Source organism: Streptomyces sp. NPDC028298 (assembly GCF_055565895.1).
This window is the reverse complement of the sequence record NZ_JBVHTL010000001.1, coordinates 1,325,672-1,556,357: the sequence shown is the minus strand read 5'-3', so window position 1 is coordinate 1,556,357 and position 230,686 is coordinate 1,325,672. Positions and strand designations below refer to the sequence as shown.

Below are 230,686 nucleotides of genomic sequence, written 5' to 3'. Positions count from 1 at the left end.
GAGACGCCCGGGCCGCGCACGACCGCATCCTCGACTTCTCGACCGCGATCACCGGCTGCCTCTTCCACGTGCCGCCCGCCGGCTTTCTCGACGACCTCCCCGCCGCCCCCGGCGAGCGGGAGGAGGACGGCGGCGCGGCGGACCCCGACGATGTGACCGGCGAGCCCGCCCCCGGCCCCACCCCCGCGGACGGCGAGCCCGCCCCCGCGAACGGCTCACTGGGGATCGGCAGCCTCAAAGGAGTCCGCACATGACGACCGCACCCGACGCCATCACCCCCGGCGCCGCCGGCACCGGCAACCTGCACCGCGAACTCGCACCCGTCACCCCCGCCGCGTGGAACGAGATCGAGGACGAGGCGCGCCGCACCTTCCGGCGCAACCTCGCCGGCCGGCGCGTCGTGGACGTCACGGGCCCCGACGGGCCGGTGCTCGCCGCCGTCGGGACCGGCCATCTGTCCCGCATCGACGGGCCGTCACCCGGTGTCGCGGCCCGGCTGCGTCAGGTTCAGCCCCTGGTCGAGCTCACCGTGCCGTTCCGGGTGAGCCGCGACGCCGTGGACGACGTGGACCGGGGCGCCCAGGACTCCGACTGGCAGCCGGTCAAGGACGCCGCCCGGACCATGGCGTTCGCCGAGGACCAGACCGTCTTCAACGGATACGCGGCGGCCCACGTCGAGGGCCTGCGCACCCGGACGTCCAACCCCGTGCTCCGTCTCCCCGCGGAGCCCCGCGACTTCCCCGACGCCGTCAGCCACGCCCTGAGCACCCTCCGGCTGGCCGGCGTGCAGGGCCCGTACGCGCTGCTGCTGGGCGCGGAGGCCTACACGGCGGTCAGCGAGACCTCCGACCACGGTTATCCCGTAGCCGCCCACCTCGGCAGACTGCTCGACGGCCGGCTGATCTGGGCCCCCGCCGTGGAGGGGGCCTTCCTGCTCACCACCCGGGGCGGCGACTACGAACTGCGCCTCGGCGAGGACCTCGCCATCGGCTACACCGCCCACGACGCCACGGGCGTCGACCTGTACTTCCGCCAGACCCTGACCTTCCTCGTCCACACGGACGAGGCCGTCGTGGCACTCGACCCGTCGACCGCCACGGGCGGGGACACGAACGGGGACGGCGACCCCGGCAGGGGAGCGGTCTGAACCCGGCGGACGCACGCGTGCCACCCCGGCGGGGCGGGCACGCGCGCCGGTCCGCGGGCCCGGCCGGATCCGGTTTTCCGGCGCTCGCCAACACCCCCTTCCCTCCGTCGAGTTCCGCCGTCGCAGGGATGAACACGCAGGCCAGGGCACGTGCGGCGGCGACGGCCGCTCCGGTTGCGGAGCAATAGGCGCCGCGAAATGGTGGAAAGAACTCGTTGCCGCACCGGGAGCTGTCCATGTCGATGTCGTCCTACGGTTTCGGCTCGTCCGACCCCTTCGGTGAACTGCTGAACCGCTTCTTCGGGATGTCGCCCGCGTCGTCTCCACCGGCCGTGCAGCGCGTCCCCATCGGACGGCTGCTGACGGAGTCCTCACAGGAACTCCTGAACCTGGCCGCACAGCGCGCCCAGCAGGACGGGACCTCCGACCTCGACACGGAGCACCTGCTCTGGGCCGCCACGAAGGTCGAACCCGCGCGCTCCCTGCTGGCCCGCGCGGACGTGGACCCCGACGCCCTCGCGGCCCAGCTCGCCGAGGTCCTCCCCCGGGAGAGCAGCGAACCGTCCTCGGATCCGGGTCTGACCCCCGCGGCCAAGCGCACCCTCGCCGCCGCGTACGCCCGCTCGCAGGCGGCCGGTGTGTCCTACATCGGCCCCGAGCACATCCTCGCCGCGCTGCTCGGCGACGCCGACACCGGCGCCGCCCGGCTGCTGCGCGCCGACGGACAGGACGCGCAGAAACTGGCCGGTCTCACGGAACGCACGGCCCGTCCCGAAAACCGCGCGGCCGAGCCCGACAAGCCCGCCACGACCCTCGACGAGTTCGGACGGGACCTGACCGAGGAGGCCAAGGCCGGCAAGCTGGACCCGGTCGTCGGACGCGCCGAGCAGATCGAGCAGACCATCGAGATCCTCTCCCGGCGCTCCAAGAACAACCCGGTGCTCATCGGCGAACCGGGCGTCGGCAAGACCGCGATCGTCGAAGGCCTCGCCCAGCGCATCGTCTCCGGCGACGTCCCCGACACCCTCAAGGGCAAGCGTGTCGTCTCCCTCGACCTGTCCGGCATGGTGGCGGGAGCCCAGTACCGCGGACAGTTCGAGGAGCGGCTGAAGAAGGTCATCGAGGACGTCCAGGCGTCGGACGGGGAGATCGTTCTCTTCATCGACGAACTGCACACGGTCGTCGGCGCGGGCGCGACGGGCGAGGGCTCCATGGACGCGGGCAACATGCTCAAACCCGCCCTGGCCCGTGGGGAACTGCACGTGGTGGGCGCGACGACCATCGACGAGTACCGCAAGTACGTCGAGAAGGACGCCGCGCTCGAACGCCGCTTCCAGCCGGTGATGGTGCCCGAGCCGTCGGTCGAGGAGACCGTGCAGATCCTGGAGGGGCTGCGCGACGCGTACGAGGCGCACCACCAGGTCCGCTTCGCCGACGGCGCCCTGGCCGCCGCGGCGGAACTGTCCGACCGCTACATCAGCGACCGGTTCCTGCCCGACAAGGCGATCGACGTGATGGACCAGGCGGGTGCCCGGGTGCGGCTGCGCAGCGCCGTCCGTTCGACCGAGGTCGCCGAACGCGAGGACGGCATCGCGAAACTGCGCCGCGAGCGCGATCAGGCCGTGGCCGCCGAGGACTTCGAGCGCGCGGGACAGCTCAAGGGACGGATCTCCGAGGCCGAGGGCGAGCTCGCGGGCATCGAGGAGCGGCGCGCCGGTGTCGTGTCCGTGACCGCCCGCGACATCGCGGACATCGTCTCCCGTCGCACCGGCATCCCGGTGTCCCAACTCACCGCCAGCGAGAAGGAGAAGCTCCTGAAGCTGGAGGAGGAGATGCACGCCCGGATCGTCGGCCAGGACGAGGCGGTCACCGCCGTCTCGCAGGCGGTACGCCGCAACCGGGCCGGCATGGGCGATCCGAACCGCCCCGTGGGTTCCTTCCTCTTCCTCGGCCCCACCGGCGTCGGCAAGACGGAGCTGGCCAAGACCCTCGCCGAGCAGTTGTTCGGCGACGAGAGCCGCATGGTCCGCTTCGACATGAGCGAGTTCCAGGAGAAGCACACGGTCGCCCGTCTCGTCGGCGCGCCGCCCGGATACGTCGGCTACGACGAGGCGGGGCAGTTGACCGAGAAGGTCCGCAGACAGCCGTACAGCGTCGTCCTGTTCGACGAGGTGGAGAAGGCGCACCCCGACGTCTTCAACACGCTGCTCCAGATCCTCGACGACGGGCGCCTGACGGACGGTCAGGGGCGCACCGTCGACTTCCGGCACTGCGTCGTGATCATGACGTCCAACATCGGGGCGCACCGGATCCTGGACCACAAGGGCGATGTGTCCGATCTCAAGGACGCGTTGATGGACGAGCTGCGGACCCGGTTCCTGCCGGAGTTCCTGAACCGCATCGACGACATCATCATCTTCCACGGCCTGAAGGAGGACGATCTGGCGCAGATCGTCGAGCACCTCCTCGGCCGGAGCGAACGCCGGGTGCACGCGCAGGGCATGAAACTGGAGGTGACCGAGGCGGCCAAGAAACTGCTGATCGCCCATGGTCATCAACCGGAGTTCGGCGCGCGCCCGCTCCGGCGCACGATCCAGACGGAGCTCGACAACGGCATCGCGGAGCTGCTGCTCGGCGGCGAGGCCGAACCCGGCGACACGATCGTCGCCGAGGACCGGGACGGCTCGGTGCGCTGCGTCGTGCGCAAGGGCGCCGCGGCCGGCGCCCCGGACGACGGACCCGCGGATGACGGCGCGGAGGCGGGGCGGGGGAGCGCGGAGCCCGCCGGCGACAGGGGGAAGTGACCGACGTACGAACGTACGACGAACGACGGGACGGAGGACTCCTGCACACCGAGGACGTACCCGGGCTCGCGAGACGCCGGGTAGTCGTTTGAGGAGGCTGCGCATGACGCACCACAAGTCCAACCGGGCTGTCGAAGGCGATCCGGAGCACGCCCACAACAGGGGCATGCCCCTGCGGTGCGACGACGACGAGCTCTACGCACGGACGGTCCGCGAGCGGAGGGAAGCGGGGCTGCTCGCCGGGCCCATGGACGATCCCGAGGCCGCCTACCGGCGCGAGCGCGTGGAGATCGACCTGGAGGTGGGCTCCGGCCGGATCCCGACGGGCGATGTCACCCGGCGGGACCGGGCCCCCTATCCGCCCTCCAGTTACGGGGACTGAACCCGGGGACCGAACCCATCGCGGGGCACGAACGCACCGGGGGACTCCGGACCGCGGATCCTCCGGTCGGCCGCTGCCCCGCCGTCCGCCGCACGACGCGGCGATCTACCCGCCCAGGGAGACCACGACCGCGCTTCCCGGTCCGTCGGGTGCCTGGAAGTCCACCGTGTCGCCCGCCCGCCGGCCGAGGAGCGCGCGTCCGAGCGGACTGTCGGCCGTGACGAGCGTGCGGTCCAGCACCGCGGCGCCCTCGCCGATCTGGACGGTGTCCGTCGTGCCGTCCGCGAACCGGACGGTGACCGTACTGCCCACGCCGACCGTGTCCGTGGGCGGGGGACCCGCCACGTCCGCCCCGGCGAGCCGTGTGGTGATCTGCGAGATCCGGTCGTCCAGGCGCCGCAGGTCGTCCGCGCGCTGCAACTCGTCGGCCGCGTCGGCGTGGTCGCCCACCTCCGCGTCCGAGTCCTGGAGGGTCGCCGCGACCGTCGAGCGTTCGGTGCGCAGGTCGGCGAGTTCCTGCTCCAGTGCCTGCCGGGCGGCCTCGCTGATCGGTGCCGGTTCGCTGGCCATGCCTGCTCCTCGGTGTGCGCAGTCTGAGTCGAATGGGAGTGATATCAGCATATCCACGCCGGTTTGTGCACTCACGAGTCGGATCGCGGGGGTATGTGATGTATGGAATCGTGGGTCACCGGAGTCCAGGACGCTTCGCGCTGTCCTGCGCGTGCGTCACGAGTGAGCCAGGGAGGTCCCATGTCCTCGAAGCGCCGCCGGAAGAAGAAGAGCCGCCGCAAGCACGCCGCGAACCACGGAAAACGACCCCAGTGCTAGCTCGGTGAGACTCTTGAACGCATCCCAGAACGGACAGGACGGCCGGGTGCCCCACGTCGGGCCCGACCCGCAGGGCGAACCGGAATTCCATCCGTACCACCACCCGGCCGCCGGCTGGGGTGCGGCCAAGAGCGTGAGCCAGTTCCTCGTGCGGGAACGCGCGCTGGTGGACGGCCCCCGCGCGATCATGCGCATGAACCACGAGAACACGGGCTTCGACTGCCCGGGATGCGCGTGGCCCGACGACACCAAGGGCCTGCACCTGGACATCTGCGAGAACGGCATCAAACACGTCACCTGGGAGATGACCGGCAAGCGGGTCGGCCGCGACTTCTTCGCCGCGCACTCGGTGACCGAGCTGTCCGGCTGGAGCGACTACGACCTGGAGGACCAGGGCCGGCTGACCGAACCGACGGTCTACGACCCGGAGTCGGACCACTACGTGCCGATCGCCTGGCGCGACGCGTTCGAACTCGCCGGGTGCGCGCTGCGCGAACTCGACGACCCCGGCCAGGCCTCCTTCTACACCTCGGGACGCCTGGGCAACGAGGCCACGTTCCTCTACCAGCTCCTGGCCCGCGAACTGGGCACCAACAACCTGCCCGACTGCTCGAACATGTGCCACGAGGCCAGCGGGCGGGCGCTGACGGCATCGCTCGGCACCGGCAAGGGGACCGCCGACCTCAAGGACTGGGAGACCACCGACGCCCTGTTCATCATGGGTGTCAACGCCGCCTCCAACGCGCCCAGGATGCTCACCGCCCTGGCCGAGGCCTACCACCGCGGCGCCCAGATCGTGCACATCAACCCCCTGGTCGAGGCCGCCGCCACCCGGACCATCGTCCCGCACGACTTCACGGACATGGCCGTCCTCAAGTCCACCCGGACCAGCACCCTGAACCTCCAGCCGCGCATCGGCGGCGACATGGCGCTCGTACGGGGGATGGCGAAGGCGATCCTGGAACAGTCCGCGACGGACCCCAAGGCCCTGGACCAGGAGTTCATCGACCGGCACACGGCGTACTTCGACAAGTACCGCGCGGTGTGCGAGGCCACCACCTGGGACGCCATCGAGCGGCAGTCCGGGGTCGGCCGGGACGGCATCCTCAAGGCGGCCCGCGTGTACCGCGACGCCGACCGCTCCATCATCAGCTGGTGCCTCGGCGTCACCCAGCACGAACACGGCGTCGACACCGTACGGGAGATCGTCAACCTCCTTCTGCTGCGCGGCAATCTGGGCCGTGAGGGCGCCGGTCCCTCACCGGTGCGCGGGCACAGCAACGTCCAGGGCAACCGGACGTGCGGCATCGACCACCGGCCGGCCGAGGAGTTCCTGGACCGGCTCGGCGAGGTCTGCGGGATCGACCCGCCCCGCGAGCACGGCATGGACACCGTGGCCACCATCCGGGCCATGCACCGCGGCGACGTGAAGGTGTTCGTCGGCATGGGCGGCAACTTCGCCCTCGCCGCGCCCGACACCCCCTACACCTACGCGGCCCTGCGCAACTGCGACCTCACGGTCCAGGTGAGCACCAAGCTCAACCGCAGCCACCTCGTGCACGGCCGCCGGGCGCTGATCCTCCCCTGCCTGGGCCGGACCGAGAAGGACCACCAGCGCGGCGGCGTCCAGAGCACCTCGGTCGAGGACTCGATGAGCATGGTCCACCTGTCCATCGGCATGAAGCGCCCCGCCTCGAAGGAGCTGCTGTCCGAACCCGCGATCATCGCGGGCATCGCGCGTGCCGCCCTCCCGGACAGCGGGACCCCGTGGGAGTGGTACATCGAGGACTACGACCGCATCCGCGACACGATGGCCCGGGTCCTGGACGGGTTCGAGGACTGCAACCGGCGGGTCCGCCTGCCGCTCGGGTTCCGGATCAAACAGCCCGCCCGCGAACTGGTCTTCCTCACTCCTTCGGGCCTGGCCGAGTTCTCCGCGGCCCCGCTGCCCGACGTGATCCCCGAACCCGGCACCCTGGCCCTCGGCACCATGCGGTCCCACGACCAGTGGAACACCACCATCTACTCGGACAACGACCGCTACCGGGGCGTCAAGAACCTGCGCACGCTGGTCTTCATGAACGAGGACGACATGCGCGAACGCGGCATCTCCGAGTTCACCCCGGTCGAGATCGTCAGCACCGCCAAGGACGGCAGCCACCGCAGTCTCGACGGCTACCTGGCCATCCCCTACGACATCCCCCGCGGCTGCGCGGCGGGCTACATGCCCGAGATGAACGTCCTCTGCGCGATCGGCGACTACAGCCTCCAGAGCGACCAGCCCTTGATGAAACACGTCAAGGTCACCATCGCTCCGTCCGGTTGAGACTTCGCCAAGTGTTGACTCGCTCCTTACCCGGGCGCCGATGCGCCGCGCCCGCGTTGTTGGTTAGGGTGACAAAGGCTCGCGTACGGGCCGACTCGGACACAACGGGGGTTCGTCGGTGGGGAGTTGGCGTCACGCGGAAGTCGCCGTGGTGCCCCCGGCGCTCCGATTACGGCTCGGGCTGATCGCGGTCCTCGCCGCGTCGACGGTCCTCGCGCTCGGGGTCCGGTACGCCGGCGACAGCGAGCCGGGACCGGTGGACGAGCGGATCGGGACGGCGGCCTACGACGTGGGCTCACCGTGGCGACGGGTCGCCCTGGCGCTGGACTTCCTGGGGGAGCCCGCGGGGGCGACGGCCCTGGTCGTGATCCTCATGGCCGGCTGCCTGCTCCTCCGGCGCCCCCGCGCGGCGGCGCTCGTCGCCGCCGGCGCCGCAGCGGCCGTGGTCACGGCGACGCTGCTCAAGTCCCTGGTGGGACGCACCATTCACGGCGACGGGAACCTGTCCTACCCGAGCGGGCACACCGCCTTCGCCACCGCCCTCGCCCTCGCGGTGGCCCTGACCGCGACCGGCCGGCTCGGCCTCGGCAGGACCGCCGGCACCGCACTCGTGCTCGGCGCCGCGCTGACCGCCGGTACCGCCATGGGCTGGGCCCAGGTCGCCCTCGGCGCGCACTACCCGACCGACGCCCTCGGCGGCTGGTGCACCGCGCTCGCGGTGGTGCCGGCGGCCGCGTGGCTGGTCGACCGGACGGCCGACCGCATGACCGGCCGGGCGGTCGGCCGGACGGTGGACCGCCGGAGCGACGGGACGACGCGACGGCCGCCGGCCGGCCGCCCCGCGAACCTGCCGCCTGCCGACCGCATGGAGGACCCGAGAGCCGGCCGCACGGCGGACCGGAACTCCGGCCACACGGCGCACCGGACGGCCGACCGCACCACGGAACGGAGAGCCGGCCGGTCAACCGGCGCGCGGACCGGCCGGATCGCGGGACGGACGGCCGGTCACCCGGCCGACACCGGCCGCCGGGAGGTGCGCTGACGCCATGTCACCTCACCTCATGTCACGCCAGACGGCGGAACACGGGCTTCACCGGGCGACCGGCGAGCCAGGGGGTGGGATCGGCGGCGTCGAGTGCCTTGCGGTACACCGCGCACGCCTGGGCCACCACGTCGACCGTACGATCGATGTCGGCGTCCTCCAGCGCGCTGCTCACCACGAACGACGGAGCCAGGACCCCGCCCGCGAGGAGCCGCCGCAGGAACAGGGTGCGGTACTCCTGCGAGGGCTGCCCGTTCTCGTCGAGCGTGGCGAAGACCAGGTTGCTGGCCCGGCCCCGGACGACGAGATGGTCGCCGACGCCCATGCTGGCGGCGGCCTCGCGGACACCGGCGGCCAGCCGCTCGCCGAGGGCGTGCAGCCGCGCGGTGACGCCCTCCTCCGTGTAGACGGTCTGGACGGCCATCGCGGCCGCCAGCGAGTGCGTCTCGGCGCCGTGCGTGGTGGACAGCAGGAACACCCGCTCGCCCGAGTGACGCAGCCCGCCCAGCTCCATCAGCTCACGGCGCCCGGCCAGCGCGGAGACGGCGAACCCGTTGCCCAGGGCCTTGCCGAACGTCGAGAGGTCCGGGACGACGCCGTACAGGCCCTGGGCGCCCGCCTCCGACCAGCGGAAGCCCGTGATCATCTCGTCGAAGACCAGGACACAGCCGTACCGGTCGGCCAGCTCGCGCAGCCCGGCGAGATAGCCGGGCGGGGGCTCGGTCTGGGCGGCGGGTTCGAGGATCAGGCAGGCGACCTCGCCCTCGTACCGGGTGAGCATCTCCTCCGTGGCGGCCAGGTCGCCGTAGGGGAAGGTCACGGTGAGCTCGTTGGTCTCCGCCGGGATGCCGGCGGACATCGGCGTGGTGCCGATGAACCAGTCGTCGACCGAGAAGAACGGATGGTCGGCGCAGATCGCCACCCGCGGACGCCCGGTGGCGGCGCGGGCCAGCCGCACCGCCGCGGTGGTCGCGTCGGAGCCGTTCTTCGCGAACTTCACCATCTCGGCGGTCGGCACCGTGGCCAGGAAGCGTTCCGCGGCCTGGACCTCCAGGATGGACGGCCGCACGAAGTTGCTGCCGCGGTCGAGTTCGCGGCGGGCCGCCTCGGTCACACGCGGGTGCGCGTGACCGAGGCTGACCGAGCGCAGACCGGAGCCGTACTCGATGTAGCGGTTCCCGTCGACGTCCCACACGTGGGCACCGCTGCCGTGGCTGATGACCGGGGCCACGTTGTCGGGGTACTGGTCGTCGCCCTTGGCGTAGGTGTGCGCGCCCCCGGGAATCATGGCGTGCAGCCGTTCGTTCGCGGTCCGCGAGCGGGGCAGGAGGAGTTCTTGGGTGTCTTCGGTTGGCACGCCGGCCTCAACTTTCTTGGTGCTGCAGGACCTTGGCGAGGCTCGGCGCCTCCCGGTCCCTCTGGGACATCGAAGTGACCGGCAGCGGCCAGGCGATGGCGAGCTCCGGGTCGTCGAAGGCGATCGTCACGTCCTCGGCGGGATCGTGGGGACGGTCGATCCGGTAGGAGGTGTCGGCGGTCTCGGTCAGGGCCTGGAAGCCGTGCGCGCACCCCGCCGGGATGTACAGGGTCTTCTGCGTCTCGCCGGACAGCTCGAAGGTCGCCACGTTGCGGTAGGTCGGCGAGTGCGGGCGCAGATCCACGACGACGTCGAAGATCCTCCCGTACGAGCACCGCACGAGCTTGGCCTCGCCCGCGCCGGAGCGCAGGTGCAGTCCGCGCAGCACGCCCCGGACCGAACGGGACACGCTGTCCTGGATGAAGGAGTCCGGGTCCAGGCCCACCGAGCGGACCACGTCCGCGTCGAAGGTGCGGCAGAAGAAGCCGCGTTCGTCGGCGAACGGAGTCGGCTCGAACAGGTACGCGCCGGAGATCGCCGGTACGTCGGTCGCTTTCATCGGGTCTCCCGCTGTGCGTGGGCGTGGTCGGTCGCCGGGAACAGGGTCGCGGTCAACTCGTCGAACTGGTCCTCCAGTTGCCGGGCGGCGGCCTCGTTGCGCTCGGCGAGGGTCCGGCGCAGTTCCGCCGATCCCTTCTCCAGCGCCCGGAACTGTTCGAGCAGCCGGTCGGCGTCGACCTCGCGCGCCGGGTGGCAGTAGGCGCCGAGACCCATCCGCTCCATGAGCGCGTCGCTCTTCGCCGCGTAACTGAGCGCGAGCGCCGGTGTCCCGGTCTTCAGCGCGCAGATCAGGTTGTGGTACCGGACCGCCACCACGGTGTCGGCGGCGGCCATCTCGTTCATCAGGTCGGCCAGCGACGCCGGTTCGGCGGCGGTGACCAGGGGCGAGTCCACGGCGTCGAGGATCGCCGTGACCACCGACGTGTCGCAGGTGTCGCCGGTGAGCAGCCGGACCGGTCTGCCCTCCTCGGCCAGCGTGCGCACGAACCGGATCGTCCCGTCGAGGTAGCGCCCGTGGATCTCCTCGGCCCGGGCACGGTCGTCGTTGCCGCCGTGGAAGTCCATGACACCGACGCAGACCGGGCCCGGTGCGCCCGAGGGCTCGCCCGCACGCGGCGCGGGCAGCGAGAACGCCAGGTCCGGGTAGACCTTGTCGCGCGCGGTGTTCACACCCATCGCCCGCATCGCGGCCCGGGACTGGTCGTCGCGGTAGGACCGGTACGCGGCCAGCCGCCCCGACCAGCGCACCAGGGCCCGGGTCGGCCGGTTGCGGATCTCGGCGGCCCCGACGCTGACCAGCGCGACCCGGGTGCGCAGCAGCCGGCCGCTCGCGCAGAGCAGGAACAGCGAGTACGGGAAGCCCCACGGCCGCAGCGGCAGCGTGGCCTCCAGGACGCCCATGCCCGGGACGATCACCACGTCGTGCCGGCGCACCCAGGCGGCGGTGCGGAAGACGTCGACGAATTTGCCCAGACCCTTGCCCACGATCGCGCCGGCCCGTGACGCGGTCCGGTACTCCCCGCGGTACCAGTGCAGCCGCGTCGCCGGGATCCCGAACCGGGCGGTGACGGCCTCGGGCCCGCCGCACAGCGCGTCCACGGCCGCCTCCGGGTGCCGCCGCCCCAGGTATCCGAGCACGGCCTCCAGCGACCCGTCGTTGCCGAGGTTGCCGGAGCCGAGCAGGCCGAACACCCCGACGCGCACCGGAGTTCCGTCCGCGGCGCTCATGCCCGCCTCCCCTCACGGCCGGCGACCAGGGCGTCGACGGAGACGGTGAGCCGGTCCGGGTCGACCGGGGCGCGGTCCTCGACCCGCTCGCCGGCGCCCGGCCGGACCCGGCTGGTCATCCACGCGGCCAGGTGACGGCGGCAGGCGCGCCGGTCGGCCGGGGACAGCGGCGCCCGCCGGATCGACGAGACGAAGCCCCAGACGTACTCGGCGAGCAGCCGGGGCGTCGGGTGCAGCGGGCCGGCCCGGCGCGGGTCCAGGTTGACGCACCGGGAGCGCTTGGAGGGGTTCGCCCGCTCGGCGCGGGTGGGGTGGTCGCGCCGGAAGTACAGCAGTTCGGGCACCTGGTAGAAGGGCCCGTGCAGGGTGATCTCGGCGACGTAGGTGCGGTCCGCGTGGTGGTAGCTGTCCATCGGCTTCACCCGGCGCAGCACGTCGGTCCGCATGACGCCGTAGAAGTCGTCGCCGCCGGGCTCGAACAGCAGACTGCGGAAGCGCTCCGGCGCGCTCGGCGAGTCGGTGGCGAGCGTGTAGTCGTAGGGGACCTTCACCTTGCCGTCGCCGTCGATGACCGCCTGGCCGGTGTGCGCGAGGATCATCTCGGGCCGCTCGTCCAGCGCCTCCACGCACAGCCGCAGCAGGTCCCGGCCGTACAGGTCGTCGTGCGAGGCCCACTTGAACAGTTCGCCGCGGGACTCGGCGAGCACATGGTTGTGGTTCGGTGTCGCGCCGATGTTCCGGGGCAGCCGGATGTACCGGATGCGCGAGTCCTTCGCGGCGTACCGGCGGCAGATGTCCTCGGTGCCGTCGGCCGAGGCGTTGTCGGAGATGACCAGCTCGAAGTCCTCGTAGGTCTGGCCGAGCAGGGCGTCGAGCGACTCGGCCAGGTACTCCTCGCCGTTGTACACGGGCAGGCCGATGCTCAGCCTGGGTTGCGCGGTCATGACGTCCTCACTTCGCGGATCGGTTCTTGAGCGCGCTCGCGCAGGGCGGAGCGCAGTTGCAGCCACCACACGGCCGAGCCGCTGACGGTCGCGGCGGCGACGCCCCAGGCCGAGCCGACCGCGCCGCCGGCGGCCGCGCCGCCGAGTCCGCCGCCGACGTAGCAGACGGAGGCGAACAACTGGCAGCGCAGGCTGCGCCGGGCCGCGCCGAGTGCGCGCAGCCCGGCGGCCGCGCCGGTGCCGAGGCCCGCGCCGGCGACGCCGAGGCTGATCGGCATGATGAGCTGGGAGGCGGAGTGCCAGACGTCGCCGAGCACCATCTCGCCGAGCCGGTCGGGCACCAGCAGCAGCGCCGAGCCCCAGAGCAGCGCGCCGACGGCCTGCCCCCCGCCCAGGAGCAGGCAGAACCTGCCCAGTTGGTGCGGGGCCTGCCGCAGCACCCGTGCCGCCTCCGGGACGGTGACGAGCGAGAGCCCCATGAGCACGGCCAGGAACGGGCCGAGCAGGAGCTCGGCGCCCCGCACCGCGCCCACCGCGCCGACCCCGACGATCACGCCGACCCCGTACGCCCGCAACTGGCTCGCGCCGCTGAGGCTGACGTTCTCGACCAGGTAGCGGTAGCCGAGATCGCGCTGTTCGCGCAGCCAGCCGCGCGCCTCGGCCATGCGCGGCCGGATGCCGGACTGGACGTACCCGTACCCCGCCGCCACCGTGGCGGACGCGCCCCAGGCGAACACGAAGGCGGCCACGGTGCCCACATGGGCCGCCACCACCATGGCGGGGACGAGCGCGACACCCCAGGCGACGTCGTTGAAGAACGCCTTCCGCCCGGTGCCCGCGGCGAAGAACGAGTACCGCCAGGCGTCCTGGAGCAGCAGCCCCGGCAGCATGACCCCGAGGGCGGCGAACGCGGGCCCGACCCGGCCGCCGAGGCCGAGACCGGCCGCCAGGCACACCACGCCGAGGACGCCGCCGACGCCGAGCGCGGTGCCCGTCGACCGGCCCACCGCCCCGCGCCACGCGGCGCCGGGCGGGCCGCTGAAGCGGACCGTGAGCGGATCGGTGGCCAGCCCGCGGGAGACGTTGAGCACCACGCCGTACGTCACCCAGGCGAGGCTGAACACGCCGAACGCGGTCACCCCCAGCGAGCGGGCCACGTAGATGCCCACCGCGAAGTTGCTCACGCTGGAGGCCGCCTGGTCGGCCAGCCCCCAGGACAGCCGGCCGACGAGGGCCCGCTTGGCGGACCCGGCCGGCGGCGCCGTCGTCGGCGGATTCTCCCCCTCGGTGGTCATCGGCGTCACGTCTTGATCAGGTCGGCGTCGCGCAGGGCACCGGCCGCGGCGGCGACCGTGTCGAAGGGCAGCCCGGCGCGCTCCGCGACGTCCAGGAGACTGTGCTCGCCGTCGGAGAGGCTGAGCACCCACAGCATGGCCATCTGGGCCTCCTTGGCGTCGCTGCGGCCGCCGAGCGAGTCGTACAGCCCGCGCCGGCCGAGCTGCGGCTCGCCGTAGGGGCTGAGGTTGACGTACCGCCGGTTGCGGTCCAGGACGGCGAACGCCTCGCGGCAGACGGCGAGCGTGTCCGCCATCGCCTCCGGGGAGACGAAGTCCAGGTCGTCCGCCGAGGTGTGGTACTCGGGGTACCCGGCGTACGGGGTCCGGCTGAGCGAGCCCACTCCGAGATCGAACCCGGGCGAGCAGTACTGCCGCTCGTCGTAGCCGTACGGGGTGAACTCCTTGATCCGGTGCGGGCGTTCGGAGGTGCGCAGCACATGCTCCAGCACCCGGTCGATCTCCGCGTCCCCGCGCCTGCTCCGCTTGTACGTCAGACTGCCCGAGTCGCCAGCGCAGGCCAGCACCAGTCCGTGCTTGACCCGGTCGACCCGCTCGGCGTTGCGGGCCAGCCAGGTGATCGCCCCGACGGTGCCGGGCGCGAAGATGAACCGGTAGGTGTAGTACGGGTTCTGCTCCGCCAGCGCGCGCGCCAGGTACACCGCCACGGCGATGCCGGCCAGGTTGTCGTTGGCCAGCGACGGGTGGCAGACGTGGCAGGAGACGATCACCTCGTCGGTGACCTGCCCGGGGACCACGTGTTCGGCGTAGGTGAGATGGCCGTCGGCGAGCGTGGAGTCGATGCGGACCTCGTACTCGCCCTCGGGCAGCGCGTCCAGGGTCTCCTGGGCCAGGCAGAACCCCCACTCCGGCTTGTAGTAGCTGGTGCGGTACGGCACCAGGTCAGGCTGGTCCGGCAGGGTGTGCAGATGCCCGCGCAGCTCGGACAGCGGCATGGTCGCCGACACCGGCACGCTGTAGCCGAGCACGTGCAGGCTGGACGCGGCGAAGTCGACGACCCGCCTGCCCGTGCCGTCGGCTATGTAGGCGTCGCGGATGTTCCACTCCTGCGGCACCGTCCAGTCCAGCACCTGGGTCCCGGTCGGCACCTCGTGCACCTGGAGCGGGATGTGTTCGCCGACGATGTCCAGGGTGGCGCGCACCCCGTCGCCCGTGATGCTCCGGCACAGCGGGTACAACCGCTCCACCAGCGCGTACATCTCCTCCCCGGCCGTGCTCATCGGCGCCACCGCAGGGTCTCGTCGACCGTGCCCGCGTCGGACGCCGCGCGCAGCACCGCGAGCCGGGTGAAGCGCTGCTCGAAGCTCTCCCGGGTCAGCCCGTGCTCGCGGTAGGCGTCGGCGAGTTCGAGCGCGCCCTGCTTGACCGTCCACTCGCAGTCGAAGCCGGGGATCGCGGCACGGAACCGGGAGAAGTCCACCCGGTACGACCGCGGGTCCGCGCCGTTCTCGCCGGTGATCACCACCTTGGCGCCGGACACCGCCTCGGCGACCTGCTCGGCGATCTCGGCGACGGTGACGTTGTTGACCTCGCTGCCGATGTTGAACGCCCGGTCGTGCACGGCCTCCCGGGGCGCGTCCAGCGCGGCCGTGAAGGCCCGGGCGATGTCGGCGGCGTGCACCAGCGGGCGCCAGGGCGTGCCGTCGGAGAGCACGAGGACCTCGCCGGACAGCAGGGCGTGCCCCACCAGGTTGTTCAGCACGATGTCGGCGCGCAGCCGGGGCGAGTAGCCGAAGGCGGTGGCGTTGCGCATGTACACCGGGGTGAAGTCGCCGTCGGCGAGCTCGTGCAGGTCGTCCTCGACCCGCACCTTGGACTCCGCGTACGGCGTCACCGGCCGCAGCGGGGCGTCCTCGGCGACGAGTTCGTCGCCGCCGGCGGCGCCGTAGACGGAGCAGGTCGACGCGTACAGGAAGCGTCGCACTCCCGCGTCGCGGGCCAGTTTCGCCAGCTTCACGGACGCGTGGTGGTTGATGTCGTAGGTGAGGTCGGGCGCCAGCGCGCCCAGCGGGTCGTTGGACAGCGCGGCCAGGTGGATCACGGCGTCGACGCCGGCCACGTGTTCGGCCGTGACGTCGCGCAGGTCCACCTGCCGCGTCGGCGGGTCGGCGGGAGCCGGGCCGAGGACGCAGTCGGCGAACAGGCCGGCGTCGAGGCCGACGACCTCGTGTCCGGCGGCCGTGAGGACCGGGGCCATGACGGTGCCCAGGTAGCCCTGGTGCCCGGTCAGCAGTACGCGCAAGGTTCATTCCCCCAGGTCGAGAGTGAGTTTGGTGACGGCGAACGCCTCGGCGTAGCGCGCGTTGCTTTCGATGCCGCGGATGCGGGCCAGCCCGAGGAAGGCCTCCCGGTCGTACCAGGGCCGGTGCTGCTGCGAGGGGTAGTGCTCCTGCAGCAGCCGCACCTTCTCCTCGGCGGTCTCCGGCGCCAGCGGCTGGTACGCCGAGGGACGGCCGAGATCGCCGTCCCACTTGACGATCTCGTAGCCGAGCACGAGGTGGTCGCGGAACGCGGTGGTCATGAGCTTGGCCAGACCCCGGTGGTCCTGGTGCGCGTCGTCGGTGCGCGGGGCGAGGACCAGGTCCGGCTCCGTGGTCGCGCGCAGCTCCTCGACCGCGCCCTTGGCCTCGTCCCAGTGCGCGGGCAGCCGGCCGTCCGGCAGCTTGTGCACGGTCAGCGCGAGGTCGGCGCCCGGGCAGAAGGCGGCGAGCGCGGCCCGCTCCTCCTCTTCCCGCTCGCCCCCGCCCCCGCTGAGCACCAGCGCGTCGACGCGGAGGCCCGGATGTGCGCGGCACAGCGTCAGCAGCGTGCCGCCGGCGCCGATGGCGATGTCGTCGCAGTGCGCGCCCACCGCGACGATGCTGTTCAGGCGCCCGGCCCCGAGCCGGATCACGCGGTGCCCGCCGTGGCGCCGACCCGGCTCGCGGGCACCCGTGCCACGGTGCCGCCGTGCTCCCACACGGCCCACGGCCGGTCGCCCCGGGTGTAGGCCTCGTCGAGCGCGGCCCGCTCCTTCACGGTGTCGGTCGGCTTCCAGAAACCGCGGTGCTGGTGCGCCACCAGCCGTCCCTGCTTGGCGAGTTGGCCGCAGCCGTCGGCCACCAGGTCCCCGTTCTCCGGGATGTGGTCGAAGACCTCCTGACGGAGCACGAAGTAGCCGCCGTTCTCCCACAGCGGCATGTCGCTGACCGCGGTGATGCCGCCGACCAGGCCGTCCTCGCCCAGCTCGACGCAGTGGAACGAGGACTGCGGCGGGACCACCATCATCGACGCGCCGGCGTCGCGCCGGGCGAAGTTGTCGATCATCTCCGGCAGCGGGGCGTCGGTGAGCACGTCGGCGTAGTTGGCGAGGAACATCTCGTCCCCGTCCAGGTGGTGCCGCACCCGGCGCAGCCGCTCCCCGATGGGCGACTCGATGCCGGTCTGCGCGAACGTGATCGTCCAGTCGGCTATGTCGGTGGACAGCAGCTCGGTCCGACCGCCCCGCAGCACGAAGTCGTTGGACGTCGTCTCCTCGTAGTTGAGGAAGAAGTCCTTGATGTGGTGGGCCCCGTAGCCCAGGCACAGGATGAACTCCTTGTGCCCGAAGTGCGCGTAGTAGCGCATGACGTGCCAGATCAGCGGGCGCGGCCCGACCATCGCCATCGGCTTGGGCACGTCGTCGGAGGTTCCGTTGCGCATCCGCATCCCGTAACCGCCGCAGAACAGGACGACCTTCATCGCTTGACCTCGACAATGCTCAGTTCCGGAATGGGAAACACGAGTCGGCCGCCCCATTCGTGGACGAAGGACAACTGCTCGGTCAGTTCGGCCCGCAGGTTCCACGGAAGGACCAGGACGTAGTCCGGCTTGTCGGCGGCGATCCGCTCGGGCTCCAGGATCGGGATGCGGGTGCCCGGGGTGAACCGGCCGTGCTTGTAGGGGTTGCGGTCGACGGTGTACGCGAGCAGGTCGGGCCGGATGCCGCAGTGGTTGAGCAGCGTGTTGCCCTTGCCCGGGGCGCCGTAGCCGACGACCGTCTCGCCGCGCTCGGCGGCCTCGATGAGGAACCGCAGCAGATCCCGGCGCACCTTGGCCACCCGGGCGGAGAACTCGGTGTACCCGGACAGCTCCTGGAGCCCGGCGGCCTTCTCCCGGTCGAGCACCTCGGCCACGCGGGCGGAGGGCTCGCCCGCCACCTCGGCCGGGCGGGCCCACAGCCGGATGGAACCGCCGTGCGTGGGCAGCAACTCGACGTCCACCAGCGCGAGTCCGCCGCTCGCGAGCGCCCGGATCGCCGAGGCGACCGTGTAGTACTGGAAGTGCTCGTGGTAGATCGTGTCGTACTGGTTCTCCTCGATCAGGGTCAGCAGGTGCTGCACCTCGATGGAGACCCAGCCGTCGTCGGCGACCAGCGCGCGCAGCCCCTGGGTGAACCCGACCACGTCGGGGATGTGCGCGTACACGTTGTTGGCCACGACCAGGCCGGCCGGGCCGTGCTCGGCGCGCACGGCGGCGCCGGTCTCCGGGTCGAGGAACGCCGTGAGCGTGGGCACCCCCGCCTCGCGGGCCGCGGCGCCGACGTTCACCGAGGGCTCGACGCCGAGGCAGCGGATCCCCCGCTCCACCACGTGCTTGAGCAGGTACCCGTCGTTGCTCGCGACCTCGACCACGAAGGCGTCGGGGCCCAGGCCCACCCGTCGCACGGCGTCGTCGACGAACGTGCGCGCGTGCTCCACCCAGGACGTCGAGTAGGAGGAGAAGTAGGCGTACTCCGTGAACGTCTCCTCCGGCTTGATCAGCGGAGGGATCTGCGCGAGCCAGCAGTCGGTGCAGACCCGCAGGTGCAGCGGGTACGCGGGCTCCGGCTGGTCCAGTTGGTCAGCGGCGAGAAAGCTCTCGCACGGCGGCGTCGCCCCCAGATCGACGACGCTCGCCGTCGCGTGCGAGCCGCAGAGTCGGCATCGTGTCATGTACTGTCCCCATCCCCCTTGAACGCGCGGGTGTCCCCGCCGCGAGCATGTGCCGACCGTCCCGCGATCGCGGTCCGGTACTCCTCCAGCAGGCGCTCCAGCCCGACGGCCGGGCTGAAGCCCTGTTCGTATCGGCGCCGGGCCGCCCGCCCCATCTCCCGGTTGTCGTCCGGCCCGGCCGTGATCCGGCGCAGGCAGGACGCGAGCGAGGCGGTCTCACCCGGCTCGTGCAGCAGCCCCGTCACCCCGTCCTCGACGAGTTCGACGAAGGCGCCGTGACCGGCGGCGACCGTCGGGACCCCCGCCGCCATCGCCTCCACGACCACGAGGCCGAACGCCTCCAGCCAGGTGGAGGGAGCCACCACGGCGACCGACCGCGCGATCGCCCGCCGGCACTGCTCCTGGTCGTACAGGCCGACGTGGCGGACGTCGTCCCGGCCCGCGGCCCACGCGGTCACCTCGGGCTCCAGCGGCCCCGTGCCGGCGATCACGAGCGGCACGCCCACACCGCCCCCGGCGGCGAGTTCGTCCCAGGCGGCCATGAGCAGCCGTACGCCCTTGGCCTCCGCGAGCCGGCCCAGATAGAGCACGTGCTCGCCCGGGCCCTCCCGGCGGAGGCCCGGTTCGGGCACGAAGTTGTGCTTCACCGCCAGCTTCTCGGCCGGCATGCCCGCCCGCACCAGGACGTCGCGCTGCGCCGCCGAGATGCAGAAGAACCGCTCCACCCCGGTCCACCACCGCCGCCGGTTGACCGACATGCTGACCGCGAGCGGCACCGTCGCCAGCCGCGAGTTGCGGTAGCAGCCGTGCCGGACGGCGGGCAGCGGCGTGGACCCGACGCACTCGGTGCACGGCCGGCCGTCCCGCTGGAGCGTGCCGGGCGGGCAGATCTGGGTGTAGTTGTGCAGCGTGGCCACCGCGGGCACGCCGGCGTCGGCGCAGGCGGCCAGCACGGCGGGCGACAGGAGCGGGAAGACGTTGTGGACGTGCACCACGTCCGGCCGGTCGGCGCGCAGCCGGTCGGCGAGCTCCGAGCGGACCGCCGGGTTCCACGGCACCAGCAGCGGGACGGCCACCTTGCCCGGCAGGGACCGGGCGGCGATGTCGTCACTGCGCCGCTCGAACGTCTCGACCCGGTGGCCGGCCTCCCGCAGCAGCGCCACCTCCGCGTCGACGACCTTGTTCTCGCCGCTCGGCTGCGCCGAGGCGTAGCGGTTGTGCACCACGAGGACGTGCATGCTCAGATCGCCTCCGTTCGCTGGGCCCATCGCGGGACGTGTCGTCGGGGAAGCCGGGGTCCCGGCGGGGGAGCCGCCCGGTCGGGCGTCGCCAGCAGCGAGGCGGCCACGGCCAGGTGCAGCAGGTACGGCGAGGCGTCGCCGAGTCCGGCCTCGGTGTACGAGGCGATCGCGCAGTAGCTGATCAGGAAGATCGCGCAGGCCCTCGACAGCGACGGCGGCCGCAGCAGCGCGACACCGCCCAGCACGACGATGATCGCGGCCACCAGCCCGACGCCGATCACTCCCTGCTCGTTGAAGACGGCCAGCCAGCTGTTGTCGATGGGCAGCCCGTCGAAGGACTTGTCGCCCAGACCGGCGCCGAACAGGTACTCGGTGGTCGACCGGGGCTCCGCCAGCAGGGCGTGCCAGACCTTGGCCCGGCCGGTGAGGCTGGAGAAGTTCTCCTGGCTCTGTCCGCGCAGGAACCACGTCTGCAGCGCGGAGGCGAACCCGACCGCGGCCACCGTGCCGATCGTCACCGCCCAGGTGAAGAACCGGCGGGCGGCGCCGCTGGTGAGGATGAGCGAGCCGATCGCCAGCGCCAGCCCGAGGAGCAGCCCGAGCGTGGCCGTGCGGGTGTGGGTCAGGGCCAGCAGGACCAGGGAGGGCACGATGACCACCGCCGCGCTGGTCCGGTCGGTCCGGCGGCCGAGCAGGAGCAGCACGGTCAGTCCGATGATGACCGCCGCGTACTGCCCGATCTGGGGCGGGGTGAGCGGCCAGAGCGCGCCGACCAGCCGTCCGCCGTAGAGGTCGGGCAGGGCCGCGCCGGGCGAGGCGACCAGACCGGCGGCCACCGTCCCGAGCACCGCCAGATACATCCGGATGTGATGCCGTACGAACGTCTCGTCGCCGTCCCACCAGCGGCTGACCAGCCACAGCGTGCCGACGAAGAGGGCCAGCCGGAAGCAGCGGAACAGGGCGCCGAACCCGGACTCGAGATGCATGCTGGAGATCACGCTCATCACCAGGAGCAGGGTGAGCAGGAACAGGTAGGCGCTGGTCCTGATGCGCAGCCGGAGATTGACCGCGAGGGCCAGCGCGAACGCGGTGACCAGCGCGCCCATGGTGACCATCTGGATGAGCGAGCGGGGGAGCGGGACGATCGTCTTCGCCCCGGCGGACCCGAGGGTGTTGAGGATCAGCAGTCCCCAGACGGTCCCGATGATCTTCGGTGTGCGGTCCGTGTTCATCTCAGCCACCGTCCTGGCTGCGGAAGGTGCTGCCCGCGTCCTGCAGGTACGGCGGCTCCTGCCACTGGCCGGAGTCGAGCACCCGGCTCGGGTCGTGGGCGACGAACCTCCACGGTCCGACGTAGGTGTTGTCGTGCCAGCGGTTGTGCTGCTTCCCGGTGATCGCCTCCGCCACCCGCTCGCCCTGGTACGGGGACCAGTCCGGGTAGGTGCCGTAGTTGGCCAGTACCGCCATGCGGTCGCACTTGACCGTGCAGCCCACGACGGACTTGTCCAGCGCGAAGCGGTTGTTGTGGATGTCCACCCGCTGGGTCCGCCAGCGGCAGTCGGTGTAGAGCGGTTCGGCGGCGATCCCCGGCCGGGCGCAGCGGTGCATGTCCTTCACCAGCAAGGTGCAGTCCCCGGACGAGGTGTTGGCCGGGCTGTTGCAGAACCGGTCGGCGTTCTCCCACAGGGTGATCCCGGACCAGTTGTCCTTCAGCACGTTCTGGTAGATCTCGATCCTGTCCGTGCGGGCGTGGACCCGCGGTTCGCCGCCGGACTCGGAGATGTAGACGGTCGCGAACGGGAAGTTGTCCCCGCGGTCCGCGTACTTGCGGCCCTCGACCCAGTTGTTCCGGCGGATCATGTTGTCGCGGACGACCGCGTTGTAGCTGGTCTCGTAGATCAGCGCGGCACCGTCGTTGGCCTCCAGCACGTTGTCCTCGATGAGGAAGTCGTTGTTGTTCGTGTCCGCCCACAGCCCGGTCCCGCGGTTGTCGTGCACCCAGTTGCCGCGTATGTCGGCGCCGTCGACGGCCCAGAACTTGACGCCCCCGGTGCAGCCGCAGCCCGGCCGCTTCCGCTCCCAGTCGTCCGTGTTGTTGCCGACGATCTCGTTGCCCTCCAGCACCAGGCCGGTGATGCGGCCACTGCCCTTGTACGCGTTCACGCCGTACTGGCCGTTGTCGCGCAGGCAGTTGGCGCGGACCTGCTGGCGGGCCCCGGCCATCAGGCCCGCACCCGAGTTGTGCTGGATCGTCGCGTGCTCGATGACCCAGCCGTCGGCGGAGTCGTGGTTGACCACGCCCTCGTCGCGCGGGGCGACGAAACCCTGCACGGTCAGATAGCGGATGGTGACGTCCGGGGCCGTGCCGGCGAACGCGTACTGGTTGGTCCCGCGGCCGTCGAGGACCGCGCCCGGCGCGCCGACGTAGACGTCCCCCTTCTTCGGGAGGACCTGGGCGTAGCGGTCCGCCTCGAGCCGGTGCTTGCCCGGCTCGAGCCAGAACGTGGTGTTCGCCGGGCTCTTCTTGGTCTTCTCCGCCAGGTCACCGGGCTTCGAGGGGTCGACCGTCACCGCGCCCGCCGGCGCCTTCGCCGGTCCGGCCGCGGGCTTGGCGCACATCCGGGCCACGGACGACGAGGGCCCGGCCGTCGGCTTCAGCCGCGCGTCCTGCGAGCTGTCGCAGCCGGTCGCCGCCGGCAGGGCCAGTGCCAGCAGCGCGGCCGGCAGCGCCCAGTGCCGCCAGTTGATCGCCAAGCGTCCTTCCTCCCTAGCCGTGGAACCTGAGTACGGTGGTGAACCCCTGCGTGCCCTCGGCGACGCCGGTGCCGACCAGCGTGGTGGCGGGTTCCTTGCGCCCGAAGCCGGCGGAGTACCAGCCCAGCGGCGGTTCGCTCTCGCCGCGGTGCGCCCGCCAGGTCAGCCGCGCGGGCAGGTCGAGCTCCGCGGAGCGCTCCTCTCCGTCCGCGGCCCAGGTGAGCCGCGCCCGGTCGCCCTCCAGCTCCGCGGTGACCGCGGGGCCCAGGTGGAAGGCCAGGCGTACGTCCCGGCGCGGGCCGCGCACCTCGTCGAACACCGTCAGCTCCCGGCTCCCGGCCGCCAGTTCCACCAGGCGGCGGTGCACCGAGCCCGGGTAGCCGTCGTGCTCGGCGCACCAGCGGGAGGTTCCCCCGGCCGGGGCGCCGGAGGCGTCCGCGACCAGGACGCGGCTGCGGGCGTGCCGGGTCCACAGGAACGGGCCGCCCGAGACGGACTGGTCACCGCCGTCGAGTTCCAGCGTGTTGTGACCGAGCGTGGAGCGGAAGTACCGCCGCCACTCGGGCTGCCCGTGGTAGCAGAAGGTGCCCGGGTCGGCGAGCACGTCGACCCCGTCGTGCCGGACCTCCACGGACAGCGCGTCGGCGTGGGCGTGCGCGGCGATGGACAGGAATCCGTGCGGACCCCCGTCGCAGCGGACCCAGATCTCCTCCGGGCCGCGCAGGACGGTCATGCCCGCGTCCGCGAAATGGGCGGGCCGTTCCGCGGGCCGGGCCACGGCCGGTGCGGTGTCCTTCCGCGCGTACGGCCGGATGAACGCGGCCAGCAGCGGGGTGCGCACGTCGGTCCCGGTCACCGTCGGCCACCAGTCGAGCCGGCCGAACACGGCGTCCCCGGTGGCGAGCAGCGAGGCCCAGCGGTCGGTGCCCGCGCCGTCCACGATCAGACCGTGGCCGTCGTCCGCGTCGCCCTGGCGCGGAGGCCGCAGCCGGTTGTCCACGACGGCCGCGAGCGCGTCCGTCATGCGCAGCAGCACGAGCCGAACCGTCGTGGGGACCTGGACGCCCGCCGCGTCCGCCTCGGCCACGGCGGCCAGACCGAGTTCGAGGACCAGGCCGTGGTACTCGGTGGCCAGCTCCCGGTTGAGGCCGGAGAGGAAGGTGTTGCCCCGCAGCTCCCGCTCCAGCGACCGCAGGGCGTCGGACCGCCAGCGCGCCGAGGAGGGGAACCATCCGAACGCGCAGGCCGCGGCGAACTGCCCGGCGGTCTCCGCGATGACGTGGTTGTTCGCCGAGGACCCGCGGCTGGGGAAGGCGGCCAGCCAGCGCTGGTGGTGCCAGATCTGGTTCAGCGCCACCGGGTTGTCCTCGAAGAGGGCGGCCGCGCCCTGCCAGCCGTCGAGCAGCCGGCGCACCCACACCCAGGACAGCAGCCGGATGCCCAGCTCGATGCCGCTGGTCCAGTGCACGCCTTGCAGCGGCGGGTTGACCTCCCACCACGACCGCAGATGCCCGGCGACCCGCTCGGCGTACCGCTCGTCCCCGGTGAGGGCGTAGGCGGCGGCGAGCACGGTGAGGTACTGGTGCCGGGAGGGCTCCCAGATCTGCTTGATGTCCCCGACCGCGTCCTCGTCGCGGTACGGCACGTCGAAGGCGTACACCTGCGGGGCCCGGCGTCCGGTCTTCGGGTCGTACGACCAGTCCGGGTCGGCCAGGTCGTCGCGTTCCACCCCGAAGAACTCGGCGTGCCCGTCCATCAGCCGGTCCGCCTCGGCGACCAGACGCTTCACGGCGTCCGGCGCCACCTCGGCGAGCGTGCCCGCGGGCAGCGAGGCGGTGAACCGGGCGCCGGTCACGTCAGGGCAGTCCGGTGGCGCCGCACGCCACCGCCGCCTGCGGACCGCGTCGCCCGCCCGGCCGGAGACCTCCAGCGGCCCCATCCGGGACAGACGGCGCAGGTACCAGCCCGCGCTCATGGTCATCGGGCGCCCGCCAGCGTCACCGGCACGCCGCCGGCCAGGCCGGTCCGCACGGCGAGGGTGGCCGCCGTGGTGGCCACCAGCGACTCCAGCGGCACCGGCATCGGACCGCCGGTCCTGACGGCCTTGACGAACGCGGCCAGTTCGGCCGACTGGCCCTTGTCCCGGGCCTTCGGCAGCCGCGAACTGACCCACCGCTTGCGTCCGTACACCGAGGCACGGACGAAGTCGTCGAGCCGCAGCACCTTGCCGTCCGCGACGAGGTCCAGCGTCTCCTTGGGGAAGCCGGGCGCGCCCGAGGTGACGTAGCTGATGGTGGCGGTGGACTCGTCCGGGTAGCGCAGGACGACCTGGAGGTCCTCGTTGCCGGAGGAGGCGACCGCGTACACGGACAGCGGGTCGGCGCCGAGCAGCCAGCTCGCCGTGTCGATGAAGTGCCCGCCCTCGCCGACGAACCGCGAGCCCTCGGCGCCCTGCTGGAGGTACCAGCTCCCCTGCGCCAGCCGGCCCGCGTTGACCAGATAGCGCAGGCTCGCCGGGCCGGTCCGGTCGCCGAACCGGCTCCGGGCCTCCTGGAGCAGCGGCGAGAACCGGCGGTTGAAGCCCACCTGCAGACGGTCGTTGCCGGACTCCTCCACCGCCGCGAGCACCCCGGCCAGCTCCTCCTCGGTGAGGGCCAGCGGCTTCTCCACGAACACGGTCTTGCCGGCGAGCAGCGCCTGCCGGGTGAGTTCGGCGTGCGAGCTGTGCCGGGTGACCACGAAGACCGCGTCGATGGACTTGTCGCCGAGCACCGCGTCGAGATCGGTGGTCGCCTCGGCGAAGCCGAACTTGCGCTGCGCGTTGGCCGCGGACAGCGCTGTCGTCGTGACGACCGTCGAGAGTTCGACGCCGTCGCGCCGCGCCAGATGCGGCAGCAGCATCGACGTCGCGTAGTTGCCCGCGCCGACGAACGCGAGGCGCACCGGCGTCTTCGCGGCCCGGACCGGAGCGGACGCCCCCTCGCCGCCGCCCCGCTTCACCGCGGGCACGGCCAGTACCGGTGCGGTCGCCGGGGTCTCCGTGCTCTCCGCCTCCGTCTCCGCGTCCTGCTCCGGGTACCGGAACAGCACGGCCACGGCCTTCAGTTCGCCTTCCTTCAGGCTCCGGTACGTCTCGACGGCCTCGTCGAACGCGGCGATGTGGGAGATCAGGGGCTCCACGTCGACACGGCCGCGGGCGGCGAGGTCGAGGAAGCACGCAAGGTTGCGGCGCTCGGTCCAGCGCACATAGCCGATCGGGTAGTCCCGCCCCTCCAGCTCGTACTCCGGGTCGTAGCGGCCGGGTCCGTAGCTGCGGGAGAACCGGACGTCGAGTTCCTTCTCGTAGTACGCGTTCCACGGCAGGTCGAGGCGGCACTTGCCGATGTCGACGACCCGCCCGCGGTCACGGCAGAGCCGGGCGGCGAGCTCGACGGGCTGGTTGCTGCCGCCGCCGGCCGCCAGGTACACCTGGTCCACGCCGTGGCCGCCGGTGAGTTCGGCGACGGAGTTCTCCACGGCCGCGGACGAGGGGTCGCCGCAGGCCGCCGCGCCCAGACGCTCGGCCAGCTCGCAGCGTGCCGGGTCCGGGTCGACCCCGACGACACGGACGCCCGAGGCGGTGAGGAGCTGCACGACCAACTGCCCGATCAGACCGAGACCGATGACCAGCGCCACCTCGCCGAGCCGCGACTCGCCCTGACGGACACCCTGCATCGCGATCGACCCGACGGTGCCGAAGGCCGCGTGCCGCGGCGCGAGACCGTCCGGCACCGGGGCGTAGAGGTTCTTCGGCACCCAGTTCAGCTCGGCGTGCAGCGCGTGCTCGTTGCCGGCACAGGCCACCAGGTCGCCGACCTTCACGTCGTCGATCCCGGCGCCGACCTGCTCGACCACCCCGCACAGCGAGTAGCCCAGCGGCGTGTACGAGTCCAGTTTGCCCATCACCTTGCGGTACGTGGCGGGCACCCCGTTGGTGGCGACGCTCTGCATGACCTTGGCGACCTGGTCCGGCCGGGAACGGGCCTTGCCCAGCATCGACATGCCGGCCTCGGAGACCTTCATGAGCTCCGTACCGGTGGAGATCAGCGAGTAGGCGCTGCGGACGAGCACACCGTCCGGCTTGCATCCCGGCACCGGCACGTCGAGCAGCGCCAGTTCACCGCTCTTGTAGTTCTGTACGACCTGTTTCACCGAAGTCCTCTTGTCTCTACTGTCTCTACGCCGTCGCTGTCTCTACGCATGCACGGGAGAGTGCCGGCCGGCCCCGGAGGTCGCGTCGCGATACCAGTACTCGAGGGTCAGCACATGCCACAGGTGCTTGGAGAAGTCCCGCTGCCCGGAGGCGTCCTCGGCGACCATGCGCGCCAGCGCGTCGCGGCGCAGCAGCCCGGACCGGACGAGCTCGCCGTCGTTCACCACCTCGCGCACCAGCGGCGCCAGATCCCGGCTCATCCAGGCCCGCAGCGGGGCACTGAAGAGGCCCTTGGGCCGGTACACGATCTCCCGGGGCAGGACCGAGGTGGCCGCCTCTTTCAGGACGGCCTTGCCCTGCCGCTTGACGATCTTGCGGTCGCCGGGCACCGCGAACGCGGCCCTGACCACCTCGACGTCCACGTACGGCACCCGCACCTCGGTCGACGCGGCCATGCTCGACCGGTCGGTGTAGGCGAGGTTCAGGCCCGGCAGGAACATCCGGGCGTCGCCCAGGCACATGCGGTTGACGAAGTCGTCGAGGTCGTTGTCCTCGTAGACGTCCGCGTGCTCGGTCAGCACGTCGTCGACCGTCCCGGCCAGGTCCGGATCGATCAGGTCGAGCAGCTCGGCCCGGTCGTACATGGTGTAGCTGCGCCGGAACGCGGTCTCCTCCGGCAGATCGGCGAAGGACAGGAACCGCTTGGCGAAGCGCACCGAGCGGTACCCCCGGCGGGCCGAGGCGACCGGCAGCCGGTCCACGGCCGCGGACACACCGCGCCGCAGGGGCCGCGGGACCCGCTGGTAGCGCAGCGCGATCACGTTGGCCAGGTGCTTGCGGTAGCCGGCGAACAGTTCGTCGGCGCCCATCCCCGAGAGCATCACCTTGACCCCGGCCTCCCGGGCCGCCGAGCAGATCAGGAACGTGTTGATCGCTGCGGGGTCGCCGATCGGCTCGTCCAGATGGTGCGTCATCCGCGGCAGCAGGTCGAGCACGTCCGGGGCGATCTCGATCTCGTGCAGGTCGACGCCGAACTGCTCGGCCACCTGCCGGGCGTAGCGCAGGTCGTCCGGCATCGCCTCGAACTTGGCGTCCTCGGCCCGGAACCCGATCGTGTAGGCGGAGATCCCGGGCCGGTCGCGGGCCGCCAGCGCGGTCAGATAGCTGGAGTCGAGCCCCCCGGAGAGGAAGGTCGCCACGGGCACGTCGGAGAGCAGATGGCGCCGGGTCGACTCCTCCACGACGGCGGCGATGTCCGGCACGTCGCCGGCGAGGGCACGCTCCCGGCCCTCGGCCGCGACCTCCCGCAGGTTCCAGTACCGGCCGCGCTGCACCGCGCCGTCGGGCCGGAACCGGATCCAGCTCCCCGGCGGCAGCTTCTCCGCCTCGCGGAACGCGCACCGCGAGTCCGGCACCCAGTAGTACAGCAGCGACGCCACCAGCGCCGCGTGGTCCACCTCCAGCGACCCGCCGGTCACGGCGGCCAGCGCCTTGAGCTCGGAGGCGAACACGAGGCCGCCGCCGCGCCGGAGCAGGAACAGCGGCTTGATGCCGAGCTGGTCGCGGGCGAGCGTCAGTTCACCGGTCCGCTCGTCGAAGACGCCGAAGGCGAACATGCCGCGCAGCCGGGGCAGACAGTCCGTGCCCCAGCGCCGCCAGGCCTCCAGCAGCACCTCGGTGTCGGAGGTGCCGCGGAAACGCACCCCCGAGGCCTCCAGCTCGGCACGCAGCTCGGGCGCGTTGTACAGCTCGCCGTTGTACGTCAGGACGAGGCCGTTCGAGACCATCGGCTGGGCACCGGTCTCGGACAGGTCGATGATGGCCAGCCGGCGGTGCCCGAGGTGCACCTCGCCGTCACCGGCGGCGTGGCTGTAGTGGCCCGACCCGTCCGGACCCCGGTGGGCGAGCGTCTCGGTGAGCCGGTCGGCCACGGCCTTGCCGTCGGGCCATCGGTAAGTACCCGCGATGCCACACATGTCCTACCGTGCCTCCTGGTCGCTGTCCGGGACGCGGGCGGCCCACATGGGCTGCCGCTCCGTCCGCCGGGCCGTCCCGCTCTGCCGTGCCGACCGCTCGTCCTGGCCGCGCAGCGCGGTGCTCAGCCCGTCCCACAGCGTGCCGTCGGTCCGGTCACGCGGATCGGGGTCGATCAGCACGACTCCGATCACCGCGATCCGCTGGTCCGCGAGCTGCCGTGCCACGGTGTGCAGCCATGCCGAACTGCCGTGCCCGGCCCGTACGACGAGGACGGTCCGCGTGCCCAGGTGGCGCAGGTCGGTCCACGCGGTGCCCGGTGCCACCGAGCCGACCCCGACCCTGCGGTCCTGGTGCGGCAGGGACCCGGCGGTCTCGGCGCCGACCACCGTCGGGTCGCCCGGCTTCGGGCGGCGCTTGGCGAGCTGGGGGCCCGGCAGGCCGTCGACGACGACCACCGGTCCGTCCGCCGCCAGCGCCCGGGCGAGGTCCAGGGCGATCGCGCTCGTGCCGCGCGCACAGCCCAGTTCGAGCAGCGACACCGGTTCCGCGGAGCCGCGCGCGGTGCGCGCCAGCGACGTGGTGAGCCGTTCGCGTGCCACCCGCACCCGCCGGCGCCGCCCCAGCCGGCCCTTGCGACGGGGCAGCTCGGCGACGACCGAGGCGCCGAGGTTCGACGCGATCTCCCGGCGCAGCACCGGGCGGTCCGCCACGACCGAACCGACGGCGGCCACCGCGAGCCCGAGGACGAGGCCGAGGACGAGCCCGATGGCGCTGTTGGTGGCGGCGGCCTTGGGCAGCGAGGCACGCACCGCGCTCGGCGCGTCCACGATCTGTGTGCCGGCGATGAGCTGCGGCGTGCCGATGCGGGCCTCCGCGGCGCGCTGGCCGAAATCGGTGATCCGCGAAGTGAGTTCGGCCCGGCGGGCGAAGAGGGACTCCAGGTCCGCCGACGCCGTCGGCCCGCTCTGCGCGGAACCGTCCCCGATCGCCTTGTTGACCTTGGTGAGTTCGCCCTGCAACCGGTCACGCTGGTCGAGCAGGGCCTTGGCCTCGGCGTCCGCGGCCGACCGGATCCGCTTCACGTGGTCCGCGACGAACGCGTCCGCCAGCGCCTTGGCGCGGGCCTCCGCCTGTGCGTCGCTGTCACCCGTCACCGTGATCTGGAGCAGGTTGTTGGTCACCCCGACCCCCGAGTAGTCCCGCATGAAGTCCTCGGGCTTCTCCGAGGAGTGCAGGGACTTCAGGGCCTCGCCGGCGATCCGTGTGGTCTGGAGCAGCGCGACGTCGGTGCGGATCAGCGTCCCGGGGTCGTTCGGCTGGTCCTCCTGGTGCGCGACCAGGACCTTGGTCACCGCGGTCGGCGGCGCCGGCAGCAGGACCGCCACCGCCGCGCCCACGAGCAGCCCCAGCAGACCGGCGGCACACCAGAAGCGGCGCCGTCTGCGCACCGCCACCACCAGCGCCTGCAGGTCCAGCAGCGGAGCGGAGGCCGACGACTCCGATGTCGTACTCGTCGTCACCCTGAACTTCCCTTCACGTCGTGGCCGACCGCGAGCAACGGCGGGGCCGCGTTCCGGGGACGGCCGGCGGACCGCGCCGCGACGGCGCGGACCATGCCGGCGAGGACGACGCCGACGACCTCGTGCTTGGCGTCCGCACAGGCCTCGGCGATTCCGGCGAGCTCGGCCGCGGTCCAGTTGCCGGGGCTGAGCACGACCAGTGCGCCGGACTCGCTGCCGCGGTCCGGCACCAGCGGCTGGGACGGCGAGACCCCCAGCGTCCGCAGGACCGGATCGCCTCCGGCCTCGGCGACGAGCCGGCCGGCCGCGAGGCGGGCGGTCTCGTCGCCGTCCGGGACGAGGACCAGCAGCCGCCGCGGGGCCGGCAGCCGGTCCCGCAGCCGGGCGCACACGCGCTGGTAGCGGATCTGCCTGCTGACCTCGTCGACCGAGGCCTGCGGGGCGGGGACGTCCCAGCGGACGTCGACGCCCAGCAGGCGACGGATCCCCGCACGCGAGCCGCCGTCCTCCGGCCGGTGCGCGGGCCGCTCGGCGGGCACGTCGACGGTGCCCAGCAGCTCCGCGTTCAGCGCCGCGGCGATCTCCGGCTGGGTGCGCAGCCGGCGGCTCATGCGGGCCGCGGTGAGATGGCCGACGACTCCGAGGAGGAAGAACAGCAGCGCCCCGGCGACGACGAGCTGGATCCGCGTCGGCGGTGCCTCGCCGGTCGGCCGGGGGGCCGAGCCCATGACGACCATGTTGGCCTTGGCGGCGGCGGGGTCGGCCTGGTCCAGCTTGCTGAGGGCCTCCTGCAGCGTGGTGCGCAGCTTCTCCAGCTCCGTGCGGGCCTGCACGCTCTCCACGGTCTGGCCGGGATCGGCGGCGTCGGCCAGCTCGGTGATGCGCTTGCCGGTCTGGATCACCGTCTGCTGCAGGGCCTCGCGCTGCGCCGCGGTGTCGGGGTCGGTGTTGTTGTCCGCGACCCGCGCGGCGAATGTGACGAACTGCCGGGCCACCTGATCGGCGACCCGCTGAGCGCGTTCCGGGGTGTCGGCCGTGCCCGAGATCTTGATGATGTTGCCGTCGGCGGTCTTCGCGCCCACCTGGTCCCGCAGGTCGCTCTTGGCGGCCCCGGTCCAGTGCAGCGCGTCGGCCGCCGCGTCGACCACCACCGAACTGGTCGCGATCTCCTGCTGGGTCAGCAGTTCGCGTTCCTCCCAGGCGCCGGGCAGCAGGACCGACGCCGACGCCGTGTAGCGCGGCGGGAAGAGCAGCGAGGTGCCGTATCCGGCGAGCGCGCCCACCAGGGCGAGCGCGGCGAGGAGCCGCCAGCGCCGACGGATGATCCGGCCGATCGTGACCAGGCGAATCGTGTCATCGTTCAACGGTGCGGCCTCCGCCCTGTGCACGGTCCGGGCCGCCCGCCGGAGCGTCGTCGCCGCAGGCCGCGGCGTAGGCGGCGAGCAGGGACGCCTGCGAGTTCCGCCACGAGAGCGGGCCGCTGATCCGTTCCTGGCCGATCTTGCCCATCAGGGCCCGCTTCTCCGGATCGTCCAGCAGCAGCGCGACGAGCCGAGCGAACTCGCTCTCGTCGTTGGCCGGCGCGTAGACGGCCGCGTCACCGGCGGAGACGCGGGCCTCGCGCAGGTCGAAGGAGACGAGCGGCCGGCCCATCACCATGTACTCGAGGACCTTGTTCATGGTCGACACGTCGTTGAGCGGGTTGTGCGGGTCGGGGGAGAGGCAGACGTCCGCCGTGGACAGGTAGCGCACCAGATCCGCGTCCGGGATGCGCCCGGTGAACTGCACCTGGTCCGCCAGCCCGAGCTCCCGCGACAGCTCGACCATCGCGTCGAAGGTGTCGCCGCCACCGACGAACACCGCGTGCCAGTCGGTCCGGCCGACCTCGTCGCGCAGTTTCGCGAGGGCCCGCAACGCGTAGTCGACGCCGTCCTGCGGTCCCATCACCCCGAGGTAGCACAGCAGATGGGGCTTGCCGCGCTTCAGCTCCGGCTCGGGCGGCACGGGGTGGAACCGGTCGATGTCGGGCGCGCTGCGCACGACGAAGACGTCCTCCGGCCGCCGGCCGCCACGGCGCACCGCGGTGTCCTTGTAGCTCTCGTTCGTGGCGAGCACGACGTCCGCGGCCCGGTAGGTCATCCGTTCCAGCGCGCACACGCCGCGGTAGAGCAGGTCCTCGCCGCGGCCGAACCGCGAGAGGTACAGCTCGGGCACCAGGTCGTGCTGGTCGAAGACGAACCGCGCACCGCGCCGCTTCAGCCAGCGCGCCGGCAGGAACAGCAGGTCGGGCGGATTGCAGGCGTGCACCACGTCGACCGGCCCGATCTTCCGGGCCAGCCGCATGGTGTGCCACAACGCCGATCCGTACTCCCGCAGATAGCCGGCCGGCCCGCCGGTGGCGGCGCGCAACGGGTAGCGGTGGATCCGCACCCCGTCGATCACCGCCTCCGGCTCCGTGTCCCGCTTGCTGCCCTGAGGACAGATGACGTGGACCGTCCAGCCCGCGTCGCGCAGGGTCGTGCATTCCTGCCACACCCGTCGGTCGAACGGCACCGACAGGTTCTCCACCAGGATCAGCGCGCGCCGGCCAGGCCGGTCGCCGCTGGTCGAGTCACCAAGCAAGGCCCATGTATCCCGGTTCGGCCCGGCGCGCGTCGGCGTCGGGGAGATGGATGAGATCGACGATCACGGGACCGTCGCCGTGGGGAAGCGCCGACAGCACGGCCGGGTCCTTCGTCCCCACCAGGCAGACCTCGGCGTGTTCGAGCACCTCGTCGACGGAGTCCGCGAGGAGCTGCGCGAGGTGCGGCAGCCGGGTCTCGATGTACTCGCGGTTCGCGCCGAGCAGCCGCGAGAGGCTCACGTTGGCGTCGTGGATGCGCAGGTCGTAGCCCTTGCCGAAGAGCCGCTCCGCCAGTTCGACCAGCGGGCTCTCGCGGAGGTCGTCGGTGCCGGGCTTGAAGGACAGCCCGAACAGGCCCACCTTGCGCTTGCCGGTGCGCTCGACCAGCTCCACCGCACGCTGCAGATGGTCGGCGTTGGAGGGCAGCACGTGGGACAGGATGGGCACCGACACGTCGGCCCGCTGCGCCGCGTGGACCAGGCTCCGCAGGTCCTTGGGCAGGCACGAGCCGCCGAAGGCGAAGCCGGGCCGCAGGTAGGCCGGGCTGATGTTGAGCTTGCGGTCGGCCAGGAACACGTCGATGACCTGGTGCGAGTCCACCCCGAGCGCCTGGCACACCGCGCCCAGCTCGTTCGCGAAACCGATCTTGAGGCCGTGGAACGCGTTGTCCGCGTACTTGATCGCCTCGGCCACCGGGATCGGCACCCGGAACACCTCGCCGGGCAGGCCCTCGTACAGTGCCGCCACCACGTCGCCGCTCGCCGCGTCGAGTTCGCCGATGACGGTCTTCGGCGGGTCGAAGAAGTCCCGCACGCTCGTGCCCTCGCGCAGGAACTCCGGGTTGACCGCGACCCCGACGTCCACGCCGGCCGTCCCGCCGACGTACTTCTCCAGGATCGGCAGCAGCAGGTTCAGGCAGGTGCCCGGGAGCATGGTGCTGCGGAACACGACGGTGTGCCGGCCGCCCCGCTCGGCCAGCGCGGCACCGATCTCCTCGGTGACCCGCTCCAAGTACGTGGTGCACAGACTGCCGTTGGGCTCCGAGGGCGTGCCCACGCAGATCAGCGACACCTCGCTGTTGGCGATCGCGTCACGGACGTCGGTGGTGGCGCGTAAGGCCCCGCTCCCCACGACGTCGGCGACGAGCTCGCCGATCCCCTCCTCGACCACCGGGGCCTTGGCGTCGTTGACCAGGTCGACCTTCACCTGGTTGACGTCGACGCCGATGACCTCGTGGCCCTGGCCGGCCAGGCACGCGGCCGACACACAGCCCACGTAGCCGAGCCCGAAAACGCTGACCTTCATGACCCGTTCCTCCCCCAGGGCAGACCCTTGCGGTCTGCCGTACCCGCACCTGCCGGACGACGCCCTCCGCGCATCAATAGGCCCCCTGCCCGTAGAGCACCGCACGCAGCGTCTTCCACAAGATCACTGTGTCCAGGGCGAGCGACCAGTCCTCCACGTACCGGAGGTCCAGCCGCACCGCCTCCTCCCACGACAGGTCGCTGCGTCCGCTGATCTGCCACAGGCCGGTCAGCCCGGGCTTGACCAGCAGCCGCCGCCGGATGTCCGGGCCGTACGCGGCGGACTCCTCCGGTAACGGAGGCCGCGGACCGACGAGCGACATCGATCCGGCCAACACATTGAGAAGCTGCGGGAGTTCGTCGATCGAGTACCGGCGCAGCACTGCTCCGACCCGGGTCACCCGCGGATCCCGGCGGACCTTGAACAACAGGCCGGCACCTTCGTCGAGGCCGGCCAGTTCCGCACGCGCCTTGTGGGCCCCGGAGACCATGGTGCGGAACTTGAGGATCGTGAACTCGCGGCCGTTCTTGCCGACCCGGCGCTGGCGGTAGAACGCTCCGCCCCGGCTGTCCAGCATCACGAGCAGGGCGACGAGCACCATCAGCGGCGCGAACAGCAGCAGCAGGACGGCCGCGCCCAGCCGGTCGACGACCACCTTGACCGCGCGGCGGCCGCCGGTGAAGGTCGGCATGCTGACCCGCAGCAGCGGGATCCCGAGCACCGCGTCGACGTGCAGCCGCGGACCGGCCACCTCCATCAGCACGGGGGCCACGACCATCTCCGCGTCGCTGCCCTCCAGGTTCCAGGCCAGCCGTTGCAGCCGGTCCGGCGACCAGTGCGGGTCCGGGGTGACCGCCACGACGCGGTAGCCGTCGCGGTGCACATGGTTCGCGACGTCCGCCAGCCGGCCCACGACCGGCACTCCGTCGAGCTGGTCACCGTCGAATCCGTGACCGTCCGTCGTGCAGACCGCCTCCACCCGCCAGCCGAGGTGCGGGAACTTGCGGGTGCGGGTGACCAGATCGCGCACGGTGGCGGGGCTGCCGGCGGCGAGCACCGGTCGCAGACACCGGCCTTCCTTCCGCTGCTTGTGCAGCCACAGCCGCAGCAGATAGCGCACCGTCATGGTCACGATCGCGATCGCGGGGATCGCGACGAAGATCCAGAGTTTGATGTTGCGCGAGGTGAGGGCGATCCCGCCGAGCGCCAGGACCACGGTCGCCGCGAACAGCGAGCGTCCCAGCCGGCGGAATTCCTCCGCGCCCTGGCCTAAGACGGCCGGAGCCCACGCACGGCTCACCGCCAGTGCCCCCAGCACCAGCAGTTCGGTGCCGAACGCGAGGATGCCCCACTTCTCATGCCAGTTGGCCGCGTCCCGGGCACCGAAGAAGTTGCCGATGGACGCCACGACGACGGCCGTGGCGACCATGTCACTCGTGATCACGGTACGGCGGTAACGCTGCTCCCAGTCGGTCGCAGGCTGATGCATCGCCCCGTCCGTCAGACGCTCGCGCGCAGACGGAAACGGACGTACTAGTCCCCCTTGCCGCACAGAACCCCCCAGGTTCCAGTGGTTCGACGTGTTCGCCTAACACTGTTTCTCGCCACCGGGAGGCACCCCCGCCCCCCGTGCCGCGCCGCGCTGTTCCTCCCCCCGGGAGGCCCCCGCCTCCCGCGCCGCGCTGTGTGTCCGGAATCCCCGTGGAGAAGCCGGGTGCTCCCCGCACCCGAACCCGTCAGGGTTCCGAGGACCGACCGCCCCCGTGTCTGGCGTCCAGGAGGCCAATGCTGGCATTCCTGGCGCCGGACCTATAGATCATTATTGGTCGCCTCATGTCCGAACAGCTGAAGCACGGTCAATCTAGACCATCAGGGCCGCTATGAAGAGGGGGATGTGTGGAATTTGTGTTCAAGATTTGGTGCCGGTTCCGCCGACGGTTGTCCCCCTCCGGGCGCTTTGACCCCACCGTGCCCTTGAGCAGCACTTCCTCGGCGGGCGGCCGTTGACGATCGACGAGCCTCAACAGGCCTTCCACAGAGCACAGTTCGGCAAACCGGCCGATGTGGAACCGTCGCCCTCGGCGTCGCTCAGAGCCAGTCGCGCCGTTTGAAGACGATGTAGAGGCTCGTGCACGAGAGCCTGACAACCCGCCCGGCGGAATGCCGGGCGGGCCGCTCTGTCCGATGCGTCAGGCCGCCGTGACTCAGCTCTCCAGGTCGGGCCGCTCGGTGACCCGGATCGAGTTCACCAGGGACTTGCCGTGGAGGGCCGACAGCCGGACGTTGAGTTGGCCGTCGGTGACCTTGACCGTGAGGGTCTTGGCCAGGGCCGTGTACGTGCCCGTCTCCAGCGCGACGTCGAGGTTGGAGACGAACTCCTTGCCCTCGGCGAGCACGTCGAAGACCCTCGCCCCCGGCTTGGTGCCCTTGACCTCGGCGAAGCCCAACTCGACGCGGTAGACGCCGTTCGGGACGTTGTCGAAGCGGTACTCCAGCGCGCCGGTGCGGGCGGTGGAGTACAGCGCCTGCTCGTTCGTGCCGGAGATGGTCTTCGTCGTACCGATGCTGTTCGTGGTGCCGATGGAGCCGTAGGAGCCGGCCGCGTAGGCGTGGTCCGGTGCCCAGGTGTCACCGAGCCGGTCCGTCACCGAACCGGTGGATCCGGTGTCGAGCGCCGTCTGGTAGGCCGGGACGACGAGCTTCAGCGGAACCTCGACGACGGGCGCCCTGCCGCTCTCCGACGAGATGAGCAGGGTGTCGGTGAGAACCGAGCCCGGGGTCGCGCCCTTGGTGTCGAAGACCAGGTTCAGCTTCTGCTCGGCGCCGGTGGGCAGTTCGCCGGAGGTGGTCGTCATCGTGACCCAGGCGGCGCCGTCCTTCTTCTTCACCGTGTAGGCGGTGGCGGCGCCCGTGTTGCTCAGGGTCAGCGCGCGGGTCCGTTCCTGGTCCGCCGGGACGATCACGTTGAACTGCGCCGTGGAGGTCGCGACCTGGCCCGTCTTCAGAACGGCGTCGGCCACCGCGATGCCCCTGGCCGCCAGCTTGCGCTCCGCCGTGGCACCCGCGTAGTGGTCCGCGGAGACCGCGATGTCGTAGCCGGACTCCGTGGTGCCCGCCGGGACCTGGACGAGATAGCTGCCGTCGGCGCCCGTGGTGCCGGTGGCGACGTCCTTGCCGCCCTGGCCGACCTTCACGGTGGCGCCCGCCACGGGCTTGCCGTCGTTGTCGTCGGTGACCGTGCCGGAGACGACCGCGCTCTTGCCGGTGCTGAAGGAGACGCTCAGACCATCGGTGACGGATCCCTTGTTGTACGAGTACATCAGGGCGTCCGTGCCGTTGTCGTTCTCGACGCCGATCGTGGCGCTGGATCCGTTCTCGTAGGTGCCGCTGCCGATGTCCTTGTAGTGGTAGGAGACGGTGCCGTCCTCACCGATGACCGCGGAGAAGGTGATCCGCTGGGTCGGCGCCGAGATGAACGTCACGTCCCGCCACTCGACGACCACCGAGCGGTGCGGCGCGGTGCCGCGGGACGCCCAGTAGACGCCGGAGGCACTGGAGGCGGAGTCGATCTGCAGGTTGTCCCAGAAGGGGTAGAGAGCGCCGTTGGGAACGCTCGTGGACGGCAGGCTGATGTTCGCCGAGGTGATGCTGGAGGTGCCGAACGCGAGCACGCCCTTGACGGTGGCGGTGGCGGATCGGTAGGTCCTTCCGTACAGCGCGACCGGGAACGGCAGATCGAGGGGGGCCGAGCCGGTCGTGGGGCTGTTGACGGCCAGTTTCGTGTCGCCGGTCGGGAAGGCGCCCGTGCCGACCTGGCAGGTCGTGCCGAAGGCGTCCGCCCGGCTGTCCAGGTAGAAGTCCTTGTCGGCCGCGGCGGTCAGTTCCACTCTGGCGGTCGTCCCCGTGGCACAGAGGCTGACCGGGGTGACGGCGATGGTGTACGTACCGGCCGGCAGGGTCAGTGTGTACGTGCCGTCGGCGGCCGAGACCGCCTTCACGGGGGTGCCCTGGACCACGATGCCCGCTCCGGCCTCGGCTCCGGCCTCGGTCGTCACCTTGCCGGTGAGGGTCGCGCTGGGCGCCTGTTCCAGAGTGAAGTCCTTGGTCGTCGTCTCGCCGTCGACGATCGTGACGGTGGACTCGGTGGGACGGAAGCCGAACTTGGAGACGGTGATCTTGTAGTCGCCGACCAGTATCTTGGCCAGGGCGTAGGAACCGTCCGCGCCGGTGGTGAGGGTGGACTTCATCGGTCCGTCCAGCGTCACGGTGGCACCGGCGACGCCCGCGTCACCGGAGACGACCTTGCCGCCGAGCGTGCCGAGCGCACCGCGCGGGGTGGCGCTGACCGCGGCGTACGCGTCCAGACGGCCCTCGCCCCAGACGTTGTTGTCGGCCGCGGTGCCACCGCAACTGGTGTCGTCGGTGTCGATCGCGGTCTCGTTGAGGATCTTCTCCGTCTCCGCGACGTTGCCGCGGAGAGAGGGGGAAGCCGCCCACATCAGCGCCACGGTGGCGGCGGTGTGCGGGGAGGCCATCGACGTACCGGACATGACGGCGTAACCGCCGCCGGGCGCGGCCGAGCGGATGTTGACACCCGGTGCGGCGATGTTCGGCTTGATGGTGCCGGCCTCACCGGTGCCACGCGAGGAGAAGGGCGCGATGACGTTGTCGCTGTCGAAGGCGCCTGAGGCGTAGGTGTTGGTATACGCGCCGGGCGAGCCCGCGGTGTTGCAGCCCGCGGTTCCGTTGTTGCCGTTGGAGAAGGCCGGGAAGATGCCCGCGTCACGCCACGACTGGACGGTGTCCTTGTACCAGGTGTCGATGATGTCGGCACCCCACGAGTTGTTGATGACGTCCGGCGCGAGGTCCGGGCGCGGGTTGGCGCCGGAGGAGTCCGTGGGGGCGACCATCCACTGGCCCGCGGCAAGCAGGGCGTCCTGCGAACAGGAGCTGGTTCCGCAGCCCTTGGCCGCGATCCACTGGGCACCGGGCGCGACGCCGATCTGGTTGCCGGCGCCGTCGTCGCCGACCATGGTGCCCGTCGTGTGGGTGCCGTGGCCGTGGTTGTCGCAGGGCGCGGAGCTCGGGCAAGTACCTGTGAAATCGGCCCAGTTGTACGCGTGATCGTAGGTGCCGTCCACCTTCAGGCCCCGGTACTTGGACGCGAGGGCCGGGTGGTCGAACTGGACGCCGGTGTCGATGCTGCCCACGACGATGCCTTCACCGCGGATGCCCAGGTCGTTCCAGACCTTGGGGGCATTGATCCGGTCAATACCCCACTCGACGGAGTTGGTCCGGGGCTCCTTGGTGCCGGGCAGCGGGTCGGGAAGCTCGACCGGGTCGTCGGCCTCGATGGTGGCCACGTCCGAGCGGGCCGCGATCTTCTCGGCGAGCGCCTTGTCACCGGTGATCTTCACGGTGTTCGAGATCCAGAACGACTTGTGCTTCGCCCCGGCCTCCTCGGCCAGCGCGATGACCCCGGCCTGGGACTTCTTGGCGAACGCGGTCTTCGTCCGGTAGACGGCACGGCCCTTCGCCGTCTTGCCCTTCGCCGCACGGGCGGACGCGTCGTCCGCTTCCTGCGCGAAGCCGACCCAGAAGGTCACCTTCTTCCGGTCGGCGAACTGCTCGAGCACCTTGCCCTCGGACTTCGCCTGGTAGGCGGAGTACGGGGTGGGGTCCGTCTGCGCCTGGGCCGGCAGGGTTCCGACCACCAGGGGCACCGCCGTCATCGCGGCGGTGACGAAGGTCGCGGAGGACCGCCGTCTGAGACGTGTGAAACGTCCGAACACGAGCTCTCCTTAAGAGGAGTCGGTTGAGGAGCTCCCGCTCATGGGGGGAGCGCTCCCATAGGCGTGGCGTGGCGCCACTGACAGCCGTCGCTGCCCGCTGGGATGGGGTGTGGGGATGCAAGCAACTGGGCTGGCGGGGTGGATCCTGAGTCACGCGGGGCGGATGACGCAAGGCTGCCGAACGACCACCGAGAGCCATGCTGACGTTCATCTCCCGTCCGCTTTCCGCGGGAGCGCCGCCTGCCGTCGGTGCCACGTTCCGCTGCTGCCCGCCGCTGTCGACACCCGACGGCGAGGCTGCTCGAAATCTCCTCGTTCAGGGCGCTGACCAGCCAGTCATCGACGCCAGAAATGCCTTGCCCGGCCTGGGCCGGCCGGCCCAGGAGCAGCACCGGAAGTGGTCGCGTGCGCCGTTCGTCGCGGCGGGGCGGCAGCGCCCAAGTGCGTCCGGCCGGCGCGGATCGGGGCCCGGTGGCGGTGAGTCGCCAGGCGAATGACCGCCACCGTGCAGAGGCCGATCAGTTGCCCGGCAGGACGGAGGATGCCGCGTATGACCTCCCAAGTCCCAACACCCGGTTACGCCCGGCCGACTCGCAGGTGGCGTGGCCAACTGGCGGCGCTCACGTGCGCCGCGGCCATGGGCGGCGGCCTCCTCATACCCCTGCAGGCCGCCGCACAGCCCGACGCCCCCGCCGGACGCGCCCCCGCGCAGGGCACCCGCTCCTACGACGTCACCCTGATCACCGGTGACGTCGTCCACTACACGGACGGTCCTGGTACCCGCGACACCCTCACCGTCGACCGTGCGGACGGCGCCGAGGGCGGCGTCGAGGTGCAGCAACTCGGTGACGACTACTACGTCGTTCCCGACGAGGCCGCCCCCCTCATCGCCGCGGACACGCTGGACCGCCGCCTGTTCGACGTCACCGGCCTCATCGACATGGGCTACGACGACGCCCACACCGACGGCCTCCCCGTGATCGCCACCTACGGCGCCGCGACCCGTTCCGCCCCCACCGCTCCCAAGGGCAGCGCCCTGACCCACCGTCTGGACAGCATCCACGGCGCCGCACTGACGGTGAAGCGTTCCGGGCAGGCAGCGTTCTGGGAGGCCGTCGCCGCACCCGGTACGAGCCGCGCCCTGTCCGCCGGAGTGAAGAAGCTGTGGCTCGACGGCCGGGTCAAGGGCACGCTGAAGGACTCGGTGCCGCAGATCGGCGCGCCCGCGGCCTGGGCCGAGGGGTATGACGGCAAGGGCGTCAAGGTCGCCGTGCTCGACACCGGCATCGACCCCGATCACCCGGACGTGAAGGACCGCATCGTCGGCTCCAAGAGCTTCGTGCCCGGTCAAGAGGTGCTGGACAAGAACGGCCACGGCACCCATGTCGCCTCGACCGTCGCCGGCTCCGGCGCCGCCTCGGGCGGCACCTACAAGGGCGTCGCCCCCGCCGCCGACCTGCTGGTCGGCAAGGTGCTCGGCAACGACGGCTACGGGCAGAACTCCGGGATCATCGAGGCCATGGAGTGGGCCAAGGACCAGGGGGCTGCGGTCGTCTCCATGAGCCTGGGCGACACCACGCCCGACGACGGCACCGATCCGATGGCCCAGGCCGTGAACGCGCTGTCGGCCGACGGCGGACCGCTGTTCGTGATCGCCGCGGGCAACGCCTACGACCCCGGGGCGATCTCCACGCCCGGCTCCGCGGAGAAGGCCCTGACCGTCGCAGCCGTGGACAGTTCCGACGAGCGGGCGTCCTTCTCCAGCCAGGGCCCGCTGATCGGGACCTCCGGCCTCAAGCCGGACATCTCCGCGCCCGGTGTGGACATCACCGCCGCGGCCTCACAGGCGGTCCCCGGCACCACCGGCCTGTACCGCACCATGTCCGGGACCTCGATGGCCACCCCGCACGTCGCCGGAGCCGCCGCGATCCTCAAGCAGCGGCACCCGGACTGGACCGGCCAGCAGCTCAAGGACGCGCTGATGAGCACGTCCAAGGAACTGCCGGACTACACGCCGTACGAGATGGGCACCGGCCGCGTGGACGTGGCCGCAGCCGTCGACGCGCGGATCACCGCCACGGGTTCGGTCGCCGCGGCCTCGTACGACTGGCCGCACAGCGCCGGCGACCCCGTCGCCGAGCGCACCGTCACCTACCGCAACCAGGGTGACGCCCCCGTCACCCTGGACCTCTCCACCGGTGCCTCGGACGCCGCGTACACCCTGTCCGCTGACCAGGTCACCGTCCCTGCCGGCGGCAGCGCCGAGGCGGTCCTCACGCTGGATCCCGCGAAGGTGGCCGCAGGGACCACCTTCTCCGGACAGGTGACCGCCGAGGACCACGCCTCCGGAAAGGTCGTGGCCCACACCGGGTTCGCCCTGGCCAAGGAGAGCGAGCGCTACAACCTCACCATCGATGTGCGCGGACAGGACGGAAAGCCCGCGACCAGCGCGGTCAACGTGTCCCGGCTCGGATCCGGCACGGCCGAGACGTACGAGGTGACGGGCACCAAGACCCTGCGCATGCCGCCGGGCGACTACGTCGTGTGGTCCCTGCTCGATGTCCCCGGCGACGGCAAGGACACGGCGGCGAAGGCCTTCCTGGTCGACCCGGAGACCAAGCTGACGCAGGACGCCACGGTCTCCCTGGACGCCTCGAAGGCGCGGCGGGTCAGCGCCACGACACCGAAGCGGACCGAGGCGCGCGAGACGCGGTACGAGATGGTGCGCACCGCGCAGGACGGCACCGTCACGCGGAGTGTGGTCACCCTGCCGATCGCGGTGGACCAGCTGTGGGCCACCCCCACCGACAAGGTGAGCGACGGCGACTTCGAGTTCCTCACCCGCTGGAACCTCCAGGAACCCCGCTTCACCTACCGGGCGGGCGACGACACGTTGCCTGCCTTCTCGCAGGGCGGGAGCGCGTCCGTCACCGGACGGCTCCGACTGCACACCGCGTACGTCCACACGGGCGCCGACGCCGACTACGCGGACGCGGACGTCACGGGCAAGGCCGTCATCGTGGACCGCAGCGACGCGGTGCCGGCGAGCACCCGAGTGGCCAACGCCGAGGCCGCCGGCGCGAAGGCGCTCGTCGTCCTCAGCGACCGTCCGGGCAGACTGTACGAGACCTACTCGACCACGCAGGTCGGTATCCCGGTGCTCTCGGTCCGCCGGTCCCAGGCGGCCGACCTGCTCGAGCGGGACGCTCGCGGCAAGGAACTCGTCATCGACGCGCAGGGTTCCCCCCGCTACACCTACGACCTGGTGTCCCGTCACACCGACCGGATCCCGGACCGCGCGCTGAACTACGCGCCCGACCCGGACCGCGACCTGGCTCGCGTCGACACCGGTTTCCACTCGGACCGCGCCACCGCCGGGTACGGCTACCGCTACGACGTCCCCACCTACGGCGCGGCGGTCGGCCTCAACCTGGAGGAGCACTACCCGATGGTCCGCACCGACTGGGTGGACCACCTGGAGAACGGCGCCACCTGGCTCGAGGACCACACCATGGAGGACACGCGTGGACGGCAGGAGATCACCGGTGGGCTGGTGAGCTACGCGGCGGGCAAGCGCTACACGACCAGCTGGTTCTCGCCGGTTCAGCATCCCGTGGTCGGGAGCGCCTACGCGGGTCCCTACCGTGACAGCAGCAACAACCTCTCCCTGTACGTCACCCCGTACTCCGACGGCGGCGCCGTCGACCGGTCCGGCCTGCTGGACACCGGCACCAGCAAGATGGCGCTCTACCAGGGCGACACCCTGCTCGCACAGTCCTCCAGCCGCTCGGTGCGCGCGCTGCGCCGGCCCGCAGAAGCGCTGCCGTACCGGCTGGTGATGGACAACGCACGGAACGCGGACGACTGGCACACCTCCGTGCGCAGCCATTCCGAATGGGGCTTCACCTCCGGGGCGATCACCTCCGACACGGGGAGGGAACCGGTGCAGCTGCTCCAGCCGCACTTCGAGGTGGACACCGACCTGGCGGGCGACGTCGCCTCGGGGCGTCCCGTCGAGCTCGCCCTGTCCGCCTCGACGCAGCAATGGCTCGACTCGGTCACCTACGCGGACTCGGCGACCCTGTCGGTGTCGTACGACGACGGCGCCACCTGGCAGGCGGCCGCACTGCACCGGACCGGGCGAGGAGCCTGGACGGCGCGGCTGAACCTCCCGAAGAAGCCGGGCGGATTCGTGTCGCTCAAGGCCACCGCCACGGGCGCGAACGGGCTGACCGTCGACCAGGAGGTGATCCGGGCCTTCGGTCTGAAGTGACCCACTGAACCGAAGGGCGTGACCCAGGCCTCCGGCGCGCCGGATCCCGTGGCCGCGCGTCCGGGAGTTGACGCCGCCGCACCCAAAGGTGCGGCGGCGTTCCCGTTTTCGGCAAGAGCCCGTGGCGGATCCGCGCCAGGCCCGCACCCGCCAGCTCCAAATGCCCGGCCGAAGCGGGGACTTTGCCAGGCTGTCGTTCATCTTCCCCCTCTTCTTTGTCCCGAGGACATCCATGAGCAAATCCATGAGCACATCGCGGATACGCGGCAGATCATGGCGGCCGACGGCCGCCGGACTCGCCGCCGTCGCCCTGCTGGGCGTGGGCATCCCCGCAGCGACCGCCGACGGCGTGGCGGACGGTGTCACCGCACCCGCCACCACGGACCAGACGGCTGCCGGGCGGCCCGTCACCGTCACACTGATCACCGGTGATGTGGTCGACGCCCGCGTCGACACCGACGGCCGGGTCCTGTCGGCATCCCCGCGCGCGGTCGACGGCAGCGACCACCCTGCCGCTGTCTGGCAGGACGGCACGCACACCTATGTGTTCCCGCAGGGTGTCGAGGAGCTCGTCGACGCGGGCACGGTCGACGCCGCGCTGTTCGACATAGGCAAGCTGGTCGCCGACGGGTACGACGACGCGCACACCGACGCGGTCCCCGTCGTCGTCGCGTACGAGGGCGGGCGCACGCCCCGCGGCGCCGTCCCCGGCACCAGAGCGACCGCGAGCCTCGAATCCATCGGCGGTGCCGGACTGTCCGTCACCAAGACGTCCGCCGCCGACGCGTGGAAGGAACTCGCCCCGCAGGACGGACGGGCCAAGGCCGCCGGCGGCATCCGCACGATCTGGCTGGACGCCAAGGTGCACGGCACGGCCGCCACCGCCCTCGGCACGCCGACCGTCCCGCTCACCGGCGCCGCCACCGCGCACCGCGCCGGGCTCGACGGCTCCGGAGTGAAGGTCGCCGTGCTGGACACCGGTGTCGACGCGGGCCACCCGGATCTGGCCGGACGGATCGCCGCGACCAAGGTGTTCGTCAACGGCGCGGACAGCGAGGACCGTACCGGCCACGGTACGCACACCGCGTCGACCGTCGCCGGCACCGGCGCCGCATCGGACGGCCGCTACGCCGGTATGGCGCCCAAGGCCGATCTGCTCATCGGCAAGGTGCTCGGTGACGACGGATCGGGCAGCCTGAGCGGCATCGTGAACGGCATGGAGTGGGCCGTCGACCAGGGCGCCGACGTCGTCTCCATGTCCCTGGGCGCGGACGGCGCGACCAGTTGCAGCGGCCCGGACGTCGAAGCGGTGCAGGAACTCGGCAGCAAGGCCCTGTTCGTCGTCGCCGCGGGCAACGCCTCGCTGCGCGGCACCGTGTCCACCCCCGGGTGCGCCTCGAAGGCGCTCACGGTCGGCGCCGTCGACCGGAAGAACGGCACGGCGTCGTTCTCCAGCCGCGGCCCGTCCGTGGACGGCAAGAGCGCGAAGCCCGACATCGCCTCGCAGGGCGTCGAGGTCGTCGCCGCGCGGTCCGGCGGCCGCGGCGCACAGGCCTACCAGTCGATGTCCGGTACGTCGATGGCCACCCCGCACGTCGCGGGCGGCGCCGCGCTGCTCCTCCAGAAGCACCCCGACCTCACCCCGGCCCAGCTCAAGGGCCTGCTGACCGCCTCCGCCGCGAGCACCGACGAGCCCGTCCTCGCCCAGGGCGCGGGCCCGCTCGACGTCACGCGCGGGATCACCCAGCCGGTGGTCGCCGAACCCGCCCCGCTGCTGGGCGACTTCGCGTACCCGCAGGCCGGACTCGACCCCGTCGAGAAGACGGTGACCCTGTCGAACGTCACGGACAAGCCCGTCACCCTCGCCCTGACCGTGCAGGACGTGCGGGGTGACGACGGCTCCAGGCTGAACCGCTTCGCCACGCCGGCCAAGCGCACCGTGACCGTCCCGGCGAACGGCACCGCCGACGTCCCGGTCCGGATCGACCCGTCGGCCCGCCTCGACGCCGGCGACTACGGCACGGTCACCGGCCGCCTCGTCGGCCTGGGTGCCCACGGCGTCCGGGTCACCGTTCCGTTCGGCGTGTACATGGAGGTCCCGTCCGCCGATCTCACCGTCAAGGGCCTCGACCGGCACGGCGACCCGGCGGCCGACCCGTCGACGTTCCAGCTGTTCGACGACCACCGGGACACCGCGAAGCGGTACATCCTCGGCTCCCCGGACGCGGGCAGCACCACGATCCGGGTGCCCCTGGGCACGTACGCGCTCGGCGGCGTGATCATGACGCGGGACGTGGCGGGCAACGTCGGTCTCGTCGACTCCGTCTCCCAGCTGTACGACCGCGAGGTGAAGGTGCCCGGCGACACCGTCGTCACGCTTGACGCACGCGACGCCGAACCGGTCACCTGGGACACCGACCGGCCCAGCGAGCCGGCCGGATTCGCGCTCGGCACCACCTTCGGCCTCGACGAGAGCAGGAAGCTCCTGGCGGGCTACGCCCTGGCGGTGCCGTCCTACACGAAGAAGGTGTACGCACAGCCGGTCTCCGGCGACGACCGGCTCACCTTCCTCGCGGCGGCACGTCAGGTCGCCCCGCTCGCCGAACTGACCGCGTCCGACGGCCGGGTCCTCGACTCGCTGCCGCTGCAGATGGCCACGCAGTTCGACGGGAAGGGCTCGGCCGAGGTCGTCGCCGTGGGCAAGGGGACGGACGAGAACTTCGCCGCCCACGACCTGAAGGGCAAGATCGCCCTGGTCGACGCGGGCTACGCCGGAGGCAACGGGTACGGATGGTCGACGGCAGCCGCGAAGGCCGGAGCCGTCGGCGTGCTGTCGGCGGTCCCCGACACCGAGGGCCGCTTCCAGATGTCCGGCCCCGAAGGCGTGCCGCAGGCCACCATCACCTGGGCCGACGCGCAGGCGCTCAAGGCACTGACCGACGAGGGCAAGGCCACCGTCCGCTGGTCCGGTACCGCGACCGCGGACAGCCCGTACCTCTACAACCTGGCGTACACCTCGCTCGGTGCGATCCGCCCGGGCGACAAGCGGGTCCACGACTCCGAACTCGCCGTGCGTGACGCCCAGTACCACGTGCAAGGCACCACGGACGCGACGTACTGGTCGGACGTCCAGGTCGGGATACCCGGCGTGTCGCCGGTCTGGGCCGGCGGCACCACGCTGCCGCTGCACGCGCCGCAGACCCGCACGGAGTTCTTCACGCCGACCGGCACGTCCGGCCTGACCTGGACGACGCTGATGCGCCGGGACCTCGGAACGAACGGTGGAACCGCCTACGACGGTCCGCACACCGTCGACAAGGGCCGGGCGACGGCCACCTGGTACAAGTCGCCCTACGCTCCGGTCCGCAACACCTACGCCCAGCCGCTGATGACCCGCGACAGCAACCGGATCTCGGTCGCCACAGCGCCGTTCGGCGATGCGGGCGGGCATGACTCGACCCTGGCGCGAACGGATTCCTTCGGCCGTCAACTCCTCGTGAACGGCGAGGTGAAGACACCCATCGGGGGCCAGGTCACGCTGCCCCAGGAGAAGACGGAGCTCAAGTTCCGTCAGACGTGGCGGCGCCCCGCGTCGGCCACCGCCCGCACAGGCCTGGCCTACAGCACGGAATGGACGCTCTCGTCGAGCTCCGCCGACCAGGGTGCCCAGCGCCTGCTCGTCCCGGTCGTCGACTTGCCCAGCGACCTGCGCAACAGCCGGCCCGCCGGCGAGACGACCACGATCGCGATCGGCGCCGTGGTCGACGGCTCCGATGAACCCGTCGCTCTGGACGGCGCGACGCTGGAGTACGCGTACGGAACCGAGAGCACCGTCGAGGCGATCTCCGACTGGCACACCGCCCAGCCGGTGCGCTCGAAGGAAGGCTGGAAGGCGACGCTCCCGGCGGACGCGCCCGCGGGCGCCTTCGTGCACCTGAGGGTCACTCTTCAGGACGGTCACGGGGCCGCGGTGACCCAGTCCATGGTCCGCGCCTACGAGGTTCGCTGAGTACCTGATTCCGGGCCCCTGACCCGGTGCCGTCCACGTCGAGGCCGGACCGGCGCACCTGACCGCGCCGGTCCGGCGCACCGCGGCCGTCCCATCCGATGCACCGACCGCCCGGACGTCCGCGAGCGCATGCTCCGCAGGGGCGCCTGCCGCTGTCTCGGGGTCCTGCGCGACACTGTGCTCCTGGCACTGTGGTGTTCACGGATGCGAAGGAGACGAGAGGTCCATGCTGCGATCCATCGGTCTGTCGCAGGACGAGGAGCGGGTGTACCAGGTGCTGGTGCGCCTGGGCAGCGCCACGGGCTCCGAGGTGGCCCGGCACCTGGACCTGCACGAGCGGGAGGCCGACACGCTGCTCGGCAGCCTGGAGAGCGGAGGGATGGTGTCACGCGATGTCGGACGGGTCGGCGCCTACGTGGTGGCACCGCCGCAGCTGGCCTTCGGTCCCGCCCTCGCAGCGGGACGCCACGCCCTTGAGCAGGCGGAGTCCGCGGTGGCCGCGCTCGCGGAGGAGTACAGCCGGGGCATGGCCGGACGGCAGCAGGCCGGGCTGCTGGAGGTGGTGACCGGGGCCGAAGCGACCCGCCACCGGTTCGAGCAGATCCAGTACGGCGCTCAGCACGAGCTGTGCGCCTTCGTCACGGCCGATCCGGCCGTGGTACGCGGGGACGAGCACGAGGCGGAGGAGGACGCCACCGGCCGCGGGGTCCGATACCGGGTGGTCCTGGAACAGGCCGCGCTCGAGCAGCCCTCGACGACGGCCGAGCTCTCCGCGGCGTTGGGGCGCACCCAGTTGGTGCGGGTCGTCGATCGGGTGCCGTGCAAGCTGGTCGTGGCCGACCGTTCCACAGCATTGATGCCGTTGCTGCAACGGGATTCCGGTCCGGTGGGTGCGGAGATGGCATCCGTGGTGGTGCGCGCACCGGGTTTGGTCGAGGCGCTTCTCACGCTCTTCGAAGCCGTCTGGAACGCGGCCCGCCCCCTGCTGTTGTCGCCGTCCGGCGAAGTGGAGGCGGAGCCGCAGACCGAGGGCCCGGACGAGACCGACCTCCTCTTGATGTCCCTGATACTCACCGGGCTGACCGACCGTGCGGTGGCGGCCCGCCTGGGACTGGGGCTGCGTACGGTCCAACGCCGGCTGCAGCGGCTGATGGAGGTCGCCGGGGTCTCCACCCGGATGCAGCTCGGCTGGCATGCCTTCGAACGCGGATGGGTGCGACGCTGACGCGCCTGGGAGTCCGTGGTCACCCTTGCGCGACGGCTCGGGCACTCGAGTCCGACGATCACCTGGACCTCTGCGCCCACTTCGTGCCCGCGGCCGGTACGCGGGCGCTCCCGAGCTGCTTGCTCAGAGCCAGTCCCGCCGCTTGAAGATGAGGTACAGACTGGTGCATACGCCCGCCATCAGCAGTATGGCGAAGGGGTATCCGAACACCCAGTGCAACTCCGGCATGTGATCGAAGTTCATGCCGTAGATCGTTCCCACCAACGTGGGTGCGAACAGAATGGCCGCCCACGACGAGATCTTCTTGATCTCCTCGTTCTGCTCGAAGCCCGCTTCCGCCAACGCCCGCATCTCGGCGTTCTGTTGCTGGGTCACGAGCGTCGCGTTGACCGTGAGGATGTCGGTGAGCGCCTGGCGGAATCCGTCCACCCGCTCACTGGTGTGCGTGACGTGGTCGGCGACGTCACGGAGGTAGCGCTGGAGCTCCTCGTCCGTGCGGTACTTGGCGAAGCCGGCCATCAGGCTGTGCAGCATGCCCACCAGCGGGCGGGTGGCCCGCTGGAACTCGACCATCTCGCGGGAGAGTTCGTAGATGCGGCGGGACACCGCGGGGTCGCCGCGGAAGACCTCGGTCTCGATCTCGTCGATGTCGTTCTGGACGCCGGAGACCACCGGGACGTAACCGTCGACGACGGAGTCGAGGATCGCGTAGAGGACGGCCTCCGGGCCGAGCCGCAGCAGCTCCGGGCTGCCCTCCATGCGGCGGCGTACCGCCGAGAGGTCCGGTGCCGCGCCGTGCCGCACCGTGATCACGAAGTCCGGCCCCACGAACACGTGCAGCTCGCCGAAGTCGACCTCCTCGGCCGCGTCCAGATAGCGGGCGGCGCTCAGGACGACGAAGAGCGTCTCCCCGTAGCGTTCCAGCTTCGGCCGCTGGTGCGCCTCCATCGCGTCCTCGACGGCCAGCGGATGCAGATCGAACTCGGCGGCCAGCGAATGGAGTTCGGCCGCCGTCGGACGGGCCAGACCGATCCACGCCATGCCGTCCGGCTGCTCGCGCAGCTCGCGGAAGGTCTCGGCCAGCGACGCGGGCGTCGAGACCCGTACCCCGTCGCGGTACAGCGCGGACTGGACGACGCTGACGACCTCGGTGGGCTCCGCCTCGGGCGGCGCCTCCCGCGGCGGTGTGTGCCTCGGGGGCGGCGACGAGGACGGCGGGGTCAGGGCGCGCCGCCAGAGCGACTTCCGCGCGTCCCTCGAGCGCTTTCGCCCCCCGGGGCTCGCGGGCTCCCTCGCCTCCCCGGAGCCGTCCGTGTCCCCCGGACCACTCCGGTCGTCCGAGGCGGAGCGTGCGCGTCGCTCGGACATCGCGGCTGCCTCCAGGGTCGAACGTACGTCTGCGCGATCTCCGAGCAGGATATACGGGGCAAACGGCCCGCGTACCGTCACCGGACGGTGTTCCGTGGGACGGGCCGGGCGGGAGTCGCGGACAGAGGGTGTCCGCGAGGGGGAATAGCGTGCCGGGTATGACAAGGACGACCGCGACGGCCCCCGTGCTCGGCACCCGCGCCCTCAACCGCGCGACCCTCGACCGTCAGCTCCTGCTGCGCCGCTCCCCGACGGCCGCGACCGCCGCCGTCGAGCACCTCCTCGGCCTCCAGGCGCAGAACGTGAAGCCGCCGTACTACGCCCTCGCGGCCCGCCTGGACGGCTTCCGGCCCGAGCACCTGTCGACGGCCATGGAGGAACGCGACGTCGTCCGCATCGTCACCATGCGCTCCACCATCCACACGCACACCGCCGACGACGCCCTCACCCTGCGTCCGCTGGTCCAGGCCGCCCGCGACCGGGAGCTGGGCCAGTTCCGCAAGGGCCTCACCGGCGTCGACCTGGACCGGCTCGCCGCGATCGGCCGTGAACTGGTGGAGAGCGGACCGCGCACCATGAAACAGCTCCGGGAGGCACTGCTCGCCCAGTGGCCGGAAGCCGACCCCTTCGCCCTCTCCGTCGCGGCCCGCTGCACCCTGCCCCTCGTCCAGGTCACCCCGCGCGGTTTGTGGGGCCGCAGCGGCCAGGTCGCCCTCACCACCGCCGAGCACTGGCTGGGCCGCCCCGCCGAACCCGCCCCCGCGCCCGACGCGACCGTGCTGCGCTATCTCGCCGCCTTCGGTCCCGCCTCGGTCAAGGACATGCAGACCTGGGCCGGCCTCACCCGGCTCCGCGAGGTCTTCGAGCGGCTGCGGCCCGCTCTGGCGGTGTTCCGCGACGAGAACGGAGTGGAGCTGTTCGACCTGCCCGACGCGTCCCGGCCCGACCCGGACACCCCCGCCCCGCCCCGCTTCCTGCCCGAGTTCGACAATCTGCTGCTGTCCCACGCCGACCGCTCCCGGGTCGTCCCCGCGGACCTCAAGGGGCGTACGTGGCGGGGCAATCAGGCCTACCGCACCCTGCTCGTCGACGGTTTCGTGTCCGGCCTGTGGAAGCTGGAGGAGGGCGCGCTGGTCGTCGAGCCCTTCGGCAGGCTCACCGGGGCGCGGCGCGGCGAGGTCGTCGCGGAGGCGGAGCGGATGCTCGCGACGATGCACGCGGGCGAGGACCACGACATCCGGTTCGGCACGGTCGCGGGGCCCTGAGATGCCGGCGGACGGGGTGCGACGCGGGGAAGCCGTCCGCCGGCAGGTATCGGGAGCGCGCCCTCGGCCGAGGGGCATTGGATGAGGGGCGTTGCGGGCCGCTCGTGGAGGCTCGCAACGCCCCTCGGCTTTTACCTGAGGGGTACTCAGGAGATCATCGTTCCCTACGAGTCGACCTGCTCGGTCACCAGGCTGGAGAACGTCGTCAGGCGGGTGTAGACCCCCGGATAGCCGGCCTCCGCGCAGCCCTCTCCCCAGGAGGTGATGCCGGCCAGCACTCCGTTGATGAGCAGCGGGCCACCGCTGTCGCCCTGGCAGGTGTCGACGCCGCCGGCGTCGTAACCCGCGCAGACCATGTCGGAGGCAACGAAGTTGGAGCCGTACGAGGCCGCGCAACTGGAGTCCGACACGATCGGGACGGTCGCGGTGCGGAGCTGGTTGGAGGACGTGCCGTTCTCCGAGGTGGTGCCCCAGCCCACGATGCGGGCCTCGGCGCCGGTGGCGTACACGCCGGTGTCGGAGCCGGAGACGTACGGTGCCGGGGTGTACGGCATCGGCGTGGTCAGGGTCAGTACGGCCACGTCGTCGCCGTCGGTGGCGTCCGTGTAGTCGGGGTTGATCCAGATCTTGCCGACGGTGCCCACGGTGCCGTCCGTGCCGTTGAGGAAGGTCCTCCCGCCCACCACACGGACACTGCTGGTCGTCTCGCCCGACATGCAGTGGGCCGCGGTCACGACCTTGTCCGGGGCGACGAGGGTGCCGCCGCAGAACTGGTTCTGCCTGGCGTCGGTGATCTGCATCATGAACGGGTACGCGCTGGTCGTGGTCGTCGTGCCGCCGACGATGGGCTGAGGAACGGCCGCGGCGGACGGGGCTCCGAGCAGCGTGGTCGTGGCTGCCGCGGCGGTCGCCGCACAAAGGGCTGCGCTGTTCTTGAGGCGGATGAGCCCGAACATCGGTCTCCTTGAAAGTTGCCGGTGGGGGGACGCACGGGTGTGTGTGGGGGGAGTCACGGCACCTCTGGATGGGGTGTCGTAGGCCCGAGCGAGCGGCACGCCCACACGCTAGGGGGTGTGACCGCTCTCTCCCAATGAGGGAACCCCCTAGTGGAGACGGGGGAGGGAAAACCCTTGCGGGGCGCGGACCGTGTTTGACACGGGCGCCGTCCGGTCGGTCCCGGCCAGGCGGGCCCGCCCGTCCGGCGCACGTTCACCCGAAGGAGTCACCCAGCAGCCATACCGCCCTGGCCGGGAGCTCTACCGGTGTCGGCCGGAGCGTCACCGTTCCGGCCCGCAGTCTCACCGGTCCGGCCGCTTCCCGCGTGCCCCGCGTCACCGTTTCGGCCCGTACCGCCGCCGGGCCCGCGCGGCTCCCGACGGCCACCGGCCCGGCCCCGACGGCCTCCGCAGGCGGTTCGGTCCCGGTGTCGCCCAAGGGGCCGGGGGAGCGTCAGTCGGGCCTGCGTTCCGCCGCCAGCCGCACGATGTCGACCCGTGACCGTATCCCCAGCTTCCGGTACACCCGGGTGAGCGTGGCCTCGACGGTCTTGACGCTGATGAACAGGCGCCCGGCGATCTCCCGGTTCGTGGCGCCCTCCATGACCAGGGCGGCGACCTGGCGCTCGGTGGCCGCGAGGGTGTCGAGGGCGGCGGGGGCGAGCGGCGGCGCGGCCGGCGGGTGCGCGGCGGCCGACTCGACCTGCCGGAGCCAGGGCAGGGCCCGGCACCGGCGGAACAGCCGGGCCGCCTCGTCGTAGGAGGTGGGCCCCGGCACGGCCGTACCGCCCGCCCGCGCGGACCCCGGAACGTGCGGGAAGGCGCGCAGCCCGGCGAGGGCGTACGCGGCACGGGCCTCCTCCAGGCCGTAGCCCAGCTTGCCGAGGCGGTCCTGCGCGGAGGCCAACTGGCGCTCCGCGGGTCCCTGTTCCCCGCGCGCGGCCCGCACCAGCGCCTCGGCGCGGTCGAGCACGGCGAGCACGCTCTCGCGCTCCAGCCGCAGCGCGCGCCTGCGGGTCACGTCGATGACGTCCTGCGCCTCGGCGACCTCGCCGATCCGGACCAGGGCCTCGGCGAGATCCCCGTGCCAGCGGCCCCGGGCCGGGTCGATGACACCGAGACTCTCCTCCAGCTCCCGGACCCGGCGCAGGGAGTGGACGGCGGCCGACGCGTCCCCGGCGACGAGCTGGGCGTGCCCGAGGGCGCCGAGGGCGCGGGAGAGGTAGACGAGGTCGCCGTCGTCCTCGGCGCGGTCCACGGCCTCGTGGGCGAGCGAGAGCGCGCGGTCCACGTCACCGCCGGCCGCCTCGGCGAGCGAGGTGAACATGGCGGTGGCCGCCTCGCCGATGCCGGTGTCGCGGGCCAGCCGCAGGCTCTCCCGGGCCAGGTCGAGGGCACGGCCGCAGTGACCGGAGCGCAGTTCGGTCTCGGCGAGGCCGCGCAGGAAGTGCAGTTCGCTCTCGACCATGCCGCGCCGTTGCACCTCGCGCAGCAGCGCGGTGATGGCCGTACGGGCCTCGGCGAGCCGGTCGCCCATGATGAGCCAGCGGAAGCGGGCGGCGCCGGCCCCGTTGTGGTCGCAGGCGACCCGCGGGTCCTGCGGCTCGCGCATGGCCCGCTGGATGGTCGCGGGCGCGTCCGCGTGCCCCATCAGGGTCTCCATCTGCGCCTGGAAACCGAGTGCGAGGAGTTCCGTGCGCCGGTCACCGGCGCGCGCCGCGAGCCGCGCGGCCCGCGCTGCCTCCTCGCGGGCCTTGGTCATCTCACCGTCCATCAGCAGCGCCCGCCAGGCGAGCTGGTAGCGCACCAGGGCGACGAGGCCGGGGTCGTCGCCCGCGTCGGCGAGCGCCTGCGGGAAGACGGCGTCGATCTCGGCCATGGCCTGTCCGGCGGAGTCGACGACGACCATCCAGGCCCGGACCCGTTCGGCGGGGGCGGTGGCTCGTGACAGCACTTGGCGAGCGATGTCCCGGGCGAGGTCCGTCTCCCCGGCCGTCAGCGCGTCCTCGGCCGCCTGGAGGCGCCGTTCGTCCGCGCCCGGCCGGGTGCCGGCCGGGGTGTGCCGGGCGGCGAGCAGGCCGAGCCCGACGGCGACGGAGGGAGCGCCGCGGTCACGGGCAGCGGCCGCGGCCTCGCCGAGCCGGGCGGCGACCGCGGGGTCCGTGCCGGTGGTGGCCAGCGCCAGGTGCCGGGCCCGCTCGATGGGATCGGAGGCCGCGCGGGACAGCGCGGAGTGCGCGGCGCGCCGCTCCTGCGCGTCGGCCTCCGCGTACAGGGCGGCCGAGACCAGGGGGTGCGCGAAACGGATGCCCGGTGTCTCGCGTTCGGTGGCGAGGAGCCCGAGGGCGGCGGCCGAGGCGGTCTCCGCCTCCGCGTTCTCCCGGCCCGCGGCGTGCAGCAGAGCCAGGGTCGGGCGGGCGCCGGCGCTCACCACGAGCAGGGTGCGGCGGGCCTCGGCGGACAGCATGTCCAGACGGCTGAGGACGAGCGCCCGCAGCGAGGTCGGTACGGGGAGCGGTTCGCCCGGGCTCGGCCGGGTCGGCGACTCGGCGAGGGCACGGCCCAGCTCCAGCGCGAAGAGCGGATTTCCGCCGCTGGTGCGGTGGATGTCGCGCACGGTGGAGCGCGGCAGGCCGGTGTAGCCGCGCTGTGCGAGGAGTTCGGCCACCTTGGCGCGGGCCAGCGGGGCGACCCGCAGGGCCAGGGTCTCCGGGACGGACGCGCGCAGAAAGCGGTCGTGGTCCTGTGCCTGGGGCTCGGTCTCCGTACGGACCGCGGTGAGCATGCGGACCGGGGTGCCGCCGAGCCTGCGGGCGGCGAAGCCCAGGAGTTCGGCGCTGGCCGGGTCGAGCCACTGGAGGTCGTCGGCGACGATCAGCACCGGTCCGCGCGCGGCCAGGGCGCGGAACGCCGACAGCACCGCGAGCCGCAGCGCCAGACCGTCGCGCTGGAGAGTGGACTCACCGCGGCCGGTGAGCGCCGACTCCAGGGCGGTGCGCTGCGGGGCGGGCAGCCGGTCGGCTATCTCGTCGACGACCAGACCGAGGAGGTCGGCCAGCGCGAGGAAGGGGAGATGGGATTCGGACTCGGTGGCCGAGCAACGCAACACGGTCCGCGCCGATTCGGCGCATTCGGCGGCCAGCGCCCGCAGAACGGTCGACTTTCCTATTCCCGCGGGCCCGTGGACGAGCACACTGCCGCCGTCGGAGAGCTGCTCGCGTGCCGCGGCGAAGAGTTCCTCCCGGCCGATGACCAGGTCGGGGCGCGGTCTCGCAGGTTCCCTGAAGTCCCCTCGCACGGTCACCGCTCCCCTCGTGTGTCGTGTCCTGGCCAATATTAGGCAACGTCTCTTTGAATTTCGGACAGTCCGGGTGGTGAGGGAAATAACAGATGGTACGCATACGTCATTTCACGGTCCGGACGATTGAATGAAGGGTCCCGCGACGGGGCGGTCCGCTAGGGCAGCACCCCCGCCCGGCGCGCGGCCACGACGGCCTCCAGACGGGTGTGCGCGCCGAGCCGGCGCATCGCCGAACGCAGATACCCCTTCACGGTCTCCGGGCGCAGGCCCAGCCGCTCGGCGGCGGCCGCGTTGGTCGCCCCCGCCGCGACACAGGCGAGGACGTCCACCTCGCGCGGGGCCAGCACGACCTCGTGGACCACTCCCTCGGACGGCGACGCCGCGTCGGCCAGCCGGCCGCACACGGAGAGCAGTTCGGCCCGCAGCCCCGGGTCGGCGATCCGCGGCGCCAGCGCCCGCAGCGCCCCGTGCGCCTCCCGCACCTCCTCCCAGGCCGCGTCCCCCGTCGCCCCCGGCGCCGGGCCGGGCTCGCGGACGACACCCAGCAGCTCGTGCGCCGCGTCCCTGACGACCAGCGCCTGTTCCACGTCCCGGGCCGCCGCGACGGCCGCCCCCAGCGTGCGGTCGCCCAGCGGCTGGGCCGTCCGCAGGGCGCCGTACAGCACACCGCGCACCCGGCGCCGTACGACGACGGGAACCGCGAGGACGGAACACAGCCCCTCCGTCGCCACCGCCAGGTCGTACTCGTGGCTGATCTGCCGTGAGGCCGGATAGTCGCTCACCGCGCAGGGCCGGGCGAGGGCCACCGCCTTGCCGCCCAGGCCGTTGCCGGACGAGACCGCCAGCGCGCTCAGCGCGGCCGTCGCCGTACCGCTCAGCTCGCTGATGCGCACCAGCCGCCCGCCGGAGTCGACCAGGCCGCCGAAGGCCACCGGCAGCCCTGTGGCACGCCGCAGCCGCGCCAGCGCGGCGCGTACTTCCACCGACTCGGCCGTGTCCGCTGCCACCTGCTCGTCCCTTCATCGCGGGCCACCCCCGTTCGGGGGTGGTGAGACCTGCATCACGGAATACACGATGGTAGGCGGCGGTCCGGCAACGAGGAGGACACATGACGGCGACAACGGGCAGGGCGGACGAGTTCCGAGCCGCACGGGACTTCCTGCTGAAGCACCGTTCGGACTACACCACGGCGTACGAGGGCTTTCGCTGGCCCCGCCCGGAGCACTTCAACTGGGCCCTCGACTGGTTCGACGTCATCGCGCGGGACAACGACCGCACCGCCCTGCACATCGTGGAGGAGGACGGCGGACGTGTCGAGGTCTCCTTCGCCGCGATGTCCGAGCGCTCCGACCGGGTCGCCAACTGGCTGCGCGAGCGGGGTGTGGGAGCCGAGGACCGCGTCCTCGTCATGCTCGGCAACCAGGCCGAGCTGTGGGAGACGGCGCTGGCCGCGATGAAGCTGCGGGCCGTCGTCATCCCGGCCACCCCGCTGCTCGGCCCCGCCGACCTGGCCGACCGGATCGAACGCGGCCGGGTGCGGCACGTAGTCGTCCGCTCCGAGGACACCGCCAAGTTCGACGCGGTTCCCGGTGACTACACCCGGATCGCCGTCGGCGGCACGCGCCCCGGCTGGCAGGCGTACGAGGAGACGGCCGACGCCGACCGCGTCTTCGAGCCCGACGGCCCCACCCACGCGGACGACCCCCTGATGCTCTACTTCACCTCGGGCACCACCGCTCAGCCCAAGCTCGTGGAGCACACCCACGTCTCGTACCCCATCGGCCACCTGGCCACCATGTACTGGATCGGGCTCGAACCCGGGGACGTCCACCTGAACATCTCCTCACCCGGGTGGGCCAAGCACGCCTGGTCGAACCTCTTCGCGCCCTGGAACGCGGAGGCGACCGTCTTCCTCTACAACTACACGCGCTTCGACGCGGGCCGGCTGATGGCCGAGATGGACCGGGCCGGCGTCACCACCTTCTGCGCCCCGCCCACCGTGTGGCGCATGCTCATCCAGGCCGACCTGGGCCTGCTGCGGACCCCGCCGCGCGAGGTCGTCGCCGCGGGCGAGCCGCTGAACCCCGAGGTCATCGAGCAGGTCAGGCGCGCCTGGGGCGTCACCATCCGGGACGGCTTCGGGCAGACCGAGACCGCCGTCCAGGTGTCCAACAGCCCCGGCCAGCCGCTCAAGACCGGCTCCATGGGCCGTCCCAGCCCCGGCTTCCGCGTCGAACTGCTCGACCCGGTCACGGGCGCGCCCGGCGCCTCGGAGGGCGAGATCTCGCTCGACCTGTCCGCCCACCCCGTCGGCCTGATGACCGGCTACCACGGCGACCCCGACCGTACGGCGGAGGCGATGGCCGGCGGCTACTACCGCACCGGGGACATCGGCTCGCGCGACGCCGACGGCTACATCACCTACATCGGCCGCGCGGACGACGTGTTCAAGGCCTCCGACTACAAGATCTCGCCCTTCGAGCTGGAGAGCGCGCTCCTGGAACACGAGGCGGTCGCCGAGGCCGCCGTGGTCCCGGCCCCCGACGAACTGCGCCTGGCCGTCCCGAAGGCGTACATCGTCCTCGCGGCCGGGTACGAGCCGGGACCCGACATCGCTAAGGTCCTCTTCGAGCACGCGCGCACGGTCCTCTCACCGTACAAGCGCATCCGCCGCCTGGAGTTCGGCGAGCTGCCCAAGACCGTCTCCGGCAAGATCCGCCGGATCGAGCTGCGCGAGGCCACGGCCGCCGGCTCGGACGCCGAGTACCGCGAGGAGGACTTCCGGTGAGTGAACTGTCGTACGCGCACGGGACGGGCGGCACGGCGCTGCTCGGCGACACCATCGGGGCCAACCTCGACCGGGCGGTCGCCGCCTGGCCGGAGAGGGAGGCGCTGGTCGACGTGCCCTCGGGCCGGCGCTGGACGTACGCCCGGTTCGGCGCGGCCGTCGACGAGCTGGCGTACGCGCTGCTCGCGTCCGGGGTCGCCAAGGGCGACCGGGTGGGCATCTGGGCGGTCAACTGCCCCGAGTGGGTGCTCGTCCAGTACGCCACCGCCCGCATCGGCGCGATCATGGTGAACATCAACCCGGCCTACCGCACCCACGAGGTCGAGTACGTCCTGAACCAGGCCGGGATCTCGCTGCTCTTCGCCTCCCTCAGCCACAAGAGCAGCGACTACCGCGCGATGGTCGAGGAAGTCCGGGGCAGGTGCCCGCGGTTGAGGGAGGCCGTGTACATCGGCGACCCGGGCTGGGACGCGTTCGTCCGTCGGGGGACCCCCGACCTGCGGGGAGAACTCCAGGCGCGTGAGGCCGAGTTGTCCTGTGACGACCCGATCAACATCCAGTACACGTCGGGGACGACCGGGTTCCCGAAGGGGGCCACGCTCTCCCACCACAACATTCTCAACAACGGCTACTTCGTAGGGGAGTTGATCTCCTACTCGGAGCAGGACCGGGTCTGCATCCCCGTGCCCTTCTATCACTGCTTCGGCATGGTCATGGGCAATCTGGCCGCCACCTCGCACGGTGCGTGCATGGTGATTCCGGCCCCCTCGTTCGACCCGGCGGCGACGCTGCGGGCCGTGCAGCAGGAGCGGTGCACGTCGCTGTACGGCGTCCCCACCATGTTCATCGCGGAGTTGAACCTCCCCGACTTCGCGGTGTACGACCTGTCCACCCTGCGCACCGGCATCATGGCGGGCTCGCCCTGCCCGGTCGAGGTGATGAAACGCGTGGTCGCCGAGATGCACATGGAGGAGGTGTCCATCTGCTACGGCATGACGGAGACCTCACCCGTCTCGCTCCAGACGCGCAGGGACGACGACCTGGAGCACCGCACCGGCACGGTCGGCCGGGTGCTGCCGCACCTGGAGGTGAAGGTCGTCGACCCGGTGGACGGGGTGACCCGGCCGCGTGGGGCCGCGGGAGAGCTGTGCACCCGCGGCTACAGCGTGATGCTCGGCTACTGGAACGAGCCGGAGAAGACCGCCGAGGCCGTCGACGCGGGGCGCTGGATGCACACGGGCGACCTCGCCGTGATGCGCGAGGACGGGTACGTCGAGATCGTCGGGCGCATCAAGGACATGATCATCCGGGGCGGCGAGAACATCTATCCGCGCGAGATCGAGGAGTTCCTGTACGCCCACCCGAAGATCGCCGACGTGCAGGTGGTCGGCGTTCCTCACGAGCGCTACGGCGAGGAGGTGCTCGCCTGTGTCATCCCGCGCGATCCCGCCGACCCGCTCACGCTGGAGGAGCTGCGCGCCTTCTGCGAGGGCCGGCTGGCGCACTACAAGATCCCCAGCCGCCTCAGCATCCTGGAGACCTTCCCGATGACGGTCTCGGGGAAGGTGCGGAAGATCGAACTGCGGGAGACCTACGCCGAGTAGGCCCCCCGGGCCACCGGTGGCCGTGCTGGTGGTGCCGCCGCGGACGGATGCTCGGTGCCGGTGCCGGTGCCGGTGCCGGTGCCGGTGCCGATGCCGATGCCCGTGCCCGTGTCCGTGTCCGGTGTTCAGTCCGGGACGGCGATGAGTTCGGCGGCCGGGCTGTTCACCGGTTGCGGGGTGCCCGTGAGGTCCAGGACGAAGAGGGGGACGCCGAGGGTGTCGGCGCGGGCGCGGGCGTCCTCGTCGTAGCCGGCCAGGGAGAAGAACACGCAGTTCGCCGACTCCGTCATGGCCGTCAGCCACAGACACTCCACGTCCCGCAGCGAGGCCGGCCGCACCGTGGGGTCCACCTGGGCCAGGACGCCCCGCGCGGCGAGCCCGATGCCGGAGGTGGGCCGCTGGTCGGCACGCCGGATGTCGCGGTAGCCGAGCCAGCCCAGATACAGCGCGGCGGCGGTGACGGCGTCGCGGGCGGTACGGATGGCGACGGGCCGGAACGTGGGCCTCCGGCCGGTCCCACCGTCGTGGCCGGAGCCGTCGTGGCCGGGGTGCCCGGGCCCCGCCCGACGGCCCCCGTCCGAGCCCTCCTCGGGACCGCCGCCCTCGGCCACTCCGTCCCCGGCGTTCCGCCCCCGGCGCGTCCCGTCCCCGGAGTCCCGGACGCCACCCTCCCCGTCCCGGCGTGCGCCGGCCCCGGTTTCCCGGCCCTCGTCCCGGTGTGCGCCGGACTCGGTCTCCCGAGGTGTGGCAGCGCCGGTTTCCCGGTGTGTGCCGGTACCCGCCGCCCCGTGTTCGGTCCGGGGTGTGGCCGGGTCGGGCTTCCGGGCCGGGTCCGTTCGCAGGGGGATGCGCAGGGTCGTTCCGCAGGGGCAGCCCAGCTCGGGCTGCGGCCACTGGCTCCCGCGGCCGCAGGCACCGCACCGGACCGTCGTCCATTCCTCGTCCCACGCCCGGTGGGTGACCGGGGTCGCCTCCGTGAGGTGGTCGAGCGGGGCCGTCACGGGCGATCCGCACACGCAGGGATAGGACGGCGCCGCGTACAGATGCTCGCGGCGGCAGGCCGGACACCGCACCGGCACGCTCTCGGCCATGGCCCACTCCAGGAACTCACGTCGGGACAGCGCGTCCATCGTCCTCCTGCCGGCGGCTTCCGGCAGCCGAACGCCGCGACGCGCACCGGCCCGTTCCCGAGCGCCGTCCACCCTTGACGCCCCCTGCCCCGACACCTAGATTGCTTCCAGATAGTAGAAGTTAGTTTCCGCAATGCGGAATAAGAAGCGGAATCGAGGCTCTCCGCGGGGCGCGACGGGAGCGCGAGTCCGACAGCCGAAGCAGGAGTACTCCATGGCTCGTATGACCGCTGCCCGCGCGGCAGTCGAGATCCTCAAGCGCGAGGGCGTCACGGACGCGTTCGGCGTTCCGGGTGCGGCGATCAACCCGTTCTACGCGGCGCTCAAGGCGGCCGGCGGGATCAGTCACACCCTCGCCCGGCACGTGGAGGGCGCCTCGCACATGGCGGAGGGCTACACCCGCACCCACCCGGGCAACATCGGCGTCTGCGTGGGCACTTCAGGACCTGCCGGCACCGACATGATCACCGGTCTGTACTCCGCGAGCGGCGACTCGATCCCGATCCTGTGCATCACCGGCCAGGCCCCGACCGCGGTGATCCACAAGGAGGACTTCCAGGCCGTCGACATCGCCTCGATCGCGCGCCCGGTGACCAAGATGGCCGTCACCGTGCTGGAGGCCGCGCAGGTCCCCGGCGTCCTCCAGCAGGCCTTCCACCTCATGCGCTCCGGACGCCCCGGGCCCGTGCTGGTCGACCTGCCCATCGACGTCCAGCTCACCGAGATCGAGTTCGACCCCGAGACGTACGCGCCTCTGCGGGCGTACAAGCCCGCCGCGACCCGCGCCCAGATCGAGAAGGCGATCGGACTGCTGAACGCCTCGGAGCGCCCGCTCATCGTGGCCGGCGGCGGGGTCGTCAACGCCGATGCCGCCGAACTCCTCGTCGAGTTCGCCGAGTTGACGGGCATCCCGGTCGTCCCCACGCTCATGGGCTGGGGCGTCCTGCCCGACGACCACGAGCTGAACGCGGGCATGGTGGGCCTCCAGACCTCGCACCGCTACGGCAACGCCACCTTCCTGGAGTCCGACTTCGTCCTCGGCATCGGCAACCGCTGGGCCAACCGCCACACGGGCGCCCTGGACGTCTACACGGCCGGCCGGACCTTCGTGCACGTCGACATCGAACCCACCCAGCTCGGACGGATCTTCGCGCCGGACCTCGGCATCGCCTCCGACGCCAGGGCCGCCCTGGAACTCTTCGTCGAAGTGGCGAAGGAGCTGAAGGCGGCGGGCGCGCTGCCCGACCGCTCCGCGTGGGCCGCCTCGGCGCAGGAGAGGCGGGCCACCCTCCAGCGCCGGACGCACTTCGATGACGTCCCGATCAAGCCGCAGCGCGTCTACGAGGAGATGAACAAGGCCTTCGGCCCGGAGACCCGCTACGTCACCACGATCGGCCTCTCGCAGATCGCCGGCGCCCAGATGCTGCACGTCTACCGGCCGCGCCACTGGATCAACTGCGGCCAGGCGGGCCCGCTGGGCTGGACCGTCCCGGCCGCGCTCGGTGTCGCCAAGGCCGACCCCGGCGCGCAGGTCGTCGCCCTCTCCGGCGACTACGACTTCCAGTTCATGATCGAGGAGCTGGCCGTCGGTGCCCAGCACAGGATCCCGTACGTCCATGTCCTGGTGAACAACGCCTACTTGGGCCTGATCCGGCAGGCACAGCTCGGTTTCGACATCGACTTCCAGGTCAACCTGGAGTTCGAGAACATCAACTCTCCGGAACTCGGCGTCTACGGCGTCGACCACGTCAAGGTCGTCGAGGGCCTCGGCTGCAAGGCGATCCGGGTCACCGACCCGGGCGAGCTCGGCGCCGCCTTCGAGCGGGCCAAGAAGCTCGCCGCCGAGTTCCAGGTCCCCGTCGTCGTCGAGGCGATCCTGGAGCGCGTCACCAACATCGCCATGAGCAGGACGAACGACATCGGAAACGTGGTCGAGTTCGAGGAGATCGCCACCGAGCCGGCCCACGCGCCCACCGCGATCAGGCCCTTGAAGGCCTGACCCGGACGCCCCTTCGCGCGCCGGGGCGGTCCGCCTCAAGGGGTGGGCCGCCCCGGCGCGTTGTTCCCAGGAGCGGGCCCGTCCGGCATGCTCGGCCCATGCGGATGACCGTCCCCACCCCCCTCGGCGCCATCGCCGTACGTCGCCTCGACCCCCTCCCCGGCGCTCGGCCGGCGGGGGCCCCGGCCCCGTCCGACGCCCCCGCTCTCCTGCTCCTGCACGCCAACCCGGGGGACGGCCGGGACTTCGACGCCGTGCTGCCGGCCCTCGCCGACCGGTACCGCACGTTCGTCGTGGACTGGCCCGGATACGGCGACTCGACCGCCCCGGAACCCGGGCTGGTCACGCCCGAGGCGCTGGTGCGGGTCGCGGAGCGGGTGATCGACGCGCTCGCCGACGAGCACGGTGTGCGGGAGGTCGCCGTGCTCGGCAACAGCGTCGGCGGCTATGTCGCGTGCCGGCTCGCCGAGGGTCCCCGTGCCGCGTCGGTGACCGCGCTCGTCCTGGTCGACCCGGCCGGCTTCACCCGGCACACCGCGCTCACCCGCTGGTTCTGCCGCGAGGTGATGGGCCGCCCCGCCCGTGCCCGCCGCCTCGTCGTCCCGCTGGCCCGCGCCTACCTGGGCCGGCTGGGCACCCCGAGCGCGCGCGGGACGTACGCCCGGGTGCGTCTGCTGCCACACGACGAGCGGAGACTGGCGGTGCACTGCGCGCTCTGGCGGGGCCTCGCCGACCCGGACTTCGGCCTCAGGGACCCCGTCGCCCTCGGCGTGCCGATCCTGCTGCTGTGGGGGAGCCGCGATCCCGTCGTCCCCGCGTTCCTCGACGGCCGCCGGGCCCGGCGCGTCCTGCCCCGGGGGACCGTGAGCGTCCGGCTGCCCACGGCCCACGAGCCGTACAACGAACGCCCCGGACTCTTCCTGCGGCACGTCCTGCCGTTCCTGGAGAATCCGCGGGCGGTCACCGCACGCCGGGTCAGGCCTGCCAGCCGCCCGCGCAGCCGGTGAACCCGCCGCCCCCCACGTCGCCGCCCCGGGTCAGGCCGGCCTCACCCCGGCCGCCGCGCCCCTTGAGGCCGGCGGCCTCGGTGAAACGCGGCACCAGCGCGGTCAGCGCCGTGTCGCCGTACAGGGCGACCGCGAGCAGGACCTCGGCCGGGGACAGGCCCTCCGGTCCGGCGGGAAGCGGGGTCGCGGCACGCAGTTCCCGCAGGACACGCCGGGCGGCGCGCGTCCGGCGCGGGGGCAGGCGGCGCAGCAGTCCGGCCGCGGCGGCCTCGCCGCGCAGCTCCGCCAGCGCCCGTCGCACGCGCGGGCGGTCCATCAACTCCCGCAGTCCCGTCGGGAGGTAGAGCGAGCCGCGCACGGCCTTTTCCAGGGCGGGCGCCGACCCGAAGGACGTACCCGGCGCCGGGTTCGAGGTCCGTATCGTGCCGGCCGGGCCCGGGGTCACCGCGCCCCGCAGATGCAGGGCGACCAGGGCGACCTTCACGGCCGCGCGGGGCCCGCCACGCAGCAGCGCGACGGTCTGAGGCCTTGGCCCGACCGCCGCGCTCCCGCTCATGGTGCTACCCCCGTGCCCCCGTTCGGGACCCGCCGCCCCCGTGCCGGCGGGCCCCGTGTGCCGAGGATGTGCCCTATCCGGCGGCAGGTGAAGTCCCCGGGGCGGTGTTCAGAGGTTGATTTGAGGGTTCCGTAGGCGTCCTACGCCCGCTTGCGTACGGAAGGAGTCCGTTCGGTGCCCGTTCCGGCCCGTGGATCACGGGGCCCGACGCACGGTCCGGGGCGCACGGCGTACGGCCCTCAGGCCTCCGTGTGCTCCGAGAGACCGGGCCAGTCGTCGGGGCCGCCGCCCTGCCAGTCGATGATGTCGCTCTCCTCGACCTCGATCACGTCGAGGTCCACGTCCGCCTGGCGCAGGATCTCGACCACGTCGTCGAGGTGGTACGCGATGCCGAGCACCCGGTCGCCCTCGGTGACCCGGCGCGACCCGTCCAGACCCGGTGTGTGCACCACGATCCTGGGGAGTTCCTTGCCGTCAGCGTCCATGGTCCAAGGCTGCTGGCCGCGGCCGCGATCCGCACCCGGAGCCGGGCACCGGGCCTCCAGGCGGGTCATGGGTCTGGTGCCGTCCGACGGCGCGAGGCTGGGCGCGACAGTACGTTCGCGCCGCCGGACGGGGTCTTGGGGGCCCGGCCGGAGCCAGGGGTGGTCATGGTCCGGCCGAAGCCGACGTATGGATGGGACCGCGGCGGTCGCGACGGACCGGAGTCGCCCTTCCCTCAGGTCGAGAAGGGGGAACCGGGTCCTTCACCACCGCACTGGCTCGCGGGCCGCCGCGGTCCTCACCCGCCCGGACCGCGTCCGCGACGGCCACCCCTCATCCGGGCCGTTCGTGACGCGGTCCGGGAGCTCGGCTCTCCGAACGCGGATCCGGGTCGCGGCGGCGCCTGGGCGCGACAGGACAGATGTCGGCGCCGCCGCGACCCGGAAGTTCGAGGTGCCCGGTCAGACCCGGGCGCCGGAGAGGCGTTCGACCGCGCGCAGCAGCGCGGAGTGGTCCAGCCCGCCGTCGCCCTGCGCGCGCAGGCTGGCGACGAGCTGGGCGACCACCGCTCCCACCGGCAGCGCGGCGCCCACGGTGCGGGCGGCGTCCGTGACGATGCCCATGTCCTTGTGGTGCAGGTCGATACGGAAGCCCGGCTTGAAGTCGCGGTTGAGGAAGTTGTCCTTCTTGCGGGCCAGGACCGTGGAGCCCGCCAGACCGCCGCCGAGGACGTCGAGCGCGGCGCCCAGGTCCACGCCGGAGCGCTCCAGGAAGACCACGGCCTCGGCGCACGCCTGGATGTTCACGGCCACGATCAGTTGGTTGGCCGCCTTCACGGTCTGGCCCGAGCCGTGCGGACCGCACCGCACGATGGTCCTGCCGAGCGCCTCGAACAGGGGCTCCGCCCGGTCGAAGTCCGCGGGGTCACCGCCGACCATGATCGACAGCACCGCCTCGATCGCCCCGGCCTCGCCGCCGGACACCGGGGCGTCCAGGACACGGACCCCCTTCTCGGCGCCGGCCCGGGCGAGGTCCACCGAGGTCTGCGGGGTGATCGAGGACATGTCGATCAGCAGCGTGCCCGGCCGCACGTTCTCCAGGATGCCGTCGGGACCGTACGCGATGGCCTCGACCTGCGGGGAGGCGGGGACCATCGTGATCACCACGTCGGCGTCCCGCACGGCCTCGGCGATCGAGGCGGCGGCGGTGCCGCCCGCGGCGGCCAGGCGCTCCAGCTTGTCCCGTTCCAGCGTGTAGCCCGTGACGTCGTACCCGGCCTTGATCAGGTTCTCCGCCATGGGTGAGCCCATGATGCCGAGACCGATCCATGCCACCTTGGGGAGGTTGTCGCTCATGAGGGTGCCTCTCTGCGATCCGTGCTGCTTCTGTGCGATCCGTGCCGCCGCGTTCCGTGCCGCCGCGTTCCGTGCCGCGGCCCCGGGGCGCCGCTCAGCGGGCGGCCCCGGCCGAGGCGGGCAGCCAGTCGAAGGCCCGCGCGCTCGGCCGGTCGCCCGGCTTGTACTCCAGGCCCACCCAGCCCGCGTAACCGGCCGCGGCGAGCTGGTCGAGGAGCTCCTCCAGGGGGAGCGTGCCGGTGCCCGGCGCGCCGCGGCCGGGGCTGTCGGCGATCTGCACATGGCCGGTCCGGTCGGCGTGGGCGGCGATCACCCGCGGCAGGTCCTCGCCGTTCATGGCCAGGTGGTAGAGGTCCATGAGGAACCTCGTGTTGCCCAGACCGGTCGCCGCGTTGACCTTGTCCACGACGGAGACCGCCGCCGGGGCGCTCACCAGCGGATAGTCGGGTGACTCCCGTTCGTTGAGGGCCTCGACGAGGAGGATCGCGCCGATCCGGTCCGCGGCCCGTGCCGCCAGGGCCAGGTTCTCCAGCGCCAGCGCGTCCTGCTCGTCCGGGTCCACACCGGGGAGACGGTTGCCGTACAGGGCGTTGAGCGCCGTGCAGCCCAGCGAGCCGGCGAAGTCGGCGGCCACGTCGATGTTGGCCCGGAACCGCTCGGACTCCTCGCCCGGCAGGGACAGGGCGCCGCGGTCCGGACCGGGGAGCCGGCCGGCGTAGAGATTCAGGCCGGTCAGCCGGACCCCGGCGGCCTCGATCGCCGTCCGCAGGGCGTCGAGCTCGGACCGCTCGGGGGTGGGCGAGTCGACCCAGGGCCACCACAGCTCGACCGCGGTGAAGCCCGCGGCGGCCGCGGCCGCCGGGCGCTCCAGCAGCGGGAGTTCCGTGAAGAGGATCGACAGATTGACGTTGAAGCGCTGGTCCGCGAATCCCATGAGGTCCGCGCTCCTTTCCGTATTGCGGAAACTTGTTTCTGCTGAATGGAAGACTGCCGTCGGCTCCGGAGCGTTGTCAAGAGGGGTCGGGGCGGAAAGCCGAGGGCGCCGCCGGCTCCGGCCGCAGGGGGCTTGCCGGGGCGGCCGCGGCGGGCAGTAGGTTGAGCCCGTGCGATTGAGAGTGGAGTTCACGACCGAGCCCTTCGATCTCGACGAGGCCCCCCGGCACGCCCTGGTCGCCCGTGAGGTCATCGAGGCGGCCGAGCTGGACGCCGTGGACGTCGGCCCGTTCGGCAACACCGCGGAGGGCGGCGCGGACGCCGTGCTCACCGCCGTCGAGGCGCTGCTGCGTCAGGTCCTGGACGCGGGCGCCACCCGGGTCTCGCTCCAGGTCAACGTCGTCGGGGCGGCGGGGGAGGGCGATAAGTGACCGGCATCGCGGACGACCCCTTCGTCGCGGCGGTCAAACCGCTGGTCGACGCCATGGGGGGCGAGATGCTGCCGCCCGAGCAGGCCGGCGTCGACGACGTCGTCCTGTCCTGGGAGGGCGCGGACGTCGTCGCGGTGCGCCTGCCGCAGCTCGCCGACTCGCTCGACCACATCCTCGCCGCCCTGGAACGCAAGCGGGGGATGCCGCTCGCGGAGCTCGACCGCAAGGCCAAGCAGGAGATCGTGCGCATACTGGAAGCCCGCGGGGCCTTCTCCGTGCGGCACGGAGTGGAGACCGTGGCGAGCGCGCTCGGCGTGAGCCGGTTCACCGTCTACAACTACCTGAACCGCGAGAAGGGCGCCTGACCGGCGCGAACACGCCTCTGGGCGGCCGATCCCACCGGCCGCCACCCCGCCGCCGCCCGCGCAACCGGGCGGCGGTTCTCGTAACCTCCCGTAACCCGAAGTTTTCAACAAAGTGTTGACGTCGGTTCGCCGAGGGCGTTAGCTGTGCGCAGCCCGTCCAGCACACGGCCACGGAGGCTTCCCATGGAGTCGAGCACGGCATCCGGCGGCCTCGCCCGCCTCAACACCCTCGAGGAGTCCGCGGCCCTCGCCGTCCTCCACGAGGTGTGCGCCTCCCGGGCGTGGGCCGAACGGCTGCTCGCCGCCCGTCCCTACGCCACCGCCGAGGACCTGTACGCCGAGAGCGACGCCGCCACCGCGGGTCTCACCACCGCCGACCTGACCGAGGCGATGGCGGGGCACCCGCCCATCGGACGGCCGAAGCCCGGGGACCCGACCTCCTCGCGCGAACAGCGCGGGATGGCCGGCGCCTCCGCGGAGCTGAAGGAGGAGATGCTCGAACTGAACCTGGCCTACCAGGAGAAGTTCGGCCATGTCTTCCTCGTCTGCGCCACCGGCCGGACCGGGGAGCAGATGCGCGACGCGGTCAAGGAGCGGATCGGCAACCCGGCCGGACGGGAGCGTGAGATCGTCCGCGTCGAACTGGGCAAGATCAACCGCATCCGGCTCGGCCGTCTCGTGACGGAGCCGGTACGGGACGAGCTCGTGACGGAGCCCGTACAGGAAGAACCCGTGACGGACCCCGTACAGGAAGAAGAGGCATGAGCACCGACACCACGGCCTCCGTGTCCACCCACATCCTGGACACCAGCGTGGGCCGCCCCGCCCGCGGCGTCGCGGTCCGGCTCGCGGCCCGCGCGGGGCGCGAGGGCGACTGGCGGGCGCTCGGCGGATCCGCGACCGACGCGGACGGCCGGTGCAAGGACCTTCCGGCGCTGCCGGAGGACACGACCCACGTACGGCTCGACTTCGAGGTCGAGCGGTACTTCGAGCAGGATCCGGCGACAACGACACAGCGAGCCGATGCGCAGCAGGACGCCCCCGCGAATCGGGACAGCGAGACGTTCTTCCCCGAGGTGACGATCACCTTCGCCGTCAGGCCGGGCGAGCACTACCACGTACCGCTGCTGCTCAACCCGTTCGGCTACTCCGTTTACCGAGGGAGCTAGCAGACATGACCGAACCTTCCCGCCAGGGCCGCCCGGTGCTCCTGGGGCAGAACCAGTACGGCAAGGCCGAGAACCGCGTCGTGCGGATCACCCGCGACGGCGCCACGCACCACATCAAGGACCTCAACGTGTCCGTCGCGCTGAGCGGCGACATGGACGAGGTCCACCTCTCCGGCTCCAACGCCAACGTCCTGCCGACCGACACCACCAAGAACACGGTGTACGCCTTCGCCAAGGAGCACGGCATCGAGTCCGCCGAGCGGTTCGGCATCCACCTCGCCCGGCACTTCGTGATGAGCCAGGAGCCGATCCACCGGGCGCGCATCCGCATCGAGGAGTACGCCTGGGAGCGCATCGAGGCCCCGGACACCGCCTCCCGGCCCGCCGGCGCGGACGAGCCGCGGCACTCCTTCGTCCGCAAGGGCCAGGAGACGCGCGTCACCCAGATCACCTACGACGGTGACGCGTGGGAGGTCGTATCGGGCCTGAAGGACCTCGTCGTGATGAACTCGACGGACTCCGAGTTCTGGGGCTTCGTCAAGGACCGGTACACGACGCTGCCCGAGGCCCACGACCGCATCCTGGCCACCCAGGTCTCCAGCCGCTGGCGCTTCAACTGGACCGGCGACGAACAGCGGATGCCCGACTGGGACAAGTCCTACGACGAGGTCAGGAAGCACATGCTCCAGGCCTTCGCGGACACCTACTCCCTCTCGCTCCAGCAGACCCTGTACGCGATGGGGGCGCGGATCATCGACCACCGCGACGAGATCGACGAGGTCCGCTTCTCGCTGCCGAACAAGCACCACTTCCTGGTCGACCTCGCGCCGTTCGGCCTCGAGAACGACAACGAGGTCTACTTCGCGGCCGACCGCCCGTACGGGCTCATCGAAGCCACCGTCCTGCGCGACGGCTGCGACCCGCGCATCCCGGTCGACCTCACCAACCTCTAGAACCGCCACGACGGACCCGGTCGTCACCCCCGCGGCCACCGGGTCCGTCCGCCGACCCGGAAGAACGAGGAACCGCAGTGCCAGTCCAGCGCATCGTCATCGAGAACTGCGCCATCGCGACCGTGGACGCGGGCGACACCGAGTACGCCTCGGGGCACATCGTCGTCGCCGACAACAGGATCGAGTCGGTGGGTGCCGGCAAGGCCCCGGAGGAGCTCGAGAACGTGGTCCGCCGCGTCGACGGCACCGGGCACCTGGCCACCCCCGGCCTGGTCAACACCCACCACCACTTCTACCAGTGGATCACCCGCGGCCTCGCCACGGACCACAACCTCTTCGACTGGCTCGTCGCGCTCTACCCGACCTGGGCGCGCATCGACGAGCGGATGGCCTACGTGGCCGCCCAGGGCTCCCTCGCCATGATGGCCCGCGGCGGCGTCACCACCGCCATGGACCACCACTACGTCTTCCCGAAGGGCTCGGGGGACCTGTCCGGCGCGATCATCCGGGCCGCCCACGAGACCGGAGTCCGCTTCACCCTGGCCCGCGGCTCCATGGACCGCAGCCGCAAGGACGGCGGACTGCCCCCGGACTTCGCCGTCGAGACCCTCGAAGGGGCGCTCGCCGCCACCGAGGCGACCGTCGACGAGCACCACGACCCCTCCTTCGACAGCATGACCCAGATCGCCGTCGCGCCCTGTTCGCCCTTCTCCGTGTCCACCGAACTCATGAAGCAGGGCGCCGAGTTGGCCCGCCGCAAAGGGGTACGGCTGCACACCCACGGTTCGGAGACCGTGGAGGAGGAGCAGTTCTGCAAGGAGCTGTTCGGCATGGGCCCGACCGACTACTTCGAGTCGACCGGCTGGCTCGGCGAGGACGTGTGGATGGCGCACTGCGTCCACATGAACGACTCCGACATCGCCGCCTTCGCCCGGACGAGGACGGGTGTGGCCCACTGCCCCTCCTCCAACGCCCGGCTGGCCGCGGGCATCGCCCGGGTCCCCGACATGCTCGCCGCTGGCGTCCCGGTCGGCCTCGGCGTCGACGGCACCGCGTCCAACGAGTCCGGCGAACTCCACACCGAACTGCGCAACGCCCTGCTCGTCAACCGGCTCGGCGCCCACCGCGAGGCGGCCCTGAACGCCCGTCAGGCACTGCGCCTCGGCACCTACGGAGGAGCCCAGGTCCTCGGCCGGGCAAGCCAGATCGGCTCCCTCGAGGCGGGCAAGCTCGCCGACCTCGTGCTGTGGCGACTGGACACCCTGGCGCACGCCTCGATCGCCGACCCGGTGACGGCGCTCGTCTTCGGCGCCGCCGCGCCGGTCACCCTCTCCCTCGTGAACGGCCGTCCGGTCGTCGAGGACGGTCACCTGCTGCACGTGGACGAGGACGCCGTCGCCCGTTCGACACGGGACGAGGCGCGGCGCCTCGCGCGCATCGCCGGACAGGACTGACCACCGCAGAACTCCGGCCGAGGGGGACGGCCCTCGGCCGGTGGCCGTGGACCCGAGCGGGGTCCACGGCGGCCGCCTCCGGGGCGCGCATGCACGTGCGCGCCCCGGAGCGGTCTCCGCCGTGCGGACGCGATGTCCGCGCGGCCCCTGCCGTCCCGGTCCCGCACGACCGCGCATCACCTCCCTGACACCCACGTCGACGACGGCGTGTACCCGACCGGAGGAGCCGCCCGTGGCCGCCCAGCCCGAGCCCAGCACCGATGCACGACCCACCGGATCGACCGGCCGACCGGTCCATCCGGTCGACGAGAGACTGCCGTTCCTCAAGACGGCGGCCGGCGGACTGCAGCACGTGGCCGCCATGTACGCGGGAGTCGTCGCCCCGCCCCTGATCGTCGGCGCCGCGGTGGGCCTGTCCGCCGGCGAACTCACCTTCCTCACCGGCGCCTGCCTGTTCACCGCGGGCCTCGCGACCTTCCTGCAGACCCTCGGCGTCTGGAGGATCGGAGCCCGGCTGCCCTTCGTCAACGGCGTCACCTTCGCCGGTGTCGCCCCCATGACCGCGGTCGCCGCCTCCGTCGAGGACAAGAGCGACGCCCTGCCCGTCATCTTCGGCGCGGTCATGGTCGCCGGCGTCCTCGGATTCCTCGCGGCCCCCTACTTCAGCAAGGCCGTCCGCTTCTTCCCACCCGTCGTCACCGGCAGCGTCATCACCCTCATCGGCGTCTCGCTGCTGCCGGTCGCCTTCGGCTGGGCGCAGGGCCCGGACCCCACGGCGGACGACTACGGCTCCCGCACCTTCCTCGGACTCGCGGCGGCGACCCTCGTCATCGTCCTCGTGCTGCGCCGCTTCACCCGCGGCTTCGTCAAGCAGATCGCGGTCCTGCTCGGCCTGGTCGTCGGCACGCTCGTGGCGATCCCCTTCGGTGTCACGGACTTCGGGCCGGTGGCCGCCGCCGACGTGGCCGGCTTCCCGGCACCGTTCCACTTCGGCGCTCCGCAGTTCCACCTCGCCGCCGTCCTCTCGCTGTGCGTGGTCATGGTCGTCTCGATGACCGAATCGACGGCGGACATGTTGGCCCTGGGCGAGATCGTGGAGCGCCCGGCCGACGAGAGGACCATCGCGGCCGGACTGCGCGCCGACACCCTCGGCTCGGCCCTCAGCCCCCTCTTCAACGGCTTCATGTGCAGCGCCTTCGCCCAGAACATCGGCCTCGTCGCGATGACGAGGATCCGCAGCCGGTACGTCGTCGCCGCGGGCGGCGGATTCCTGGTGCTGATGGGACTGTGCCCGATGGCCGCGTCGCTGATCGCCGTCGTGCCGCGCCCGGTGCTCGGCGGGGCGGGCGTCGTCCTGTTCGGGTCGGTCGCGGCCAGCGGGATCCAGACGCTGGTCAGGGCGGGCCTGGAGAAGGACAACAACGTGCTGATCGTGGCCGTGTCGCTGGCGGTCGGCATCATCCCGATCACCGCGCCCGGGTTCTACCACGCGTTCCCCGAGACCGCGCGGATCGTCCTCGACTCCGGCATCTCCACGGGCTGTCTCACGGCGGTCGTCCTCAACCTCGTCTTCAACCACCTCGGCAGGGGACGGGCGGACGCGGGCGAGGTGACCCACCCGATGGAGGCGGGCGAGGACCTCGCGGCGGCACCGGCCCGCTGACGGACGGGCCGCGGGCCCGTGACACGCGGGCCCGTGACACGCGGGGCGCGGCACGTGGATCGTGCCGCGCCCCGCGTCCTGTCCGCCGGTGTCAGCCGATGTGGTAGCTGTCGCCGTAGACCTTCCAGTCCAGCGGTGTGTTCAGGTTCAGGTTCCGGTTGCGTACGAAGACCCGCTGCGCGGTGTCGACCCGGCTGGTGTCCGAGTGGGCCTCCTCCTGCTTCATGGCCCACACCCGGGCGTCGAGGAAGGCGTTCAGATACGTCACCTCGTCGCCGCCCTGGGCCGGCGGCTTGGCCTTGGCGAGCGCGCGCCGCCGGATGCTGCCGAAGCTGGTGCTGTCGTCGCCGTTGCCATGCATCACGACGGCGTCGTAGTACGTGAACTGGCCGAGGGCGCCGATGCCGTCGGACTTGCCCTGCTGGACGGCGGGGTTGAAGTAGACGCGGTCCCGTTCGTCGTTCTGGGCCTGCTGGAACGCGGTGTCCTGGGCGGCCCGGCGCCAGTCGGCGGGGAAGCCGGGGTCCAGGCCCTCGTGGGAGTCGCCGCCGTCGACCTCGCGCAGCGCGGGCAGGTACTTGGCGAGGACGTTGCCGGGCTTGCGCCGCGTGTACAGCTCGACGAGTTCGAGCATGTCGTGGGTGCCCGAGCAGAAGCCGATGATCCCGGCGGTGTAGCCGCGTCCGTCGCCGATGTCCTCGATGTACTTGTACTGGGCCTTCCAGTCCAGCGAGGAGTTCTCCGCGCTGGAGACCAGCTTCATGGCGATCTCCTTCTTCGCCGGGTCGTCCAGTCCGACCGCCGCCGCGGTCGCGCTCTGGGTGGCGATCAGCGGTCCTGCCACCAACGAGGCTCCGATCAGGGTGAGCAGGGTGCGACGCGAGGGGGCTATGTGGGGGGTGTGCACGGTACCTCCGATGGGGGAGCGGTGTTGCCGCGTACTGTTAGGAAAGTTTCCTACCAGAGTTGGAGGACGGCGTACACCCTTTGAGAGAAGGCGAGTTGACGTTCCGGGGGTCCGCGGAGGGGGTGAGCGGGTGCGTCGAGGGGGCGCGGCGCGGCCGCAACAGCGCGGCGGCCAGGGCCAGGGCGGTGGCGGCGACGGCCGCGGCCACCGTGAACGCCAGCCGGTAGCCGTCCGCCGTCGCCGCGACGACCTGCCCGCCCGCGCCGGTCAGCCGTGCGGTCCGGCTCGCCGCCAGGGTGGTCAGGACCGCCAGCCCCAGTGAACCGCCCACCACCTGCGTGGTGTTGAAGAGCCCGGAGGCAAGACCGGCGTCCTCCGCGCCGGCGTCCGCCATGGCGAGCCCCGTCACCGCGGGCATCGCGGCCGCGAACCCCACGGAGAGCAGGAGCAGCGGGGGCAGCACGTCGGCGACGTACCCGCCCTCGGCCGGGGCCCGGCCGAGCAGGGCCAGTCCCGCCGTGATGAGGGCGAGTCCGCCGAGCAGGACGCGGTACGGGCCGAAGCGGGCGATCACCGGCGCCGACAGGGTCAGCATCAGCGCGCCGATGACGACGGGGGCGGGCAGGAACGCCGTACCGGTGAGCAACTCGCTGTAGCCGAGCACGCGTTGGAGGTAGAGCGCGCCGAGGTACTGGAAGCCGTACATCCCGGCGATCATCAGGATCTGTACGCCGTTCGCGCTCGTCAGCGTCCGTGAGCGGAACAGCCGCAGCCGCAGCAGGGGCCGGGCCGCCCGGGCCTGACGGAGGGTGAAGCCGGCGAAGAGCGCGAGGGCGAGCGCGCCGAGCGCGAGCGTCCCGCCGAGGCCCCGCTCCCCGGCGCCGACGATCGCGTACACCGTCAGCATCAGGGCGCCGGTGACCAGGGCGGCACCCGGATAGTCCGCGCCGCCGCCGAGCCCGGCTCCCCGGTCCGGGGCGAGCACGCGCAGGGCGGCCACCAGGGCCACCACGCCGATCGGCAGGTTGATCAGGAAGATCCAGTGCCAGTTCAGGGCCTGCGTCAGCGCGCCGCCGAGGAACGTGCCGAGAGCTCCGCCCGCGGCACCGACCGCGCTGAACACCGCGATGGCGCGGCCCTGTTCACGCGGCTCGGGGAAGAGCGCCACCAGCATGCCGAGGACCACGGCCGAGGTCATCGCCCCGCCGACGCCCTGGAGGGCACGGGCCGCGACCAGCACGCCTCGGCCGTCGGCGACCCCGCACAGCACCGACGCGAGGGTGAAGACGGCGAGCCCCGCCGTGAACATCCGCTTGCGGCCCAGCAGATCGCCGAGCCTGCCGGCGAGCAGCAGCAGCCCGCCGAACGGGATCAGGTAGGCGTTCACGACCCAGGCGAGTCCGGGGGCGGAGAAACCGAGGTCGCTCTGGACGGCGGGCATGGCGACGGTGACGATGTTCCCGTCCAGGACGGTCATCAGGGTGCCCGCGCACAGCACGACGAGGGAGGCCCACCGTGAGTACGCTCGTGGTGTCGACGGCCTCGCCGATTCGGTCCGGGACGGCATGACGGTGACCTCCGTGTTCTCCGTGGACCGCTCCGGTTCCACGGACGTTCTCCCTTGGTGCACGACTTGTAACGGGGGACATCGTGAGTGACCATGGGAGACCGGCATAAGGAGGCACTTCGATGTCCCAGGGGAACACCGGTGTTACCGCGCAGGCAGTGCTCGCGCAGGCGTGCCCGGTCCGCGAGGTTCTTGACAGGGTCGCCGGGAAATGGAGCGTGCTGATCATCGTGGCCGCGGCCCACGGACCGATCCGCTTCACCGAACTGGAGCGCAGTGTCGAGGGGATCAGCCGGCGCATGCTGACGCTGACCCTGCGCCATCTGGAGCGCGACGGCCTCGTCACCCGGACCGTGCACCCGACGGTCCCGCCGAAGGTCGAGTACGAACTCACCCCGGTCGCGCGTGAGTTGCACGCGACGCTGCTCTCCCTGACCGACTGGGCCGAGCGGCACCGCGTCACGATCGCCGAGTCCCGCGCGGCCTACGACGCCGAGCACCGGCCGGAGTTGGTCGACGCCTAGGCGGTGCGGCGGGCCGCGCGGTCGGCCGCCCGGCGGTTCCGTGGGACGGCGCGCCGGGCGACTTCCCGGGTCAGAGGCCCAGCGGGCCCGGGTCCGTGGCCAGTGCCTTGAAGGCGTCCCGGGCTCCCGGCACCAGGCGGCGCTCGGTGAGGTCCATCAGCCCGCCGACCGCCGTGATCTCGGCGGCCACCGTGCCGTCGGTCTTCCGGATGATCTGCTCGATGCGGAACGTCTTGCCCTCACCCCAGAGGAAGGCGCACGTCACCTCGACCTCGTCGCCGGCCCGCAGCTCGCGCCGGTAGCGGATGGTCGTCTCCAGCGCCACCGGGCCCACACCGCGGGCCAGCAACTCCGTCTGGCCGATCCCGGCCGCCTGGAGCACCGACCAGCGGGCGTGCTCGGCGTACTGCAGATACACGCTCTGGTTGAGATGCCCCTGCACATCGGTCTCGTATCCGCGAACGGTCACGGGGACGAAGAACGGCTCTGCCACGACTTTCCCTCCGACGACTGCGACTGCTGTTGCTGTTTGTCCGACGTCGACCTCGACGCCTCGACGTCCTCGGGGCACGCCCCTCACGCGCGCCGGGGCGAGGCCAGGACGTACCGGGCGCCCGTACGCGGTTCCGTGTGCTCGCCCGCCTGCCAGCCCGCCCCCTCCAGGGTCGCCGCGCACGCCCGCAGCGCTTCGGGGTCCGGCTCGTGCACGGCGACGGCCTCCGGCTGCGGTGTGGCCCGTATGCGGTAGCCGCCGCCCGCCGCCCCGGCGGGCCGGTGCCCCGCCGCCTCCAGTGCGAGGGCTGCGGCCTGCACCAGATGCGTGCGTTCCCAGGCGCACGGAAGGTCCGTCGCGCCGTCCGGACGGGTCATCCGGCGCAGCTCCAGGAGCCCCTGCCAGGCCCCGCGCACCTCTCTCAGCCGCGCGGGACCCTCCTCGGCCCCCTCCTCGCCGCCGGTCCGCGCCGCGAACACCCCGGACGCCGCCGGAGCGGGCCCCTCGGGGGCCGGCGCCGGCCCGGGGCCGTCCTCGGGTGCCTCGCGCAGCCGGTGCCCGGCCGGTGTCAGGAAGTGGTCGCGCGGGGGACGCGGATGACGGAAGGCGAGCCCGCGCCTCACCAGGGCGGCGAGCTGCGCCTCCGTGCCCTTCAGCCGCCCGGTCACGGGGTCGGCCGCCTCGACGATGCGCCGCTGCGCGGCGGTCGGCGGTCGTGTCACGGCGCGCTCCCTCCACCACCCGGTGGTGCCACGGCGCTCCGGCCCGGCCGTGGCTCAGTGTTCCTCCGCTCCCTCTCCCGCCCGGGAGGCCGAGGAGAAGGAGTCATGGGAACAGTACGCGTCGGGTCTGACATTCCAGCCGGCCACCACATGCCGGCGGTGCTCCGTGCTGAGCCGGCTCATGGTCCCGGTGCCGAGCTGGAAGAGGGCGCCCGACTGGGCGCTCAGACCCAGCCGGCGCGCTGTCAGCACCCGCAGGAAGTGGCCGTGCGAGACGACGACCACGCTGCCCTCCGACTCGGCGAGCGCCGCGTCGATCCTGGCCAGCGCCCGTTCGGCGCGCACCCCGACCTCGTCCGGGCTCTCCCCCGGATGCTCGGGCGGTCCGGGGGCGACCCCGTCGGTGAACAGGAACCAGTCCGGCCGCTCCCGGTGGATCTCGACCGTAGTGACCCCCTCGTACCCGCCGTAGTCCCACTCGCTCAGGTCCGCGTCGACGTGGGCGTGGCCGATCCCGGCCAGCTCGGCCGTCTCCCGCGCCCGGCGCATCGGGCTGACGAACGCCGCCGCGATGTGATGCCGGGCGATCAGCGGACGGAGCCGCCGGGCCTGTTCACGGCCGTTGTCGGTCAACGGGACGTCGGTCGAGCCCGTGTGCCGCCCGGACATCGACCACTCGGTCTCACCGTGCCGTACGAGGAGCAGGTCACCCATCGCCGCGCCCTTTCGTCCCCGTGTCCGCTGCCGTCCCTCGTACGGTGCCACCGGGCGGGCGCGGCCGCAGCCCCGGGTCCTCCGGTCGGCCCACCCGGTTCCTCAGCCCTTCTCCTGCCGGTAGCCGCTCAGGAACCGCCCGATCCGGCTGATCGCCGCGTCCAGGACGTCGGCGTGCGGGAGGGTCAGGATGCGGAAGTGGTCGGGCCGCGACCAGTTGAAGCCGGTGCCCTGCACGACCTGGATCTTCTCGCGCAGCAGCAGGTCGAGGACGAACTTCTCGTCGTCGTGGATCGGATACACGGCGGGGTCGATGCGCGGGAACGCGTACAGCGCGCCCTTGGGCTTGACGCACGAGATGCCGGGGATCTCGTTGAGCTTCTCCCAGGCGAGGTCGCGCTGCTCGCGGAGCCGGCCGCCCGGCGCGGTCAGCTCGTGGATCGACTGGCGGCCGCCGAGCGCGGCCTGGATGGCGTACTGCGCCGGGGCGTTGGCGCACAGCCGCATGGAGGCCAGCATCGTCAGCCCCTCCAGATAGCTGCGCGCGTGCTGCTTGGGGCCCGTGACGACCAGCCAGCCGGAACGGAAACCGGCGACGCGGTAGGTCTTCGAGAGGCCGCAGAAGGTGAGGACCACCAGGTCGGGGGCGAGGGCCGCGGCCGACTGGTGCACGGCGTCGTCGTACAGGATCTGGTCGTAGACCTCGTCGGCCAGGACCATCAGGCCGTGCCGGCGGGCGAGATCGAGGATGCCCTCGACGATCTCCTTCGGATAGACCGCGCCCGTGGGGTTGTTGGGGTTGATGATGACGACCGCGCGGGTCCGGTCGGTGATCTTCGCGGCCATGTCGTCCAGGTCCGGGTACCAGTCGGCCTGTTCGTCGCAGAGGTAGTGGACCGCCTTGCCGCCGGCGAGGGTGGTGACGGCCGTCCACAGCGGGTAGTCCGGGGCGGGGATGAGGACTTCGTCGCCGTCCTCGATCAGGGCCTGCACGGCCATGGAGATCAGTTCCGAGACGCCGTTGCCGAGGAAGACGTCGTCCACGCCGACGTCCAGGCCCCGGTCCTGGTAGCGCTGGGCGACGGCGCGGCGGGCGGACAGGATGCCGCGCGAGTCGGTGTAGCCGTGCGCCCGGGGCAGCATCCGGATCATGTCCTGGAGGATCTCCTCCGGCGCCTCGAAACCGAAGAGGGCGGGGTTGCCGGTGTTCAGGCGCAGCACACTGTGGCCCGCCGCCTCCAGTGCGTCGGCGTGCTCGATCACCGGGCCGCGGATCTCGTAACAGACCTCGCTGAGCTTGCTCGACTGCCGGAACTCCATGCGCTGCGCCCTCCGGTTGTGGTGTTGCTTGGTTTTACCAAGTAGGAGCTTGGAAAGTCCAACAAGATAGCTAGACTGCGTCGCATGTCACCGCGCCGAAGCTACGACCAGTACTGTTCCGCCGCCCGCGCCCTCGACGCCGTCGGGGACCGGTGGACCCTCCTGATCGTCCGCGAACTGCTCGGCGGCCCGCGCCGGTACACCGATCTGCACGCCGATCTGCCGGGAGTCAGCACCGACGTCCTCGCCTCCCGGCTCAAGGACATGGAGCGCGACGGACTGACCACGAGGCGCCGCCTGCCACCTCCGGGCGCGGCCTACGTGTACGAACTCACCGATCGTGGCCGCGAGTTGCTGCCCGTGCTGCAGGCCTTGGGGGAGTGGGGCGGTCCCGCGCTGGGCGAGCGGCGGCCCACCGACGCCGTACGGGCCCACTGGTTCGCGCTGCCGCTGCTGCGCGGTCTCGACGCCGCCGGGGCGGGCCAGGGGCTCGTCGAAGTCCGCCTGGACGAAGGCCTGTTCCATGTGTGGCTCGGTGCCGGGGAAGGTCCGCTCTACGGCGACGGACCCGCCCCGCGCGAGCCGGACGCCCGCCTCGCGCCGGACGCGCGGGCCTGCGAGGCCATGAACCGCGGGACCCTGACGCTGCTCGACGCGCTGCGCGAGCGGAGCGTCGCGGTGACGGGCGACGGCCCCCTCGCCAAGGCCCTGCGCGAGGCGTGACGTCGTCCCGTGTCCCGGAAGTGATCCCGCGCTCTCCCGTACTCCGGAAGCGATCCCGCGCGCCCTCTCCCGTGTCCCGGAAGTGATCCCGTGCGCCGGAAGCGAGAGGCCCGCGCGGCTCCCTGACGGAGAGCGGCGCGGGCCCCGGAGGACGGCCTGCGGATCAGGCGCCCGGCGGAATCCGGGACGGACGTCCCCTGCCGCGCGTCAGCGAGTAGCCCCAGATGCCGGCGAGGGCCGCGAGGACACCGCCGATGCCGGTCCACACCCAGCGGTCGGACCACCAGCCGGAGGTGTCGGGCCGCAGCGAGGACAGCGTCGCCGTCTTCGAGTCGGCACCCTCCTCGGCGCCGTCGTCGGACTTCTCCGAGGTCACGGCGATACCCGGGACCAACGGCTTCGCGAGCGAGCCGTCGACCGCCGCGGAACCGCCGATGTCCTTGGAGTCCACGCGGAGTTCCGCGCTCATCGGAAGACCCAGATCGGCCGTGCCGAGACCGGTGGCGGTGAGCCGGACGTAATAGGTGCCCGGCAGCGGGTCGTTGGCCCAGGTCTCCGCCCAGGCGCGCACGGTGCGCAGGGTGCAGGACAGCTCCACGGAGGAGGCGTCCGACCCCGCCGTGCGGGTCTGTGCCCCGTACTGGCAGGCCTGACGGCGCCGCAGACCGTCGTACACGTCGATCTGCCAGGTCTCGGAGGCGCCGCGCTTGGACGCCTCCGGCAGCTTCACCGTCGCCTTCACGGTGGGCCGCTGCCCGGCGTCCGCGGGGAACTGCCAGTACAGGTAGTCACCCGTGGAGGCGCCGGCCGTGGCCTGCCGGCCCTGCTCGACCTCGGTCGCCGTACGGAACGACGTACCGGCCTCGGTGGGCGCGGAGTCGTCGCCCGAGGGGCTCGCGGACGGTGAGGAGTCGGCGAACGCCGGGGAGGCGGCCGCGCCGAGCAGCGCGGGTGCCGCGACGACCCCCGCGAGGAGGGCGGCGGTGCTCAGTACACGTCGGATACGCATCAGTTGGTCCTCCAGACCGAGAACCGCCAACGGGAGATCCAGCCCCACAGCAGACCTGCGAGGAAACCGGTCAGCACCAGGGCGCCGAGCAGCCACCAGCCGCGGCCGAGGCCGAAGGAGGCCACGTCGCTCGCCTGGTCCGGGCCGTCGACGACGTCGACGGTGAGTTCCAGGGGCAGTCCGGGCGTCGTCTTCACGCCGGACGCGGCCGAGAAGGAGTTGGACACCTGCAGACACACGACCTCGGCGGGCGCGTTCTCGTCGTCGCTCTCCGCCTTCGGGTAGCGCAGGCCGGTCGAGACGACGTCCGTGCGGCCGGTCCCGGCCGACTCGCCGCGCACGATCTCCCGGCCGTGCACGGTGACGGCCCGCAGCAGCACCCCGTAGTCGGGGTTGACCTGACGGTCCGCCGCGATGCTCACCGAGGCGCGCAGCTCCTTGCCGGGCGCGACCTCCACGCGGTACCAGCGGTGCTGGGCGAACTCCTCGCGGTCGGTGTAGATGCCCGACTTGACGGCGGGCGCCGCGGTGCACGAGTCGGCACCCTCCACGGCCACCGGCTTGACCACCGGATCGGCGGCGCGGTCCACCAACTGGTTGACGCGGTCGCTGAGCTGCTCCTTGTGCTCCACCGAGGTGTACGTGCCGCCGGTGGCCTCGGCGATGCAGCTCAACTGCCTGCTCACCTTGAGATCGGGGACCAGGCCCAGGGTGTCGATGGTCAGGTCGATGCCCTTGGCCGCGATCTCGCGGGCCACCTGGCACGGGTCCAGCGGCTGGCAGGTGTCCTCTCCGTCGCTGATCAGCACGATGCGCCGGGTGCCCTCACCGCCCTGGAGGTCGTCGGCCGCCTTGAGCAGGGCCGGGCCTATCGGGGTCCATCCGGTCGGGCTGAGGGTCGCGACCGCGGTCTTGGCCTCGGTGCGGTCCAGCGTCCCGACCGGGTAGAGCTGGGCGGTGTCCTTGCAGCCGGTCTTCCGGTCGTTCCCCCGGTAGTTGGCGCCCAGGGTCCGGATGCCGAGCTGCACCTCCTTCGGTGTCGCGTCGAGCACTTCGTTGAACGCCTGCTTCGCCGCGGACATCCGCGACTCGCCGTCGATGTCCCGGGCCCGCATCGAACCGCTGACGTCCAGCAGGAGTTCGACCTTGGGCGCGGTCGCCGTCGTTTCGTCGGCGACCGCGCCGGCCGGGTAGGCGATCCCGGCGGCCAGGAAGGCGAGCAGGGCGCAGACGCCCGCCGCCAGCCGTTGTCTTGTGATCATCGGCGGATCCTATTGATCAAAGGTGCCGCTCGTAAAAACGAGAGGTGTCCCGCGTCAGGACGAACCGGGTCCCGCGAGCGGGTTGGGAAGCCGTGTCCACAGGTCACCGGGGGTGTCCGGGGAGAGCCGCATCAAAGTCAGCGCTTTGGCGGGAAGCGGCTCACCGAGGAGCGCGGGGAGGTCCGCGGTGCGCGGGAGATCCGCCGCGACGGCTTCAAGTGCCTCGCGCAGCACGGCCGTCGAACCCGCCGTCGCGGCCAGCGCACCGCCGACCAGGGAACCGAAGAGCTTGCGGCGCAGGGTGGACTCGTCGTCCGTCACGATGCGCCCGGACAGCGCCGGGACCGGGACGCCGTGCCGGCCCAGCCGGGCCGGGCTCACCCGGATGTCGGCCAGGTCGCGGTAGACCAGCCGGACGGGGGAGTCCGCGCGGTCGAGGACCACGAGCAGGTTCTGGCCGTGTGCCTCCAGGGCCACCCCGAGGTCCAGCAGCCGCAGCCCCACCGTGAGGACGAGACGGGTGAACTCGGCCAGCCAGGACGGCTTCTCGGGCAGCCGGGTCAGCGGAAGCGCGGCCACCGGGAGGCACCGCTCGCCGCCCCCCGCGTACTCGTCCGGCGACTCCCGCACCACCGCCGCGAGTTCGGGGGAGCCGGCGGTGGCCGCGCCGAGCGTGCGGGTGATGTGCAGCGGCGCGTCGAGGCGGGCCGCCATCTCCTCCATGAACGAGGAGACGGTGTCCGCCGTCCGCACCGAGTACACCGAGATGTCCCGCACCGACGAGGTGAGCCGCGCGCTCAGCGCCGTCTTCACATGCGGCCCGTCCGGCACCGCGAGCGTGCGCAGCGACATCAACGGGCGCCCGCTGAAACCCTCCTGGACGGGTGCGTCCAGCACATGGGCCACCTGCCAGGGATGCACCGGGATCAGCGCCCGCTCCCCGTCCCGCAGCCACTTGGGCCACGCGCCCGTGACGAGAGCGTCGTCCACCGCCACCAGGCCCAGCCGCACCGACGTCCGGTGTTCGGGCCCGTACGCGAGCTGCTCGGCCACCGAGAACCCGGGACGCGCACGGCAGTTGGGGTGGTACGGATGCCCGTCGACGATCCGCTGCTCCCACGCCCAGCTCGCCTCGGACGGCCCGGGCGCCCCGTCCGGGCGCCGGTCGGCCCGCGACAGCGCCAAGGAGGCGACACTGTCGCCGAGTTCGGCCGAGAAGGCACCACCGTGGGGCACGTCCAGGGCGTCGACGAGGGTGTCCGGGCGGTCGTGCGCCCGCTCACCGAGCCGCACTTCGGTCACGTAGGCGGAGGTCGCGTACGGGTCCGGGAGGGGGCCGCGCAGCCGGCGGCCGTCGGTCAGACGAAGGGTCAGGCCCTCACGGTCCGCGTCACGGCCCGCGATCCACGGCAGCGGCTCGCAGGCCAGCGCACGCCACAGCCGCGTCAGCACGGCGGCCCGGGCACCGGGCAGCGCCTCCGCGTACGGCGCCGACAGCCCGGGACGTACGACGCTCAGCTCCTCGGCGAACGCGGCCTCGGTGTCGGGCGTGGAGGGACGGGGCACAGGCGGGCTCCTTGCGTACGGGGACAGCGTCGTGATCGTCCGCCGCTGCGGACATACTGATCACCAGTGCACCGTATGAATCGAATGGACCGGATGGATCGCGTGGACTTCAAGCCGACCGTGTTCCCCCAGCTCACCGCTGGCGACATGGACGCGGCCGCCGACGCGTACGCCGCCGCGCCGTTGCTCAATTGTCTCCTGCGCGAGCTGGCGGAGCCCACGGGGCGGCCGGGTGTCCACCGGCTGCGCGCGAGCGGCCGGGAGCTGCGCGTACGGGGCACCCGACGCCCCTACGCGCCCGAGCTGCACACCGACGGAGCCTGGCGGCGGCTCAACCACCCCGGGCTGATCGCGCTCGCCGCCGCGGAACTCCGCCTGTTCACCGGCGTCGACAACACCGAGCTGCCCGCGGAGATGACCGACAGCCGGGACGTGGTCGCGGCCCTCCTGCGCGCCCGGGCCCGCACGACGCCCCCCGAGGACCCGTATCTGCGCTCCGAGCAGTCCCTGATCATGGGGCACCCGTACCACCCGGCACCCAAGACCCGCGGCGGCGGCCCGGTCTCCGGCTGGCTGCCCTACGCGCCCGAGGCGTACGCCGGCTTCCCGCTGGAACTGCTCGCCGTGCGGGAGGACGCGGTCGTCGAGGAGGGCGACACACGGGCCCTCGACACACTGGGCCGGGCACCCGCCGGCTACCGGCTGCTCCCCGCCCACCCCTGGCAGTCGGCGCTCACCGGGTCCGTCCCGGCGATCCGGGACGCCTTCGCCGACGGCCGCCTCCTGCGCCTCGGAGCGACGGCCCGCCCCCTGTGGCCGACGGCCGCGATCCGCACCCTCTACGCCCCCGAGGACGACCTCTTCCTCAAGTTCAGCCTCGACGTCCGCATCACCAACGACATCCGCCGGCTGTGGCGGCACGACCTGCTGAAGGCGCGGGCCACCGACGCGGCCACCGCCGCCGCGTTCGCCGCGCAGGAGGGTCCCGCCGCCTGGCTCAGCGACCGCGGCTACCGCACCGCCGACTTCGCCTTCGAGGAACTCGCCGTCCTGGTCCGCGACGGACTGCGCCCGCACCTCCTCCCCGGCGCCACCCCGCTGCTGGCCGCCGCCCTGGTGGAGGGCTTCGAGGGCAGCCCGCTCGACCGGCTCACCGACCCCGCCGGCTGGTGGGAGGCGTATCTGCGTCACACCGTGCCCCCGGTGCTGGAGGCGTTCGCCCGCCACGGGGTCGTCGTCGAGGCGCATCTGCAGAACACGCTGGTGGCCGTGGACGGGGACGGCATGCCCGTCCAGGCACTGTTCCGGGACGCGGAGGGCGTGAAACTGCTGCCGGGGGTGACCCGCGCGGCCGGCTGGGAACGGCTCGTCTACTGCCTGGTCGTCAACCATCTCTCCGAGATGGCCGCCCTCCTCGCGGAACGCTTCCCCGGCACCGACCCCTGGCCCGCCGTACGCACCGCACTCCACCGCTGCGGCACCTCCTACGCCCTCCCCGAGATCACCGCCCTGCTCACCTCCCCCACCCTCCCCGGCAAGACCAACCTGCTGCTCCGCTGGACCTCGGCGGACGGCGCCGCGGCCCGCTACGTACCCCTGCCGAACCCGCTGGCCGGGAACTGACCCCCATGGGCAGGGGTGGGGCGAACCCCGCCGCCCGCGGCGAAGCCCCGGGTCCCGGCATGGCGTCGTCATCCGGCGCACCCCCGTCGCCGATGACGCGCGGTTACTATGGTCACTTCATGCCGGACGGCCGGAGCAAGGGGTGCGCCGTCGCCGGCCGGGTGGTCGGAAGGCAGGCTGAGGACTCGGATGGCCTGGGAAAATGCTGAATGACGTCACCGTGACCCGCTATCTCGCGCCGCTGCGCGAGGGCGGCTCGCTGCCGGGGCTCGTCGAGGCCGACGACCTGGGGACCTACGTCGTGAAGTTCACCGGGGCCGCCCAGGGGCACAAGGCGCTGGTCGCCGAGATCATCGTCGGTGAGCTGGCCCGCGCCCTCGGGCTGCGCTTCCCCGAGCTGGTCCTCGTCCACTTCGACCCGGCCTCCGGCGAGCACGAACCCCATCAGGAGGTCCAGGACCTCCTCCGGGCCAGCGCCGGGCTCAACCTCGGCATGGACTACCTTCCGGGCGCCAAGGACTTCACCCCCGAGGTCGCGCGGACCTTCCCGGTCGACCCGCTGGAGGCGGGCAAGGTGATCTGGCTGGACGCCCTCACGGTCAACGTGGACCGCACGGTGCACAGTTCGAACCTGATGATCTGGCCCACCTTCGGCATCGCGCCGCCCCGCCTGTGGCTGATCGACCACGGCGCCGCCCTCGTCTTCCACCACCGCTGGGACGCCTCGGCGCCGGAGAAGGCGTACGACTTCAGGAGCCACGCGCTCGGCGGCCACGGCCCGGACACCCGCGCCGCCGACGCCGAACTGGCACCGAAGGTCACCGAGGAACTGCTGCGCACGGTGCTGGCGCAGGTGCCCGACGCCTGGCTCATGGACGAGCCGGGCTTCGCGAGCCCCGACGCCGTCCGCGAGGCGTACGTCGGCTACCTCCTGGCCCGCGTCCGCGCCTCCGCGGCCTGGCTCCCCACGGACTTCCCGAGCCGCGAACAGCTCGCGGCCGAGGACGCCGACCGCGCGGAGCGGACCCAGCGGGGCCGCCCGGACTGGCTCAAGCGCGTCCCCGACCTGCACGGCAAACCGGCGGCGGAACAGGATTGGTCGGTGCATCTGGGATGACGGACGTCCAGCGGGTCCAGATCGAGTACTGCACCCAGTGCCGCTGGCTGCCCCGCGCGGCCTGGCTGGCCCAGGAGCTGCTCACCACCTTCGAGGCGGAGCTCGACGAACTGTCCCTCAAGCCCGGCACCGGCGGTGTCTTCGTCGTCCGGGTCAACGACGAGGTGATCTGGGACCGCCGCGAGCAGGGCTTCCCCGAGCCGACCGCGGTCAAGCGCCTGGTACGCGACCGAGTGGCCCCGGAGAGATCCCTGGGCCACTCGGACCGTACGGCGGACGGAGCGGGTGCCGCGGACTGAGCGGGTGCGGCGGACCGGGCGGGTGCGGCGGACCGGTCCGGGTCAGCCGGTGAGCTGCTCGTAGGCGGGCAGGGTGAGGAAGTCCGCGTAGTCCTCGTCCAGCGCGACCTTCAGGAGCAGGTCGTGCGCCTGCTGCCAGCGGCCGGCCGCGAAGGCCTCCTCGCCGATCTCGGCGCGGATGTCCGCGAGTTCCCGCGCGGCGATCTCACGGGCCAGTTCCGGAGTGGCCGCGACGGTCTCGCCGTCGTGCTCGAAGACGACCCCCGCGTTGATCCACTGCCAGATCTGCGAGCGCGAGATCTCGGCGGTGGCCGCGTCCTCCATGAGGTTGAAGATGGCGACCGCGCCCAGACCGCGCAGCCAGGCCTCGATGTAACGGATGCCGACCTGAACGGCGTTGACCAGACCGCCGTACGTCGGCCGCGCGTCGAGCGAGTCGACGGCGATGAGGTCTCCGGCCGCGACCGACACGTCCTCGCGCAGCCGCTCCTTCTGGTTCGGCCGGTCGCCGAGGACGGCGTCGAAGGAGGCCAGCGCGATGGGGACGAGGTCGGGGTGGGCCACCCACGAGCCGTCGAAGCCGTCGCCCGCCTCACGGTCCTTGTCGGCCTTGACCTTCTCGAAGGCCACCTTGTTGACCTCCTCGTCGCGCCGCGAGGGGATGAACGCGGCCATGCCGCCGATCGCGTGGGCACCCCGCTTGTGGCAGGTGCGGACGAGGAGTTCGGTGTACGCCCGCATGAACGGGGCCGTCATCGTCACCGCGTTGCGGTCCGGCAGGACGAACTTCGTCCCGCCGTCACGGAAGTTCTTGACGATGGAGAAGAGGTAGTCCCAGCGGCCGGCGTTCAATCCGGAGGCGTGGTCCCGGAGTTCGTAGAGGATCTCGTCCATCTCGTACGCCGCCGTGATCGTCTCGATCAGGACGGTGGCCCGGACCGTGCCCTGCGGGATGCCGACATGGTCCTGCGCGAAGACGAACACGTCGTTCCACAGGCGTGCTTCGAGGTGGGACTCGGTCTTGGGCAGATAGAAGTACGGGCCCTTGTCGAGGTCCAGCAGCCGCTGCGCGTTGTGGAAGAAGTACAGGCCGAAGTCGACGAGCGCGCCCGGCACGGGGGTGCCGTCGGCTGCCACGAGGTGACGCTCGTCCAGATGCCAGCCGCGCGGCCGCATCACGACGGTCGCGAGCTCCGCGTCCGGCTTGAGGGCGTACGACTTTCCGGAGCCCGGGTCGGTGAAGTCGATGCTCCGGGCGTAGGCGTCCATCAGGTTGACCTGTCCGAGGACGACGTTCTCCCAGGTGGGCGCCGAGGCGTCCTCGAAGTCCGCGAGCCAGACGCGGGCCCCGGAGTTCAGGGCGTTGATCGTCATCTTGCGGTCGGTGGGGCCGGTGATCTCGACCCGGCGGTCCTCGAGCGCGGCCGGAGCCGGGGCCACCTTCCAGGAGTCGTCCGCGCGGATCGCGGCGGTCTCCGGGAGGAAGTCGAGCGTGGAGGTACGGGCGATCTCGGCGCGCCGCTCCGCCCGGCGGGCGAGGAGCTCGTCACGCCGGGGCGTGAACAGCCGGTGCAGCTCGGCCACGAAGGCGAGGGCCGCCTCGGTGAGGACCTCCTCCTGCCGGGGCAGGGGCTCGGCGTCGACGATGGCCAGCGGGGACGGCGCTGGTGCGGACATGAGCTGTCACTCCTTCAGCGAGCTACGTGCGGGCGAGCGGGTCGTGGCGATCCGCGTGCGGGGCCCGCGGGGCGCCGCACACCGGTCGAACGAGCGAACCACGGACGGCGTCACCGCGCCTGGCACCCGGTGCCGCGGCCCACGCGGACCGAGCCGGGCGCCTTCGACACGGCGAGGCGCTTCTGAGCAGTGGATACTAATTTCCTCATGGTGGAAGTTCAATGGTTTGTTGATGTCGAGATTCTCCAGATCGACGGAAGGTGGCGCTCGGTGCCACCCCGCTCACTCAAGGTGGACCAGGTCGTCCTCCGTGTCGATGTCGTACGCCCGCGCCACGTCCCCGCACTCGACCAGGGTGACGGCGTCCGCATGGGCCTTCAGATAGGCACGCGCGCCCTGGTCACCGGTGGCCGCCGCCGCGATCCCGGCCCAGTGCCCGGCCCCGAACAGCACCGGATGGCCGCGCTCACCGTCGTACGCCGCCGCGGCGAGCGTCAGCGGAGAGGCGTACGCGGCCAGCACCCGGGCCACCGCCTCCCGGCCGATCCCCGGCTGGTCGACCAGCGACACCAGCGCGGCCCGCGCCCCCGAGTCCGCCAGCGAGTCCAGCCCGGCCCGCAGCGAGGAACCCATGCCCTCCTCCCAGCGGGGGTTGTCCACGAGGACGCACCCGGCCAGCGACGCCCGGTCCCGTACGGCGTCGGCGCGGGCGCCGAGCACGACATGGACGCGGGCGCAGCCGCCGGCCCGCAGCTCCTCCACCGCGTGCTCGACGAGGGGCCGCCCCCGGTGGGGCAGCAGTGCCTTGGGGCGGCCCCCGAGGCGCCGTCCGCCTCCGGCCGCCAGCACCAGCCCCGCCACCTCGTCCTTGTTCTCCGTCATGTCCCCTGCATACCCGACCCGGCCCGGGCATGCCCCGGAACCACGGCCGTCACCGCGGTGTCCCCGGGCTGAATTTCGGTCCGCGCAGTGGCGCCCGGCGCACCGGGTGGCGTTTACTGGCCCGCGTCCCCCGGCGCCTGACCACCGCCACGGGGAGCTGGAGCCGACGTGGGCGGGACCGACGCACGACCGCGTGCGCGAGGGGGAGAGCTGTGTTGCGGAGCTTGGGGCAGAGACCGGTGACGGGCAGCGACGAGGATCCGAGGGTGGCGGAGTTGCGGACCGCTGTCGCCCGGCTGCGCCGTGAACTCGCCGTCCATCCCGTCGAGTTCCCCGACCGGGGCATCGCCGAGGACGAGCTCGCGTCCCTCGCCGCGATGGCCGCCGGAGGCATGCCGGAGGTTCCCCGGCTGCGCCGCTCGCTCCTCCTGGTCGCGGGCGCGATCGGCTCGGTGAGCGCTCTCGCCACCCGCCTCGCCGACGTCCGCAGCGCGGTCGAACTCTTCGGGGACCCCCCGCACCGAACCCGCCTGTGAGCCGCCGGGCCCGCCCTTCGGGCGGACGACGCGACTTTGCGGACACGCCCTAGCGCCCCCTGCGGATGACACCCCGATTGGTGGCCGCCGCCACAGCCGATGTGCGGGAGTCCACGCCCAACTTCGCGTAGATGTGCACCAGATGGGACTTCACGGTCGCCTGGCTCAGGAACAGCTTCTTGCTGATCTGCTGGTTCGAGAGACCGTCCTTGACCAGTTCGAGCACCTCGAGTTCACGACGGCTCAGCGCGGCGGCCGGGGTGCGCATGCGGTCCATGAGCCGGTCGGCGACCTTCGGGGCGAGCGCCGAGTGCCCCGAGGCGGCGGTGCGCACGGCGGCGGAGAGCTCCTCGGGAGGGGCGTCCTTGAGGAGGTAGCCGCAGGCGCCCGCCTCGACCGCGGCCAGGATGTCCGCGTCGGTGTCGTACGTGGTCAGGACGAGGACCCGGGGGGCGCCGGGGCGGGCGGTGATCGCCGCCGCGGCCTCCGCCCCGTGCATCCCGGCGCCGAACTGGAGGTCCATGAGGACGACGTCCACGTCGCCCGCCCCGGCCCGCTCCACCGCGGCCTCCGCGGTCGCCGCCTCCGCGACGATCTCGAAGTCCGGCTCCGCGGACAGCACCGCGCGCAGTCCGGCGCGGACGACGGGGTGGTCGTCCGCGAGCAGCAGCCGCACGGTCATGCCCGGCTCCCCACGGCGCGGCGTTCCGTACCGGCCGGCTCCCCGCCGGCGGGCACGGGCAGGGGCAGCGTGACCGCCACCGCCGTGCCCTGACCGGGAGCCGACTCGACGGTGAACGTCCCGCCCAGCGACCGCGCGCGCGACCGCATGGCGGGCAGACCGAAGCCCCCGTCCGCCGTGTCTCTACCGGTGGGGTCCGCGCCGGTGAGGGCTCCGTCGACGGTGCCTTCGTCCGTGGTCTTTACGGTGGCGGGGTCCCCGCCCAGGCGGTCCCGGTCCGGGGCCGGACGGTCCGGCTGGTCCGGGCGGTGGCGGTCCTGGCGGTGGCGGTCCGGCTGGTCCGGGTCCGACCGGTTCCGGTCCGGCCGTACGTCGTCCGGGGCGAACCCGGTGCCGTCGTCCACCACGTCCAGCGTGACCGAGGTGTCCATGAAGCTGAGCGTGATCTCGACGCGCTCCGCGTCCGCGTGGCGCAGCGTGTTGCCGAGCGCCGACTGGGCGATCCGCAGCAGGGCCACCTCGTACGGGGTCGGAAGCCCGGCCGGCGTGCCGCTCACCGAGAAGCGGACCCTCGGCGTGTCCACGGCGGCCGACCGGCACAGCCGCTCCAGCGCGGCGGCGAGCGAACCGTGTTCCAGATCGGGAGGGGTGAGCGCGCGGACGAAGCGACGGGCCTCGGCGAGGTTGTCCTGCGCGGTAGCCCGGGCCCGCTCCACGTGCGGGGCCGCGGGCGAGTCCGCCGGCAGCAGCCGCTGGGCGGCCCGCATCAGGAGCTGGATGCTGGACAGGCCCTGGGCGAGCGTGTCGTGGATCTCCCGGGCCATCCGCTCCCGCTCGGCGAGCGTGCCCGCGGCGCGTTCGGCCTCGGCCAGCTCGGCGCGGGTGGCGATCAGCTCCTCGATCAGCTCGCGGCGGCGCTCGCTCTCCCGGTACAGCGCCTGGTACCCGAGGACCGTCGCGACCGCGACCCCCGCCCCGAGCAGCGGGCCGATGAACGCCCCGGGGGTGAGGGGCGCGCCGTGCGCCACGAAGCTCGCGACCGCCGCCCCGGCGGTCAGGGCGACCGCGGGCAGGCTCCAGCGCACCGGCAGCAGGTGGAGCTGCAGGAAGTAGAGCGGGAAGGCCACCCACAGCCCGTCCGGGGAGAGCGCGACGAGCGCCAGCCAGCTCGCGCTGAGGGCGGCCACCCACAGCGCGGCCGCACGCCGTGAGCGGTGCACCGCCGGGGAGACGGCGCCCGCCACGAGCACCACGCCCGTCACCAGCACCGAAAGGACGACGGCCGTCGGGTGCCCGGTGTCGCCGGATCGGACCGCGGCCAGCAGGAGAAGGCCGGCGAGCAGGACGTACAGGCACAGACGCAGGACGGCGACGACGGGGGAGCGACGGGGGACATTCATGGTCGTTCCAGGGTAGGCGGGACAGGACCGGCCCCGGTCAACCGAAAGGTTGAAAGACGGCTGCTCCCTTCGCCGGCGCCGTATCCCTCCCGGGTCCGTGGGCGGTCGTCCCTCCGGTGCCGACCGGTCCGTCTCCCGGCGACCGGGGCCCCCTCCTTCGGCCCGGCCGAAGCATGCGGCGGTGCGATGCCCCGGACGGGGTCCGGGCGGCAGGCTCGGAGCATGTTCGTCGCATGGAGAGACCTGCGGTTCGCCAAGGGGCGCTTCGCCCTGATGGGAGCCGTCGTCGTACTGATCACCCTGCTCGTGGGCCTGCTGTCCGGGCTGACCGCCGGGCTCGCCGGGGAGAACACCTCGGCGGTCACCGCCCTGCCCGCCGACCACCTGGCCTTCGCCGCGCCGGCCGCGGGACAGCCGGTGTCCTTCACCGGCGCCCCGGTGCCGGCCCACGCCCGGGAGGCCTGGGCCGGCAGGCCCGGAGTCACCTCGGCCGAGCCGATCGGCGTCCGCACCCTGAACGCCTCCGCCGGGGACCGGACGGCCGCGGTGTCCTCCTTCGCCGTGCGGCCGGGCTCGGGCATCGCCCCGGCGGGCGTCGCCCCCGGACGTGCCGTGCTGTCCGAGAAGGCCGCGGAGGCGCTCGGTGCGGGGCCGGGCGACCGGGTGGTGCTCGGCGGCGCCCGGCTGACCGTCGCGGCCGTCGCCGGCCACGCCTCGTACAGTCACACCCCCGTCGTGTGGACCGATCTCTCCGGTCCGGCGACCGTGCTCGCCCTGCGCACCGACGGAGCCGATCTGCGGGCGGGCGACCGCGCCGCCGGCACGAAGACGTTCACGAGGGACGACTCCCTGACCGCCATCGGCTCCTACCAGGCCGAGAACGGCTCGCTCCAGCTCATGCGCGGATTCCTCTTCGTCATCTCGGCGCTCGTCACCGGGGCCTTCTTCACGGTCTGGACGATCCAGCGGTCGCCCGACGTCGCGGTCCTGAAGGCGCTGGGCGCCTCCACGCCGTACCTCCTGCGCGACGCGCTGGGCCAGGCCGTCCTCATGCTCACCGCCGGGACGCTGCTGGGCAGCGGGCTCGCGGCCGGAGCCGGCGCGCTGGTGCGGGGAGGCGACGTGCCGTACGCCCTGGACGTCACGACCGTGCTCGGTCCCGCCGCCGTCACGATCGCCCTCGGGGCGCTCGGCGCCGGGCTCGCCGTCCGCCGGGTCACGGCCGTGGACCCCCTGACCGCGCTGGCGAGCGCCCGATGAGGACCCCGGCCGGGCTCGCCGACGGCGCCGCGCCGAGGTCCCGGACCGACCGAACCGACGCACAGGAGAGTGCCGCGTGAGCCTGACCCTCGACGACATCACCCTCACCTACCCCGACGGCGACGGCCGTCTGACCGCGCTGGACGCTGTGAGCCTGCGGGTGCCGGCCGGCACGATGACGGCCGTCGTGGGCCCCTCAGGATCCGGGAAGTCCAGCCTCCTCGCGGTCGCCGCGACCCTGGTCGCCCCGGACCGCGGGCGCGTTCTCGTCGGCGGTACGGAGACGGGGGCGCTGACCTCCGCCGAGCGGGCCGTCCTGCGGCGGCGCGAGATCGGCATCGTGTTCCAGCAGCCCAACCTGCTGCCCTCGCTGACCGCGCTGGAACAGCTCCAGGTGATGGGTCACCTGGACGGACGCCGTCACGTGACGCCGCGGGCACGGGAGCTGCTCGCCGAGGTCGGGCTGGGCGAGCTGGCGCACCGGCGTCCGCACCAGTTGTCCGGGGGACAGCGGCAGCGGGTGAACATCGCCCGCGCGCTGGTCAACGAGCCCTCGGTGCTGCTGGTCGACGAGCCGACCAGCGCCCTCGACCAGGAGCGCGGGACGGCGGTGCTGGACCTGTTGGTGCGGCTCACCCGTGAACGCGCGACCGCGACCGTCCTCGTGACACACGACCGCGCCCGCCTCGGCGAGGCGGACGCGGTACGGGAGATGAGGGACGGACGCCTGGGGACACCGGTGGCGGTGCCGACGGCGGAGTGACCGGACGCCGGGCCGGGGTCGGAGCGACCGGATGCCGGGTCGGGTGCGGAGTGGCCGGATGCCGGGTCGGGGGCGGAGTGACCGGATGCCGGGTCGGGTGCGGAGCGACCCGGATACGCGGTCGACGGAGTGGCCTGGGCGGAGAGTCGGGGACGAGCGGACCCTACGGCGGTCCGCCGTCCGCCGTCCGCGTCCGCCGTCCGCCGTCCGCGTCCGCCGTCCGCGTCCGCCGTCCGCGTCCGCGGCAGGTGGCCTGTGGCAAGTGGCCTTTGGGCCGCGGCATGTGGCCGGTGGCCTGCGGTCCGCGGCCGGTGGCCCGTGGCCCGCGGCCCGTGGTCGGGTCAGCCGGTGCTCTGGCCCGTGCTGGCCAGGGCCTCCGACAGCTCCGCCGCGACCTGCTGGAGCACCGGCACGATCTTCTCGGTGGCGGCCTCGGTGACCCGGCCGGCCGGGCCGGAGATCGAGATCGCGGCGGCGGTCGGGGAGTCCGGCACCAGGACGGCCAGGCAGCGGACGCCGATCTCCTGCTCGTTGTCGTCGATCGCGTAACCGGTGCGGCGCACCTCGTCGAGCGCGGCGAGGAAGCCGTCCGGAGTGGTGATCGTCTTCTCCGTCGCGGCGGGCATCCCCGTACGGGCGAGCAGCGCGCGCACCTCGTCGTCCGGGGTGTGGGCCAGCAGCGCCTTGCCGACGCCCGTCGAGTGCGGGAGCACCCGGCGGCCCACTTCGGTGAACATGCGCATCGAGTGCTTGGACGGCACCTGGGCGACGTAGACGATCTCGTCCCCGTCGAGCAGCGCCATGTTCGCGGTCTCGCCGGTCTCCTCCACCAGACGCGCCAGATAGGGGCGGGCCCAGGTGCCGAGCAGCCGGGAGGCGGACTCGCCGAGGCGGATCAGCCGGGGGCCGAGCGCGTACCGGCGATTCGCCTGCTGCCGTACGTATCCGCAGGCCACGAGGGTGCGCATCAGCCGGTGGATGGTGGGCAGCGGCAACCCGCTGCTCGCGGAGAGCTCGCTCAGACCGACCTCGCCCCCGGCGTCCGCCATGCGCTCCAGCAGATCGAAGGCGCGCTCGAGGGACTGGACGCCGCCACTGGAGGCGGACGATCTGGGGTCGGTGGTGCTGGCGCTGGACGGCGGCACGGCGGCGGTCCTTTCGGGGCGCGGTATCGAGCGGGGTGACCCGAAGACTCTCGAAGGGGGCGGCGGCGGGTGGCGGGCAGGCAGAAGCGCAGCCTACCCGGCACCCGACGGGCCACCAGGTAGGGTAAGGCTACTTCTGTCTGTCGGAAGAGTGATTTCGCCATACGGAAAACCTCCTGACCGGGCGCAGCGGGAGCGGATCTCGGCCGGGTCGGGGGAGGGTGGAGAAATGAGCCCTTGACGGGGCGGAGGCCGGGGTGAAGACTTCTTCAACAGAAAGTTGAATTCCGTTACGCGGAAGCAACCCGGCGGCAACGGGAGACGACGGCGGCGGAGAGAGGGGTCCGGGTGTCCGATGCCGAACTGATGCTGCGCTCGACGCGCGTCATCACGCCCGAGGGGACGCGCGCCGCTTCGGTCGCGGTCGCCGCGGGAAGGATCACGGCCGTGCTGCCGTACGAGGCCGAGGTGCCGTCCGGCGCCCGGCTGGAGGACGTCGGCGACGACGTCCTGCTGCCCGGCCTCGTCGACACCCACGTCCATGTGAACGACCCCGGCCGCACCGAGTGGGAGGGCTTCTGGACCGCGACCCGTGCCGCGGCCGCCGGCGGCATCACCACCCTGATCGACATGCCGCTCAACTCCCTCCCGCCGACGACGACGGTCGACCACCTCGCTACGAAGCGGGACGTCGCCCGCGCCAAGGCGCACATCGACGTCGGCTTCTGGGGCGGCGCGCTGCCCGGCAACGTCAAGGATCTCCAACCCCTTCACGACGCCGGGGTGTTCGGGTTCAAGGCGTTCCTGTCGCCGTCCGGCGTGGAGGAGTTCCCCGAACTCGACCAGGAGCAGCTCGCCCGGTCCCTCGCCGAGATCGCCGGCTTCGGCGGACTGCTGATCGTGCACGCCGAGGACCCGCACCATCTCGCCGCCGCCCCGCAGAAGGGCGGCCGCAGGTACGCCGACTTCCTCGCCTCGCGCCCCCGGGACGCCGAGGACACCGCAATCGAGAGCCTCGTCGCGCAGGCCAGGCGTCTCGACGCGCGGGTGCACGTGCTGCACCTGTCGTCGAGCGACGCGCTCCCGCTGATCGCAGCGGCCAAGGCGGACGGCGTCCGGCTCACGGTGGAGACCTGCCCGCACTACCTCACCCTGACCGCCGAGGAAGTCCCGGACGGCGCCAGCGAGTTCAAGTGCTGCCCGCCGATCCGCGAGGCCGCCAACCAGGACCTGCTGTGGCAGGCGCTGGCCGACGGCACGATCGACTGCGTGGTCACCGACCACTCCCCGTCGACCGCCGACCTCAAGACGGACGACTTCGCGACCGCGTGGGGCGGCATCTCCGGCCTCCAGTTGAGCCTGGCCGCCGTCTGGACCGAGGCCCGCGGGCGCGGCCACGGCCTGGAGGACGTGGTCCGCTGGATGTCCTCCCGCACGGCCGAACTGGTCGGCCTGGGCGGCAGCAAGGGCGCCATCGCGGCGGGACACGACGCCGACTTCGCGGTGTTCGCCCCCGACGAGACCTTCACCGTCGACCCCGCCGCGCTCCAGCACCGCAACCGCGTGACGGCGTACGCGGGCAGGACCCTCGCCGGCGTCGTGAAGTCGACCTGGCTGCGCGGCCAACGCGTCTTCGCCGACGGCGAGTTCACCGATCCGAAGGGTCACCTGCTGACCCGTACGACCTGATTACCCCGCCCCGTGGCGGCCGACTCGCGAAAGGAACCCCTGATCACCGTGACGGCGACCCAGAGCTTCACCGGAGACGCGAACCCCTACGGAGGCGGTGACCCGTACGCGGACTACCGCACCACCGACTTCCCCTTCACCCGGTACGCCAACCTGGCGGACCGGCAGCTCGGCGCGGGCGTCGTCGCCGCCAACGACGAGTTCTTCGCCCAGCGCGAGAACCTTCTCGTCGCCGGGGCCGCCGAGTTCGACCCCGAGCACTTCGGCCACAAGGGCAAGGTCATGGACGGCTGGGAGACCCGGCGGCGCCGTGGCGCCTCCGCCGAGCACCCGTGGCCGACCGCCGAGGACCACGACTGGGCCCTGGTACGGCTCGGTGCCCCCGGGGTGATCCGCGGGATCGTCGTCGACACCGCCCACTTCCGCGGCAACTATCCGCAGGCGGTGTCGGTCGAGGGCGCCTCCGTGCCCGGTTCGCCCTCCCCCGAGGAACTCCTGGCGGACGAGGTGAAGTGGACGACTCTGGTACCGCGCACGCCGGTCGGCGGTCACGCGGCCAACGGATTCACCGTCTCCGTCGAACAGCGCTTCACCCACCTGCGGGTCAACCAGCACCCCGACGGCGGCATCGCCCGGCTGCGCGTGTACGGCGAGGTCGTGCCCGACCCGCGCTGGCTGTCCGCCCTCGGCACGTTCGACGTGGTCGCCCTGGAGAACGGCGGACAGGTCGAGGACGCCTCCGACCTCTTCTACTCACCCGCCACCAACACCATCCAGCCCGGCCGTTCGCGCAAGATGGACGACGGCTGGGAGACCCGCAGGCGACGCGACGACGGCAACGACTGGATCCGCTACCGGCTCGTCGCCCGGTCCGAGATCCGCGCCTTCGAGATCGACACGGCGTATCTGAAGGGCAACAGCGCCGGCTGGGCCTCGGTCTCGGTGCGCGACGGCGATGGCCCGGACGCGGGGGAGTGGACCGAGATCCTGCCCCGCACCCGCCTCCAGCCCGACACCAACCACCGCTTCTCCCTCGCCGCACCCGCCGTCGCCACGCACGCGCGCGTGGACATCTTCCCGGACGGGGGCATCTCCCGCCTGCGCCTCTTCGGCTCCCTGACGGAGGAGGGCGCGTCCCGCCTGACGGCACGCCACCAGGAACTGGGCGGCTGAGCGGCCCGGTTCGGTCCGCAGCCGGGCACACCACGGGGGACTCCGCTCCTCCGGAAGGGGCTCCCCCTTCCGGAGGAGCGGGCTCACCGCACGCCGGGGCCGCCCCCGGCCGGATCCCCGCTCGTCATGCCGCGTGTCCGCCGTCCACCGCGAACTCCGCCCCCGTGACGTATCCCGCCTCGCTCCCCGCCAGGTACGCGACGATCGACGCGACCTCGTCGGCGGTGCCGAAGCGGCCCACGGCGGTCAGCGCGCTCTGGCCCGGCGCGTACGGGCCGTCCGCCGGGTTCATGTCGGTGTCGACGGGACCGGGATGGACGATGTTGGCGGTGATCCCGCGGCCGCCGAGCTCCCGCGCCAGCGCCTTGGTCAGGCCGACCAGCGCGGACTTGCTCATCGCGTAGAGCGTCCCTCCCGGACCGGGCACGCGCTTGGCCATGCAACTGCCGATCGTGACGATCCGCCCGCCGTCCCCGAGATGCGGCGCGGCCGACCGGGAGGCCAGGAAGACGCCCCGGACGTTCACGTCGAGCACCCGGTCGACGTCCGCCGGGGTCAGGGACTCCAGCGGACCCAGGACCCCCACCCCCGCGTTGTTGACGAGGACGTCGAGCCGCCCGAACTCCGCGACGACCCGGTCCGCGACCGCGCCGGACTCCGCAGCGTCGGAGGCGTCCGCGCGCAGGGCCAACCCCCTGCGCCCGAGCGCCTCGACACCCCGTACGACGTCCTCCGCGGCCTCCTTGCCGCTCACATAGGTGATGGCCACGTCCGCGCCCTCGCGGGCCAGCCGCAATGCCGTCGCGGCCCCGATGCCCCGGCTCCCGCCGGTCACGAGGGCCACCTTGCCGTCCATGTCTCGCTGAGAGGTCTGAGAGGTCTGAAGGGTCTGAAGGGTCTGAGAAGTCATGAACCCATCCCAGCCGCCGCGGCCGCGGGACGCTGGCGGCGAACGGACACCGACATCGGCGGATGACATGATGACCGGCGACATAAGGCGACGGCGGAACGAGGAAGCCGGTGTGAATCCGGCGCGGTCCCGCCACTGTGACCGGTGAGCGCGCTCCGGCATGCCACTGCCCCGACCGGGGTGGGAAGGCGGAGCGTTCGGGGATCCGGGAGCCAGGAGACTCACGCGGTCGCCTCCTCGATCGACACCGGGGCGGATCTCCCCGGGAGGGGAGTGGTGCGCTGTGCCCGAGACGCCGGCGGAAGAGATGTCGGGGGAGTCCGCGGCGGTGCGCGGACCCGTGCCGTGCCGGGTCGTCGTGTGCCGGGACTGCTGCTGCGGCAGTCCCAAGGTGACCGGGGTGGACCACGCCGCACAGACCGCGCGGCTGCGCGCCGAGGTACCGGTGCGCGTCTCCGAGTGCCTCGACGTGTGCGACCAGGCCAACGTCGTCGTCGTACAGCCGTCCGCGGCGGGCCGGGCGGCCGGCGCGCGGCCCGTCTGGCTCGGACTCGTCAACGACCCCGAAGCGACCGAGGACATCGTGACCTGGGTACGCGCCGGCGGTCCGGGCGTCGCTCCGCCGCCGGACATCCTCGACCTGTACACCTTCACCCCGCCGGGGCGCCCGGCCGACTCCTGAGCCCGCGCACGCAGGGGCCGGCCGACCCGCCCCGGGGCGCCGAATGCGACGCCCCGGGGCATTTTGACGCCGTGTCAGGACGCAACGGGCCAAGGCCGTTTGCGTCCAGTCGATCTCTCTTCCACCCCGCCTGACCTGCGGCGAAAGTAGTTCTTGCCACCGGGCGACCCGCCCGGGACGACCTCCACGGCTGCACCTGCAGGGCAGCCGGGCGGTCGGTGACGTGCCTTCGCCCGTACGACTTCCACGCCGCAGGAGAGATCATGAAGTTCAGCCACGCCGTCCGCCGTACCACCGCAGCCGTCGCCGCCGTCGGCGCGATGTCCCTCGGCATGGTGGCCACCACCGCCGGCGCAGCACACGCCGTCGCGTCCTGCTCCGGGGACGTGTCGATGTACGGCACGCTCTCGGACGGCCGGCTGACGTACACGCAGATCGCGCCGGACACCGGCAACCGCGTCAAGACGCTCATCGGCCCGAACCTCGGCTTCACGCCCAAGGCGATGGCGACGCTCAACTTCAACACGGTCCTGGTCACGTCGACCACCGGCGACCTCTACCGCGTCGACATCCAGACCAACAACACCTCCCTCGGGGTCGCGGGAGTCGTCAAGATCTGGGACGGCGGCTGGACCTTCGACAAGATGGTCTACGACGGAGCCGGCCACCTCTACGGGACCGTCGACGGCCAGCTCCACCAGTACGTCGTCTCCCAGCCCAAGCCGGCGGGCTCGGAGCACATAGGCCAGCACGTCGTGATCGACACCGGCTTCGTCCTCAAGACGCTCGCCGCCGCGGGCGACGACCGCATCGTCGCCTCGACCGCCGACGGCCGGCTGCTCAGCTACAAGATCAACGGAGTGGACGACTGGGACCTCTCCGTCCTCAAGGCGAGCGGCTGGTCGGCGGTCGACTCGCTCTCCTCGCCGGGCGGCGGCCTCTACTACGGCCGCACCAACGGCGGCATGTACTGGTACTCCGACGCCGACCCGACCGACGGTGACGGCGGCGACATCACGTACCACTCCGACGACCCGGTGGACGCCTCCGGCTGGACCCAGAGCCTGCTGTCGGCCTACGCCAACAACTGCGCCTACGTGCCGGCGGCGCCGCCGAAGTCCGTCCAGGGCGGCACCATCTACCGCAGCGAGGTCATGGACCGGGCCAAGAACTGGTACAACCGCAACGTCCAGTACGACCAGGGCGCCTCCGCCGTGGACGTCGACGGCGACCACTCCTACCGCACCGACTGCTCCGGCTTCGTCTCCATGGCCTGGCACCTCACCACCTCGCTGACGACCGAGACGCTGCCCAGCGCGAGCACGCAGATCAGCAAGACCGCCCTCCTGCCCGGCGACGCGCTGAACGACTACTCCGAGCACGCCGTCATCTTCGCGGGCTGGAAGAACCAGGACGCGGGCACCTTCTACTACTACTCCGAGAGCAGCCCGGCCACGGACATGAACTACTCGACCGCGAACATCAACAGCGGTGACATCAGCGGCCACCCGGCCTCGGACTACGTCGCCCTGCGCTACAAGAAGATCGCCTGACACCCCACTTGACGCCTCGAAGGCCCCGCCGATCCCCGGCGGGGCCTTCGAGGCGTTCGCGCGCCCCGGGAGACGTCTGCCCTGCTCCGGCCCACGCCGAAAAGGGCGGTGCCCCCTCGCCACGAGGGGGCACCGCCCTTTTCGGACTGGCGGACTGGCGCACTGACGGGCCGACGGGCCGCGGCAGCGGCGAGCCGCAGCCGTACGCGGCGGGCGGGCTACTGCCAGCCGGCGTCCGTCGGAGCGACCTGCCAGCCGGCGTCTGCCGGAGCGACCTGCCAGCCGGCGTCGGAGGCGAGAACGGAGGAGGCCGGAACCGCGTCCGCCGTGGACCGGTGCGTGACCACCGGGGCGGCGAGAGCCGCGGCGACGACGAGGGAGGTGACCGCGGCGGCCTTGGCGATGCGGGTACGAAGCATGGCTGTTTCCGTTCCTTCCGGGACGAGATGCGGTGTCCGGCCTGGTGTCGCGCCCCGCGGTGGCGCTCTCCTCGGCCGGTGACTCATAGGTTCGTCGCAGCTCAGGCCCGAGGAAAGGGTTCACGGATGGACGGAAGCGGCCTTGGACCGATGCGTCCAGGCAGGCCGTTTCAGTCCACCGGCTGCGGCTCGAAGGCCAGGGGCACCAACGGCACCCCGGCACCGGTCGGCCGCGCCCCGGCCAACTGCGGTACGGCGCGGAGCAGTCGGCGGGTGGCCCGCACCGCTCGTTCCTCCGCCTCCTCCAGCGTGTCGGCCAACAAGTAGAAGCCGAGGGTGAGTTCGGCCGGGGAGACGGTGTGCACGGCGACGTGCTCGACACCGTCGCGGGGGACGATCGCCGCTCGCACCAGAGTTCTGATGTTCGGTGGCGGCTCGTCGCCGTACGGCAGTTCCAGATATGTGTGGACCAGGTACATGCGGTCCAGAATCTCAACGCGATGCGCCGACAAGTCGGCTTGCGTGATGGCCAGTTGAGGCCTTGGCCGGTTTGGTCCTTCCCCCTGTGACGATCCCCGGTCCTCTGCGAAGATCATCGTGGGACAGGGGAGGGTCTGTGGAAACTGGGGGGAACCGGATGCTGACCGCACTTGGACTCGATACGGCCGCGGAGACGGTGTACCGCGCCATGCTCAGAAGTCCGGCAGCCGGTGTCGCGGCCCTCGCCGACACCGTGGGACTGTCCGGGGACGAGGTGCGCGACGCCCTCGACACGTTGAGCGAGCTGGCCCTGGTGCGCCCGGCCGCGGGGGACGCCGGCCGGCTCCGGGCCGTCTCCCCGGACATCGGCATGGAGATCCTGATGGGCCGCCAGCAGGCCCAGTTGGCGGCCCAGCAGCAGCGCCTCGAATCCTCCCGGGCCGCCGCGGCCCAGCTCATCTCCGAGTACGCCGAGCTCCGCCCGGCCACCAGCCATCCCGGGGTGGAGCAACTCGTCGGCCTCGACCAGATACGCGACCGGCTGGCCGTACTCACCCGCGAGGTGCGCGAGGAGTTCCTCGCCTTCGCCCCGGGCGGACCGCAGACCGCGGAGAACATGGCCGCCTCCCGGCCGCTCAACGAGGACCTGCTCGGCCGCGGGGTGCGCATGCGCACGATCTACCTCGACAGTGTCCGTACGAACCGGCCCACCGTCGAACACGCCACCTGGCTGGCCCGGCTGGGCGGCCGGGTCCGCACGGTGCCGTCCCTGCCGACCCGGATGATCCTCATGGACCGGGAGACCGCCATGATCTCGGTCAGCAGCGACGACACCGCCGCCGGCGCCGTCCTGCTGACCGGCCAGGGCACGCTCACCGCCCTGTGCGCGCTCTTCGAGACCACCTGGGAATCCGCCCAGCCGCTCGGCGAGACCGTCCCCACCGACCCGAACGGACTCATCGGCCAGCAGACGACCACGCTGCGGCTCCTGGCCGAGGGCCACACCGACGAGGCCATCGCCAAACGGCTCGGGGTCTCCCACCGCACGGCCCGCCGGATCGCCTCCGAACTCATGGAACGCCTGGACGCCCGAAGCCGCTTCGAGGCCGGCGTGAGGGCCGTCCAGCAGGGCTGGCTCCCGCCGCGCCCCTGAATCAGCGCCCCCGAATCAGCGCCCCCGAACCAGCGCCCCGAACCAGCGCCCCGAACCAGCGCTCCTGAACCAGCGCTCCTGAACCCTTGCCCGGGGGCCGCCGGCCGGTCGGGCGATGTCCGAAGGCGGCGGCCCCGGAAACCGGGACCGCCGCCTTCGCCGGTCAGCGGACGCGGTTCGTCCAGCCGACCTCGACATAGGTCGTGCGGACCACCGGGTCGGCTCCGGCGGCGCCCCTTTCCAGAACGCGGCTCGTGTCCGGGTCGAGGACATAGCGGAGGGAGTACGGGACGGACACGGGCTTGAAGCCCGGCTTCTCCACCCGCGTGGACCCGCGGAAGACGATCTCCGTGCCCGTACGGCCCCGGCTGTCCTTGACTCCGGACTTCACGGTCAGACCCGGTGTCCTCGCGACGATCCGAAAGAGCGCGGAACGCAGCTCGGGGCCCGCCGGTGACGTCTCCAGCAATGACAGGACCTGCTCGAACCGTTCCTCGGGGTCCTTGGAGAACCAGGCCTTCAGCTTCTCCGGGTCGGTGGGCAGACGGTCGAACTCCGTCCAGGACAGGCGCTTGTCGCCGACCTTCCAATTCACCGTGCTGCTACCGGACTTGAGCGGTTTCGCGTCCCCCTTGCGAACCCAGGTGGTGCCCGCCCGGGTGCAGTAGACGGCGTACGTGGCCGTCCTCCGGCCGTCCTTCGACGTGTAGTGGACCATCCAGTACGTTCCTTCGTGCGCCTCTGCCTTCGCGGAGACCTTCGCCATACCGTTCAGGAACTCCGAGGCCGACGAGACCGTCGACACCGACCTGTCCGTCACGTCCCGCACCGGGTACACGGCCGCCCCCGCCGCGATCGCGGCCACCGCGGCGGCCGCCGCCAGGATCCCTCCACGCCGCGAGAGCCGGCGCCGTCGCGGTGCCGTGCCCGGCTCGTCGGGGCCGAGGACGACCACATCCTCCTCGGGCACGTCCATCGGGGGCGCGAGGGAGGCCGCCGGGCCGCCGCGTCGGGCCGTGGCGAGGGGGATCGCACCCTCGTACTCCGCGGGGGCGGGCGTCCGTGCGGCCTCGCGTGCCGCGACGAGCGCCAGGATGTCGCGTACGGCCCTGACCTTGGCGTCCGAGGGTGGCGCCACGGCTCCGGCCGCGATCAGTTCGTCGGCGCCGGGGAAGTCGAGGAAGTCGTCAGATTCGGTCTTCTCGGTCATGTCAGGTCTCCTGACAGGTCGAAGGGGGCGCCCGAGCGCAGACGGCTGCGCGCGCGGTGCAGACGGGTGCGGGCGGTCGCCGCGGGTATGCCGACCACGCCGGCGGCCTCGCTGGGCGTGAGCTGCTCCCAGGCGACGAGCAGCAGCAACTCCCGCTCCACGTCGGGTAGTCCGGCAAGGAGCTCGCGCAGCCTGGGTGCCACCGCCGCGGCGACGAGCCGGTCGTCCACCGCCTCCCAGGGATCGTCGTCGCCGACGGCGCGCGGAATGTCCGGGCGGGCCGCCGCGTCCCGCCGCCAGTGGGCGGAGAGCACGTTCCTGGCCACGCCGAACAGCCAGGCCCGTACGGACCCGCGGGCCGCGTCGAAACCGCGGCGCGCCGCGAACGCCTGGAGCCACAGCTCGGCGAGCAGATCGTCGGCGGCGCCGGGCGCGCGGCGGGTGAAGTAGCCGTGCAGGGCCGCCGAATGGCGTTCCACCAACGGCGTGAAGGCGGCCGGGTCGCGTGCCGTGCGGCCCAGCAGCTCCTCGTCGTCCGGGCCCGATGTCATGGGACCTCCGTCTCCGGACCGCCGGCCGGCGGTCTCACCCCTTACTTGGCGGAAACCGTCGGCAGCGTTCGCGCGCCCGGGCCGGGGAGCGGCGCCGCGTCACGGTGGACGCGCCGAGCGGCCGGCCGCGGTCACACCGTCAGCCAGCCCCGCAGCGCGGCCTGCACCCCCGTCTGGAACCGGGTCTGCGTGTTCAGGGACCGCATCAGGCGGGTGATGCGGCGGCGGACCGTGTGGACGTGGACGTCGAGGCGCCGGGCGATCGCCTCGTCCTTCAGGCCGGACGCGAGCATCGTCAGCAGCTCCCGGTCCTGTTCCGTGATCTGGCTGTCCGACGGGGATCCGATGGGTACGGCCCGTTCCCAGATCGCCTCGAACAGCGGCACCAGGGCGTTGCTCAGGAGCGAGTCGTTCACCACCAGGGCCGAGGCCGTCGGGTCCGCCGCGTCCGTCGGCGGCAGCAGCGTCACCCGCCGGTCGACCGTGATCAGCTTCGTCGGCAGGTCGGTGCCCACCCGGATCTGCACGCCCTGCGCGGCCAGATCGCCGAGGCCCCGGGCGCGGCCGTGGAAGCTCAGGCCCTCGCGGTCCACCACGGTCCGCACCCGCACCCCGCGTCGTACCGGCTCGGTCACGTCGAGCGGGGAGGGCATGCCGTCGGGTTCGCTCGCCGCGTACGGCGGCCGGTCCAGGAGCGCCACCTCCGTGCGTGCCGAGACCAGCAGGGAGGCCACCCGCGCGGCGATCGCCTCGCCGCCCCGGACCGTCTCGATGCCGAGTGCCGGGGCGCCGTGCGCGGAGCCGACGAGTCGGGCGGCCATCCGGTCCACCGTCCCGGTGAGCTCCTCCAACTCGGCCGACCTGCGCAGCAGATCGGCCTGATGGACGTGGATCAGGTTGCGCAGCGCGGTGGCGGGAGGGATCGCGACGGGCATCGCGAGGTCACGGGCGGTCCGGGTGAACCCGTGCTCGCCGAGGTGGTCGAGGGCGGCCGCGAGCCGGGGCGCCGAGAGGCCGGTGGACCGGGCGAGTGCCGCTCGGGACGGATGCTCGGGGATGTTCAACAAGGCCTCGTAGACCTTGAGTTCCTCCGTACCCAGCCCGAGAGCCCGCCACCGCTCGTCCACCGTGTCCCGACTCACGCCTGGATTCTCACCCGTTCTCGCAGGCCGCACAAGGCGATGTTCTCGCAGGCCACACAAGTGTGCACGTACACAAGTGCGCACCCGGAACGCATTGTTCACACCCCCGCTCCGGCATTTGCATGTCCGCATCCGATATCCGTTCACGCAGCTGTGACACCGGAGGGGCAACCGTGCGGAGTGCAGGACGCAGGAGATCAGCCACAGCGAGGCAGCGGCACGGCGGGATGTCCGTCGGCCAGGGGACGGCGGCACTGCTCGCCGCCGCGGGCCTGTTGGTGACGGCCGTGCCGGCCGCCCACGCGGACACGGCCACCGCGGCCACCACGTCCGACGCGTCCGGCGTGACGCCGGGCACCGGGACCGACACGCCCTCGCTCGTCACCGGGCTGCACGAGGAGGCCGCCGTCACCGGGACCGCGGCCGACGCCGCCCGCGGCCACCTCAGGGCCAGGAAGGGCCGGTACCACATAGCCGACACCTCGGCGAAGGGCCTGGTCTCGGCCGGGACCACGACCGAGAAGGGCGGCAAGGAGACGGTCCGCCTCCAGCAGAGGTACAAGGGCGTCCCCGTCCTGGGCGGCCAGTATCTGGTCCGGATGACCGCGAAGGACGGCAAGCGCACCGTCACCGGCACCTCCGGCAACTACTTCACCGGCCTGAAGCTCGGCTCGGTCGCCCCGAAGGTCTCCGAGAAGACGGCGATCGAGCGCGCGGTCGCCGCCGTCACCACGCAGCAGAGCGGTGGGCTGCTGCACGCCCCGGCCAAGGGGGAGAAGGCCGCCGGCCTGCAACTGACGGGCGAGGAACAGGGGTTGACGATCCTGCCGCGGGGCACCGGCGTGCTCACCCGGCACATCACCGTCACCGGGGCCGGCACCGGCGACGGCACGCCGGTGCGGCAGGAGGTGTACATCGACGCCCGCTCCGGCTTCCCCGTGCTGCAGTACAGCGGCATCGAGACCTTCGGCGCGACGGGCACCGCCGCGAACGCCACCGCGGGCACCGCGCCGGCCGGTGACGCCGACGCCGCCGCGGCCGCCGACCAGCTGGTGGTCAAGGGCACGGGCGTTCGCTACAACGGCGAGAAGACCGAGCTCAACCTGTACAAGGACACCAAGGGTGTCTACGAGATGATCGACTACAGCAAGCGGGCGGCGGACAGCCCGTACAACGGCGAGATGATCGCCACCTACGACGCCCGCGGCCGTGACGTCTCCACCGCGTCCGGGGTGTGGCCGAGCGGCATCAAGACCTTCCAGTCGGCCACCACCGACCTCGGCGAGGACTACACCGACTCGGGTGCGGTCGACGCCCACTGGGCCGCCGGCAAGGTCTACGACTACTACAAGGACCACTTCGGCCGGAACGGTCTCGACGACAAGAACGGCTTCATCTACTCCCTGGTGGGCGTGACCTCCAACGGGCAGCCCTACGACAACGCCTTCTGGGACGGCACCAAGATGGTGTACGGCCAGGGCAGCGGCGACTTCCGCACGTTCTCCGCGGACACCGACGTCGTCGGCCACGAGATGACCCACGGTGTGGTCGAGCACACCGCGAACCTGGTCTACGCGGGCCAGTCCGGCGCCATGAACGAGGCCCTCGCGGACTACTTCGGCAACGCCATCGACCTGGAGGCCAACCATCAGTCGATGGACGACCCGGACGCGGGACTCCTCGGCGAGGACCTGTGCACCACCAAGAGCCCGCGCGAGTGCGCCCTGCGCGACCTGAACGACGGTGCCACCACCTCGAAGAACTTCATCGGCGTCAGCTTCCGCGGTGACAACGGCGGCGTGCACCTCAACTCCACCATCTTCTCCGGGGCCTTGTGGGACATGCGCCAGGACCTCGGCGGTGAGCTCGCCGACCGGATCGTCTACCGCGCGCTGTCCGCGTACATGACCCCGCTGGACGGCTTCACCGAGGGCCGCGCCGCGGTCGTCGCCGCGGCTCAGGAACTGGGCGTCACCAAGGCCCAGTTGAAGACAGTCAAGACCTCCTTCGACGCGCACGGCATCGTGCCCGGCTGGGAGAAGGCGCTCGGCGTCGACGCCGACACGATCCTGTCCAAGGTCAATGTCGCCGGTACCGGTGTGAGCGCGGGCAACGGCACGTACGCGCTCTCCCGTTCCAACGAGGACGGAAGCGAGCCGTACTCGGTGTGGGTCGGCAAGACCAGCGGCAAGGGCACGCCGGAGCAGAAGAGTCCGAACAACGGCGACTACAACGTCTACGCCACCACGGACGGAAAGAACGTCGCCTGGGCCGAGTTCGGCTCGACCTCGGTCTCCTTCCATGTGCGCCCTGTCGGCAGCGGCGTCGACAAGGTCGTCGGCGGCACCGCCGCCAACGTCTCCGGGCTCGTGCTGAACGGCGACATCCTCGCCTACACCGTGCCGGACCCGTACTACGGTCTCCAGCACGTCTGGTACCTGAACATCAGGACCGGCGAGGCCAAGCAGGTCAACAGCAGCTACGCCGTCGCCACCGCGCTGCCCTCGGTCCGTGACGGCAAGATCGCCTACGCGAAGATGTGGGCGGAGTCCGACGGCTACAAGCTCGGCGTCGAGGTCCTCGACACCGCCACCGGCAGGATCACGCTGATGCCGGTCGACAAGAGCAGGGCGATCGGCATCGGGCAGACCGCTCTGACCGACGACGGTGTCACCTGGATCGAGGACGACGACGCCACCGACACCGGCCAGGCCGCCGTCAAGCGGGCCGCGCTCGACGGTTCGGGCCCGACCACGGTCGTCCCGGAGTCCGCCGACAGTTCGCTGTACGCCTACACGCTGACGGCCTCGGACGACGCGGTCACCGTCGGCTCGCTGCCCCCGGCCACCTCGTGGGCCAACGACACGCTGCCGAAGCTGTACCAGGCGGCGTCCGACGGCACGGGCGGCGTGCAGCGTGTCTCCTGCGACCGCGGCGACCAGGTGTACGCGGCCGCCGACGGCGGACAGCGCGTCCTGTGGCTGGACGGCACCACCGGCTACACGAACCTCGTGAAGCGGGACCGTCCGGCGGGCCGGTGCTGATCTGACCCGCACGGACAGGAGCGGCCGGGCCCCGGGGGAGTCCGGCCGCTCCTCTTGTACGCGGTCGGCCGCCTTTCCTGTACGCGGTCGGCCGTGCCGTCCGCGCCCGGCTCTCGCTCAGTCCTTGTGGTCCGGCGCGATCCGCTCCGCGAGCCGCAGCAGGGCGGCCCAGGCGAGGTCGTAGGCGTCGTGGTCCTCGAAGTCGGAGGAGGCCCCGCCCTCACCGGTGAGCTGGCGGGCGGTGTACTCCGCGACCTGGTCGGAGGGGATGATCAGCTCGGTGCCGCCGGCCTGGGCGGTCACCTGGATCTCGCAGGCCTTCTCCAGGTAGTACATGCGCAGGAACGCCTGCTTGGCGCTGTCGCCGACGGTCAGCAGGCCGTGGTTGCGCAGGACGAGCGCGGGGTGGCCGCCGAGGTCGGCGACGAGGCGCTCCTGCTCGTCCAGGTTGAGGGCGACGCCCTCGTAGTCGTGGTAGCCGACGCGGTTGTGGAACTCCATCGACATCTGGTTGAGGGGCAGCAGACCGCCCCGCTGGGCGGCGACGGCGCAGCCCGCCTTGGTGTGGGTGTGCAGTACGCAGTGCGCGTCGGGGCGGGCGCGGTGGATCGCGCTGTGGATCACGAATCCGGCCGGGTTCACCGGGTGCGGGCTCGGTTCGACGGGGTTGCCGTCGAGGTCGATCTTGACCAGGTTGGAGGCGGTGATCTCCTCGAAGAGCAGCCCGTACGGGTTGATGAGGAAGTGGTTGTCGGGGCCGGGCAGCCGCTGCGAGATGTGCGTGAAGATCAGGTCGGTCATCCGGAAGTGGGCGACCAGCCGGTAGACGGCGGCGAGTTCGCGGCGCAGCCGCAGTTCCTCGGCGGCGGCGTCCGCCGTGGCGGCGCTGACGGGGCTGGTGAGGAGGTCGGTCACGCGGGGGCTCCTTGCGTGCTGGCGGTGCGGGGGGCGGTGGCGGCGGGTTCGGGGGCGGTGGCCGTCGCGGGGACGACGACCGGGGTGTGCGGGCGTCCGGTGGTCCACCAGGCGATGACGTTGTGCGCGGGTCCGGTGACGTAGGCGCGCAGCGAGGCGTCCGTCCGGAAGGCGCTGTGCGGGGAGAGCAGGAGGCGCGGATGGCGGCGCAACGGGTCCTCGGCGGCGGGTGGTTCGCAGGGGAAGACGTCGAGGGCGGCGCCCGCGAGCCGGCCGCTGTCGAGGGCGGCCAGCACGGCACCGGCATCGATCAGGTCGCCCCGCGAGACGTTCACGAGGAAGCCGCCGGGCCGCATACGCGCGAGCAGCGGCCCGTCGACCATCCCGCGGGTCCGCGCGGTGGACGGGGTGTGCAGCGAGAGGACGTCCGCCTCGGAGACCAGCGTGTCCAGGTCGGCCCGTTCGACGCCCTCGGGCCACTCGGTGGCGTGCGGGTCGTGGGCGACGACCCGGCCGAAGAGCGGGGCGGCGATCCGGGCGAGGGTACGGGCGATCCGCCCGAAGCCCACCAGGCCGAGGGTCAACTCGCTCGCACGGCGCGGCACTTCGGTGAAATCGGCGTTCCAGCCGCCGCCCCGGACCACGGCGTCGGCCTGCGGGAGACGCCGGACGAGCGCGAGCGCCTGGGCCAGGGCGTGCACGGCGACGTCCTCAGTGGCCGCGTCCGGCAGGTTGGCCACCCACAGTCCCCGGCGGGCCGCCTCGACGGTGTCGATCATGTCGTGGCCCGCGGACATGGTGGCGAGCATCCGCAGCCTGGGCAGCCGGTCGAGGAGGGCCGCGTCGACCGACGCGTACCCGACGATCAGCGCGTCCGCGTCGTGCGCGGCGGCGGCGATGGCCTCGGGAGCGCGGCTGCCGACGAATCGCGCGTCGAAACCGGCCTCCGAGAGCAGTTCCAGGGCCGGACCGGGGTCCAGCTCCTCCGTCTCGGTGATCACTGCCACGGGTCGCGACACGGCACGCTCCATAGATGATTCGATTGCCATAACGGCACGCAACTTACGTTTCGACCGTTCCTCTTGTCCACCCTGGACGAGATGATTGTTCGGGGTCTCGGCGGCAACGGCGATGCGGCCGCCGTCCGGGGCCTTCGCGTGCTGTCCGAGAATGAGCACAGACCCGGCCGGGCTCCCGGCCGGGCCGACCAAGGACCGAGGGGACCTGCCCGTGGATCTCGACGAGACCGACCTGGCGATCGTGCGTGGGCTTCAGGCCGACGGCCGGCTGACCTACGAGACGCTGGCCCAGCAGGTGGGGCTGTCCCGCCCGGCGACCCGGATGCGGGTGCAGCGGCTGCAGGAGTCGGGAGCCGTGCGCATCGTGGCGATCGCCCATCCGGCCGTCCACCGGCTCACCGCGTCGGCGCATCTGGCCATCGACACGGAGGGGGCCGCCGCACCGGTCGCCCGTGCGATCGCGGCACTTCCCCAGGCACCCTTCGTGACGCTGACCAGCGGGCGGCGGTCGATCATGACGGAGCTGCGTACGGCCGGATTCGGAGAGCTGGAGCGGACCATCGAGCGCATCCGGGCCATGGAGGGCGTGCGCACGGTGGACCCGCTGGTCGCGACGCGGCACGTGAAGGACCCGTATCTGCTGGCCCAGGAGCCGACGGTGGCGCTCCAGGACGAGCTGGACGGGCGGATCCTCGCGGAGCTGGAGGAGGACGGGCGGCTCCCGTTCGCCGAGCTGGCGGGCCGGGTCGGCCTGTCGCCGGGCGCCACCCGCGCGCGCACGCTGCGCCTCCTCGACGGTGGTGTGGCGAAGGTGGTCGCACTGGTGCGGCCCGACGTGCTCGGCATGGGCTACCTGTGCGGATTCAGCCTGCGGGTGGCCGGCACGGCCGCTCGGGTGGCGGAGCGGGTGGCCGCTCTGGAACGGGTGACGTTCCTGTCGACGTGCCTGGGGCGCGCGGAGCTGGTCGGCACGATCACGGCGGAGTCGTTCGCGGCCGTGCGGGCCACGCTTGAGGAGATGCGGGAGCTGCCCGAGGTCCGCGAGGTGGAGAGCTGGCTCCATCTGGAACTGATCAAGGAGCGGTACGACATGGGGCCGCGCCCGGCCTGAGGGGTCCTGGCCGCCGGCTTGTGGCGGCCCGGACCATGGGCCGACGACCCGGAGCGCCGGCCTGACGGGCCCGGACCGCCGACCCGAGGGTGCGTTCGGGGGCGTCGCAGTCGATACGTAAGTCATCACGTGATTCGACTTACCAAACATTCTTCACTCGACCCTCTGGTCAACCAGTCGTTCGCTATCTATGGTTCTCCAAGTCGAATCGTCTGTCGGCGTACCCCCCCGTACCTCCCGGTCGAAAGCAGGCCAGCCATGCCCCGTCCGTCCGCATCCCCCGAACGCACCCTGCTCGTCACCGGTGCCGCCGTGGCCGTCCCCGGCACTTCGGTCCGCGCCGAGGCCCTCGCCGTCCGCGGCGACCGCGTCGTGCACGTCGGCACCGCCGAGGAGGCCCGCGCGGCCCTCGGCGGCCACGCCGACACCGAACTCGTCCTGGACGGCGGCCTGGTCCACCCCGGCTTCGTCGACGCCCACTGCCACCCGGTCATGTACGGGCAGGCCCTCGCCTGGGTCGACCTGCGGCCCGAGCGGGTCGGCGACATCGACACGATGGTCGAGGTGCTCCGCGAAGCCGGGCGCGACCTGCCCGCCGGGGTCCCGGTCCGCGGCTTCGGCTACGAACACCGGCGCCTGGCCGAGGGCCGCCATCCCGACTGCCACGACCTCGACCGCGTCGCCGACGACCGCGAGGTCTACGTCATGAACGCCTCCGGCCACGGCGGCGTCGTCAACTCCCACGCCCTGCGCACCTGCGGCATCACCGCCGGCACCCCCTCTCCCGAGGGCGGCAGCATCGGGCACTTCGAGGACGGGGAGCCCGACGGACAGCTCTGGGACGCGGCCTGCGACCTGCTCACCGGCCCGGCCGGGGTGAAGATCGGCAACCACGGACCGAACTTCCACCTCTCCGAGCCCGACGACATCATGGCCGACCACCTGCTGCGCGCCCAGGAGGTCTTCCTCGCCGCCGGTGTCACCACGATCGGCGACGCCCAGGTCTCGCGCCGCGAGATGGAGACCTACCTGCGCGCCCACGCCGACGGCAGCCTGCGCATGCGCGTCTCCGCCTACCTGACGTCCGCGCTGCTCGACACCGCCCTCGAACTCGGCGCGGTACGCGGCTTCGGCGACGACACGTTCCGCGTGCAGGGCGTGAAGTTCTACGCCGACGGCACCCTCGGCGGCTGGACCGCCTACTTCCCCGAGGGCTACGCCGCCGACTGCTGCCACCACGGCCAGCTCTACCACTCGGCCGAGGAGTACGCGGAGATCGTCCGCCGCGCCCACGCCGCGGGCCTCCAGACGGCGACGCACGCGCAGTCCCCGTACGCCATCGGCATGGTGCTCGACGCGATCGAGAAGGCGCAGGCCGACCGCCCGCGCGACGACATGCGCCACCGCATCGAGCACTCCGGGCTGCCGACGGACGAGCAGATCGAGCGCATGGGCGAGCTCGGCGTCATCCCCGTCATGCAGCCGCAGCACCACCTGCGCACCGGCGACGGCACCCTGACCGCGATCGGCGACATGGGCCACCGCTACAACCCGGCGGGCCACTGCCCCGGAGCGGGGGTCCCGGTCGTCTTCTCCTCGGACGCGCCGGTCGCCCCGCCCGCCCCGCTGGAGGCCGTGGCCGCCGCGGCGACCCGCCGGACCGTGCTCGGCACCGTCCTCGGCGACGAGTCGCTGCGCCTGCCCGTCGAGGCCGGTCTGCACGCGCACACCGGTGCGGCGGCCGCCGCCCTGCACCGTGAGCACGCGGTCGGCGCCCTCGCGCCGGGCATGCTCGCCGACTTCTGCGTCCTGGACGCCGACCCGCTGACCGTGCCGGTCGACGAACTCACCGGCATCCGGGTCCGCGAGACCTGGATCGGCGGCCACCGGGCCTGGGCGGCCCCCGACCGCTGACCCAGGGTCAGCGGCGCGGACCCACCGGCCTGTGCCGCAACCCACCGGTCGCGGCGCCGGCCCTGGCCCACGCCCCGCTGTCCTGGCCCGCTGGCCCGCGGGCCTGTCGCGCAGGCCCAGCGATCCGCGGCGCCGCTCCCTGGTCGGCGGCGCTCACCCCGGGTCTGCGGCGCCGGCCCACCGGTCCGCGGTGCCGCACGGCAGCCGGCGGCGCGGCCCAGGGCCCGCGGTGCCGATCCGCCGCGGGCCTCGTCTCGCGTACCCCTCGTCTCCCGGCGGCCGGACGATCCCGTTCGTGGCCCGGTCGCCGGGTCCGGTAACCACCCCGGAACCAGCCCCCACACCGCCGCAGTTCCCGTCCCCGACCGCACTCTTCCGCCGGAGGTCCCCGTGCCGGACCGCACCACCCCGCGCACTCCGCAGAGCCCGTTCAGAACGGCCCTCGCCGCCCTGTCCGGAACGTCCATCGAGTGGTACGACTTCTACGCCTTCGCCACGGCCGCGGCCATCGTGTTCGACGACGTCTTCTTCCCGGCCGACATGCCGACCTCCCTGAAGACGATCTCGGCCTTCGCCACCTTCGCCGTCGGCTTCCTGCTGCGCCCGCTCGGCGGCATCGTGTTCGGTCACATCGGTGACCGCGTCGGCCGCAAGAAGACCCTCGTCATCACCCTGCTGATGATGGGCTTCGCCTCCTTCGCGATCGGTCTGCTGCCCACCTACCAGCAGGTCGGCGTCCTCTCCCCGGTCCTGCTGATCGTGCTGCGCCTGATCCAGGGCCTCGCGATCGGCGGCGAGTGGGGCGGCGCCGTGCTCATCGCGGTGGAGAACGCCCCCAAGGGCAAGGCCACCTTCTTCGGCTCCTTCGCCCAGCTCGGCTCGTCCGTCGGCGCGCTGCTGTCGACCGGCATGTTCAGCCTGATGAACCTCTTCGGTGAGGCCTCCTTCGACTCGTGGGGCTGGCGCGTACCGTTCCTGGCCTCCGCCGTCCTCGTCGGCATCGGCCTGGTGGTGCGCACCAAGCTGGAGGACTCGCCGGTGATGGACGAGATCCACGCCGAGCAGAAGCGGAACGAGCAGGCCGGGAAGCAGGGCGGCAAGCAGAGCGCCGTCAGCAAGCTCCCCGTCGCCGAAGTGCTGCGCAAGGACTGGCGGACGGTCCTGGTCGGCGTCTTCTCCCTGGCCACCGCGACCGGCGGCTACTACGTCGTGACCAGCTACCTGCTCTCGTACGGCACCGACGACCGGCACCTGTCCGAGTCGATGCTCCTCAACGGCCTCTCGCTCGCCGCGTTCCTGGAACTCCTGGTCACGCCCTTCCTGGCCCTGCTCGGTGACAGGATCGGCTCGCACAAGGTCGTCGTCGGCGGCCTCGCGGGTGTCGTGCTCCTCTCGATCCCGCAGTTCATGGTCATGAACACCGGAAGCGTCGCGCTGATCTACGCGATGATGCTCGCGATGCGGTTCGTGATGTCGGCGCTGTACGGGCCGATGGCCGCGATCCTTGCCGAGGGCTTCGCCCCGCACGTCCGGTACACGGGCATCTCGCTCTCGTACCAGGTCTGCAACCTGGTGTTCGGGGGCTTCGCACCGGTCACCGCGGTGTGGCTGTCCTCGCTGGCCGGCGGCGCGTACTGGCCGCCCGCCGTCGCCCTGATGGCGGCCTCCGTGATCGGCATCTGGTGCACGCTGCGGCTGCGGACGTACCACCGGCGGCGGGTGACGACCGACGTACCGACCACCGCGCCGGAGCCGGCGACCGCCGGCGTCTGAGCCGGATCACCTCCACCGACCTCAGGGCCGCCCCGGACATCCGGGGCGGCCCCGAGCCGTTCTCTCTCCCGGCGCCGGGAGAGCGTGTGTCGTCCATGTCGCCCTCCGGCCCCGCGGCTCGGGCCACCAGACGGTGTCGCCCGAGTTAAGGGCAGGGAAATCGGGACCGTCCGTCGGAAATGAACCGCATTCCATTACAACCCCCGCCCGCGGCGCGGTGTCCCACCGCGTGAACCGGAAACAACACTCCGCTCGCCGATTTCCCGAAGGGTCATTTCCGTATGCGCACGTTAAGGACCATCGCCTCCGCCACCTCGCTCGCGCTCGCCCTCGGCGGGGGCGTGCTCGTGGCGTCCACCGCCCAGGCGGCCACGAGTTCGGCCACCCTGGGCCGCACCAGCTGGGGCGAATTCCGGTACCAGGCCGCCGCCGGACAGACCAACAAGCTGAACGTCACGACGAAGGAAGTCGACGTCGACTCCGAGGACTACTACCTCGTCCTCATCACATTCCGCGACACGTACGACATCACCCTCTCCACGGACCAGTGCCGCTATCCGTCGCCCACCGACCACAAGGTCGCCGAGTGCACGAAATCCGTCGGCGTGGGCGGCACCAACGACACGGACTACTTCGACGCCTACCTCGGCGACGGCAACGACACCGCGACGCTCTCCGGCCCCACGCTGAACACGGTCCACGGCGGCAAGGGCCGCGACGTCCTCAAGGGCAATTCCGGGTCCAAGCTGTACGGGGAGGACGGCGACGACCGCCTCGACGGGGGCGGCGGCGTCTACGGTGAGGGCTCGTTCGGCGGCGCGGGCGACGACACGCTCACGGGCTGCTCCTCCGCCTGCCACGGCGGCCCCGGCGACGACACGCTCACCGGAACCGCCTCGGCGCAGGACCCCGGCCTGTACGGGGACGACGGGAACGACGTCATCCGCGCGGGCGCCGGCGCCGACCTCGTGTACGGCGGCAAGGGCGACGACAAGCTGTACGGGGACGGCGGCAACGACACGATCTACGGCAACACCGGCAACGACGTGCTGCACGGCGGTACGGGCACGGACACGCTCTCCGGCGGCGCGGGCACCGACGCGGTCTTCCAGAACTAGCGTCCCGCCCCGGCTCCCGGACGCCCGCCCCCGACTGTCGTCCGGACGGGGGCGGGTGACCCGGCCCGACCCGCCCCCCGGACTGGCCGGGCGGCCGTCGCCCGCACGTCATCCGGACGAGCGGAACTCTTCGCTCCGCTTCCCGCGTTCTCACGGCGTGACTCTTCAGCAAGAAATCGTCGGCAACGCCATGCAGATGGCCGTCGTCAACCTGAGCCCCGGCCAGACCGTGTACTGCGAAGCGGGAAAGTTCCTGTTCAAGACGACCAACGTGACCATGGAGACGCGGCTCTCCGGGCCCTCGGGTGGCGGGGGCGGCGGCCAGCCGAGCGGTGGCGGTATGGGCGGCATGCTGCGCCAGGCCGTGGGTACCGCCATGCAGGCGGGTCAGCGCGCCCTCGCGGGCGAGTCGCTGGCGTTCCAGTACTTCACGTCGACGGGCGGCGAGGGGACCGTCGGCTTCGCGGGCGTGCTGCCCGGCGAGATGCGCGCCCTGGAGCTCGACGGCACGCGCGCGTGGTTCGCCGAGAAGGACGCCTTCGTGGCGGCGGAGTCGACGGTGCAGTTCGGCATCGCCTTCCAGGGCGGCCGGACCGGGCGCAGCGGCGGCGAGGGGTTCGTCCTGGAGAAGTTCACCGGCCACGGCACGGTGATCATCGCGGGCGCGGGCAACTTCATCGACCTGAACCCGGCCGACTTCGGCGGCCGCATCGAGGTCGACACGGGCTGTGTGGTCGCCTTCGAGGAGGGCATCCGGTACGGCATCCAGCGCATCGGCGGCCTCAACCGGCAGGGCCTGATGAACGCCGTCTTCGGCGGCGAGGGCCTGTCCCTGGCCACCCTGGAGGGCAGCGGACGGGTGATCCTCCAGTCCCTCACCATCGAGAGCCTCGCCAACGCCCTGAGGAAGGCCCAGGGCGGCGACAAGCAGGGTCCGACGGGCGGGCTGTTCTCCACCGACGCGGGGTGAGCCCCCGGCCCGGCGTCGCCCGGCAGCGGCGCCGGGCGACTTCGGTGCGGACCGATGAGTTGCGGGCACCGGTGGGGTCTGTCCTGATGTCAGCAGATCCCACCGTCAGGAAGCAGGCACCGTCATGGGCAAGCTCACCCTCACCGCGTTCGTCAGCATCGACGGAGTCCATCAGGCGCCGGGCGGTCCCGAGGAGGACCGCAGCGGCGGCTTCGGCCAGGGTGGCTGGAGCGTTCCCTTCGGCGACGACGACTTCGGGCGCTTCGTCGTCGACAACTTCTCCCATGTGGACGCGTTCCTCCTGGGCCGGCGCACGTACGAGATCTTCGCGGGCTACTGGCCGAAGATGACCGACCCGGCCGACCCGATCGCGTCCAAACTGAACGCGCTGCCCAAGTACGTCGCCTCCTCGACGCTCACCGACCCCGCCTGGGAGGGCACGACCGTGATCAGCGGCGACCTCGGCAAGGAGGTCACCGCCCTGAAGGAGCGCACCGAGGGCGAGCTCCAGATCCACGGCAGCGCCGTCCTCGCCCAGTCCCTGCTCGCGCTCGGCCTGATCGACACCCTGCACCTGATGACCTTCCCCGTCGTGCTCGGCGAGGGCCGCCGCCTCTTCGCCGACGGCGCCGCCCCCACCGCGTTCCGGCGCACCGGCGGCACGATCACCGGCTCGGGTATCGCGATCAACACGTACGAGCGCGAGGGCCGGCCGACGTACGGCAGTTACTGAGTCCTCGGGCGATCGGCCGCCGGCCTCCTGGGCCGGCGGCCGGCTCTCGTGCCGTAGGTCGACTGCCGGCCCTCGCGCGGTAGGCCGCTGCCGGAAAACACCTCGGAGTCGACCGAAGAAATCAACGAGCTTGACATTGACATGTCATCTACGCGCGTCATTGTGGATGCATGAGATTCCCCCCACGAACCACCCGCATCGGCGCCCTCGTGGCCCTCATGTCCGCCCTGCTCGTCGGTGGCACCGTCGTGGCTCCGGCCAACGCGGCGGCCGCCTCCGTCGGCAGCATCTGTTACAGCGCGCTGCCGTCCCAGGCGTACGACACGCTGGACCTGATCGACTCCGGCGGCCCCTTCCCGTACTCGCAGGACGGGGCGGTCTTCCAGAACCGGGAGGGCGTCCTGCCCAGCCAGTCCACCGGCTACTACCACGAGTACACGGTCAAGACGCCCGGCTCCTCGACGCGGGGTGCCCGTCGCATCGTGACCGGCAAGAAGACCCTGGAGGACTACTACACCTCGGACCACTACGTCACGTTCAAGCTGATCAACTTCGGTTGCTGACGCCGAGCGCGACGCTGTAGAGCGTCTCCGGTACCTGCTTCATGGCATGAACCTCGCCCCGCGGACCCCCCTCGCGCATCGGCCGCGGGGCGAGGCGCGTCCGGCCGGTGTCGCGGGACGCCGGTCCCCGACCGGACGAGAGACGAAAGTCTGAAGCGGGCCGACTTTGGTCGCGGGCGGGGCTCGCGGGGAGGTGGCGGCGGCCTCGGCTGCGTAGATTTGTCGACCGTGAGTGGTGACCATCCGGCGTCCGCGCCGCGTGACGTTCCAGCGCCGGTCATGGCCGCGCGGCGCTGGCTGCTGCCGTCCGCCGTGGCCGCCGACCTCGATCCCGACGCCGAGCGCGCCGGGCCCTCCGGGCGGCCCCGGCGCACCGTGCGCGACTGGGTCGTCGACTTCGGCTGCTTCCTGCTGGCCGTCGCGATCGGGCTCGCGGCCGCGAACACCGTGAGCGACGACCCCGGCATCCCGCACTGGTACGCCGTCGCCGACCAGCTCATCGGTGTGCTCGCCTGTGCGGCGGTCTGGCTGCGCCGGCGGTGGCCGCTGGGACTGGCCGTCGCCATGATCCCGGTCGGACTGGTCTCCAACACGGCGGGCGGAGCCGGGCTCGTCGCCCTGTTCACCCTCGCCGTGCACCGGCCCTTCCGTTACGTGGCCTGGGTCGCCGGCGTGCAGCTCGCGCTGCTTCCGGCGTTCTTCTGGCTGCGGCCCGACCCCGACCTGCCCTACCTCGCCGCCCTCGCCGTCACCGCGCTGCTCACCTCCGCGGTGGTCGGCTGGGGCATGTTCGTACGGTCCAAGCGCCAGCTCATGCTGAGTCTGCGGGACCGGGCACGGCGGGCCGAGACCGAGGCGGCGCTGCGGGCCGAGCAGGCGCAGCGGCTCGCCCGGGAGGCGATCGCGCGCGAGATGCACGACGTGCTCGCGCACCGGCTCACGCTGTTGAGCGTGCACGCGGGAGCGCTCGAGTTCCGGCCCGACGCGCCCCGGGACGAGGTCGCCCGGGCCGCCGGAGTGATCCGGGAGAGCGCGCACGAGGCCCTGCAGGATCTGCGCGAGATCATCGGGGTGCTGCGGGCCGGGGACTCCGACGAGGCGGGGCGGCCGCAGCCGACGCTGGCGGCGCTCGACGGGCTGGTCGCCGAGTCGCGGTCGGCCGGTGCCAAGGTCGTCCTCGACAACGGGGTCGCCGATCCGGGTGCGGTGCCCGCGTCCGTGGGGCGGACCGCGTACCGCATCGTCCAGGAGGGGCTGACGAACGCGCGCAAGCACGCGCCGGGGGCGGAGGTCACGGTGACGGTGCGGGGCGCTGCGGGCTCGGGGCTGACCGTGACCGTCGCCCATCCCGCCCCGCCGGGGCCGGTGCCCAGGGTGCCGGGGTCCGGGCAGGGGCTGATCGGGCTGAGGGAGCGGGCGACGTTGGCCGGGGGGCGGTTGGAGCACGGGGGTGTGGGGGGTGGGTTTCGGGTGGAGGCCTGGTTGCCGTGGAGGGTGTAGCCGGGTCGGGTCCGGTGGGTGGGGCGGGGCCGCGCCGGTACATCCGCCCGCATCCGAACGGATCTCAGCGGGGTTTCGAGGCGCGGGTGGGTGTCGATCCGTCCGGCCTGCGGGCATTTGATGTACCGGCACGTCCCCTTCCGTGCGTCGCCGACTGCGGGTGCGCTCTGGCTCAGGTGCAGTCCCGAATCCCCGGCCGCATCCGCCCACTGTTCGAGAGCGGGGGCAAGATTCAGCCCCTCCGGCGTTTGAGGAGCGGGGTCCGGGGCGGAGCCCCGGGGTCGGGTCGGGTAGGGGCGGAGGGGGCGAGACAAGGCTTGGGGAGCTGGTTGGGTGAGGGGATGACTGGGATTCGGCTGGTGCTGGTGGACGACGATCCGTTGGTGAGGGCGGGGCTGGCCCTCATGCTGGGCGGCGCCGAGGACGTCGAGATCGTCGGCGAGGCAGCCGACGGCAGCGAGGTGGAGGAACTCGTCGACCGCACCCGCCCCGACGTCGTCCTGATGGACATCAGGATGCCCGGCGTCGACGGACTGACGGCCACGGAGCGGCTGCGCGAGCGCGCGGAGGCGCCCCAGGTCGTCGTCCTGACGACCTTCCACGCCGACGAACAGGTGCTGAGGGCCCTGCGCGCGGGCGCCGCCGGGTTCGTCCTCAAGGACACACCGCCCGCGGAGATCCTCTCGGCGGTGCGCCGGGTCGCGGCCGGAGACCCGGTGCTGTCGCCCGCCGTCACCCGCCAGTTGATGGCGCACGCGGCCGGTTCCACCGCCGACACCCGCAGGTCCGGCGCCCGTTCCCGGATGGCGGAACTGAACGAGCGCGAGCGCGAGGTCGCCGTCGAGGTCGGCCGGGGCAGGTCGAACGCGGAGATCGCGGCCGGACTGTTCATGAGCGTCGCCACGGTCAAGACCCACGTCTCCCGCATCCTCGCCAAGCTCGGCCTCAACAACCGCGTGCAGATCGCGTTGCTGGCGTACGACGCCGGACTGCTGGAGGAGGACGGGCACTGAGCGGGGTGCTCGCGCGTTGAGCGGGGTGACGGGAGGAGAGTCGTGATCGATCTGGGGGAGTACGGAGCGCGGTTCACCGAGGATCCGCATCCGGTCTACGCCGAGTTACGCGCGCTCGGTCCGGTGCACCGGGTCAGACTGCCGGCGCCGGAGGCGACGCATGAGACCTGGCTCGTCGTGGGGTACGAGGAGGCGCGGGCCGCGCTCGCCGACCCGCGGCTGGCCAAGAACCCGGACACGGCGGGGTTCCTCTTCTACGGAGAGGAACTGATCGGCAGGCACATGCTGTTCGCCGACCCACCGCAGCACACCCGGCTCCGGACCCTGATCGCGGGCGAGTTCACCGGCCGGCGGGTCGCGGCCCTGCGCCCGCGGATCCAGGAGATCGCCGACGAACTGCTCGACGCGATGGTTCCGCGCGGCCAGGCCGACCTCGTCGAGTCCTTCGCCTATCCGCTCCCGTTGACCGTGATCTGCGAGCTGCTCGGGGTGCCCGAGCCGGACCGGGCCGCCTTCCGCGCCCTGTCCACGGAGACGGTCGCTCCCACCAGCGCCGAGAGCGAGCAGAAGGCCTGGGCCCAACTCGCCGACTATCTCGACGAACTCATCGAGGACAAGCGGTGCGCGGGTCCCTCCGGCGACCTGCTCAGCGGTCTCATCCGCACCACGGCCGAGGACGGCGACCGGCTCTCGCCGGGGGAACTGCGCGGCATGGCGTTCCTGCTCCTCGTCGCCGGACACGAGACGACGGTCAATCTCATCTCCGGCGCCGTCCGGGCCCTGCTCGGCCACGCGGACCAACTGGCCGCGGTCCGGGCGGACATGACGCTTCTGGACGGCGTCATCGAGGAGACGCTGCGCCACGACGGCCCGGTGGAGAACGCGACTTTCCGCTATGCCGCCGAACCGCTCCACATCGGTGGCACGGCGATCGCGGCGGGGGAAGAGGTGATGATCGGCCTCAGCGCGGCCGACCGCGACGCGGCGCGCTATCCGGAGCCCGACCGCTTCGACCTCCGGCGTGAGTCCCGCGGTCATCTCGCCTTCGGGCACGGCATCCACTACTGTCTGGGCGCGCCGCTGGCCCGGCTCGAAGCCCAAGTGGCCCTCCGCTCCCTGCTGGAGCGGTGCCCGGACCTGGCGCTCGACGGGCCGCCGAGCGGCTGGCTGCCCGGCATGCTGATGAGAGGTGTGCGCCGGATGCCGGTGCGCTGGTGAGCGGCCCGGTGCCGTGTGAGGAGCGTCGCCCGTGCTGCGTACGGCGGAGATCACCGCGGAGTTGACCGGTCTTGAGGACTCCCGGCATCGCCTCTACTGGCGCTCCCTGCTGGAGTTCACCCTCGACTGCTTCATCTGCGAGCGGACCGGACGGACCACGGTGTTCGAGCGCGGCGCCGAGCAGGCGCTGTGCTCCGGCAGCCGCAGCGGCCTCCAGCGCCACCACACCGCGGGGAGGATCGCGGCGTTCGACACCACGAGCGGCCGGGAGCGGCTGGCGGTCCGGGCGCTGGTCGACTTCTGGTGGGCGCCCTTCACCGACACGCGGGACGACCGGAAGGCCGCCGCGCCCACCAGCCACCCCTGGGTGCGGCTGCACCTCGCCTATCACTGCCCGGAGGCGGACGAGTCGGGCACCGCGAGTATCCAGACCAACCAGGTCCGGCCGCACCACCTGACGTGCAAGCACTGCGACCGGCGGCTCGGCCTCGACGGCGAGACCCCCGCCGTCCGGCTCCTGGGGTGAGGGTCCGGACGGCGGGGGGCCCGGCCGCCTCGCGCCCGGCCGCCCAGCGTCGGACGGGCCGCCTGGCGCCGGACGCCTCGCGCCGGCTCGCGACCGCCGCCTCCCGGGAGCGAACGAGACCCCTCGGTCGTCAGAGCCTGCCGCCCGGGATCTCCGCCGGAGACACCGGGCGCCGCTCGCGCCGGGACACTTCGCAGGCCTCGGCGATCCGCAGTGCCTCCAGTGCCTCGCGGCCGTCGCAGGGATTGGCGCGCTCGCCGCGGACCACCTCGACGAACGCGGCGAGCTCCGCCTCGTACGCGGGGCCGAAGCGTTCCAGGAAGCCCGTCCACGGCTTGTCCGCGGGCGGCGGTCCGGCCGGTTCGGTCGAGGCGATCGGCGTGCGGTCGTCCAGACCGACGGCGATCTGGTCCAGTTCGCCGGAGAGTTCCATGCGCACGTCGTAGCCGGCGCCGTTCACGCGGGTGGCCGTCGCCGTCGCGAGCATGCCGTCGTCGAAGGTGAGGACGGCCGCGCCGGTGTCGATGTCGTTCGCCTCGCGGAACATCGGGGGCCCGGCGTCGGAGCCGGTCGCGTACACCTGGACGACCTCGCGGCCGCTGACCCAGCGCAGCATGTCGAAGTCGTGGATCAGGCAGTCGCGGTAGAGACCGCCGGAGAGCGGGAGGTAGTCGGCCGGGGGCGGCGACTGGTCCGACGTCATCGCGCGCACGGTGTGCAGCCGGCCGAGCCGGCCCGAGCGCACGGCCTCGCGGGCGGCGGTGTACCCCACGTCGAAGCGGCGCTGGAAGCCCATCTGCAGAACCGTTCCCGCGGCGTCGACCTCGGCGAGCGCGGCCAGCGTGCCCGCCAGGTCGAGAGCTATGGGCTTCTCGCAGAAGACCGGGAGTCCGGAGCGTGCCGCCCGGCCGATCAGTTCGGCGTGGGCCGAGGTGGCGGCCGTGATGACCACCGCGTCCACGCCCCAGGTGAAGATCTCGTTCACGGTGGGCGCCGCCGTCGCGCCCAGTCGGTCCGCCAGCCGCTGGGCCCGTACGGGATCCGCGTCCGTGACGATGAGGGAGCCTCCGACCTCACGGTGACGACTGAGAGTGGCCGCGTGAAATGTACCGATACGGCCCGCTCCGATGAGTCCGATGCGCATGGGAACAAACTGGGGGGCGACCCGTCGCGCTGTCAATGGTTTGTCCGGACAATCGAACTTCACAACTTCCCGTCAACATGTCCCGGGGCTACGCTCGATCCGTGGCCAAACCAGTTGTGGATCCGACCGTGTCGCTCCAGCTCGGCGTCGACCGCACCAGTCCGGTCCCGCTGTACTTCCAGCTCTCGCAGCAGCTCGAGGCCGCCATCGAGCACGGAGCGCTGACCCCCGGGAGCCTCCTCGGCAACGAGATCGAGCTCGCCGCGCGGCTCGGTCTGTCCCGCCCCACGGTCCGCCAGGCCATCCAGTCCCTCGTCGACAAGGGGCTGCTCGTGCGGCGCCGGGGCGTCGGTACGCAGGTCGTGCACAGCCAGGTCAAGCGCCCCCTCGAACTCAGCAGCCTCTACGACGACCTGGAGTCGGCCGGCCAGCGCCCCGCGACGCAGGTGGTCGTCAACACCGTCGAACCGGCGTCCACCGAGGTCGCGGCCGCACTGGGGGTGCCCGAGGGCAGCGAGATCCACCGCGTCGAACGGCTGCGTCTCGCGCACGGGGAGCCGATGGCGTACCTCTGCAACTTCCTGCCCCCCGGGCTGCTGGAACTCGACAGCGACCGCATGGAGGCCACCGGCCTCTACCGGCTGATGCGCGGGGCCGGCATCACCCTCCACAGCGCCCGCCAGTCCGTCGGGGCCCGCGCGGCCGGAGCGGACGAGGGGGAGCGGCTCGGCGAGCCGGCCGGGGCCCCGGTCCTCACCATGCAGCGCACCACGTTCGACGACACCGGCCGCGCCGTCGAGTTCGGCTCCCACATCTACCGCGCCTCGCGCTACTCCTTCGAGTTCCAGCTCCTCGTACGGCCCTGACCCGCCTCCCGGAGGCCGTCTCCCAGCGCGCGCGGGAACCGTGATTTGGGCGGATGATCCCAATGATCGATACTTGGCCGTTTGGGCCGGTGCGAATCCGGTCCGCACGGGCCCGCCGGAGGGCCCCCGGGCCGGTCCTCACGGCCCGGCACACCAAGAGCACGGCAAGAAGGGCACGGCCTCGTGGCACGGACACGGACCTGGGTGGGCATCGCGCTGGCGGGGGCGCTGACGGTCTCCCTCGCGGGATGCAGCAGCACCGGGGGCAAACGAGCCGAGGATGCCCGCAAGGCGGCCGCGGCCCAGGGCAGGGCCGCGGTGAACACGCCCCGGTGGACCTTCGCGATGATCACCCACTCGGGCGACGGCGACACCTTCTGGGACATCGTCCAGAACGGCGCCAAGCAGGCCGCCGTCAAGGACAACATCAACTTCCTGTACTCGCACGACGACGAGGCCCAGCAGCAGGCGCAGCTCGTGGACGCCGCCGTGGACAAGAAGGTCGACGGCATCATCGTCACGCTGGCCAAGCCCGACGCCATGAAGGCCGCCGTCGCCCGGGCCCGCAAGGCGGGCATCCCGGTGATCACGGTGAACTCCGGCTCCGAGGAGTCGAAGGCCTTCGGCGCGCTCACCCACATCGGCCAGGACGAGACGATCGCCGGAGAGGCCGTCGGCGAGGAACTGAACAAGCGGGGCCGCGAGAAGGCCCTGTGCGTCCTGCACGAACAGGGCAACGTCGGCCACGAGCAGCGCTGCGCGGGCATCAAGAAGACCTTCGACGGGACCGTCGAGAACCTCTACGTCACCGGCACCAACATGCCCGACGTCCAGTCCTCGATCGGCGCCAAGCTCCAGGCCGACAAGTCGATCGACTCGGTCGTCACGCTCGGCGCCCCCTTCGCGGACACCGCCGTCAAGGCCAGGAACGACGCGGGCAGCAAGGCCGAGATCGACACCTTCGACCTGAACGCGAAGGTCGCCGCCGAGCTGAAGAACGGCACCCTCGGCTTCGCCGTCGACCAGCAGCCCTGGCTCCAGGGGTACGAGGCCGTGGACCTGCTCTGGCTGTACAAGTACAACGCGGACGTCCTCGGCGGCGGCAAGCCCGTCCTGACCGGACCGCAGATCATCACCAAGGACCAGGCCTCCGAGCTGGAGCGCTACGCGGATCGGGGGACCCGATGACCGCCACGGCACCCGCGCCGGCGCCCGGCCCCCGGACCGACGAACGCCTCCTGAAGACCTCTGCCTGGCGCAAACTGCTGAGCCGCCCCGAGCTCGGCTCGGTGGTCGGCGCGCTCGCGGTGTTCGTGTTCTTCGCGCTGTTCGCGGACAGTTTCGTACGCGCCTCGAGCCTCAGCACGGTCCTGTATGCGGCGTCGACCATCGGCATCATGGCCGTCCCGGTCGCGCTGCTGATGATCGGCGGCGAGTTCGATCTCTCCGCGGGCGTCATGGTGACCAGCTCCGCGCTGATCTCGTCGATGTTCAGCTACCAGATGACGGCGAACGTCTGGGTCGGTGTGTTCGTCTCGCTCCTCGCCACCCTCGCGATCGGCGTCTTCAACGGCGTCATGCTGACCCGCACCGACCCGCCCAGCTTCATCATCACGCTCGGCACCTTCCTGATGCTGACCGGCATGAACCTCGGCTTCACCAAGCTGATCAGCGGCACGGTCTCCACCAAGTCGATCTCCGACATGGAGGGCTTCTCCTCCGCCAAGGACGTCTTCGCCTCGACGATCACCGTCGGCGGCGTCGACTTCAAGATCACCATCCTGTGGTGGCTGGTCCTGGTCGCCGTGGCCACCTGGATCCTGCTGCGCACCCGCGTCGGCAACTGGATCTACGCCGTCGGCGGCGGCGAGGAGGCGGCCCGCGCGGTCGGCGTCCCGGTCGACAAGACCAAGATCGGCCTCTACATGGGCGTCGCCTTCGGCGCCTGGATCTCGGGACAGCATCTGCTGTTCTCGTTCGACGTCGTGCAGTCCGGCGAGGGCGTCGGCAACGAGCTGATCTACATCATCGCGGCCGTCATCGGCGGCTGCCTGATCACCGGCGGCTACGGCTCCGCGATCGGCGCGGCCGTGGGCGCGCTGATCTTCGGCATGGTCAGCAAGGGCATCGTCTTCGCCGAGTGGAACCCCGACTGGTTCAAGTTCTTCCTGGGCGTGATGCTGCTCCTCGCGACCCTGCTCAACCACTGGGTCCGCAAGCGCGCGGAGGCCACGAAGTGACGACGGAGAAGATGACCGAGGAATCCGCCGCCGCGCGGCGCCCGGCGCTCGTCGAGCTCGACGACGTCAGCAAGTACTACGGCAACATCCGCGCCCTCGAAGGGGTCTCCCTCGAGGTCCACGCGGGCGAGATCACCTGTGTGCTCGGCGACAACGGCGCGGGCAAGTCCACCCTCATCAAGATCATCGCGGGTCGCCACCGGCACGACGGCGGCACCCTGCGCGTCGAGGGCGAGGAGACCCGGCTGGCCTCCCCGCGCGAGGCCCTGGACCGCGGCATCGCCACCGTCTACCAGGACCTCGCCGTCGTCCCGCTGATGCCGGTCTGGCGGAACTTCTTCCTGGGGTCCGAGCCCCGGAAGGGCTTCGGCCCGTTCAAGCACCTCGACGTCGACCACATGCGGCGCACGACCCACGCGGAACTCCTGCGCATGGGCATCGACCTGCGCGACGTCGACCAGCCGATCGGCACCCTCTCCGGAGGCGAGCGCCAGTGCGTGGCGATCGCGCGCGCCGTCCATTTCGGCGCCAAGGTCCTCGTCCTCGACGAGCCCACGGCCGCCCTCGGCGTGAAGCAGTCCGGTGTGGTGCTCAAATATGTGGCCGCCGCACGGGACGCCGGACTGGGTGTTGTGTTCATCACCCACAATCCGCATCACGCCTATCTCGTGGGTGATCGTTTCGTCCTGCTGAAGCGCGGCACGATGTCGGGCAGCTACACCCGGGACGGGATCACGCTGGACGAGCTGACGCGCCAGATGGCGGGCGGAAGCGAGCTGGACGACCTGCGGCACGAGCTGGAGAACCGTGCCCTGTGAGGGCCGCGGGGCCATGACCCGGACGGCCCCGCGGACCGGGCGGACCGGGCCACAGACGGCCCACAGGTCACCTGTGTCACCGCGCTTCCACGGTGCGGCCCCGGTGCGGCGTAAGGCAGAATCGGCGCGATGAGCACCTACCGCGACCTCGCGCTGCCCCGAGCTCTCGGCTCCGCTCGCGCGGGGAGCACCCCCATCGGCTCCGCGCGCGCCACCGTCCTGCGGACCGTGGGCACACGCGAGCGCCGTTCCCATCTGACGGCACCCCGCGTCCCCACCGTCGGCATCGACATCGGCGGCACGAAGGTGATGGCGGGCGTGGTGGACGCCGACGGCAACATCCTGGAGAAGGTCCGCGCCGAGACGCCGGACAAGTCCAAGAGCCCCAAGGTCGTCGAGGACACCATCGTCGAACTGGTGCTGGACCTCTCCGACCGGCACGACGTGCACGCCGTCGGCATCGGCGCGGCCGGCTGGGTCGACGCCGAACGCAACCGCATCCTGTTCGCCCCGCACCTGTCCTGGCGCAACGAGCCGCTGCGCGACCGCCTCGCGGGCCGGCTCGCGGTGCCCGTCCTGGTCGACAACGACGCCAACGCCGCCGCCTGGGCCGAGTGGCGGTTCGGCGCCGGACGCGGCGAGGACCACCTCGTCATGATCACCCTGGGCACCGGCATCGGGGGCGCGATCCTCGAGGACGGCCAGGTCAAACGCGGAAAGTTCGGGGTCGCCGGAGAGTTCGGCCACATGCAGGTCGTGCCCGGCGGCCATCGCTGCCCGTGCGGCAACCGCGGCTGCTGGGAGCAGTACAGCTCCGGCAACGCGCTCGTGCGCGAGGCCCGCGAGCTCGCCGCGGCCGACTCCCCGGTGGCGTTCGGGATCATCGAGCACGTCAAGGGCAACATCGGCGACATCACCGGCCCGATGATCACCGAGCTGGCCCGCGAGGGCGACGCCATGTGCGTCGAACTCCTCCAGGACATCGGGCAGTGGCTCGGGGTCGGCATCGCCAACCTGGCCGCCGCCCTCGACCCGTCCTGCTTCGTCATCGGCGGCGGGGTGAGCGCGGCCGACGACCTGCTGATCGGTCCCGCCCGCGACGCCTTCCGCCGGCACCTCACGGGCCGCGGCTACCGCCCCGAGGCACGGATCGCGCGCGCCCAGCTCGGCCCCGAGGCCGGCATGGTCGGCGCCGCCGACCTCGCACGGCTGGTCGCCCGCCGTTTCCGGCGCGCCAAGCGACGCCGCGTGGAGCGCTACGAGCGGTACGAGCGCTACGCCGAGACCCGCCGCACGACGCAGCAGGAGTCGCAGTGACCGCCTCGCTCCCCCGCCAGGCGACCTCCCCGGACGAGCCCCAGCGGCCGCCCGAGGACCCGCGCCACAAGTTCCGCCGCCGCGCGCTGACCCTGCTGATCATCGTGCTGCTCATCGGCGTACCCGCCGGCTACCTGGTGATCTCCGCCGACCAGAGCCGCAACAGCGGCAAGGACAAGGAGGAGAAGTACTCGGCGACCGGCCTCACCTCGGGCTGGCCCTCGCGCGTCCAGCGCCGCCTCTACCAGGTGCCCATCCCCGGCAAGTCCACCGACGTCGCGTACTACGAGACGAACAACTGGAAGACCAGCCGGCTGTACGTCCAGTTCGGCACCACCCAGACGGGGCTCGACACGTTCCTCAAGGGCGTCGGCACCAGCCGTGCCGCCCTGAAGAAGGACCACATCACCATCAGCGACCGCAACCAGAAGGTCGTCGGATGGGAGTTCACCGGCCCCGGCCCCTGGTGGGGACTCGTCCACAAGCAGAAGGACCCCGCGCCCACCCAGGACATCGTCGTGAACGGCTCCGAGACGGGCCACCCCATGGTCTACATCGTCTCGCGCACGATCCCGTAGCGCGCGGCCCCGCCACACCGGGCCGGGCCCGGTGACGAGGCCCGTCACAGCCCGCCGCGGAGGCGGGAGCCGATTGTCAGACCCCGCCCGTAGAGTCGAAGACAACTGATTCGACCGAAGGGCGGGAGGTGACCGGGCGTATGCGCGACGGGGTGGAAGCGATGACCGCGCGGACGCCTTCCGCGGGCGTGCCCTCGGCCTGGGCACCCTCCGCCTCCACCGCGGACGCCCGGCCGCGCGAGCTCGCCCGGCAGTCCGCCGAGCTGCCGCCCTCCACCCGGCTCGCCGCCGTCTTCCTGCCCGCGCCGCTGCCCCGCGAGGGACGCGTCGCGTTCTGGGACCCGCACGGGGAGCCCCCGCCCGCCGAGGACGACGGGGACGGCCCGCGGCCCGCGGACCACTCCGAAGGGGCCACCGCACCCGGCACGCGAGCGTCCGGGCCCGAGCACACCGAACTGACAGTCGTACGACCGCACGGCTCGGGCGTCCGCAGGAGCACCGTCCCCGCGGTGACCCTCTCGGTCGCCGAGGCACTCCCGCTGCTGGCCGGGGCCCGGCGCGACCCGGCGGCCCACCCCGCCACCGTCTGCTGGGGCGCCGCCGCGCTCCACGCGCTGCGCCTGGTCGCCCGCGGACGCCTGCTGCCGGGACTCACCCCCGGCGGCTTCGACGCCTGGCGCGCGGGCCCCCTGGACCCGGAGGACATCGCCCACCTGAGGTCGGTCGCCGAGGCCCTCCCGTACGAGGGACACGCCGTCCCCCTGCCCGGCAGGGGACCGGTGCGGCTGCCCGAGCCGGAAGCCCTGGTGCGGTCGTTCCTGGACGCCGTCGCCGACACCCTGCCCCGCACCCCCGCCGCGCCCCACACCTCCGGCGGACCCTTCGCGGCCCGCGCGCCGCAGCGACTGACCGGCGCACACGACTGGGCCGCCGAGGTCGCCGCCGGCATGGACGCGGGGGTACGGATCTCGCTGCGTCTTGACCTGTCCGCCCACCAGCTCTTCGACGACGGGGAGGGAGCGCGGCGCGTGGGCGCCGCCGTCGTCCAGGTACACAGCCTCGCCGACCCCACGCTCGTCGTGGACGCGGCCGCCCTGTGGGCGGGGGACGCCGACACGGTGTTCGGGCCCCGCGCCCGCGTCGACGCCGCCCTCGCCGTCCGGCGCGCGGCCCGGGTCTGGCCACCCCTCGACCGGCTGTCCGAGCAGGACGTCCCGGACGTGCTCGCGCTCTCCGAGGAAGAGCTGTCGGATCTGCTCGGAGTCGTCGCGACCCGGCTCGGCGCCGCCGGTGTCGCCGTGCACTGGCCCCGGGACCTGGCGCACGACCTGAGCGCCGCCGCGATCGTGCGCCCCGCGCCCGGCTCGGCGACCGACGGGACGGGATTCTTCGAGAGCGAGGAACTGCTCCAGTTCCGCTGGCAGTTGGCCCTCGGCGGAGATCCCCTCAGCGAGGCCGAGATGGACGCGCTGGCCGAGGCCCACCGGCCCGTCGTCCGGCTGCGCGACCAGTGGGTCCTGGTCGACCCCGCCCTCGTCCGCAAGGCACGCAAACGCGAACTGGGCCTGCTCGACCCGGTGGACGCCCTGTCCGCCGCGCTCACCGGAACCGCCGAGGTCGACGGCGAGACGGTCGAGGCGGTGCCCGTCGGCGCCCTCGCCACCCTGCGCGACCGCCTCACCGCGGGCGTGACCTCCGTCGAACCCCCACCCGGCCTGGACGCCCGCCTGCGGGACTACCAACTCCGCGGCCTCGCCTGGCTCGACCTCATGACCTCCCTCGGGCTCGGCGGCTGCCTCGCCGACGACATGGGCCTCGGCAAGACCGTCACGCTCATCGCGCTCCACCTGAAGCGGGCCCGCAGCGAACCGACGCTGGTGGTCTGCCCCGCCTCGCTCCTCGGCAACTGGCAGCGGGAGATCACCCGCTTCGCGCCCGGCGTCCCGGTGCGCCGCTTCCACGGCCCCGACCGCACCCTCGACGGCCTCGACGGCGGCTTCGTGCTCACCACGTACGGCACGATGCGCTCGGCCGCCGCCCACCTCGCCGACCAGCGCTGGGGCATGGTCGTCGCGGACGAGGCGCAGCACGTCAAGAACCCCTACTCGGCGACGGCGAAGGCCCTGCGCACGATCCCGGCCCCCGCGCGCGTCGCGCTCACCGGCACGCCCGTGGAGAACAACCTCTCCGAACTGTGGGCCCTTCTGGACTGGACGACCCCGGGACTGCTCGGCCCCCTCAAGTCCTTCCGCGCCCGGCACGCCCGCGCCGTGGAGAACGGCGAGGACGAGGAGGCCGTGGCCCGGCTCGCCCGGCTGATCCGCCCGTTCCTGCTCCGCCGCAAGAAGTCCGACCCCGGCATCGTCCCCGAACTCCCGCCGAAGACGGAGACGGACCACCCCGTCCCGCTCACCCGCGAACAGGCTTCTCTGTACGAGGCGGTGGTCCGCGAGTCCATGCTGACGATCGAGACCACCGACGGCATCGCCCGCCGGGGACTCGTCCTCAAACTGCTGACGTCCCTCAAGCAGATCTGCAATCACCCGGCCCTGTTCCTCAAGGAGGACGTACGCGAAGCCGCGCGGGGGACCTCCCCACGCTCCGGCAAACTGGCCCTGCTCGACGAGCTGTTGGACACCCTGCTCGCCGAGGACGGCTCGGCCCTCGTGTTCACGCAGTACGTCGGCATGGCCCGCCTCATCACGGAACACCTGACCGCCCGCGCCGTCCCGGTCGAGCTCCTGTACGGCGGTACGCCGGTCGCGGACCGCGAACACATGGTGGACCGCTTCCAGAGCGGGGAGACCCCGGTCCTGGTGCTGTCGCTCAAGGCGGCCGGCACCGGTCTGAACCTCACCCGCGCGGGCCATGTCGTCCACTTCGACCGCTGGTGGAACCCGGCCGTCGAGGAGCAGGCCACCGACCGCGCCTACCGCATCGGCCAGACCCAGCCCGTCCAGGTGCACCGCCTCATCACCGAGGGCACGGTGGAGGACCGCATCGCCGAGATGCTCGAAGCGAAGAGGGCCCTCGCCGACGCGATCCTCGGCTCGGGCGAGGCGTCCCTGACGGAACTCACCGACCGCGAACTGTCCGACCTCGTCTCGCTCCGGAGGCCGTCATGACCGGGACCGGGGGAGAGGAACCCCGCGTGCCCGAGACCGAGTCCGGCGAACCGGCCGACGGCACCGAGCCCCGAGGCCCCGTGACCGAGGAGGGCCCCGTCACTGGGGAGGACTCCGTCACCGAAGAAGCCCCTGTCACCGAGGAACGCCCCGTGACCGGCGAAGGCGCTGTCACCGGTGAACGCCCCGCCGACGCGGCCCGCCGTGCCCTGCGCGCGGCCCGGAAGGCCGCGGCGGCCGATGATCAGGCGGGCTTGGGCCCAGGCTCGGGTGCTGGTGCTGGTGCTGGTGCTGGTGCTGGTGCCGGCGTGGGTGTGGGCGCCCGTGGCAGTGCGGGCCGGAGCGCCGAGCGGGAGGGGGCGCCGGGCCGGTCGTCCCTGTCCGCGTCCCTTTCCGATGAGTCGGCCCCTTCCCACGCGCCGGCCCCTTCCGACGAGCGCGCCGCGCCCGATGAGCCCGACGAGCCCGCCGCGCCCGACGAGCCGGCCGCCTCCGGTGCGTCCACCGGGTCTGGTGCGCCCGAGTCGCAGACGAGTGCGTCCGCCCCGGTTGCGAGGCCGAGTGACGCGGCCCGCGAGGCACTGCGACGGGCGACGGCGACGGAGCCGGCCGCGACGGACCATGCCTCTGCGGAGGCCGGCGGAGGCGCACGCCCCGGTGACATCGCCCGTGAGGCGTTGCGCGCCGCCCGGGACGAGGCGCGGCGGCTTCGGTCCGAGGCTCCGGACGGCGGGAGCGACGGCGGCGGATCGAGGCGCCGGACCGACAGGACGTCTCCGGCCGGAGCCGGTGGCAGGCGGAGTCCCGCGCACCCCGTGAACATGGACCGGGTGTCCCAGCAGCGTCGGCTTCGGGGTCTGCTCGCGGACGCCTTCCGGCTGCCCCCCGACGTGGCCGCCGAGACGGGCCTGCCGTCGGGCCCCGACGCGGACACCGACGCCGCTGAGCCGCCCCGGGACCCAGGCCCCGGCCGACTCGCCCGCGCCCCGTACACCGAGCACGACGAACACCCCGAGCACTCCGCCCACCCGGAGCACTCCGCGCACCCCGATCACCCCGAGGCCGACGCACACCCAGATCACCCCGTTCACCGCGAACACCCCCAACCCCCGGAGGAATCGGGAGACTTGGCGCCCCGGTGGCAGCCATCGGCTTCCGAGGCCTCCGAGATCCACGAGGCTTCCGAGGCCTCAGAGCCCTTCAAGCTCGGTTCCCTCGTCCCGGAGCTCTTCACCCCTGGGGCGGGCGCCGGGTCCCCGGAGGCCGAGGAGACCGATCGGTCCATCGGCGGCGAGCGGGTCACCCCGGCCCCCGGCCCCGCCGGTCGGCATCCCCGCTCCATGGCGTCCCCGGGCCGTGACGGCGAGCTGCGCCGGACCTTCCCCGCCTTCCCCGCGCGGGTCCCGGAGGAGGGCGGCTTCGCCGAGACCTGGTGGGGCAACGCCTGGGTCGCGGCACTGGAGGAAGGAGCCCTGGACGCGGCACGGCTGGCCCGCGGGCGGACGTACGCGGGACAAGGCCATGTCGACGCCGTCACGGTCACACCAGGTCTGGTGCTCGCCTATGTGCACGGCAGCCGGCCGCGTCCGTACCGCGTCCAGGTCAGGGTGCGGACGCTCACCGACGACGACTGGGACCGCTTTCTCGATGCCGCGGCCGAACGTCCCGGACACATCGCGGCGCTGCTCGACAAGGAGATGCCCAGGTCGCTCGCGGACTGCGGCGTCGAGCTGCTTCCGGGCCCCGGCGAACTCGAACCGCACTGCAGTTGCCCCGACTTCGGACACCCCTGCAAGCACGCGGCCGCACTCTGCTATCAGACGGCACGGCTGCTGGACCAGGACCCGTTCGTCCTGTTCCTGCTGCGCGGCCGCGGTGAGCGCGAGCTGCTGGACGCGCTGTCCCGCCGCAACGCCACGCGCGCGGCCCGTGCCGCCCAGGAACGGGAACCGGAACAGCCGGCCGGCGTACGCGCCCGTGACGTCCTCGCCCGGCGTGTGCTGCCGCCCCTTCCCGCTCCGCTGCCGCCGCCCGCGCATCCCGGGCAGCCGCCGGCCTACCCGGGAGCACCGGGCGGCCCGGACGCCTTCGCGCTGGACCAGTTGGCCACGGACGCGGCCGCCCGCGCGCACGCCCTGCTCACCTCGGGCCGCGATCCGGTCGCGGACCTGACGCTCTGGCAGGACGCGGTGCGCCTCGCCGCGGCCCGCCCCGGATCGGGGCTCACGGCCGCCACCCGCGCCCTCTACTCCTCGCTCGCGTCCGCGACCGGCCGCACCCCGATCGAGTTGGCTCGGGCGGTGGCCGCCTGGCGGCAGGGCGGGTTCGAGGCGCTCGCCGTGCTCGAGGAACCCTGGGACCCCCCGGCGGGCCGGTTCGACCGGGCCCGGCCGCTGCTCATGGCCGCCGACTTCCCGGCCTTCCGCCCCTGGCGCAACCACCTCACGCACCCGCAGGGCCACGCCCAGCTCCGCCTCGGCCGCGACGGCCTGTGGTACGCGTACGAGTCCGAGCCGGGCCGTGACGACTGGTGGCCCCGCGGCACCCCGGACCTCGACCCGGTCGGCGCCCTGACGGGTTTGGGCGCGCCGGAAGAGCTCTGACACGGACCGGTGCGATGTACGGTGCCCGGCTTTCGGCGGCGAAGTCCGAACGGCCACGGCCCGCGCGCCGAGCGGGGTACCTTCTGCACGTGTCCGAGGAGATGTCGAACGGCTTCCGAGATCCGTACCGGCGCAGCGTGTCCCGCGCTGGACAGGACGAGCCGACAATCGGTCACGGACCGGCCCGAGGACCGGTGTCGCCGCTGAACCCCAGCCGGGTCACGGGCACCGCACGGCCACGATGACCGCCCCCGCTGACGCGTCGGCCGCGTCGACGGACCGCCGTCCACCCCTGTCCCCCTGGCGGCGACGGGCAGCGGTCGGTGGCACCCTGATCGCCGCGTTCGGCGGGTTCGCGAGTTTCAACGTGCTGCTCTCGGCCATGCCGGCGTACGCGGTGCGGTCGGGTGCGGGACCCTCGGGCGCCGGTTCGCTGACCGCGGTCCTGATGACGGCCACGCTGGGCGTCCAGCCCTTCACCCCGGCGCTCTTCGCCCGGCTCGGACGACGGCTCGCCCTGGCATTGAGCGGCGCGCTGCTCGCGCTGCCCTGCCTGGCTCTGCCGGCCGCCTCGACACTCACCGCTTTGACCGGCCTCGCGGCTGTACGAGGGCTGGGCTTCGGCATCTTCGTCGTGGCCGGCGTCACCTTCACCGCGGAGCTGTTCCCGCCCGAGGAACGGGGGCGGGCGATCGGCTGGTACGGCGCGGTCGTCGGGGTCGCCGGTGTCCTGGGAGCGCCCGCGGGCATCGCTCTGGCCCGGCAGGACGCGTACACGCTCACCTTCGCGCTCGCGGCGGGCGCCGCCGCGCTGGTCGTGGTCGGCTCCTTCGGCTTCGCGCGGAGCCCGGCACCCGACCGCCCGGCCGGACCCCGGGCCGGCCGGGCACGGACCCTGCGCGAGACAGCGCTGTCGCTGCGCCCCATGGCCGGGCTCCTGGTGGTGGAGATCGCCTCCACCACGGCTTACGGCGTCGTCTTCACCTTCCTGCCACTGACCGCCCCGGCCGCGCCGGAGGCGTTGTTCGCCGCGCAGGTGTCCACCGTGCTCTTCCGGCTCGTCGCCGGGCGGTTCATCGACCGGCACGGCGGCCGGCGGGTACTGGCACCCGCGGTTCTCACCACCGTGCTCGGCACGGCCGTGGGCGCGGCCTCCCATCAGGAGGCTCTGCTGCTGGCCGGCGCCGTCCTGTTCGGAGCGGGCTTCGGCGCCACCCAGAGCGCCACCCTGGTGCTGATCATGCAGACGGCCGGCGACACACCCGCCGGTCTGGGGCTGGCGGGTGTCGCCTGGAACATCGCCTTCGACGCGGGCACGGGCGCAGGCTCGCTCGTGGGCGGGCCGCTGCTCTCCCTCGGCGGGCCGTCCGCCCTCTTCCCGGTGACGGCGGCCGTCCTGGGCGCGTGTCTTCTCGTGGAGCGGTGGAGAGCGCGCCCGCCCCGGCACGATTCCGCGGAGACATGAACGAGCTGTTTCCCGGCGTTGTCTATTGCAGCTCCATGAACTCCTCCGGATGTCCCCGGATTCACCGGCCGGCCGCCGCCGCGCGGTCGGCGCGGCCCGGCGTTCACGACAGCAGACGCGTGTGCGTGTTCGTGTCGCAGGGAGGTGCGCGGCTTCCCGGCTCGTGGTCGCCCGCGGTGAGCCGGGCGTAGCGATGTGTTCCGGTGTCGGTTCTCTGTGCAGAGAGGCGAAACGGAATCACTCCAGCCATTTTTCGGCCGAAGGATGCCCCTTGTACGCGTCGCCCCGGCGATTATCCGAAACCGCGTCCTTCGCTTTGCATCCAGCAACTCTCAGGGTGTTCAGGTCTGGCTGGAGACGGAGGGATGCAAGCGGGCCAAAAGGGGTGACGGGGTCGGTTTTCGATGCTTCGCCTCGGCCATGTCCATCGTGTACGTTCCGACTGCTCGCCGAGACGGACTGACCGGTTCTGGTCGGCGCAGCGCCCTCGAGAGGGGGCCGGACCGGCCAGTTCGCCGCCTCGGCCCGAAGGCCGTGCGGAACGGCGTGGCCGCTCGAGGACGGAACACCCACGGGGAAGGGGGAGGCGTGAAAGGCATGGACGCGCGACTCTCCGCGCGAGCTCGGAATGCGTGCCGCCGATGTACCGGGACGGCCTGAGCGCCGGCGGAAGACCGTACAGTCGCGAGAAATCCGTGAGCGGGGCTGCTGGACAGCGGCCGTTCACGTGGATGTCACGCGAATCCGGCCACGCACACCTTCAGTGAATTCCGCCACGGATCGCGCTCAGCCCTGTCCGCACTTTCCAGGGTGACGCGGCGACAGGAGGCGGTCGTGTCGGTGGCCCCCGTAATTGGGCCACGTCGGCACGAAGTCCAGGGGCTACGCGCTCGAATTGACGAATTCTAGGTTCGAAGGATGATGGCGAAAAAAACGCGTCCTCAGGAATTGTCTTTGTCGGACATGCTACGCGCGTCCACACGTCTCCAGCCCGACCGGACCGCCGTCTCCTGCGGCTCGGAGCGGCTGACGTTTCAGCAGCTCACCGACCGAAGTGAGGAATTGGCCGGGCATCTGCGGAACCTCGGCGTGACGAGGGACGACCAGGTCGGCGTCTTCATGGAGCCGTCCGTCGGCCTCATGGTGAGTGTCTGGGGGGTCCTGCACGCGGGCGCCGCCTACCTGCCGCTGTCGCCGGAGTACCCGGACGAGCGCGTGCGCTACATGATCGAGAACTCGGCAGCCGGCGTCATCCTGGCCGACGCGTCACTGGTGTCCCGGCTGGCGGCGATGGCGCCACCGAGGACGAGGATCGTCACCCTCGCCGACGCGCGGAACTCAGGCGCGTCCAGACCTGGGGTGCCGGCCGCCGGGGCGAGCGCGCTCGATCGTCCGCGAGCGGACGACCTCGCCTATGTCATCTACACCTCCGGGAGCACGGGCGACCCGAAGGGCATCGGCATCGAGCACCACAGCATCGTCAGCCAGATGCGCTGGCTCGCCGACGAACAGGGTCTGGACCGCAGCCGGAAGGTACTGCAGAAGACGCCCCTCAGTTTCGACGCGGCTCAGTGGGAGGTTCTCGCGCCGGCGTGTGGCAGCGGTGTGGTGATGAGCGAACCGGGCGGGTACGCCGATCCGGGCGGGCTCATCGACCTGATCGTGGCCCACGAGGTGACGACCCTCCAGGGGGTGCCGACCCTGCTGCAGGCGCTCGTCGACACCGGACGGCTGTCCGCGTGCACCTCCCTCACCCAGGTGTTCAGCGGTGGCGAGGCGCTCACCAAGAGCCTGGCGGTCGAACTCCTCGACGCCCTGCCGGACTGCGAACTGGTCAACCTCTACGGTCCGAGCGAGTGCACCATCAACGCGTCTGCCCACAAGGTCGACCGGGCGACCGTGCAGCAGGGGCCGGACCACATCTCCATCGGCCGTCCGGTGCGGGACCTGAGTTTCCACATCCTCGACCCCGCCCGGCAGCCTGTCGGCCGTGGGGAATCCGGTGAACTCCACATCGCGGGCCGGCAGCTCGCGCGCGGATACCTGAACCGCCCCGATCTGACCGCCGAACGGTTCCTGCCCAACCCCTTCTCCACGGACCCGCGGTCCGACCGCCTCTACCGCACCGGGGACCTGGCGCGATGGAACGACGACGGCACACTGCAATTCCTCGGCCGCGTCGACAGCCAGGTGAAACTGCGGGGCTTCCGGGTCGAGTTGGACGAGATCAAGGTGGCCGTCGAGGCGCACGCGTGGGTCAGGCGTGCCGCCGTACTGGTCCGCGACGACCCGCGGCTGGGCGCCAACCTCATCGCGTTCATCGAACTGGACTCCGAGCAGGCCGCTTTGATGGACCAGGGCAACCACGGAGCGCATCACCAGTCGAAGCGGAGCAAGCTGCAACTGCGGGCGCAGCTCGCCGGCCTGGGAGTCCGTCAGGACTCAGGCCTCCCGACCGTCGAGCTTCCGGGACGCGAGCCCTCGGTCCGGCAGCGGCGAGCGGTGTTCGCCCGCAAGACCTATCGGTTCTTCGAAGGCGGCGACGTCACCCGGGGGGACATCCTGGACCTGCTCGCCCCGCGCCCCGAGCGGCCGGTGGCCCCGCGGCGCCCGGACGAACTGACGCTGACCGAACTCGGCACCCTGCTGCGCTGGTTCGGCCGGTTCACCAGTGCCGAACGGCTGCTGCCGAAATACGGATACGCCTCGCCCGGCGCCCTCTACGCCACCCAGCTCCATCTGGAGCTCTCCGGCGTCGCGGGTCTCGAACCGGGCTTCCACTACTACAACCCCGTCACGCATCGGCTCTCGTTGATCGCTCCGGCCCCGGTCGGCGAGCCGAGGATGCGGGTCCACCTCATCGGGAGCAGGTCGGCGATAGAGCCGGTGTACCGCAACAACGTGCGTGAAGTCCTGCAGTTCGAGGCCGGCCACGTCGTCGGCCTGTTCGACCAGGTGTTACCCGAGTACGGCCTGCGGATCGGCATCCGCGCGGGAGGAGCGGCGGTCAAGGAGGTCCTGCGGTGCCCGGCCGAGGACCACCACCTGGCCACGTACGAGGTGGAGCCGGCCACCGCCCCGGCCGTCACGGGGCCGGTGGACACCTATGTGCAGGCTCATCCCGGCAGGGTCGTGGGGCTGAGAGGCGGTCAGTACCGCTACGTGAACGGCGACTTGCTGCCGGTGTCCGACGAACTGGTGCGCAAGCGGGACGTCATCGCCATCAACCAGGAGGTCTACGAGCGTTCCGGTTTCGGGATCAGCCTGATCGGCAGATCGCCCGAACCCTGGCAGCGCTACGTCGACCTCGGCCGTGAACTCCAGCGCCTGCAGATGAACGACATCGGCCTGGGACTGATGTCGTCCGGCTACAGCTCGGAGACCGGGAACGACCTTCCCTCGGCCCGGCGGATCACGGCCATCGCGGACCCGGGCCCGGGCCCGGACACGGCCTCCTACTTCGCCCTCGGCGGCCGGGTCAGCGAGGAGCAGCGCATCGCCGAGGACATGAAAGAGGATTCCGTCCACACGCGCGGACCGGCCGAGATCGTCAAGGACAACCTCGCCGCCTCCCTGCCCCCCTACATGGTGCCCAACAGGGTGACCGTGCTGGACTCCTTCCCGCTGACCGTCAACGGGAAGATCGATCACCAGACCCTGCGGGCCATGGACGAGGCGGCCATGGAGGACACCGACGCACCGGTCGTCCCGCCCCGCACCCCCACCGAGCAGGCGATCGGCGCCCTGTGGAGCGCGGTGCTGCGGCAGGAGAGAGTCTCGATCCGGGACGACTTCTTCGCCGCCGGGGGCCATTCGCTGACAGCGGTCAACCTGGTCGGCCGGATCAACAGGGAGCTGGGCAGTTCCCTGCCCCTCCAGGTGCTGTTCGACTCCCCGACGATCGCCGAGCTGGCCCGACGGGTCGACCGCGAGCCCACGACCACCTTGTCGAGACTGGTGCGGCTGGGCGGTGGGGACGGCCCGCGGCCCGTCTTCTGCTGGCCCGGACTCGGCGGCTACCCGATGAGCCTGCGGCTCCTGGCCGGAAGGCTGGAACAGGACAGGCCGTTCCTCGGTGTCCAGGCCCAGGGCGTCAACGCCGGTGAGGCCGCGTATCCGACGTTCGACGAGACCGTCGTCAGGGACATCGAACTCATCCGGCGCGTCCAGCCGACCGGTCCGTACACGCTGTGGGGCTATTCCTTCGGCGCCCGGCTCGCGTTCGAGGCGGCCCACCGGCTGGAGCGTGCGGGCGAACAGGTCGAGGAGGTGATCCTCATCGCGCCGGGGAAGCCGCCGGTGGAAGCCCGGGAAGGGGCGTCCACGGACACCGCGGCCGACTTCACCGACCCCACCTTCGTCTCGATCCTCTACTCGGTGTTCGCCGGAAACCTCGAACGGGCCGCCGTCGACGCGTGTCTGGCCGCGACGCGGGACGAGGAGTCCTTCGTCGAGTTCGTCTGCGGTCGATTCACCTACCTGGAAAGGGAGTTGGTGCGTCGGATCGTGCACGTGGTGCGCCGGACGTTCCCCTTCGAGTACGCGCCGCACGAGCTCGCCGAGCGCAGCCTCACGGCGCCGGTCACCGTGTTCACCGCCCGGGGCGACCAGGCCTCCTTCCTCGAAAGCGGCCGTCCGCCGACGCGGACGCCCCCCAGGATCGACCGCCTGGAGGCCGACCACTACGGCCTTCTCCGCGCCGGCGGAATCGACGAACTCGTCACCGCCCTCCAGTCCGCACGACTCACCAGAAAGGTCATCGGCGTGCCTCACGTCAACATCAAGCATTTCCCGAACAACCTCGAGGACCACCAGATCTCGGCCCTCGTCGAAGCGATCACCAGCGCGGTCCGGACCGCTTTCTCGGTCGACGAGGGCGCCGTGTCGATCGCCCTCGAACCCGTGGCGCAGGACGCGTGGAACGAGCGGGTGTACGTCCCGGAGATAACCGGGGGCACCGGCAAGCTGATCAAGGTCCCGAACTACTGAGCCCGGCCGCCACGATCGAGAGGCCATGGGGAACCAGGCCATGACACTCGGAGGACCGCATGCGTAGGACGATGGCCAGGGCGAGGGAAGACCTGTCCGTGATCGTCGCGCGAGACCCGTCGATCCACACCCGTGCGGAGGCACTGCTGCACCCCGCGCTCCCCGCGCTGTGGACCCACCGGCTGGCGCATGCCCTGTACATCCGTGGACACCGTCAGATCGCGCGCGTCCTGGCCTACGTGGCCCGCGCGGTGACCGGCGGCATCGAGATCCATCCGGGTGCGCGCATCGGCCGCCGCGTGTTCATCGACCACGGGGCCGCCGTGGTGGTCGGCGAGACCGCCGAGATCGGTGACGACGTGACGCTCTACCACCAGGTCACGCTCGGCGCGGTCGGCTGGTGGAGGGACGGCCGCCGCGACCCCGGGACCCGCCGGCACCCCGTCGTCGGCGACCGGGCGGTGCTCGGCACCAACGCCATCGTGCTGGGCCCGGTCACCATCGGCGCCGACGCGCTGGTCGGCGCCGGTTCGCTCGTGCTGGCCGACGTGCCGGCCGGCGCCCGCGTCATGGCTCCCCCGGCCGAGATCGTGATCCGGCCCTCCCCGGAGGACCGCGAGGACGCCGGCCGGCTGCTGCGCGCCCTCGCCACCCCCGGGTGCTGGTGACCGCCGGCCCGTCCCCCGTCCGTCGTATCCCAGCCGACCGTCTGTCGGCACGCCATCGGAGGCATACGTGATTCATGTCGGCGTTCTGGAGAGCAACCTCTCCGGCTCCGGCTTCGAGGGCCTGCAGATCATCAAGGAACTCGACTGCCGTGTCACCTTCTTCACCCGAGACCTCGACCGCTACCTCGAAGTGCCCGGCGGGCCGGCCTACTTCGACAACTACGTCGACGACATCGTCCACTGCGAGACGAACATCCTCGGCGAACTCCTGCCGCACGTGCACGCGGCCGGAGCCGAGCACCCCTTCGACGCGTTCCTGACCCTGGCCGAGTACGACGTGGTAGTGGCCGCAGAGGTGGCGGTCCTGCTCGGCCTCCCCACCGTCAGCGTCGACGGGGTCGCGACCGCACGCAACAAGGCGCTGATGCGCAGGCGTTGCGCCGAACTCGGGGTGCCGATGCCGGCCTTCCGGACGGTCCGGACCCCGGCCGAGGCGGAGTCGGCCGCGGCCGAGATCGGCCTGCCCGTCGTGGTGAAGCCGGCCGACGAGACCAGCAGCGCCGACGTCCGGCTGGTGGAGCGAGCGGGACAGGCCGCCGAGCACGTCCGGCTGATCCGTACGAGGGTGGAGAACACCCGGGGCCAGAGCCGCCATCCCGAGTTGATGGTCGAGGAGTACGTGAGCGGCCCCGAAGTCAGCGTCGAGGTACTGGCCGAGGGGGACCGGTACGAGGTGCTCGGGGTGACCGACAAGTCGGTCGGCGGTATCGGCTACTTCGTGGAGCTGGGCCACAGTTTCCCCTCCAGCCTGCCCGATCCGGTCGTACGCGCCTGCGGGGACCTGGCCGTGGCCGCGCTGCGCGCGGTCGGGTTCGACCTGGGCATGGCCCACGTCGAGATCAAGGTGACCCCCTCCGGGCCCAAGCTCATCGAGATCAACCCGCGTCCGGCGGGCGGCAAGATCACCTACCTGGTCGACCGTGCTCTCGGCATCCGCTCACTGGAGCTGGTGGCGGGGCAGTACCTGGGCCGGCCGCTGCCGGCCCGCGTCGTACCGGAACAGCCGGTCGCCGGGAGCGCCATCCGCTATCTGACGGCCCAGCCCGGCCGTGTGGTGTCCCTCGGCGGTCAGGACCGGGCCGCCGCACTGCCCGGCGTGGAGGAGGTCGTCCTCAAGGTGAAGCCGGGCGACGAGGTGCGGGAGCTGCGCCGCAACGGCGACCGGGCCGGGCATGTGCTGGTCGTGGCCGAGACCGCGCAACTCGCCGCGCGGACCGCGGAGGCCGCCGCCAAGGAGATCGGCATCCGCACCGAGCCGGTCGCCAGGCGCCCGGTCGCGGACTCGCTCATCGAACTGATCGGCGGTACACCCCTGTTGCGGCTGCCGCTGGACCGGATCCTGGACGGTCTGCCCGGCGACACCACCGTGCTGGCGAAGCTGGAACTGTTCAATCCGTGGTCCAGCAGCAAGGACCGGGCCGCGCTGTCGATGCTGCGCGGTGCCGAGGAGCGCGGACAGCTCACCCCGGGCGACGGCACCGTGGTCGAGGCGACCTCGGGCAACACCGGGATCTCCCTGGCCGCGCTGGCAGCGGCCCGCGGCTACCGCTGCGTCATCGTGCTGCCGGACAACGCGACCCAGGAACGGGTGGCCATCCTGCTGGCGCTCGGTGCCGAGGTGGTGCGCACACCGCACACCGGCGGCTACCAGGCGGCGGTCGACAAGGCCGAGGAGATCCACCGGGCCACCCCCGGGTCGTGGTTCTGCCGCCAGCACGACAACCCGGACAACACCCGGGCCCACTACACGTCGACCGGCCCGGAGATCTGGTCCGACACCGAGGGACGGATCGACGTTCTCGTCAGCGGGGTCGGCACCGGCGGCACGCTCAGCGGCGCGGGCCGCTATCTCCGCGAACGGCACCCCGCCGTCCGTATCGTGGCGGTGGAACCGGCCGGCTCACCGCTGCTGTCCGGTGGGGAGCCCGGCACCCACGGCATCCCCGGGTTCAACGGCGGCTTCGTGGCGCCGACCACGGAACGGGAACTCATCGACGAGGTCATCGCCGTCTCCGACTCCGACGCGCTGGACACCACCCGGCGGCTCGCCCTGCGCGCGGGCCTCATGGTCGGCGTCTCGGCCGGGGCCGTGGTCCACGCCTCCGCGGTCGTGGCCTCCCGTGCCGAGAACCGGGGCAAACACATCGTGACCCTGCTGCCCGACACGGGCGAGCGGTATCTGAGCCTGCTGGGCAGCACGGCCGAACTCGCGGCGGCGGGGGCCGCGGGCGGGGGCGGTGTCCGATGACAGGCGGCCGGCCCCCGGGCGAACGGCCCCGCCTGCTGATGGTGATGCCGTACCGCCAGTTCGTACGCAAGGCACAGGCGGCGGGGTTCTGGGTCGGTGCGGTCTGGGACCCGCGCCTGGAGTCACCGGAGTACCTCGACGACGTACGCGAACTGGCGGACCTGTACGTCACGGCCGACTTCCGGGACGAGGAGGCGCTGCGCGGCACCATCCGCTCGGTCGCACGGGAGCACCACGCGTCGCTGATCTATCACCTCGGCCGGGAGGAGAGCATGGTGGCCGCCTACGAGGTGGCCGAGGAACTGCGCGCCGAACTCAATCCGGCCGCGGCGATCCGCGTTCTCGCCGACAAGCACGCCATGCGGGACCTGCTCGCGGCGCGCGGACTGTCCCCGGTGGCCTTCGCCGCCGCGCCGACCCGCCGCGAGGTGGCGGACGCGGTCCGGCGGATCGGCTATCCCGCGGTGGTCAAACCGTCCGCGCTCGCCGGCAGCCGGGGTGTCTTCCTGTGGCGCGAACCGGCCGACCAGGTGCCCTGGACGGCACTCCTCGACCGCTACGGCTACGACGGCCCGTTCCTCGTCGAGGAGTACCTGCGCGGTCCCGAGTACAGCGTGGAGACGCTCAGCCGGAACGGCCGCCACCACGTCCTGGGCATCACCGAGAAGCTGCTGGGTCCACCGCCGCTGTTCGTGGAGGTGGGGCACGTCCACCCGGCACCGCTGCCCCGGGAGCGGCGGCAGGCCGTCGAGGACCTGACCGAGGAGTTCCTCACGGCCTGCGGATACCGGTTCGGACCCGCGCACACCGAGGTGATCTGGACACCGCGGGGCCCGCGCATCGTCGAGTCGCAGGCCCGGCTCGGCGGTGACCGGATCCCGCGACTCGTCGAGCTGGCCACCGGCCTCGACGTCGAACAGGCCGTCTTCGCCGCCCTGGCGGGCACCCCCGTCCGACCGCCGAAGGCGACGGCGGCGGCGGCCGTACGGTTCTTCACCTTCCCGCCCGGCCGTGTCGACGAGATCCACGGTCCGGACACGGTCGGCGGGCTCGACCACGTCGACGAGCTGAGCATCCGTCTGCGCCCCGGCGACAACGTGCCGGAGGTCCGCGACTCCAAGAGCAGACACGGGCACGTCCTCGTCTCCGGAGCCTCACCCGAGGAGGCACAGGCACGCTGCGCGGACGCGCTCGCCGCGATCGAGATCGTCGTCGACGGTACGCCCGTGCGGGCCGACGGCCGGACCGGTGTCCTCGAAACACCCGCCTGAGTGCCATCGGCCGTTCCTCCCCCCACCCCTGAAGAAAGGCAGTCCCATGCAGTGGTCCGTCCCAACAACCAGGAGGTCACCGTGACCGCCCCCGACACGGACGCCCAAGTGCTGTTCGTCGGCTACAACGCGGCCTACCTGCGCGCGATCGACGGGAGGGTCCCCAGCGGGTCCGTCGTGGTGATCGAGGAGCCCGACATCATCCGCAAGCGTGACCTGCGGGACGCCGCGGCGGGTTTCGACTGCCTGGACCGGATCGTCCCGGCGAGTTACCAGCAGTCGGCCGAAGCGCTCGACCTGGCGGTCGAACTGTCGGCGGCGCGGCCGGTGGCCGCCGTCGTCCCCGCGCTGGAGTACGCGGTGCCGGCCGCGGCGGCGCTGGCCGCCAAGCTCGGCCTGCCGGGAGCCACCGAGAGAGCCGCGCAGGCATTGCGAGACAAGATCCGGCTGCGCGAGGCGGCGGCCGCCGGCGGTGTCCGCAACCCGCGCTGGCGGGAGGTGCACGGACCCGGGGACATCCTCGACTTCGCCGGTGACGGGCCGGTGGTGGTCAAACCGGCGAACCGGCAGGCGAGCGTCGGAGTGCAGGTGCTGGACTCGGTCGACGCCACCACCGCGGCCGAGGTCTGGCAGCGGACCTCGTCGGCGGCCGAGTACGAGCAGGTGCCCGACCGGCCGCTGGTCTGGCGATTCCTCGCCGAAGAACGGCTGGAGGGACCCGAGTTCAGTGTCGAGGCGCTGGTACGGGACGGAGAGATCGTCTTCGAGAACGTCACCGCCAAGACCGTCATCCCGGGCCCGTACCCGGTCGAGCTCGGCCATCTGCTGCCCGCACAGCTCGACCAGGACACCCGGGCCGCGTTCGGGACGGCCCTGAGGGCACTGGTCGCCGCGCTCGGATTCGGCACCGGCATCCTGCACGCCGAGTGGATCCTCACGCCGTCCGGTCCGACGCTGGTCGAATGCGCCGGCCGCTGCCCCGGCGACCATCTGATCGACCTCATCGACCTGGCCTACGACACCACGATCAGGCTGGACCTCATCGAGCTGCTGGCCGGCCGGCCGGTCGAGCTGCCCCGGTCCCCGCGGCGCACCTCGTCGATCCGCTTCCTGGCCGCCGAGCCGGGCACGGTGACGCGGGTCGCCGGGGTGGACACGGCGAAGGCCCTGCCCGGCGTACACGCCGTGGAGGTGGATGCCGAGGCGGGTCAGGAGGTACGGCCCTGGGCGTCCTCCTGGGACCGCGCCGGGCACGTCATCGCCACCGGGCCGGACGCCGACACCGCACGCCGGCACGTCCTGGACGCCGTCGCCGCCGTCCGTATCGCAACCGAGTGAGGGATCACATGTCTGCTCTGTGGCAGCGCGTCCGCGGACTGCGCGGGGCCGTGCCCGGCGGCCCGGTGGGAACCCGGCTGGCGGTGATGGCGATGATCGACGCGGTGGGGACCGGAGCGTTCCTGGCAGTGTCCGTGCCGTTCGTCACCAGGGCGGTCCACCTGTCCGAGCGCAACCTCGGCTTCGGCCTGGGGCTGTCCGCCGCCGTCGCCCTGGGCACGGCGATCCCGATCGGGATCCTGGCCGACCGCATCGGCCCGAAGAAGGTCCTGGTCGGAGTGAGCCTGTGGCGCGCCGCCTGCTTCGTGGTGTACCCGTTCGTCCAGAACCTGTGGCAGTTCCTGACCGTGGTGTGCCTGCTCGGCCTCGTCGACAAAGCGGCGGCACCGATGGAGCAGGCCCTGGTCGGACAGGCGGTGCCGACCACGGAACGGGTCAAGGTCGTCGCGATCCTCCGGTCGATGCGCAACGTCGGCTTCACCGTCGGCGCCCTGCTGGGCGGTGTCGGACTGCTGATCGACACCCGGGCCGGATACACCGCGATCCTGCTGCTCAACGCCGCCTCGTTCGCCGTGCTCGCGGCCCTGGCGTCCCGGCTGCCCTTGCTCAACGCTCCGACGGCGAACCTCCGCCGGAGGTTCTCCGTCAGCGTGCTGCGCGACGGATCGTTCCTGTCGTACGCCGGGATCAACGCCATCCTCACCATGCACATGACTCTGCTGAGCATCGGGATACCGCTGTGGATCGTGGGACACACGGATGTCCCGGCCGCGCTGATCTCCCCGCTCGTCGCGGTCAACACCGTGCTGGCGGTGCTCCTGCAGGTGCGGGCGAGCCGGGGGACCGACGACATCCCGGGCGCGGCACGGGCCCTGGTGCGCGCCGGCATCTCGCTCGCGGCGTGCTGCCTGCTGCTCGTCACGGCCCCGGGCCTGCCGGTCGTGCTCGCCGTCGGGGCGCTGCTGCTGGCCATGATCGCCCTGACGGGCGGCGAGCTGTGGCAGTCCGCCGGAGGCTGGGGCGGCTCCTATCTGCTCGCCGTGCCCGGCCAGGAAGGCGTCTACCTCTCGGTCTTTTGGCTCGGTGTGGCCGTGCAGCAGATCGCGGCACCGATCCTGGTCGGCCTGATCGTCACGGTCGGCACCGCGGGGTGGATCGCGCTGGCCGCGCTGTTCGCGGCGAGCGGCCTCGTGGCTCCCGTGATCGGCCGGTGGGCAATGGCGGAGGCGGCGAAGCGGCCGGAGCGGGACCCGAGTCTCGCCGAGGCCACCTGAGCCCTCCGCGCTGGCCGGCCCGGTGGACGAGCCGTTCGTACGAGCCGGAAGTACGGGCCCGGGAGTACGAGCCGGATCACACGGACCGGTTTCTGAGAACACCCTGAATCGACACCACCTGAATCGACAATATCCAAGGAGAGAAATGTCTGTTCCGCTGTATGTTCCGCCGGGCGGGGGAGAGTTCGTCGACATCCGGGACACGAAAAGGACGTATCTGAAGCTCACCACACCCGATTCCGACGGGGAGTTCGGATTCTTCGAGCATCACATGGCTCCCGAGGCCAGTGGAGCCAGTCCGCATGTGCACAAGAAGTCCACGGAGATGTTCTACGTGGTGCGCGGTGAGATCGAGTTCACCATCGGCGACCGGAAAGTGGTGGGTGAGCCCGGCGCGTTCGCCTACATACCCAAGGGTGAGCCGCACGGTTTCACGAACCGGGGCAAGGAGGATGCCACCCTGCTGATCATGTTCTATCCGATCTACGACCGCGAGGACTACTTCCGCGGTCTGGGACGTCTCACGGCCGACGGGCGCAACCCGAGCCTGGAGGAATTGCAGGAACACATGGCGAAGTACGACCAGTTCATGGTCTGATCCGCCTGATCGTCCACACGGGAACGGGCCCGGCGGCGCGTCACGCCGCCGGGCCCGGTTCGCTCCTTCGCGCCGTCAGCCCGCCGCGTCGAGGCCGGCCCGGAAGCGCAGATGCAACTCCTTGACCTGCTGGGCCAGTTCGGGGACCGGTCCGGCGGTCTCCACGCCGGGTACGACGTCCCGGACGGACAACGGGCTCAGGGGCGAGGTGATGGGCACGCCCCACTCGGCCTTCCAGTCCCGGGCCTGCTGGGACGAGCTCGCGTACACGATGCGGCCCAGTCCGACCCAGCCGTGCGCGGCCGCGCACATCGGGCAGTGCTCTCCCGAGGTGTAGACGGTCGCAGCGGCCCGCTCCTCGGGGTTCAGGTTGGCCGCGGCCCAGCGGGCGAGTTCGAACTCCGGGTGCCGGGTCGGGTCCCCCGTGCTGGACTCGCGGTTGCGGTCCTCGGCCAGGACCTTGCCGTCCGCGTCGGCCAGCAGGGAGCCGAACGGCCAGTCGCCGGCGTCGACCGCCTCGGCCGCCAGCTCCAGACAGCGGCGGAGATGGACCAGGTCGGCCGCGCTGACGGCGGAGGACCGGGCGCCGACACCGTCGGGGTTGTCGCTGTGGTCAGGGTCGTGCGTGGTGGGGGCCACCGTGGCTCCGTCTCTGTGGGGCTTGGGCGTGGAGGGGTGCGGTGCGCTATGCCAGGTTCGCGGCCACGGTGGCCAGCGCCTGCCATGCCACCTCGGGCCTGAGGGTCTCGTCCGGGTCGCCGTTGTAGGGGTCGAGGACCACCGTGCCGGCACCGGCGAGGCGCAACTGCTCGATGTCGTCGAGGACCTGCTCGATGGTGCCCTCACCGGCCCGGCGGTCCGGATGGTCGACCGGCTTCGGCGTGAGCCGCAGAACGATGCGCGGGGCCAGGTCGGGCACGGGCCGGCCGAGTTCGGCCGCGATGTCCTTCAGCCGGTCCACCGCGTCGCGGAACCACGGCATGGTGAACCGGAGCGGATGCCACGGCAGGCCGTGGCGGGCCGCCCGGCGCAGTCCCGCGTCGCTGTTGCCGCCGATCCAGAGCGGAATCCGCCCGCTCCCGTAATCGGCCTCGTCGGCCCACGCCGTTCGCAGGGTCTCGAGCAATTCGTCGGTCAGCGCGCCGCGCCGCTCGAAGGGAACGCCGAGCGCCTGGAACTCCTCCCGGGCCCAGCCGACACCGACACCGAGGACCAGTCGGCCGCCGGAGAGCTGATTGAGGTTGGCCGCCATCCTGGCGACCAGCAGGGGGTGCCGGTAGGGCGCGATGAGAACCGTCGTGCCCAGCTTCACCCGGGCCGTTTGACCGGCCAGCCAGGAGAGTGTCGTAAAAGGGTCGTAGAACGGGGCGGGATACTGTTTCGCGACATCCGATGTGATGGCCACATGGTCGGAGACCATCAATAGGTCGAAGCCGAGGCCTTCCACCGTCTTGGCCCAACGGGAAAGGGTTTCCGGACCGGTTCCGGGTCCGAAATTGGGAACGTTGACGCCTATCTGCATGGCCCGAGCCTAGCAACCTGGCGCTGGTGAAGGGCAGTTGACGAGCGTGCATTTCCGGCCGCAGCCTACGCCTCCGTCCGAAGGCCCGGGTCCGTGCAATATGATTGCAATCTGACATACCGTCAGATGTCATTCGCATTGCTTGTCGGGCGGAGAACTCGCCGTTCTCTCAGGTCCGCCGGAATCTCTTCCGCCGGCGACTCGGGAAGCCCTTGACGCCGGGAGAACCGGGAATCTACGGTGAGCGCGAGCTACGAGTTCCGGTGATCAAGCCCTGGCTGGCCGGACGGCAACCCTCGACGCAGTGGGGTGCCCCAGGTGAAGGCTCGGCGGATCTTCCTGTTCTGCAAGTGCGTTCCCATCCGGCCCGAGAGCCGACGACCTTCCCGGGAGGACAGCGTGCCGACGCGCCTTGTGCTGTGCTCTCGACGCCACGTGGATCTGCTGCTGGTCTGCAGCTGCCTCTGTCACGGCTGACCCTCCCTCACCCCGCCCTCCTTCACACGACAGCGCGCGCTCGGCATGCCCCGCCTGCCGAAGCCCCCTTCGTGCACCCCACCCTGCGGAAGCGGAGACCAGCCATGGCACAGCACGGCACCACCAGACCCTTCCGGTCCCTCGGCGCGATGTCCCTCGGCACGGCGCTCCTGGTCGCCTTGACCGGCTGCACGAGCAGCAAGACGTCCACCGGCTCCACGGCGGCGGCGATCACCGTCGGCACCACGGACCAGGTGACCAGCCTCGATCCCGCGGGCTCGTGGGACGCGGGCTCCGGGACCATCGAGAGCGAGGTCTACGCGACCCTGCTGAGCGTGAAGAACGGGGCCACGGAGGTCTCCCCGGACCTGGCCACCGGGATCGAACCGACCGGCCCCAAGGAGTACACGGTCACGCTGAGGAAGGGCCTGAAGTTCGCCAACGGCCACGAACTGACCTCGTCCGACGTCAAGTTCAGCTTCGACCGCAATCTGAGGATCGCCGACGAGAACGGTCCTTCGTCCCTCCTGTACGACCTCGACTCCGTCGCCGCCCCGACGCCGACCGAAGTCGTCTTCACCCTCAAGTCGGCCGACGACACGCTGTTCCCGCAGGTGCTGTCCACCGCCGCCGGCTACATCGTCGACGAACAGGTCTTCCCCGCCGGCAAGATCCTGGACGACAAGACGATCGTGGCGGGCAAGCCGTGGAACGGCCCGTACGGCGTGCGTAGTTACGACAAGAACTCGCTGGTCTCCTTTGCCGCCAACAGCGCCTACGGCGGCGGTCTCGGCACACCGAAGACCAAGAACGTCCAGTTGAAGTACTACACCGACGCGAGCAATCTGAAGCTCGATGTCCAGCAGGGCACCGTCGACGCCGTCTACCGCACGCTCACCACCGCCGACCTCGACGACCTCTCCAAGAAGAAAGACATCAAGGTCCACACCGGTTCGGGCAACGGCATCCGCTACATCGTCTTCGACTTCCGGACCCAGCCCTACGGCACCAGGACCAAGAAGCCCGACAAGGCCAAGGCGCTGGCCGTACGGCAGGCCGTCGCCGACTCCGTCGACCGGACCCAACTCGCCCAGCAGGTCTACAAGAACAGCTACCAGCCGTTGTACAGCTCCGTGCCCGACGGACTCACCGGCGCCACCGCCTCCTTCAAGTCGCTCTACGGCGACAAGAAGGGCGGCCCCGACAAGGCGGCCGCCGCCGCGCGCCTCAGGGCGGCGAAGGTGACCACCCCGGTCACCCTCAGCCTCCAGTACAACAGCGACCACTACGGCTCCTCCTCGGCCGACGAGTACGCCCTGGTCAAGACCCAGCTCGAGGCCACCGGCCTGTTCAAGGTGAACCTCCAGTCCACCGAGTGGACCCAGTACGGCAAGGACCGCGTCAAGCACCTGTACCCGCTCTACCAACTGGGCTGGTACGCCGACTACCTGGACGCCGACAACTACCTCTCGCCCTTCTACTCGGCCAACAGCTGGGTCGCCAACGACTACTCCGACCCCGCCGTCCGGGAGCTGATAAAGAAGGAGGAGACGGAGACCGACGCCACCGCACGCGCCGGACTGCTCAAGCAGGCACAGGACAGGGCCGCCGCCTCGGTGCCCCTGCTGCCGCTGCTCCAAGGGTCCACCGCGATCGTCACCCGCACCGACGTCAGCGGGGTGCCCGACGAACTGAGCAGCGCGTACCAGTTCCGCTGGGCCGGGCTCGCGAAGAAGTGAGCGCCCTGACCCGGGACGTCCCCGGCGCCGCCGCTCCGGCCGGCGGCGCCGCGGGGTACGGACTCCTCCGCCATCTGGTGGTCCGCTTCCTCCTCATCGTCCCCACCGTGCTCATCCTGGTCAGCCTGGTCTTCTTCCTGATGCGCGCCACAGGGGACCCGGTCAGTGCCGCCTTCGGCGACCGCCTCACCCCGGACCAGCTCCAGGCCAAACTGCACCAGGCGGGCTACGACCGGCCGCTGCTCACCCAGTACCTGGACTACCTGAGTTCCCTGGCCGCGGGCGACTTCGGCCGCACCGTCACCGACGACCAGCCGGTGACCCACGTGCTGGGCACCTACGGGGCCGCCACCGCCGAACTCGCCTTCAACGCACTCGTCGTGGCCCTCGTCGTCGGGGTCCCCCTGGGCCTGGTCGCGGCCTCGTACCGGGATCGCGCGCCCGACGCGGCGCTGCGGCTGTTCGCCGTCCTCACCTACGCCACCCCCGTGTTCTTCACGGGGCTGCTGCTGAAGCTCGTCTTCGCGATCCGGCTCGGCTGGCTCCCGGCGTCCGGCCGGGCGAGCACCGACGTCCAGCTCTTCCTCCAGGACCAGTCCAGCACGACCGGCCTCTACCTCGTCGACGCCCTGCGAAGCGGTGACGGGGCGGCCGTCGTCGATGTCCTGAAGCACGCCGTACTGCCCGCCCTGGCGCTCGGCCTGCTCGTGGCCGGCATCCTCCTGAGGCTGGTCCGCACCAACCTGATCGGCACCCTCTCCGCCGACTACGTGGAAGCCGCCAGATCCCGCGGAGTGGCGCCCCTGCGCCTGGTCACCCACCACGCGGCCCGGCCCGCCCTGATCCCCGTCATCACCTTCCTCGGACTCCAGGTCGCCGGGCTGCTCGGCGGAGCGGTGCTGACCGAGACCACCTTCGAATGGAAAGGCCTCGGCTACGAACTGGCCCACTACCTGACGGTCCGTGACTTTCCGGCGGTCCAGGGCATCGTGGCCCTGTTCGCCGTCGTCGTGGCGCTGACGAACTTCGTCGTCGATGTCGTCGCGGCCCTCGTCGACCCCCGAGTGAGGTACTGAGCCGTGGCCCAGCTCCTCCTCCGCCGGCGGACCGTGCTGCCGCGGCGCCTGCGCGTCCGCCTGCGCACCGGCGGCGCGGTCCAGCGGGCCATGCTGCTCACCGGCACGGTCCTCACCGCGCTCTTCGTCCTCGCGGCGCTCCTGGGCCCGCTGCTCGCCCCGCACGGCTTCGCGCAACTCCGCGACGAATCCGGCCTGTTCGGATCACAGCAGCCTCCGAGCGGAGCACATCCCCTGGGCACCACCATCGCGGGGTACGACGTGCTGTCCCGCACGGTGTGGGGAGCCAGGACCGCCCTGGAGATCATCCTCGCGGCACTGTCGCTGTCGGTGGTGCCGGGCACGGTGCTCGGCCTGGTCTCCGGATACCTCGGCGGCCGGCTGGACCGGACGCTGGTCGGGGTGGCCGACGCGCTCTACGCGTTCCCGCCGCTGCTGCTCGCCATCGTCATGTCGATCGTGATCAGCGGCGGCCGGTCGAGCCTCGCCGGCGGTCTCGGCGCGGCCGCCTGCTCCGTGGCCGTGGCCTTCGTCCCGCAGTACTTCCGTGTCGTACGGGCCGAGGTGATCCGGGTGAAGGCGGAGCCCTTCGTGGACGCGGCCCGTGTGATCGGCACCGGAACCCGGCGGATCATGTCCCGGCACGTGCTGCGCAACTCGGTCCGCACCCTCCCGCTGATCTTCACCATCAACGCCTCCGAGGCCATCCTCACCCTCGCCGGGCTCGGCTTCCTGGGCTTCGGCATCGAGCCCAACTCGGCCGCCGAATGGGGATACGACCTCAACCGCTCGGTCGCCGACGTCACTTCGGGACTGTGGTGGACCGCGGTCCCGCCCGGTCTGGCCATCGTCCTGACCGTGCTCGGCACCACCCTCCTCGGCGAGAGCCTCACCGATCTGGCCGACCCCCGGCTCCGGCGGCGGGCCGCGGCGGCGACACCCACGACGACGGACGGAGGCACGCACGATGACTGACCTGCTGCGCATCGAGGACCTGCGGGTCACCTTCGCCACCGACGCCGGTCCGGCCCCGGCGGTGAGAGGAGTGAACCTCGCCGTCGCTCCGGGAGAGGCGCTGGCCCTGGTCGGCGAGAGCGGCAGCGGCAAGACCGTGACCGCCAAGTCGGTCCTCGGTCTGCTGCCCGCCACGGCGGCGACCCGCGGCCGGGTGCTGCTGGGCGACGGCACCACCGATCCGGACGAGGACGTGCTCACCGCGTCCCCGGCCCGCCTTCGCGAACTGCGCGGCACCTACGCCGCGATGGTGTTCCAGGAACCGTCCACGGCCCTCAACCCGGTCTTCTCCGTCGGCTGGCAGCTCACCGAGGGACTGCGGGCCCACGGGCACGGCGGCAGCAGGGCCGAACGCCGTGCCCTGGCCGTCGACTGGCTCGAGAAGGTCGGCATCCCGGACCCGGCCACACGCGTGGACCACTACCCGCACCAACTCTCCGGCGGCCAGCAGCAACGCGCGGTGATCGCCATGGCCCTCGCCCTCGGCACGAGGCTCATCGTGGCCGACGAACCCACCACCGCGCTGGACGTCACCGTCCAGGCGGAGATCCTGGAGCTCCTGCACCGGTGCCGCACGGACTTCGGTACCGCGGTGCTCCTCATCACCCACGACATGGGCGTGGTCGCTGACATGGCGGACCGGGTGGCGGTGATGCGCGAGGGCGAGGTGGTGGAACAGGCGCCGGTCCGCGCGCTGTTCGCGGCGCCCGGCCACGCCTACACCCGGGAGCTGCTGGCCGCCGTCCCCGTCTTCGGCCGGCAAGGAGGCCGCGCGCCGGCGTCCGCCGCGCAGAGCGGGCCGCCGGTCGTGCGCGCTGCCGGGCTGGTCGTGGAGCACCCGGGACGGCTCAGGAGGAAGGGCTTCAGGGCGGTCGACGGCGTGAGTTTCGAGATCGGACCGGGTGACGTGCTCGGGCTGGTGGGGGAGAGCGGCAGCGGCAAGACCACCATCGGCCGGGCGGTCGCCGGTCTGACGGCCGTGACCGGCGGTGAACTCGAGGTGTTCGGCGAGTCCTTGACGACCCGGCGACGCGCACGCGGCCGGGCCGGCCACATCGGCTACGTGTTCCAGGACCCGGCGGCCGGCTTCAACCCGCTGCTGACCGTCGCCGACAGTGTCGCCGAACCGCTGGCCGTCCACCGGCGCGATCTGGCCGCCGCGGCGATCCGCGCCGAGGTGGAGACGCTGCTGGAATCGGTGCACCTGCCGCGCTCCTACGCGGACCGCTACCCCCACGAACTCAGTGGCGGTCAGCGGCAGCGTGCCGCCCTGGCCCGCGCGCTCGCGCTGCGGCCCGGGCTGCTCGTCGCGGACGAACCCACCACGGCCCTCGACGTGTCCGTCCAGGCGAAGGTGCTCGGCCTGTTCGCCGAACTCCAGCGGGAGCTGGGCTTCGCGGCGCTGTTCATCAGTCACGACCTCTCGGTCGTGGAGCAGGTCGCCCACCGGGTCGTGGTCCTGCACCGCGGCCGGGTCGCCGCGTCGGGTTCGACGGCCGAGGTACTGGGCAGGCCCCAGGACGACTACACCCGTGGGCTCGTCGCCGCGCTGCCCGTCCCCGACCCGGTCCGCCAGTCCCGCCGACGGGATCCGCTCGCCGGCGTCCGGGAGGACCGGGATACCCTCCGTTCCCACGGCGGGGTGGACGCCCTCGACGAAGGAGCGGCAAGGACATGACCGACAGGCGCCGCGCACGCCGATGGACCGACGTGTTCGCCCGGTGGACCACCGGTCTGCTGGCGGTCGGCTCCATGCTGTCGGGATGCCCGCTGCCCGAGCCCTCCGTCCGGGGCGGCGAGCCGGACCGGACGCCGGACACGAACTGCCGGCCACCGGCCGGGCACCCGGAGCGTCCCGCCGCGCACGTCCCGCCGACGGACGTGGAACGTGAGCTCTGGTGTGCTCTGGGTATAGAGGTCCGGCGAACATATACGTGAAGCCGGGCCGGAGGACCCTCACGACGCCACCCCATAGAGGGACAGCTCGCACGGAATTCAGGCCCGATCACGTGAAAATTCGTGTGATGTGAGAGCGTGCAGGGCGTGAGTGAGACACCGACGAATACCCTGCAGTACCGCCTCGACGGCCCGGAAGACGCTCCGGTCCTCATACTCGGACCCTCGCTCGGCACCACCTGGCACATGTGGGACCGGCAGATTCCCGAGCTCTCGAAGAGCTGGCGGATCTTCCGTTTCGATCTTCCGGGACACGGCGGGGCGCCCGCCTATCCTGCCGGATCGGTTGCGGAACTGGCCGGACGGCTGCTGGCGACCCTCGACCGGCTGGGCATCCAGCGTTTCGGATACGCGGGCTGCGCCTTCGGCGGGGCCATCGGGCTCGAACTGGCGCTGCGCCGCCCCGAGCGGGTGGCGTCCCTGGCGCTGATCGCCGCCTCGCCCCGTTTCGGCACGGCCGACGAGTTCCGGCAGCGCGGGGTGGTCGTGAGGTCGAACGGCCTGGACCCGATCGCCCGTACCTCGCCCGAACGCTGGTTCACGAGCGGGTTCGCCGCGGCCCAGCCCGCGATCACCGAGTGGGCCGTGCAGATGGTCCGCACCACCGACCCCGGCTGCTACATCGCGGCCTGCGAGGCGCTCGCCGCCTTCGACGTACGGGGCGAGCTGGGCATGGCGGGCGTTCCCACCCTCGTCCTGGCCGGCTCCGACGACGAGGTCACCGGGCCCGCGGAGGCGCGCACGCTGGTCGCCGGGATACCGGACGCCCGGCTCGCGGTCGTCCCCGGTGCCTCGCACCTGGTCCCCGTGGAGCAGCCCGCCGCCGTGACGGATCTGCTCGTACGGCACTTCTCCAGTGCCTGGCTGCCCGCCTTCGACTCGTCCACCGGGCAGATGGCGGTCCAGGTGGCGCAGGCCTACCCGGTGCAGGCGGCCCCGCCGCCGGTCGCGCCCTTCGCCGAGATCGCCCCGGCCCCCGTCGCCCCGGAGCCCGCGGGACGGCAGGACCCGTACGACATCGGGATCAAGGTGCGCCGCGAGGTGCTGGGCGACGCCCATGTCGACGGGGCGCTGACCTCGGCGGACGAGTTCTCCGGAGACTTCCAGGAGTTCATCACCCGGTACGCCTGGGGCGAGATCTGGGACCGGCCCGGACTCGACCGGCGTTCGCGGAGCTGTGTGACGCTGACCGCGCTGGTCGCGGGGGGCCATCTCGACGAGCTGGCCGTCCACACCCGCGCCGCCCTGCGCAACGGGCTCACCCCGGTGGAGATCAAGGAGGTGCTGCTCCAGACCGCCGTGTACTGCGGAGTCCCGGCGGCGAACAGCGCTTTCCGGGTGGCCCAGAAGGTCATCCGTGAGGAGACCACCCCCCAGGAGTGAACGGGCGGGGTCGTCCGGCGGACTCGTCCACAGGAGTGACCCCCGGGCCGGGTGCGGGGGCAGGATGGACTCATGAAGCTCACGAAGAAGTCGCACTCCTGCGTCCGTCTCGAGAAGGACGGGCGGACGCTCGTCATCGATCCCGGGGGTTTCAGCGAGGAGGACGCCGCCGTGGGCGCGGACGTCCTCCTCGTCACGCACGAGCACCCGGACCACTTCGACGAGGAGCGGCTGCGCGCGGCGATGGAGGCCGACCCGGCCGCCGAGATCTGGACCCTGCGGTCGGTGGCGGAGAAGGTCTCCGCCGCCTTCCCCGGCCGGGTGCACACCGTCGGTCACGGCGACACCTTCACCGCCGCCGGGTTCGACGTCCAGGTGCACGGCGAACTGCACGCGGTGATCCATCCGGACATCCCGCGGATCACCAACGTCGGCTATCTCGTGGACGGCGGCCGCCTCTTCCACCCCGGGGACGCCCTGACCGTCCCCGAGCGGCCGGTCGAGACGCTGATGCTCCCGGTGATGGCCCCGTGGAACAAGATCTCCGAGGTCATCGACTACGTGCGCGAGGTGAAGCCGCAACGCGCGTACGACATCCACGACGCCCTGCTCACGGACCTCGCGCGGCCGATCTACGACCGCCAGATCGGTGCCCTCGGCGGCTCCGATCATCTGCGGCTCGCGCCGGGAGCGTCGGCGGAGGTCTGAGCCGTCCGCGCCCGCACCCGCGGTGCCCTCGCGCCGTCCCGGAGAGGCGACGGCACGGAGTGTCTCCGGCGGACCCGTTGTCGTACCCGCCCGGTAGGTTGTGAGGCATGCGTATCGCGACCTGGAACGTGAACTCGATCACCGCCCGTCTCCCGAGACTGCTGGCCTGGCTGGAGAGCAGCGGCACGGACGTGCTGTGCCTCCAGGAGGCCAAGGTCGCCGCCGAGCAGTTCCCCGCCGAACAGCTCCGCGAGCTGGGTTACGAGTCGGCCGTGCACGCCACGGGACGGTGGAACGGCGTGGCGGTGATCTCCCGGGTCGGTCTGGAGGACGTGGTCAGGGGCCTGCCGGGCGGTCCCGAGTACGAGGGCGTGGAGGAACCCCGGGCCGTCTCCGCGACCTGCGGTCCGGTCCGCGTCTGGTCGGTGTACGTGCCGAACGGCCGCGAGGTGGAGCACGCGCACTACGCGTACAAGCTCCAGTGGTTCGAGGCCCTGAGAGCGGCGGTGGCGGGCGACGCGGCGGGAAGCCGCCCGTTCGCGGTGATGGGCGACTACAACGTCGCGCCCACGGACGACGACGTGTACGACGTGGCCGCGTTCGAGGGACTGACCCATGTCACCCCGGCCGAGCGTGCCGCGCTGGCCGCGCTGCGCGAGGAGGGTCTGACGGACGTGGTCCCGCGCCCCCTCAAGTACGAACACCCGTACACCTACTGGGACTACCGCCAGCTCTGCTTCCCGAAGAACCGCGGCATGCGCATCGACCTCGTCTACGGCAACGAGGCGTTCTCGACGGCGGTCAAGGACGCGTACGTCGACCGTGAGGAGCGCAAGGGCAAGGGCGCCTCGGACCACGCGCCGGTCGTGGTGGACCTGGACGTCTAGCGCGGTGACGGGCGGAGGTGCCTGCTTCGGCACCAGGACGTGCCCCTGGGTGCCCGCGACCGGGGGCAGGCGTTCCGCCCCCCGATCGCGGGCACCCTTACGTGGGGGGCGGCTCGGCAACCGGTGACGACCCGAGGTGTTTCTCCAGGCGTCACCATTCGCCTGATTCCGTGATGAAATCCCGCGAGCTACATTTTGTTCACATACCGGGAACACGGAGCTGCGACGATCGCACCCCCACGGAGAGGCCGGCCATGAACATCCCCTTCTTGGACAAGCTGCTCAAGCGGCATCCGGTACGACAGGGGCGCCCCCTCGCCAAGGCGTTCGAGGACGACCCCGTGGGTGTGGCCGAACTGCTCTCCGAGTGTGAACTGCTCCGTTCCCAGGCCGCGGCCGTCGGGCTCGAACTGGACGACACCCCGGACTCGTTGGTGGCGCTCGACCAGCTTCTGCCGCTGTGGCGCGACGACCCCGAGGCGCTTCCCTGGCTGGGCAACGACGCCGGGCTCTATCTCGGCACCGTCGTCGTGCGCACGGTGCCGGGTGCCTCCTGGCACGTCTGGCCCGGCGGCAGTCCCGCCGTCCGGCTCCCCTCGGGCCGTGAGATCCCGGTCGTCGAGGCCGGCCTCGACTGGGCCGTGCAGGGCGTCCCCGAGCTGTCCCAGATGTACGCAGAGGCCACGGAGGCCTGACCGGAGGGCCGGGCCGACCCGCCCGGCACCGCCCGGGCGTCGCGATCCCCGTCGCGATCCCCGTCGTGATCCGCTCGTCATCCAGCCTCAAATACGGCTTATGGCCCGACGTGCGTGTCGTCCCTTATGTGGTGTTTTGCATCGATAGTTTGCGGTGACCGCCCCGGCCGACGGCAGGCTGGACCGGGACGGACCGTCGATCCCTCGATCGACCCGTACGACGTCACCACGCACTTCGGGGAGCCGCATGTTCCGCAGGGCCACGCCCTCGCCAACGGCAAGGGGAATGGCGGTCGTGATCACCGGTCCGTCGAACAGATCGTCAACTGCCGCGTGAGGCGCGGCAATCCGTGTCCGAACCCGCCGGTCCCTCGGTGGGGGCGCAGGCATGCGGCCCTTGCCGGGGACTTCTCCGGGCCCGGGAGGCTGATCGCGGCGATCCTCGACTACGATTTGCCGTTCATCCCCGTGATGACGGTGACCTCGCCGATCCGCATCGGGATGTGTGTGCCGCTCTCCCGGTCCGCCCCGCGGGCGTACGGGCGAAAGCGGCACAGTCCCGAGACCGAGGCCGTGGACGTGGCTCCGGCCGAACCAGGGACGCTGCTGCCGGGTGGGGTACCCCCCACAGCCCCGAAACGGTAGGGGGAGCAGCAGCTCACAGGGCCAGGCCCGGCCGGCGCCAGCCGGAGATCACTGCTCGCGCAGGGGTACCGACACGTAGGACGGGTCGTGCTCCGGTGAGGAGAAGGTCAGCTGCGCGCCGGACGGGTTGTGCTCGATGTACAGCGGGTCGACCGTGTCGACGACCAGGGCGAGCCGGTGCCCGGCCGGGACGTCGTAGGCCGTGGAGAACAGGTCCAGGTCGACGCCGAACGGCTTGCCGGGCGTCTGCCCGTGGAAGGTGTACGGCGCGTTGCTGACCAGTTTGCCGATGCCGAGCGGGCCCACGTCGTAGAGGTAGGCGACGAAGGTGCCGCTCTCCTTGGTGCCGGTGACCGTGGTGTGGAGTTTCGCGGTCCCTCGTACGCGCTGGGCGCTCGGGTACTTCTCCGACTGCCACACCGCGGTCCAGTAGCGCGGCAGCAGCGGGATCGAGGCCATGGGCGGGATCCGCGTGAGCTGGTCGAGGATGCTGGACAGGAAGATGATCCCGCCGTCCGCGCCCGAGTCGACGTTCGTGTGGATGCGGGTGGTGCCTTCGAGGGCGATCTTCCGCGTGGTGGCGCCGACCGACTTCCAGTCCGCGTAACCCTCGTAGCCCCCCGTGGAGCGGGACGCGAGCTGCACCGGCTGCTCTTGGTCGATGCCGTTGTCCTGGCCCCGCAGATAGTGGTCGAACCAGCGGGCGGTGTCGGTCCACACGTCGTTGGGAAGTCCGAACAGACCGGTGATCTCGGCGGTGGCGTGGTCGCCGGGACGGAACTCCAGCCGCTTGGGTCCGGTCAGTTCCTCGTAGAACTTGGCGTACTGGTTGGCCGAGAAGATCGTGTCGCCCCAGGTGTTGGCCATGAAGACGGCGGGGTGGTTCTTGTCGAGCTGGTCGAGGTAGGTCTCGGGAGAACGTTTCTTCCCCCACTCGATCAGGTCCTGCTCCTTGGCGAGATTCCCGGCGAAGAAGTCCTTGAACACCTGGTCGGTCTCGGCGCTCGGGTGGCCCGTGATGTGCCCGACGCCGTCCAGCAGGGCGGCCGCCTGGACGTGTTCGGTGCGGCCGGAGTAGATCGACGTGGTCAGGTCCGCCCAGCCGCTCAGCGCCGCGACCGCCTTGATGCGCTTGTCGTGCGCGGCGGCCAGCAGACTGATCCCGGCGCCGTACGAGACACCCGCCACGCCCACCTTCCGCGCGTCGGCCGGGGTGTTGGCGAGCGCCCAGTCGATCACCCTGGACACGTCCGCGGTGTCGCGGGGGCCGGCGACGTCTATCTCGCCGCCCGACTGCCAGAAGCCGCGGACGTTGTAACCGACGACGACATAGCCGGAGTTCGCGAGTTTCTGAGCCTGGGCGAGGTACTCGATCTGGGGCAGGCCCCAGCTCGTGGGCAGCACGATGAGCGGGTAGGCGCGGGTGCCGTCCGCTCCCGCCGGGGTGACGACATTGGCCTTGAGGGTGGTGCCGCCGTCACCGGAGATGTCGACGAAGCGGACACCTCCCGAGCTGCCGGCGGCCTGGGCGGTGGGGGCCAGGCCCAGGCTCGCGGCGGCGATCAGCGTCGCGGAGACGGCGCCGACGGCGGACGTGCGCAGGGGGTTGCGACCGTTTCCCAACGGGTCACTCCTCACTTGGTCAGTGCAAGGTGACCCGACGGTAACCGCGGCGCCTTACTCGAAGTAACCCGTCGGTAAGTTACGTGCGAGTAACGATTGTTGAAGTGTTCATTTCCACCCGTTCAAACCTCTTCGGAGTGCGCCTCGGTGAACGGCCGGAAAGCGTCGCTCCCCGCAGACCGGGCGTCAGGTGCGGCGACGTGCCCGGGGCGCGGCCGGCTTCGCCGCTGCCTCTCCGTCCGGGCCGGGCTCGGACGCCGGGTCCGGCGCCGGGTCCAGGGCCGGCGGCGTCGGCAGCGGGGCCTGGGCCGCGCGGGTGACGTCCGCGACGACCTCGACCACGTCGGGGCCGTACGCCTGGGAGTTCACGACCTTCAGCAGCAGGACGAAGCTGTTGCCGCCGTGCTTGCGGGCGAGGCGCGCGTGGTTGCGGGCGAGATAGCGGGTCGCCGCCTGGTTGGTGATCGCGCGCTGGCCGCAGAAGAGGAAGACGGGTCTCACATCGCGGCTCTGGCCCGCGGTCAGCCGGGCGAGGATGACGTACTCCGCCTGGCCGGATTCCAGTCGGTAGCGCTCGCTGCCGATCTGGAAGGCGCCCCGGTCGGGTCCGCGCCCGGAGTCGACGTTGACCTGCACGCCCGGCAGCAGGGACTGCAAGTGCGCCGCCATGCGCCGGTTCGACGCGGGTCCGCCCACGCAGAACTCCGTGCGCTCGCCGAAACCCTGCTGGGTCGCGTCGTGCGCGATGACCTGGGCGTGCGCGCCGCAGTCCTTGATCAGCGCGGACAGTTCGAGAAGCGCGAACACGTCGTGCCGCATCACCGTGAGTTCGGGACCGCCCGCCTCGCGGTTCACCACAAGGAGTGACTCGGAGTTGTCGGGCAGCCCGAAGAACGCCTGCTTGCGGCGCAGCTTGCGCTTCCACAGGTAGGTGCGGGCGACCCAGCCGAGCGTGGCACTGAGGCCGGCGGCAAGGACGCCGAGGACGATGTTGCGCACGTCGTCATTCATGGGCGCGCATGCTAGCGGGCCCACGAAACCGTGTTCGAGGGGGCCTTATGCGGTGACGGTGGTGAAGTTACGCTGCGCGGACGGCTGTTGACTGGAGGTATTGATGCGACGTCCTCTTGCGCGGAATCTGACGGTCCTGGCGGTTTCGGCCGCGTCGGTGTTAGTGGGTGCGGCCGCGCCACCGGGAGCGCCGGCGACGGGCACGGCCGCGAGGACGCCCGTCGCGAAGGTGCCCGTCGCGGTCGGGTCCGGGGGCGCGGTGGCGAGCGTCGACGCGGACGCCTCCGCCGCGGGCATCGAGGTGCTGAGGAAGGGCGGCAACGCCGTCGACGCGGCGGTCGCCACGGCGGCGGCCCTCGGCGTCACCGAGCCCTACTCGTCCGGCATCGGCGGCGGCGGGTACTTCGTCTACTACGACGCCAAGTCCCGTACGGTGCACACGATCGACGGACGCGAGACGGCACCCCTGAGCGCGGACTCCGGGCTGTTCCTGGAGAACGGCAAGCCGCTCGCCTTCGCCGACGCCGTGACCAGCGGGCTGAGCGTGGGCACACCGGGCACGCCCGCCACCTGGCAGACGGCACTGGACTCCTGGGGCAGCAGACGCCTGGGCACCGTCCTGGAGCCGGCCGAGCGCATCGCCCGCTCCGGGTTCACGGTCGACCCGACCTTCCGGGCGCAGACCGAGTCGAACCAGGCCCGCTTCGCGAACTTCCCCGACACCGCGAAGCTGTTCCTGCCCGGCGGCTCGCTGCCGGTCGTCGGATCGACCTTCAAGAACCCCGATCTGGCCCGTACGTACGAGGAGCTGGGCAGGAAGGGCACGCGGGCCCTCTACACCGGCGCACTCGGCCGGGAGATCGTCGACACCGTCGACAAGCCGCCCGTGGACCCCGCGTCCGGCTACAACGCCCGGCCCGGCAAGCTCTCCCTGAGGGACCTCGCGGCCTACGGGGCCAAACGCCAGGCGCCCACGAAGACTTCGTACCGCGGTCTGGACGTCTACTCGATCGCGCCCTCCTCCTCCGGCGGCACCACCGTCGGCGAGGCGCTCAACATCCTGGAGCGGACGGACCTCTCGAAGGCGAGTGAGACGCAGTACCTGCACCACTACATCGAGGCGAGCCGGATCGCGTTCGCGGACCGGGGCCGCTGGGTGGGTGACCCGGCCTTCGAGGACGTGCCCACCAAGGGCCTGCTCTCGCAGAAGTACGCCGACAGCCGGGCCTGCCTCGTCAAGGACGACGCCGTGCTGACGAGCCCGCTCGCGCCGGGCGACCCGAGGAGTCCCGCCGCGTGCGCCGCCACCGGGACGGCCGCCCCGACGACGTACGAGGGAGAGAACACGACCCACCTCACGGTGGCCGACAAGTGGGGCAACGTCGTCGCCTACACGCTGACCATCGAACAGACCGGCGGCAGCGGGATCACCGTCCCGGGGCGCGGCTTCCTCCTCAACAACGAGCTGACGGACTTCTCCTTCGCCCCGGCCAACCCGGCCGTGCACGACCCGAATCTGCCGGGTCCCGGCAAGCGGCCGCGCTCGTCCATCTCGCCGACCATCGTCCTCGACCGGCACGGCAAGCCCGTCGTCGCGCTCGGTTCACCCGGTGGCGCGAGCATCATCACGACCGTGCTGCAGACGCTGACCGAGTTCGTCGACCGCGGTCTGCCCCTGGTCGACGCGATCGCGGCGCCACGCGCCAGCCAGCGCAACGCCGCCCAGACCGAGCTCGAACCGGGCCTGTACGACAGCCCGTTGAAGGCCGGGCTCGAAGCCATCGGGCACTCCTTCAAGCTGAACCCGGAGATCGGCGCGGCCACGGGCGTCCAGCGCCTCCCGAACGGCACCTGGCTGGCCGCGGCGGAGAAGGTCCGCCGCGGCGGCGGCTCCGCCATGGTCGTACGGCCCGCGTCCTAGCCGGATCACCGGCCGCGGACCGCGGACCGCGGAGTGCGGACCGCGGGGCAGGGGTGTGCTCTGCCCCGCGGTCGCCGGTCGCCGGTGGCCGCGGGGGGCGGGCCGTCCGCCTCGTGACCGTGGGGGACCGCGGGTCAGCGGGCCGTCAGGATGCGGGGGCCCGAGTCCGTGATGGCCACCGTGTGCTCCGCGTGCGCGGCGCGGGAGCCGTCGTTCGTGCGCAGGGTCCAGCCGTCGGGAGCCGCGTGGTAACCGTCCGTGCCGCCGCCGATGAGCATCGGTTCGATGGCGAGGACCATGCCGTGCCGCAGCGGCATCCCGCGTCCGGGGCGGCCCTCGTTCGGGACGCCCGGGTCCTCGTGCATCCGGCGCCCGATGCCGTGGCCGCCGAACCCGTCCGGGATCCCGTACCCGGCCTTCCGGCACACCGTGCCGATGGCGTGCGCGATGTCCCCGATGCGGTTGCCCACGACGGCCGCCTCGATCCCCGCCGCCAGGGCCCGCTCCGCGGTCTCCACGAGCAGCGCGTCGGCGGGGCGGGGCTTGCCCACGATGAAGCTGATCGCCGAGTCGCCCACCCAGCCGCCCAGTTCGGCGCCGAAGTCGATCGAGACGAGGTCTCCGTCGCGCAGCCGGTAGCCCGTCGGGATGCCGTGCACGATGGCCTCGTTCACGGAGGCGCACACGACCGCGGGGAAGGGTGTGGGCGCGAAGGAGGGGTGATAGCCGAGGAAGGGCGACGTCGCGCCCGCGTCGCGCAGGATCTGGTGCGCGACCTCGTCCAGCTCCAGCAGGGAGACGCCCACGTCGGCGGCCTCGCGTACCGCCGTGAGTGCCCTGCCCACGACCTGGCCGGCCGCGTACATCTCGTCGATCGATGTGTCCGTCTTCAGTTCCACCATGCCAATTACTATACCGGTATTAGAATGGTGTCATGGTGCGAACCCCACTGACCCCCGAAGAGCACGAACGCGGCGAGCGGCTCGGCCGGCTGCTGCGCGAGGCCCGCGGCGGCCGCAGCATGGCGGACATCGCGGGGGTGGCGGGAATCTCCGCGGAGACCCTGCGCAAGATCGAGACCGGGCGGGCTCCGACCCCGGCCTTCTTCACGATCGCCGCTCTGGCGCGGGCCCTCGGTCTCTCGATGGACGAGATCGTCGTGCGGTGCGCGCTGGTGCCGGCGGCTTGAGGCTTGAGGGCCTGAGGGCTTACGTGGGTCCCGGGGTCTTGGGGGTCCAGGCCCTGAAGCCCTGAAGCCCTGAGGTCCTTGGGTTCTGAGGTCTCTGGGTCTCGGGGTCCGGCTCGGGCGGTCCGTGCTGAGAAATTGTTGAATTCACTGCTCGTTCCCTTGTCGTCTACGCGCGTAGTCACTACCCTCCCGCCATGTCGAACACCAACACCCGCTCCGGCATGGCGACTTCGCGGCAGCCGACGCCCGGTGAAGCAGGGCCACCGGCGGAGCGCACGACGAGGCGCGGACGCCGTGCGCCCACGGTCGTGCGGCTCGTCTGCACCGATCTCGACGGCACCCTGCTCGACTCGTCCGGCGCCATCCGTGAACGCACCCTGAGCACGCTCGCGGAGGCGGAGCGCGCCGGGATCGCCGTGGTGGGGGTGACCGGACGGCCCGTCCGCGACACCCTGGACCTCGCCCGGTCCTACGGGCTCACCGGGCCCGTGGTGTGCAGCAACGGCGCGGTGACGGTGGACGCCGCCTCGGGGCGGCTGCTGGACTGCCGGGGATTCGGCCCCGGCGACGCGGCGGGGATCCTGCGCGCGGTCCGTGACGCGGTGCCCGGGATCGCGCTGGGGGTCGACTCCGTGTCCGGGCTCCGCCTGGAGACGGCCTTCGTGCGTCTGGTGCCGAACACCTGGCGCCATGTGGCGCGGGACGCGGTGTCCGCACCGGCGGACGCGGACGCGGACCCGGTGGTCAAGATCCTCGCCGCCCATCCGATGCTGCTGGTGGATGAACTCGCCGCCGTGATCGCCTCGGTCGTCGGGGGCCGTGCGGTGATCACGAGGTCCACCGGCGACTTCCTCGAACTGTCCGCTGCCGGCGTCGACAAGGGGGAGGCGCTGCGGACGCTCGCCGAGCGGAGGGGGCTTCCGTCGGAACGCACCGCCGCCGTGGGCGACATGCCCAACGACATCCCGATGCTGCGGGCGGCCGGGCTCGCCGCCGCCGTCGCCAACGCCCACGAGGACACGCTGCGCGCCGCAGACATCGTGCTCCCCAGCAACGACGACGAGGGCGTCGCCGCCCTCATCCGGCTCCTGCTGCCCCGCGCGGCGGGGGTGGAGGCCTGCCGGATCTGAGGGGCGCGGTGGGGTCCGCCGGCCCGGACCGTCCGGCGCGCGGAAAGCCGTTCGGTCCGGCGCACGCCCGCGTGGGCGTGCTTCGGCGCGCCCCCTCGGCGAGGGCTCCGCGTCCCCGCCGAAAACTCCCCGTAGTCGATCCGTAACACGACTGGTGTTCTCTGTCGGGTCGAAGTGCTCACGTCGGGCGGGGAGTTGAATGATGAATGTAGGACAACTCCCGGAACAGGTACTGGAGTTCGCGCGGTATCTGAACGGGCTTGTGGACCGGCTCGATCGGAGCGGCGGCTGGTGCGGGGTCTTCTGGCAACGCGACCCCGACGGGATGCGGGCGTGCCTCGAAGGACGCGAGGTGCCGCCCTGGGACGTCGTGGAGGCGCTCCTCCAGGACGTCTCCGGGCAGTACGGGGAGCGGGCCGCGGCCCAGGAGACGGCGCGGGCGCGGGCGCTCCACGCCGCCTCGCTGGCCGCGTACGACGTCCGTCCGGGCGGCCGGGACGCGCTCGGCGACCGCCTGGACGTCATGCTCCGTGAACAGCGCTACGCCGCCGAGCGCCAGGTCGAACTGAGCGGACGGCTTCCCGCGGCGGCGTCCCGGGGGGAGGCCGAGGCCATCCGCCTGGACCTCGCCTGGGCCCAGGACGATCACGAACGAGCTACGGCCCGCTGCGCCGAGCTGCGCCACCGCATGGACAACGTCGACCGCCACGCCCTGCGCGTCCGCGCACGGCACATGCCGGGTTACCCGGCTCCGGACCCCAGGGCGGGCGTGTGGCGGCCGGAGAACCGGCCGGACCCGTCGGGAGGGCACCTGCCCGGGGGTCACCCCTCGGCGGGGAGCCGGCCCGGCGGGGGCCTGACCGCGGGGGACCCGTCCGGAGCGGGAGACGCCTGGCGCGGCCGGGAGCCGGGCGGTGCGCGAGGCGCGCACTCCGGCGCGTGGCCGGCCCCGCAAGCGGGCGCGCACGGCGCCGACGGGACCTCGACCGTCCATGCTCAGGGCTCCGGCTCGGGCCCCGACCTGGGTTCGGGGCCGGGCGTCGGCCCGGGCCCCGGGTCAGATCCCGGCCTCGGACCTGGGCACGGTGGGGGACCGGTCTTCGGTCCCGGGCAGGGCTCTGGCTCCGGGTCTGGGCATGGTGTGGGTTCGGGCTTCGGTCCCGGGCAGGGCTCTGGCTCCGGGTCTGGGCATGGTGTGGGTTCGGGCTTCGGTCCCGGGCAGGGCTCTGGCTCCGGTCCTGGGCGGGGTTCTGGCGCCGGACCTGGTCACGGTGGGGGACCGGGACCCGACTCCGGCACCGGATCGGCCCCCGGTTCCGGCATGGTCCCCGGCCTCGGGGCAGGGCAGGGCTCAGCGCACAGCCCCGGCTCAGCGCACAGCCTCGGCTCAGCGCACAGCCCCGGCTTCGTCCCCGGACCCGCCGCGGGGTCGGACCCCGGCCCGCGTCCGGCGGTCGCCGAGCAGCCGGAATCCTGGGCTCCTTCCGCGAGCCACGTTCACGGCGGCCACGCGCAGCCCGGGTCCCGGCGTACGGGTCTCGCGCCGGACGGCGACAGGTCCCGTCCCGCGGAACGGGTCGCCGCGCCCGCCCCGGCCCACGACAGGACCCCGCCCGACGCCGACCCCCATGCGGCCAAGCGTTCCAAGCGGCGCCGCAGAGGGGGCGCGCGTTTCGCGGGGATGGTGGACGCCGACGTGGCTCCCGTGGCCGTGCCGGAGACGGGTCCTGCGCTGCCCGAGCCGCCCGCGCAGGGCGGACGTACGCCGCGCGGCGCGCGTTTCGCCGGTGCCGCCGAGGAGCCCACGCACCCGCACGCGACGGCCCGGCCGGAGCCGCCGGACGAGGGCGCGCTGCGGCACACCGCGGAGACCGTCGCGACGCTCACGCGGCTGCGCGGCGAAGGCCGCAGCGGCGAGGCGCACGCCCTGCTCGTCGAGGCGGCGTACTGGCCCCCGGCCCGCTTCCCCCTGCTCGCCGCCGAACTGCACGGCGCCGGACTCGACGCGGACTGGGCCACCCTGCTCTGGGAGGCGGCCTCGCTGCCCGCCGACCGGCTGGTCGCCGCCGCCGACGCGCTCACCGTCGCCGGCCGCACCGCGGACGGCAGGCAGATGCTGCGCCAGGGCGTCACCCGGCCCGCCTCCGAGATAGGGGCCGCCGTCCTCGGCCTCGCCGACCAGGGCCGAGGCCGTGAGCTCGGCGCGCTCCTCGACGCCTACGTCCGGGTGTGCGCCCCGGAGGAGGCCGCCCGCAGCGCCGAGGCGGACCCGGACCGCCTCGTACCGCTGCTCCTGCGGGCGGCCCGGGGTGTGTCCGACGAATGCCAATGGGACCTGGTCCACGCCTTGCGTGTCGCCGGGTTCACGGCATGACCCTCGGCCCGCGACCGGCCACGGCGTGACCCAGGCCCCCCGCCCGGCGAAGTCACGGCGAGGCCATCCGCCCGGGGTCCGCCACGGTCACGGCGACGCCTGTCCGAGGTCGCCCGCCCGGCGTCGCCCGCGCCCGTGGCGCCCGCCTGGGCCCGCCCGCGCCCCCGCGCGCACGCGCCCAGCGCCCCCCGCGCGCAACGCGCCCCGGAGCCCGACGCCGCCCGCGATCCGGCGGCCGCCCGTGCCGCGCGGCGGCCGCGGCCCGGTCCGCCGGCGTTCCCACGATCGGCCGTACCTCCGGCTTCGGCGGCCACGTCACTCACCCGTGAGGGTCAGAAACGTGATCGACTCAGCGGGTTAACGACGATGGTCTTGGCAAGGCTGTCCGGGGGGCTTACTTTCGAGCCTCTACAGCCTTTGTCTACGGGCGTAGAGGCTCTCTGACGTCCCGTCGAAGGAGCAGCTCATGGGCAACGTCGTACGTGCCGCCCTGGTCCAGGCCACCTGGACCGGCGACACCGCATCCATGGTCGCCAAGCACGAGGAACACGCCCGTGAGGCGGCCCGGCAGGGTGCCAAGGTCATCGGGTTCCAGGAAGTCTTCAACGCCCCCTACTTCTGCCAGGTCCAGGAGCCGGAGCACTACGCCTGGGCGGAGCCGGTCCCGGACGGGCCGACCGTCACCCGGATGTGTGAGCTCGCGCGCGAGACCGGCATGGTCATCGTCGTACCCGTGTTCGAGGTCGAGCAGTCCGGGTTCTACTACAACACCGCGGCCGTGATCGACGCCGACGGCACCTACCTCGGGAAGTACCGCAAGCACCACATCCCGCAGGTGAAGGGGTTCTGGGAGAAGTACTACTTCAAGCCCGGCAACCTCGGCTGGCCCGTCTTCGACACGGCCGTCGGCCGGGTCGGGGTCTACATCTGCTACGACCGGCACTTCCCCGAGGGCTGGCGGCAGCTCGGTCTGAACGGCGCCCAGCTCGTCTACAACCCCTCCGCCACCTCCCGCGGCCTCTCCGCCCACCTCTGGCAGCTCGAACAGCCCGCGGCGGCCGTCGCGAACGAGTACTTCATCGCCGCGATCAACCGGGTCGGGCAGGAGGAGTACGGCGACAACGACTTCTACGGAACCTCGTACTTCGTCGACCCGCGGGGCCAGTTCGTGGGCGAGCGGGCGAGCGACAAGGCCGAGGAACTCATCGTCCGCGACCTGGACTTCGGCCTCATCGAGGAAGTACGCCAACAGTGGGCGTTCTACCGCGACCGGCGCCCCGACGCCTACGAAGGGCTGGTGCAGCCGTGACCGACCTGTACACCCGCCACCAGGCCGTCCTGCCGGACTGGCTCGCCCTTTACTACGAGGACCCGATCGAGATCACCCACGGCGAGGGCCGCCACGTCTGGGACGCCGACGGCAACAAGTACCTCGACTTCTTCGGCGGCATCCTCACCACGATGACCGCGCACGCCCTCCCCGAGGTGACCAAGGCCGTCAGCGAGCAGGCCGGCCGGATCATCCACTCCTCGACGCTCTACCTCAACCGGCCGATGGTCGAACTCGCCGAACGCGTCGCCCAGTTGTCCGGCATCCCCGACGCTCGCGTCTTCTTCACCACCTCCGGCACCGAGGCCAACGACACGGCCCTGCTGCTCGCCACCACCCACCGGCGCAGCAACCAGATCCTCGCCATGCGCAACAGCTACCACGGACGGTCGTTCAGCGCGGTGGGGATCACCGGCAACAAGGGCTGGTCGCCCACCTCCCTGTCACCGCTCCAGACGCTGTACGTGCACGGCGGTGTCCGCACCCGCGGCCCCTACGCCGACCTCGACGACGCCGCGTTCACCGACGCCTGCGTCGCGGACCTCAAGGACCTGCTCGGCCATGTCCGTGCGCCCGCCGCGCTGATCGCCGAACCGATCCAGGGCGTCGGCGGCTTCACCGCGCCCCCCGACGGCCTGTACGCGGCCTTCCGCGAGGTCCTCGACGAGCACGGCGTCCTGTGGATCGCCGACGAGGTGCAGACCGGCTGGGGCCGCACCGGCGAGCACTTCTGGGGCTGGCAGGCCCACGCCGCCGCCGGACCTCCCGACATGCTCACCTTCGCCAAGGGCATCGGCAACGGCATGTCCATCGGCGGAGTCGTCGCCCGCGCCGAGATCATGAACTGCCTCGACTCCAACTCCATCTCGACCTTCGGCGGTTCACCGGTCACGATGGCAGCGGGGCTCGCGAATCTCACCTACCTGCTGGAACACGACCTCCAGGGCAACGCCCGGCGCGTCGGGGGTCTGCTCATCGAGCGGCTCCGCGCGGTCGCCGCGCAGTTCGGCGGCGTACGGGAGGTGCGCGGCCGGGGACTGATGATCGGCATCGAACTGGTGAAGCCCGGAACCGACCTGGCGCACCCCGAAGGAGCCGCGGCGGTCCTCGAAGCGGCCCGCGAGGAAGGCCTGTTGATCGGCAAGGGCGGCGGCCACGACACCAGCGTGCTGCGGATCGCCCCGCCGCTCTCCCTCACCGTCGCGGAGGCGGAGGAGGGCGCGGCGATCCTGGAACGCGCCCTGAGACGGGCCCAGTGACGGATGAGATGAGCAAGGGCGGGTGAGCCGACGGGGCGGCGGTCTCGACGACGCGGCGCGCGAAGACCCGGGGATCCGGGTGCGCGCCGGGTCCCCGCGGCCGCCCGCAGCGCTCCGGAGGCGAACCGAGCCACGGACGAAGGGGAACACCGCGCCATGACCACCGTCCTGGAACCCGCCCTCTCGGTACGCCAGGTCCTCGCGCTGGACCGGGTGCTCGCCGGGGAGCCCGAGGTGGTGGCGGGCGCCGGCCATCTCGACCGGTCCGTGCGCTGGGTGCACGTCGCCGAGGCGGCCGACGTGGGCGTCATGCTCAGCGGCGGCGAAATGGTCCTCACCACCGGAGTGCTGCTCGTGGGCGACCCCGACGCCCAGGCCGAGTACATCCGTTCGCTGCACCGCGCCGAGGCCGCGGCCGTGGTCCTCGGGCTCGGCCGGGCCTTCCCCGCGCCCCCGGACGTGATGCGCCGGGCCGCCGAACGCTGCGGCCTGCCCATGGTGGTGCTCCACCGACCCTTCCCCTTCGCCGAGTTGACGGAGGAGGTCCAGTCCCGGCTGGTGCGGCACAAGTTCGCGGCCGTGAGCCTCTCGGAGGCCGTACGCACCGCGCTCACCGGGCTGATCACCACGGGTGCCCCGCTCCAGCGTCTGCTCGACGAGATCGCCGTGCACGCCGCCTGCCCCGTCGTCGTCACCAATCTCGCCCACCGGGTCCTCGCCACCGCAGGAGAACGCTCCGCCGTCGACGACGTGCTGCGCGACTGGGACCGCATCGCCCGGCAGGCATGGGGGTACCACCCAGGCCGTTCCGGCACTGGGGGAGGCAGCGAGGGCGACGGATGGATCCGCGCCGAACTGGGCGGACGGGGGGAGCGATGGGGCCGCATCGTGCTGTGCGGCCACCGGGGCGACGTGGCGACCGGACGGCTGCTCGCCGACCGGGCCGCCGAGGCGCTGGTCCTGCACCGCATGCTCGCCGGCCCCGCCCACTCCTGGGAGGAGGAGGCCGCGCAGGGCCTGCTGACCGACCTCGTGAGCGGTGTCGTACCGGCCCGCCAGCTCCTGCCGCGAGCGCGGGCCGCCGGACTGCCCGTGAACCGCCGCACCTTCGTGCCCCTGGTGGTGCGCGACGGGGACGCGGCCCAACTCGACCGTGTGCTGCGCCTGCTGGGGCTGCCGGGGCTCGTCGCCGAACTGTCCGACGGGGCCACCGCGCTGCTCCTCAGCGTCCCGCGCGACCAGGACGCGGAGGCCCTGGCCGAGCACTTCGCGGTACGGCTGCGGAACGAGACCGGGGCCCCGGCCACCGTGGCCGCCGCCGCGCCCCGTACCGCCTGGGACGACGTGCCCGACGGACTGCGTGAGGCCCTGCACGTCGCCGAGGCAGCCGGCGACCCGCCCGCCGACCAGGACCGGCCCGCGCTGGTCCGGCTGCGTGACGTCCATCTGCGCGGCCTGGTCCGGCTGCTGCGGGACGACCCGAACGTCCAGTCCTTCGCGGAACGCGAACTCGACGGGCTGCTGGGCGGATCGCAGGCCGATCCACGGCTGCTGCCCGTGCTGCGGACCTATCTCGCCACCGGCCGCAACAAGTCGCGCACCGCGCAGCTCCACCATGTCAGCCGGCCCGCGCTCTACCGCCGGCTGGAGGTCATACAGGCCCGCCTCGGTGTCGACCTCGACGACTTCGAACAGGCCGCCTCCGTCCACATCGCGCTGCTCGCGCACGACGCGCAACAGCGGTGAAACACATGACCAGTCAGGCGAAACACGGGACGACGCGGAGGTGACACCGTGGAACGGCACAGCACTTCGGACGTGACACGGTGCAACTCAAAGAACGCTCCGGGGCTTTCTAGTCTCCTCGCACACCGAGCGACCGGAGGTCCCGATGAGCAGAGTGATCCGAGCCGCCGTCTTCCAGACCGCGTGGACCGGCGACAAGGAATCGATGATCCAGGTCCACGAGCAGGCGGCCCGCGACGCGGCCGCGCAGGGCGCACAGGTCCTGTGCTTCCAGGAGCTGTTCTACGGACCGTACTTCTGCCAGGTGCAGGACAAGGAGTTCTACGCGTACGCCGAGCAGATCCCCGAGGGCCCGATCGTCCGGCGCTTCCAGGCGCTGGCGAAGGAACTGGGCCTCGTCCTCGTGCTGCCGATGTACGAGGAGGAACAGCCCGGCGTCCTGTACAACACGGCGGCCGTGATCGACGCCGACGGCTCCTACCTGGGCAAGTACCGCAAGACCCACATTCCCCAAGTACCGGGATTCTGGGAGAAGTTCTACTTCCGGCCCGGGAACTCCGGCTGGCCCGTGTTCGACACGGCCGTGGGCCGGATCGGCGTCTACATCTGCTACGACCGGCACTTCCCGGAGGGCTGGCGGGCGCTCGGTCTGGCGGGCGCCGAGATCGTCTTCAACCCCTCGGCCACCTCCCGCGGACTGTCGGGCTACCTCTGGCAGTTGGAACAGCCCGCCGCGGCCGTCGCCAACGAGTACTTCGTGGGTGCGATCAACCGGGTCGGGCAGGAGGAGTACGGCGACAACGACTTCTACGGGACCTCGTACTTCGTGGACCCCGAGGCCCAGTTCGTCGGCGAGGTGGCGAGCGACAAGGAGAGCGAACTCGTCGTCCGCGACCTGGACGTGGCCAAGCTCCGCGAGGTCCGCGACCGCTGGCAGTTCTACCGGGACCGCGCCCCGGGGACGTACGCGCCGCTGACCGCGCCGTAGCGGCGGGGCGGGCGGCGCCGGTGCCCCCACCGCCACAGGCGCCGCCCGCCTCGGCACCGGCCGCCGGTGCCACGGGTCCGCGATCGCCCGGGCCGCGGCACGGCGGCCGGCGCGGTCCGCCCCGCGAACCGCCGCACCGGCCGGCCCACGGGCCGCCGCGCGCGACAGCACCGACCCCAGCCCCCGACAAGCCCCACAACCCCTCAGCGCACCCACGACCGGAAGGAGAGGGAGCATGAGCCGTACCGTCATCCGGGGTGGTCTCGTCATCACCGCGTCCGACGAGATCCACGCCGACGTCCTGATCGAGGACGGCCGGGTCGCCGCCCTCGCCGCGACGGGCACACCCGCGGCCGAGTCGTGGACCGCCGAGCGGGCCGTCGACGCCACCGGCAAGTACGTGATCCCGGGCGGTGTCGACGCCCACACCCACATGGAGCTGCCGTTCGGCGGCACCTTCGCCTCCGACACCTTCGAGACCGGCACCCGGGCCGCCGCCTGGGGCGGCACCACCACCATCATCGACTTCGCCGTCCAGAGCGTCGGCCGCTCCCTGCGTGAGGGCCTCGACGCCTGGAACGCCAAGGCGGACGGCAACTGTGCTATCGACTACGGCTTCCACATGATCGTCTCCGACGTGAACCAGGAGACGCTCAAGGAGATGGACCTGCTGGTCGAAGAAGGGGTCACCTCCTTCAAGCAGTTCATGGCCTACCCCGGCGTCTTCTACAGCGACGACGGCCAGATCCTGCGCGCGATGCAGCGCTCCGCCGAGAACGGCGGCCTGATCATGATGCACGCCGAGAACGGCATCGCGATCGACGTCCTCGTCGAACAGGCGCTGGCCCGGGGCGAGACCGACCCGCGCTTCCACGGGGAGGTGCGCAAGGCGCTGCTCGAGGCCGAGGCCACCCACCGCGCGATCAAGCTCGCCCAGGTCGCGGGCGCCCCGCTCTACGTCGTGCACGTCTCGGCGACCGAGGCGGTCGCCGAGATCGCCCGGGCGCGCGACGAGGGCCTGAACGTCTTCGGCGAGACCTGCCCCCAGTACCTGTTCCTGTCGACCGACAACCTCGCGGAACCGGACTTCGAGGGCGCGAAGTACGTGTGCAGCACGCCCCTTCGCCCCAAGGAGCACCAGGCGGCCCTGTGGCGCGGTCTGCGCACCAACGACCTCCAGGTCGTCTCGACGGACCACTGCCCGTTCTGCTTCACCGGCCAGAAGGAACTGGGCCGCGGCGACTTCTCGAAGATCCCCAACGGCCTTCCCGGCGTCGAGAACCGCATGGACCTCCTCCACCAGGCCGTCGTCGACGGGCACATCTCACGGCGCCGCTGGATCGAGATCGCCTGCGCCACGCCGGCCCGGATGTTCGGCCTGTACCCGAAGAAGGGGACCATCGCGCCCGGTGCCGACGCCGACATCGTCATCTACGACCCGCACGCCGAGCAGGTCATGTCGGTCGAGACCCACCACATGAACGTCGACTACTCGGCGTACGAGGGCAAGCGCGTCACCGGCCGGGTCGAGACGGTGCTCTCGCGCGGCGAGATGGTCATCACCGACCGGGAGTTCACCGGGCGCGCGGGCCACGGCGTCTACACCCCCCGTTCCACCTGTCAGTACCTTCTCTGAGCGACCAGGAGTGGCGCCATGGACTTCGGACTCGTCCTGCAGACAGACCCCCCGGCCTCCCGTGTCATCGACCTGATGAAGCGGGCCGAGGCCAACGGCTTCACGTACGGCTGGACCTTCGACTCCGCCGTGCTCTGGCAGGAACCCTTCGTGATCTACAGTCAGATTCTCGCCAACACCGAGACGCTGACGGTCGGCCCGATGGTGACCAACCCGGGCACCCGCACGTGGGAGGTCACCGCCTCCACCTTCGCGACGCTCAACGACATGTACGGCAACCGCACGGTGTGCGGCATCGGGCGCGGCGACTCGGCGATGCGTGTCGCCGGACGCAAGCCCAACACCCTGGCCCGGATCAGCGACGCGATGAAGGTCATCCGCGCCCTCGCCCGGGGCGACGAGGCGGACCTCGGCGGCACGGTCGTCAAGTTCCCCTGGGTGACCCCGGGTGCCGAACTGCCGGTCTGGATGGCCGCGTACGGCCCGAAGGCGCTGAAGATGACCGGCGAGGAGGCCGACGGCTTCATCCTCCAGCTCGCCGACCTCTACCTCACCGAGTACATGGTCAAGGCCGTGAAGGACGCGGCGGCCGGAGCCGGCCGCGATCCCGCCGAGGTGAAGATCTGCGTGGCCGCGCCCGCGTACATCACGCAGGACGACTCGCCCGAAGCGCTCGCCCACGCGCGCGAGCAGTGCCGCTGGTTCGGCGGCATGGTCGGCAACCACGTGGCCGACCTGGTCTCCAAGTACGGCGAGCACTCGGCCGCCGTACCCGACGAACTCACGGACTACATCAAGGCCCGTGAGGGCTACGACTACTCCCACCACGGCCGGGCCGACAACCCCGACACCGCGTTCGTGCCCGACGAGATCGTCGACCGGTTCTGTCTGATCGGCACGGCCGAGCGGCACATCGAGAAGCTGAACGCGCTGCGGGCGCTCGGCGTCGACCAGTTCGCGGTCTACGACATGCACGACGCCCAGGAAGCGACGATCGACGCGTACGGAGCGCGGGTCATCCCCGGCGTCAACGGGCAGTAACCGAAGGTCCCCCCAGTCTCCCCTTCCCGCCGTCCCGGGAAGGGGATCAGGGCGCACTGCGCGCACCCCCCCGAGTCCGTCCCCCGCACGGCCTTTCCCGTCACTCCTCATTGATTGGCCTGCTCATGACAGAAATTGTCTCCCCAGGCGGCCCGCCCGCCGGACAAGTCACGCTCCCCGACGGCCGGGTGGAGATCGCGCCCGACGCCCCCGCGCCCACCGGTCCCTACGCCAACGACGACCTGCTGCCGGTTCCGGTCGAGCGGCGCACCTGGACCACGTACAACTTCTCGGCCCTGTGGGTCGGCATGGCCCACAACACCGCTTCCTGGACGCTGGCTTCGGGTCTGATAGCCGTCGGCATGGACTGGAAGCAGGCCGTCCTCACCATCGCGCTCGCCAACCTGATCGTGCTCGTCCCGATGCTGCTCACCGGGCACGCGGGTCCGAAGTACGGCATCCCCTTCCCCGTCTTCGCCCGCGCCTCCTTCGGGGTCCGCGGGGCCAACCTCCCCGCTGTCGTACGGGCGTTGGTGGCGTGCGGCTGGTTCGGCATCCAGACCTGGATCGGCGGCGAGGCGATCTACTTCCTCGCGGGCAAGCTCTTCGGCGACGGCTGGGCCGGCGCCTCCGAGATCGGTGGTCACGCCTGGACCATGTGGCTGTCGTTCGCCGTCTTCTGGGCGCTCCAGGTCGCCATCATCTACCGGGGGATGGAGACCATCCGCCGGTTCGAGAACTGGGCCGCGCCCTTCGTGCTCGTCGGCGCCGGCGTGATGCTGTGGTGGATGAGCGACAAGGCCGGCGGCTTCGGGCCCCTGCTCGACCAGCCCTCGAAGCTCGGCTGGGACGGGGACTTCTGGAAGCTGTTCTGGCCCTCGCTCATGGGCATGATCGGCTTCTGGTCCACCCTGTCGCTGAACATCCCGGACTTCACGCGCTACGGCAGGAGCCAGAAGGCTCAGACGATCGGGCAGGCCCTGGGGCTGCCCACCACCATGACGCTCTTCGCCTTCCTGTCCGTCATGGTCACCTCGGGTTCGCAGGCCGTGTACGGCAAGGCGATCTGGGACCCGGTCCAGCTCGCCGCCAAGACGGACAACGTCGTCGGCATCCTCTTCGCCCTGGTCACGGTGCTGGTCGCGACCCTGTCCGTGAACATCGCGGCGAACCTGGTCTCCCCGGCCTTCGACTTCTCCAACATCGCCCCGCGGAAGATCAATTTCCGGACCGGCGCACTCGCCACCTGTGTCCTGGGCGTGCTGATCTTCCCGTGGAAGCTGTACGCCGACCCGCAGGGCTACATCTTCACCTGGCTCGGGCTGGTCGGCGGTCTGCTGGGGACGGTCGCCGGCATCCTCATCGCCGACTACTGGATCCTGCGCCGCACCCGGCTCGACCTAGCCGACCTGTATCGCACGGGCGGCCGGTACTGGTACGACGGCGGCTGGAACTGGCGGGCCGTGGTCGCCTTCCTCACCGGCGGCGTCCTGGCCGTCGGCGGCGCGGACTTCCATCCCCTGATCGACGGACGGCCCGTCCCGGCGCTGGAGTCGCTGGCCGACTACGGATGGGCGGTCGGTCTCGGCACCTCGATGGTGCTGTACCTCGTGCTCATGCTGACGCGCGGGAAGGACGCCGTCGCGGACTGACGCGGACCGGCCGCAGCCTGAAAGCGGATCACGGATCACGGATCACGGATCACGGTTCGCCGGCTGCGGACCGGCGGCGACCGGAGGACGGTCAGCTCTTCTGGCTCTGGCCGTCCTTCAGCGTCGCCACCGCTTCCTTGGCCGCCTTGATGGCGCCCTTGTTGATCTCGTCGCTGCCGGGCGCCTTCTTGGTCTCGAAGTCGCTGCCGTTGTAGGTGACGACCACCAGGGCGTTGGACGCCCGGACGATGACCACGCCCTCGCGGGTCTCCTGCTTGTCCTCGGTGCTGAGGTTGACCACCGAGTAGGCGGAGTCGCCGAGACCGGGCACCGCGCCGCCGCCGCTCTTGTCGGCGACCCGGTCCTTGTAGGCCTTCTCCGCCGCCGCGTTCGAGTCCTTGATCTCGTACGAGACGTCGAGCCAGCGGTAGTCGAAGCCCTTCAGGGCGTTCCACGAGCAGGTGCGGCGCACCGCCTTGTCGGTCGACGCGATCTCCTGGCCGGCCGTCTTGGCGCCGGGGACCAGGGACTTGATCGTCGCGACCTGGACCCCGCCACAGGGCGCGGGTGACGCGGCGAACGTCTTGACGGCAGCCGAGGCCGAAGGGGCCGACGGCGTGTCGGATGTCTGTTTTTGCGTCGATTTGTCCTCGGCGTTGGGGGTCGCTTCGGACGGGCCGGTCGCCAGGGCCCAGCCCGCGGAGGCGAGCAGAGCGACGGGCAGCAGGCGCGCGGCGAGCGCGAGCGGCAGAGGAAGAGAACCCAAAGCGCACTTCTCGTGGGGGATGGTGCGGAGGAGTCCGCACTGCGGACGGGACGCCAGTGTCACATGAGACGCCGTGGGGCGGAAGGGCCGACGGGCGGCATGCCCGTGTGATGACGGTGACTCACCTTGGCGTCGATTGACTGCCGCTGCGGCAACATGTCGGTTTTGTTCGATCCGATGATCGTCATTTTCTTCCTGTCGTGTCCCATGGTGATCGGTCCGTCCCCGGCTCCGGGGAGGCCGGACGCCGTGCCCCGACCGGGCGACGGCGTGGCCGCCCGGCCGAGGCCCACCTTCAACTGGCTCTGCTTTCAGGCGAGTCGGGCCTCCGCCGCGTACGCCGGGGCGGGCGGAGCGATGCCCTCCGCGGAGCTTTCGTGCCATGATCGGCCCATGATCGCGACGAACCGGCGCCGCGCCGGCGCGGCCGCCCCCTTCGGACCCCCGGCCCGCTCCGAAGTCCCCACCGTCTCCTTACCCGCGCGTCGCGCTCCGTCCCGCAGCGCCGCGCTCCGGGAGAAGTGGGTGCGCCCGGTCCTGCTCCTGTGCCTGGTCGCGACGACCGTCACGGGCTGCGGCCTGTCCGCCGAGATCGACCGTGAGCGCGACCCCGGGCGGACCTCCGTCCCGGACCCCGTCCCGAGCGTCGTCGGAACCGACGCCGCCCATCTCCCGGACCCGTCCGGCACCCCCGGCGACTCTCTCGTCATCGAGCTGCCCGAGCCGTCGAAGACCGTGCCGACGCGGCCGGGCCCCTGCCCGTCGTCCGGCGTGCGCCTGGAGACGGGGCCCGTCGACGCGGCCATGGGTCTGCGCGGGATGACCCTGACCCTCACCGTCTGCGGCAAGCACCCGTACAAGGTGAACGGCCGCCCGGCCGTCGTCCACGTCCTGGACCGCGACGGCGCCCCGATCACGGGCGTGCGCGCCGTGGCGGGGACGGACAAGGTGCCCATGGCCCCCGCGGACCCGGGCCCCGAACCCTTCACGCTCCAGCCGGGCGAGAGCGCGCGGGCCTCCCTGTACTGGCGGATGAACGCCGAGGACGGCGTGTCCCTGCGGGTCGCACCGCAGCGGGGCCAGTCGGCCGTCACCCTCCGGCTGCCCGACCCCCTCGACATCGGTCCCGAGAACGTCCTGGGGACCACGGCCTGGGCGCCCGTGACCTGACCCCCGCCCGCCCTGTGGTCCGGGCCGGGACGGATGCCATAGTCGGGACCGAGGCCCATCGCTCCGAACCGTGAGGTGGCAGGCATGTTCACGACCCGACCGACCCTCCAGGGCACCTTCGGGATGGTGTCCTCCACCCACTGGCTCGCCTCGCAGTCCGCGATGGCGGTCCTGGAGGACGGCGGCAACGCCTACGACGCCGCCGTCGCGGCCGGTTTCGTCCTGCATGTCGTGGAACCCCACCTCAACGGACCCGCGGGCGAGGTCCCGATCATCCTGGCCCCCGCGGACGGACCCGTGAGGGTGCTGTGCGGGCAGGGCGTCGCGCCCGCCGGAGCGACGGTCGCCCACTACCGGAGCCTCGGTCTGGACCTCGTACCCGGCACCGGCCCGCTCGCCGCCGCGGTGCCGGGCGCGTTCGACGCGTGGATGCTGCTGCTGCGCGACCACGGCACCAAAACCCTCGCCGACGTCCTGAGGTACGCCGTCGGATACGCCGAGGACGGGCACGCGCCCGTGGAACGCGTCGGCGAGACGGTGGACGCCGTACGCGCCCTCTTCGAGACGGAGTGGACCTCCTCGGCCGAGGTGTACCTCCCCGGCGGCCGGTCACCGCGCCCCGGCGAACTGTTCCGCAACCCGGCCCTCGCCGCGACCTGGCGACGGCTGCTCGACGAGGTCTCCGGCGCGGGGGACCGGGTGGCCGAGATCGAGGCGGCGCGGGAGGTGTGGCGCTCCGGATTCATCGCGGAGGCCCTGGTCCGGCAGGCCGCCCGGCCCACCATGGACACCAGCGGCGAGCGCCACACCGGCACTCTGACCGCCGACGACCTGGCGGGCTGGTCCGCGACGTACGAGGCCCCGGCGACGTACGACTGGCGCGGCTGGACCCTGTGCAAGGCGGGCCCCTGGAGCCAGGGCCCCGTCCTGCTCCAGCAGCTCGCGCTGCTCCCGCCCGAACTGCCCCGCTACGGTTCCGCCGAGTACGTCCACCTGCTCGTCGAGGGCTGCAAGCTCGCCATGGCCGACCGGGAGGCCTGGTACGGCGACGCGGCCGAGGTGCCGCTCGGCGAGCTGCTGTCGGAGCCCTACAACGCGGCCCGCCGGGCGCTCGTCGGGGACAAGGCGTCGTACGAACTGCGTCCCGGCGGTCCGGGCGGCCGTGAACCGCGGCTGAGCGGGCATGCGCGCGTGGCGGCCGCCGACGAGCCCGGCTTCGACGCGCTCGCGGTGCCGGGCGCCGGTGAGCCCACCATGGCCCGCGCGGCGGCGGAACCCGAGGTGGCACCGGACGGAGGCACCCGGGGCGACACCTGCCACCTGGATGTCGTCGACCGCTGGGGCAACATGGTCGCCGCCACGCCCAGCGGCGGCTGGCTCCAGTCCAACCCGGTCGTCCCGGAACTCGGCTTCCCGCTCGGCACCCGGCTCCAGATGGCCTGGCTGGAGGAGGGGCTGCCCAACTCCCTGACCCCGGGCCGCCGGCCGCGCACCACCTTGACGCCCTCCCTGGCGCTGCGCGACGGCGTGCCCGTCATGGCCTTCGGCACCCCCGGCGGCGACCAGCAGGACCAGTGGCAGACGCACTTCTTCCTGTCCGTGGCGCTCCGCTCCGAGGTGCGCGGCGGGCTCGATCTCCAGGGCGCGATCGACGCCCCGAACTGGCACAACGACAGCTTTCCCGGCTCCTTCTACCCGCGCGGCATGCGTCCGGGCAGCCTCACCGTCGAGTCCCGCACGGACCCGGAGGTCGTCGAGGAGCTGCGCCGCCGGGGCCACGACGTCACGGTCGCGGAGGCCTGGTCCGAGGGACGGCTGTGCGCGGTGGCCCGCGATCCCCGGACCGGCATCCTGTCGGCGGCGGCCAATCCGCGCGGGATGCAGGGGTACGCGGTCGGCCGCTGAGGTCCTCCCGGGCCGGGAGGGGCGGCCGGGCTGATGATCGCGCCGCCCCGGGAGTTCATGGTGATTCCACCTGGAGTACCCCGGAGGGGTGAGGATTGTCAGTGAGGCGTGTTGTCATGGAGCCATGATCGAAGACATCGAAACCATCGACGAGTTTCTCGCACAGCGCGCGGCCGACGTGGAAGACGCCATCCGCAAGGCCGCCGCCGCGGAGATCATGCCCCGCTTCCGGCAGCTCTCCGCGGACGAGATCGACCAGAAGTCCGGCCCGCACGACCTGGTGACGGACGCCGACCGCCTGGCCGAGAAGTACCTCACCGAGGCCCTCACCGCACTGCTGCCGGGTTCGGTCGTGGTCGGCGAGGAGGCGGTGCACGCCGACCCCGCGACCTACGAGGCGATCGGCGGCTCGGCGCCCGTCTGGATCGTCGACCCCGTCGACGGCACCCGGCAGTTCGTGCACGGCGACCCCGGGTTCTGCACGCTGGTCGCGCTCGTGCTGGACGGCGTGGTGCTCGCCTCCTGGACGTACGCGCCCGCCCGGGGCGAGTTCGCCACCGCGATCCGGGGGCGGGGGGCCGTGCTCGACGGCGTGCCGCTGCGCTCCGGATCGCCCGAGCCGGGCAGCGACCTCGACATCGCGACCTCGCACCCGGACTACACCACGGACGAGCAGAAGCGCGCCCTCCTCGGACTGTGGACGGAGGGTGTCGTCCCGCGCCCGTGCGGTTCGGCGGGCCTGGAGTATCTGGCCATCGCCCGCGGGGAGCTGGACGCGGTCGCCTTCAGCTGGGAGGCGGCCTGGGACCACGCGGCGGGGCTGCTGCTGGTCGAGGAGGCGGGCGGTGCCCACCTGACGCTCACCGGCGAGCCCTTCCGCGTCACCGGGGGCAACGCGCTGCCCTTCACGGCGGCCCGGGACGAGGCCACGGCCCGCCGGGTGACCGGCCTGCTGACGGCACAGCCGGACTGGGTGGCGGCCCGCGCCTGAGGGCGGGCCCCACGGCCGGGCCCGAGTGGGCCTTCGCGGCCCGCGAAGGTCCCGGTTCCCTTGGTGGCGGCCGGGCGTACGGCGCGGGGCGTTTCGGTCCAACGCCCCGTGCCGTCAAGGCTGTCGGTGCTCCGGCATATCCTGATGCTCAGTGGCCGTCGGCTGACAAAGGAGTCCGAAGGTGCCGTCGATGCTCGATGCGGTCGTGGTGGGTGCGGGGCCGAACGGACTGACGGCCGCCGTGGAGCTGGCCCGCCGGGGCTTCTCCGTGGCCGTGTTCGAGGCCTGTGACACGGTGGGCGGGGGCTCGCGCACCGAAGAGCTGACCCTGCCCGGATTCCGGCACGACCCCTGCGCGGCGGCGCATCCGCTCGGCATCAACTCACCCGCCTTCCGCGCGATGCCCCTCGACCGGTACGGCCTGGAGTGGCTGCACCCGGAGCTCCCCATGGCGCACCCGTTCCCGGACGGCTCGGCGGCGGTGCTCGCGCGGTCCGTGGCCGAGACGGCGGCCTCCTTCGGGCCGCGGGACGCGGGCGCGTACCGCAGGCTCGTCGCGCCGTACCTGAGCAAGTGGGACACCCTCGCGCACGACTTCATGTCACTGCCGCTGACCTCGCTGCCCCGCGACCCCGTCACCCTCGCCCGCTTCGGCCTGACCGGTCTGCCACCGTCGACCTGGCTCATGCGCCGCTTCCGCGACGAGCGGGCCAGAGCCCTGTTCGCCGGTCTGGTGGCGCACGTCATGGCGCCGCTGGAGGGAATCGGCACGGGCGCCGTAGGCCTGGTCTTCGCGCTGGCCGCGCACGCCCGGGGCTGGCCCGTCGCGCGCGGCGGCTCCCAGTCCATCGCGGACGCGCTCACCGCCTACCTCAAGGACCTCGGCGGCACGGTCCACACCGACTACGAGGTCAAGCGCCTGGACGACCTGCCCCCCGCACGGGCGTACGTCTTCGACACCTCGCCCAAGGCCCTGGCCCGTATCGCGGGCTTCGGGCGGTACTACGAGGGCTATCGGTACGGAGCGGGCGCCTTCAAGATCGACTACGCGCTGGACGGGCCCGTGCCCTGGACCGCCGAGCAGGCGCGCGTCGCCGGGACGGTCCAGGTCGGGGCGAGCCGGGCGGAGATCAGCACCGCGCTGAGGGCGGCCTCGCGCGAGGGCCGGGCGCCCGACGCGCCGTTCCTGATCACCGTGCAGCCGGGCGTCGTGGACCCCTCCCGGGCCCCCGAGGGCAAGCAGGTCTTCTGGGCCTACGGCCATGTCCCGAACGGCTGGACCGGCGACCTCACCGACGCCATCGAGCGCCAGCTCGAACGGTTCGCGCCCGGCTTCCGCGACCGCGTCCTGGCGCGCGCGACCGCCGGACCGCCCGTCCTCGCCGCACGCAACGCCAACTACGTGGGCGGTGACATCGCCTGCGGCGCCGCCTCCGGACTCCAGCTCATGCTGCGCCCCAGGCTGTCCCCGAACCCGTACGCCACCCCGCACCCCGCCGTCTTCCTGTGCTCCTCGGCCACCCCGCCCGGTCCCGGAGTGCACGGGATGTCCGGGCACAACGCGGCGAAGGCCGTCTGGAGGAGGCTCAGAGAGTCATGACCACGATCACGCTGACACGGGGCGACATCACCCGGCAGAGCGTCGACGCCGTCGTCAACGCGGCGAACTCCTCGCTGCTCGGCGGCGGGGGCGTCGACGGAGCCATCCACCGTCGCGGCGGCCCGGCCATCCTCGCCGCGTGCCGCGACCTGCGGGCCGGCCATCTCGGCAAGGGCCTGCCCACCGGCCGTGCGGTCGCGACGACGGCGGGTGACCTCGACGCCCGCTGGGTGATCCACACCGTCGGTCCCCGCTACTCCCAGGAGGACGACCGCTCGGAGCTGCTGGCCTCCTGTTACCGCGAGTCGCTGAAGGTCGCCGACGAGCTCGGAGCGCGTACGGTCGCCTTCCCCGCCGTCTCCGCGGGCATCTACGGCTGGCCGATGGACGACGCCGCGCGCATCGCGGTGGAGACCGTCCGGGCCGCCGAGACCGACGTCGCGGAGGTCCGCTTCGTGCTCTTCGACGAGCGGGCGTACGACGCGTTCGCGGGGCGACTGTGACGAGGTGCCCGTCGCGTTCGGCGGGTCGGTACGCGGCCTGAGCCGTGCGGGCCGGCCGCACGGCGACCGCGGGCGTCACCACCACCGCGGGCTGGTGGCGATGGCCCGTAGCTGCGCCGGTGTCAAAAGCGCTGTGGTGCGAGTCGAGGGACCGTTCTGGCTCGGCGCCTGCCCTTGCATGATGGTGACGTAGAGCCGCCCGGACCGCCACGTCGGCGTCCGTGTCAGGACCGGTGTGGAAGGCGGCGTAGCCGAAGGCGCCCGCCCAGGCCGCCATCGTGGCGACGCCCGCGAGGCCGGGGCGAGGCCGGTGCCACAGAGGTATCAGGAGGCCGACGGCGAGCAGGGGGGAAGACCGGCAGGAGCACGATGTGCAGCCGGGTCCACTCCGAGGCCGTCGAGCGGAACAGCCCACGCGGATGCGTTGCGCCCGCTGCGGCCACCACCAGCGGGTTGGCGGTGACGAGGGCGAGCTTTCGCATGGTCAACACGCCTGTGAGCGTGGGCGTGTTGAGTCCGCGGGAGACGAGCATGCAAGGGTTCCGTAGGACATCGGCCCGGGTGGGCGCCGCCATGTCACCCCCGGTCGAGAACGGTCTTACGAGAGTCTGACGCGGCCGCAGTTTCCGTGCCGCCACACCAGCCTCACCGTCCACTCTGGTGCGGTCCGCGCAGCAGCGGACCGCACCGCGAAGACACCTCACGAGGACGGGAAGCGCACATGAACAGCACCCCCGAGAACCATCGCCGTACGAGTCGACCCGCCGCCGTCCGGGGCGGCCATCGGGCGGGGTCGCGAACTCGGCGGATCATGATCGGCGGCGGGGCCCTTGCCGTCGCGGCGGCGGCCACGGTGGCCGTGACCGCGGCATCGGCCGGCCAGCACGCCGGGAGCGCGCCCGGGGCCGACCACGCCGTCTTCGTCCAGGGCAACGAACTGGGCGGCAACACCATCCACGTGTTCGCTCGCGGCGAGGACGGCACGCTGAACGCCTCGGGGACCTACGCCACCGGCGGCAAGGGCGGTGACCAGGTCGACGCCCCGACCGACTCGCTCGCCTCCCAGGGCTCACTCGTCTACGACGACACCTCGGGAATGCTGCTGGCGGTCAACGCGGGCAGCGGCACGGTCACCTCCTTCCAAGTCGAGGGGAGCCGGCTCAAGAACCGGCATGTCGTCAGCTCGGGCGGCAAGTTCCCCGCCTCCATAGCCGTGCACGGCAGGGTCGCGTACGTGATGAACGCGGGCGGGCGGGGCAGCGTCCAGGGATTCGAGATGACCGGCGAGGGGCTGCGGCCGCTGGCCGGGTCCCGCCGCTACCTGGGTCTGGACAACAAGGACGTCCCCTTGTTCTCCAGCTCTCCGGGCGAGGTCGCGTTCACCCCGGACGGGCGCGACCTGGTCGTCACCACCAAGTCCGCCGACACCGTCGAAGTACTTCCCCTGAAGCGGAATGGCCTGCCGGCCGTCGCCGCACCCGTGGTCAACAAGTCGGCCGGCGCCGTCCCGTTCGCGATCAGCTTCGACGCGACCGGGAAGCGGATGCTCGTCGCGGAGGCCGCGAAGTCCACGGTCACCACGTACAAGGTGCGGCACGACGGCACCCTGAAGGTCCTCCAGAAGCCCCTGCCCAACGGCCAGGAGACCCTGTGCTGGCTCGAGCGCGCCGGCAACCACTTCTACGGCGGCAACACCGGCAATTCCACCGTCACCGGATACCGCATGGACAGCCACGGCCGGCTCTCCCTGACCAACGACGTGGGCATCGCCACGCCGCCTTCGGCCAAGTCGCAGGGCGTGATCGACCTCGCCGTGACCAGGGACGAGCGGTTCGTCTACGTCCAGAACGCCGTCTCCGGGACCATCGACGGCTTCCAGGTGAAGGCCGACGGCTCACTCACCAAGATCACGACGGTCGGCACGGGTCTGGCCCGGTTCGGTGAGTCCGGCATGGAGGGCATCGTCGCCGTCTGACGGACATCGACTCCCGCATCGACGGAAAGCCTCGCTCACCGCGCTGTTCCTGTTCCGACCGGAGGGAAGTCCGACCGCAGGGCGGCGCGCGGGCGTAGGCAGGGGTAGGCGGCACAGTCGTCGAGCAGCCGGGGTGACCGATCCGCAGGCCGTCACCGGTAGGCTGCGCCGGTGCGCACGGTCGAGGTCTTGTTGGACGAGGCGGCGGACCTGGCGGTCCGGGAGGCCTGGCGGCGGTTGGCGGATGCGGGCCTGCCCAGCCAGGCGCGCCACCGCTCACCGACCAACAGCCCCCATCTCACCCTGGCCGCCTGCCCGGAGCTGACCGCCCCGATCCGCTGGGAGCTGGCCGAGGCGGCCGCAGCCCTGCCCCTGCCGGTGCGTTTCACCGGCCTGGTCCGCTTCGAACGGCCGACCTCGGTACTGGCCTGGGCCCTTGATCTCGATTCCGCCCTGGCCGGCCTGCATGGCCTGGTGTGGGACGCGGTGGCCTCCGACAGTCCGTCCGAGACCCTCAACCCTTTGCACGATCCGGCGCGTTGGAGCCCGCACGTCACCCTCGGCCGCTCCCGGCGGGCGGACGCCTTCGCCGGCCGGCGGATCCCCGGCCTGCTCCCGGCGCCGCCGGTGTCGGTCCAGCTCACCACCCTGCGCAGCTACGACACCGAGACGGGAGCCCTGGAGGTGCTGGAGCCCCGTCTCTGAAGCGGTTCTGCCCGCCGATCCCTTCCGCCCGGCCCACTCGACCGACCTCGGGGCGGCACTGGCTGACCCACGGCACCGACGAGGAGTACGCCGCCGCCCCGGCCCCTGTGCGAGGCGGGCCGGGGACGGCATGCGGCGCAGGCGCCGGGGTGACGTACGCCGGTGTTCGGGTCAGCCGGCGACGATGCCCTCGCCGCCGACGGCGCCGGGCACGGTGACCGATCCGATGCGGGTGAGTGAGCCGTCGCGGTTGATCCGGAACTCGTTCACGCGGCCCTGCGCGCCGGTCTGCACATACAGGTTGCGGCCGTCGGAGGAGACGGCGGCGTCGACCGTTCCGGGGTCGGTCGGGGTGTTGCCGAGGGCGGCCAGGGTGCCGTCGCGGCGCACGCGGTAGCCGGACAGCGAGCCGCTGCCGGCGTTGGAGGCGTAGAGCTTGTGGTCGGTGGCGACGATCCAGCAGGTGGCGGCCTGGCCGGTGAGGACCTGGCCGAGCGAGGTGAGGGTGCCGTCGCGGTGGAGGGCGAAGGTCTCGACGGCGTTGGGTCCGGCCTCGGTGACCTGGAGGCGTCCGGCGGGGTCGAAGGTGAAGCCGAACGGCACGGCGCCCGGGGTGGCGGTGACCACGGGACGGCCGACGGGCGTGCCGCGGCGGTTCAGCCGGAAGACGTCGATGCTGTTGGCGCCGGCCTTGGTGGTGACGACGAGCTTCGAGCCGTCGGGTGTGAAGGAGATCTGCCCGGGGGTGTGGGTGAACTGCGGGGTGGCGTCGGGGTCCAGGCCGAGCCGGCGGTGCCAGGAGTCGACCCCCTCCAGCCGGTGACCGGTGCGGACGAAGCCCTGGACGGAGCCGCCGTCAAGGGCGTTGAGCACCCACACCCGGTTGCCGTGGAACGTGACACTGACGGGGAAGTCGCCGCCGGTGGGGAGGATCTGGAGACGTTCGAGCCGGTCGCCGTGCACCGCGAAGAGGGTGAGCGTGTCGCTGCCGGCGTTGACGGCGTAGAGAAGCCCCGCCTTGCGGTCGTAGGCGAGCGACCCCTGGGACGCCAGGTGGTCCACCACCGAGCCGTCCAGCACGCCGCCGCGGCCCCCCGTCGGGTACACGCCACGACGGCTGAGCGTGCCGTCGGAGGAACGGTGGTAGGCGACGACGGTGTTCGCGGTGGTGTTGTCGCTCTGGACGAACACCGCCCCGCTGCGGGGGTGTGCCGGGCTGTGGGGGAGAGCGGGGGCGGACGCGGTCGCCGCCGGAGCGGCGGACAGCGCCGCCACCGCGGCGGTCGTGACGGCGGCAACTGCGAGGCGGACCTTGCGGACGGTCATGGTGCTGCTCCTGGTGCAAAGAGTGGGGATGGCGGCCGGCCGGTCCGGGGCACCGGTGAACAGGGCGTGGACGAAGGCGACGCGCGCTCCCGTGCCCCGTGCCGGGCGGCCCTCATACGTGCTCGCAGCACCGAAGAATGACCCACCGAGAACGAACATCGCCGTGGAGCACAGGGCTTTGGCAGGCCTTTGGAGCAAATGCCATCCATATGGCCGCGCATGGGGGCGGTTGCCACCTGCTCGGCCCGGGTCTTGTCACCAAGGGCCGGCGAGGCAGGCCGTCCCCCCACCTCACCAGCGCGGACCCAGGTCGGGAAAGGCTCACCGACAAGCAGCTGACCGAGTGGTCGCCCTGGCGGCACGGTTCGACGAATCCTGCCCTTCGCCGGCGCGCGGCTGAACGCGCGCCCGCCACCCGCGGCGCCCCGTTCAGCCGCCCGATGACCAACATTGATGCGAGCGGCCTTGGGTCCACCTGAGGGTCGGTCGAAATAGCCGGCCTACTGTTTGTCGGTGAACTGCGGGTCCGTCTTCTGGTTGTAGATCTCCTTGCCGGATGCGTTGTAGGCGTGGACGTAGGGGCTCGGGCCCACGTAATGGGAGTCAGGGTTTTCCGTGGAGAGAGCCGCCGCGTAGACGAATGCGCCGCCTGCCATGACCGCTGGATATTGTTGCGGGTTGTCGCCGTAGCTGATCGCGACCTTGGTGATGTCGGATGTGTAATGCCCGGCACCCAGCATGAGGTACCGCCCCTTGCCGGCGGGCTCGAGGGTGGAGTCGAAATACTCGATCGAATGACCGGTGCCCCACAGGCGATTGTTGATGAACGTGGGCGGAGAATCCTGGCTGCTTCCCTTGTCGCCCTTTGACTCGCATTGCACATACTGATCGTCGGAGTTGACGGCGACGACCACGCCGTCCCCGCTCCGCGAGGCGATGGGAGCGCGGGCCGCGACCACCGCGTGGTACCGGGACGCATCCGAGCCCAGGCAGGAAGCCAGGATCTTGGCGACGGTCCCGGCGTCGACCGGGGTCGTCGTCCCGCTGGTGACGGTGAACGCGTCCGCGGTGGAAGTCGTACGCGTCGAAGACGGCGCTGAGCCGGCTCCGGCCGACGTGAACTCGCGCGTTGTGCTCGGCGTCGGTGACGCGGCGGCGTTCGTAGGGTTTCCGGCAGTCCCGGCGAGAAGTGGCTCGGCGTCCCCCGGCCCGCCGAACACGGACACGGCCGCGACACTTACTCCCGCGACGCCGGCGGCGACAGCCAGCGGCACTCCCCACCTGCGCCGCAGCGAAGCACCGTTGTCCTCTGGACCGATCTTGGTCAGGAGCTCCTCCCGGGTCCGCCGGTGGTTCGGCAGATCACGATCGGAAGGAGCCGCGGGAACGCCCGGCATGTCATTCATCGTGCGACCTCTTCCGCGTTGACAGGATTCTTCGAACTGAACGACGCCAAAACCGGGGCTCCGCCGACGAGGTCGGCTCCCAGCCTCCGCCGCGCGCGGTGCAGTCTGGACTTCACCGTTCCGACCGCCACCTGCAGTGTTGCCGCAGCCGCCTGCTGATCCAGTCCCGACCACACGCAGAGCTCGACGACCTCTCGTTCATGGCGCGGCAGCCGGGCCAGTGCCCGGTGGATCTCCGACATACGACGCTCGTCGTCGACCAGGACGGCGACGCGGTCCGCGTGGTCGACCACCGGCGGCTCGCCATGCGAGACGAGCCGGTGCAACAACGCCTCGGCCCGCCTCAGCCGCCGCCAGGCATTCGACAGCAGACGGTCGGCGATGCCCAGCAGCCACGGCAAGGCCGAGTCGCGGTCCAGCACCGTCTCCGATCGCCGACGCCAAGCGTGCAAGAACACGGTCGACGTGAGGTCTTCAGCCTCGGACCAGTCGGCCGTCCGCCGGAACAGGTAGTTGTAGACGGCCTTCGCATGGCGGTCGAAGATCCGGCCGAACGCCTCCCGGTCGCCGTCGACGGCCCTCGCCCACAGCTCCCGGTCAGAGACCCCTCCGACCGGTGCAGCGGGACCAGCGTGGTTCAGTTCCATGCTCCATACGTGTCCGGCAACCGGCTGAAGGTTCCCGCTGAGTCGGATCCGCTTCGACGGAGTTGGATGCACCCGGCCGGCGACAGCGCTGGTCGAGGATGGCATACGCGGGCGAGCGGGTGACGTGTGTCCGATGGGAGACTGCCGCGCGGGAACGGGCGTTCGGCGGCACCGGGGTGCGCCGCGTGACGAAAGGCCGGTGGCGTTCACAGATCGCCGATGCCCGACCGGTCGAGGAACTGCTCCGGCAGTACCTGCCCAAAAGAACAAGCCTGCCGACGTTCAGGCATGACGAGCCTGACGCCGACGCGACGAAATTCACCATCCCTCGCGCACGTGCCTGGGATTTCTTCGCGAGCCGGGAGTGTCGCCCCGACCGGTTGAATCCAAGGCCGACATCTGGCGCCCACCCGGCAGGAACTCCGAAGGAAAGCCGCAACTCGTCTTTGTCACTCAGCGCCGGTCGCTACAACGCCACTTGCTCTGATGAAGATTGTGTCACTACAGTCCCCCTCCGAACCTTTGCTCGGTCGTTCACTCGTTGGGGGTGACAGTGAAGGATCACCGCCCGTCGGCGTATTCGGCAGGCGGCCGGAGGAAAAAAGGAGCTTGCTTTCGTGGCGTCCCACCGTCGACCCAAGCAGCCGAGCCGTACCCGCGTCACCGTGTTCACCACTGCCGCCGCTGCCGCTGTTGTCCTCAGCGCCAACGCCGCCAACGCGGCGCCGTCCGAGAAGCCCAACAAGGACGAGGTCAAGACCAAGGTCGACAAGCTCTACGAAGAGGCCGAGCAGGCCACGGAGAAGCTCGACGGCGCCAAGGAGAAGCAGCAGAAGCTCCAGAAGGAGATCAACTCCCTTCAGGACAACGTCGCCCGTGGCCAGGAAGAGCTCAACGAGCTGCGTGACGGTCTCGGTTCGATGGCCAGCGCCCAGTACCGCACCGGCGGCATCGACCCCTCCGTGGCCCTCTTCCTCTCCTCCGACCCGGACGACTTCCTGGACAAGGCCTCGGCCATGGACCAGTTGAGCGCCCAGCAGGTCGAGTCGCTCAAGAAGGTCCAGGAGAAGCAGCGTTCGCTCGCCCAGCAGCGTGCCGAGGCCTCCGCGAAGCTCAAGGACCTCGCCGACACCCGGGCCGAGCTCGCCAAGAAGAAGAAGGAAGTCCAGAGCAAGCTGGGCTCCGCGCAGAAGCTCCTCAACACGCTGACCGCCCAGGAGAAGGCCGCGCTGGCCACCCAGGAGCAGGAGCGGGCCACCCGCGCCGGCCAGCGCGTCGACCTCGGCAACAGCAAGGGCTCGGGCCGTGCCGGCGCCGCCTTCGCCGCCGCCCAGAGCGTGATCGGGGCCCCGTACGTGTACACCCACGCGGGTCCCAACTCGTTCGACTGCTCGGGCCTCACCTCGTGGGCGTACGCCCAGGCCGACGTGACCATACCCCGCACCTCGGAGGCCCAGGCCAACGCGGGCACCCGCATCTACTCGCAGAGCGATCTCCAGATCGGCGACCTGGTCATCTTCTACGGCGACCAGCACCACGTCGGCCTCTACGCGGGCAGCGGCCAGGTGCTGCACGCCCCGCACAGCGGCGCGGTCGTCCGCTACGAGGCGATCGCCAACATGCCCTTCCAGTTCGGCGTCCGGATCTGATCCATGCCCAGGGCCGGGGCAGCGGCGCGCGGTCTCGACGGCGGCAGGCGAGGGCCGGCCGGGCGGACCGTTGGCCGTCGTCCGGTCGTACGGGCCGGTCACAGGGGCAGGTCGACCACCAGGGGCCGGTGGTCCGAGACGGGGGTGCTCGGCGCGTGCGGTCCGGTGGCCGCTCCCGCAGCGATTCCCTCGGCCAGCACATGATCGAGCTGGACCACGGGGCGGTGGGCCGGATAGGTGGGTGTACGGGCCAGGTCCCGCCAGCCGCGCGGCAGCGGCGGGGTGCCACCGGGCTCTCTGCCGCCGCCGACCGGTCCGGCGAGGCCGAGGACCGTCCGGGGAAGCGCGCCGGGCAGATTGAAGTCGCCGAGAAGCACCCGGGGTCCGGGCAGGTCGGCGATCCAGGCGCGGACGGCGAGCAACTGGCGCACGTTCCAGCCGGGCACGAACGACAGATGCAGCGCCACCACGGTGAACGGCCCCCGGCTTCCCTCCAGTACGGCGGCCAGCGCGGCCCGCGGCTGGTCCCTGGACACGGTGAGTCCCCGGCGTCCGGGCGTCCGCAGCGGCATGGGGACCGGTGCCGGAGCCAGCCGGCGTGCCCTCCAGTGCCGTACCGGCAGCCGGGACAGCAGGGCGACGCCGTGCGAGGGGACGCCGTCGCCCGCCTCGGCCTCGCGCGGCCCGTACACCCGCAGGCCGGGTACGGAGGGTTCCGGGAGCCAGCCGCCCGCTCCCCGGGCCATGCCGTGGAAGGCGGAGGCGTAGCGCCAGTGCGGCGCGCCGCACCCCGCGGCCACGGCGGCGGCCTGGTCCACCTTGCCCGAGCGTTCCTGGAGCCGGTCCACTTCCTGGAGTGCCACCACGTCGGCGTCCAGTGACGCGACGGCCCGGACGAGCGGCAGTTCGGGGCCGTCCGCGGTCCGGACGGACACGGGTCTGCCGTCCACCAGCGTCCGTCCGTGCAGCACGTTGAACGTCGCGAACCGCACCCGCCCGGAGCGCGAGGCGCCCGGATCAGCCGTGTCGGAAGGTGTCATGACCGCGACCGTACCCGCCGCCACCGCCGAACGGCGGCCGGTCCTTCAGGTGGTGCGGGCGGTGCCGGGACTCACCGGCGGCGCGGGACTCACCGGCGCCGGGGGCCGTCGGTTCGGGTGATGTCGGCCAGGGTGGGTGGTATCACCGGCGGGCCAGGTAACCGACAGGGGTGTCACCGGCGAGCGAAGACACGGCGGGCCCGTGTTATCGATCGGGCCGTGTCACCGACCAGGCCGTGTCACCGACCAGGCCGGTCACCGACCAGGCCGGTCACCGACCAGGCCGGTCACCAGGCCATGTCACCGACCGGGCCGTCACCGACCGGGCCGTCACCGACCGGGCCGTCACCGACCTGGCCGTGTCACAGGCCCGGCAGTGTCTCGGACAGCAGGTGCAGCAGGTCGTTCGTGGCGTCGACCGCGCCCAGTGCGGGCAGGGCGCCGAGCGCGAGCACGGCCGCGCCGACGGACCGTACGACGGGCGGGGGAGCCGTCTGCAGGGCCGCGATGCGGCGGCTGACGGCGTGTCCGGAGAAGTGCAGGGCGCATCCGGTGCGGGCGTGCTGGGAGACGAGGGCGGCGCGGGCCAGGGCGCGGGCCGTCGTGTTCCGGTCGCCGACGCTGCTCGCGGCCTCCTCGTCGGCCCACCGCTCCAGCAGGAAGACGACGGTGTCGCGGACGGGTACGAGCAGCGGGTTCGCCGCGGCGGCCAGGGCCACGGCGGTCGACAGCGCCGCGTGGCGGTGCGTCAGGTGAGCGCGCTCGTGGGCGAGCAGGACCCGCCGTTCGGCGGGCTCCAGCGCGCCGAGCATCGAGGCCGTGACCAGGATCCGGCCCGGTTTGCCGGGGATCGCGAAGGCGCGCGGGGTCGGCGAGGCGGCGACGACGAGCTCACTGTCCGGCGGGTGACCCTCGCAGAGCCTGAGCAGGACCCTGCGGGTCGCGATGTGTGCTCGCACCACATGAAGGAGCCGGTGGGCGATCACGGCGAGGGCGGCCACCGCCAGCACGGCGACGGTCTCCGGGACGGGCTCGGGCAGCACCCGGCCCTCCTCGCCCGCCTCGGCGATCACCGCGGGCGCCTGGTCGATCAGTGTGGCCCCGAGCAGCAGCAGCGCCCAGGTGGACGCGGCCGCGGTCAGCACGGCGGCGGCGACCAGGGCACGGGCGGCGAGACCGGGCGACACCCGCCTGCCGACCAGCGGGGCGACCGAGGTCAGGAGCAGCGCGAGGACGAGGGGGACGTAGACGTCGATCCTCACGGCCCGTTCCCTCCCAGGAGATCGCGCAGGGCTTGTTCCTCCTGGCGGCTGAGCCCGGTGACGAACTGCTGGAGGGCCGCGATCGGGTCGGGTCCGCGGTCCAGCGCCTCGTGCATGGCCTCGGCCGTCAGCTCGGCCGCGTTCTTGGCGGGGCGGTACGCGCCGCGCCGGCCGTCAACATCCCGCAGCACGAGTCCCTTGTCGTACAGACGTTTCAGGATGGTGTGCACGGTGTTGTAGGCGAGGCCGCCGCCGATCTCGGCCTGGATCTCGGCGGGCGTGAGCGCGTCGTCGGTGGCCCACAGGGCGGCGAGGACCTCGCTCTCCAGCTCGCCCGCGCTGCGCCGTTCCGCCCTTCCGTGGGGACCTGTGCCAGCCATGCCCGTCACCTTACAGCGCGTAGTCGACCCCGGAACGGTGCCGGTCCGGGGTCCGGGACGGGGGTGCGCGGGGGCGCGTGTTCCCCGAATGCACCCGGATGCCCGTCCCGTTCGGCACCTTCTTCCGGTGAGCGGTAGTTTGTCCGTGATTCCCCGGCTCCCGGCTTCACCCTACGTCTTGTAGGGTGAAGGAACCCTACAGTGTGTAGGGCTGAAGGGTGGACGATGGCCAAGACCCTGAACGTCCCGCTCATCGGCATCCGGCGGCCCGGACCGCCGGACAGGACGGCCCGGGTGTCCCGGCGGCCCGGTGACCTGGGTCTCCTCGCGCTGGTCGCGGCCGCCTTCACCCTGGCCCAACTGGTCCTCGTGCACCCGGACATGGGGCTCGGCTGGGACGAGACCGTGTACGTCAGCCAGGTCTCCCCGCACGCCCCCGCGGCGTTCTTCAGCGCGCCACGGGCCCGGGGAATCTCGCTGCTCGTCGCCCCGGTGGCCTCCTGGTCCTCCTCCACCACCCTGCTGCGGATCTACCTCGCCCTGCTCTCCGGGCTCGGCCTGTTCGTGGCCCTGCGCGTCTGGCGCGGGCTGTTCCCCGCGCGCGTCCTCGCCCTGGCGGGCGCCCTGTTCGGGACGCTGTGGGTGACCGTCTTCTACGGCCCGCAGGTCATGCCCAACTACTGGGTGGCGATCGGCGCCCTGGCCTGCGTCGGGTGCTTCCTCCGGGCCCAGGCGGGCGGCCGCGACCGGGCGGCCCTGTGGGGGATCGGACTGAGCGCCGCGCTCATGGCGTGGATGCGGCCCCCCGACGCGGTCTGGGTGACCCTGCCGCTCCTCGTCCTCACCGTGGCGGCCCCCCGGTGGCGGCGGTTCCGCCCCTTGCTCGCGCTCGTCGCGGGTCTGTCGGCCGGAGCCGTCGAGTGGATCGTCGAGGCGTACGTGAGCTACGGCGGCCTGGGGCAACGGCTCTCCGACGGATCGCGCATCCAGGGCGGCCTCGGCTGGAACATCGCGGTCGGCGACCAGATGCGCAGTCTCGGCGGACGCGTGCTGTGCCGGCCCTGCACCGGCGGGATGCCGGAACCCGCCGTGATGGTGTGGTGGTTCGTCCTGCCGGTGGTCGCCGCTCTCGGCCTCGTGATCGCCGTCCGGGCCCGTCGCCCGGTGCCCACCCTGCTGCTCCTGGCCTGTGCCACGACGGCCTCGGTCCCGTATCTCCTCATGATCGGATACGCGGCGCCGCGCTTCCTGCTGCCTGTCTACGCACTCGCCGTGATCCCCGTCGCCGACGCGCTCGTCCACCTCGTCACCGCCCCCGGCGGCCGGTGGCGGCCGGTGACCGTGACGCTGGTGGCCCTCGGGCTCGCCGCGCATCTGGCCGTGCAGTTCGCGGTGCTGGAGAGCACGGTGCGGCGCACCGCCGACAGCCACCGGGGCTGGGCGGCGACGGCGGCCGAACTGCACCGGCTCGGGGTGCGGCCGCCCTGCGCGCTGGCCGGCTACCGGTCCGTCCCCATCGCCTTCTACGCCGGCTGCTCCTCGGTGGCGACCTCCGGGCACAACGCCAACGCCACCGCGGCCGGCATCGCGCGTTCCGTCCGGCGCATGCCGGTCGCCGTCGTCACCACCCCGGGCGGCTCGCCTCCCGGATACGCCCACGCCTGGGCACCCCACCGCGCGGGCGCGGTCGACATCTACGTCTCTCCGGGTGCGGGGAGCCCCACGCCGTGACCCCTCGCCCGAAGCCGCTCGCACCGCCGGACGGGAGCCGGTCGTCCGGTGCCCCGGGGGTGTCGCCGCCCGGGGTGGAGGGTGCCGCCGTGCCGGAGCCGGTGCGTGGCATGCGCGAGCCGGTGTCGGGGGTGCGCGAGCCCATGGCCGGTCTGTCCGAGTCGGCGTGTGGGCGGCCGGAAAGGGTGACCGAGGCCGTGGCCGGGCCCGGAGGGGCGGTGTCACCCGCGGGCGGCAGGTGGGCGGTCGTCGGGCGGCGGGTCGTCGGGCGGGACGGACGGGTGGGGCGGCACGCGGGGCTTTCGCTGGTCGTGGTCGTGTGTGCGGGCTTCCTCGCCCACCGGCACTGGCCGGTGATCGCGGCGGGAGCCGATCGGCTCGCCCACGCCGACCGGGGCTGGCTGCTGGTGGCGGCCGTCGCCACCCTCGCGACCTGGGTGTGCTCCGCCCTCGCCCAGCAGGGCGCGGTGCCGGAGCCGCTGCCCGCCGGGCGCCTGGTGGCGGTGCAGTTCGCGGCCGCCTCCGCCAACCACGTACTGCCCTCCGGTCTCGGCGCGGGCGCGGTCAATCTGCGCTTCCTGACCCGGTGCGGACTGCCCCTCGCCCGTTCCGCCACCGCGCTCGCGGTCAAGGCCTGCGCCGGAACCGTCGTACGCGGCTGTCTGATCGGCGGACTCGCCCTGGCCTGTCCCGGTGCGCTCCGTCTGCCCAGGCTGACGGCGAACGCCTGGACCGCGGCCGCCTGGGCGGCCGGTGCCGTGGTCGCCGCCTTCGCCGCCGCCCTCTTCGCCGGACCGCTGCGGCGGGCGCTGCGTCGCGTGCTCCTGGACGTCCGCGCCGTGCACGAACTCCCCGCGCGGGCCGCCGCGCTGTGGGGCGGCTCGCTGGCCTTTGCCGCGCTGCACGCCACCGTGGTCATCGCCGTCGCCCAGGCCATCGGGCTGCCGCTGTCCCCGGCCCGGGTGGCCCTCGTCTACCTCGCGGCCAGCAGCGCCGCCGTCCTGCTGCCCACCCCGGGCGGCATCGGCTCCCTGGACGCCGCTCTCGCGCTGGCGCTCACGCTGGCCGGAGCGCCGGGCGAGGCGGCGGCGTCCACGGTGATCGGCTACCGGCTGCTCACCGTCTGGCTGCCCCTGCTCCCCGGCCTGGTGGCCCTGGGTGTACTGATCCGCCGCCGGGTGCTGTGACCGGTACACGCGGGGCCCGGGGCTCGCGGCGTACGGCGGCCAGGATGTGTTCGGACGTCCGCTGACAGCCTCGGGCCTCATGAGCCACGCAGCGGGAGCCGTCGGGGTGGGCGGCGCGTCGCCGGGCCGTTCACCCCGACGGGAGTCCCACCACGAAGGTCGCGCCCGGGGTGTCCGCCTCCTCGTGATGGACCTCGCCGCCGGCGGAACGGGCCAGGCGTCGCGCGAGCGGCAGACCGAGGCCCGCTCCGCCGTGTCCGTCCCCGGGATCGGCGCGGCGCCCCGGCAGGAAGAGCTGCGGCGCGAAGGACGCCGGAACGCCCGGTCCGTCGTCGCCGACCTCCACCCGGACGCCCCCGGGCACCGCCGCGGCCCGGAGCGTGACCAGGGAGCGGGCGTGTCGCAGGGCGTTGTCGAGCAGCGGGCTGACGATGCGCTCCAGCAGGGCGTCCGGCACTCCGACGGTCAGGGTGCCCGGCACGCCGGCCGTCAGGGTGTCCGGCACCCCGGTCGTCGGGCCGTCCCCGGGGCCCCGGACGGTGATCTCCACCTCCGGTCGGGCCGTCGCGGCCCGGTCCGCGAGCCGGCGCAGTACGGGCACGACCTCGCTGGTGCCCGGTGCGGCGGCGGCGCTGTCGCGGGCGTCGTCGAGCAGCGTGTCGCAGATCGTGCGCATGGACCGGGCCGCGTCCGCCACGGCCTCGTGCGCGGCCCACGTCTCCTCGGCCGACCGGGGCCGGGACCGCAGCCAGTCGAGCTCGGCGATGATCCGGGCGAGCGGATTGCGCAGTTCGTGCGACAGCTCGCGGGTGAGCTGCCGCTCGTGGCGCAGCAGGGCCCGTATGCGGTCCAGGAGCGCGTCCAGCGATCCGCCCAGCCGGGCGAGTTCGTCGGGCCGGGCGGCGTTCCCGAAGCGTTCCTCGGAGGCCACCGCGCTCCACCGGGTGGCCTGGTGGGTCATGGTGCGCACGGGCCGCAGGGCCCGCCCGACCGCGAGGCGTGTGAGCGCGTACGTGCAGGCGAGCATGACGGCGTCCAGCGCGAGCGACGCGAACAGCAGGGTGTCGGCCGAGGCGCGGTAGGGCGACAGGTCGAGGGCGGTGACGACGGCCGCGCCGGAGCGGTCGCCCGGCACCGGGCGCGCGCACAGCCGGACCGGGCCGTGCGCGCCGGAGGTGAGGCAGCCCGTACCGCCCCGGGCGGCGAGTGCGCCGGCGGCGCGGGTGAGCGGACCCGAGGCGGTGGCCGTCGGCGGTTTCTCCAGGAGCCGCCCGCCCGCGTAGATCCACACGTTCGCGTCGAGCCACTCCTCGCCGGGTGTCTCCAGGACGCGCACCCGGGTGCCGCTGATGTCGAGGGTCGCGGCGACGGCGGTGGCCCGGGTGCGCAGCTCGTCGTCCGCCTGGTGCTGGAGGCGCTGTCGTACGACCGTGTTGAACGCCACCGTCAGGATCACCATCAGCAAGGTGGCGGCGGTCAGCGCGACCAGCGAGAGCCGGCCGCGCAGGGTCGCCGGGGCCCAGCGGGAGGCGCGCGCCCGCCAGGGCACGGCGGGCGTAACGGGCTCCGCCGCCGGCCTCGGCCGCGCGTTCGGGGGACCGTGGTTCATGACAGCCGGTGTCCGACGCCCCGGGCGGTCGTGACCGTCAGCTCGCTGCCGCCGTCCCGGAGCCTGCGGCGCAGCCGGGTCAGATACTGGTCGAGCGTGTTGTCGCTGACCTGGGCTCCCTCGGGCCAGCCGGCCCGGGTCAGCTCGCGCCGGCCGACGATCGCGCCGGACGCCGCGATGAGCGCCGCCAGCAGCCGGAACTCCGTCGGGGTCAGCGCGACGGGACGGCCGCGCACGGTCAGACTGTGCGCGACCGGGTCCAGCAGCAGGTCGCCCGCGGTGCCGGTCGCGACCGGTCCGGCGCGCTTGAGGGCCGCCCGCAGCCGCGCCGCCAGCTCCGTCAGGTGGAACGGCTTGGGCAGATAGTCGTCGCCTCCGGCGGCGAAGCCGGCCAGCCGGTCGGTGAGGTGGTGGTGGGCCGTCAGGAAGATCACGGGGGAGCTGAAGCCGCCCGCCCGGATCGCCTGGCACACGTCCCGTCCGTCGGCGTCGGGCAGGCCGACGTCCAGGACGGCCGCGTCGATGCCGTCCCCGGCCAGCCGCAGCGCGGTGGCGCCGTCCGGTGCCGGCACGGTGTCGAAGCCCTCGTCCCACAGCCCGCGCCGCAGGACGTCACGCAGCGCGTGGTCGTCCTCGACGACCAGGATCCGCCGGCGCATACAGCCCGCTCACCCGCTCTTCGCGAGCCGGGGCGCCAGGAGCAGGACCCCGAGCCGCGAGGCGGTGAGCGGATGGCCCGACACGTCGGGCAGCCGGCGCAGGGCCGCCACCATCGTCATCGCGACCAGCGTGCCGACGAGCAGACCCGCCGCCACGTCGTGCGGATAGTGCACGCCCACCCACACCCGGGAGGCGGCCATCAGGCCCGCGGCCACGACGGCGACGGTGCCGAGGCGGCGCGAGAGGAGGAACAGCGCGACGGCCGCCGCGGCCGCGATCGCCGCGTGATTGCTCGGGAACGACCAGTCGCCTCGGGCCGGGCACGCCTCCAGCGTGGCCACCCGCAGGGTCTGGCAGGGCCGGTCCTCGCGCACGAGCAGCTTCATCCCCAGATCCACCACGTACGCCACGACCACGACGACGGGAACGGTGAGCGCGAGCAGCGCCGCGCCGGGGCTCTCGCGCCGGGCGCGCCACCAGGCCAGCACCATCAGCACGGCGAACAGACCGAGTCCGTACGTCGACCAGAAGGACACCGTGCCGTCGAGCCACGAGGGGGAGGACCGGGCGAGAGAAGTCACGTACCGGTAGGCGGAGCCGTCGATCCGGGATCCGTCGAAGGCCAGGATCATCCCCGCACCTCCTCCTGGTCCGCGGTGGCCTCCTCCTCGCCCGCGGCGGCGGCCCGGCGGCGCGAGCGGTACAGCTCCACGGCGAGGGGGGCCAGGGACACGAGGACGATGACCGCGACGATCGGGAGCAGATACTTGTCGACGTTCGGGATGGACGAGCCCAGCGCGTAGCCCGCGAGGATGAGGCCGACGCTCCAGACGAGGCCGCCGGCGACCTGCCAGACGGTGAACGTCCGCACCGGCACACCGAGGGCGCCCGCCATCGGGTTCAGCACCGTACGCACGACGGGGACGAAGCGGGCCAGGACGATCGCCTTGGCGTGGCCGTACCGCTCCAGGAGCTCCTCGGCCCGGTGCGCGCCCGCCGCCAGCCGTGGGGAGGAACCACGGGCGAGCAGCGCTCCGCCCGCCTTCCGTCCGATCAGATAGCCCGTCTGGGCGCCGATCAGGGCGCCCAGAGCCGCGGCGATCAGCAGCGGGGGGAGCGACAGCTTCAGGCCGTTCTGCCCCGAGCCGGTGCACAGCAGGCCCGCCGTGAACAGCAGCGAGTCACCGGGCAGGAAGAAGCCGATCAGCAGGCCGGTCTCGGCGAACATCACCACGCCCACCCCCAGCACACCGAAGGCGGCGAGCAGGGACTGCGCGCTGAGAATATTCACGGCGAGGTCGGACGCTGTGAACAATGGTGCGGCCATCGTCGCGGACCCTCTCATACTGGTAGGGCGGGCACGGTCGAAACCCGGACCCGACTGACTACAATTCTGTAGACGGTCTACTGAACTGTAGACGATGGCGGGGTGAGGATCGTTCCCATGAGCAGTGACAAGGACGAACGCCGGCCGGCGGGAGAGCTGGAGGCCGGTGTGATGGCGGCGCTCTGGGCCGCGGGCGTGCCGCTCACGCCGGGCCGCGTGCAGGCCGAGCTGGACTCCGGTCTGGCCCGTACGACCGTGACGACGATCCTGTCCCGGCTGCACGAGAAGGGGATCGTCGGCCGCGAGCGGCTGGGCCGGGGGTACGCGTACTTCCCCGTCCAGGACCCGCACGGGCTCACCGCGCGCCGCATGCACACCGAGCTCGACCGCGACGACGACCGGGAGACCGCGCTGGCCCGCTTCGTCGCCCAGCTCAGCCCCGACGACGAGCGGCTCCTGCGGGATCTGCTGGAGCCGGATCTCGGCGCCCGCCCGGAACCGGGTGAGGGATGATCCTTCTCCTGCTGGTGCCCCTGCTGGTCCCCTTCGCGCTGGGACCGCTGGCCCGGCGCTGTCTGGACCGGCTCACCCCGGTGGCCGCGCTGTGGTCGGTGACCCTCGCGCTCGTCGTGCTGGCCGGCGCCTCCGTGGCCTCGCTGGGCGCGCTCGTCCTGACGGGCCTGCTCAAGGTGCCCCTGTTCGCCGGCCTCGGTGACCTCGTCCACCCGTTGCGCACGGCCTCGGACCTCGTCGTCCTGCCCGCCGCCGCCGCGGCGACGGGTGTTCTCACCGTCGGCGCGTGGACCGTCGTCCGCTCGGCGCTGCGCCAGGTCCGCGCCTTCCGCGTCGCGCGCAGCCAGGCCGACCGCCGTCCCGCCGCCGGTGACCTGTGCGTCATCGAGTCGCCGCACCCCGACGCGTACGCGCTCCCGGGCCGGCCGCACCGCATCGTCGTCACCACCGCGATGCTGCGCAGCCTCGGCGCCGACGAGCGCGAGGTCCTCTTCGCCCACGAGCGGGCCCACAACGCGGGCGGTCACCACCGCTTCCTCGTCGTGGCCGAACTCGCGGCCCACTGCCACCCGGGCCTGCGCACGGTCCGCGCGACCGTCGCGCTCGCGGCGGAGCGCGCAGCGGACGAGGCCGCGGCCGCCGTCGTGGGAGACCGGCGGCTGACCGCCCGGGCCATCGCCCGGGCCGCCCTGGCCGTCGGCGAGGCCCGCTCCGCCCGCCCCGGTTTCGCCCCCGCGGCCACCACGGGCCCCGTGCCCGAGCGGGTCGCCGCCCTGCTCTCCACCCCCCGGCGCCACCCCCGGGCCGCAGCCTGGATCGCCCTCCTGCTCGCCGCCTGCGCCGCCGTCTCGGCCGGGGCGTCGGGGGCGGGTGTCGTCGCGTTCCACCACCAGGTGGAGGTCGCGCAGGGCGAGGAGGCCCGCTGACGGGATTCCGTCCGCCCGTGGCGGGTCTCCCGGCGCCGACGTCGATGTCGGATTCTCGCCAGCCCCACCCTCCGGGGTGCCCGATGCTTGAGGCATGCAGAACGGGATGCACACGGACAGGGAACGCTGCGTGCGTGCCGTCCAGTCCAAGGACGCGCGTTTCGACGGATGGTTCTTCACCGCGGTGACGACGACGAGGATCTACTGCCGGCCGAGCTGCCCGGTCGTGCCGCCGAAGCCCCAGAACATGATCTTCCACCCGAGCGCCGCCGCCTGCCAGCAGGCCGGATTCCGGGCCTGCAAGCGATGCCGCCCGGACACCAGCCCCGGCTCACCCGAATGGAACCAGCGCGCCGACCTGGTGGCCCGCGCGATGCGGCTGATCGGGGACGGGGTCGTCGACCGCGACGGCGTACCGGGCCTGGCCGCCCGGCTCGGCTACAGCACCCGCCAGGTCGAGCGGCAGCTCCTCGCCGAACTCGGCGCGGGACCCCTGGCGCTCGCCCGTGCCCAGCGCGCCCAGACGGCCCGGCTGCTCATCGAGACCACACCGCTCCCGATGGCCGAGATCGCCTTCGCCGCCGGGTTCTCCTCCATCCGCACCTTCAACGACACGGTCCGCGAGGTCTTCGCGCTGTCCCCGAGCGAACTGCGCGCCCGGCTGCCCAGGAGCCGGGCCGGAGCCACCGCCGCGGCCCCGGGCACGCCGGGGGGCCTGAACCTCCGGCTCCCCTTCCGCGCCCCGCTCAACCCCGACAACCTCTTCGGGCACCTCGCGGCCACCGCCGTGCCCGGGGTGGAGGAGTGGCGCGACGGCGCGTACCGCCGGACCCTGCGGCTGCCGTACGGGCACGGTGTCGTCGGTCTGACACCGATGCCGGACCACATCGCGTGCCGGCTGGCCCTCAGCGACCTGCGCGACCTGTCCGTCGCGATCAGCCGCTGCCGCCGCATGCTGGACCTGGACGCCGACCCGGTGGCGGTCGACGACCAGCTCCGCACGGATCCGCTGCTCGCGCCGCTCGTGGACAAGGCCCCCGGCCGCCGGGTGCCGCGCACGGTCGACGAGGCCGAGTTCGCCGTACGGGCGGTGCTGGGGCAGCAGGTCTCCACGGCCGCCGCGCGTACCCACGCCGCCCGCCTGGTGGCCGCGTACGGCGATCCGGTCGACGACCCCGAGGGTGGCCTCACCCACCTCTTCCCCTCGCCGGAGGCGCTCGCCTCGGTGGACCCCGAGTCGCTCGCGATGCCCCGCACCCGGCGCACCACCTTCACCACACTGGTGGGGCAGCTCGCCGACGGAACACTTCACCTGGGAGTGGAGAGCGACTGGGAGGAGGCGCGGGCCAGGCTTCTCGCGCTCCCCGGATTCGGCCCCTGGACCGCAGACGTGATCGCGATGCGCGCCCTCGGGGACCCGGACGCCTTCCTCCCCACCGACCTCGGAATCCGGCGTGCCGCGGGGGAGCTGGGGCTTCCGTCCACCCCCGCCGCGCTGACGGCCCGCGCCGCGGCCTGGCGTCCCTGGCGCGCGTACGCGGTCCAGTACCTGTGGGCCACGGACAGCCACCCGATCAACTTCCTGCCGACGCCGACGGGCGCTCCGGACACCGCACGCGCCGCAAGCACGACACGCACGACAGCCACGACACGCAGCGCAGGCGCGACATCCGCCGCACGCACGACACGCACCGCACGCATCTCACGCACCGAGGACGCCCAGTGAATCGGCACACGGTCATCGACAGCCCCTACGACCCCCTCACCCTCGTCGCCGACGACGACGGCGTCCTGTGCGGCCTCCACATGGTCGGTCAGCGGCACCGTCCGCCGGAGGAGACCTTCGGTGAGCGCGACGACACCCTCTTCGGCGAGGTCACCGAGCAGCTCGACGCCTATTTCAAGGGCGAGTTGAAGGAGTTCACCGTCGAACTGCGCCTGATCGGGACGCCCTTCCAGCTCAGCGTGTGGGACCAACTGCGGAAGATCCCCTACGGCGAGACCAGGTCGTACGGCGAACTCGCCGAAGCCCTGGGCAACATGGGCGCCTCCCGCGCGGTCGGTCTCGCCAACGGCAGGAATCCGATCGGGATCATCGTGCCCTGCCACCGGGTGATCGGCGCGAGCGGCGGTCTCACCGGCTACGGCGGCGGCCTGGACCGCAAGCGGCAGCTCCTGGACTTCGAGAGCGGAGCGGCACTCTTCTGACCGCCGGCCGTCCCGTGGCCGCCGCTGGGGGAAACTTGTTGGTAACAGGCCGCAACCCATGGGGAGTTGACAGAGTCTGAACAGCCATGAAGATCTCCTTTCTGCTCCACAACGCCTATGGGATCGGGGGCACGATCTCCACCACCTTCAATCTGGCCCGCGCGCTCGCCGCGCGGAACGAGGTGGAGATCGTCTCGGCCCTGCGGCACCGTGAGCGGCCGACGCTGTCCCTGGACCCCGCGGTCTCGCTGAGGTCGCTGGTGGATCTGCGGCAGGAGAAGGAGCATCCGGCGCACCTGAGACCCGCGAGGGTGTTCCCCCGCGCCGAGTACCGCTACCGGCAGTACAGCGAGTTGACCGACCAGCGGATCGGCGCGTATCTCGCGCAGACCGACGCCGACGTGGTGATCGGGACCAGACCGGGGCTCAACGTCCATCTGGCGCTCCAGGCCCCGCGGCACGTCGCCCGTGTCGGCCAGGAGCACCTCACCCTGGACAACCATCCGCCCCGGCTGCGTTCCGCCCTGCGCCGGGCCTACCGCCGGCTCGACACGCTCACCACGGTGACCGAGGCGGACGCCGCCGCCTACCGGCGCAAGGTGCGGATGCCCGGAGTCCGGGTGGAGGCGCTTCCCAACAGCGTGCCGGAATCCGTGCTGCCGCCCGCCGACGGATCCGCCAAGGTGATCATCGCGGCCGGCCGTCTGGTCCCGGTCAAACGGTACGACCTGATCGTCGAGGCCTTCGCCGGGGTCGCCGCCGAACATCCCGACTGGCGGCTGCGCATCTACGGCAGGGGCGACGAGCACGAGCCGCTGCGGCGGCTCATAGCGGACCTCGGCCTGTACGACAGGGTCCTCCTGATGGGCGCGGCCACCCCCATGGAGGCGGAGTGGGTCAAGGGTTCCATCGCGGTGGCGGCCTCCGACTACGAGGCGTTCGGCATGACCATCATCGAGGCGATGAGCTGCGGTCTGCCGGTGGTGAGCACCGACTGCCCGCACGGACCGGGCGAGATCATCGAGGACGGCGTCGACGGCCGACTCGTACCCGTCGGGGACCGCGACGCGCTCGGCGAGGCGCTGCGGGGACTCGTCCGCGACGACGAGTGGCGCCTGCGCGCGGGCCGTGCGGCCAGGAAGAACGCCCGCAGATTCGCCCCGGGCCCCGTCGTCACCCAGGCGGAACGCCTGTTCGCCGAGGCCGTGTCGGCGAGAAGGGCCGGCCGGCCGGTGCTGCGGGAACGCTCCGCCGCCCGCCGCGTCCTGGCCGGCCACGGCTTCGCGCTGCGCGACGTGGCGCACAGCGCCGCCGACGGAGTGCTGCGCACCCTGCGGAGGCAGCGATGACCACGGACACGGGGACGCCCCCGCACCTCGGGTGCTCCATCGGCACGGACGGCCGGATCACCTTCGACCTGCCACCCGGGTCGCCCGAAGGGCAGCGGCTGCTGCTGCGACTGCGCCCGAAGAAGGGACAGCCCGAAAAGGACCTCCACGTCCTCGACTTCGAGCCCGCCGGGGAGCGCCGGCGGGCGGTCCTCGACCCGCACCCCGTGCTCGCCGAGGGCCGCTGGGACGTGTACCTCCTTGGGGAACCGGGAGCCGAGCGGCAGCGTCCGCGCCCCGGCCCGCGCGATCTGCGGGCCCTCGTCGACGGACACCGTCGCCACCGCCCGTCCCCGGTCTCCGTCCGGATCCCCTACGTCACCAAGGACGGCCACCTCGCGGTGCGCGCCTGGCTGCGCCCCGCCCACGCGGAGGCCGAGGCGGTCGACGTGACCGGGCGGTCGATGACGGTCAGGGCACGCCTGCACGGCGCCTCGCTCCAGGAGGGAGCCGTCGTGAGCCTGCGGCTGCGGGGTGCCGGTGCCACCGCCCGTACGGTGGAGCCGCGGGCCGAGGACGAGGGACGGAGCCTCTCCTTCACCGTCGACTACGCGGAGCTGGCGGCCGGGACACCGTCGGGGGCCGGGGTCTGGGACGTCTTCGTCCGCCCCGGGGCCGAGGCACCCCGGATACGCGTCGGCCGTCTCCTCGACGACCTCGCGGACCGCAAGGAGATCGTCGTCTACCCGCCCGCCGACGTCGGCGGTGCCGCCCTGCGCCCCTACTACACCGTCGACAACGACCTCTCCGTCGAGGTGAGCGCGAACGCGTGACCTGTATGGCGCACCGCGGCCTTCCGCCCGGGTGACCCCGGTGGCGTGGCCCCGCGATCACTGATGTCTGTACGAAGGGGGAGCAGGCAGAAAGCGGGAGACCATGGAGCGGAAGCACAAGCGCCTCGCGACGCGCCGGGCCGCCGGGGTGGCGGGGGTTGCCTTCGCGCTCCTGACGGCCGCCGCGATCACGCTGGTGCGCGTCGCCCTGCCCGGCGGCGGGGACGACGTGACCCTCGACGCCGGACAGCGCAGCGGCGTCCGTACGGCGCTGGAACTGGTGCCGTTCGCCGGCATCGCTTTCCTGTGGTTCATGGGTGCCCTCCGCGAGCAGGGCGGCCGGGCCGAGGACCGGTTCGTCGCCACCGTGTTCCTGGGCAGCGGCGTCGTCTTCGTCGCCATGCTGTTCGGCGCCGCGGCGGCGGCCGGGACCGTGCTCGGTGAGGGCGGGCAGGACTCCGCCTTCGGCAGCCACTTCGCGTACGCCCTGCTGACCACGTACGCCATGCGCATGGCGGCGGTGTTCATCATCGCGACCTCGACCATCGGGCGCCGTCTGGGCGCCCTCCCGCGCCCCCTCGTCGTCATCGGCTACCTCGCCGGGCTGACCCTGCTCGTGGCGGGATCGGGCGTGCCCTGGTCCGAGATGGTCTTCCCGGCCTGGGCGCTGCTCCTCAGCCTGAACATCCTGCGGGGCCGGCCTCCCGCCGCCGTACGCGAGGACGCGCCCGCCTGACCCCGCGCACGCCCGCCCGACCTCCCGCGCACGCCCGTCTGCCCCCGGGCGCGCCCGCCACTGCGGTCGGCCCCGGTCGCGGCGCTCACTCGAACGGTCTTGCCCTCGTCGCGGCTTCCCCTCCTCCCGCCGACAGTGGTCGCAGGAGGGTTGAACGGGCCATTGGAGAGGACCGATCCCGTGGTAAGGATTGCCGTCGATCTGAACCGGTGTCAGGGGTACGCGCAGTGCGCGTTCCTCGCCCCCGAGATCTTCGCCATGCACGGCCGGGAGGCCCTGCTGTACGACCCGGACGCCGACGACGCGCACCGCGAGAAGCTGGACCGGGCCGCCGCGGCCTGCCCCGTCCAGGCCGTGCTCGTCGACGCCGTCGAACCCGGAACGGTGGAACCCGGTGACGCGGGGACCGACGGCACGCAACGCGCCGCGGACGGGCCGGCCGAGGCGGTGTCCGGTGCCCGGTGACAGCTCGCTGGAACGGCTCAAGCGCGACGGCCGCATCGTCGTCGTCGGCGCCTCGCTGGCCGGTCTGCGGGCCGCCGAAGCCCTGCGGGACAAGGGCTTCGCCGGGTCCCTGACGCTGATCGGCGACGAGCCCTGCGAACCGTACGACCGGCCCCCGCTGTCCAAGCAGGTGCTGCTCGGCCGTGCGAGCGCCGAGGGCACCGCGCTGCCCAGGCTCCGGGCCGTCGACGCGACCTGGCGGCTCGGCACCCCGGCCACCGGACTGGACATGGCGGCCCGGCGGGTGCGCCTGGCCGACGGCGACGAGGTGCCGTACGACCGGCTGCTGATCGCCACCGGCACCCGGGCGCGACCGTGGCCGCACGAGGACGAGGCGGACCTGGACGGCGTCTTCGTGCTGCGCGGCCGGGACGACAGCGCCGCCCTCGCGCGGCGGCTGGAGGCGGGGCCCCGGCGGGTGCTGGTCATCGGGGCCGGATTCACCGGCTCGGAGATCGCCTCCGCCTGCCGCGAACGCGGCATCCCCGTCACCGTCGCCGAACGCGGTTCCGGTCCGCTGGTCGGCGCGCTCGGCGGGGTGGTCGGCGCGGTCGCCGCCGAGATGCACCGCGAGCACGGGGTGGACCTGCGGTGCGGGGTCATGGTGACCCGCCTGGAGGGCGACGCCTCGGGACGGGTGCGCGCCGCGCACCTGTCCGACGGGTCCACCGTCGAGGCCGACGTGGTGATCGTCTCGCTCGGCGCCCTCCGCAACACCGAGTGGCTCGCCGGGTCCGGACTCGGCGCCGGACCCCGCGGCATCGCCTGCGACGCCGGCTGCCGCGCCTTCGACATCCGCGGCATCGTCACCGACGACATCTACGCGGCCGGCGACGTCGCGCGCAGCCCGCACGCCCTGTTCGGCTACCAGTTCCTCTCCCTGGAGCACTGGGGCAACGCCGTCTCGCAGGCCCGGATCGCGGCGCACAACATGCTCAGCGAGAGCAGCGACCGGCTGCCCCACATGGAGGTGCCGGCGTTCTGGTCCTCGCAGTTCGGGATCAACATCAAATCCGTCGGGATCCCCTCGATGGGCACGGAGATCCTCATCGCCCAGGGCTCACTGGCGGACCACCGGTTCCTCGGCGTCTACGGATACCAGGGGCGCGTCATCGGCGCCGTCGCCTTCGACCACGGCCGGTGGCTGCCGTTCTACCAGGAACTGATCGAGACCACCGCGCCGTTCCCGCCGGCGTTCGCCACGGTCGACCGGCGCCCGGACGGACAGCGGCCGATGGACGCGGACTTCCCCGACCCCTCGGTCCCCACCCACGGCCCCACCGTGACCCTCAGCGGATACTCGCCCGCCGACCGCCGGCTGACGTTCACCCCGGCGCACTGACCGCACGGCCACGAGGACTCTAGGACCCGCCATGACGCCATCGCTGCTGCACCAGATCCTGGACTACGCCAACCGGGCCGACCCGTACCCGATCTACAAGGAGCTGCGGAAGACGCCGGTCCACCACGAGGCCGACGGGCCGTACGTGGTCAGCACGTACTACGAGATCCGCAGCCTGCTGCACGATCCCCGGATCAGCTCCGACGCCCGCAACCTGGCCTCCAACGCGGCCGACCCGCTGGCCTCCGGGGCGCCCCCGGAGGAGAGCACCCTCCCGCCGGGCTTCCTGCGGCTCGACCCGCCGGAGCACGACCGGCTGCGGCGGATGACGAACCGTCCCTTCGGCCCGCCGCACTCGCCCCACCGGGTCGACGGGATGCGCGGAGAACTCCACGACATCGTCACCGGACTCATCGACGGCATCGGCGACCCGGAACGGATCGACCTGGTCGAGCAGTTCTCGTATCCGTTCCCGGTGACGGTGATCTGCCGGCTCCTCGGCGTGCCGCGCGAGGACGAGGCGCGCTTCCACGTCTGGGCGGACACCCTCGCCGCGAGCCTGGACCCCGACCCGGACGCCGGTACCGCCCAGCGGGGCGAGGACACGCAGGACGCCCGGATGCAGCTCGGCATGTACCTGGCCGGTCTGATCGAGGAGCGCCGCAAGAACCCCGGCGAGGACATGCTCTCCCAACTGGCCACGGCCGAGGGGGAGGACGGTCCCATGACCACGATGGAACTGCTCAGCACCGCCGCCCTGTTGCTCATCGCCGGCCACGAGACCACGGTCAACCTGATCACCAACGGAATGCTGACCCTGCTGCGCAACCCCGGCGTACTCCAGCGGCTGCGCGCCGATCCGCGGCTGGCCGTGCCCATCGTCGAGGAGCTGCTGCGCTTCGAACCGCCGGTGCAACTGGTGCCGCAGCGCACCGCCCTCGCCGACATCGAGGTCCGCGGTGTCACCATCCCCAAGGGCGCCCCCATCTGGCTGGTCCTGGCGTCGGGCAACCGCGACCCCCAGCGCTTCGCGGACCCGGACCGCTTCGACCCGGACCGCAAGGACATCCAGCACCTCGGCCTCGGCAGCGGCATCCACAGTTGCTTCGGCGCGCCGCTGGCCCGGCTGGAGACCCAGTTCGCCCTGTCGGAACTGGCCCGGAGACTGGAGAACCCCCGCCTCCTGGAGGAGGTCCCCCCGTACCGCCGGAACGCCGTACTGCGCGGCCCGCGCCACCTCCCCATCGCCTGCGACGGGATCCGCCCGTAGGGAAGGATCCCGTCGCAGGGAACGCGACGGCCTGACGCGGACTAGCCGCGGTCGCCCCGGCCCAAGGTGTCCTCCAGCCAGTCGAAGACCACCTCGCAGTGCTGCTGCGGCGCCATCGGCGAGCAGTGCAGTTGGGCACCGGTGGCCGCCCGCATCAGCCGGAACTCCTTCCGGGTGCGCAGCAGATCGAAGAACTCGCGCGGCTGACCCGGGTAGAAGACCTCGTCGTCGTAGTCGAGGACCAGAGTGGGGCACTTGATGCGGCCCACGATCCGGGTGATGTCGAGTGCCATGATCCGCTGGGCCGGGGTCCAGAAGTCGGTGAAGAGCCGGCCCCGGCGGGCGGCGAGCATCGCCGGGATCGAGAAGGGCTCGATCCGCTTCTCGAGGACGAACCGCTCGGACGGCGACAGTCCGGGGGCGACCTCCTCGTTCCAGATGCGGTTGGTCTCCGCCTTGTCCGGCGCCACGATGTCCCGAAGCTCCGGCGGGAAGCCGAGCCACGGGGCGAGGCAGCCCGGCAGCGCGGCCAGGGCGGCGATGCGGTGCTCGAAGGCCGCGGCGCGCGGTGCGAGGTCACCGCCCATGGAGAGGCCGGTCAGCGCGATCCGACGCGCGTCGACGTCCCCGCGGCGCTCCAGCCAGTCCACGAGCGGCGAGACCACCTGCTCCCAGCGCGGGCTGAAGACGAGTTGGTCGACGAAGAGCAACTGGCCCTGACCCGGACCGTCGTAGACGAGCGCGTTCCAGCCGCGGGCGAGCGCGGCGGAGACCCCGTAGGTCCACATGTCGACGTTCGGGCCGTCGCTCCCGTTCGTGAGGATGACCGTCGGCCGGGGCCTTCCCGAGTCGTCGGGGCGGAAGAACCAGACGGGGATCGAGATCCCGCCCTGGTACGGGACCTGGGCGGTGATCGCCGCCGGCGTGCACAGCCGTGCGAACGTGTCCCAGGAGCGGCGCCCCGCCAGATAGATCTTCTTCTCGTCACCCGGGGTCTCCGAGCCGAGCACGAAGAACAGCGCCTGCCCGTAGTACTGGGCGGCGCGCAGCGACTGGGCGCGGCGCGTCTGCTCGTGGGGCGAGGGGGTGGCCGTCAACCGGTCGCCCCAGCGGCGGAACTCCGCGGTGTAGGTCTGCTCGCTCGCCCCGGCGGCGTTGATGGCGTTGACGGCGGTCAGCACCTCGCCGACCTCGGCCGCGCCGAACCCGGCGCCCCCGAGCGCGAGCAGCGCGTTGAAGTTGAGCCCCGGGTCCGCGAACAACTGCATGGCGCCGGGCGTCGGCGACGCGTCGGGTGCGTGGGCCGGGGCCGGACGGTGGGCGTCACGCTGCGTCGCGAACGCCGGTGCCGAGTTCGCCGGGGCGGCGGACGCCGCGGACAGTGCGACTGCCCCCGCCCCTGCCGCGAGCCCGGCGAGAGCGCCCCGCCGGGTGAGCGTCTGGGCCTGGTCTGTGTACGCGTTCGTCATGAGACCGAACGTAGGAGCAGGCCTTGCCACCACCCGGCCCGCCGCTCCCGGCGGTCCTTCGAACGGACCCCTGGCGAGCGGCCGCGGGTGGCAGGCCGGCGACGAGCCGGAGCGGCCGGCCTTGCCGCGATGGCCCTGGCCGAACCCTGGAAGCTGGGCGGCGGCGGCCTGACACGGCATGCGTGGCTATCGGTTCGCCGCGTGCAGCCCCCGCAGCAGCTCCGGCAGAGCGGTGCCGATCGGTTCGCGGATCACCTCGTCGGCGCGTTCGTCGTACGGGGTCGGCTCGGCGTTGACGATGACGAGCCGGGCTCCGTGATCGGCGGCCACGTCGGCGAGGCCCGCCGCCGGATGGACCTGGAGGCTGCTGCCGACGGCGATGAACACCTGGCAGGCCTTCGCGATGGCGGCGGCCTGGCCGAGGACGACGGGGTCGAGCCGTTCACCGAACATGACGGTCGCCGGCTTGAGGATCCCGCCGCACGCGCGGCAGTCCGGGTCGTCCTCCCCGGCGTCGACCCGGGCGAGGGCGTCCTCCATGGGCCCGCGCGCGTGGCACTCGGTGCACACGACACTCCTCGCGGTGCCGTGCAGTTCGAGCACCTTGCGCTCGGGCATGCCGGCGAGCTGGTGCAGCCCGTCCACGTTCTGGGTGAGCACCCGCACGGGGACCCCGGCCCGCTCCAGTTCGGCCACCGCCCGGTGCGCGGCATTGGGCTCGGCCCCCAGGGCACCGCTCTCCCGCCGCATCAGCCACGCCCGGCGCCTGATCTCCGGATCACCCATGTAGTACTCGTACGTGACGAGCTTCTCGGCCTCGGGATCCTTGCGCCACAGCCCCTCGGGCCCGCGATAGTCGGGAATCCCGGAGTCGGTGGAGATACCCGCCCCACTGAGGACGGCGACGAGTGGCCTGTTCATGGGCATGAAGGTACGGCGCCCGCCTGCCCGGAGCGACCGGATATCCGGGGGCGACAGAGAGTCGCGGATGGGGACCGGGAGGAGGAACATCGGAGGCACGGAGACAAAAGGGTGGTTATGGGGACGCCGTCTATGCATTTCAGCGAGAGTCCGGAGGATCCGTTCGCCCTCGGGCACGCCGCCTCGGCCGTGCTCGACGATCACGGCACCGTGGTCGGCTGGAGCGCGCGTGCGCAGGAGCTGCTGGGCTACCCGGCCAAGGAAGTGATCGGACGGGCGTGGCGGGACCTCCTCGTCGACGCCCGCGACCTGCCCGTGGCGCGGTCCGTCGTCGTGGACGCCATGAGGGCGGGGGGCTGGTTCGGAGTCGTGCCCGTCCTGCACCGTGACGGACGGCGCGTGGAGATGGGCTTCCGGGCCCGCGCGATCGCCCGCGACGCAGACCGCCAGGAGTGGTTCCTGGTCGGTGCACCCGCCGCCGAGGTCGTCGCCTGGCAGCGGGACCGCGCCCTGCTGGACGGCCTGTACCACCGGTCCCCGATCGGTCTGGCCATCCACGGCCCGGACCGGAAGGTGATCCGGGTCAACCGTGCGATCGAGAAGGCGAGCGGCATCACGGCCGAGGCGCCCGTGGGCCGCAGTTCCGGTGAGTTCCTGGTCGACGAGGACGCGGGTCCGGCCGAGGAACGGGTGCGCCACGTCCTGGAGACCGGCGAACCGCTGATCTTCACCGAGCAGTCGGCGCGCACACGCCATGCTCCCGGGAAGGAACGGATGGTGTCCGTCTCCGCGTTCCGGATGGAGGACTCCTCGGGCCGGGTTCTCGGCGTGGCGGAGACGATTGAGGACGTGACCCAGCGCTACCGCGCCCGCCGCAGACTCACCCTCCTGAACGAGGCGAGCGCCCGGATCGGCACCTCGCTGGACGTGACGCAGACCGCCTGGGAACTCGCCGAGGTGGCCGCCTCCGGCCTGGCCGACCACTGCTCGGTGGACCTCCTGAAGCCGGTGACACTGGGTGACGAACTGCCCTCGGACATGGCGGGGGCACTCCTGCGGGTGGCCCTTTCACCGCCGGAACCACGGGTCCCGTTCCAGGTGGGCGAGGTGGTCCCGCTCCTTCCGGGGTCTCCGCAGGAGCGGTGCCTGGCCGAGCGCCGTCCGATCCTCGAACGGCTGCTGTCGCTGCGCCCCGAGTGGTACGCCATGGACCGGCGGCGGATCGAGGTCGCCCTGGGGCTCGGCGTCCACTCCCTGATCGCGGTGCCCCTGATGGCACGCGGCCTGGTCCTCGGCGTGGTGAGCCTGTGGCGAGTGCGCCATTCGGAGCCCTTCGAGGACGACGACGCCGCGGTGGCCCACGAGTTCTCCTCGCGCGCGGCCGTCTGCATCGACAACGCGCGCCGCTTCACCCAGCAGCAGAGCGCCGCCCTGACGCTGCAGCGCAGTCTGCTGCCGGGCACGGTGTCCGACCTGCCGGCCGTCGAGGTGGCCCACCGGTACCTGCCGGCGAGCGGTGAACCGGGCATCGGCGGCGACTGGTTCGACGTCATCCCGTTGTCGGGGGCCCGGGTCGCCCTCGTCGTGGGAGACGTGGTCGGCCACGGAATCCACGCCGCGGCCTCGATGGGGCGCCTGCGCGCCGCCGTGCGCACCCTGGCCAGCCTCGACCTGGAACCGGACGAGGTGGTGGCCCGGCTGGACGATCTGGTCAGTCTGCTGGCCGCCGAGATGGAGGCGAACACCGAGGGCAACGAGTCGGCGATCGAGCAGGTGCTCGGGGCCACCTGCGTCTACGCGGTCTACGATCCGGTCTCCCGGCACTGCTCCCTGGCACGCGCCGGCCACCCGGCCCCCTTGGTGTCCACGCCGGACGGCCGGGTGTCCGTGCTCGACCTGCCCGCGGGGCCGCCCCTCGGCCTGGGCGGGCTGCCGTTCGAGATGTACGACCTCGACCTCCCCGAGGGCAGCGTGCTCACGCTGTACACCGACGGCCTCCTGGAGGCGCGCGACGGCGACATCGACGCCGCGCTGGAGAAGCTGGGGGAATGCCTCGCCCCCTGCGCCGATCCGCTGGAGCGCACCTGCGACGAGGTGGTCGAGGCACTGCTCCCCACGGACCGCCGCCCCACCGACGACATCGCCCTGCTCATGGCCCGGACCCGGGTGCTGCCGCCGGAGAACGTCGCCACCTGGCACCTGCCGCTGGAGGCCACCGCCGCCGCCCGCGCCAGGGAGCTGGCCACGGCGAAGCTGGCCGAATGGGGGCTGTCGGACCTGGCCTTCACCACCGAGCTGGTCGCCAGCGAGCTCGTCACCAACGCCTACCGGTACGCGGACGGCCCCGTCACCCTGCGCCTCATCCGTGCCCAGTGCCTGATCTGCGAGGTGTCCGACACCAGCCACACGTCCCCGCACCTCCGAAGGGCCCTCAGCACGGACGAGGGCGGACGCGGCCTCTTCCTGGTCGCGCAGCTCACGGAGCGCTGGGGCACCCGCTACACCCACGACGGCAAGACGGTCTGGACGGAACAGCCCCTGCCCCCGTCCTGACCGCGCGACCAGGGAAGGCGGCCGTTCCGGTCAGGAACCCGACAGGACGTGTCAGGAACCCGACAGGACGTCCCCGAACATCGGGTCCTCGCCGGACCTGCCGACGCCCGCCGACGCCGGGCCGAAGCTCACCGCGCCGGTGGTCGTGACGCCGGAGGTGGAGCCGCGCAGCACCCACACGGCGCCGTCGTCGCTGTTCTCTCCGGCCGCCCCCACCGACAGGTCCGCGCGGCCGTCCCGGTTGTGGTCGGCGAGGTGGACGGCGTCGCCGAACCCGTCCGACGACTCGTTCGAGCCCGGCACACCCGAGGTGCCCTGGTTGAAGGACTGGGCCCGGGTCGCCGTCAGGCCCGAGGAACCTCCGCGCAGCACCCAGACGTTGCCGACGCCGGCCGCCGAGCCGATGGACTCGTTGTCCGCGCCGACGGCGAGGTCCGGGTAGCCGTCGCCGTTGACGTCGCCCGCCGCGAGCGAGGCTCCGAACCAGTCGTCGGACTCGTCCGAGCCCGGCACGCCCGGCGTGTCCTGGCTGAAGACGGCGCTGCGCGTGGTGTCGACGCCCGCCGTGCCGCCGTAGAAGACGGTGGCGTAGCCGCCCTTCGCGGGCGGGTTCAGGATGCCGACGAAGTCGGTGCCGACGACCAGGTCGTCGTGTCCGTCCCGGTCGAAGTCGGCCACGGCGAACGCGCTCGTGTACCCCGGGCCCGCCTCGGTCTGGAAGACGGGCCCGGTCGAGGTGCCCCGGTAGACGAAGTTGCCGGAGGCGGAACCCACCACGACGTCGTCCGTGCCGTCGTCGTCGAAGTCCCCGGCGGCCAGTTGTACGGCGCCGTCGGGATACGCGCCGGACTCGATCCCCGCGTCGAAGCGCACCTTGCCGGCCGCGCCGCCCGCCTTGGTGAAGCCGCCCTTGAAGATCCACACGTCCTTGCCGGTGGATCCGACCGCGAGATCGGCCTTGCCGTCGCCGGTGAAGTCGCCGACCGCGAGGGACTGGCCGAACCGGTCGTGGCCCGAGGGGTTCGGGTCGCTGACCGTCGTGCCGCCCGACAGGCCGGACGAGCCGCCCCACAGGATCGTGACCGAGCCGCCGTCGACGTCGCCGCCGACGTCCTCCAGCGGTGTGCCCACCACGAGATCGCCGTAGCCGTCGCGGTTGAGGTCGCCGTGGGCGAGCTCGGTGCCGAAGCGGTCGGAGGTCTCGGAGTCGCCCGGCACGCCGGAGGAGCTCTGCGACGTCGTCTTGTGGCGGGCTGCGCTGATACCGGCGGCCGAGCCGTAGTCGACCACGACGGCGCCCGCCTTCGCCTTCCCGTTCGCGACGGCGCCCGGCGCGCCGGTCGCCAGGTCCCGGTAGCCGTCACCGTTGAAGTCGTCGGCGAGGCCCGACGGGGCGGCGCTCGCGGCGTCGGGCAGGGTGACGAGCAGACCACCGGCCAGGGCGGCCGTGACGACGGCGACGCCGAGGACGACGGAACGCGGGGAACGCTTGTGATGCGAGCGGGACATGAGTTCCTCTCCGTGACATGTGTACGGTCCGAAGACTCCCGGTGAATCCGAAGGGTTGTACGGGACCGGTGAGGTCCTGGACCGGACGGTCGGCACACGTGACGACGCATCAGGCCGCGTCCTGTGGAGTGAAGTGGGCCTTACGGAGGGGGCGTTGGCCGCGCCCGGCGGACCGGACGGCGGGAAGCCTGGTCCCTCGTACCCCCGGCGCCGGCGGCGCGGGTTGCGCCGTGAGGGTGGGGATCGCGCGTCCACCCGGAGGGATTTCGAGGACCCGTGCGCGGGCCGCGCGGCAACGGCGGGCCCCGTGGGTACGCTCGCGCCCCGAGCCGTCCCTCCGAACGCGTGCAGGAGAAGACCCATCACCGAGCCGAAGTCCGAGGAGCCCGGGCCCGCTTCGGGCGAGCGGTCCGGCGAGGCCGGGTCCCCGCCGGGCAACCAGCCCACGGAGGCCGAGCAGCTCAGGAACATGCTGGTCCAGCCCGCCTACCGGAAGGCGCTGGTGTTCTGCGCCGTGATCGGCGTCCCGGTCTCGCTCGCCGCGTTCTGGTTCCTGGTGCTCCTCCACGAGCTGGAACACCTGATGTGGGAGCAGTGGCCGCACGATCTCGGGTGGTCGGATCCGCCGTGGTGGTGGCCGCTTCCCCCGATGCTCCTGGCGGGCATCCTGGTGGGCCTGATCGTGCTGTGGTTTCCGGGCCGGGGCGGACACATCCCGGCCTCGGGACTCCACGCCGGCGGGACGACGACATCCGCTCTGCCGGGCGTCGCGCTCGCCGCGCTGGCCAGCCTTCCGCTGGGAGCCGTGCTCGGCCCCGAGTCGCCGCTGATCGCCCTCGGCGGAGGCCTGGCGCTCCTGTTCCGGGATCTCGTACGGGCTCCCGCGACCCAGGCGGGCACGGCCCTGCTCGGTGCGGCGGGCGCCGCGGCGGCCATCTCGGCGATCTTCGGCAGTCCCCTGGTCGCCGCCGTGCTGCTCATGGAGGTCGCCGGGGTGGGCGGACCGCAGTTGTTCGCGGTCATGCTGCCCGCCCTGCTGGCCAGCGGAGTCGGGGCCATCGTGTTCACCGGGTTCGGCAGTTGGACCGGACTGTCGACCGGCAGCCTCAGGGTCGGGATCCCCGCGCCCTCGACCCTGGACACCGGGGACGTGGTCTGGTCGGTGCTCATGGCGTTCGTCATCGGGATCGGCGTCCACTGGGTGATCATGGGCGGCCGGTACGCGGCCCGCGCCGTGTCCGCCCACACGATGCGGACCACGGTGCTGTGCGCGCTCGGCGCCGGCGGCTGCGCGGCGCTCTACGCCGCCCTCACCGGACGTTCACCGGCCGACGTGGCCCTGTCCGGCCAGGCCACCCTCTCCCAGCTCGCCGCCCACCCGCACGCGTGGTCGGTGGGCAGCCTCGTGGCCGTGGTGCTGCTCAAGTCCGTCGCGTACGCGCTGTGTCTGGGCACCCTCAGGGGCGGTCCGGTGTTTCCCGCGCTGTTCCTCGGCGGCGCGACGGGCGCCCTGCTGGCACCGCTCCCGGGGTTCGGCGTGGCGCCGGCGATGGCGGCGGGCATGGCCGCCGCGTCCGCCGCCGCGCTCAGGCTGCCGGTGAGCTGCGTCGTGCTGGTCGTGCTCCTCGTGGGCAACTCGGGAACGGTGCCGGTGATCGTGCTCGCCGCCGTGGTGTCCTTCGTGACCGTCGAACTGCTTCCGCAGGGTCCGGACATCCCGCCGTTCAGGGCCGCAGCGCGTCGAGAGCCTCGTCCAGCGTCGTCGCGGCCATGATGAGGGAGAGATGGGTGAAGGCCTGCGGGAAGTTGCCCAGTTGCTCCCCGCTCGGGCCGATCTCCTCGGCGAACAGGCCGACGTGGTTGGCGTACGTCTGCATCTTCTCGAAGGTGTAGCGGGCCTGGGGGAGCCGTCCCGCGCGGGCGAGCGCGTCGACGTACAGGAACGTGCAGAGGCTGAACGTCCCCTCGGAGCCGCGCAGTCCGTCCGGGGAGGCCTGCGGGTCGTAGCGGTAGACGAGGCTGTCGGAGACGAGGACGCGCTCCATGGCGTCCAGGGTGCGCAGCCAGCCGGGGCTCCGCGCGAAGACGAAGCCGACGCGGGGCGCCAGCAGCAGGGAGGCGTCCAGGACGTCGCCGCCGTAGTGCTGGACCATCGCCTGATGGGTGTCGTCCCAGCCCCGCGCCATGACCTGTTCGAAGATGTCGTCCCGCGCCTTCGTCCAGAGGGCGGTGTCGGCCGGCCGGCTGAACTCCGCGGCCAGCTTCAGGCCCCGGTCGAACGCGGCCCAGCACATGACGCGGCTGTAGGTGAAGTCCTTGCGCCCGCCCCGGGTCTCCCAGATGCCCTCGTCCGGGCGGTCCCAGGAGTGCGCGAGCCAGTCGAGGATGCCGCTCAGCGCCTTCCAGCCGTGGTATCCGCCCTGTTCCCCCACCGCCCGGCCCTCGGCCAGCGCGTAGAGGGCCTCGCCGTAGATGTCGAGCTGCAACTGGCCGGCGGCCCCGTTCCCGGCGCGTACCGGGTACGACCCCCGGTAGCCCTCGAAGTGCTCCAGGATCTCCTCCGTCAGATGCGGGTCGCCGTCGACCCGGTACATGATCTGCAGCGGCTCGTCCTCCGGTCCCTCGCGCTCCTGGAGGCGCTCGCCCAGCCAGCGGGTGAAGTGCGCCGCCTCCTCCATGAAACCGAGGTCGAGCAGCGCCCGCACCGACAGCGAGCCGTCCCGCACCCACGTGTACCGGTAGTCCCAGTTGCGCTCACCGCCGATCTGTTCGGGCAGTCCCATGGTCGCGGCGGCGACCGGCGCCCCGGTGGGCGCGTACGTCAGGAGCTTGAGGGTGATCGCGGAGCGGTGCACCATCTCCGTCCAGCGGCCTCGGTAGTTGGAGGTGCGGACCCACTTCTGCCAGAAGTCGACGTTGTTCCAGAGGTCCTCGGTGATCCCGTCGACGGTGGGCGGCGGCGGGGCCTCGCCGCCCGGCCGGCACACCGTGAACACGACGGCGGCCGTCTCGCCGTTGTGCAGGGTGATGCCGCCCCGGACGTCGTCGCCGTCGCGTTCGAGCGGGATGTTGCCCTGGAGGTGCGCGGTCGCCACCGGGGACCTGAAGGCCGCCGTGAGGGAGGTGAGGTCGAGTTCGTGGCCCGCCCGCGCGTAGTCGAACCGCGGCCGGCACTCGAGACCGAAGCGCACGGTCCCGCGGACCGAACGGACCACGCGCACCAGACTGTGCCGGTCGGTCGGCGTCGGGCCCGGGAGGACCGGCATGTAGTCGATGACCTCGCCCACGCCGTCCGGTGACATGAAGCGGGTCACCACGACGGCGGTGTCCGGGTAGTAGAGCTGCTTCCAGGTTCCCCCGGGGTTCTCGGGGGCGAGACGGAAGTATCCGCCGCCGTCGTGGTCCAGCAGCGCGGCGAAGACGCTGGGGGAGTCGAAGCGCGGTGCCGCGAACCAGTCGATCACGCCCTGGGACGACACCAGAGCCGCGGTCTGCAGGTCCCCGACCAGGCCGTGGTCGGCGATGGGCGGATAGCGATCCATGCGGGTCTCCTTGTCGGAGGGAAGCGCCGGAAGGGGCGGAAGCCTGGAAGGGGCGGAAGCGCTGGAAGGGGGTGGAAGGGCGGAAGGGGCGGAAGGGGGGAAGGGCTGGAAGAGGCGGAAGGGGGGAAGCGCTGGAAGGGGTGAAGGCGCTGGAAGGGACGGGAGCGATGGAAGGGTCGGGAGCGATGGAAGGGTCGGGAGCGATGGAAGGGTCGGGTGGCGCGCGTCGGGCGGCGGGCAGCGGTCAGCGTGGGACCGGGGCACGGCGGGGGGCGCGTGGCAGAGCCGCGAGTGCCCGCCGGGGGCCGGGGCGTCAGGCCGCTTCGGCCTTCACGCGCCCCGAACGCACCGCGTCCACGAGCGCCTGGTGGTCCTTCTCGTTCTGGTCCGCGTACGCCTCCGCGAAGGAGACGAGCGCGCGGTCGAAGACGTCGCCCCCGCCCAGGTAGGAGGCGATGGCGATCCGGTCGCCGGACCTCGCGTGCGCGCGGGCCAGCGTGGCCCCGCACAGCTCGCCGAAGGCCCGCATGCCCGCCGGCACCATCAGCTCGGGTTCGGCGATGCCCTTCCAGTCGCGCAACTGCCGTACGTAGAAGTCCCGTCGGCGGCCGTCGATGCCCTCGGCCCGCTCCCAGCCCAGGAAGATGTCACTGGTGGCCTGCATGAGCCGCTGACCGGCGACCACACGCTCGCCCTGGGTCCGGTACTCGCTCGCGCCGGCGTACGGGGCGAGCACCGACTCGTCCGCCTCCTTGGCCTGGAGCAGCAGCGGATCGGAGTCGTCCCGGCCGAGCATGAGGATGATCCAGCAACGCGTGCCCACACTGCCGACCCCGACCACCTTGCGGGCCGCGTCGGCGAACCGGTACTGCTCCAGCAGGAACCGCCGGTCCGAGGGCAGGCTCCGGCCGTAGCTGCCGATCAGCCGGCGGAGTTGCTTCTCCAGCCCGCCGCGCTGGACGTCGGTGAGCAGGTCCTGCAGCGGCACGATCAGCGGGGGATCCGCGGCGATCAGCGCCTGGCCGTCGACCATGTGCGTGAGCTTGTTGAACGCCTGGAGGCTGTCGCGGCTGCGCGCCTTGTCGGTCGTCTTCTTCCAGCGGTCGCGGCCCCGAGAGCCCAGCTCTCCGGCGATGTGGGTCCGCACCCAGTCCTCGTCGAAATGCGTGTACCAGACGGGGAGATTGCCGAGCCCGGCGAAGCGCCTCATCCACTCGCGGTACGACCGCACGGTCGTCCGGACGATGTCGGCACGCTCCTTGCGGCTGAAGCCGTTCGCCCGGGCCGCGATGACGAGGCTGGAGGACAGCCGCTTGACGTCCCACTCCCAGGGGCCGGGCAGCGTCTCGTCGAAGTCGTTGATGTCGAACATCATGCGGCGCTCCGGCGAGGCCAGCAGCCGGAAGTTCAGCATGTGCGCGTCCCCGCACAGTTGCGCCCTGATCCCGGACCTGGGGGTGCCGGCGAGGTCCGCGGCCATGATGGCGGCGGCCCCGCGGTAGAAGCGGAACGGCGACTCGGTCATCCTGCCGTAGCGGATCGGTACGAGCTCGGGCACCCGGGTCGCGGACTGCGCCTCCACGATGTCCACCGGGTCGGGCCGCTTCGGCGAGGGCGTGAAGTCGGCGTGGCTGGAGCGTGGCACGGCGGACCGGGCGGCCTTGCCGAGCGCGGCGCGCTCCGCCGGGGTGTGGTGCGAGTGACGGCTGCCGGCCGGATGCTTGGGGGTCATGGGGGACGCTCCGCGTGTGGTCGCCGACGCGGCTGGCGCCGGTTGGCGCCCGGCGGTCGACTCCGCCGGTCACCGTCCTCGGATCGTGGTCCGGGCCCGCCCGTGGAGGGGGCTTCCGGCCTGGATCACCAAGGTAGCTCTGGGCGATATGTCCGGCGAGTCGACCTAATCGGGCGAGCCCAGACGGCGGGCCACGGCGGGTTCCCGGGCGATGACGGCGCCCACGGTGATGCCCGCGGAGATGACGACGCACAGTCCGATCAGCCAGGACAGAACGGTGAAGACGGCGCCCAGCGATCCGTAGCGCTCCAGGCTGTTGTTGAGCGCCTTGGGCACGTACAGCTTGGCGATCACCGACAGCACGGTGAGGGCCACGCCGGTCAGGAGCGCCCCGGGCAGCAGCGGCAGCCAGGGGAGTCGCCCCGCGAGCAGCAGATGCTGGGTCCACCACCAGACACCGACCTCGGTGACCAGGAGCAGCGGGATGCCGAGCCAGGACCCCGCCCCGAATCCGGTGCGCAGCGGTCCTTGCAGCGCGATGACGACGAGCATGGTCACGATCCACACGAACCAGCGCCAGACGGCCAGGCGCGCGCTCGCGGCCGGCAGCCGCCAGGCGCGCTGGCAGAGCCGCTGCATCGCCCTGCTGCACGCGGTGGCGGAGAGCAGCACCATCAGCAGGCTGACCGCCCCGACACTCTGGCGCAGGCCTGAGGAGTGCGCCCCGGACACCTTCCGCAGTTCCTCTTCGGCGGCGCCGGTGATGCCGAGGATGTCCCGCACCGAGCCGACGATCTCGTCGCGCACCGGCGCGGGGGCGAACGAGGCGACCGCGAAGAGCAGCGGAACCGCGGTCAGGAACGCCTGCGCGGCGAGCCGTGTCGCGGAGTCCAGCAGGTTCACCGCGCCGATGTGCGAGACGAGGCGGGTGATCACCGGGAACCGTCTCTCGGCGCCTGCGCGCAGCCCCAGCAGCCGGGCCTTCAGCGCAGCGACGCGCCCGCGCGGGCGGCTTCGGCCGCCGCCGTTCGAGCCGGGTTCCTCGTCCGCGCGCATGCCGCTCCCCGTGTCGCCCCGGCCGGGCCCCCGCGGGTGGCCGCGCTCTCAGGGTGCCGTCCGGCCGGGCCGCGAGCCCCGCGGCACGGGCGGCGTTGGGCCGTACGGGGAGGGTGCCGTCCGGTCCGACGGGCAGGTGCCGGGCCGCGCCGTGCCGGGCGGGGGACCGGATTTGTGGACGTGCATGGGGAAGGTGACGATGGGGGCATGCGCGACACCGCGGCGCTCGGCCGCGCGGGACCAGGCGGGGGCGGCGATGGTCCTTGACCTGCTGCTCATCGCTCTGGCGATCACCCTCGACCCCCTGCCGATCACCGGATTCGTGCTGGTGCTCTCCGCGGACCGGGGGATCTGGAAGGGCCTCGCCTTCATCCTGACCTGGCTCGCCTCCTTCGTCGCGATCATCGCCGCGGTCCTGCTCATGACCGGCGGCGAGCCACCGCCCCCGAGGTCCGCCCCGTCCACGGCCGCGCTCGCCGGCAAACTGGCCATCGGCGTGGGACTCGTGCTGTACGCGGAGCGGCGGCGGCGCAACCTCGGCAAGCGGCCGACGTCCTCCGGCTTCATGTCCCGGATCGAACACATCTCCCCCTGGACGGCGGCCGGCCTCGCGCTGCTGCTCCAGCCGTGGGGGATGATCGCGGCCGGGGCCTCCACCGTCGTGGACGCGAACCTCAACCACGCGGCGTCGTACGCGGCCCTGATGGGCTACGTCCTGCTGGCCAGTTCCAGCCTGCTCACGATGGAGCTCTACGCGACGTTCGCCCCACGGACGGCCCACATCCGCCTCGGGAGACTGCGTGCCTGGATGGAACGGCACCAGGACCAGGCGCTGGTGTCGCTGTTCCTGTTCCTGGGACTGTGGCTGGTCGGCAAGAGCATCTACCAGCTCACCGCGTGAGGTGCCGTACCGAAATGCGGCCGCTTCCGACCGATGCTGCAATGGCATGGATCAGGGGCAGGGTAAAACCATGACCACGCAGGGGTGAAGCCGTGAGCGAAGATGAATTCGTCGAGATGGGACCGATCGACTATGTCGTCGTGGAGTTTCCCGGTAACCGAATGACGGGTGAGGGACTTCCGATCCTGGTGGACCTGGTCGACCGCGGCATCATTCGGATTCTCGACCTTCTGTTCGTGAGAAAGGACGAGGACGGTTCCGTGGTCGGCATGGAGGTCGCCGACTTCGACGGCGACGGAGCCCTCGACCTCGCCGTGTTCGAGGGCGTGTCCTCCGGCCTGCTCGGCGAGGACGACATCGCGGAGGCCGGGAACGCGCTGGAGCCCGGGAACTCCGCCGGGATCCTGGTCTACGAGAACGTGTGGGCGGCGCCCTTCGCCGCCGCGCTGCGACGCGGCGGAGCCCAGATGGTCGCCTCCGGACGCATCCCGGTGCCGGCCGTGCTGGCCGCGCTCGAGGAGACGGACGCCTGAGACCGGGCGGCCCGTCCTCGCGCCCGAGAGCCGTCGGGGGGGGGGGGGGGGAGGGGGGGGGGGGGGGGGAGGGGGGGGGACGGGGGGGGGGGGGGGGGGGGGGGGGGGAGAGGGGGGGGGGTGGCAAGCGCATGGCACCACA

At 72.2% G+C, this 230,686-nt stretch carries 182 protein-coding genes, 5 pseudogenes and 2 riboswitches (1 of these 189 only partly in view); of the genes and pseudogenes, 110 read left to right on the top strand and 77 right to left on the bottom strand.

Annotated elements, in window-relative coordinates; all coding sequences use genetic code 11:
* The 4 genes from ACZ4TO_RS06820 to ACZ4TO_RS06805 form a co-directional block, all read left to right on the top strand.
* On the top strand, positions 1 to 254 hold the end of the coding sequence (locus tag ACZ4TO_RS06820; protein ID WP_468023611.1) for a Dyp-type peroxidase. It extends 817 nt beyond the left edge of the window; only the last 254 of its 1,071 coding nucleotides appear in the window; its start codon lies beyond the left edge, outside the window; the stop codon is at positions 252 to 254.
* Complete coding sequence (locus ACZ4TO_RS06815; protein WP_468023610.1) at positions 251 to 1,147, top strand: family 1 encapsulin nanocompartment shell protein; 897 nt, start codon at positions 251 to 253, stop codon at positions 1,145 to 1,147. The genes ACZ4TO_RS06820 and ACZ4TO_RS06815 overlap by 4 nt, the downstream gene beginning before the upstream one ends.
* Positions 1,148 to 1,383: 236 nt before the next feature.
* The gene (locus tag ACZ4TO_RS06810) at positions 1,384 to 3,951 is read left to right on the top strand and encodes an ATP-dependent Clp protease ATP-binding subunit (protein ID WP_468023609.1); all 2,568 of its coding nucleotides are present in this window, start codon (positions 1,384 to 1,386) and stop codon (positions 3,949 to 3,951) included.
* 103 nt (positions 3,952 to 4,054) lie between these two features.
* Positions 4,055 to 4,333, top strand: coding sequence for a hypothetical protein (locus tag ACZ4TO_RS06805; RefSeq protein ID WP_382788426.1), 279 nt, complete (start codon positions 4,055 to 4,057; stop codon positions 4,331 to 4,333).
* 105 nt (positions 4,334 to 4,438) lie between these two features.
* On the opposite strand, the gene ACZ4TO_RS06800 is transcribed toward ACZ4TO_RS06805, so the two are convergent.
* On the bottom strand, positions 4,439 to 4,903 hold the full coding sequence (locus ACZ4TO_RS06800) for a GreA/GreB family elongation factor (RefSeq protein WP_382788424.1): 465 nt from the start codon (positions 4,901 to 4,903) through the stop codon (positions 4,439 to 4,441).
* A 180-nt stretch (positions 4,904 to 5,083) separates the two neighbouring features.
* Between ACZ4TO_RS06800 and ACZ4TO_RS06795 the strand changes: the two genes are divergently transcribed.
* From ACZ4TO_RS06795 to ACZ4TO_RS06785, 3 genes and pseudogenes are all read left to right on the top strand, one after another.
* Positions 5,084 to 5,161: a 50S ribosomal protein bL37 gene (locus ACZ4TO_RS06795; RefSeq protein ID WP_382788762.1), complete on the top strand. Its 78-nt coding sequence runs from the start codon at positions 5,084 to 5,086 to the stop codon at positions 5,159 to 5,161.
* A gap of 13 nt (positions 5,162 to 5,174) precedes the next feature.
* Positions 5,175 to 7,487, top strand: coding sequence for an FdhF/YdeP family oxidoreductase (locus tag ACZ4TO_RS06790; protein ID WP_468023608.1), 2,313 nt, complete (start codon positions 5,175 to 5,177; stop codon positions 7,485 to 7,487).
* 118 nt (positions 7,488 to 7,605) lie between these two features.
* Positions 7,606 to 8,262 (top strand): annotated as a pseudogene (locus ACZ4TO_RS06785) (phosphatase PAP2 family protein); the annotation flags it as partial.
* Between the two features lie 289 nt (positions 8,263 to 8,551).
* Here ACZ4TO_RS06785 and ACZ4TO_RS06780 read toward each other — a convergent pair.
* The 22 genes and pseudogenes from ACZ4TO_RS06780 to ACZ4TO_RS06675 all read right to left on the bottom strand — a co-directional run bounded on the left by ACZ4TO_RS06780 (position 8,552) and on the right by ACZ4TO_RS06675 (position 40,329).
* Entirely contained in the window at positions 8,552 to 9,886 is a 1,335-nt protein-coding gene (locus tag ACZ4TO_RS06780; RefSeq protein ID WP_382788420.1) for a glutamate-1-semialdehyde 2,1-aminomutase, read from the bottom strand.
* A 7-nt stretch (positions 9,887 to 9,893) separates the two neighbouring features.
* Positions 9,894 to 10,445: a dTDP-4-dehydrorhamnose 3,5-epimerase gene (rfbC, locus tag ACZ4TO_RS06775; protein ID WP_382788418.1), complete on the bottom strand. Its 552-nt coding sequence runs from the start codon at positions 10,443 to 10,445 to the stop codon at positions 9,894 to 9,896.
* Entirely contained in the window at positions 10,442 to 11,674 is a 1,233-nt protein-coding gene (locus ACZ4TO_RS06770; RefSeq protein WP_468023607.1) for a polysaccharide pyruvyl transferase family protein, read from the bottom strand. Before ACZ4TO_RS06770 ends, rfbC begins: the two co-directional genes overlap by 4 nt.
* On the bottom strand, positions 11,671 to 12,618 hold the full coding sequence (locus ACZ4TO_RS06765; RefSeq protein ID WP_382788414.1) for a glycosyltransferase family 2 protein: 948 nt from the start codon (positions 12,616 to 12,618) through the stop codon (positions 11,671 to 11,673). Before ACZ4TO_RS06765 ends, ACZ4TO_RS06770 begins: the two co-directional genes overlap by 4 nt.
* Complete coding sequence (locus ACZ4TO_RS06760) at positions 12,615 to 13,913, bottom strand: hypothetical protein (protein WP_468023606.1); 1,299 nt, start codon at positions 13,911 to 13,913, stop codon at positions 12,615 to 12,617. The genes ACZ4TO_RS06765 and ACZ4TO_RS06760 overlap by 4 nt, the downstream gene beginning before the upstream one ends.
* A gap of 5 nt (positions 13,914 to 13,918) precedes the next feature.
* On the bottom strand, positions 13,919 to 15,193 hold the full coding sequence (locus tag ACZ4TO_RS06755; protein ID WP_382788410.1) for a DUF4910 domain-containing protein: 1,275 nt from the start codon (positions 15,191 to 15,193) through the stop codon (positions 13,919 to 13,921).
* Entirely contained in the window at positions 15,190 to 16,215 is a 1,026-nt protein-coding gene (locus ACZ4TO_RS06750) for an NAD-dependent epimerase/dehydratase family protein (protein WP_382788408.1), read from the bottom strand. Before ACZ4TO_RS06750 ends, ACZ4TO_RS06755 begins: the two co-directional genes overlap by 4 nt.
* Before the next feature lie 3 nt (positions 16,216 to 16,218).
* Positions 16,219 to 16,866, bottom strand: coding sequence for a PIG-L deacetylase family protein (locus ACZ4TO_RS06745; RefSeq protein WP_468023605.1), 648 nt, complete (start codon positions 16,864 to 16,866; stop codon positions 16,219 to 16,221).
* Positions 16,863 to 17,693 (bottom strand): sugar phosphate nucleotidyltransferase, encoded by an 831-nt coding sequence (locus ACZ4TO_RS06740; protein ID WP_359018786.1) that lies wholly within the window; start codon positions 17,691 to 17,693, stop codon positions 16,863 to 16,865. The genes ACZ4TO_RS06745 and ACZ4TO_RS06740 overlap by 4 nt, the downstream gene beginning before the upstream one ends.
* Positions 17,690 to 18,925, bottom strand: a complete 1,236-nt coding sequence (locus tag ACZ4TO_RS06735) for a class I SAM-dependent methyltransferase (protein WP_468023604.1) — start codon at positions 18,923 to 18,925, stop codon at positions 17,690 to 17,692. Before ACZ4TO_RS06735 ends, ACZ4TO_RS06740 begins: the two co-directional genes overlap by 4 nt.
* Entirely contained in the window at positions 18,922 to 20,163 is a 1,242-nt protein-coding gene (locus ACZ4TO_RS06730) for a glycosyltransferase (protein WP_468023603.1), read from the bottom strand. The genes ACZ4TO_RS06735 and ACZ4TO_RS06730 overlap by 4 nt, the downstream gene beginning before the upstream one ends.
* A gap of 2 nt (positions 20,164 to 20,165) precedes the next feature.
* Positions 20,166 to 21,398: an O-antigen ligase domain-containing protein gene (locus tag ACZ4TO_RS06725; protein WP_382788398.1), complete on the bottom strand. Its 1,233-nt coding sequence runs from the start codon at positions 21,396 to 21,398 to the stop codon at positions 20,166 to 20,168.
* A gap of 1 nt (position 21,399) precedes the next feature.
* A complete protein-coding gene (locus ACZ4TO_RS06720) occupies positions 21,400 to 22,920 on the bottom strand; it encodes a right-handed parallel beta-helix repeat-containing protein (protein ID WP_468023602.1) in 1,521 nt (506 codons plus the stop codon).
* Between the two features lie 13 nt (positions 22,921 to 22,933).
* Positions 22,934 to 24,901 carry a heparinase II/III family protein gene (locus tag ACZ4TO_RS06715; RefSeq protein ID WP_468023601.1) on the bottom strand — a complete coding sequence of 656 codons (1,968 nt, stop codon included), beginning with the start codon at positions 24,899 to 24,901 and terminating at the stop codon, positions 22,934 to 22,936.
* Positions 24,898 to 27,111, bottom strand: coding sequence for a bi-domain-containing oxidoreductase (locus tag ACZ4TO_RS06710; protein ID WP_468023600.1), 2,214 nt, complete (start codon positions 27,109 to 27,111; stop codon positions 24,898 to 24,900). Before ACZ4TO_RS06710 ends, ACZ4TO_RS06715 begins: the two co-directional genes overlap by 4 nt.
* Before the next feature lie 42 nt (positions 27,112 to 27,153).
* A complete protein-coding gene (gene asnB / locus ACZ4TO_RS06705; protein WP_385041197.1) occupies positions 27,154 to 29,088 on the bottom strand; it encodes an asparagine synthase (glutamine-hydrolyzing) in 1,935 nt (644 codons plus the stop codon).
* A 3-nt stretch (positions 29,089 to 29,091) separates the two neighbouring features.
* Complete coding sequence (locus tag ACZ4TO_RS06700; protein WP_468023599.1) at positions 29,092 to 30,609, bottom strand: Wzz/FepE/Etk N-terminal domain-containing protein; 1,518 nt, start codon at positions 30,607 to 30,609, stop codon at positions 29,092 to 29,094.
* Positions 30,606 to 31,973, bottom strand: coding sequence for a Wzz/FepE/Etk N-terminal domain-containing protein (locus tag ACZ4TO_RS06695; RefSeq protein ID WP_468023598.1), 1,368 nt, complete (start codon positions 31,971 to 31,973; stop codon positions 30,606 to 30,608). The genes ACZ4TO_RS06700 and ACZ4TO_RS06695 overlap by 4 nt, the downstream gene beginning before the upstream one ends.
* Positions 31,970 to 33,231: pseudogene (locus ACZ4TO_RS06690) on the bottom strand (glycosyltransferase family 4 protein). The gene ACZ4TO_RS06695 and the pseudogene ACZ4TO_RS06690 overlap by 4 nt, the downstream one beginning before the upstream one ends.
* Positions 33,221 to 34,537 (bottom strand): nucleotide sugar dehydrogenase, encoded by a 1,317-nt coding sequence (locus ACZ4TO_RS06685; protein ID WP_382788384.1) that lies wholly within the window; start codon positions 34,535 to 34,537, stop codon positions 33,221 to 33,223. The pseudogene ACZ4TO_RS06690 and the gene ACZ4TO_RS06685 overlap by 11 nt, the downstream one beginning before the upstream one ends.
* A gap of 73 nt (positions 34,538 to 34,610) precedes the next feature.
* The gene (locus ACZ4TO_RS06680; protein WP_382788382.1) at positions 34,611 to 36,089 is read right to left on the bottom strand and encodes a sugar transferase; all 1,479 of its coding nucleotides are present in this window, start codon (positions 36,087 to 36,089) and stop codon (positions 34,611 to 34,613) included.
* Positions 36,090 to 36,741: 652 nt separating this feature from the next.
* A complete protein-coding gene (locus tag ACZ4TO_RS06675) occupies positions 36,742 to 40,329 on the bottom strand; it encodes a S8 family serine peptidase (protein WP_468023597.1) in 3,588 nt (1,195 codons plus the stop codon).
* A 550-nt stretch (positions 40,330 to 40,879) separates the two neighbouring features.
* Between ACZ4TO_RS06675 and ACZ4TO_RS06670 the strand changes: the two genes are divergently transcribed.
* The 3 genes from ACZ4TO_RS06670 (at position 40,880) to ACZ4TO_RS06660 (ending at position 49,836) form a co-directional block, all read left to right on the top strand.
* Complete coding sequence (locus ACZ4TO_RS06670; protein ID WP_468023596.1) at positions 40,880 to 44,602, top strand: S8 family peptidase; 3,723 nt, start codon at positions 40,880 to 40,882, stop codon at positions 44,600 to 44,602.
* Between the two features lie 244 nt (positions 44,603 to 44,846).
* Positions 44,847 to 48,611, top strand: coding sequence for a S8 family serine peptidase (locus tag ACZ4TO_RS06665; protein WP_468023595.1), 3,765 nt, complete (start codon positions 44,847 to 44,849; stop codon positions 48,609 to 48,611).
* 226 nt (positions 48,612 to 48,837) lie between these two features.
* A complete protein-coding gene (locus tag ACZ4TO_RS06660; protein WP_468023594.1) occupies positions 48,838 to 49,836 on the top strand; it encodes a helix-turn-helix domain-containing protein in 999 nt (332 codons plus the stop codon).
* Between the two features lie 123 nt (positions 49,837 to 49,959).
* Here ACZ4TO_RS06660 and ACZ4TO_RS06655 read toward each other — a convergent pair whose 3' ends face one another.
* The gene (locus tag ACZ4TO_RS06655) at positions 49,960 to 51,204 is read right to left on the bottom strand and encodes a magnesium and cobalt transport protein CorA (RefSeq protein WP_468023593.1); all 1,245 of its coding nucleotides are present in this window, start codon (positions 51,202 to 51,204) and stop codon (positions 49,960 to 49,962) included.
* A gap of 158 nt (positions 51,205 to 51,362) precedes the next feature.
* Between ACZ4TO_RS06655 and ACZ4TO_RS06650 the strand changes: the two genes are divergently transcribed.
* A complete protein-coding gene (locus tag ACZ4TO_RS06650; protein ID WP_382788378.1) occupies positions 51,363 to 52,469 on the top strand; it encodes a winged helix DNA-binding domain-containing protein in 1,107 nt (368 codons plus the stop codon).
* A gap of 164 nt (positions 52,470 to 52,633) precedes the next feature.
* Here ACZ4TO_RS06650 and ACZ4TO_RS06645 read toward each other — a convergent pair whose 3' ends face one another.
* The 3 genes from ACZ4TO_RS06645 to ACZ4TO_RS06635 form a co-directional block, all read right to left on the bottom strand.
* Positions 52,634 to 53,425, bottom strand: a complete 792-nt coding sequence (locus tag ACZ4TO_RS06645; protein WP_468023592.1) for a S1 family peptidase — start codon at positions 53,423 to 53,425, stop codon at positions 52,634 to 52,636.
* A 493-nt stretch (positions 53,426 to 53,918) separates the two neighbouring features.
* A complete protein-coding gene (locus ACZ4TO_RS06640) occupies positions 53,919 to 56,768 on the bottom strand; it encodes an AAA family ATPase (RefSeq protein WP_468023591.1) in 2,850 nt (949 codons plus the stop codon).
* A 152-nt stretch (positions 56,769 to 56,920) separates the two neighbouring features.
* Positions 56,921 to 57,772 carry a helix-turn-helix transcriptional regulator gene (locus ACZ4TO_RS06635; protein ID WP_468023590.1) on the bottom strand — a complete coding sequence of 284 codons (852 nt, stop codon included), beginning with the start codon at positions 57,770 to 57,772 and terminating at the stop codon, positions 56,921 to 56,923.
* Positions 57,773 to 57,873: 101 nt separating this feature from the next.
* Between ACZ4TO_RS06635 and ACZ4TO_RS06630 the strand changes: the two genes are divergently transcribed.
* Together ACZ4TO_RS06630 and ACZ4TO_RS06625 are read left to right on the top strand one after the other, a co-directional pair.
* Positions 57,874 to 59,553 (top strand): AMP-binding protein, encoded by a 1,680-nt coding sequence (locus ACZ4TO_RS06630; RefSeq protein ID WP_385041223.1) that lies wholly within the window; start codon positions 57,874 to 57,876, stop codon positions 59,551 to 59,553.
* Positions 59,550 to 61,157, top strand: a complete 1,608-nt coding sequence (locus tag ACZ4TO_RS06625; RefSeq protein ID WP_468023589.1) for an AMP-binding protein — start codon at positions 59,550 to 59,552, stop codon at positions 61,155 to 61,157. Before ACZ4TO_RS06630 ends, ACZ4TO_RS06625 begins: the two co-directional genes overlap by 4 nt.
* A gap of 125 nt (positions 61,158 to 61,282) precedes the next feature.
* Here the strand turns inward: ACZ4TO_RS06625 and ACZ4TO_RS06620 are convergent, their stop codons facing one another.
* Entirely contained in the window at positions 61,283 to 62,158 is an 876-nt protein-coding gene (locus ACZ4TO_RS06620; protein ID WP_468023798.1) for a hypothetical protein, read from the bottom strand.
* A 343-nt stretch (positions 62,159 to 62,501) separates the two neighbouring features.
* Between ACZ4TO_RS06620 and gcl the strand changes: the two genes are divergently transcribed.
* Both gcl and ACZ4TO_RS06610 read left to right on the top strand, forming a co-directional pair.
* Positions 62,502 to 64,286 (top strand): glyoxylate carboligase, encoded by a 1,785-nt coding sequence (gcl, locus tag ACZ4TO_RS06615; protein WP_468023588.1) that lies wholly within the window; start codon positions 62,502 to 62,504, stop codon positions 64,284 to 64,286.
* Between the two features lie 98 nt (positions 64,287 to 64,384).
* Complete coding sequence (locus ACZ4TO_RS06610; protein WP_468023587.1) at positions 64,385 to 65,293, top strand: alpha/beta fold hydrolase; 909 nt, start codon at positions 64,385 to 64,387, stop codon at positions 65,291 to 65,293.
* Here ACZ4TO_RS06610 and ACZ4TO_RS06605 read toward each other — a convergent pair.
* The 4 genes from ACZ4TO_RS06605 to ACZ4TO_RS06590 all read right to left on the bottom strand — a co-directional run bounded on the left by ACZ4TO_RS06605 (position 65,262) and on the right by ACZ4TO_RS06590 (position 68,621).
* Positions 65,262 to 65,849 (bottom strand): TIGR04222 domain-containing membrane protein, encoded by a 588-nt coding sequence (locus tag ACZ4TO_RS06605; protein ID WP_468023586.1) that lies wholly within the window; start codon positions 65,847 to 65,849, stop codon positions 65,262 to 65,264. The two genes, ACZ4TO_RS06610 and ACZ4TO_RS06605, sit on opposite strands and share 32 nt — an antisense overlap.
* 239 nt (positions 65,850 to 66,088) lie before the next feature.
* Complete coding sequence (locus ACZ4TO_RS06600; protein ID WP_382788359.1) at positions 66,089 to 66,334, bottom strand: hypothetical protein; 246 nt, start codon at positions 66,332 to 66,334, stop codon at positions 66,089 to 66,091.
* A 459-nt stretch (positions 66,335 to 66,793) separates the two neighbouring features.
* The gene (locus ACZ4TO_RS06595) at positions 66,794 to 67,687 is read right to left on the bottom strand and encodes a 2-hydroxy-3-oxopropionate reductase (protein ID WP_385041241.1); all 894 of its coding nucleotides are present in this window, start codon (positions 67,685 to 67,687) and stop codon (positions 66,794 to 66,796) included.
* A gap of 94 nt (positions 67,688 to 67,781) precedes the next feature.
* Positions 67,782 to 68,621 carry a TIM barrel protein gene (locus ACZ4TO_RS06590; RefSeq protein ID WP_468023585.1) on the bottom strand — a complete coding sequence of 280 codons (840 nt, stop codon included), beginning with the start codon at positions 68,619 to 68,621 and terminating at the stop codon, positions 67,782 to 67,784.
* 169 nt (positions 68,622 to 68,790) lie between these two features.
* On the opposite strand from ACZ4TO_RS06590, the gene ACZ4TO_RS06585 reads away from it, so the two are divergent.
* The 7 genes from ACZ4TO_RS06585 (at position 68,791) to ACZ4TO_RS06555 (ending at position 74,655) form a co-directional block, all read left to right on the top strand.
* Positions 68,791 to 69,051, top strand: a complete 261-nt coding sequence (locus ACZ4TO_RS06585; protein ID WP_326784753.1) for a YkoF family thiamine-binding protein — start codon at positions 68,791 to 68,793, stop codon at positions 69,049 to 69,051.
* On the top strand, positions 69,048 to 69,416 hold the full coding sequence (locus ACZ4TO_RS06580) for a helix-turn-helix domain-containing protein (RefSeq protein ID WP_382788352.1): 369 nt from the start codon (positions 69,048 to 69,050) through the stop codon (positions 69,414 to 69,416). The genes ACZ4TO_RS06585 and ACZ4TO_RS06580 overlap by 4 nt, the downstream gene beginning before the upstream one ends.
* Positions 69,417 to 69,599: 183 nt before the next feature.
* Positions 69,600 to 70,181, top strand: a complete 582-nt coding sequence (gene uraD / locus ACZ4TO_RS06575) for a 2-oxo-4-hydroxy-4-carboxy-5-ureidoimidazoline decarboxylase (protein ID WP_468023584.1) — start codon at positions 69,600 to 69,602, stop codon at positions 70,179 to 70,181.
* On the top strand, positions 70,178 to 70,585 hold the full coding sequence (uraH, locus tag ACZ4TO_RS06570) for a hydroxyisourate hydrolase (protein ID WP_382788348.1): 408 nt from the start codon (positions 70,178 to 70,180) through the stop codon (positions 70,583 to 70,585). The genes uraD and uraH overlap by 4 nt, the downstream gene beginning before the upstream one ends.
* A gap of 5 nt (positions 70,586 to 70,590) precedes the next feature.
* Positions 70,591 to 71,538 carry a factor-independent urate hydroxylase gene (pucL, locus tag ACZ4TO_RS06565; RefSeq protein ID WP_382788345.1) on the top strand — a complete coding sequence of 316 codons (948 nt, stop codon included), beginning with the start codon at positions 70,591 to 70,593 and terminating at the stop codon, positions 71,536 to 71,538.
* Between the two features lie 77 nt (positions 71,539 to 71,615).
* Positions 71,616 to 72,992 (top strand): 8-oxoguanine deaminase, encoded by a 1,377-nt coding sequence (locus ACZ4TO_RS06560; protein ID WP_385041258.1) that lies wholly within the window; start codon positions 71,616 to 71,618, stop codon positions 72,990 to 72,992.
* 313 nt (positions 72,993 to 73,305) lie between these two features.
* A complete protein-coding gene (locus tag ACZ4TO_RS06555) occupies positions 73,306 to 74,655 on the top strand; it encodes a nucleobase:cation symporter-2 family protein (protein WP_382788759.1) in 1,350 nt (449 codons plus the stop codon).
* A 91-nt stretch (positions 74,656 to 74,746) separates the two neighbouring features.
* Here ACZ4TO_RS06555 and ACZ4TO_RS06550 read toward each other — a convergent pair whose 3' ends face one another.
* Together ACZ4TO_RS06550 and ACZ4TO_RS06545 are read right to left on the bottom strand one after the other, a co-directional pair.
* Positions 74,747 to 75,562: a chitosanase gene (locus tag ACZ4TO_RS06550; RefSeq protein WP_382788341.1), complete on the bottom strand. Its 816-nt coding sequence runs from the start codon at positions 75,560 to 75,562 to the stop codon at positions 74,747 to 74,749.
* Between the two features lie 37 nt (positions 75,563 to 75,599).
* Positions 75,600 to 77,129, bottom strand: coding sequence for an MFS transporter (locus ACZ4TO_RS06545; protein ID WP_468023797.1), 1,530 nt, complete (start codon positions 77,127 to 77,129; stop codon positions 75,600 to 75,602).
* A 122-nt stretch (positions 77,130 to 77,251) separates the two neighbouring features.
* Here ACZ4TO_RS06545 and ACZ4TO_RS06540 point away from each other — a divergent pair, with 122 nt between their 5' ends.
* Entirely contained in the window at positions 77,252 to 77,653 is a 402-nt protein-coding gene (locus tag ACZ4TO_RS06540) for a winged helix-turn-helix transcriptional regulator (RefSeq protein ID WP_382788339.1), read from the top strand.
* A 70-nt stretch (positions 77,654 to 77,723) separates the two neighbouring features.
* On the opposite strand, the gene ACZ4TO_RS06535 is transcribed toward ACZ4TO_RS06540, so the two are convergent.
* The 4 genes from ACZ4TO_RS06535 to ACZ4TO_RS06520 all read right to left on the bottom strand — a co-directional run bounded on the left by ACZ4TO_RS06535 (position 77,724) and on the right by ACZ4TO_RS06520 (position 80,902).
* Complete coding sequence (locus ACZ4TO_RS06535; protein ID WP_382788337.1) at positions 77,724 to 78,146, bottom strand: acyl-CoA thioesterase; 423 nt, start codon at positions 78,144 to 78,146, stop codon at positions 77,724 to 77,726.
* Between the two features lie 83 nt (positions 78,147 to 78,229).
* Positions 78,230 to 78,868: a hypothetical protein gene (locus ACZ4TO_RS06530; RefSeq protein WP_468023583.1), complete on the bottom strand. Its 639-nt coding sequence runs from the start codon at positions 78,866 to 78,868 to the stop codon at positions 78,230 to 78,232.
* 54 nt (positions 78,869 to 78,922) lie between these two features.
* The gene (locus ACZ4TO_RS06525) at positions 78,923 to 79,582 is read right to left on the bottom strand and encodes a histidine phosphatase family protein (RefSeq protein ID WP_382788333.1); all 660 of its coding nucleotides are present in this window, start codon (positions 79,580 to 79,582) and stop codon (positions 78,923 to 78,925) included.
* Positions 79,583 to 79,684: 102 nt separating this feature from the next.
* Positions 79,685 to 80,902, bottom strand: a complete 1,218-nt coding sequence (locus ACZ4TO_RS06520; RefSeq protein ID WP_382788331.1) for a pyridoxal phosphate-dependent aminotransferase — start codon at positions 80,900 to 80,902, stop codon at positions 79,685 to 79,687.
* An 84-nt stretch (positions 80,903 to 80,986) separates the two neighbouring features.
* On the opposite strand from ACZ4TO_RS06520, the gene ACZ4TO_RS06515 reads away from it, so the two are divergent.
* The gene (locus ACZ4TO_RS06515) at positions 80,987 to 81,625 is read left to right on the top strand and encodes a winged helix-turn-helix transcriptional regulator (RefSeq protein WP_382788329.1); all 639 of its coding nucleotides are present in this window, start codon (positions 80,987 to 80,989) and stop codon (positions 81,623 to 81,625) included.
* Positions 81,626 to 81,788: 163 nt separating this feature from the next.
* On the opposite strand, the gene ACZ4TO_RS06510 is transcribed toward ACZ4TO_RS06515, so the two are convergent.
* The 3 genes from ACZ4TO_RS06510 to ACZ4TO_RS06500 are packed head-to-tail and all read right to left on the bottom strand — an operon-like array spanning position 81,789 to position 85,462.
* Positions 81,789 to 82,634 carry a hypothetical protein gene (locus tag ACZ4TO_RS06510; protein WP_382788327.1) on the bottom strand — a complete coding sequence of 282 codons (846 nt, stop codon included), beginning with the start codon at positions 82,632 to 82,634 and terminating at the stop codon, positions 81,789 to 81,791.
* Positions 82,634 to 83,896, bottom strand: a complete 1,263-nt coding sequence (locus ACZ4TO_RS06505; RefSeq protein WP_468023582.1) for a VWA domain-containing protein — start codon at positions 83,894 to 83,896, stop codon at positions 82,634 to 82,636. Before ACZ4TO_RS06505 ends, ACZ4TO_RS06510 begins: the two co-directional genes overlap by 1 nt.
* Positions 83,897 to 83,950: 54 nt before the next feature.
* Positions 83,951 to 85,462 (bottom strand): IucA/IucC family protein, encoded by a 1,512-nt coding sequence (locus tag ACZ4TO_RS06500; RefSeq protein ID WP_468023581.1) that lies wholly within the window; start codon positions 85,460 to 85,462, stop codon positions 83,951 to 83,953.
* 93 nt (positions 85,463 to 85,555) lie between these two features.
* On the opposite strand from ACZ4TO_RS06500, the gene ACZ4TO_RS06495 reads away from it, so the two are divergent.
* From ACZ4TO_RS06495 to ACZ4TO_RS06485, 3 genes are all read left to right on the top strand, one after another.
* Positions 85,556 to 87,085, top strand: a complete 1,530-nt coding sequence (locus tag ACZ4TO_RS06495; RefSeq protein WP_468023580.1) for an IucA/IucC family protein — start codon at positions 85,556 to 85,558, stop codon at positions 87,083 to 87,085.
* A 202-nt stretch (positions 87,086 to 87,287) separates the two neighbouring features.
* Entirely contained in the window at positions 87,288 to 88,202 is a 915-nt protein-coding gene (locus ACZ4TO_RS06490) for a HipA family kinase (RefSeq protein WP_468023579.1), read from the top strand.
* Positions 88,199 to 88,501, top strand: a complete 303-nt coding sequence (locus ACZ4TO_RS06485) for an Rdx family protein (protein WP_326784733.1) — start codon at positions 88,199 to 88,201, stop codon at positions 88,499 to 88,501. Before ACZ4TO_RS06490 ends, ACZ4TO_RS06485 begins: the two co-directional genes overlap by 4 nt.
* Positions 88,502 to 88,543: 42 nt before the next feature.
* Here the strand turns inward: ACZ4TO_RS06485 and aceB are convergent, their stop codons facing one another.
* Together aceB and ACZ4TO_RS06475 are read right to left on the bottom strand one after the other, a co-directional pair.
* Positions 88,544 to 90,178, bottom strand: a complete 1,635-nt coding sequence (gene aceB, locus ACZ4TO_RS06480) for a malate synthase A (RefSeq protein WP_468023578.1) — start codon at positions 90,176 to 90,178, stop codon at positions 88,544 to 88,546.
* Between the two features lie 282 nt (positions 90,179 to 90,460).
* On the bottom strand, positions 90,461 to 91,060 hold the full coding sequence (locus ACZ4TO_RS06475) for a nucleotidyltransferase family protein (protein ID WP_468023577.1): 600 nt from the start codon (positions 91,058 to 91,060) through the stop codon (positions 90,461 to 90,463).
* Positions 91,061 to 91,272: 212 nt separating this feature from the next.
* On the opposite strand from ACZ4TO_RS06475, the gene ACZ4TO_RS06470 reads away from it, so the two are divergent.
* Positions 91,273 to 91,596 carry a DUF5955 family protein gene (locus ACZ4TO_RS06470; RefSeq protein WP_382788286.1) on the top strand — a complete coding sequence of 108 codons (324 nt, stop codon included), beginning with the start codon at positions 91,273 to 91,275 and terminating at the stop codon, positions 91,594 to 91,596.
* Positions 91,597 to 91,645: 49 nt separating this feature from the next.
* On the opposite strand, the gene ACZ4TO_RS06465 is transcribed toward ACZ4TO_RS06470, so the two are convergent.
* Together ACZ4TO_RS06465 and ACZ4TO_RS06460 are read right to left on the bottom strand one after the other, a co-directional pair.
* Entirely contained in the window at positions 91,646 to 92,278 is a 633-nt protein-coding gene (locus tag ACZ4TO_RS06465) for a response regulator (RefSeq protein ID WP_468023576.1), read from the bottom strand.
* The gene (locus ACZ4TO_RS06460; RefSeq protein WP_468023575.1) at positions 92,275 to 93,678 is read right to left on the bottom strand and encodes a sensor histidine kinase; all 1,404 of its coding nucleotides are present in this window, start codon (positions 93,676 to 93,678) and stop codon (positions 92,275 to 92,277) included. The genes ACZ4TO_RS06465 and ACZ4TO_RS06460 overlap by 4 nt, the downstream gene beginning before the upstream one ends.
* A 222-nt stretch (positions 93,679 to 93,900) precedes the next feature.
* Here ACZ4TO_RS06460 and ACZ4TO_RS06455 point away from each other — a divergent pair, with 222 nt between their 5' ends.
* Positions 93,901 to 94,938: an FtsX-like permease family protein gene (locus ACZ4TO_RS06455; RefSeq protein ID WP_382788280.1), complete on the top strand. Its 1,038-nt coding sequence runs from the start codon at positions 93,901 to 93,903 to the stop codon at positions 94,936 to 94,938.
* Positions 94,939 to 95,014: 76 nt separating this feature from the next.
* A complete protein-coding gene (locus ACZ4TO_RS06450) occupies positions 95,015 to 95,701 on the top strand; it encodes an ABC transporter ATP-binding protein (protein ID WP_468023574.1) in 687 nt (228 codons plus the stop codon).
* A 341-nt stretch (positions 95,702 to 96,042) separates the two neighbouring features.
* Here the strand turns inward: ACZ4TO_RS06450 and ACZ4TO_RS06445 are convergent, their stop codons facing one another.
* Complete coding sequence (locus tag ACZ4TO_RS06445) at positions 96,043 to 96,846, bottom strand: IclR family transcriptional regulator (protein ID WP_382788276.1); 804 nt, start codon at positions 96,844 to 96,846, stop codon at positions 96,043 to 96,045.
* Positions 96,847 to 97,194: 348 nt separating this feature from the next.
* Between ACZ4TO_RS06445 and allB the strand changes: the two genes are divergently transcribed.
* Entirely contained in the window at positions 97,195 to 98,535 is a 1,341-nt protein-coding gene (gene allB / locus ACZ4TO_RS06440) for an allantoinase AllB (protein ID WP_468023573.1), read from the top strand.
* Between the two features lie 48 nt (positions 98,536 to 98,583).
* Positions 98,584 to 99,708 carry an allantoicase gene (gene alc / locus ACZ4TO_RS06435; protein ID WP_385041304.1) on the top strand — a complete coding sequence of 375 codons (1,125 nt, stop codon included), beginning with the start codon at positions 98,584 to 98,586 and terminating at the stop codon, positions 99,706 to 99,708.
* A gap of 124 nt (positions 99,709 to 99,832) precedes the next feature.
* On the opposite strand, the gene ACZ4TO_RS06430 is transcribed toward alc, so the two are convergent.
* Positions 99,833 to 100,564 carry a 3-oxoacyl-ACP reductase family protein gene (locus ACZ4TO_RS06430; RefSeq protein WP_468023796.1) on the bottom strand — a complete coding sequence of 244 codons (732 nt, stop codon included), beginning with the start codon at positions 100,562 to 100,564 and terminating at the stop codon, positions 99,833 to 99,835.
* Positions 100,565 to 100,681: 117 nt separating this feature from the next.
* A riboswitch (cobalamin riboswitch) is annotated at positions 100,682 to 100,857 on the top strand.
* A 68-nt stretch (positions 100,858 to 100,925) separates the two neighbouring features.
* Here ACZ4TO_RS06430 and ACZ4TO_RS06425 point away from each other — a divergent pair.
* A complete protein-coding gene (locus tag ACZ4TO_RS06425) occupies positions 100,926 to 101,300 on the top strand; it encodes a (2Fe-2S) ferredoxin domain-containing protein (protein WP_382788751.1) in 375 nt (124 codons plus the stop codon).
* Positions 101,301 to 101,563: 263 nt separating this feature from the next.
* Positions 101,564 to 102,853, top strand: a complete 1,290-nt coding sequence (locus tag ACZ4TO_RS06420) for a tachylectin-related carbohydrate-binding protein (RefSeq protein WP_382788267.1) — start codon at positions 101,564 to 101,566, stop codon at positions 102,851 to 102,853.
* A gap of 218 nt (positions 102,854 to 103,071) precedes the next feature.
* Here the strand turns inward: ACZ4TO_RS06420 and ACZ4TO_RS06415 are convergent, their stop codons facing one another.
* Both ACZ4TO_RS06415 and ACZ4TO_RS06410 read right to left on the bottom strand, forming a co-directional pair.
* A complete protein-coding gene (locus ACZ4TO_RS06415; protein ID WP_382788265.1) occupies positions 103,072 to 103,272 on the bottom strand; it encodes a hypothetical protein in 201 nt (66 codons plus the stop codon).
* A 170-nt stretch (positions 103,273 to 103,442) separates the two neighbouring features.
* A complete protein-coding gene (locus tag ACZ4TO_RS06410; protein ID WP_468023572.1) occupies positions 103,443 to 103,751 on the bottom strand; it encodes a hypothetical protein in 309 nt (102 codons plus the stop codon).
* 158 nt (positions 103,752 to 103,909) lie between these two features.
* Between ACZ4TO_RS06410 and ACZ4TO_RS06405 the strand changes: the two genes are divergently transcribed.
* The gene (locus ACZ4TO_RS06405) at positions 103,910 to 104,905 is read left to right on the top strand and encodes a helix-turn-helix domain-containing protein (RefSeq protein WP_468023571.1); all 996 of its coding nucleotides are present in this window, start codon (positions 103,910 to 103,912) and stop codon (positions 104,903 to 104,905) included.
* A 163-nt stretch (positions 104,906 to 105,068) separates the two neighbouring features.
* Here ACZ4TO_RS06405 and ACZ4TO_RS06400 read toward each other — a convergent pair whose 3' ends face one another.
* The 3 genes from ACZ4TO_RS06400 to ACZ4TO_RS06390 form a co-directional block, all read right to left on the bottom strand.
* Positions 105,069 to 106,115, bottom strand: coding sequence for a hypothetical protein (locus tag ACZ4TO_RS06400; protein ID WP_468023570.1), 1,047 nt, complete (start codon positions 106,113 to 106,115; stop codon positions 105,069 to 105,071).
* On the bottom strand, positions 106,112 to 106,666 hold the full coding sequence (locus ACZ4TO_RS06395; RefSeq protein WP_468023569.1) for an RNA polymerase sigma factor: 555 nt from the start codon (positions 106,664 to 106,666) through the stop codon (positions 106,112 to 106,114). Before ACZ4TO_RS06395 ends, ACZ4TO_RS06400 begins: the two co-directional genes overlap by 4 nt.
* 131 nt (positions 106,667 to 106,797) lie before the next feature.
* The gene (locus ACZ4TO_RS06390) at positions 106,798 to 107,808 is read right to left on the bottom strand and encodes a LuxR C-terminal-related transcriptional regulator (protein ID WP_382788255.1); all 1,011 of its coding nucleotides are present in this window, start codon (positions 107,806 to 107,808) and stop codon (positions 106,798 to 106,800) included.
* Between the two features lie 227 nt (positions 107,809 to 108,035).
* On the opposite strand from ACZ4TO_RS06390, the gene ACZ4TO_RS06385 reads away from it, so the two are divergent.
* Positions 108,036 to 110,852, top strand: a complete 2,817-nt coding sequence (locus ACZ4TO_RS06385) for a M4 family metallopeptidase (RefSeq protein WP_468023568.1) — start codon at positions 108,036 to 108,038, stop codon at positions 110,850 to 110,852.
* 117 nt (positions 110,853 to 110,969) lie between these two features.
* Here ACZ4TO_RS06385 and ACZ4TO_RS06380 read toward each other — a convergent pair whose 3' ends face one another.
* Positions 110,970 to 111,767 (bottom strand): class II aldolase/adducin family protein, encoded by a 798-nt coding sequence (locus ACZ4TO_RS06380; protein WP_382788251.1) that lies wholly within the window; start codon positions 111,765 to 111,767, stop codon positions 110,970 to 110,972.
* Positions 111,764 to 112,786 carry a C-terminal binding protein gene (locus ACZ4TO_RS06375; protein ID WP_468023567.1) on the bottom strand — a complete coding sequence of 341 codons (1,023 nt, stop codon included), beginning with the start codon at positions 112,784 to 112,786 and terminating at the stop codon, positions 111,764 to 111,766. Before ACZ4TO_RS06375 ends, ACZ4TO_RS06380 begins: the two co-directional genes overlap by 4 nt.
* Before the next feature lie 151 nt (positions 112,787 to 112,937).
* Here ACZ4TO_RS06375 and ACZ4TO_RS06370 point away from each other — a divergent pair, with 151 nt between their 5' ends.
* From ACZ4TO_RS06370 to ACZ4TO_RS06320, 11 genes are all read left to right on the top strand, one after another.
* On the top strand, positions 112,938 to 113,897 hold the full coding sequence (locus ACZ4TO_RS06370; protein ID WP_382788247.1) for an Lrp/AsnC family transcriptional regulator: 960 nt from the start codon (positions 112,938 to 112,940) through the stop codon (positions 113,895 to 113,897).
* Between the two features lie 258 nt (positions 113,898 to 114,155).
* The gene (locus tag ACZ4TO_RS06365) at positions 114,156 to 115,811 is read left to right on the top strand and encodes an amidohydrolase (RefSeq protein WP_468023566.1); all 1,656 of its coding nucleotides are present in this window, start codon (positions 114,156 to 114,158) and stop codon (positions 115,809 to 115,811) included.
* Positions 115,812 to 116,201: 390 nt separating this feature from the next.
* Positions 116,202 to 117,584, top strand: coding sequence for an MFS transporter (locus ACZ4TO_RS06360; protein ID WP_468023565.1), 1,383 nt, complete (start codon positions 116,202 to 116,204; stop codon positions 117,582 to 117,584).
* A 281-nt stretch (positions 117,585 to 117,865) separates the two neighbouring features.
* Entirely contained in the window at positions 117,866 to 118,702 is an 837-nt protein-coding gene (locus ACZ4TO_RS06355) for a calcium-binding protein (RefSeq protein WP_468023564.1), read from the top strand.
* Between the two features lie 157 nt (positions 118,703 to 118,859).
* Positions 118,860 to 119,672, top strand: a complete 813-nt coding sequence (locus tag ACZ4TO_RS06350) for an AIM24 family protein (RefSeq protein ID WP_385048591.1) — start codon at positions 118,860 to 118,862, stop codon at positions 119,670 to 119,672.
* A gap of 124 nt (positions 119,673 to 119,796) precedes the next feature.
* Entirely contained in the window at positions 119,797 to 120,405 is a 609-nt protein-coding gene (locus tag ACZ4TO_RS06345) for a dihydrofolate reductase family protein (RefSeq protein ID WP_382788237.1), read from the top strand.
* Positions 120,406 to 120,575: 170 nt separating this feature from the next.
* Positions 120,576 to 120,968 carry a guanyl-specific ribonuclease gene (locus ACZ4TO_RS06340; RefSeq protein ID WP_382788235.1) on the top strand — a complete coding sequence of 131 codons (393 nt, stop codon included), beginning with the start codon at positions 120,576 to 120,578 and terminating at the stop codon, positions 120,966 to 120,968.
* 228 nt (positions 120,969 to 121,196) lie between these two features.
* Positions 121,197 to 122,468: a sensor histidine kinase gene (locus ACZ4TO_RS06335; protein WP_382788233.1), complete on the top strand. Its 1,272-nt coding sequence runs from the start codon at positions 121,197 to 121,199 to the stop codon at positions 122,466 to 122,468.
* Between the two features lie 341 nt (positions 122,469 to 122,809).
* Positions 122,810 to 123,481, top strand: coding sequence for a response regulator (locus ACZ4TO_RS06330; RefSeq protein WP_382788231.1), 672 nt, complete (start codon positions 122,810 to 122,812; stop codon positions 123,479 to 123,481).
* Between the two features lie 42 nt (positions 123,482 to 123,523).
* Complete coding sequence (locus ACZ4TO_RS06325) at positions 123,524 to 124,699, top strand: cytochrome P450 family protein (RefSeq protein ID WP_468023563.1); 1,176 nt, start codon at positions 123,524 to 123,526, stop codon at positions 124,697 to 124,699.
* A 31-nt stretch (positions 124,700 to 124,730) separates the two neighbouring features.
* Positions 124,731 to 125,225: a hypothetical protein gene (locus ACZ4TO_RS06320; RefSeq protein ID WP_382788227.1), complete on the top strand. Its 495-nt coding sequence runs from the start codon at positions 124,731 to 124,733 to the stop codon at positions 125,223 to 125,225.
* 130 nt (positions 125,226 to 125,355) lie between these two features.
* On the opposite strand, the gene ACZ4TO_RS06315 is transcribed toward ACZ4TO_RS06320, so the two are convergent.
* Positions 125,356 to 126,369, bottom strand: coding sequence for a Gfo/Idh/MocA family protein (locus tag ACZ4TO_RS06315; RefSeq protein ID WP_382788225.1), 1,014 nt, complete (start codon positions 126,367 to 126,369; stop codon positions 125,356 to 125,358).
* Between the two features lie 128 nt (positions 126,370 to 126,497).
* Between ACZ4TO_RS06315 and ACZ4TO_RS06310 the strand changes: the two genes are divergently transcribed.
* From ACZ4TO_RS06310 to ACZ4TO_RS06230, 17 genes and pseudogenes are all read left to right on the top strand, one after another.
* On the top strand, positions 126,498 to 127,235 hold the full coding sequence (locus ACZ4TO_RS06310; RefSeq protein ID WP_382788748.1) for a GntR family transcriptional regulator: 738 nt from the start codon (positions 126,498 to 126,500) through the stop codon (positions 127,233 to 127,235).
* A gap of 183 nt (positions 127,236 to 127,418) precedes the next feature.
* The gene (locus ACZ4TO_RS06305) at positions 127,419 to 128,423 is read left to right on the top strand and encodes a sugar ABC transporter substrate-binding protein (RefSeq protein WP_382788223.1); all 1,005 of its coding nucleotides are present in this window, start codon (positions 127,419 to 127,421) and stop codon (positions 128,421 to 128,423) included.
* Entirely contained in the window at positions 128,420 to 129,475 is a 1,056-nt protein-coding gene (locus tag ACZ4TO_RS06300; RefSeq protein ID WP_468023562.1) for an ABC transporter permease, read from the top strand. Before ACZ4TO_RS06305 ends, ACZ4TO_RS06300 begins: the two co-directional genes overlap by 4 nt.
* 11 nt (positions 129,476 to 129,486) lie before the next feature.
* Complete coding sequence (locus ACZ4TO_RS06295; protein ID WP_382788745.1) at positions 129,487 to 130,293, top strand: ATP-binding cassette domain-containing protein; 807 nt, start codon at positions 129,487 to 129,489, stop codon at positions 130,291 to 130,293.
* 129 nt (positions 130,294 to 130,422) lie between these two features.
* The gene (locus tag ACZ4TO_RS06290; protein WP_385048574.1) at positions 130,423 to 131,610 is read left to right on the top strand and encodes an ROK family glucokinase; all 1,188 of its coding nucleotides are present in this window, start codon (positions 130,423 to 130,425) and stop codon (positions 131,608 to 131,610) included.
* Complete coding sequence (locus ACZ4TO_RS06285) at positions 131,607 to 132,188, top strand: sugar kinase (RefSeq protein ID WP_385048572.1); 582 nt, start codon at positions 131,607 to 131,609, stop codon at positions 132,186 to 132,188. Before ACZ4TO_RS06290 ends, ACZ4TO_RS06285 begins: the two co-directional genes overlap by 4 nt.
* Positions 132,189 to 132,328: 140 nt before the next feature.
* A complete protein-coding gene (locus ACZ4TO_RS06280) occupies positions 132,329 to 135,313 on the top strand; it encodes a DEAD/DEAH box helicase (RefSeq protein WP_468023561.1) in 2,985 nt (994 codons plus the stop codon).
* An 830-nt stretch (positions 135,314 to 136,143) separates the two neighbouring features.
* Positions 136,144 to 137,916 carry an SWIM zinc finger family protein gene (locus ACZ4TO_RS06275; RefSeq protein WP_468023560.1) on the top strand — a complete coding sequence of 591 codons (1,773 nt, stop codon included), beginning with the start codon at positions 136,144 to 136,146 and terminating at the stop codon, positions 137,914 to 137,916.
* A gap of 241 nt (positions 137,917 to 138,157) precedes the next feature.
* Entirely contained in the window at positions 138,158 to 139,381 is a 1,224-nt protein-coding gene (locus ACZ4TO_RS06270; protein ID WP_382788211.1) for an MFS transporter, read from the top strand.
* A gap of 963 nt (positions 139,382 to 140,344) precedes the next feature.
* On the top strand, positions 140,345 to 144,370 hold the full coding sequence (locus ACZ4TO_RS06265; RefSeq protein WP_468023559.1) for an amino acid adenylation domain-containing protein: 4,026 nt from the start codon (positions 140,345 to 140,347) through the stop codon (positions 144,368 to 144,370).
* A 59-nt stretch (positions 144,371 to 144,429) separates the two neighbouring features.
* Complete coding sequence (epsC, locus tag ACZ4TO_RS06260) at positions 144,430 to 145,038, top strand: serine O-acetyltransferase EpsC (protein ID WP_382788206.1); 609 nt, start codon at positions 144,430 to 144,432, stop codon at positions 145,036 to 145,038.
* A 67-nt stretch (positions 145,039 to 145,105) separates the two neighbouring features.
* Positions 145,106 to 145,990, top strand: a pseudogene (locus ACZ4TO_RS06255) (ATP-grasp domain-containing protein); the annotation flags it as partial.
* 57 nt (positions 145,991 to 146,047) lie between these two features.
* Positions 146,048 to 147,346 (top strand): cysteine synthase, encoded by a 1,299-nt coding sequence (locus ACZ4TO_RS06250; RefSeq protein ID WP_468023795.1) that lies wholly within the window; start codon positions 146,048 to 146,050, stop codon positions 147,344 to 147,346.
* Positions 147,343 to 148,617 (top strand): ATP-grasp domain-containing protein, encoded by a 1,275-nt coding sequence (locus tag ACZ4TO_RS06245; protein ID WP_468023558.1) that lies wholly within the window; start codon positions 147,343 to 147,345, stop codon positions 148,615 to 148,617. Before ACZ4TO_RS06250 ends, ACZ4TO_RS06245 begins: the two co-directional genes overlap by 4 nt.
* A gap of 81 nt (positions 148,618 to 148,698) precedes the next feature.
* Positions 148,699 to 149,955, top strand: a complete 1,257-nt coding sequence (locus ACZ4TO_RS06240; protein WP_382788202.1) for an ATP-grasp domain-containing protein — start codon at positions 148,699 to 148,701, stop codon at positions 149,953 to 149,955.
* Positions 149,956 to 149,963: 8 nt separating this feature from the next.
* Positions 149,964 to 151,229 (top strand): MFS transporter, encoded by a 1,266-nt coding sequence (locus ACZ4TO_RS06235; protein ID WP_382788200.1) that lies wholly within the window; start codon positions 149,964 to 149,966, stop codon positions 151,227 to 151,229.
* Between the two features lie 145 nt (positions 151,230 to 151,374).
* A complete protein-coding gene (locus ACZ4TO_RS06230; RefSeq protein WP_382788198.1) occupies positions 151,375 to 151,827 on the top strand; it encodes a cupin domain-containing protein in 453 nt (150 codons plus the stop codon).
* Positions 151,828 to 151,902: 75 nt separating this feature from the next.
* On the opposite strand, the gene ACZ4TO_RS06225 is transcribed toward ACZ4TO_RS06230, so the two are convergent.
* Both ACZ4TO_RS06225 and ACZ4TO_RS06220 read right to left on the bottom strand, forming a co-directional pair.
* The gene (locus ACZ4TO_RS06225; protein ID WP_468023794.1) at positions 151,903 to 152,382 is read right to left on the bottom strand and encodes a nucleoside deaminase; all 480 of its coding nucleotides are present in this window, start codon (positions 152,380 to 152,382) and stop codon (positions 151,903 to 151,905) included.
* A gap of 130 nt (positions 152,383 to 152,512) precedes the next feature.
* Positions 152,513 to 153,349, bottom strand: a complete 837-nt coding sequence (locus ACZ4TO_RS06220) for an LLM class flavin-dependent oxidoreductase (protein WP_468023557.1) — start codon at positions 153,347 to 153,349, stop codon at positions 152,513 to 152,515.
* A gap of 249 nt (positions 153,350 to 153,598) precedes the next feature.
* A riboswitch (SAM riboswitch) is annotated at positions 153,599 to 153,708 on the top strand.
* Between the two features lie 222 nt (positions 153,709 to 153,930).
* Here ACZ4TO_RS06220 and ACZ4TO_RS06215 point away from each other — a divergent pair.
* The 10 genes and pseudogenes from ACZ4TO_RS06215 to ACZ4TO_RS06170 form a co-directional block, all read left to right on the top strand.
* Complete coding sequence (locus tag ACZ4TO_RS06215) at positions 153,931 to 155,565, top strand: ABC transporter substrate-binding protein (RefSeq protein WP_468023556.1); 1,635 nt, start codon at positions 153,931 to 153,933, stop codon at positions 155,563 to 155,565.
* Positions 155,562 to 156,641: an ABC transporter permease gene (locus ACZ4TO_RS06210; protein ID WP_468023555.1), complete on the top strand. Its 1,080-nt coding sequence runs from the start codon at positions 155,562 to 155,564 to the stop codon at positions 156,639 to 156,641. The genes ACZ4TO_RS06215 and ACZ4TO_RS06210 overlap by 4 nt, the downstream gene beginning before the upstream one ends.
* Before the next feature lie 3 nt (positions 156,642 to 156,644).
* On the top strand, positions 156,645 to 157,616 hold the full coding sequence (locus ACZ4TO_RS06205; protein WP_382788190.1) for an ABC transporter permease: 972 nt from the start codon (positions 156,645 to 156,647) through the stop codon (positions 157,614 to 157,616).
* Positions 157,609 to 159,333 (top strand): ATP-binding cassette domain-containing protein, encoded by a 1,725-nt coding sequence (locus tag ACZ4TO_RS06200; protein ID WP_468023554.1) that lies wholly within the window; start codon positions 157,609 to 157,611, stop codon positions 159,331 to 159,333. The genes ACZ4TO_RS06205 and ACZ4TO_RS06200 overlap by 8 nt, the downstream gene beginning before the upstream one ends.
* Entirely contained in the window at positions 159,330 to 159,593 is a 264-nt protein-coding gene (locus tag ACZ4TO_RS06195; protein ID WP_468023553.1) for a DUF6059 family protein, read from the top strand. Before ACZ4TO_RS06200 ends, ACZ4TO_RS06195 begins: the two co-directional genes overlap by 4 nt.
* Positions 159,594 to 159,698: 105 nt before the next feature.
* Positions 159,699 to 160,994 (top strand): bifunctional 3-oxoadipate enol-lactonase/4-carboxymuconolactone decarboxylase PcaDC, encoded by a 1,296-nt coding sequence (gene pcaDC / locus ACZ4TO_RS06190; protein ID WP_382788184.1) that lies wholly within the window; start codon positions 159,699 to 159,701, stop codon positions 160,992 to 160,994.
* Positions 160,995 to 161,066: 72 nt separating this feature from the next.
* Entirely contained in the window at positions 161,067 to 161,702 is a 636-nt protein-coding gene (locus ACZ4TO_RS06185) for an MBL fold metallo-hydrolase (protein WP_468023552.1), read from the top strand.
* 107 nt (positions 161,703 to 161,809) lie between these two features.
* Positions 161,810 to 162,589, top strand: a complete 780-nt coding sequence (locus tag ACZ4TO_RS06180) for an exodeoxyribonuclease III (protein ID WP_382788180.1) — start codon at positions 161,810 to 161,812, stop codon at positions 162,587 to 162,589.
* A 254-nt stretch (positions 162,590 to 162,843) separates the two neighbouring features.
* Positions 162,844 to 163,284, top strand: a complete 441-nt coding sequence (locus tag ACZ4TO_RS06175; protein WP_361686709.1) for a DUF6278 family protein — start codon at positions 162,844 to 162,846, stop codon at positions 163,282 to 163,284.
* A gap of 405 nt (positions 163,285 to 163,689) precedes the next feature.
* A pseudogene (locus ACZ4TO_RS06170) lies at positions 163,690 to 163,929 on the top strand (amino acid ABC transporter permease); the annotation flags it as partial.
* Between the two features lie 48 nt (positions 163,930 to 163,977).
* Here ACZ4TO_RS06170 and ACZ4TO_RS06165 read toward each other — a convergent pair.
* Both ACZ4TO_RS06165 and ACZ4TO_RS06160 read right to left on the bottom strand, forming a co-directional pair.
* Positions 163,978 to 165,552: an alpha/beta fold hydrolase gene (locus tag ACZ4TO_RS06165; protein ID WP_385048534.1), complete on the bottom strand. Its 1,575-nt coding sequence runs from the start codon at positions 165,550 to 165,552 to the stop codon at positions 163,978 to 163,980.
* 186 nt (positions 165,553 to 165,738) lie between these two features.
* Positions 165,739 to 166,563, bottom strand: coding sequence for a hypothetical protein (locus ACZ4TO_RS06160; RefSeq protein WP_382788175.1), 825 nt, complete (start codon positions 166,561 to 166,563; stop codon positions 165,739 to 165,741).
* 103 nt (positions 166,564 to 166,666) lie between these two features.
* Here ACZ4TO_RS06160 and ggt point away from each other — a divergent pair, with 103 nt between their 5' ends.
* Positions 166,667 to 168,484, top strand: coding sequence for a gamma-glutamyltransferase (gene ggt, locus ACZ4TO_RS06155; RefSeq protein ID WP_468023551.1), 1,818 nt, complete (start codon positions 166,667 to 166,669; stop codon positions 168,482 to 168,484).
* Between the two features lie 134 nt (positions 168,485 to 168,618).
* Here ggt and map read toward each other — a convergent pair whose 3' ends face one another.
* Positions 168,619 to 169,386 (bottom strand): type I methionyl aminopeptidase, encoded by a 768-nt coding sequence (gene map, locus ACZ4TO_RS06150; RefSeq protein WP_468023550.1) that lies wholly within the window; start codon positions 169,384 to 169,386, stop codon positions 168,619 to 168,621.
* A 32-nt stretch (positions 169,387 to 169,418) separates the two neighbouring features.
* Between map and ACZ4TO_RS06145 the strand changes: the two genes are divergently transcribed.
* The 10 genes from ACZ4TO_RS06145 (at position 169,419) to ACZ4TO_RS06100 (ending at position 182,829) form a co-directional block, all read left to right on the top strand.
* Positions 169,419 to 169,673 (top strand): helix-turn-helix domain-containing protein, encoded by a 255-nt coding sequence (locus ACZ4TO_RS06145; protein ID WP_382788169.1) that lies wholly within the window; start codon positions 169,419 to 169,421, stop codon positions 169,671 to 169,673.
* Positions 169,674 to 169,867: 194 nt separating this feature from the next.
* Positions 169,868 to 170,803, top strand: coding sequence for an HAD hydrolase family protein (locus ACZ4TO_RS06140; protein ID WP_468023549.1), 936 nt, complete (start codon positions 169,868 to 169,870; stop codon positions 170,801 to 170,803).
* A 202-nt stretch (positions 170,804 to 171,005) separates the two neighbouring features.
* Positions 171,006 to 173,177 carry a hypothetical protein gene (locus ACZ4TO_RS06135; protein WP_468023793.1) on the top strand — a complete coding sequence of 724 codons (2,172 nt, stop codon included), beginning with the start codon at positions 171,006 to 171,008 and terminating at the stop codon, positions 173,175 to 173,177.
* A 466-nt stretch (positions 173,178 to 173,643) separates the two neighbouring features.
* Entirely contained in the window at positions 173,644 to 174,486 is an 843-nt protein-coding gene (locus ACZ4TO_RS06130) for a nitrilase-related carbon-nitrogen hydrolase (protein WP_382788163.1), read from the top strand.
* On the top strand, positions 174,483 to 175,766 hold the full coding sequence (locus ACZ4TO_RS06125; protein ID WP_467839796.1) for an aspartate aminotransferase family protein: 1,284 nt from the start codon (positions 174,483 to 174,485) through the stop codon (positions 175,764 to 175,766). The genes ACZ4TO_RS06130 and ACZ4TO_RS06125 overlap by 4 nt, the downstream gene beginning before the upstream one ends.
* 156 nt (positions 175,767 to 175,922) lie before the next feature.
* Complete coding sequence (locus ACZ4TO_RS06120) at positions 175,923 to 177,512, top strand: PucR family transcriptional regulator (protein WP_468023548.1); 1,590 nt, start codon at positions 175,923 to 175,925, stop codon at positions 177,510 to 177,512.
* 145 nt (positions 177,513 to 177,657) lie between these two features.
* On the top strand, positions 177,658 to 178,500 hold the full coding sequence (locus tag ACZ4TO_RS06115; protein WP_468023547.1) for a nitrilase-related carbon-nitrogen hydrolase: 843 nt from the start codon (positions 177,658 to 177,660) through the stop codon (positions 178,498 to 178,500).
* Between the two features lie 235 nt (positions 178,501 to 178,735).
* Positions 178,736 to 180,136, top strand: a complete 1,401-nt coding sequence (gene hydA / locus ACZ4TO_RS06110) for a dihydropyrimidinase (protein WP_382788155.1) — start codon at positions 178,736 to 178,738, stop codon at positions 180,134 to 180,136.
* An 18-nt stretch (positions 180,137 to 180,154) separates the two neighbouring features.
* Complete coding sequence (locus ACZ4TO_RS06105; RefSeq protein WP_468023546.1) at positions 180,155 to 181,177, top strand: TIGR03842 family LLM class F420-dependent oxidoreductase; 1,023 nt, start codon at positions 180,155 to 180,157, stop codon at positions 181,175 to 181,177.
* Between the two features lie 125 nt (positions 181,178 to 181,302).
* Positions 181,303 to 182,829 carry an NCS1 family nucleobase:cation symporter-1 gene (locus tag ACZ4TO_RS06100; protein WP_382788151.1) on the top strand — a complete coding sequence of 509 codons (1,527 nt, stop codon included), beginning with the start codon at positions 181,303 to 181,305 and terminating at the stop codon, positions 182,827 to 182,829.
* Between the two features lie 91 nt (positions 182,830 to 182,920).
* On the opposite strand, the gene ACZ4TO_RS06095 is transcribed toward ACZ4TO_RS06100, so the two are convergent.
* Positions 182,921 to 183,595, bottom strand: coding sequence for a hypothetical protein (locus tag ACZ4TO_RS06095; RefSeq protein ID WP_382788148.1), 675 nt, complete (start codon positions 183,593 to 183,595; stop codon positions 182,921 to 182,923).
* A 393-nt stretch (positions 183,596 to 183,988) separates the two neighbouring features.
* Between ACZ4TO_RS06095 and ACZ4TO_RS06090 the strand changes: the two genes are divergently transcribed.
* From ACZ4TO_RS06090 to ACZ4TO_RS06060, 7 genes are all read left to right on the top strand, one after another.
* Complete coding sequence (locus ACZ4TO_RS06090) at positions 183,989 to 184,765, top strand: DUF4232 domain-containing protein (RefSeq protein WP_385049220.1); 777 nt, start codon at positions 183,989 to 183,991, stop codon at positions 184,763 to 184,765.
* A gap of 84 nt (positions 184,766 to 184,849) precedes the next feature.
* Positions 184,850 to 186,670, top strand: coding sequence for a gamma-glutamyltransferase family protein (locus ACZ4TO_RS06085; RefSeq protein ID WP_385049217.1), 1,821 nt, complete (start codon positions 184,850 to 184,852; stop codon positions 186,668 to 186,670).
* A gap of 124 nt (positions 186,671 to 186,794) precedes the next feature.
* Complete coding sequence (locus ACZ4TO_RS06080) at positions 186,795 to 187,661, top strand: inositol monophosphatase family protein (protein ID WP_468023545.1); 867 nt, start codon at positions 186,795 to 186,797, stop codon at positions 187,659 to 187,661.
* A 190-nt stretch (positions 187,662 to 187,851) separates the two neighbouring features.
* Positions 187,852 to 189,261, top strand: coding sequence for a phytoene desaturase family protein (locus ACZ4TO_RS06075; protein WP_385049211.1), 1,410 nt, complete (start codon positions 187,852 to 187,854; stop codon positions 189,259 to 189,261).
* Positions 189,258 to 189,764, top strand: a complete 507-nt coding sequence (locus tag ACZ4TO_RS06070; RefSeq protein ID WP_385049208.1) for an O-acetyl-ADP-ribose deacetylase — start codon at positions 189,258 to 189,260, stop codon at positions 189,762 to 189,764. The genes ACZ4TO_RS06075 and ACZ4TO_RS06070 overlap by 4 nt, the downstream gene beginning before the upstream one ends.
* Before the next feature lie 721 nt (positions 189,765 to 190,485).
* Positions 190,486 to 191,739 (top strand): lactonase family protein, encoded by a 1,254-nt coding sequence (locus ACZ4TO_RS06065; protein WP_468023544.1) that lies wholly within the window; start codon positions 190,486 to 190,488, stop codon positions 191,737 to 191,739.
* A gap of 171 nt (positions 191,740 to 191,910) precedes the next feature.
* A complete protein-coding gene (locus ACZ4TO_RS06060) occupies positions 191,911 to 192,444 on the top strand; it encodes a 2'-5' RNA ligase family protein (RefSeq protein WP_382788133.1) in 534 nt (177 codons plus the stop codon).
* Between the two features lie 171 nt (positions 192,445 to 192,615).
* Here ACZ4TO_RS06060 and ACZ4TO_RS06055 read toward each other — a convergent pair whose 3' ends face one another.
* The 3 genes from ACZ4TO_RS06055 to ACZ4TO_RS06045 all read right to left on the bottom strand — a co-directional run bounded on the left by ACZ4TO_RS06055 (position 192,616) and on the right by ACZ4TO_RS06045 (position 195,823).
* Positions 192,616 to 193,770 (bottom strand): lactonase family protein, encoded by a 1,155-nt coding sequence (locus ACZ4TO_RS06055; protein ID WP_468023543.1) that lies wholly within the window; start codon positions 193,768 to 193,770, stop codon positions 192,616 to 192,618.
* Between the two features lie 500 nt (positions 193,771 to 194,270).
* Positions 194,271 to 195,176, bottom strand: coding sequence for a hypothetical protein (locus ACZ4TO_RS06050; protein ID WP_468023542.1), 906 nt, complete (start codon positions 195,174 to 195,176; stop codon positions 194,271 to 194,273).
* Positions 195,173 to 195,823 (bottom strand): RNA polymerase sigma factor, encoded by a 651-nt coding sequence (locus ACZ4TO_RS06045; protein ID WP_385049194.1) that lies wholly within the window; start codon positions 195,821 to 195,823, stop codon positions 195,173 to 195,175. The genes ACZ4TO_RS06050 and ACZ4TO_RS06045 overlap by 4 nt, the downstream gene beginning before the upstream one ends.
* Positions 195,824 to 196,440: 617 nt before the next feature.
* Between ACZ4TO_RS06045 and ACZ4TO_RS06040 the strand changes: the two genes are divergently transcribed.
* A complete protein-coding gene (locus ACZ4TO_RS06040) occupies positions 196,441 to 197,472 on the top strand; it encodes a C40 family peptidase (RefSeq protein ID WP_468023541.1) in 1,032 nt (343 codons plus the stop codon).
* A 98-nt stretch (positions 197,473 to 197,570) separates the two neighbouring features.
* On the opposite strand, the gene ACZ4TO_RS06035 is transcribed toward ACZ4TO_RS06040, so the two are convergent.
* On the bottom strand, positions 197,571 to 198,512 hold the full coding sequence (locus ACZ4TO_RS06035) for an endonuclease/exonuclease/phosphatase family protein (RefSeq protein ID WP_468023540.1): 942 nt from the start codon (positions 198,510 to 198,512) through the stop codon (positions 197,571 to 197,573).
* On the opposite strand from ACZ4TO_RS06035, the gene ACZ4TO_RS06030 reads away from it, so the two are divergent.
* A complete protein-coding gene (locus ACZ4TO_RS06030; RefSeq protein ID WP_468023539.1) occupies positions 198,511 to 198,633 on the top strand; it encodes a hypothetical protein in 123 nt (40 codons plus the stop codon). The genes ACZ4TO_RS06035 and ACZ4TO_RS06030 overlap by 2 nt on opposite strands.
* Before the next feature lie 241 nt (positions 198,634 to 198,874).
* Here the strand turns inward: ACZ4TO_RS06030 and ACZ4TO_RS06025 are convergent, their stop codons facing one another.
* Together ACZ4TO_RS06025 and ACZ4TO_RS06020 are read right to left on the bottom strand one after the other, a co-directional pair.
* The gene (locus ACZ4TO_RS06025) at positions 198,875 to 199,774 is read right to left on the bottom strand and encodes a M48 family metalloprotease (protein WP_385049184.1); all 900 of its coding nucleotides are present in this window, start codon (positions 199,772 to 199,774) and stop codon (positions 198,875 to 198,877) included.
* Positions 199,771 to 200,154 carry a BlaI/MecI/CopY family transcriptional regulator gene (locus ACZ4TO_RS06020; protein WP_382788119.1) on the bottom strand — a complete coding sequence of 128 codons (384 nt, stop codon included), beginning with the start codon at positions 200,152 to 200,154 and terminating at the stop codon, positions 199,771 to 199,773. The genes ACZ4TO_RS06025 and ACZ4TO_RS06020 overlap by 4 nt, the downstream gene beginning before the upstream one ends.
* Before the next feature lie 225 nt (positions 200,155 to 200,379).
* Between ACZ4TO_RS06020 and ACZ4TO_RS06015 the strand changes: the two genes are divergently transcribed.
* Positions 200,380 to 201,885, top strand: a complete 1,506-nt coding sequence (locus ACZ4TO_RS06015) for a hypothetical protein (RefSeq protein WP_382788117.1) — start codon at positions 200,380 to 200,382, stop codon at positions 201,883 to 201,885.
* A gap of 110 nt (positions 201,886 to 201,995) precedes the next feature.
* A complete protein-coding gene (locus tag ACZ4TO_RS06010; protein ID WP_468023538.1) occupies positions 201,996 to 203,072 on the top strand; it encodes a lysylphosphatidylglycerol synthase transmembrane domain-containing protein in 1,077 nt (358 codons plus the stop codon).
* Positions 203,073 to 203,202: 130 nt separating this feature from the next.
* Here the strand turns inward: ACZ4TO_RS06010 and ACZ4TO_RS06005 are convergent, their stop codons facing one another.
* The 4 genes from ACZ4TO_RS06005 to ACZ4TO_RS05990 are packed head-to-tail and all read right to left on the bottom strand — an operon-like array spanning position 203,203 to position 206,686.
* Positions 203,203 to 204,681, bottom strand: coding sequence for a sensor histidine kinase (locus tag ACZ4TO_RS06005; RefSeq protein WP_468023537.1), 1,479 nt, complete (start codon positions 204,679 to 204,681; stop codon positions 203,203 to 203,205).
* A complete protein-coding gene (locus tag ACZ4TO_RS06000) occupies positions 204,678 to 205,340 on the bottom strand; it encodes a response regulator transcription factor (protein WP_382788111.1) in 663 nt (220 codons plus the stop codon). The genes ACZ4TO_RS06005 and ACZ4TO_RS06000 overlap by 4 nt, the downstream gene beginning before the upstream one ends.
* Before the next feature lie 9 nt (positions 205,341 to 205,349).
* Positions 205,350 to 205,973: a phosphatase PAP2 family protein gene (locus ACZ4TO_RS05995; protein WP_382788109.1), complete on the bottom strand. Its 624-nt coding sequence runs from the start codon at positions 205,971 to 205,973 to the stop codon at positions 205,350 to 205,352.
* Positions 205,970 to 206,686: a DedA family protein gene (locus ACZ4TO_RS05990; RefSeq protein ID WP_468023536.1), complete on the bottom strand. Its 717-nt coding sequence runs from the start codon at positions 206,684 to 206,686 to the stop codon at positions 205,970 to 205,972. The genes ACZ4TO_RS05995 and ACZ4TO_RS05990 overlap by 4 nt, the downstream gene beginning before the upstream one ends.
* Before the next feature lie 99 nt (positions 206,687 to 206,785).
* On the opposite strand from ACZ4TO_RS05990, the gene ACZ4TO_RS05985 reads away from it, so the two are divergent.
* The 10 genes and pseudogenes from ACZ4TO_RS05985 to ACZ4TO_RS05940 all read left to right on the top strand — a co-directional run bounded on the left by ACZ4TO_RS05985 (position 206,786) and on the right by ACZ4TO_RS05940 (position 216,328).
* A complete protein-coding gene (locus ACZ4TO_RS05985; RefSeq protein ID WP_382788106.1) occupies positions 206,786 to 207,181 on the top strand; it encodes a BlaI/MecI/CopY family transcriptional regulator in 396 nt (131 codons plus the stop codon).
* Entirely contained in the window at positions 207,178 to 208,107 is a 930-nt protein-coding gene (locus tag ACZ4TO_RS05980; RefSeq protein ID WP_468023535.1) for a M48 family metalloprotease, read from the top strand. Before ACZ4TO_RS05985 ends, ACZ4TO_RS05980 begins: the two co-directional genes overlap by 4 nt.
* Before the next feature lie 94 nt (positions 208,108 to 208,201).
* A pseudogene (locus ACZ4TO_RS05975) lies at positions 208,202 to 209,695 on the top strand (AlkA N-terminal domain-containing protein); the annotation flags it as partial.
* 134 nt (positions 209,696 to 209,829) lie between these two features.
* Positions 209,830 to 210,315, top strand: a complete 486-nt coding sequence (locus tag ACZ4TO_RS05970) for a methylated-DNA--[protein]-cysteine S-methyltransferase (RefSeq protein ID WP_468023534.1) — start codon at positions 209,830 to 209,832, stop codon at positions 210,313 to 210,315.
* 86 nt (positions 210,316 to 210,401) lie between these two features.
* Positions 210,402 to 211,664: a glycosyltransferase family 4 protein gene (locus ACZ4TO_RS05965; RefSeq protein ID WP_468023533.1), complete on the top strand. Its 1,263-nt coding sequence runs from the start codon at positions 210,402 to 210,404 to the stop codon at positions 211,662 to 211,664.
* The gene (locus ACZ4TO_RS05960) at positions 211,661 to 212,476 is read left to right on the top strand and encodes a hypothetical protein (RefSeq protein WP_468023532.1); all 816 of its coding nucleotides are present in this window, start codon (positions 211,661 to 211,663) and stop codon (positions 212,474 to 212,476) included. The genes ACZ4TO_RS05965 and ACZ4TO_RS05960 overlap by 4 nt, the downstream gene beginning before the upstream one ends.
* A 103-nt stretch (positions 212,477 to 212,579) precedes the next feature.
* Complete coding sequence (locus tag ACZ4TO_RS05955) at positions 212,580 to 213,212, top strand: hypothetical protein (RefSeq protein WP_468023531.1); 633 nt, start codon at positions 212,580 to 212,582, stop codon at positions 213,210 to 213,212.
* Between the two features lie 180 nt (positions 213,213 to 213,392).
* The gene (locus ACZ4TO_RS05950) at positions 213,393 to 213,677 is read left to right on the top strand and encodes a ferredoxin (protein WP_382788094.1); all 285 of its coding nucleotides are present in this window, start codon (positions 213,393 to 213,395) and stop codon (positions 213,675 to 213,677) included.
* Entirely contained in the window at positions 213,667 to 215,058 is a 1,392-nt protein-coding gene (locus tag ACZ4TO_RS05945) for an NAD(P)/FAD-dependent oxidoreductase (RefSeq protein WP_382788092.1), read from the top strand. Before ACZ4TO_RS05950 ends, ACZ4TO_RS05945 begins: the two co-directional genes overlap by 11 nt.
* 31 nt (positions 215,059 to 215,089) lie before the next feature.
* Positions 215,090 to 216,328, top strand: a complete 1,239-nt coding sequence (locus ACZ4TO_RS05940) for a cytochrome P450 (protein ID WP_468023530.1) — start codon at positions 215,090 to 215,092, stop codon at positions 216,326 to 216,328.
* A gap of 41 nt (positions 216,329 to 216,369) precedes the next feature.
* Here ACZ4TO_RS05940 and ACZ4TO_RS05935 read toward each other — a convergent pair whose 3' ends face one another.
* Positions 216,370 to 217,797 carry an alpha/beta hydrolase family protein gene (locus tag ACZ4TO_RS05935; RefSeq protein ID WP_468023529.1) on the bottom strand — a complete coding sequence of 476 codons (1,428 nt, stop codon included), beginning with the start codon at positions 217,795 to 217,797 and terminating at the stop codon, positions 216,370 to 216,372.
* 186 nt (positions 217,798 to 217,983) lie between these two features.
* A complete protein-coding gene (locus ACZ4TO_RS05930; RefSeq protein WP_382788085.1) occupies positions 217,984 to 218,718 on the bottom strand; it encodes an SIR2 family NAD-dependent protein deacylase in 735 nt (244 codons plus the stop codon).
* A gap of 132 nt (positions 218,719 to 218,850) precedes the next feature.
* Between ACZ4TO_RS05930 and ACZ4TO_RS05925 the strand changes: the two genes are divergently transcribed.
* On the top strand, positions 218,851 to 221,271 hold the full coding sequence (locus ACZ4TO_RS05925; protein ID WP_468023528.1) for a SpoIIE family protein phosphatase: 2,421 nt from the start codon (positions 218,851 to 218,853) through the stop codon (positions 221,269 to 221,271).
* Positions 221,272 to 221,322: 51 nt separating this feature from the next.
* Here ACZ4TO_RS05925 and ACZ4TO_RS05920 read toward each other — a convergent pair whose 3' ends face one another.
* On the bottom strand, positions 221,323 to 222,780 hold the full coding sequence (locus ACZ4TO_RS05920) for an FG-GAP-like repeat-containing protein (RefSeq protein WP_468023527.1): 1,458 nt from the start codon (positions 222,778 to 222,780) through the stop codon (positions 221,323 to 221,325).
* A gap of 469 nt (positions 222,781 to 223,249) precedes the next feature.
* On the opposite strand from ACZ4TO_RS05920, the gene ACZ4TO_RS05915 reads away from it, so the two are divergent.
* Entirely contained in the window at positions 223,250 to 224,554 is a 1,305-nt protein-coding gene (locus ACZ4TO_RS05915) for a chloride channel protein (protein WP_468023792.1), read from the top strand.
* Here ACZ4TO_RS05915 and ACZ4TO_RS05910 read toward each other — a convergent pair.
* The 3 genes from ACZ4TO_RS05910 to ACZ4TO_RS05900 all read right to left on the bottom strand — a co-directional run bounded on the left by ACZ4TO_RS05910 (position 224,505) and on the right by ACZ4TO_RS05900 (position 229,110).
* Positions 224,505 to 226,322: a glycoside hydrolase family 15 protein gene (locus ACZ4TO_RS05910; RefSeq protein ID WP_382788079.1), complete on the bottom strand. Its 1,818-nt coding sequence runs from the start codon at positions 226,320 to 226,322 to the stop codon at positions 224,505 to 224,507. The two genes, ACZ4TO_RS05915 and ACZ4TO_RS05910, sit on opposite strands and share 50 nt — an antisense overlap.
* Before the next feature lie 313 nt (positions 226,323 to 226,635).
* Complete coding sequence (locus ACZ4TO_RS05905) at positions 226,636 to 228,054, bottom strand: DUF2252 domain-containing protein (RefSeq protein ID WP_468023526.1); 1,419 nt, start codon at positions 228,052 to 228,054, stop codon at positions 226,636 to 226,638.
* Positions 228,055 to 228,219: 165 nt separating this feature from the next.
* Positions 228,220 to 229,110 carry a YhjD/YihY/BrkB family envelope integrity protein gene (locus ACZ4TO_RS05900; RefSeq protein ID WP_468023525.1) on the bottom strand — a complete coding sequence of 297 codons (891 nt, stop codon included), beginning with the start codon at positions 229,108 to 229,110 and terminating at the stop codon, positions 228,220 to 228,222.
* A 256-nt stretch (positions 229,111 to 229,366) separates the two neighbouring features.
* On the opposite strand from ACZ4TO_RS05900, the gene ACZ4TO_RS05895 reads away from it, so the two are divergent.
* Positions 229,367 to 230,011, top strand: a complete 645-nt coding sequence (locus ACZ4TO_RS05895) for a GAP family protein (RefSeq protein WP_382788737.1) — start codon at positions 229,367 to 229,369, stop codon at positions 230,009 to 230,011.
* Positions 230,012 to 230,127: 116 nt separating this feature from the next.
* Complete coding sequence (locus ACZ4TO_RS05890; protein ID WP_468023791.1) at positions 230,128 to 230,544, top strand: DUF6325 family protein; 417 nt, start codon at positions 230,128 to 230,130, stop codon at positions 230,542 to 230,544.
* The last annotated feature ends 142 nt before the right edge of the window (positions 230,545 to 230,686 follow it).

What these genes read in the sequence shown, in the direction of transcription:
- ACZ4TO_RS06815 (WP_468023610.1), top strand. Translation starts at nt 251, where the DNA reads ATGACGACCGCACCCGACGCCATCACCCCCGGCGCCGCCGGCACCGGC.
- ACZ4TO_RS06810 (WP_468023609.1), top strand. Translation starts at nt 1,384, where the DNA reads ATGTCGATGTCGTCCTACGGTTTCGGCTCGTCCGACCCCTTCGGTGAA.
- ACZ4TO_RS06805 (WP_382788426.1), top strand. Translation starts at nt 4,055, where the DNA reads ATGACGCACCACAAGTCCAACCGGGCTGTCGAAGGCGATCCGGAGCAC.
- ACZ4TO_RS06800 (WP_382788424.1), bottom strand. Translation starts at nt 4,903, where the DNA reads ATGGCCAGCGAACCGGCACCGATCAGCGAGGCCGCCCGGCAGGCACTG.
- ACZ4TO_RS06795 (WP_382788762.1), top strand. Translation starts at nt 5,084, where the DNA reads ATGTCCTCGAAGCGCCGCCGGAAGAAGAAGAGCCGCCGCAAGCACGCC.
- rfbC (WP_382788418.1), bottom strand. Translation starts at nt 10,445, where the DNA reads ATGAAAGCGACCGACGTACCGGCGATCTCCGGCGCGTACCTGTTCGAG.
- ACZ4TO_RS06770 (WP_468023607.1), bottom strand. Translation starts at nt 11,674, where the DNA reads ATGAGCGCCGCGGACGGAACTCCGGTGCGCGTCGGGGTGTTCGGCCTG.
- ACZ4TO_RS06765 (WP_382788414.1), bottom strand. Translation starts at nt 12,618, where the DNA reads ATGACCGCGCAACCCAGGCTGAGCATCGGCCTGCCCGTGTACAACGGC.
- ACZ4TO_RS06760 (WP_468023606.1), bottom strand. Translation starts at nt 13,913, where the DNA reads ATGACCACCGAGGGGGAGAATCCGCCGACGACGGCGCCGCCGGCCGGG.
- ACZ4TO_RS06755 (WP_382788410.1), bottom strand. Translation starts at nt 15,193, where the DNA reads ATGAGCACGGCCGGGGAGGAGATGTACGCGCTGGTGGAGCGGTTGTAC.
- ACZ4TO_RS06740 (WP_359018786.1), bottom strand. Translation starts at nt 17,693, where the DNA reads ATGAAGGTCGTCCTGTTCTGCGGCGGTTACGGGATGCGGATGCGCAAC.
- ACZ4TO_RS06735 (WP_468023604.1), bottom strand. Translation starts at nt 18,925, where the DNA reads ATGACACGATGCCGACTCTGCGGCTCGCACGCGACGGCGAGCGTCGTC.
- ACZ4TO_RS06730 (WP_468023603.1), bottom strand. Translation starts at nt 20,163, where the DNA reads ATGCACGTCCTCGTGGTGCACAACCGCTACGCCTCGGCGCAGCCGAGC.
- ACZ4TO_RS06725 (WP_382788398.1), bottom strand. Translation starts at nt 21,398, where the DNA reads ATGAACACGGACCGCACACCGAAGATCATCGGGACCGTCTGGGGACTG.
- ACZ4TO_RS06715 (WP_468023601.1), bottom strand. Translation starts at nt 24,901, where the DNA reads ATGACCATGAGCGCGGGCTGGTACCTGCGCCGTCTGTCCCGGATGGGG.
- asnB (WP_385041197.1), bottom strand. Translation starts at nt 29,088, where the DNA reads ATGTGTGGCATCGCGGGTACTTACCGATGGCCCGACGGCAAGGCCGTG.
- ACZ4TO_RS06685 (WP_382788384.1), bottom strand. Translation starts at nt 34,537, where the DNA reads ATGAAGGTCAGCGTTTTCGGGCTCGGCTACGTGGGCTGTGTGTCGGCC.
- ACZ4TO_RS06670 (WP_468023596.1), top strand. Translation starts at nt 40,880, where the DNA reads ATGACCTCCCAAGTCCCAACACCCGGTTACGCCCGGCCGACTCGCAGG.
- ACZ4TO_RS06665 (WP_468023595.1), top strand. Translation starts at nt 44,847, where the DNA reads ATGAGCACATCGCGGATACGCGGCAGATCATGGCGGCCGACGGCCGCC.
- ACZ4TO_RS06660 (WP_468023594.1), top strand. Translation starts at nt 48,838, where the DNA reads ATGCTGCGATCCATCGGTCTGTCGCAGGACGAGGAGCGGGTGTACCAG.
- ACZ4TO_RS06655 (WP_468023593.1), bottom strand. Translation starts at nt 51,204, where the DNA reads ATGTCCGAGCGACGCGCACGCTCCGCCTCGGACGACCGGAGTGGTCCG.
- ACZ4TO_RS06650 (WP_382788378.1), top strand. Translation starts at nt 51,363, where the DNA reads ATGACAAGGACGACCGCGACGGCCCCCGTGCTCGGCACCCGCGCCCTC.
- ACZ4TO_RS06645 (WP_468023592.1), bottom strand. Translation starts at nt 53,425, where the DNA reads ATGTTCGGGCTCATCCGCCTCAAGAACAGCGCAGCCCTTTGTGCGGCG.
- ACZ4TO_RS06630 (WP_385041223.1), top strand. Translation starts at nt 57,874, where the DNA reads ATGACGGCGACAACGGGCAGGGCGGACGAGTTCCGAGCCGCACGGGAC.
- gcl (WP_468023588.1), top strand. Translation starts at nt 62,502, where the DNA reads ATGGCTCGTATGACCGCTGCCCGCGCGGCAGTCGAGATCCTCAAGCGC.
- ACZ4TO_RS06610 (WP_468023587.1), top strand. Translation starts at nt 64,385, where the DNA reads ATGCGGATGACCGTCCCCACCCCCCTCGGCGCCATCGCCGTACGTCGC.
- ACZ4TO_RS06605 (WP_468023586.1), bottom strand. Translation starts at nt 65,849, where the DNA reads ATGAGCGGGAGCGCGGCGGTCGGGCCAAGGCCTCAGACCGTCGCGCTG.
- ACZ4TO_RS06600 (WP_382788359.1), bottom strand. Translation starts at nt 66,334, where the DNA reads ATGGACGCTGACGGCAAGGAACTCCCCAGGATCGTGGTGCACACACCG.
- ACZ4TO_RS06595 (WP_385041241.1), bottom strand. Translation starts at nt 67,687, where the DNA reads ATGAGCGACAACCTCCCCAAGGTGGCATGGATCGGTCTCGGCATCATG.
- ACZ4TO_RS06590 (WP_468023585.1), bottom strand. Translation starts at nt 68,621, where the DNA reads ATGGGATTCGCGGACCAGCGCTTCAACGTCAATCTGTCGATCCTCTTC.
- uraD (WP_468023584.1), top strand. Translation starts at nt 69,600, where the DNA reads ATGGAGTCGAGCACGGCATCCGGCGGCCTCGCCCGCCTCAACACCCTC.
- uraH (WP_382788348.1), top strand. Translation starts at nt 70,178, where the DNA reads ATGAGCACCGACACCACGGCCTCCGTGTCCACCCACATCCTGGACACC.
- pucL (WP_382788345.1), top strand. Translation starts at nt 70,591, where the DNA reads ATGACCGAACCTTCCCGCCAGGGCCGCCCGGTGCTCCTGGGGCAGAAC.
- ACZ4TO_RS06545 (WP_468023797.1), bottom strand. Translation starts at nt 77,129, where the DNA reads ATGCCGTCCCGGACCGAATCGGCGAGGCCGTCGACACCACGAGCGTAC.
- ACZ4TO_RS06540 (WP_382788339.1), top strand. Translation starts at nt 77,252, where the DNA reads ATGTCCCAGGGGAACACCGGTGTTACCGCGCAGGCAGTGCTCGCGCAG.
- ACZ4TO_RS06525 (WP_382788333.1), bottom strand. Translation starts at nt 79,582, where the DNA reads ATGGGTGACCTGCTCCTCGTACGGCACGGTGAGACCGAGTGGTCGATG.
- ACZ4TO_RS06520 (WP_382788331.1), bottom strand. Translation starts at nt 80,902, where the DNA reads ATGGAGTTCCGGCAGTCGAGCAAGCTCAGCGAGGTCTGTTACGAGATC.
- ACZ4TO_RS06515 (WP_382788329.1), top strand. Translation starts at nt 80,987, where the DNA reads ATGTCACCGCGCCGAAGCTACGACCAGTACTGTTCCGCCGCCCGCGCC.
- ACZ4TO_RS06510 (WP_382788327.1), bottom strand. Translation starts at nt 82,634, where the DNA reads ATGCGTATCCGACGTGTACTGAGCACCGCCGCCCTCCTCGCGGGGGTC.
- ACZ4TO_RS06505 (WP_468023582.1), bottom strand. Translation starts at nt 83,896, where the DNA reads ATGATCACAAGACAACGGCTGGCGGCGGGCGTCTGCGCCCTGCTCGCC.
- ACZ4TO_RS06495 (WP_468023580.1), top strand. Translation starts at nt 85,556, where the DNA reads ATGGATCGCGTGGACTTCAAGCCGACCGTGTTCCCCCAGCTCACCGCT.
- ACZ4TO_RS06490 (WP_468023579.1), top strand. Translation starts at nt 87,288, where the DNA reads ATGCTGAATGACGTCACCGTGACCCGCTATCTCGCGCCGCTGCGCGAG.
- ACZ4TO_RS06485 (WP_326784733.1), top strand. Translation starts at nt 88,199, where the DNA reads ATGACGGACGTCCAGCGGGTCCAGATCGAGTACTGCACCCAGTGCCGC.
- aceB (WP_468023578.1), bottom strand. Translation starts at nt 90,178, where the DNA reads ATGTCCGCACCAGCGCCGTCCCCGCTGGCCATCGTCGACGCCGAGCCC.
- ACZ4TO_RS06475 (WP_468023577.1), bottom strand. Translation starts at nt 91,060, where the DNA reads ATGACGGAGAACAAGGACGAGGTGGCGGGGCTGGTGCTGGCGGCCGGA.
- ACZ4TO_RS06465 (WP_468023576.1), bottom strand. Translation starts at nt 92,278, where the DNA reads ATGACCGTGCGGCTGCTGCTCGCGGACGACCACCCCGTCGTCCGCGCC.
- ACZ4TO_RS06460 (WP_468023575.1), bottom strand. Translation starts at nt 93,678, where the DNA reads ATGAATGTCCCCCGTCGCTCCCCCGTCGTCGCCGTCCTGCGTCTGTGC.
- ACZ4TO_RS06455 (WP_382788280.1), top strand. Translation starts at nt 93,901, where the DNA reads ATGTTCGTCGCATGGAGAGACCTGCGGTTCGCCAAGGGGCGCTTCGCC.
- ACZ4TO_RS06430 (WP_468023796.1), bottom strand. Translation starts at nt 100,564, where the DNA reads ATGGACGGCAAGGTGGCCCTCGTGACCGGCGGGAGCCGGGGCATCGGG.
- ACZ4TO_RS06425 (WP_382788751.1), top strand. Translation starts at nt 100,926, where the DNA reads ATGTCGGGGGAGTCCGCGGCGGTGCGCGGACCCGTGCCGTGCCGGGTC.
- ACZ4TO_RS06420 (WP_382788267.1), top strand. Translation starts at nt 101,564, where the DNA reads ATGAAGTTCAGCCACGCCGTCCGCCGTACCACCGCAGCCGTCGCCGCC.
- ACZ4TO_RS06415 (WP_382788265.1), bottom strand. Translation starts at nt 103,272, where the DNA reads ATGCTTCGTACCCGCATCGCCAAGGCCGCCGCGGTCACCTCCCTCGTC.
- ACZ4TO_RS06410 (WP_468023572.1), bottom strand. Translation starts at nt 103,751, where the DNA reads ATGTACCTGGTCCACACATATCTGGAACTGCCGTACGGCGACGAGCCG.
- ACZ4TO_RS06405 (WP_468023571.1), top strand. Translation starts at nt 103,910, where the DNA reads ATGCTGACCGCACTTGGACTCGATACGGCCGCGGAGACGGTGTACCGC.
- ACZ4TO_RS06400 (WP_468023570.1), bottom strand. Translation starts at nt 106,115, where the DNA reads ATGACCGAGAAGACCGAATCTGACGACTTCCTCGACTTCCCCGGCGCC.
- ACZ4TO_RS06395 (WP_468023569.1), bottom strand. Translation starts at nt 106,666, where the DNA reads ATGACATCGGGCCCGGACGACGAGGAGCTGCTGGGCCGCACGGCACGC.
- ACZ4TO_RS06385 (WP_468023568.1), top strand. Translation starts at nt 108,036, where the DNA reads ATGTCCGTCGGCCAGGGGACGGCGGCACTGCTCGCCGCCGCGGGCCTG.
- ACZ4TO_RS06370 (WP_382788247.1), top strand. Translation starts at nt 112,938, where the DNA reads ATGAGCACAGACCCGGCCGGGCTCCCGGCCGGGCCGACCAAGGACCGA.
- ACZ4TO_RS06365 (WP_468023566.1), top strand. Translation starts at nt 114,156, where the DNA reads ATGCCCCGTCCGTCCGCATCCCCCGAACGCACCCTGCTCGTCACCGGT.
- ACZ4TO_RS06355 (WP_468023564.1), top strand. Translation starts at nt 117,866, where the DNA reads ATGCGCACGTTAAGGACCATCGCCTCCGCCACCTCGCTCGCGCTCGCC.
- ACZ4TO_RS06345 (WP_382788237.1), top strand. Translation starts at nt 119,797, where the DNA reads ATGGGCAAGCTCACCCTCACCGCGTTCGTCAGCATCGACGGAGTCCAT.
- ACZ4TO_RS06340 (WP_382788235.1), top strand. Translation starts at nt 120,576, where the DNA reads ATGAGATTCCCCCCACGAACCACCCGCATCGGCGCCCTCGTGGCCCTC.
- ACZ4TO_RS06330 (WP_382788231.1), top strand. Translation starts at nt 122,810, where the DNA reads ATGACTGGGATTCGGCTGGTGCTGGTGGACGACGATCCGTTGGTGAGG.
- ACZ4TO_RS06315 (WP_382788225.1), bottom strand. Translation starts at nt 126,369, where the DNA reads ATGCGCATCGGACTCATCGGAGCGGGCCGTATCGGTACATTTCACGCG.
- ACZ4TO_RS06300 (WP_468023562.1), top strand. Translation starts at nt 128,420, where the DNA reads ATGACCGCCACGGCACCCGCGCCGGCGCCCGGCCCCCGGACCGACGAA.
- ACZ4TO_RS06295 (WP_382788745.1), top strand. Translation starts at nt 129,487, where the DNA reads ATGACCGAGGAATCCGCCGCCGCGCGGCGCCCGGCGCTCGTCGAGCTC.
- ACZ4TO_RS06290 (WP_385048574.1), top strand. Translation starts at nt 130,423, where the DNA reads ATGAGCACCTACCGCGACCTCGCGCTGCCCCGAGCTCTCGGCTCCGCT.
- ACZ4TO_RS06280 (WP_468023561.1), top strand. Translation starts at nt 132,329, where the DNA reads ATGCGCGACGGGGTGGAAGCGATGACCGCGCGGACGCCTTCCGCGGGC.
- ACZ4TO_RS06270 (WP_382788211.1), top strand. Translation starts at nt 138,158, where the DNA reads ATGACCGCCCCCGCTGACGCGTCGGCCGCGTCGACGGACCGCCGTCCA.
- ACZ4TO_RS06265 (WP_468023559.1), top strand. Translation starts at nt 140,345, where the DNA reads ATGCTACGCGCGTCCACACGTCTCCAGCCCGACCGGACCGCCGTCTCC.
- epsC (WP_382788206.1), top strand. Translation starts at nt 144,430, where the DNA reads ATGCGTAGGACGATGGCCAGGGCGAGGGAAGACCTGTCCGTGATCGTC.
- ACZ4TO_RS06245 (WP_468023558.1), top strand. Translation starts at nt 147,343, where the DNA reads ATGACAGGCGGCCGGCCCCCGGGCGAACGGCCCCGCCTGCTGATGGTG.
- ACZ4TO_RS06235 (WP_382788200.1), top strand. Translation starts at nt 149,964, where the DNA reads ATGTCTGCTCTGTGGCAGCGCGTCCGCGGACTGCGCGGGGCCGTGCCC.
- ACZ4TO_RS06230 (WP_382788198.1), top strand. Translation starts at nt 151,375, where the DNA reads ATGTCTGTTCCGCTGTATGTTCCGCCGGGCGGGGGAGAGTTCGTCGAC.
- ACZ4TO_RS06220 (WP_468023557.1), bottom strand. Translation starts at nt 153,349, where the DNA reads ATGCAGATAGGCGTCAACGTTCCCAATTTCGGACCCGGAACCGGTCCG.
- ACZ4TO_RS06215 (WP_468023556.1), top strand. Translation starts at nt 153,931, where the DNA reads ATGGCACAGCACGGCACCACCAGACCCTTCCGGTCCCTCGGCGCGATG.
- ACZ4TO_RS06200 (WP_468023554.1), top strand. Translation starts at nt 157,609, where the DNA reads ATGACTGACCTGCTGCGCATCGAGGACCTGCGGGTCACCTTCGCCACC.
- ACZ4TO_RS06195 (WP_468023553.1), top strand. Translation starts at nt 159,330, where the DNA reads ATGACCGACAGGCGCCGCGCACGCCGATGGACCGACGTGTTCGCCCGG.
- ACZ4TO_RS06185 (WP_468023552.1), top strand. Translation starts at nt 161,067, where the DNA reads ATGAAGCTCACGAAGAAGTCGCACTCCTGCGTCCGTCTCGAGAAGGAC.
- ACZ4TO_RS06180 (WP_382788180.1), top strand. Translation starts at nt 161,810, where the DNA reads ATGCGTATCGCGACCTGGAACGTGAACTCGATCACCGCCCGTCTCCCG.
- ACZ4TO_RS06175 (WP_361686709.1), top strand. Translation starts at nt 162,844, where the DNA reads ATGAACATCCCCTTCTTGGACAAGCTGCTCAAGCGGCATCCGGTACGA.
- ACZ4TO_RS06160 (WP_382788175.1), bottom strand. Translation starts at nt 166,563, where the DNA reads ATGAATGACGACGTGCGCAACATCGTCCTCGGCGTCCTTGCCGCCGGC.
- ggt (WP_468023551.1), top strand. Translation starts at nt 166,667, where the DNA reads ATGCGACGTCCTCTTGCGCGGAATCTGACGGTCCTGGCGGTTTCGGCC.
- map (WP_468023550.1), bottom strand. Translation starts at nt 169,386, where the DNA reads ATGGTGGAACTGAAGACGGACACATCGATCGACGAGATGTACGCGGCC.
- ACZ4TO_RS06145 (WP_382788169.1), top strand. Translation starts at nt 169,419, where the DNA reads ATGGTGCGAACCCCACTGACCCCCGAAGAGCACGAACGCGGCGAGCGG.
- ACZ4TO_RS06140 (WP_468023549.1), top strand. Translation starts at nt 169,868, where the DNA reads ATGTCGAACACCAACACCCGCTCCGGCATGGCGACTTCGCGGCAGCCG.
- ACZ4TO_RS06135 (WP_468023793.1), top strand. Translation starts at nt 171,006, where the DNA reads ATGAATGTAGGACAACTCCCGGAACAGGTACTGGAGTTCGCGCGGTAT.
- ACZ4TO_RS06130 (WP_382788163.1), top strand. Translation starts at nt 173,644, where the DNA reads ATGGGCAACGTCGTACGTGCCGCCCTGGTCCAGGCCACCTGGACCGGC.
- ACZ4TO_RS06120 (WP_468023548.1), top strand. Translation starts at nt 175,923, where the DNA reads ATGACCACCGTCCTGGAACCCGCCCTCTCGGTACGCCAGGTCCTCGCG.
- ACZ4TO_RS06115 (WP_468023547.1), top strand. Translation starts at nt 177,658, where the DNA reads ATGAGCAGAGTGATCCGAGCCGCCGTCTTCCAGACCGCGTGGACCGGC.
- hydA (WP_382788155.1), top strand. Translation starts at nt 178,736, where the DNA reads ATGAGCCGTACCGTCATCCGGGGTGGTCTCGTCATCACCGCGTCCGAC.
- ACZ4TO_RS06105 (WP_468023546.1), top strand. Translation starts at nt 180,155, where the DNA reads ATGGACTTCGGACTCGTCCTGCAGACAGACCCCCCGGCCTCCCGTGTC.
- ACZ4TO_RS06100 (WP_382788151.1), top strand. Translation starts at nt 181,303, where the DNA reads ATGACAGAAATTGTCTCCCCAGGCGGCCCGCCCGCCGGACAAGTCACG.
- ACZ4TO_RS06090 (WP_385049220.1), top strand. Translation starts at nt 183,989, where the DNA reads ATGATCGCGACGAACCGGCGCCGCGCCGGCGCGGCCGCCCCCTTCGGA.
- ACZ4TO_RS06085 (WP_385049217.1), top strand. Translation starts at nt 184,850, where the DNA reads ATGTTCACGACCCGACCGACCCTCCAGGGCACCTTCGGGATGGTGTCC.
- ACZ4TO_RS06080 (WP_468023545.1), top strand. Translation starts at nt 186,795, where the DNA reads ATGATCGAAGACATCGAAACCATCGACGAGTTTCTCGCACAGCGCGCG.
- ACZ4TO_RS06075 (WP_385049211.1), top strand. Translation starts at nt 187,852, where the DNA reads ATGCTCGATGCGGTCGTGGTGGGTGCGGGGCCGAACGGACTGACGGCC.
- ACZ4TO_RS06070 (WP_385049208.1), top strand. Translation starts at nt 189,258, where the DNA reads ATGACCACGATCACGCTGACACGGGGCGACATCACCCGGCAGAGCGTC.
- ACZ4TO_RS06065 (WP_468023544.1), top strand. Translation starts at nt 190,486, where the DNA reads ATGAACAGCACCCCCGAGAACCATCGCCGTACGAGTCGACCCGCCGCC.
- ACZ4TO_RS06055 (WP_468023543.1), bottom strand. Translation starts at nt 193,770, where the DNA reads ATGACCGTCCGCAAGGTCCGCCTCGCAGTTGCCGCCGTCACGACCGCC.
- ACZ4TO_RS06050 (WP_468023542.1), bottom strand. Translation starts at nt 195,176, where the DNA reads ATGAATGACATGCCGGGCGTTCCCGCGGCTCCTTCCGATCGTGATCTG.
- ACZ4TO_RS06045 (WP_385049194.1), bottom strand. Translation starts at nt 195,823, where the DNA reads ATGGAACTGAACCACGCTGGTCCCGCTGCACCGGTCGGAGGGGTCTCT.
- ACZ4TO_RS06030 (WP_468023539.1), top strand. Translation starts at nt 198,511, where the DNA reads ATGACCGCGACCGTACCCGCCGCCACCGCCGAACGGCGGCCGGTCCTT.
- ACZ4TO_RS06035 (WP_468023540.1), bottom strand. Translation starts at nt 198,512, where the DNA reads ATGACACCTTCCGACACGGCTGATCCGGGCGCCTCGCGCTCCGGGCGG.
- ACZ4TO_RS06020 (WP_382788119.1), bottom strand. Translation starts at nt 200,154, where the DNA reads ATGGCTGGCACAGGTCCCCACGGAAGGGCGGAACGGCGCAGCGCGGGC.
- ACZ4TO_RS06015 (WP_382788117.1), top strand. Translation starts at nt 200,380, where the DNA reads ATGGCCAAGACCCTGAACGTCCCGCTCATCGGCATCCGGCGGCCCGGA.
- ACZ4TO_RS06010 (WP_468023538.1), top strand. Translation starts at nt 201,996, where the DNA reads ATGCGCGAGCCGGTGTCGGGGGTGCGCGAGCCCATGGCCGGTCTGTCC.
- ACZ4TO_RS06005 (WP_468023537.1), bottom strand. Translation starts at nt 204,681, where the DNA reads ATGAACCACGGTCCCCCGAACGCGCGGCCGAGGCCGGCGGCGGAGCCC.
- ACZ4TO_RS06000 (WP_382788111.1), bottom strand. Translation starts at nt 205,340, where the DNA reads ATGCGCCGGCGGATCCTGGTCGTCGAGGACGACCACGCGCTGCGTGAC.
- ACZ4TO_RS05995 (WP_382788109.1), bottom strand. Translation starts at nt 205,973, where the DNA reads ATGATCCTGGCCTTCGACGGATCCCGGATCGACGGCTCCGCCTACCGG.
- ACZ4TO_RS05990 (WP_468023536.1), bottom strand. Translation starts at nt 206,686, where the DNA reads ATGAGAGGGTCCGCGACGATGGCCGCACCATTGTTCACAGCGTCCGAC.
- ACZ4TO_RS05985 (WP_382788106.1), top strand. Translation starts at nt 206,786, where the DNA reads ATGAGCAGTGACAAGGACGAACGCCGGCCGGCGGGAGAGCTGGAGGCC.
- ACZ4TO_RS05980 (WP_468023535.1), top strand. Translation starts at nt 207,178, where the DNA reads ATGATCCTTCTCCTGCTGGTGCCCCTGCTGGTCCCCTTCGCGCTGGGA.
- ACZ4TO_RS05965 (WP_468023533.1), top strand. Translation starts at nt 210,402, where the DNA reads ATGAAGATCTCCTTTCTGCTCCACAACGCCTATGGGATCGGGGGCACG.
- ACZ4TO_RS05960 (WP_468023532.1), top strand. Translation starts at nt 211,661, where the DNA reads ATGACCACGGACACGGGGACGCCCCCGCACCTCGGGTGCTCCATCGGC.
- ACZ4TO_RS05955 (WP_468023531.1), top strand. Translation starts at nt 212,580, where the DNA reads ATGGAGCGGAAGCACAAGCGCCTCGCGACGCGCCGGGCCGCCGGGGTG.
- ACZ4TO_RS05940 (WP_468023530.1), top strand. Translation starts at nt 215,090, where the DNA reads ATGACGCCATCGCTGCTGCACCAGATCCTGGACTACGCCAACCGGGCC.
- ACZ4TO_RS05935 (WP_468023529.1), bottom strand. Translation starts at nt 217,797, where the DNA reads ATGACGAACGCGTACACAGACCAGGCCCAGACGCTCACCCGGCGGGGC.
- ACZ4TO_RS05930 (WP_382788085.1), bottom strand. Translation starts at nt 218,718, where the DNA reads ATGAACAGGCCACTCGTCGCCGTCCTCAGTGGGGCGGGTATCTCCACC.
- ACZ4TO_RS05925 (WP_468023528.1), top strand. Translation starts at nt 218,851, where the DNA reads ATGCATTTCAGCGAGAGTCCGGAGGATCCGTTCGCCCTCGGGCACGCC.
- ACZ4TO_RS05920 (WP_468023527.1), bottom strand. Translation starts at nt 222,780, where the DNA reads ATGTCCCGCTCGCATCACAAGCGTTCCCCGCGTTCCGTCGTCCTCGGC.
- ACZ4TO_RS05915 (WP_468023792.1), top strand. Translation starts at nt 223,250, where the DNA reads ATGCTGGTCCAGCCCGCCTACCGGAAGGCGCTGGTGTTCTGCGCCGTG.
- ACZ4TO_RS05910 (WP_382788079.1), bottom strand. Translation starts at nt 226,322, where the DNA reads ATGGATCGCTATCCGCCCATCGCCGACCACGGCCTGGTCGGGGACCTG.
- ACZ4TO_RS05905 (WP_468023526.1), bottom strand. Translation starts at nt 228,054, where the DNA reads ATGACCCCCAAGCATCCGGCCGGCAGCCGTCACTCGCACCACACCCCG.
- ACZ4TO_RS05900 (WP_468023525.1), bottom strand. Translation starts at nt 229,110, where the DNA reads ATGCGCGCGGACGAGGAACCCGGCTCGAACGGCGGCGGCCGAAGCCGC.
- ACZ4TO_RS05895 (WP_382788737.1), top strand. Translation starts at nt 229,367, where the DNA reads ATGGTCCTTGACCTGCTGCTCATCGCTCTGGCGATCACCCTCGACCCC.
- ACZ4TO_RS05890 (WP_468023791.1), top strand. Translation starts at nt 230,128, where the DNA reads ATGGGACCGATCGACTATGTCGTCGTGGAGTTTCCCGGTAACCGAATG.